The sequence below is a fragment of the Desulfonema magnum genome (assembly GCF_017377395.1).
Lineage (GTDB): Bacteria > Desulfobacterota > Desulfobacteria > Desulfobacterales > 4be13 > Desulfonema_C > Desulfonema_C magnum.
Map to the genome: position 1 here is coordinate 7,655,687 of NZ_CP061800.1, position 230,686 is coordinate 7,886,372.

The following is a 230,686-nucleotide window of genomic DNA, read 5'->3' on the forward strand; positions in this document are numbered from 1 at the left end:
GTGAGCCAGCTTCCCAAGATAGGGCATAACTGCCAGTTTATCTTTACAACTCACTCTGATGCTGTGAATGATGTGATTGGGGAACCTGAAACTTATCGTTTAACCGGAGGATCGTTGTGCCTGTAAATATTTTATTTTGCGAAGGAGGAAAAAACAGTCCTGACATAAGGGTTCTTCGAGCTTTGCTTCCTGCAACTTGCAGAATAAAGGGCGCAGGCAGCAAATATGCTTTTGACCGAAGGATTCTTTTTCTCAAACAGGAAAGTCCGATACCTTCAGCAGCGATTGCCGGTATCAGAGACCGGGATTTTGATGATGATGAGACACCTCCGAGGAGCTTTCCCCGTGTGTGGGAGATGACCGACAATACAAAGAAAGTGAATATCGGCTGGTCATGGGAAAGAAAAGAAATTGAAAATTATCTGACTGATCCTGAAGTTGTCCGACATGCGCTAGGACTCAAATCACCGCCGCCTGATAAATATCGGAAAGCCTTGCAAACTTCGGCACAGATGATCACAGACTATACAGCAGCCAGAGTATCGCTTTCTCTTTACCGGGTTCAGCCGATGTCACTTAAAAATAATTGGGGTGAAAAGCGATGGAAAATGCCGTTTCCCGATCAGTTCGGAGAAAATGATTGTCGGTCGGAGATCGGAAATATCATAGATGAATATAAACAAGTCCGGATTGTGAAAAAAGCTGACGTATTGAAAACATTTGATACCTTGCTTCCGGCTTGTCGTCCCGGAGGGGTCAGATTTAAGCATTATATGACATTTTTCGCCGGTAAAGATTTGCTTTGCGGAATGCACAGAGCGTTAGATCACTTTAATCTTGGTTCTCCTTCTGATTTCCGCGAAAGAGTCATTGTAGGGATAGAGAGATCAGCAGAAGACGTATGGACTTGGTTGCCCGAATGGCAGCGGCTTCGAGAACTTATTTTAAAATAAACGCTCATAAAAAAGCCGGGTTTTTTGCCCCCGGTTATGAAAATGTTTTCAGATAAAAAACCCGGCTTTTCAAAATGTATTTTCACGGTAAAGAAAAGCTGTGTATGGGATAAAAAAAATGAGCGGCAAAGAAACCCGGCTTTTTTTGGCGGGGGAAACCGTATTATTCAGAGGAAAAAGCCGGGTTTCTTTTGTCCTGGACACTTAAAGGAAATGAATATGAAGCCAAAAGAAACAGACTGGAACCAGCTCTTTTCCATTATCGAGAAACACAAACATGAAAAATGGGGACTTATTCCGCTGTTGCAGGACATTCAGGAAAGTTTCGGTTATATTCCCCCGGATTCCATTGAGCCTGTGGCACAGGCGCTCAATATGTTTCCCAGCCAGGTTCAGGGCGTTATCACTTTTTACGCGGGATTTACGCTAAAGCCCAGGGGCAAATATGTAATCCGCTGCTGCCGGGGAACCGCATGTCATGTAAAGGGAAGCCGAAGCATTTTAAGGCTCATGAAAAAGGAACTGGGACTTGAAGAAGGGGAGACCAGCGAAGATTATCAGTTCACGCTGGAAACGGTGGCCTGTCTGGGTGCGTGCTTCCTTGCCCCCACCATGATGGTGAACCGAGATTATTTTGGCAAACTTTCTCCGACAAAAGTAAACAGCGTGCTGTCCCAGTACAAGAAAAGTGAGAAGTGTTAGGTGTCAGGTGTTAAGTGTTAAGTGTTAAATTTTTCAATTCCTGATTCTCAATAGCGGCCATTACCTGCCGGTCACAACGAAGAATAAAAGTTTCACAGTTTTTCCTAACACCTAACACCTGACACCTAACACTTTCATATAAGGAGAAATCCATGGAGAAACTTTCATCTGTCGGACAACTGGAATGGCTCCGTAATAAAATCCTGGCTCAGAGGACTGAAGGAAAAACCGAAGTGCATATCTGCATGACCGGATGCCGGGCCTATGGCTCGTCCGAGGTCATGGCGGCCATTGAAGAGGAAGTCGGGAAACAGGGCGTGTCAAAGCAAGTCGAGGTCAGGGCCACGGGATGCCACGGATTCTGCGCCAAAGCTCCGGTTATCGCAATCGAGCCTATGGGCGTTCAATACCAGGAAGTCAACCCGGAGGATGCTGCCGAGATTGTATCCCAAACCCTCAGACAAAACCGTCTGATAGACCGCCTCGCTTACAAAGACCCTTCAACGCATCGTCCTGTGTTTTATCGCAGAGAGATTCCGTTTTATATGAAACAGGAAAGACGGGTCCTGGCAAACTGCGGGCGCATTGATCCCACCAAAATTGAACATTATATCGCGGCCGGCGGATATCAGGCCCTTGTCAAAGCATTGTCGAAAATGACTCCGGAGCAGATTACTGAGGAGGTCATCGCTGCAAAACTGCGAGGACGGGGCGGGGCGGGGTTTTCCACAGGTCTTAAATGGAAGTTCGCCCGAGAAGCCGAGGGCCGTCCCAAGTATATCATATGCAATGCAGATGAAGGCGACCCCGGTGCGTTTATGGACAGGGCCGTTCTGGAAGGCGATCCCCATGCGGTGCTGGAAGGGATGCTCATCGGTGCCCGGGCCATGGGAGCTGAATATGGTTATATTTACGTGCGGGAGGAATACCCCATTGCTGTTGACCACCTCACCCTTGCCATCGAAGAAATGAAAGAACTGGGGCTGTTGGGAGAAAACATTCTCGGCACCGGATTTAATTTTCACCTCAGTCTGAAAATGGGAGCCGGAGCCTTTGTGTGCGGCGAGGAAACCGCCCTCATGGCCTCCATTGAAGGAAAACGCGGGATGCCGAGCGCCAGACCCCCGTTTCCTGCCCAGGCCGGACTCGACGGAAAACCCACCAATATCAACAACGTGGAAACCTGGGCCAATGTCCCCCTGATTATTAAAAACGGGGCACCGTGGTACGCGGAAATAGGCACTGAAAACAGCGGCGGAACAAAAATATTCTCCCTGGCCGGAAAGGTGAACAATACCGGACTGGTTGAGGTGCCGCTGGGTGTCAGCGTGAAAGAGGTGATTTTCGATATCGGCGGCGGCATTCCCAAAGGGAGAAAATTCAAAGCCGTGCAAATGGGCGGACCCTCCGGCGGATGTATCCCGGAACAGTTTTTAAATACACCCATTGATTACGACACCATTCAGCGTCTGGGGGCCATTATGGGTTCCGGCGGAATGGTGGTCATGGATGAGAACAACTGCATGGTGGAGATTGCCCGGTTCTTCCTCAGCTTCACCCAGTCGGAATCCTGCGGAAAATGTGCGCCCTGCCGCCTCGGAACCACCCAGCTGTTGGAAATCCTGACACGAATCACCGAAGGAAAGGGACAGGAAAAGGATATCGAGACCATTAAGGATTTGGGAGAGACAATTACCCTGACTTCCCTTTGCGGACTGGGACAGACCTGTGCCAAACCGGCGCTTTCCACCCTGAGATATTTCTTAAAGGAATATGAAGACCATATTAAGGAACATCGCTGCGCGGGAGCGGTATGTGATTCCATGGTCATCTCCGCGTGTCAGCACGCGTGTCCCGCGGGCATTGATGTTCCCAATTATGTCGCGGCCATTGCCAATGGCAAATATGAAAAAGCCGTTGATATCATCAGGGAAAGAAATCCGTTTCCGGCCGTGTGCGGTAAAATCTGCATTCATCCCTGTGAGTTCAAATGCCGGCGGGGGGAGCTGGACGAACCTGTTGCCATTCGCTCCCTCAAGCGGTTTGCCGCGGACTGGTATTTTGAAAATATCGGGCCGGAAAGAGCGCGGTTTCCTGTGACCAAAGCTGAAAAAATCGCGGTCGCGGGGGCCGGCCCCGCGGGTCTGACCTGTGCGTATTTTCTCGCGAAAATGGGATATAAGACAGTTGTTTTTGAAGCCCAGCCCGTGGCCGGCGGAATGCTCGGAATTGCGGTCCCTGAATTTCGTCTTCCCAAAGAAGTGGTGGAACAGGAGGTCAGCTACATTGAAAATTGCGGGGTCGAGATTCGTTATAATTCTCCCATTGATGCCAGGCATACGGTCAATGACTTGCTGGCAGAGGGCTATGACGCGGTGTTCATTGCCGCGGGCGCGCAGTCCAGCAAACACGGGGGCATAGAAGGTGAGGAACAAGGGCTGGAAGGGCTTTATTACGGACTGGAGTATCTGACAGATATCCGAATGGGAAAGGATCTCAGACTCAGAGGAAAAACAGTGGTCATCGGGGGCGGAAATGTGGCCATGGATGTTGCCAGAGCCGCCATGAGAGTCGGAGCGGACGGTGTTCAGATTTTCTGCCTGGAAGACAAAACCGAGATGCCGGCCTGGGAAAAAGATATTAACGAAGCAAAGGAAGAAGGGATCGTCATTAATCCTTCATGGGGACCCAAACGGATTGTTCACAAAAATGGCAAGGTGATGGGGATTGAGTTTGATGAATGCGTGTGCGTGTTTGACGATGACGGATGTTTCAATCCCACATGCAATGAATCCGTGAGCCAGTTTGTGGAAGCGGATAATATCATCATTGCCATCGGACAGGCCCCGGATACTTCGTTTCTGTCCGAGGACAGTCAGTTGGAAAGGGCATTGTGGGGAACCCTGGTTGTGGATGATAACACGCTTTCCACAAATATTCCGGGTGTTTTTGCAGGCGGAGATTTTACCACGGGGCCCACCTTTGTCATCCGGGCCATTGCATCGGGAAGGCGTGCGGCCCTTGCCATTGACAAATATTTGCGGGGAGACGAGGCCCGCATAGAAATCAAAGATGAGAAAACGTCATTTGAGGAGGACACGGGGCTGGCCCTGGATGAGGAAACACTGACCCGGGAACAGCCAAGATTCGCCATTGAATTCGAGGAGCCAGAGGCAAGGATAAAAGACTTCCGCGAGGTCGAGAAAGGATTTACTGAAAAGCAGGCCCGTCAGGAGGCCATGAGATGTCTCAGATGTGATCTGGAAAAAGAGAGGAGAACAATATGATCAGATCCGTTACGCAACAGAAGCCGGAACAAGAGATTGATCGCCTTCTAAAAGGATTGGACAGGGTGTTTATCATTGGCTGCGGCACATGTGTCACCCTGACACATACCGGCGGCGAACCTGAAGTCAGTGCCATGAAAGAGACGCTGACCCAAAAGGGAAAGCTGATTACCGGAACGTTGGTTGTTCCTGTGGCCTGCGACAATCTGACCGGTGAGATGCTGAAAGAATTTGGTAAGCAGATTGACCAGGCAGATGCCCTGCTGATTATGACTTGTGCGTTTGGCGTTCAGAACATAGCGTCCCAGTTGAAAAAGATGGTTATTCCGGGGCTGAATACCTTGTTCATCGGGAAAGAGACCGCTTTCGGAGAATTTAATGAGATATGCACGCAGTGCGGAACCTGTATTATCGGGGAAACCGGAGGGATTTGTCCGGTCACTTCCTGTCACAAAGGTCTGGTAAACGGCCCCTGCGGCGGAACCGATAATGGAAAATGCGAGATAGATAAAAACAAGGATTGCGCGTGGACCCTGATTTATAACCGCCTGAAAGAACTGGGACGGCTGGACTGCATGAGAAAATATCAACCCCCCAGGAACCACCTGGGAGAACCCACGCCGGGGAAATTGAGAATTGAGAATTGAGAATTGTTAATCTTCAATTCCGGAAAGGACTGTCATAATGGTTTCCTCTTTTAAAGAAGCTTTGAAATCAGGTAAGTTTGTTGTCACTGGCGAGGTGGCCCCTCCCAAGGGAACGAATCTTGAAAAATTTGTCCATCATATTGATTTGCTGAAAGATAAAGTTGATGCTATGAATGTGACGGATCATCAGAGTTCTGTCATGCGGTTTCCTTCGCTGGGAGGCGCACTTCTGGTTAAGGAGAGGGGCGGAGAACCTGTTTTGCAGATGACCTGCCGGGACCGCAATCGTCTGGCCCTTCAGGCGGATCTGCTTTTTGCCTCCAGCCGAGGAATCAACAATGTCCTCTGTCTTACGGGAGATTCTGTCATGCTGGGGGATCATAAAGAGGCCAAGAGTGTTTTTGATATGGACTCCAGCCAGTTGGTGGCGACGGTGAGAAAAATGGAAAAAGGTAAGGACCTGGGCGGAAGTGATCTTGACGGCGGTGTTTCTTTTTGTGCGGGAGCCATTGTCACGCCTGAAGCCAATCCCCTTGAGCCTCAGCTCATCAAGTTTGAGAAGAAAATTGAGGCAGGTGCTGAGTTTATCCAGACCCAGGCGGTGTATGATTTGGACAAATTTAAGGACTTTATGAAGTATGCCAGGCAATTTCCCGTGAAAATCCTGGCCGGTGTGATCCTGCTGACTTCCGCGCCCATGGCTCGGTTTATGAACAAGAACATCGCCGGGGTAAACGTGCCAAAGGAACTGGTGGATGAGATGGCTTCTGCCCCCAAGGGCGGTGCGCTGGCAAAGGGGATTGAAATCGCTGGCCGTATGATACGCCGGATTCATGAGGAAAAAATGTGTGACGGTGTTCATATTATGGCCATCGGCAAGGAGGAACTGATACCGGATATCATGGCTGCTGCGGGGTTGGATTAATGCCCCCAGAAGGGCCGGCTGTCGCCGATTTTTCTGGGGCATGAGAATTCTGTCAACAGTTTCATGCCTGACTCCGCCAAAGAGATGCGGAGGCAGGCCAATTTGTCATTCATCTATAATTTAAATCTGTTTTTTAACCTTCCTCCGGATTCCCGCGAGGCCGATCAGACCGGAGCCGAGCAGCCACACCGCACCGGGGATGGGAAAAGCGCTGACATTGACATTTCCCTGATTATAACGGATTCAGGGGAGGCTCCGATTTCGGGAGGCTGCGCGCGACCTTCCGTTTTCGCAGAAAGCCGGACGGACATTCCCGGAAAACGTCGGTTTCCGAGAAAACAAATATCCTGAATTTCCGGTTCCCGGAACCCCGTGACGGACAGATTTTCCATTCTGACATATAGTAATTTCAGGATGTTATGCCCTCCCCTAAATCCGTTATAATCAGACATTTCCGTTTTCCAGATTCTCGGAAAGCGGATTTACCGAGAAGTCGCCGAGAATCACATCTGAGAGCGACAGGGAACCGATGCCCGCATTCTCTCCGATGAAGAAAAGCGTCGCCAGGGCGAAGTCGCCGACTGGGAGACCGGATCCGCCATCTCAAAAGCGTCAAGTCCTATGGTGCCGTTCCCATTGTCGCCCGTGCCGGAGTCACACCAGTCCCCCACCGCCCCATCATCCTCAATACTGTTGACTTAGGCGTAAGCGGGTTTTCCGGTGTTTTCTCCGGAGTGCGAAAAATGGTTTTTCGCAGGCGCAAAAATAAAATTTTTGCACTCCGGATCCGTTCGGAACTGCCTGAGTCAGCAGCATTGCCCATCATCCTCGGGGGGGATGACATTACCTTTGTCTGTGACGGCAAGCTGGGTATCTGTTTCTCAAAGCTTTTTATTGAGGCATTTGAAAAACAGTCCGTGAGTTTCGGCAGAGAACTGACAGCGTGTGCGGGCATTGCCATGATCCGGATTTTAATTTCCGTAACCGCATCATATCCATAGCCTTTTTTGATTTCTATTGGAATTATCCGAATTCCTTGTTCTGATTTACAATCCAAATATAAAAAAACATTATTGCGACTGTACTGCCAGTATCGGAAAAACATTTCAGATATCACTCGATGTTCAAGTTTTTTTCTGTCATTCCTGCTTTCGCAGGAATGACAGGCTTTTTGTCCGAACCGGGTCAGAAAACCTGAACATCGGGTAGTCACCAATCACCAATCACCGCGTTGTCCGGAGCTTTCTCTAAATTTTTTATCATCAGAATTTATATATGGCAATATTCCATTAATTATGTTATGATAATTATAATCTTAACTCTGAATTTAAAAATAATCTAATCAAATTAATAAGGTAGATCAGCTTCAGCTTAATCTGCCAAAGGGAATGCAGAATGTTATCAGACCGGCAGTTATTAAAACCTCAACCCTTAAGAGAAAGGACGGAATAAGTGTGAACAAATATGTAAATCTGAGTACGCTGGTATCCGCTGTTTATGTGGCAGCGGTATTCTTTTTGGAAGATCAGATCGCATCACTTTTAAAAGATCAGATGCCTTTGTTGTGGGCCAGCGGGTCATTAACTATTATTAATATCAGCATGCTGATTTATTTATTTTTCCGCGGCAGAACACTTAATTTCAGTGCGATGCTGCTGGGTTTTATACAGTTGGCGATCTTCTGCAAATTGCATGTTCAGATACATGATATTTTAGGAACAGCACATTATGCCTGTCCTTCATCGCCTGTTCTCTCTGACTGGATAAAATTTATCGGAACACATGTGCTGAAGGCGGCTGATTTGCCCGATGCCATCGAAGCTTATGGAATCAAGTTGCAGCATATCTCTCACCAGAGCATTCCGACCGGCATTGCGCTTTTGGGGATGTATATCATGGTGAGTATTTTTATACTGTCCCTGATTTTCAAGATGATCAGCCGTCTTGACGACATTCAACCTGTATCAGATGTAATGAAATGGGTTGGCCGGGGCGGATGGGCGGCCGCGCTCGTGATGGTTGCTGTGGCCGGCTGGGAGAACAATTGGAGTCTGATGAACGGGTGTCTGTGGGTTCTTGACAGCATTTTGCGCACGGCTGATTTCGGAGATGCCCTTCAAATTTTTGGCTGGCAGCTTCATAGCCTGGAACCGGGCATGAATTCACCGGCATCTGCTGTTTTTTTTCGTTTCATGACCGCCAGTTATGCCATCATGCTGATATTTCCTTTGTATTCGCGTCTGTTAAAAGGTGGTGACAAGTCTGTTGAAGACTTGGCTGCAATTTGTGTGTCTCCGGAATATTTAACAAGAGACCGTATACTTGCCATAAAAGAGTTGGAAAAATTTGGCACATTTGCGGAGTCAGCGATCCCTGATCTTGTAAAAGTCCTGGTAAGCAGCAACAAAATTGTCCGCAGCGCGGCTGCTGAGGCGCTGAAGGAAATTGATCCCCTGTGGGCGCGAAGTCCGAGCGCGTGCGAAGCCATTCCTAAGCTTTTGAAACTGCTCGTAAATGATGACAGGGGAACCCGCGTCGGGGCGGCTGAGGTCCTGGGAGAATTCGGACCCGCGGCGGAACGGGCGGTCCCTGATCTTATAAAAGTACTGACAGACAGTGAAGTCCTTCATGCGGCAGCTAAGACACTGGGGAAAATCGGACCCACGGCAATCCCCGATCTTGTAAAAATACTGGCAAATGAAGATGAGGAGGTCCGGGGGGCCGCGGTTCAGGCTTTGGAAAAAATTGATCCCCAATGGCAGCAAAGCGAGGGCGCATGCAGAGAAATCACCTCTTTTGTGAAAGATTTGGAAAAAGTGAACGGAACCGCCCGAACTTCGGCTGTCAGAGCACTGGGGGAAATCGGCCCCTCTGCCGCGTCTCATCTTGCAAAACTGCTGGCAGACAGTGATGTCCAAAGTCTGGCGATTAAAGCCCTGGGGGAAATCGGACCTGCCGCGGAACAGGCAGCAGTCCCTCATCTTATAAATATATTAGCAAATCGTAATAAAGATATCCGTAACTTGGCAGGTCAGGCCCTTGGAAAAATTGCGCCCACATGGCGACAGACTGAAAGCGCGATGAACGCTATTCCGTTTTTTATGAAATCCCTGCAAGAGGGCGGTGCAGAATCTGAAGACTGTCATATGCCTGCCGAAGCTTTGGTGGAAATTGGCCCGGCATCAATCCGGCCTCTTGTGGAATCCCTGGTAAACGATAATAAGCATGTTCTCAACACCGCTGCCCTGGCTCTGAGGAGGATTGATCCCCGGTGGCCCCGGACCCGGGCGGCCGAGGAGGCAGTCCCCTGTCTTGCGGAAGCCTTGCAGAACAGTCAGTGGTTTGTCCGTCGGGCCGCTGCCGAAGTGTTGGGAAAAATCGGGCCGAACGCGAAAAAAGCAGTTCCTCATCTTGTAAAAGCACTGGCAGACAGCAATAAAAAGGTGCGAATCGCTGTCAAAAATGCCTTGGATAATGTGCTCCTGAAACAATCCTCGCTTGTGAATGATGAGGAAGAAGAGGCCGCTGCTTCAGACACGCTTAAAGAAATAAAACGCCTTATAAAACAACTGACAGAGGGGGATGAGACGGGCCGCTGTGAGGCTGCGGAAGCACTGGGAGAAATCGGACCCGCGGCAGAAGAAGCGATTCCTCATCTCGTGAAAGCATTGGCAGACAGTAGTCAGATTCTCCGCAATCAGGCTGCCCAGGCGCTGGGAAGAATCAATTCCAAATGGCAACGGCATGAAAGCACATTGAACATCATTCCTTGTTTTGTGAAGGCCCTGGCAGGAGCGGATGTCGGATTTGCCTGTACTATGCCCGGGGATGCCCTGATGGAAATCGGTCAGGAAACAATTCGTTACCTCGTGGAAGCACTGGCAGATGCCAATAAGGATATCGCCAATTCAGTGGCCCGGTTTTTGGAAAAATTTGATCCCCAATGGCCCCGGAGCGAAGGAGCTATTGAGGCAGTTCCCCGTCTCTCGGAATCGCTGAAAGACAACCAGTGGTTTGTCCGTCATGCAGCCGCCAAAGTTTTAGGAAAAATCGGACCCGGGGCAATAAAAGCGGTTCCCTATCTGGTCAGAGCAATGGCTGATACCAATAAAACCGTTCGGAACACAGCCAAAGCCGCCCTGGATAAGGTCGTCATCAAATAAGGGAACTGGCATTCATCATGCAGTCCCTCCAAGCCCCGCGGAGGCGGCATATTTGCCGCTGTAAATATGCCGCCCTCGCGGGGCCTGTGCCGTCTCTGTCCCTCCCCTGAATTCGTTATCATCAGCATCTTTTTCCTCATTACTCAGATTCTCCGCTTTCCTGCTCAATACCACCGCACTGTTTTACAACCCTGACGCGTCTTTTTGCCATTCAGCATATCGGCTCTCACTTTGTTCAGGCCAACTTACATGACTTGACGATCAGAAAAAAATAAGTTACAAGATATATTTCTAATCTTTATTATTTTCTGAGTATAACGGATTTTGGGGATGCCCCGGGAAAACCAAAACGCACGTTGAGCCTGTCGAAACGGGCATTTACAAAATCCGTTATCATCAGAAAAAGTTTTTCGGTATCCGAAGACCTGCGAAGTTTTGAAAACCTCTCAGGTCTGATGCCGGATTTATATTGGAAAATTTATGGACAGATACTTATAATTTCGGTGTTTTTGTGGAAAAATGATAAAATTTAATCCAAGACTTTGCCGGAATGAACGGGAAGTCGAAAGCAAATTTATTGTTCATTACCTGTTACCGGAACTGGGATATCGTCCTGAAACCTGGTATCAGGAAGTGGCGTGTGGCAGTATCCGTCTGGATTTCATGGCATTTGCAGCGTACTGTGCTCCTTTTGTATCGGATGGGGCTGCGCGGTTCACCCTGGTGATCGAGGCAAAGCATCCCAGGGAAAAGCTTGATCGCCATGTCCGAAAGCTGAAATACTACCTGAGCAGTCTGCGGGTGCGCTATGGTCTGCTGACCAATGCAAAGGAGGTCAGAATTTACGAAAGGTGCCGTCAAGATATGATGCTTATTTTTTCCTGTCCGGGTGAAGATGTTGTGAACCATATGGACAAACTCCGCTCTCTGGTCGGACGGGACGGCATCAGGGGCAAATCACTTTCTGGAAAAAAGGATTCTGATGACAGGGGGCATCAGATCAGGCTGGCAGAAACACAGGAAAAGATAATCCTCCGGCCTGTTTCTGAAGAAAAATGCACTGGCAACAGTGAAGCCTCTGATTCCCCGAATGAACAGGAACATACCCCGCGAAGACCTGCCCGGGCTGTTCCCCGAATCTCCTCAAATCCGACGGTTAAAGAAAAATATTTTGAAAACAAAGGAAAGGATACCATGAAAATTATCACTGTTTATCACAACAAAGGCGGCGTGGGGAAAACCACGGCTGTTGTGAATCTGGCTGCTGCGTTGAGCAGAAAGGGCAAACAGGTGCTGGTGATTGATCTGGACAGTCAGGCCAATACCACTTATGCCACAGGGCTGATCAAGTTTGCGGATGAGGAAGATGACAATATAAAAGATCGCAATATCCTGCATGTGTTACGCTCAGAAGATCTTGATCCTATTGAGGAGGTTGCAAGAAAATCTCAGTTTTCCAGCCATGAAATTGACGTTGTTCCCTCTCATATTGATCTGATGCAGGCAGAGCTTGATCTGACGCAGGAGGGGGATGTTCCGTTTATCTTGGTTGATAAACTGAAAGCCGTGGAAAAGATGTATGATATCGCCATCCTTGACACGCCTCCCTCATTAAACCTGTACGCCAGATCAGCGGTCATTGCCGCGGATTATCTTATCATCCCCTCTGATCTCAAACCGTTTGCAAATCAGGGGCTGGCAAATGTGAAGGACTTTATTAAAAAGAATAATTCCACGCGAAAGCATATTGGCAAAGGGCCGATTCGTTTATTGGGGGTTTTGCCTTCCAAAATCTCCACTCATCCCCAGTTTGTCAAGCATAGTCTGCCAAAACGTATTGAGAAAATTCCGAAAATTTACGGCATCCAAGTCATGGAGAGTCGTATTTTTGAAAGAGAGGACCTGGCAAAATGCACGGAAGACTTTGAAACCATAGCCGGTCAGGAAATACCGAATCCGAGTTCTGTTTTTGATTACAAACCTCATTCCCAATCTGCGGAGGAGTTTGAAACGCTTGCGGAGGAAGTCATGAGAAAGATAGGAGTTGCCGAATGAGATTATCACCCACAACCATCGCTGTGAAGCGAATTACGTCAAAAATCCCCCGTTCAAATTTTTCTGAAGACGAACTGACGCTGGTTGCCAAACGTATCTTGGAGGTTGAAGGCATCATTAATCCTCCGGTGGTGATTGAAACAGATGTGAGGTCTTATGAAGTTGTGGACGGAGATTTTGAATATTACGCGGCTGTCAGAGCCAGGGAGATAGACCTTCGCAGGGGAGAGATGCTCGGGGTATTTATCATCAGCCCTGAAAATGAGGCTTGTCTCCGGGACCAGGTGAGGCTGCTCAGGAAGCAGCCATCATCAGAATATGCCCCTTTGGAATCAGACAAAAGTGAGGGCGGGATTCGTTTCACAAATATTGAATCCCGTCTGACCAATATTGAATCCCGCCTGGAATCCCGATTTGAAGTGAAAATGAACGAGCTGGCATCAGAAAACCAGGGACTGAAAAAAGAGATTCAGCAAATTAAGGCTGAAAAAAGCAGGCAGGTTGAAACACCGTTGGATATATTTAACCTTATGGATAAGCGAGATATGATCAGAATTGCTGATCTGTCCGAAAAGATCGCTGATGCTGTGATTCAGGAAAGAAGCAAGGAAAAATTTGAAAGCCTGAACCATGTGATAAAACGATTTAAAGGGAGAAAGGTTATCGGTGTGGACAAGATGTTGAAGATTGTGGACAAATGGTATCACCTCAAAGAACATTTTCGTAAAATTTCAGTCTGAACAGTTCTCCGAACCCTGATGAAAGGATGAGAAGATTGATAGTGTTGAACAAGTAATGATGAACAAAATTCAGTCTGACAATTTTTGAAATGATGAATCAGATTCATCATTACTTATTCAGGACTACCCTATTTTGGAAATAATCGAGAAAGACTGAGATGTTACAGATATTCAAAGCAGAAACAACGTTTCATTATGAACAGACACGAAACCTTTTTACGGCGTATGCTGAATCTCTCGGGCTCGATCTTGAGTTTCAGGGATTTACCCGTGAATTAGCCACGCTTCCTGGTGCTTATGCTCCGCCTGCCGGCTGCATTCTTCTTGCTGAAAAAAGAAAAAAATTTGTGGGATGCGTCGCACTCCGCAAACTTGATGAAAAGGTTTGTGAAATGAAGCGCCTCTATGTGATTCCTGAATACCGAGGAAAGAAAATTGGAAACGCGCTGATAAAGCATGTGATCAGAGAGGCAAAGCTGTCTGGCTACGAACAAATGCGGCTTGACACTCTCGCCTCAATGAAAGAAGCAAATGCCTTATACATTGCTTTTGGGTTTCGTCCCATCAGAGCGTACCGTTATAATCCGCTCAGTCAGCCGATATACTATGAATTGCAGTTGTTGTAACAGAGAAAATGATACTCAGGAAAAGGCAGAACTGATGACCTCGTCCGTATCAGCCGAAAAATTCGGATAAATGCCAGAGAAAGACCTCCGAGGTTTTCAAAACCTCGGAGGTCTCACGTCACCCCTAACGCGGCGACCAGAGGACCATTTTGGGCTTTTTTCCCATCTCTTTGGCCAGGTCTTCAAGACGGCCGTATTTCATGGTGTTTGCCATACAATGCTTTACGCAGGCCGGTTCAAGTCCTTTTTTTGTACGCGGCCTGCACAAAATGCAAAGTTCTGTAGGAAACGGCATAAACGTGAGATATGCTTTATCATTAGGCAGATTTTGCACGATTTCCAACACCTGTATTCCTCCCATTCCCGCGGGCCAGCCGTTTTCCTGGCAACATGCCACCTGACACGCAAAACAGCCAGTGCAGTATTCATAATCTATCAGCAGACCATATTCAGGTTTTTTTGCCATTATGATTCCTCCTTCGCGCCAACTTTATATATTTTACACAGCGAATGCTTGAGCGGTGCGCCCTGTCCGTCCTTTCCCTGATGGCCCATGGGGAGAAGCTGATTAATATTGGATTCCCAGACACCGTACAGACTCGGTTCTTTGCCTGATTTTTCCGGAAACCACCAGCCATGGGCGGCCATGACCATCCAACGGGGGACAATGGGCGAGACTTTTGCTTTGAGCCTGCACTTGCCCATCCAGTTTTCCACCCATACCCATTCGCCGTTTCCGATGCCATGTTCTGACGCTGTCTCAGGATGAATTTCCACCACGGGATCCGGATCCAGCTGTCTGAGCCAGGGGATCATGCGATGCTCAGAATGGAAATAAGCCGGAGAACGCCTGCCTGTGGACAGGATCAGGGGATATTTTTCCGCAAGATCGGGACGGCTGACCGGCGTGAGCGGCGGTTCTTCGTGATGCGGCAACGGGTCCAGTCCCCAGTCCTCCCGATAGGTGGAGTAAAGCTCAAATTTTCCCGTGGGCGTTTTAAACCCGGGTTTTCCGTCCGGTCTGAGCTGCCCTTTCTCGTGGCGAAAATAAGGCACGGTGGGATGTTCCTCCGGCGGAATAGACCAGACTTTTTCCTGAAGTTCTTTGTAGGTCATGCCGGAAGGTTTGATGATGTCATCAAACAGATCATGGATGGTCTCATATTTAAAGTCCGGATCAAAGCGTTTGGCCAATTCAAAATTTATCTCCACATCAGGTCTGCACTCCTCCACTTTCAGGGCCTTGTTGATGCTCTGAAGCGGAACCCACCAGCTTCGCACCCCGTCTTTTTCCAGAAATGTGGCCGCTGGCAACACCACGTCTGCATATTGAGTGGTGGGGGTCATAAACAAATCCACGGCAGCGATAAAGTCCAGTTTTTTGAGCGCCTCCCGCCATCGCTTGGGGTCAAGCCCGATGCCGTTCAGAATGCCCGCGGTCTGTATCCACATGCCTTTGATGGGGTAAGGCTTGCCCGTGAAGATCTGTTCCAAGGTGAGATCGGTCTGTGCGCGCCAGTGAAAAGTCCGATACGGTCCGTACTCTTTCACTCCCACACGGCACGCGTCCTGCTCTTTGTTCCTGAGTCTGATCACGCCGTCGGCTCCGGGAAGCGCATAAGCCACTGCATCATAAGCAAAGCGCGTGATCACGTTTCCCCCTGGCACGTCCAGATTTCCGGTAAGTGCCCACAGGGAAGAGATGGCATGACATAAAGGCGTGACCGCCGGGGTCATGTCAATGGAGACACCCCATTGAATAGACGCGGGTTTGCTTTTGGCATAGAAACGGGCTGCTTTTTGAATATCTTTGGCAGGAACCCATGTGATCTCCTCGACTTTATCCAGCGGATAGTTGTTCACTTCTTCGCGAAACGCGTCCCAGACCGTATGGCAGGAAACCGTGTTTCCGTCAGCCAGCGTCACTTCCCGGCGACCTGACAGGGCAGGATTCACGTCAGGGAGATTGTACGAAACCTGACTACCGTCCCAGATCGCCAGACGCCTTCCGGTATCATCCCAGACCACAAATTTGTTTTCCGACCCCTCTTCTCTGAGATGGCTCTCACGGAGCAATTTTCCAGTATCTTCCCGCATCAGATGGGGAGCATTGGTCCATTTCTCCAAAAACTCATGATCGTACAGGTCTTCGTTGATGAGGACATTCAGCATTCCCATTGCCAAGGCCGCGTCGGTTCCGGGTCTCAGTTGGAGCCAGTGCTTTGCCCGTGAGGAGAACCAGGTGAGCCGGGGGTCCACAGAAATAATCTTGGTTCCCCGTTTCATCAGATCAATGATCCAATGCCCGAAAAGATTGTCCGGGCAGGTGGCTGCAATATTGTAACCCCAGACAATCATGCACTCGGGAACTTTGAACTTTGGATTCTCATACCGATCCGGGAACCACTGGCCCGCGTCAAATACGCAATAATTGCCCTGGAAGGTGTTACATGCGCTGATGCGAGGCCCGTAACACGCGCTGCCGCTCAGAGAGAACATCACATTGGGACTGCCAAAGGCATATGCCAGCATACAGATCCAGGGGCCGATGTCCCTGCCGGTACCCATGGAAAAAATCACGCTTTCAGGTCCGTATTCTTTGCGGATGGTCTTCATCTTTTTTTCAATAAGATCAAATGCCTCATCCCATGAGATTTCCTTCCATTTGCCTTCCCCGCGTTTGCCCACCCGCTTCAGAGGACGGGTCAGGCGGTTCGGATGTCTGATATATTGCGTCATGGCCAGTGCCCTGGCGCAGAGACGCCCCTGGTTCCAGGGGTGATCCGGATCGCCTTCCAGTTTGATCAGTTCACCATCTTTGATATACGCCAGCACACCGCAGCCCCCATGACATCCGGGACCCGCGGACCAGGTGGTGGTGCGTACAATTTGAACATTTTCATTGCTCATTTCCCAAACCTCCTTAACATCTCCGGAGTGCCAAACTTACAGTTTGGCAATATTTCCCCGGTTCTCCGAAAAATACGCCTTACCAAACTGTAAGTTTGGCACGCCTTTATTTTTACATGATGAATCTTTAACAACCTATAAGGAATTTCCTAAAAAATAATCTGCCCGAAAAGTAGGGTGGGTGCAGCGAAGCGAAACCCACCGTCTGCGCTCTGAGTTTGCCCGGTAAGTTTCATAATTTCCCTCTGAAATTCATATTAACGCCTGTTCATAACAGGCTGAACATATTCCTTTTTGGGATAGGTAAGGATAAAAAACAAAATGACACCCAGCATCATCAGGAGCGATCCGAAGGAGAATGCCTGGCGGAGTTCAAAAATATCCATCATCACACCCGCAATAAGGGAACCTGACATCATTCCCATGCTGTGGGCCATGGTCATAATGGCCATGACAGACCCCATGGCCTCGGTTTGGTTTCCTTTTTGGACAGCCATTGCCATATGCGGGGCCATGGAGATACCTCCCCCGAGTCCGACTCCTATATTGGCTAAAAAAAGATATCCAAACCCGTCTGCCCATACAAATGAGAACATGGAACAGCCGGTGATCAGCCCGCCGGTGATCAGCATGGCTTTCTTATTCACCCTGTCTGCCAGAAATCCCATGGGTGTCTGCACCACTCCGCTGACAAACACGGCGAGCATGACAAGAAGGCCGATGCGTGAACTGGAAAGAGAAAAATCCTTATCTGCAAAAACCGGCAGGAAACTCCAGATAATCCCGATACATGCGGTATAAGCAAATCTGAAAAAAAACAGTCCGGCAATGACCCTGTCCCTGAGCAGAGGCTTCCATCCTACATGGAGGTCATTGTTGCATACAGTCTGCTCCGATTTTCTGGGCGGAAGCAGAAAAAGGCTCAGAAAAAAACTCGCGAATGAAAGTATTCCCATACATAAGAAGGAAAACTGAAGACTGAAATGATCTTTAAGCACTCCGCCGGCCAGGGGGCCGAGACTGAGCCCCAGGAAAACAGACATGTTGAAAACCCCTGTTGTAAAGCCTTCCCTGTCTTTGGGCGTTATGTCTCCGACATACGCGTGAACCGTAGGCATGATCATGGCAGAGGCGATGCCCTGAACAAAGCGTATGGTAAGAAGATGCTCAATCGTGTCTGCAAACATGAAGGCAATTGAAACCAGCCCGTAAGCGAGGAGTCCTGTCACAATATACGGTTTCCGTCCTTTCTCATCCGAGCGTTTGCCAAAATAAGGCAATAAACACGTTCTTGAAATGGAAAATATTCCGAATACCATGGCAACATAAAAACCGCTGGCACCCAGATCATGGGCATAGACCGGCAGCAGCGGGATCACGATTCCGACCCCTATCAGCATCGTAAACAGGGAAAAGAACAACGTTGCAAAAATTTTTTTATCTGCTTTTTTCATGAACCATCTCCCTTATTTTAAAAGTGTTTCTGTGTTATTTTGGCAGGGCAAAATGACGCAGGAAAAACAGAATGTATCATCAGATTAGGCGGCCAGAAGAAATGAAAAATACTGACATGCTTTTCATCAAAATAAAATCCGGGCACAACTCATTAAGTTTGGCACTTTTTTAAGTACCTGATCAAAAATTTTTTATACATCTTTTTTTCTGTGAGCGGCAGAGAAACCCGGGTTTTTCCTTTTTCGGAGAAGCATCATTCCGGAAAAAAAGCCGGGTTTCTTCCCCGGGCAGATATTAAAAACTTATGGTCAGGTACTTATTTTGATCTGCTGAATTTTTGAAATCCTATAAAGAAAAGCGAATCTCAATCTCTTTTGCTATTTTTTTTAAGAGTTCTGAATACTGAGGAATAAAACGATCTTCAAGCAATCCTTTCAGACCTACGGCCCATATCGCGACCTGTAAATTTTCTCTGTTTACATTTAAAGGAACGGCCAACGCCCGTATTCCTTCGCGATATTCCTCATAATCAAAAGCAATGCCCCTCTCACGAACCTTTCTGATCTCTCTTTTGTATTTTTCATTGTCTGTAAATGAAAAGGGAGTAAATTTTTTCAATGGCTCCTGAGCTAAGATGTCATCAAGTTCAGCTTCGGACAACTGTGATAAGAGGGCTTTCCCGCCTGCTCCGGCAATCACGGGAAGGCTGGCACCCACTTCCGTGTAAACTTTTAATACCATGTAAGTATCTGCCTTATCCACGAGAACAGTCCTAAGCCCGGCACGGATTCCCAGGGATGTCGAAAGCCTGGTTTTCTGACTGATTTCTTCAAGATAAGGGTGAACTGTGCGGATCAGTTCAGAAGCCCGGCCAGCCGCCCTGCCCATGACATAAAGTCGGGTTCCGAAATGGAATTTATTGTCTGTTCCGTGTTCAAGTACTCCTAAATCAGCGAGCGTATGGACCATATTAAAGACCGTGCTTTTATTATATTTCAGCTTTTTGGATATCTCGCTGATTCCCAGCGGTTTTTTTTGTTTTATAAAAAGTTCCAAGATTTGAAAGCACTTGTCCAGGGCCGGGACTCTTTTAAATTCTTTTGGCATATTTTTCCTTCCGTAAAAAAAATGTTTTTTATATAAAACAACTGATCTCTATATAGAACAAAAAGAAATGTACTGTCAATAAAAAAATCAAAAAATAAAGCATATCCCCCAAATGGGGGATGTTTTTTATTTTAAAATCTGATTGGTTGAATAAAGATATCTTTTAACAGGTATTGAAAAATTCTGATTATAACGGATTTAGGGGAGGGCCGACTAAGCCCTGTAAGGGCGACATATTTGTAGCATTGATTATCGAGTATAACAAACAGCCTGATAAGGAAAAAGGAGGTTAATGTATGGCTCAACTAAAGAATGTTATGGAAGTTTTTAAGTTACTTGACAAATCAAATTGTAAAAAATGTAATGAACCCACCTGTATGGCCTTTGCTGCCGCAGTGTTCAAAGGGCAGAAGCAGCTCAGTGAATGCCCGCATCTTGATAAGGAGACCATTGAGAAGTATGACGGAGAGATATCCACTCAGATGACGATTGAACAGGAACAGTACGAAGCAATCGAACAGATGAAAAAGAAAATTGCCGAGACAGACCTTCCTTCAGCAGCACAGAGGCTGGGTGAAATTTTTTCTGATGACAAGCTGACAATCAAGTGTCTTGGCAAAGATTTCAGTGTTGACACAAAGGGAAACATTATCACAGATATTCATGTGCATTCATGGATAGCCATCCCTGTGCTTGATTATATCATCAATGGTGCCGGCGTCCCTGTTTCAGAAAAATGGGTTCCGTTCAGAGAACTGGAAGGCGGGAAATCACGGTATCGGCTTTTTGGTCAGCGGTGTGAAGCTCCCTTGAAAAAAGTTGCTGATACCTATACGGATCTTTTTGAGGATATGATTCACCTTTTCAACGGAAGGCAGGTGGAAAATCATTATGAATCGGATATTTCACTTGTTTTGTATCCCCTCCCCAAAGTGCCGATTCTGATTTGTTATTGGAAACCCGAGGACGGATTTGAATCAGATCTCAATATCTTTTTTGATTCAACAGCGGAAGAGAATCTCAGCATTGATTCCATCCATGCCCTTGGCACGGGCCTTGTGATAATGTTTGAAAAGCTTGCGCTAAGGCACGGTCTGTAATAGTGATTGGTGATTTGTGATTTGTGATTTGTCTTTTGCCATGGCTTTCATCGTTCGTTGTGAGCGACAGGTCATGCCCATTTATATTCAGAAAATGTAGGGTGGGTGGAGCGAAGCGGAACCCACCTTATTCGGGTGTGTCCCACCTTTCACACATCCGAAAAAATCAGCCGCAAAGACACAAAGACACAAAGGAACCGCGGAGAGACTTCGTGAGACTTTGTGTCTTCGTGCCTTCGTGGCAAAAAAACGGCTGCTCCCGCTTTTCACACATCCGAAAAAATCAGCCGCAAAGACACAAAGGAACCGCGGAGAGACTTCGTGAAACTTCGTGTCTTCGTGTCTTCGTGTCTTCGTGCCTTCGTGGCAAAAAAACGGATGTGTCAAAAATTTCGATCTGCTGTTTACAGATAGCAAGTTGGATTATATAATAAATTGTAAACATTGGTTTTACAACCTGTTAGAAACAGAATCCGGGATGACAAAATGGTCGGGATAACCATTAAAAAACAATTTTTGTACACTTTGGCTAAAATCGGTTTGCAAAACTTGGTCACTCAATATATAGATAACCCGTAAAAGGGTAAAAGGAGAATCATTCATAATCAGCAGACGGAAAAAATTTTTAGCAATCTCGTCAACAATCTCGTTCCCACGCTTCGCGTGGGAATGCAGCGCGGACGCTTCGCGTCCCGAATCCGCCTGACACGGGAGCAAGTCCCCATGCCGCAGGACGCGAAGCGTCCGAAAGGCATTCCCACGCGAAGCGTGGGAACGAGATATGTGTGTGAACTTTCCATCTACTGATAATGGAAAAAATTATTTGAACTCAGAAACGGTATTGAACAGACGTGTTATGCTGATGCAATTGCTTTGTCAGGAGAGATGAAAAAAATGGACAGAAACTATAAAATCAATAGAATCAATATGTTTTGTATTATTTTTATCCTCTGTCAAATAAATTAAATGCAGAAAAACGTTCAACGCGTTCTTTGGAAATCAGTAAAGATGACCTGCAACTGATACTGAAGGCTCATAAAAAATAATTGGCATCGAAAATCGCCATACGGAGGTTTAAAATGAAAATCAAATTAATAATATTTCTTTTTTGTACACTATTTTTTAATATACAGACAGTATTTTGTGAAAATCCGTCTTTGACAACCACAACCACATTGCCCCCGGAAAATCCGTCTTTGACAACCACAACCACATTGCCCCCGGAAAATCCGTCTCTGACAACCACAACCACGTTGCCCTCGGAAAATGAATCTTTGACAACTACAACCACGCTACCTTCGCAAAATGAATCTTTGACAACCACATTTCCCCCGAAAAATCCTTTTCCGACAGCAGCATTGCCGACAGAAGACTTGTCTTTGTCACTGGACAGGATCATGGATAAAGTTGAAAAACGGTATGAAGGTCAGGGCTTTATAGCACGTTTTGATCAAAAAGCGACTTTAAAGGCCATGGAACTGACAGATACGGCTTTTGGGAAAGTATTTATCAAACGCCCTGGCATGATGCGATGGGAATATGAAGTTCCTGAAAAACAAATTATCATTACAGACAGCAAAACATTGTGGATGTACCGCCCCGAAGATAATCAGGTGATGACCGGTAACGCCCCCACATATTTCGGAGATGGCAAAGGGGCCAGTTTTCTTTCAGATATAAAAGTCATCCGAAAAAATTTTATTGTTACGCTCGAAAAAAACAGTAATCCTGACTATCATATCCTGAAACTCGTGCCCAAAGAAAAAAAATACGACATAGACGCTATTTATTTGTCTATTTCAAAAACAACATCTGATGTGGCCCGAATTGTTACTTACAATTCATATGGGGATGAAACCCTGATTGAACTGAGCAAATTCCAATTCAATCAGAATTTGGATGATGCCATGTTCAGTTTCACAATACCGGAAGGTACGGATATATTGCAGCTTGAAGAATAGCGAATTGGGTATTGGGAATCAGAGGGGGCAGGAGAGATGAAGCGTAAAGAACCTTCCTTGCGGACTTGCAGGTAAAAATTCGTTAAACTCGATCATCAAATTTTTTTTGTCATTCCTGCGAAAGCAGGAATCGCAACTTCCGGAATCGTGGCATGGGCCAAAAACAGATTCCTGATTTCGCAGACTTCGGCAGGCTCAGTCGGTCGTCGGACGGAATGACAGACTGTCCTGCCGGATCGGACAAAAAAATCTGACCATCAGGTTAAAGATAAAAATGTTTTAATTTTTCTAATAGTTAAAACTTAACTGCTGACACTTGAAATGAAACTGTAAGAAAAAAGTTGTTTTTGTCCCTGAAAAATGTAAATGACTATCAGCAGATTATAACAAAAAGAACCTCTGTTAAAATGCTGTTTCTGAAAACAAACGCTCATGAAAAATCCTGTTTTTTCACTCCGGTTATGAAATTTTCAGTGAAAACAGATAAAAGCTCCGGGGCTTCAGAAAGTATTTTCATGGTAACGGAGTATTCGGCATTCCGGAAGGTTACCTGTTTATATCTGATAACGTATTCCTGCTATGCCAGGAATAATCAGTAGATCGAAAAGTTTCCGGATTGTGTGCGGGACAGCAAAGAAACCCTGCTTTTTTTTCAGGACGGGACGCTCTCCCGCCGGAAAAAGCCGGGTTTCTCCCCATATGCATCAGGCTAAGAATGCGGGACGGCTGCCGGACGGGGTTTGCAACCCCGTCCGAAACGTTTGCGGGCGGCGATCCGGAAAATATTCCGGACGGGGTTGCAAACCCCGTCCGGCAAAATCAGAGTTAATAAAAACAGTAGGTTGTAATCTTAGCCTGATGCATATGGGGTTTCTCCCCCGTCCGCCCTGTGACAGCCTGAAAACTTTTCGATCTACTGATAATATGCAAATGAGTTTTTATGATTGGTATCAGACCAAAGGGACAGACCCGCCTGAGCGCGGGACACCGAACTTTTTTGACATGCCAGGTTCGGTATAAAGAAAGGGATTCACAATTTTATTATGGCAAATAATGCACGTCAGACCGCACTTTTCATCCTGAATACCCTCGATAAAAAGCGCACTCCCCTCCTCGACAACATACTGGAAGACGTTCTTGATCAGGATTCTCCGCTCTCACGCAGAGATCGGTCTTTGCTCTATGCCTTGGTATATGGTGTTCTGAGATGGCGAGGCAGCCTTGACTGGATCATCGGGTATTTTTCCAAAACCCGCTTAAACAAAATAGATCACCGAGTATTAAATGTGCTTAGGATCGGACTTTTCCAGATGATATATTTGGACAGAATTCCTGTTTCCGCTGCTGTGAACACATCTGTTGAAATGACAAAATCCTTTGCAGCCCCCTGGGTGGTGCGGTTTGTAAACGCACTCTTGCGGAATGCTGCCAGGAGATATAAAACTGTTCCCTTTCCGAATATTGACAAAAACCCTGTGGCAGCACTGGCAGCGGCAAAATCATTTCCCAAATGGCTCATAGAAAGATGGCTGGCCCGCCTGGGGATCGAAGAAACCGGGAAACTTTGTGATGCGATCAACACCATCCCGCCGATTACCATACGCACCAACACACTCAGATCCAACCGCGAGCAACTGATAAATGCCCTTGAATCCGATGTTGAAAAAATGAAACCAACACCTTATGCACCGGACGGATTATCTTTTTTCAACCCCAAGATACTGATTTCAGAGATGGATACCTTTAAAAACGGATGGTTTCAGGTTCAGGATGAGGCAGCGCAACTGGTCACATGCCTGCTAAATCCCCGGGCCGGAGACACTGTTTTGGATGCGTGCGCGGGTCTGGGCGGAAAAACCGGACATATTGCACAGATGATGCAAAATCAGGGGCATATTGTGTCTCTGGACTGTGAAAAGAAAAAACTGCTGCGGCTCAGAAATGAAACAGAACGCCTCGGGATTTCCATTGTTGAAACCTGTGTGCATGACCTGTATGAGCCTTTTGAAAAGAAAAAACCGTCTTTTTTCAAAATTCCCGGTTTTTGCGGTTTTGACCGTATCCTTCTGGATGCTCCGTGTTCGGGTCTCGGGGTATTGCGAAGAAATCCGGATACCAAATGGTCTGTTTCGAAAAAAAATCTGAAACGTTATAAACAAAAACAGATAAAATTTCTGAATAACGTGGCCCCGCTTGTCAAACCAGGGGGGATTCTGGTCTATGCCGTATGCAGTACAGAACCGGAAGAAAATGAAGCCGTGGCAGAAGCTTTCCTGAATCAGCATCCGGAGTTTGAAACTGGAAAACGGAAAACGGAAAACGGAAAACGGAAAACTTTTCCACATCTTGATAATATGGACGGTTTTTTTTCAATTCGTTTCAAACGAGTGCCCGATCAGACTGATTTTGACAGATAAAATTTGAGTTGAAAACAACACAGATTATGTTTAGTCAGGCTTGATTAATATTTAATAAGGATAAGGATAAGTCTCTGTTATTATGCCGGGCCGTCCAAGCCCCGTGGGGGCGGCATATTTGCAGCATTCATCATGCTTAGGTAATTCCAAACGGATCCGGAGTGCAAAAATTATATTTTTGCGCCTGCGAAAAAGCATTTTTCGCACTCCGGATGCTACAAATATGCCGCCCTTACAGGGCTTGGTCGGCCCTCCCCTAAATCCGTTATAATCAGCAAATAACAAAAAACAACAAATCACAAAAAAAGGAAATGATTATGAAGCTTATTGCGCCGTCAATACTGTCGGCAGATTTTTCAAAATTGGGAGAAGAGATAAAAGCAGTTGAAGACGCGGGGGCGGACTGGATACATATTGATGTCATGGACGGGCATTTTGTTCCGAATATCACCATGGGACCCATTGTTGTTGAGGCTGTGAAGCGGGTAACATCTCTTCCCCTTGATGTCCACCTGATGATTGAGAACCCGGATCGCTATGTTTCAGATTTTGCAAAAGCAGGCGCGACACTGATTTCCGTTCAGGTGGAAGCGTGTGTGCATCTGAACAGGACAATCCAGATGATAAGAGAAGCTGGGGCGCGTCCGGGGGTTGTTCTGAACCCTTCAACGCCGCTTTCTTCCATTGAATGGGTTTTGGAACATACTGACTTTGTGCTGATTATGAGCGTCAATCCGGGATTCGGGGGGCAGGCGTTTATTGAAAACAGTATTGACAAAATCAAATCGCTTCGTAAAATGATTCAGGACAGAGGGCTTTCCACACTGATTCAGATTGATGGCGGTGTCAACGAAAAAACCATAGAAAAGATTTCCCTCGCAGGCACGGATGCCTTTGTGGCAGGGTCGGCGATTTTCGGAAGTCCGAATTATAAGCAGACAATAGACAGCTTCAGGAAAAAAATCGGAAAATAATTTATGAGGGATAACAATGGAAAAAGATCGTCCCAAAGTGCTGGTCATTCACGGCCCCAATCTGAATATGCTGGGAAAAAGAGAGCCGGAGATATATGGACACACGACCCTTGATGAAATCAATGCGAGCCTGAAAAATCTGGGCAGAACACTGAATATTGACGTGGAAACCTTTCAATCCAATCATGAGGGCGTTATTGTTGAAAAAATTCAGAAAGCTATGGGAACATGCAACGGTATTGTGATCAATCCCGCGGCTTACACGCACACCAGTGTCGCCATTCGTGATGCGCTCCTTTTACTGGATGTTCCCATCATTGAAATCCACCTTTCCAATATTTATAAAAGAGAACCCTTCCGCCACAAGTCCATGATTGCTGATATCGCAACCGCGCAGATTTCAGGATTCGGGGTTCAGGGCTACACCATGGCGCTGGAAGGGGCAGAGAAAATAATTTCAGGGAAGAGAGCTTCGGGATGAAAGCTGAAGACTTCCCAAACGCCAAAATGTCGGAAATCTGCTCTCATTCATTCCAAAATTTGGCACATCGGAAACTGGTGTTATAAAATGGTCAGCGGATCGAAAAGTTTTCGGGCTGTCACGGGGCGGACATGGCGGACGGGGGAGAAACCCCATATGCACCAGGCTAAGACTGCCGGACGGGGTTTGCAACCCCGTCCGGCAAAATCAGAGTTAATAAAAACAGTAGGTTGTAATCTTAGCCTGATGCATATGGGGAGAAACCCGGCTTTTTCCGGCCGGGGAGCGCGCCTCGTCCCGGAAAAAAAGCCGGGTTTCTTTGCTGTCCCGCGCACAGTCCGGAAATTTTTCTATCTGCTGATTATAAGGGAATTCCGAATAAACGCTCATAAAGAACCCGGGTTTTTCACCCTCGGTTATAAAAATATTTTCAGATAAAAAACCCCGGGTTTTCAAAATGGATTTTCACGGTAACATCCCTGTAACAAAAGCAATTCTTATAATTTCCTGCATAATAAAACGCCTCACCAATTTCAAAAGATATAAAAAATGGACAACAAGCCAATCTGTAAGCATATTGTCATCACAACAGCAGTCATTCTGCTGGTTATTTTTTCAAATGGCTGTTCCTTGGCTGAGGAAAAAAATGATAAAAAAACCATTGTTGTCGGAGGAGATATTTCCTATCCGCCTTTTGAGTTTCTTGATGACCAGGGAAATCCCTCGGGATATGACATTGATCTGTTCCGAGCTGTGGCTGAGGAGATGGGGCTGGATATCAAAATCAGGCTTTCCCCGTGGCATGATGCCCTGAAATCTCTCGAATCCGGAGAAACCGATGTTCTTGCTGGTTTGCCATATTCTGAGGAAAGGGATAAGCAGTTTGATTTATCAGTTCCGCACACGATTCTTTCCTTTACGCTTTTTGTCCGAAAAGGCTCCCTCATCAGTTCAATTCAGGATGCCAGAGAAAAAGAGATTATCATTGAAAACGGAAGCATTATTGAAAAATATCTGCTGTCTCAGGAAATTTCAAAAAACATTATTTCTGCGGACACATTATTGGATGGATTTAAACTTCTGGCGTCGGGAAAGCATGATTGTCTGTTGGCTGAAGAGACTATCGGATATTACATCATTGATAAATACAACTTATCTGATATTGTGCCTGTGGGTGGGCCGATCCTGCCGAGGAAATACTGTTTTGCTGTCAGAAAAGGCAACAAAGAATTACTGGACACTATTAATGAGGGGCTTATCACTGTCAAGAAAACAGGATATTATAAAAAAATACACACAAAATATTTTGGTTCCGATGATGGTCAGACTGAATCCGCCTTAAAAACGGTGCTGCTATTTTCCCTTGGTTTGCTGTTAATCATATGTGTGGCCTTTCTTTGGTCATGGTCACTCAGAAAAAAAGTAAAACAAACGACACAGGAACTACAGATTCAGTTGTCCGAGCGGAGGCAGGCTGAGGCCATGCTGTATCAAAGCAGAGAAAATTTCAAAGCTCTGGCTGAACATTCACCCGACATTATTCAGCGTGTTGATAAAAGACTTCGTTATGTTTATATTAATCCGGCAATTGAACAGATAACAGGAATTCCCTGTCAGGCATTCATCGGAAAAACAAACCAGGAGGCAGGGCTTGCGAAAGCGACTTGCGATTACTGGCAAAAAAAACTTCTCAGAGTTTTTGAGACAGGAGAGAAAAGCACATTTGAATCCAGTTATGCCACACCAAACGAAACAAAATATTATCAGACGCGTGTGGTACCGGAATTTTCAAAAGACGGCCAGGTGGAATTCGTTCTGGCTGTCTCCCGTGATATCACCCATGACAGGCAGACAAGAGACCTGTTGCGCATTCAGTGTGAACTTGGAATAGCCCTGAGTTCCGCAACCGACCTGACAGAAACACTGAATCATATACTGAACGCTGCCCTGCGTATAGATGAAATTGATTGCGGTGGCTTATATCTCACTGATGACATTACCGGCGAATTAAACATCCTGGCGCATAAAGGTCTGTCTCCCGCTTTTGTCAAAGGCGTTTCTCATTATGACGCGGACTCGCCCCATGCCCGCCTGGTCATGGCACAGAAATCTGTTTACAGGAGCTATCCCCGGGTTCTTATCTCCTCAGATGAGAATTTGCAACCTGAAGGTCTGCGCAGTCTGGCAATCATCCCGATTCAGCATGAGGGGAAAGTGACTGCTGTGTTTAATTTCGGGTCTCATACCTGCAATGAAATTCCCGACAGGGTTCGCAACAGCATAGCGGCCATTGCCTCTCAGACCGGGGCGGTTATTGCCCGGGTAAGGATGGAAAAATCATTACACGAAAGCGAAGAAAAATTCAGAAGGCTGTTCCGAAACATACCTGTGCCGACTTATGTATGGCAAGAAAAAGAGGGCAATCTCATTCTCACGGATTACAATGAAGCCACTGAAATCCTCACTAAGGGAAAAATTGCCAGCTTTATAGGAATAAACGCCCGGGATTTTTATTCACAGAATTCTCCGGAAACTTCACAAGATATAGAAATCTGCTTCCGGGAAAAAAAAACCATCCGAAAACAATTCTATTACAAATTACGCACCACAGGAGAAAAGAGATTCTTTGACTCTGTTTTTGTTTTTATTCCTTTGGATATCGTTATGATTCACACGGTTGACCTGACCGAGCGGAAACAATTGGAGGAATCACTCACAAAAGCCAAATCAGAAGCCGAATCCGCGAATCAGACCAAAAGTCGTTTTATTGCCAATATGAGCCATGAACTGCGTACCCCTCTCAACAGCATTTTGGGATATGCTCAGATTCTCAGCCGTGATAAGACCCTCAATGAACAGCAAATGAAAGGTGTTGAAATTATTCAGACCAGCGGAGAGCATTTACTGAAAGTGATTAATGATATTTTGGAGATGTCTAAAATTGAAGCAGGGAGGCTACAAATGAACCCGGGAGATTTTCATTTGTCAAAACTTCTTAATAATGTTATGAATATTATAAAAATAAGAGCGCAGGAAAAGGAGATTCTTTTTGACTATGAACCTTCTCCGGATCTGCCGGAAACTGTTTACGGAGATGAAAAACGCCTGAGCCAGATTCTTCTGAATATTCTGGACAATGCAGTCAAATTTACCGAAAAGGGGAGAATTGTATTTATCGTCAGTCGGCAGTCGTCAGGGAAAGCAGATCAGCATCGCCAAGCAATCGCCAAAATCCGTTTTACAATAAAAGATACAGGAACCGGTATCCCGCGTGAAAAAATAAAGGAACTTTTTTTGCCATTTCATCAGGTGCATGACAGCGGATTTCAAAGCCTGGGAACCGGCCTGGGGCTTGCGATCAGCCAGGAGTTTGTCCGTATGATGGGCGGTGAATTAAACGTGGAAAGCGCTCCGGGTCTTGGCAGCGTGTTCTGGTTCGAAGTCAGTTTCCCGGAAATTGAACAAACAATTGCAAATGTCCCACTTAAAAAGCCTGGAAAAATCGTTGGCTTTAGAGGTAAACCATATAAAATTCTTATTGCGGATGATATGGAGCTGAATCGTGCTATTTTAAAAAAAATGCTTCAGCCTCTGGGATTTGAAATTGCAGAGGCTGATGACGGAAATGATGCTGTGGAACAAGCATTGGAATTTCAACCCCATCTGATTCTGATGGATCTGATAATGCCGGAAACAGACGGTTTTGAAGCGACAAGACAAATCAGACAGATACCGGCCCTGAAAAATGTGCCGATTATCGCGACGTCGGCCCATATAAATTTTCATGCAAAAATGCTGAGTGTGGAGGCTGGCTGTGACGGTGTTATTCAAAAGCCTGTCAGCGCTGAAGAAGTTCTGGAAAAAATACAAGTCTTCCTCAGTGTGGATTGGATATACAAAGATCAGCAGGACGAACAGATCGTCACAAAAAAATCTGAACCGTTCTCTGTCATTCCGCCGCCCAAAGAAGAAATTGACAGATTTTTGGAAATGGCAATGAGAGGAGATGTTGATGCGATTCAGGAGCAGGCAGAGAAACTGGGTTCCCTGTCTCCCGATTTTGTGCCATTCGGAAAAAAACTTTGCCAGCTTGCCAAAAATTTTCAAGTAAAAAAGATTAAAAAATTTCTTTCGCAATATATTGAAGCCTGAAACTCGAAACTCGAAACTCGAAACTTGAAACTTGAAACTTGAAACTTGAAACTGCCTTCAACTGCTCCTGCTGAAGCCGGTGGACGCTGTTCGAGCTATGAGGCCAGAACGAAAATCAACACCAATAATCTCCTCATCGCCATTTTTCCCAGCTTCTTTTAGCTAACACTCAATGATCAGGTTTTTATCTGTCATTCCTGCGAAAGCAGGAATCCCGTGCCTCCGGATTCGTAAAATCTGCGGAAAACGGATTTCTGCTTTCGCAGGCTTCGGCGTGAGCACAGACTTCGGCAGGCTCAGTCAGACCGGCAGGCTCAGTCAGACCGGCAGGCTCAGTCAGACCGGCAGGCTCAGTCGGACCGGCAGGCTCAGTCGGACCGGCAGGCTCAGTCAGACCGGCAGGCTCAGTCGGACCGGCAGGCTCAGTCGGACCGGCAGACGGAATGACAGACCCTTTGTCCGAACCGGGTCAGAAAATCTGATCATCGGGTAGCTTGCAGAAGACTGAGTCTCGCAGAGACAGCATATTTGCAGTTTCAAGTTCCGAGTTTCAAGTTTCGAGTTTCAAGTTTCAAGTTTCAAGTTTCGAGTTTCAAGTTCCGAGTTTCAAGTTTCAAGTTTCGAGTTTCAAGTTTCAAGTTTCAAGTTTCAAGTTTCGAGTTTCAAGTTTCAAGTTTCGAGTTTCAAGTTTCAAGTTTCAAATTTCAAACAAGGGAGGACAGATGGATTTTGAGAAATCAGAACAACCCATTGTTTTGATTGTTGATGACGAGTCTCCGAATTTAAGCGTTCTTTCTGATTATCTGAAACAGTCAGGTGTTAAGCCCCTGATTGCGGAAGATGGTGAGGAAGGCCTCAGCCAAGCAGAATATGCCCAGCCGGATATTATTCTGCTGGATATAATGATGGCCGGAATTGACGGCTTTGAAACCTGCCGCCGTCTGAAAAAAAATCCAGCCACAAAAGATATTCCGGTAATCTTTATGACCGCACTTTCTGATACATCTGCCAAAATCAGAGGATTCAGACTGGGGGCAGTTGATTATATCACCAAACCTTTTCAGCATGAAGAAGTGCTGGTCCGTATCAGAACACACTTAACCCTCTGTCAGCAAGAAAAGAAACTTTTGGAATTAAACGCCGACCTGACGAAAACAAACGCTGCGAAAGATAAATTCTTCTCGATTATCGCCCATGATTTAAAGGGCGCATTAAGTGTTCTGATTGCCGGTTGTGAACTTCTGTCAGGCTCGGTTCGTGATTTTGACAGAAATAAAATAGAAAATTTTTCCAAAGAAATTATTGCTTCCGCAAAGAATACCCTCAGGCTGTTGGAAAATTTGTTTGACTGGGCAAGGTCTCAGAGTGGTTCTATGGCTTTTGAGCCGGAGTTCATTGAACTTAAAAGACTTGCGGAAAGGAATATTCAGATTTTTCAGGGAAATGCCAACTGTAAAAAAATCGAATTGTCTCTTTCTATGAAACCGGATACTTATGTTTACGCGGATCGGAATATGACAAATGCCATTATTCGTAATCTTATTTCCAACGCCATCAAGTTTACACGCAGGGGCGGCGAGGTCAGCATCTCCGCACATTCTCCGCCGGTCTCTGTTTGGGACGAGGAAACTGAGATGGCTGACTTTGTCGAAGTTGCTGTTTCAGACACGGGGATTGGCATCAGTGAGGAGAATATTCCGAAATTGTTAAAAATTGACAATAAATATATGGAGATGGGAACTGAAGATGAGAAAGGAACAGGGCTGGGACTGATTTTATGCAAAGAATTTGTTGAGAAAAACAACGGAAAAATTTGGATTGAAAGCGAGTTGGGAAAAGGGACAACCTTTTGGTTTGTGCTGCCAGCCAGCCCCTCGGATATTTAAGCTCCCGCAGCACAGCCCGGCGATGTATTGCCGGGGGAAAGATGGCCTGGTTGTCAAGTCCCGCACCAGGGATGACTGAAAACAGACCGGTAATTTATTACCGAAAATGCGGATTTGAAAACAGCCCGTAATAACAGAGTTTCACCTGACATCTGACAAGAAAGGATATGTTCTCATGGCGTTAAAAACATTTAAAGCAATGCTGGTAAAAGACACCGGAGATAATCGTTACACGCGGCAGATCGTTGATAAGTCTGTTGAGGAACTTCCCCCGGGTGATGTCCTTGTCAATGTTCGGTATTCTTCGCTGAACTACAAAGACGCGCTGTCCGCGATTGGCAACAAGGGGGTTACCAAAAAATACCCGCATACTCCCGGTATTGACGCAGCAGGGATTGTTGCGGAAAGTTCTGTTCCGGAATTCAGCCCCGGAGATGAGGTGATCGTCACCAGTTATGACCTGGGAATGAACACCTCCGGAGGATTCGGGCAGTATATTCGTGTCCCTGCCGGATGGGTGGTACCGCTGCCCGGAGGGCTGACGCTCCGTGAGAGCATGATCTACGGAACAGCCGGTTTTACCGCGGCCCTGTCTGTTTTCCGTCTCAAAGAAAGCGGTATCACACCGGACCGGGGCGATGTGCTGGTCTCCGGAGCCACAGGCGGGGTGGGCAGTATCGCTGTTTCAATCCTCTCCCAAATCGGTTATTCAGTGACAGCCGTCAACGGTATTTCTGACAAGACCGCTTATCTCAGGAAGATCGGAGCCAAATCAGTCATCAGCATTGAAGCGGCTACGGATCAGACCGGACGGCCTCTGTTAAAAGAACGATGGGCCGGAAGTATTGATGCGGTGGGAGGAGATATCCTTGTCACCACGATCAAATCAACAGCTCACAACGGAACCGTGACCTGCTGCGGTAACATCGCCTCTCCCGAGATGCCTCTGAACGTTTATCCGTTCATCCTGCGCGGGGTCAGACTGATCGGCATTGGTTCCCAAAACTGCCCCATGCCTGTTCGCAGGAAAATCTGGGAGAAAATCGCGGGAGAGTGGAAAATTGTCCGTCCTGATCCGCTCACTTCTGAAATCTCTCTGGACGAGCTGGATCATCAGATAGAGATGATGCTGCAACGCAAACGTAAGGGCCGAACTCTTGTGCGTATGACAGAATAAGCCCCACCTGAACCGCTCAATGCTGCAAACATGCCGCCCTTACAGGGCTTAGTCGGCCCACTCCCAAATCCGTCACAATCAGATTTTTTTGGGTGTGTCCCGCCTTTTACACAAGGACAGGTTTTATGTGTGAAAGGCGGGACGCATCCGTTTTTTGCCACGAAGGCACAAAGGCACAAAGGCACAAAGTCTCACGAAGTCTTCTTGCGGTTCCTTTGTGTCTCTGTGGCTGATTTTTTCGGATGTGTGAAAGGCGGGACGCATCCGTTTTTTGCCACGAAGGCACAAAGTCTCACGAAGTCTCTTTGTGGTTCCTTTGTGTCTTTGTGTCTTTGTGGCTGATTTTTTCGGATGTGTAAAAGGTGGGACACACCCATTTTTTTCTTATCCTCACAAAGGGATTCCCCTGCATTTGTTTATATTCAGTAGATCGAACGCGGGACAGACACGGCGAACGGGGGAGAAACCCGGGTTTTTCCGGCGGGGGGAGTCTTCTGTCCGGGAAAAAAGCCGGGTTTCTTTGCCATGCCGCACACAGTCCGGAAACTTTTCGATCTGCTGATACTCGATAATCAAGTTTTTTGATCTGATCCAGCCGAAAAATCTGTCATTCCTGCTCCCAATTTTACAGGTAGTGCGAAGCCGGAAGCAGTGGATTCCTGCTTTCGCAGGAATGACAACAAAAACTTGATTATCGAGTTATAATTTTTTTCTGTGGTAAAAATTCAGCGATTATGCTATCTTTCTTATGATTTTGAAAAAAAGGAGGTGTCATCAATATGCAGCATTGGAAAGCTTTGAACATCAGGGCCGAGGGGAACGGCATATCTGAGCCACTGAGCTATCAGGTGAATCTGCTGGGAACCATCCTGGGGTATGTTATCCGGGAACACGCGGGGAATCATGTGTTTTCCCTTGTGGAAGACCTTCGGCTTCAATGCAAAAAAGCCAGGGAGACTGAATCAGAATCCCTTTACACAAAAGTTCAGGAACAGATTCAGAACCTCAGCCTGGATGAGATTTTCTGGCTGATCCGGTCCTACACCACTTTCTTTCACCTGATAAATGAGGCAGAACGCCAGGAAATCACACGGATCAATCAGGAACGGGAACTGTCGGAGACGCCGGAAACGCCCAGAACAGAATCCATTATGGAAGCCTTTTCCCGCCTCAGAAACAAGGGGTTTTCTTCTGAGCGCATATTCATCCTGCTAAATCAGCTGGATATTCAGCCCACGCTCACGGCACATCCCACGGAAGCCCGGCGGGGAAGCATTCTTTACAAGCAGAAACGAATTGCCCGGATGCTGTCCAAATTACGATTTCGAGATCAGCTTTCCCCCCGTGAACTGGAACAGATTTTCATTGAAATTTACCATCAGATCGGGCTGCTCATCCTCACCGATGATATTCGCGCGGACCGGCTCCGGGTAGAAGATGAAATTGAAAATGTCCTGTATTTCTGCACCATATCCATATGGGAGACCGTTCCCCGCATTTATCACGACATGCAAAACGCGCTGGAGATTTATTTTGAAGATCGCCCCCGGGTTCCCGTGTTCTTCCGTTATCGTTCCTGGATTGGCGGGGACCGGGACGGCAATCCTTTTGTGACACCTGACGTGACACACCACGCGTTGCAAGCGTATCGGCTGGCGGCCCTGAACCGATATCAGGAAGAATTGGGAAAATTGTGGCAGGAACTCAGCCTCTCCTCACGGCGGGTGGTGATTCCTCCTGAATTATGGGCATCCCTTAAAAAAGATGCTGAACTCATATCGCTCAGTCCGGAAATTTATCCCCGTTACCGGCACGAACCTTACCGGCTGAAACTCAGCTATATGCTTGAAAAAATCAGCCAACTGATATCAGAATCGTCCCGGGACGCTGTCTCATACACCAGTGATGAGTTTTTATCAGATCTGCGCCTGCTGGCCCGAAGTCTCGAAGCCAACGGTCTGGAGAATCTTGCCGCATATGGGCAGTTGTCGGATATGATCATCCGGGCGCGTGTCTTTGGCTTTCATCTTGTCTCGCTTGACATACGCCAGCACAGCAAGGTTCATGACCAGGCTGTTGATGAATTGCTCCGACTGGCAGGAGTGACAGATTTTTACAGCGAACTGCCGGAATCTCAAAAAATAGATATCCTGGAAAAAGAACTGCTCAACCCCAGGCCCCTCATTGCCTGTTATATTGGCGTGTCCGATCTCACAACCTCGGTATTGAAAACTTTTGAAGTTGTCCGGGAAGCCATTGAAAAAGACCCTCGTTCCATCGGGGCCTGCATTGTGAGCATGACCCATGCAGTCAGCGATATGCTGGAAGTTCTGCTACTTGCAAAAGAAGCCGGGTTGTGGCGGATTCAAAAAGAAAACGCGGAAAGCCCGATGGATGTTGTGCCGCTCTTTGAGACTATTGAAGACCTGGAAAATGCCGAACACCTCATGGACGTTCTGTTTACGAATCCGGTATATCGCCTGCATTTGAAAGCGCGGGAGAATTTTCAAGAGATCATGCTCGGTTATTCTGACAGCAACAAAGACGGGGGCTATTGGATGGCAAACTGGGCATTACAGAAAGGTCAGGCATGTTTGGCAAAAATTTGTCGCAAGCATCATATCACGTTTCGGATGTTTCACGGCCGCGGGGGAACTGTGGGACGGGGCGGCGGCAGAGCGAACCAGGCCATTTTTGCTATGCCTCGGGTGAGCCAGAACGGGCGAATTCGGTTTACAGAACAGGGGGAAGTCATCTCTTTTCGTTACGCGCAGACATCCATAGCCCACCGCCATTTGGAACAGATTGTGAATGCTGTGTTGCAAACAATAAGCAGCAATACGCGGAGAGAGGCGGCTGACACAGATGAAACAGAACAGATAATGGATGAAATTTCAAAACGATCCATGCGGGCATATCGGTCGCTTATTGATAATGAAGGCTTTTGGGAATGGTATAAGCAGATTACTCCTATCGAGCATATCAGCCGCCTGCCCATTGCTTCCCGTCCGATCTCGCGAAAGTCGGCTCAGGATGTCGAGTTTGAAGATTTGCGGGCCATTCCCTGGGGGTTTGCATGGACACAGACCCGTTATAATCTTCCGGGATGGTACGGCATTGGCGAGGCTTTGGAAACAATGACCTGTGAGAATCCCGAAAATCTGGTCCGGTTGCAGGAGATGTACAGTACATCCATATTTTTTCGCACGGTCTTAGACAATGCACAACGGGAAATGGCCCGGGCAAGACTCCATATTGCCAAACATTACAACATCCTGTCTGATAAAAATTATCATGACCGGATTGCATCGGATTTTAAGAAAGCACGTCGGGTAATCTTGAAAATCACTGGCCTGGATGAATTAATGGCAGATCATCCGGTGATTCAGAAATCTGTCCGGCTGCGTAATCCTTATACAGATGTACTCAATCTTTTACAAATTGAACTCCTCAGCCGCTGGCGAGAAACATCTGAAAACGGACGCGGCCCAATCCGACATGCCACTTTTCTCACGATTAACGGCATTGCCGCAGCTATGCAAAGTACGGGGTAGGGGCAAGGGGCAAGAGGCAAGGGGTTGTTATCAAATCCTGAGCAGACCTGAATCAAAAACCGGTCCGTTTTTGCAGACATGCAGGTATTTATCAGGATCTGTTTTGCTTTCAACAGCGCATCCCAGACAGGCTCCCATGCCACATGCCATGATGGTTTCAATGGAAATCTGACATGGTGTCGCGTATTTTTCCGCAATTTGTGCAACAGCGTTTAACATCGCGGGGGGACCGCAGGCATAGATGATATCCGGACGGTTTTTCTTTATTTCAGATTCAAGCGGGACCGTGATAAGTCCTTTTTTCCCCGCACTTCCGTCATCTGTGGTGATGTCTGCCGTTATTCCCATGGAGAGAAAATCATCTTTGCACAAAATATCATGTTTTGATCTGCCGCCGATAAAGACTTGGCATTCTGAAAGATCAATCCCTGTTTTCTGAATGGAGGAAGCCAGAAAAAACATCGGAGCAACCCCGATTCCTCCGGCCACAATAAAAATGCGGCGCACATTATCGGGAATGACAAAACCGTTCCCTAATGGTCCGAGAAGGTCTATTATATTACCTTTTTTATAACTGGAAAGTTTTTGGGTGCATGTTCCGACGACTTTATAAAGAAGTTCAATTCCTTTGATGCAGTCATCTTTTGTGATGAGCCGGTGGATGGAAAACGGGCGACGAAGCAACCGCGCAATATCATCCCCGAATCGCAGCGTGATAAACTGGCCCGGGTGTGCATCTGAATACCCTTTGTTGCATGTTAAACCAATTTTGTAATAGGAACCGCTTATATTTTCGTTCCAAAGAACCTGATTTTTTTCTTGAAACATTTTTATATGGAAGAGTGTTAGGTGTTAGGTGTTAGGTGTTAGGTGTTAGGTGTTAAGTGTTAAGTGTTAAATGTTAAATGGCTCCTCGTTCCCATGCTTCGCGTGGGAACGAGATCGCCACAGGTTTTTAAAAGATACTATCATAAATAAAAATTATCAAGAAATAATTTGTTCTGCCGGTAATCAGACTTTGAAGATAAGTACCTGAGCAAAAGTTTTTTTATATACTTTTTTTCCACGAGCGGCGGAGAAACCCGGCTTTTTCCTTTGCCAGAGACGCGTCATTCCGGAAAAAAAAGCCGGGTTTCTTCCCCGGGCAGATATTAAAAACTTATAGTCAGGTACTTACACCATATCCGGCGAAACTAGCTGCTTTTATTCTTATTTTTTCTGTTCTGCATATGGAAATACAGCCATTAAGAAAAAAATATTTCTTTTATGCTTGACTTTGTGCAACAAAAGGCTTATGTTATTTTTTATTAAGGCTCGGTCATATTTCCGGGCAGTTTCGTTCTGAAGGATTGTTCCATATGTCAGTGTGGCAACCTGAGGTTTGGGAACTTAAATCATTTTGAAAGGAGGTTGGCACAATGGCAAACGGAATTGTCAAATGGTTCAGTGATAAAAAAGGCTTCGGCTTCATCGAGCAGGAAGACGGAAACGATGTATTTGTTCATCATTCAGCAATTAACGCATCCGGTTTCAGGACTCTGAGCGAAGGTGACAGAGTGACTTTTGACGTGGAACAAGGCCCTAAAGGACCTGCTGCGGCAAATGTGACAAGAGTTTAGCACTGTCATTTGAATAAATAGAATAAAAAGGCATTTCCCAAAATAAGGGGAATGCCTTTTTTATTGTGGTATAAAGGCTCATGAAAAAGCCGGATTTTTTGCCCCCGGTCATACAAATATTTAATGTACCCTTCGACAAGCTCAGGGTGCGGACCGGCCTCGTTGCCAGACGGGGTTTGCGACGCTGTCCGGTAAATTACAACATAACAAGTCGAAACCTGTTATGAGCCTTTTTCTTTCTTTTTCCGATGAATAACTTTTTTTTTCGACCACCTTTCCAGAAAGCTGATCATACCGGAATCATAAGCTCTGTCTATCACTTCTTCCCGAACTTTCAGCCCGTCTGATCTCCCCATGGCGGTCTTTAAACATTCTGTTTTATGTTCACACGCAAGACAGTCCTCAGGGGTATGTCTGAGGTCATCTTCTCCTTTTGGAAAAACTATATCGAGTACACCGAAACAAGATGGATATTTCATAATTAATTGTCAGCTTTCAGTTGTCAGTAAAAAATAATCCGCTATCTGTCAGCACGCTCACCTGACAGTGCAAAGACATTGCTAAAATTGATAATTGACAAAGAGTTACTGTTCGCTTTCACGATTCATTTTGGCAATATAGCCCTGATCCGCAAAGCTGAAATACGTGTTATTTCCTATTACCAGGTGTTCATGAACGGTTATTCCCATCACCTTGCAGGCAAAGACAAGCTGACGGGTTATGGCAATATCTTCTGCCGAGGGCTTGGGATCGCCTGAGGGATGATTGTGGGCAAAAATAAGCGCGGCAGAATGGTGACTCAGGGCCGCTGCAACCACTTCTCTCGGATAAACAGAACTCGCGGTTAATGTCCCTTCAAAGAGTGTCTCGGTGGTAATGACTTTGTTTTTCGCGTCCAGAAAAATCACTTTGAAGCATTCACGGTTCCTGTCCCTCATGTTGTGATAGAGATAATCGAACAGTTCCTTTGAGTTGTTAATGGGATCTCTTTGTATCAGTTTTTTTTCAAGATATCGGTCCGCAACAGCCTTTATCAGTTTGATCCCCAGCAGATTCGAAGGGCCGATCCCTTTAATCTCCTGAAGTTCTTCAGAGGACGCTTCAAACACGGCCTGGAAAGTTTTAAATTTTTCCAAGGCGTCTTTTGCAGCCTGTTTGCAATCTTTTCTCGGGGTTCCGAGGGTCAGAAGCAGTTCAATCACTTCATAGTCAAGGAAACCGCCAAGCCCCGAGTCAAGAAACTTTTCCCGCAGCCGCTTTCTGTGACCTTTTCCTTTATGGGATGTGTTTTTTTCCATGGAATTGCTATCTGAATAATTTTTTTAACCATTTGACAAAGTCGCTGGCTTTACCGTCGTCAACAATATACTCCTGAGTTTTAACAAATCTGTAAGTAATGGCATTTCCAAGCTGAGTGCCTGGTCTTTCCTGCCATGCAAGCCATGTATGAATAATGGCCTTGGATTTCTGAGTTTCAGTGAATCTGTTTTTACCAGTCGAAATAAGCGCATCAACTTTTTTCTTTGCAATGGGTAATAAGTCGTCATTATCCGGAACCAGAAAGCGAACAAAATCTTCTATTGTCCCTTTAACCTGATTATTTGGCATGAGCCAGATTCCGATTTTAGGCAATTCTTCTTCTTCATCACTCAGAATTATGCCTTTGGGATTCGGATTTGTCGGAATATTTTCATATCCGGATTTGTCAAGATTGTTCTTCAATGTCTGCCATCTTTCGGCTAAAACATCATCTGAGTCAACGATAATTCCGACAACCTCATAGGTTCCGGTTTTAATTGTTGTCGGAAGAAGATTAAGGAGTTTATTCATCCCTTCACAGTTCTTAATTTCAAAATCTTCAAAAGCTATTTTTCGCTTTTTCAGAAGTTTTTCAATGACCTTTTTATCGTCTATACCTTCTACCAATAAAAGTTTTTGCATGGCTTATCTGATTTCAAGGTTTTGTTCCAAACTCAGTTTCACCTCTTCAATATCAAGTTCCACTGCTCTGATCATCTGCTTTTTAGGCAATAATTTCAGTTTTATGACTGTTGTTTCGTCCTGATGCCCCTCGGACAGAGCAATTTTCTGTAATGCCCAGATGGTATCCCGGCTGTGAGTTGTAGCAATTATCTGAATGTTCAGCTTTTCAGCTATTTGATAAATGATTTTCCATAATTTTTTTTGCACAGACCAATGAAGTCCGTTTTCAAATTCATCAATAAGTAATGTTCCGTTTTCACAACAAACAAGCGCAATCACAGTTCTGAGTACACGGACAGCCCCGTCTCCCATACTGCCCAGGGCGACAGGCCGGCTCTTATTTCGTAATTTTACAATGGCTTTTTTTATCGCAGATGTCTCATCAATGAAAGCAAGTCGTTGGATATCTTTGTCAATAATCTGCAATGCTTCAATTACATAATTTTCCTTATCTGTTAATACAATTTCACTCCATCCCAACGACAGTCTCAGGCTGCTATCAGGCAAATTCGCGCTGACTATATTATGTTTTGTCTGAGCTGACGAATATGATATATGGTTTTTAAAGTCGGATAATGGAATTTCCTCAGTTTTATTATTGTCTTCTATTATCAGGACAGGCTGATTTTTATCTATCTTATCTAAATAAAAAAAAATACCTGTCTGCTCATCCCTTCCGATATAAACAGCCTCACTTTTCTGATTAAGAATTTTTCTGTCATAAAAGAGCGATGTCAGACCGTTTAAGACATCCTGAAGTGAGTCATTTGTTATCCATTCGCCCCTGTGGTGAGGCCAAGTATAAATCTGCCTACCTATTTCATCCTTTTTGAGATAAGTTATAAGGGCTTCTAAAAGAGAACTTTTGCCCACATTATTCTTCCCAATAATCAGATTAACCCTTTTCAGGGAAGTGATTTTTAGTTCTTTGAAAAGTCTGTAGTTTTTTATGTAAAATGATTCTAACATAACTTACCCATTGATTGAAATAAGAGTTTTAATGATACTTGTATGTATCCAAATGCGGGCCAATATAGCCGATAAGGAAGCCTTTATTATTATCATTCGGGGGGCAGAAGTGGATTCTCAAATTCTGCCCTTTTTGTTTGCTATGCCACTCAAACAATCTCTTTTTTCCATCAGGACAGACAAATTCTCTTTGATAGCCATAGTGTTTCAGTGTAATTTTAGTTTCTCTTGTCGCTTCAAGCCCCATTTGCTGATAATCAGGCAGCAAGCTTTCATTTTTGGTTAGTTTTCCGCTGTATTCATTCATTTTGGATAAATGTTCCTGAATGATCTTTACATTTGTTGGCGAAAAATCAAGCCTGTCCAACTGCTCCCTGACGCATTCGCAAAATGAAAGTTCCTGATATAAAATAGCTTTTTGCGTCCACAGGTCCTTCCAGGATGAAATATTCTGAAATATTCTTTTTGTCAGTTCATCAATAACATGAGGCAATTGTTTGGAATTGAACACATTGATAATTTCGGATTCTTCAGCATCTCCCTCTCCCTGGCACTCAAGATAAATTCGTTCCGAATCATACAAGGCAGAATTTTGCAGACTTGTCAGTATGCCGTCAAAAAAGAACGCACCTGCCAGAGAACTGGAACTCACATCCTCACTATGAAGGCGGCATTCGTGATAATCAAGATATTCATCCAAAAGCGTTTCAATATACGGGCCCTTCCGAACAACAAACCTGAACCAGCGCATCTGATCTTTGCTGGCTTTATTAAGCCATTGAAAGACATTATATTGTGAAGCAATCTCTTTTTCCCACAGTCTTTCCGAAGTGCATAAAGGGTCTTCATTTTGAACGGATTTGAGGAGTTTGATCACTGAAATCAGTTCATTCATTAAGTCATGAGCGTGATTACGATCAGAAGCCTGCCCTTGAAAAGATAACTCATTGACAAACACATACATCAGAACAGCTCCTCCAAATCCCGCTCGAATTGATCAAAAAATCCTTCAGGCCAACGATCTATACCTCCGTCTTTGAAAATTCGGGGCTTTTCCACGATATTACTTCCCAATGTTTTACCCCGGGAAAAAAATTGCATTTTCATATCATCAGAATTGGCGATTATACCTTTCTTTACCGCTATACGAAGGCCGTTAAGAATATGATCGCTATGGGTTTCCAGAATAACCTGAACTCTGTTTTCCGCAACTTTGGCGAGGAACTGAGCAAGCCGTGACTGGCCCGCAGGATGCAGATGAGCCTCCGGATTTTCAATAATCAGCATGGTTCCCGGTTCTGCCATGAGAGCGGCGACAATGATGGGAAGTGTATAAGATATTCCAAATCCCAAATTTGTAGGACGCATATAATCCGTCTGCTCGCCATAGACCTTAATCCCCAGTTTTACCCAGTCCGTCTGAGTGACAGATTCGGTGTTAAACATGACATAAGGTGTGACCTGCCGCATCCAAAGCTGGGTCTGGTGTGCAAGGGAAGAATTGATGATCCCTTCATCTGTTTTTAATGCGAGGTCTGAATTTGGGATGGGATCATCTCCGAACTTAGCCAGACAATGCGCTGTATGTTCCCCCTGAAAGCCGACGTGCATCTCCTTATGTGATAATTCTGTCATCGGATAGGTCAGACGGGGGCCCAGACGTTCAGCCATAAGATAAAAAAATCTCGGGGCAAAAATTCCTGATGAGGGTAAATCCGCCATGTTCGAAGAAATGCCTTCCATAAAATATTTATCAGGATTCTCCTTCTCATACCCAAAAGTCCAACGAAACGAATGGTTCGGATTTTTAAAGTTTGAAGTGAAAGCAACAGAGTCTTCCTGGCTTCCGTAATAAAGGGCATCTTTGGCAGTGCCGATTTTGATCAGATCACCATTTAAGGGAAGTTTGTTCTCCTTCAGATCGCCTGTGAGATAAGCCTGTCTCAGCAACAGCAACGCCTGAATAACCGTTGATTTTCCGGTAGCGTTAATTCCTGCGAAAAGAGTTATCTTACCGAAGGTTATATTTACATCCTCAAAACATTTAAATCGTTCAATTCTCAAATTGGAGATCATGACAATGCCTCATTTATTATCTGCATCGTGGTGGCAAACCGTTTTTGCACTTTCTTTACACCGCCAGTACCCTGAGTAACTGATGCCATGTAATCTTTATCATTATTCATCGCATTTATAAAGCCGTCAATGATTCTGTTTTTATTGCTAAAAAGTTGGTTGTCATCAAATCGTTCCAAACACTGAGACCATACCTCAAACAAAGCCTTGTTAATTGGATTTCTTCGCCCATTCCTTGCAAACATTTTACGAAAGGCATGTTCTCCAAAAATTTCTTTTGAAATTCTCATTGATCTTAGGAAGTAATTTTTAAGGTTCAATATAGCAGAAACATCCATTTCATTAATCTTAGTCATAGCATCGCTTAAAAACTGATTAAGGTCCGGCTTGTTATATTGCTGCATAAGACCTGTATAAACAAGGTGAAATGCACAATAACGGAGTACGCATTCCCGATCATCCATCCGTTTGGTGTTGATGGAACCGGTGGTTGCTTCCAGAAATTCCTCTGACTCAGCCAATTCTTTGAGCAGAATTGTTGCTTGCCCTTGATGCAGACAGTGACGAATTTCCTGTGGTGACAATACCATTCCGCCTGTGTTGATACGATAGAAAATGGAAAATTTCACCTCAGCAGGGGTATCTGGTTTTATCACATATAAATGCAAATAAGCCTCTTCAATAACCCGTTGAAAATTACGCGGCAGTTCATCAAAATTTTTTCCATTTAACTGATTGCCTAAAAACTCAAGATTATTTAAACGAAGCTTTTTTTTATTGATAAAACGATCCAAGGTTGTCAAACGTTGAAGCCCGTCAACAACGAGCCACTCATCATCATCTCTGGCATCCAGATAAAACGCAGGTAGAGGAATCCTTATAAGTACAGATTCTATCAGTCTGCTCTGACGTATATCATCCCATACAATATTACGCTGAAAATCGGGCTGAAGGTTGATTTCTTTGAAATCTATCTTTCGCATTACCTGTAATACAGTCATGGGTCTGGCATCAACCTGAATTTTGCTCGGATCATAAGGCTTTTCTATAGGTTCATCCTCACTTAAAATCTCCTCTTCATCAATGCCCTGATCAAATCTGTCATTTGTCATGCTGTATTCTCCCAACAAACTTTTTTAATTTACATAAAATCAATCTTATCAATTTCTTGCATAATTCTGTCTGTTTCTGTCAATGCTTTGATTATTTTCTGATAATGCAGAATATCATCAAAATTCAGTTCACGTCTTTTTCTGTCTCTGAGCCATTTCCGGGCAGGCTGATAACCGCCGATGTAAAACTCCCATGCGATTTTCGGCACGTTGTCAAAATATTGTTCGTCGTTTATCCGCACTCGCCCTGCCTTATTCTTCTTATCAGTGATTTCATAATCTTTTTTCACAATCTTGCGAGTAATAATATTGTCGCCGTCCTGCGGATAGGCGGTGATAAATTGTTCCACCTTGGGATATTCTTTTTTGTGATAATGTAATCCGGCGCGCCGCAGGCGATGCGGGACGGCTCATTTGTCACAAGCACATCCCTGCCAAGTGATTCCAGAAAACTCTGCAAATCCCCCCTGAAAGTGTGTTCTGTTGAAATGCCTGTTCCGAACCTTTTGTTTATTCTCTCAACATAGTTGGTTATCATTATAGTTGATTAGGGATTTCCCCAAAAATAAAATATCCGAAGATGTAGGGTGGGTGGAGCGAAGCGGAACCCACCTTGTGCGGTGGGTTCCGCTTCGCTCCACCCACCCTACATTTTTTGTATCGGGTATGTTATATATTTCGAGTTCCCTTATCATTATTTTTCGTTTCTTTGCACCTGATTTTTTTGTCATTCCGTTCGACTGAGACTTCGGCGTGAACTCAGTCGAACGCTCACGCCGAAGCCTGCGAAAGCAGGAATCCACTGGTTCCGGGCATAATAAAAAAGTCTCACCAGATCGAAAACTTTCCGGGCTGTGCGGGGAACGGCGCAGAAACCCGGCGGCGGAATTAAAAACAGGTATGTTCATTCTTGGAAATCGCCTTATTTTCCACAGACAGTGCTAATCCATTGGAAATCATAAGGAGTGCGAAAATTACATTTTCGCATAAATTCGTAGTGATACTCATGGCGAAAATACAATTTTCGCACTCCGGATCAATAAATATTTATTCTTCGTCCATCTCATGTCTCAGATCCCGGGTCATGAGCTTGTAAACTGCCTCTCTCGGAGAAACATCATCATAAAGAATATGGTAAGTTTCATGGGAAATCGGCATTTCAACACCGAGTTTGCGAGAGAGATTGTAAACAGATTTGGCCGTTTTTACCCCTTCCGCAACCATCCGCATTTCAGACAGAATCTCTTTCAACGTCTGTCCCTGGCCTATTTTTTTGCCTACCGTATAATTCCGGCTGAGTTCCCCGGTGCATGTCAGAACCAGGTCCCCGATACCCGCAAGCCCCGTAAACGTACGCGGATTTGCCCCCAGCCTCAGACCCAGCCTGCGAATCTCTGCAAGCCCTCTTGTAATCAAGGCTGCCCGCGTATTTGATCCCAGGCCGAGGCCATCTATAATTCCGGATGCAATGGCAATGACATTCTTGACAGACCCGCCCAGCTCCGCACCGGTCACATCATCATTTGTGTAAACCCTGAAAAACGGCGTTGCAAAAATATGCTGTACAAACTGAGCTGTTTTATGGTTCTTTGATGCCACAGTGACAACAGTGGGAAACTCCGCCGCAACCTCCCGGGCAAAACTCGGGCCGGAAAGAACTGCGAAGTGGCTCTCAGGAACTTCGGGAAGCGTCTCCGCAATCACGCCGGACATGGTCAGATGGGTTCCGTTCTCAATCCCTTTGGAAGCGCATACAATAATTGTTTGCTCGGATATATGCCCGGCAATTTTAAGGGCGGTTTCCCGCATCACATGGGAAGGAACAACAATCAGGACGAGATTCTTATTTGAAACAACTTCGATAAGATCATTTGATGGAAATAAATTGTCTGAAAGAAAAAAGCCCGGAAGAAAAAATTTGTTCTCCCTGTATTCCTCGATCTGCGCTTTTACTTCCTTCTCATAAACCCAGAAGTCTGTTTTAAAACCTTTTGAGGCAAGAAGATTGGCAAGCGCAGTTCCCCAGCTTCCTCCTCCTACCACACCTATTTTTATATCTTTGTCATTTGTCATTTGTTTTGTCATTTGTGATTGGTGGTTTGTTATTTGTGAATTGTGGTCGGGGAATTGTGACCGGAGAATTGTGATCGGGGATTTGTGATTGGGAATTGGGAATTGGCGATTGGCCGTTGATCAAATCACACATCACACATCACACATCACAAATCCCCCTATTCTTCTTCTTCTTCTTCTTTTTCAGCCAGCCTTGCAGCGCCGATAACCCGCTCATCCGGTTCTCTGTCCATGAGCTTTACCCCCTGGGTGTTGCGGCTGATCACCTTAACACTGCTGATGTGCATTCGTATAAGCTTTCCGCTGTCAGCGATGAGCATCAGATCATCATCTTCTTCCACCAGGAGTATGGCAATAACATGCCCGTTCCGCTCACTGGTCTTGATGGTGATGACACCTTTGCCGCCGCGTTTCTGAACAGGATATTCATCAATAGAGGTTCGTTTTCCATATCCGTTTTCGGTTACGGTAAATAAGGTCTGGCCGTAACTCAGAACCTCCATTCCCACAATATGGTCACCCGGGGCGAGTCTCATTCCGTTTACGCCCTTGGTGGCGCGGCCCATGGGACGGGCATCAGACTCATGAAACCGTATGGATTTTCCCATATAAGAACCTAAGAAGACATTCAACGTACCATCAGTGATTCTTGCTGCAATCAGTTCATCTCCGGGAAGCAGTTTCAGGGCGATGATTCCCCCTGACATGGGACGGCTGTATGCCATGAGGTCTGTCTTTTTGACCAGTCCGTTTTTGGTTGCCATGATAATATGATGACCTGCCTCAAACGCGGGCACGGCCAGCACTGTGGTGAGCATTTCATCTTCTCTGAAGTTGAGAAGATTCACAATGGCCTTGCCCCGGCTCGCCCGGCCTGCCTGGGGAATGTCATAGACTTTGCACCAATAGACCCTTCCCTGATTTGTGAAAAACAGAAAAGTATGATGTGTGGAAGCCACAAAGAGATGTTCGACAAAATCCTCCTCTTTGGTTCCCATCGCGGTTTTTCCCTTGCCGCCCCGTCGCTGGCTCTGATAAAGCGTAATGGGATTTCGTTTGATATAACTGCCTTTGGATATTGTGACCACCATATCTTCCTCAACAATCATATCTTCAAGCGTGAGTTCTTTTGTTTCTTCGATGATCTCTGTGCAACGGGTATCTCCGAATTCCTCTTTTATCTCGGAAAGCTCCTCTTTTATGATATTCAGCACCAGTTGCTCACTGGCAAGAATTTCTCTATATGTGGCGATGTCCTTCAGAACATTCTCATATTCTTCTATTATTTTTTCCTGCTCAAGACCGGTCAGCCTGTGCAGGCGCATATCCAAAATCGCCTGGGCCTGGACAGGGGTGAGGCTGAACACTTCTAACAGACGCTCTTTGGCTTGTTTTGATGTTTTTGATTCCCGAATCAGGGAAACAACTTCATCCAGATTATCAAGCGCGATTTTCAGACCTTCAAGGAGATGGGCGCGTTCTTCTGCTTTTTTCAGATCATACTGAGTCCGTCGGGTAATGATTTCCTTGCGGTGAAGAATGAAATGCTCCAGAATCTCTTTCAGACTGAACAATTGGGGCCGGTTATTCACAATCGCCAGAAAAATGATGCCGAAGCTGTTTTCCATCTGCGTATGCTTATATAGCTGATTAAGTATCACCTGTGCGATCTGATCTTTCTTCAGCCCCATGGCAATACGCATACCTTCTCTGTCAGATTCATCTCTTACATATTTTAATCCCTCTATATGCTTATCTTTCATCAGCCCGGCAATTTTTTCGATAAGCCTGGCTTTGTTGACCTGATACGGAAGCTCCGTGACAACAATGGTCTCTCTTCCGGTTCTTTTGTCTTTTTCAACAATGGCCCTTGCCCGCAGTCGGATGATTCCTCTGCCGGTTCTGTAAGCCTCTTTAATGCCTTTGGTTCCGTAGATCATGGCAGCGGTGGGAAAATCAGGCCCGGGAACAAATGTCATCAGCTCCGGCCATGTGATGTCAGGATTATCTATGACCGCTTTGATGGCATCAATAATCTCTGAAAGGTTATGGGGCGGGATATTGGTTGCCATCCCCACGGCAATACCGGAAGAGCCGTTCACGAGAAGATTAGGAATTTTTGACGGAAGTACTGACGGCTCTGTTAAGGATTCATCATAGTTAGGGATAAAATCAACAGTGTCTTTGTCCAGATCCGCGAGGGTCTCATGCGCGATTTTTGACATGCGGATCTCTGTATATCTCATGGCCGCGGGCGGGTCCCCGTCCACAGAACCGAAATTGCCCTGACCGTCCACAAGGGGATATCGTAAAGAAAAACTCTGAGCCATCCGCACAATGGTGTCATATACTGCGGTATCTCCGTGAGGATGGTATTTTCCAATGGTGTCTCCCACGATACGGGCAGATTTTTTATAAGCTTTGTTCCAATCATTTTTCATTTCACGCATTGAAAACAATATGCGGCGATGGACGGGTTTCAGTCCGTCACGCACATCTGGCAGTGCTCTCCCGATGATCACGCTCATGGCGTAATCGAGATATGATTTTTTCATTTCACTCTCGATGCTGATCTCGGGCGTTCTTTCTGTAAGTATCATCTTCTTACCTGAATTTATGGGTTATAATTAATAACAGGGGTTTTGATCATTATTTGGCCCGGAATAATGTTCCGGCTTTTGAAAACATGGAAAATTTCAGGCTCAGATTACGATATGGGTTGAAATAATGGTCAATGCCCGGCTGATTTTGCAACATATCAAGGTGTAAGCTCAGTAATCTCATAAAAGCCATAATATTTTGTTTTTATATTATAATATTCTGATTTTAAAAAAATAAAAAATTTTTAAAAATTTGTTTTTTTACGAAACTGTCAGGTTTGTCCCAAATACTATTTTTCGCTTTTGTCTGTCAACAGCTTATCAACTGCCATGACATGCTTTTGATAAAAAGCCTGATGTTTATCTAAGTTGTAACATCTTAAAATTACAATATTTATAATTAAATCCAGAGCCGATTTCCACTGGCCGGAAGTCTGGTTTGACTGAAACTTTTTAAAATACTATTTTTAATTTTTATTTGTCAATACTGAAAAAAATTCTCGATGACCAGGTTTTTTGCGGCTGCCTGAATTTACTGGCAATTTTCAGACAGCGTGCTGATTTTCCCGGACTTTTCGCTACAAGGATTTTATATAAGAAATGGATGATAATCCTTTTACCATAAAAACATTTTCTGAAAAACTGGGTTTTTTTATCTGTTTTCACTGAAAATATTTTCATAACTGGGGGAAAAAACCGGGTTTTTCATGAGCGTTTTTTATATAAAATACTTGGGAGAGTATTCCAAAAAAGCAGGGCAATGACCACGAATGACGGGTGTGTCCCACCTTTTACACACCCGAAAAAATTAGCCACAAAGCCACAGAGAGACTTCGTGCCTTCGTGGCAAAAAAACGGCCGCTTCCGCTTTTCACATATCCGAAAAAATCAGCCGCAAAGACACAGAGGAATCACAAAGAGACTTCGTGAAACTTCGTGTCTTCGTGCCTTCGTGGCAAAAAAACGGCCGCTTCCGCTTTTCACATATCCGAAAAAATCAGCCGCAAAGACACAGAGGAATCACAAAGAGACTTCGTGAAACTTCGTGTCTTCGTGCCTTCGTGGCAAAAAAACGGCCGCTTCCGCTTTTCACACATCCGAAAAAATCAGCCGCAAAGACACAGAGGAATCACAAAGAGACCTCGTGAAACTTCGTGTCTTCGTGCCTTCGTGGCAAAAAAACGGATGTGTCCCGCCTTTCACACATAAAACCTGTCCTTGTGTAAAAGGCGGGACATACCCCGAATGACACATATTTTACAAATTTTTTAAGTAAGTGCGGGGCAGATCGGTGACATGCTGCTTCTGACTGCATATAATATGTATGAAATGCTCCTGTGGAATTGGCAGATTCCGCGGGCCTGGTTCGGATTTGCCAATTCGAATCCTGCTGAATTTCAATGATAGAAAAAGTGAACAATTTATGAGTACACAAAAAAATAAAAAAAAACACACTGACAAGTCGGTGCCTTCTGACCCCACGACAATCATTCTTGAAAGCATCTCTGACGGTGTGTTCACCGTTGACAGTGACTGGCGAATCACGTCTTTTAACCGGGCAGCAGAAGAAATTACAAGTATTCTCAGGGAAGAGGCGATTGGCAGGCACTGTTCCGAGGTCTTCCGTGCCAGCATGTGTGAGACAGATTGCGCTTTGCGCCGCACCATGGACACGGGAACGCCCATCATAAACAGGTCAGCATTTATTGTTGACGCTGAGGGCCGGCGTATTCCCATCAGTGTTTCCACCGCGCTTCTTCGCGACGAAAACGGCAATATTGTGGGCGGCGTGGAAACTTTTCGGGACCTCAGTCTGGTTGAAGAATTGCGAAAGGAGCTTGAGGGACGCTTTCAGATGGGGGATCTGATCAGCCGGAGTGTTTCCATGCGTGAAATATTTGATATTCTTCCGCAGGTAGCCGCCAGTGACAGCACCGTGCTTATCCAGGGTGAGACCGGAACAGGCAAGGAACTGGTGGCGCGGGCCATTCACAATCTGAGTCCCAGACAAAATAAGCCTTTTGTCGCGGTCAATTGCGGTGCCCTGCCAGACACGCTGCTGGAATCGGAGTTGTTCGGCTACAAGGCCGGTGCTTTCACCGGAGCAAACAAGGACAAGCCCGGACGATTCGAGCTGGCCCGGGGCGGTACGTTGTTTCTTGATGAAATCGGAGAAATAACTCCTGCTTTGCAGGTTCGGCTCCTGCGGGTCTTGCAGGAAAAAATATTTGAACCGCTCGGCGGAACAGCATCTGTCACCGCGGATGTCAGGATTATCACGGCGACAAACAAAGATATTGCCGCGCATGTTAAAAATAACAATTTTCGGCAGGACCTGTTTTATCGAATCAATGTTGTCAGAATTGATTTGCCGCCGCTCAGAAAACGCAAAGAGGACATCCCCATGCTCGCGGAACATTTTGTGACACGCTTCAACCGGTTGCAGGACAAATCCCTTTCCGGCGTGAGTTCGGAGGTTTTGGCACGTCTCATGGCTCACGACTTTCCGGGCAATATCCGGGAGTTGGAAAATATCATTGAATACGCGTTTGTTCTTTGCAGGGAGGGAGAGATCGAATGCTGTCATCTTCCCGGGGACTTTATAGCGTCGAATCCGCGAACCCCGGGGCCGGATGATATAAAAAACACCGTCAGAGCCATGGAAGCCCAGACCATTCTTGACGCGCTGAAGCGCAACAACAATAACCGCATCGCAACAGCCCGGGATCTGGGCATACACAAAAGCACGCTTTTCCGAAAAATAAAGTCCCTGGGCCTCTCTCTGCCAAAAAAGGACGGACGCAGCCGGAAATAAGACAAGGTTGCATTTTTGCGCCTCTGTATCTGTCACAGCGTCGCAATAATGCGTTCTCTGATGGATATCCGACCGGACGGTCATATCATCTCAACCCATTGATTTATAAAAATTTAGCTTAAAAAAATGTCTGATATTTCCTTTTTGGCACGGTCTGTGCATATTTAAGTATTCGGAGGTGACATCTGATGAAAATAGCCCTTGCGATTTGGGGGGGGAGAATTTCGCCGGTGTTTGATGTGTCCCGGCAGATTCTCATCTTAACTATCGAAAACGGATCTGTGGTCGGAAAAACTGAAGAGATAATTACAAATGATGACCCGGTTCGCAGGGCTTCCGGACTGGCGGAACTGAAGGTACAAACGCTGATTTGTGGTGCCGTTTCCCGACCGCTGGCCAATATGCTCACTGCATATGGTATCAGAACGATCCCCTTTACCGCTGGTGAAGTTGAGGAAGTCATTGCCGCTTATCTCGCCGGCGACTTGCCGAATCCCGCGCTGTTAATGCCCGGATGTCGCGGGCGGGGCAGACGATTCCGGCACACGGTATTGCAAGAACCACAAACCATAAAACCATTCGGGGATACATCACGGCCCCGAGAGAAAAAGGAGGGTGAAAATATGCCAAAAGGTGACGGAAAAGGGCCCCGGGGCAAAGGCCAGGGTCGAGGTATGGGAGGTTGTGGAAACCAGGGCGTTGGCGGACAGGGATCAGGAGCCGGGCAGGGCCGGAGACGCGGTTGTGGTCAGGGTTCCGGTCAGGGTTCTGGTCAGGGTTCTGGTCAGGGTTCTGGCAGAAACAAATAAAAAAAACTCAGACATCCTTCATTTTCCGGTTGACAATTCGAAAGAATGCTGAAATGAAATTTTAGCACTCCTTTGGAAAATGTGAACAGCTTTTCAGATAAAATGAAGGATGTCAAAACTCATTTTCCAAACAAAGGAGGACATAATTATGCCACGTGGAGATGGAACCGGACCCGTTGGAACAGGTCCTATGACAGGAAGATCAGTCGGGTATTGCGCAGGATATTCTGTGCCGGGGTATGGAAATCCGATTTTGGGACGAGGCTTTGGCAGGGGCTTTGCTCGCGGCAGAGGACTCGGCGCTGGCAGAGGATTTGGTGCTGGCAGAGGACTCGGCGCTGGCAGAGGATTTGGCGGGCCTCAGATGGCCTGGCCCGGGGGAGTCGCAGGCCAGATGCCTTACGGTCAGGGAAATTTCGCAGCTCAGACTCAGGAAGAAGAAAAAGGGTTGTTGCAAGGACAGGCCGATCTTTTGCAGAATCAGTTGAATGACATCAGAAAACGGCTTGATGAGTTAAGCAGTCAGGAAACCCCGAAGACCTGAGAATCGTCTTTTATAAACAGACATAAGCTTCGGTCACAACGAACCATGAAAGCTGGCCCCTGGCCTCTGGCCTCTGGCCCCCGGCCCCCGGCCTCTTTCATATAACCCTGCAACGTTATTTATGAATAAACACGAATAAATTTAATTGCTTGCCATCTTTAAAACAATAACAGAAATTCTTTAATTTGAAAGTGTTATTTCCTGAGTGATATTGCAGTATGCAGGCTGGGTCATTTTTTAATTGAGAATTGATAATTGAGAATTGATAATGCTTTGATTTTCAGTTCTTAATTTTAGTTTTCAATTTTATTGTTTTTTATCGAATAAAAAAGACTCAGCCTGCAAGCTTGAAAAAAAGAACACCGGGCATAGTTCTTCATCACACGAATATTGAAAATAAAATTGATTGATCGTTATAAACGGAGGAATGGATAATATGAAATTTGCAGTGCCTTTGGCAAACGGAAAACTGACAGCTCATTTTGGTCATTGCCAGGAGTTCGCTCTTATTGATGTTGAAGAAAATGATATAAAAAACAAAGAAATAGTTATACCGCCACCTCATGAACCCGGAGTCCTCCCAAAGTGGCTCCACGACCAGGGCGCAGACGTTATTATTGCCGGCGGTATGGGACAGAGGGCTGTCCAGCTTTTTGATCAGGCAGGAATAAAGGTTATCATCGGCGCGCCTGTTGAGGAACCTGAGACCCTTATTAAACATTTTTTAAATAATACGCTGACTACCGGTGACAATCTGTGCGATCATTAGAAGGGTAAGTAAGGTGTTAAGTGTTAGGTGTTAGGTGTTAGGAAAGACCCGAAGCTTTCATGTTTTGTTGTGAGCAAAGCCATGATCGTTATGCAGGTTTTATCAGGTTTATAAAATAAGGAGTACGATCTTGCCATTATTCGATTATTTATGTCTGGACTGCGGCGGTTCCAGTGAAATTCTCATCACAGGCTCCGCGGACCAGCCAAAATGCAATGCCTGTGGCAGTCACAATTTAAAAAAACTTCTTTCCGCGCACGCTTCTATGTCCGGACCGGTTAAAAACAGGATGCCCGGTCCGGGAGATACGGGCTGTTGCGGATCAGCTCCGGGGCATGCAAATTGCGCCGGGCCTGGCAGTTGTTGCGGAAAAAATATAGTGAATTGAAATTACCCTTATTAATTAAAAAATAAACAAAGCTTGGCATCCTAAAGGATTCCCGCGAAAGCGGGAATCCGACCCATCCGCACGAACTCATCTCCGATATTGATTCCCCTATTAATTTCCCAAAAAATAATTTACCCTACATTTTCATGAACCGGGTATGTTATTTATTTCGAGTTTTCTTACGAATTTCTTTTTGCCATTTCTTCTGCTCTGAGGTCTTTTCTTAAAATTTTGCCAATATTGCTTCGGGGCAGTTCGTCTCTGAATTCGATTTCCAGGGGCCACTTGTATTTAGCCAGATTCTTTTTGCAAAATTCCATTAATTCCTTTTCCGATATAATTTTACCCTGTTTTGTTACAACAAAGACCTTGACAGCCTCTCCCCGGCGAGGATGCGGAATTCCCACAGCACAGGCCTCCTTTACATCCGGGAATTCATAAAAAACCTCTTCGACCTCCCGGGGATAGACATTGTATCCGCCGGAGATGATCAGGTCCTTTTTTCGCTCCACAATATAAAAATAGCCGTCTTCATCCATTTTGGCAATATCACCGGTATGAAGCCAGCCGTCCGCCGTAAGCGTTTTAGCTGTTTCTTCAGGCATGTTCCGATAGCTTTTCATGACCTGGGGGCCCCTGATAAGCAGCTCCCCGGATTCACCGACCGGAACATTTGTTTTTCCATCGTCCAAATCCACAATACGGCATTCTGTATCTGATATGGGCACGCCGATGCTTCCGATTTTTCGCTTTTCCTGATTGAACGGATTGATATGGGTGACTGGTGAGGCTTCGGTTAATCCGTACCCCTCGACAATGACAGCCCCTGTTTTTTCCTCAAATTTTTTTATCACCTCAACAGGAAGGGATGCGCTTCCGGAAAAACAGCCCTTGACAGATTTGAGGTTGCTGCGACGGATCGCAGGATGACTGAGCATTCCGATATACATGGTGGGCACAAGCGGGGCAAATGTCGGGCTGAATTTCCTGATGGATTCAAGCAAAGCCCCGGGCAGGGGCTTCAGAACGAGGATATTACCCCATCCCATGTATATGGACAGGTTCATTGCTGTGGAAAGTCCGAAAACATGGAAAAAAGGAAGCGCACCCAGCATGATTTCCCTGCCTTTTTCAAAATCCGGAAACCATGCCCCGAGCTGCTGAACCTGCCGGCTTAAATTGCCATGGGTCAGTATGGAGCCTTTTGAAATCCCGGTGGTTCCGCCGGTGTACTGATACATGGCAACATCATCAAAAGAAACTTCGGTCTGAGGCGGATTTGGGGGATATTTTGCCAGAATTTTTTTCCATTTATAAACATCTGCCGCGGGGTTCACATTTGCGGCCCACTTTTTCTTTTTGCCCACAAACGGAAAAAACAGGTTTTTGGGAAAGGGCAGATAATCCCCGATGGAGGTATAAATGATTTGTTTTATTTTTGTTTTCGGTCTGAGGGCTACCATCCGGTTGCCAAGCAGATCAAGGGTGATGAGTACTTTCGCGCCTGAATCATTCAACTGATATTTCAGTTCCCGGTCTGAATACAGGGGATTGTTCATTACGGTTATTCCACCGATTTTCATGATGGCATAATAGGCCGCGACACAGGGAATAAGGTTGGGAAGAAGAATGGCAACCCTGTCCCTTTTTTTGATTCCGAAATCATTCAGGCACGCGGCAAAGGAGTTCACCATATCATTCAGTTTATGATAACTGATTTTATACCCCTGAAAAAGCAGCGCCATATTGTCAGGAAACGCTGAGGCTGATCTTTCCAAAAAACCGGGGAGACAGATTTCTTCATATTCCAATTTTTCCGGGATATCTTTCTCATAATAAGGGAGCCATGGCTTATCCTGGTATCTGCTCTCTTTCATCAGAGGGGTCTCCTTTTTTATTGTTTAAAAAAATTTTATATGATATAAAATAGAATTTTGCATTAAAATAAAATGGGATATTTGTCAATAAACGTTGTCATATCTGAAGTCTGTGCGGTTGTGCTTTCATATTAACTTGCGGAAATAACGGGCTGATTGACAAGTTCCGTAGGGACGGCATATTTGTAGCAATGGCACGCTTCGAGTCCCATATCGGAACGCCATGTTTGCAACGCCGGATATGCCCCGTCCCTATTGGGATTCGGATGTTCTTATGCTGCAAATATGTCGTGCCTGTGGGACGTTTTAAACACACTCTGTGTTTGTTTTTTCTTGACAGCTTAACCTGAATTATTCATAAAAATTGTTTATACATAACTATAAGAATGGCTTGTAAAAAGGAAATCAGAAAAAATTTTTTTTATAAACCATCTCTGTAGTTTTATTATTTTAATATTTATACTAACTATGAAAGGAGAAAGAAAGTAAAAAATGGTGAAAGAAGCTTTAATTGCTCCGGCTAATATGTCTCTTATAGGGATTCCTGGCTGGATTTTTTCGGTTCTGATTCCGATCATCGGGGTGGCCGTGTTTACCTATATTATGGCAAAACGAATTGCCCCCTTGGTTCTGGCCGCGCCGGATTATCGGTTTGACCGGATCTTTACTCGGATCAAAAACCTGCTGAAACTATGGTTGGCCCAATGGAAGCAGCCACGATACAGGCTTGCCGGTGTGCTTCACATTATGATCTTTGCCGGTTTTATCGTTCTGTCCGTTCGTTCCACATCCCTGGTGATTATCGGTATTTCCGAAGATTTTGTATTGCCGGGACTGGGCGGAACCCTGGGGCATGTGTATAATTTCTTCAAAGATTACGCAGCCACAATGGTTCTGGTCGCGTGTGTCATCGCTGCATATCGGAGAGGGATTATGAAACCCGCGAGATATGCGGTACCGGAACAGTATGGCCATGATCATACGGCCGAGGCTGTGTTTGTGCTGGGCCTTATCTCTTTGCTGATGCTGTCTGAAAGCTGTTTTGAAGCCAGCGCGGTTGCTGCCAATCTTCAGAGCGGTCTGCATGCAGAATATCTTGCGCCGCTGAGTCTTGCCTGGATTATAAGCAAGCTGCTGCTCAATGTGTCTGTGGAAACATTGCAGCCGATCCATGTGGTGGCTTATTACATCCATGACCTGACGTTTTTCTTCTTCCTGTGCTTTTTGCCCTTGGGGAAACATTTTCATGTGATCACTTCCTTTTTTAATGTCTTTTTCATGAAACTGGACAAAGGTACAATCAAGCCGGTGAAATGGGGTGTTGAAGATGAGCAGTTGGATGATCTGGAGTCTTTCGGTGTGAAGAAGTTCGAGGATTTCACATGGAAGCATATGCTTGATTTTTATTCCTGTGCGGACTGCGGAAGGTGTTCGGATCAGTGTCCTGCAAATGCTGTGGGACGGCCTCTGTCTCCCCGGTTCATCACGATTAAGGCACGGGATTACTGCTTTAGTCATTTTCCGATAAAGGGTGATTTTGTCAAGCGTGAAGAACTGATCGGCGATATTTACACTGAAGATGAAATCTGGTCCTGTACCACCTGTGGCGCGTGTGAGGAAGAATGTCCTTTGGCGATTGAGTATATTAACAAGATCGTTGACCTGAGACGGGGCATGGTGGATGAGGGCAACGTGCCTCAGTCCCTGCAAAAGCCCTTGAGCGCATTGGAGAAACGTGGGAATCCCTGGGGCAAGATGGAGAAGAAACGTGCGGACTGGGCAACGGATAAGGAGTTTGCCGCAGACTGCAAGGTGAAGATTCTTGACGGGAAAAAAGATACGGCCAAAACCCTGTTCTTTGCGGACAGTATCACGTCTTATGATGACCGAATTCAGGAGATCGGGAGATCCACGGCCCGGGTGCTTACGGCCGCGGGTGTGGATTTCGGTATCCTGGGTAAGGCGGAAAAAGACAGCGGTCATGAGGTGAGGCGGTTTGGCGAGGAGATGCTTTTCCAGGACCTGAAAGATCAGAATACAGATGCCATTCTTGCATCAGGTGCGGAACGTATTGTTACAGCCGATCCGCACGCGTTTAATGCGCTGATCAAGGATTATAAAGGGCTTCCGCCTGTGGAGCATATCAGTCAGGTGATTGCCAGTGCCATAAATGACGGAAAGATTCGCCTGAAGGCTTCTGAGGAGGGGAATGGTGCGGTTTATACCTATCATGATCCGTGTTACCTGGGACGCCATAACGGCATTTATGATATTCCGAGGGATGTGCTGGACGCCATTCCGGGCATGAACCGGGTGGAGATGATCAAATCCCGGGATCGCTCCTTCTGCTGCGGCGGCGGGGGGCTGATGCTTTTTTACGAACCCATTGAGGAGAAACGCATGGGGCAGCTGAGGGTCGAGATGGCAAAGGATGCCGGAGCGACCGTCATTGTCACAGCCTGTCCCTTCTGCATGGTCAATATCGAGGATGCGATAAAGACCAGCGGCTTGGAAGGGCAAATGGAGGTGATTGATCTGGTGGAACTGATTGATCGGCATCTGGTTACAGAATAAAATAATTAATTGATTAAAAGCCGGGCTTTTTTAAAAAGCCCGGCTTTTTTTATTACTGTTAATGCCATGCGCAACTTTTTTAACTGAAGAGAAGAACACGGACACATATAAAGCCACAAAGGCACACAAAGAGCCTTCGTGAACCTTCTGCCTTCGTGTTTTTGTGGCTATAGTCCCGTAGGGACGGATGAAAATAGCCCGGCAATTCATTGCCGGGGAAAGTCATCAATCTGTTTATAGTCCCGTAGGGACGGATGAAAATAGCCCGGCAATTCATTGCCGGGGAAAGTCATCAATCTGTTTATAGTCCCGTAGGGACGACTGAAAATAGCCCGGCAATTCATTGCCGGGCAACGGACTCGAAAGGATTGACATAAGATGGTAACAGATGTAATAAAAAGAGAATATGATCTGTAATAAGTTGCTTTTTTTTATGCGAATTTGGTGTCACCTGTAAGTTGCGATTTTTCCACACAGCATTCAGGCGGAATTATAAAAAATAATATATTTGTTTCAGGCATATGAGATACAGACTGGGCAGGAGAATCCGACTTTGGAAAATATGAGGAAATACTGAAATATTTTTTCCCGTCCCTGTCGTCTGAGTGAATATTATGCACAAAAAGATGAGGATTAAACGATGACAACAGTCAGGGTTGAAACAGAAATATCCTTCGATAAATTATTGAAAGCCGTCGAACAATTGAGTCAGAACGACCTCGAACAACTGATGAATCAGGTTCTCGCTTTGCAGGCGAGACATAAGGCTCCTTCTCTTCCCAAAGATGAGAGCGATCTGATGCTGAAAATCAGTCAGGGACTACCCTCTGAGACGCGGAAACGTCTTGGCAAGCTGGTTGCCAGGCGTCAGGAGGAGAAACTTACCCCTGAGGAGCATCAGGAACTGCTCCGTCTGACCGATCTGCTTGAAAAATCAGATGCGGAGCGTATGAAACATATATCGGAACTGGCCCGTATCCGGGGAGTCTCCATAGAGGTTCTGATGGAAGAGCTGGGAATCAGTCAGTGTGCCCATGCCTGAAAGACGTGTTACAGCCGAGCAAAGAAGAATCGTGACGGAACGGGCGAACAATTGCTGTGAATACTGCCTTTCTCAATCCAGATTTGCGACAGAGTCGTTTTCAGTGGAACATATCATCCCTCGGTTCCTCAGCGGGCAGACCGAACTGAAAAATCTGGCGCTGGCGTGCCAGGGTTGTAACGGACACAAACACATCAGAATCCGGGAATATGATTCTGTAACTGGAAAGGATGCTCCGCTGTATCATCCGAGAATGCAGAAATGGAATGATGATTTCAGATGGAATGATGATTTTACCCTGATCATAGGCATGACTCCCACAGGACGAGCCACGGTGGAAGCCCTGAAACTTAACAGAGAAGGGCTGGTTAATTTACGGGGGGTTTTGTACGCGGCCGGAAAACATCCTCCGTGAAAAGAAAAGTGCGGAACCCATGAAGAACACCTGTAAAACATTGCTTCGTTATTATTTGGAAAAATATGATGACATGAACTCATTGGAAAAACTGATAAATAATGCGATTGTGACGGATTACGGCTATCATATGCTGGTGATGCCGACCCGGGAAGTACCGGCATAAATGGTCTGACCCGGATATGAAGAATGGCGAGGCCGAAAATATCATAATTAATTCAGGAGCGACGTTCCGTATCTGGATATGCCCTGATGTCCAGTTCAATCAGTTATGATTGATTTGGCGATAAAGTAAGTACCTGATCAATAATTTTGTAATATTTCCGAAACGGTGACAGCCTGAAAATTCGGAATGAGACTTCGGAAAAATGTCATAAAACTTTTGTACAGGTACTTAAAATTGGTTACCGGAGACGAAGTTTTCGATGTATGAAGACAAATATGAGTTTTATAAATGGGCATAAAAAATTTCAGAAACAAAGGCACTGAAGACATCAACTATGGCAGATCTTCCAAAGCAGCTTTAAAAATCCTTCCCAAAAATCTTCACAGGAAGGCTCAGGTCAAACTTGCCCGTCTGTCCGCTCTGAGTTCCTTTCTTGATTTAAAAGAAATCCGTGGGAATCGTTTTGAATCACTGAAGGGAGACAGGGAGGGCCAATACAGTATCCGAATCAATGATCAGTACAGAATTTGCTTCGGATGGGAAAAAGACGAGGCAACCGATGTTGAAATTGCTGATTACCATTAGCTGATTTTAATAAAAGGAGGGAACAACAATGAACGGAGGTCATATCACACCGGTTCACCCAGGCGAGGTTCTGAAGGACGAATTGGAAGAAACAGGAATTTCCCAGCCGGCACTTGCCAAACATATCGGCGTATTACCTGAGATCATTAGCGAAATATGCCGGGGCAGACAGGGGATAAACCCTGAAATGGCTGTCAGGCTTTCAAGAGCACTGGGCGGAACCCCTCAGTTCTGGCTCAATCTTCAGAACAATTGGGAATTAAGCCAGCTAAGTTACGATAATTTTGACAACATTAAGCGAATCGCAGCGTAAGCGTGATTGCTGACTTCTTTTGTTCCGTAGAGACAGGATGAAAACAGAGGTTATTTAGGAGAATTCGGGTTTCCCGGAAATTAATGACTTCGGTCTCAATTGTCTCTACGGGACAAAAAACAATTTTGGGAACCGATTCCCCGGCAATGAATTGCCGGGCTATTTTCAACCGTCCCTACGGGACAAAAAACAATTTTGGGAACCGGTTCCCCGGCAATGAATTGCCGGGCTATTTTCTTTCGTCCCTACGGGACTAAAAACAATTTTGGGAATCAGTTCCCCGGCAATGAATTGCCGGGAAAACCATCATTGATTTGTTTATCCGTCCCATAGGGACAGAATGAACCGGAGAAAGGCATCATTAATTTATTCAAAAAATTACGAATATATGAGAAAGGAAACACATCATGGCAAATTCATACATCAGCCTGTATGTTCATTATGTGTTCAGCACCAAAAACCGCGATCCGCTGATCCGTCCTGAAATTCGGGACCGCCTGTGGGCATACATGGGCGGAATTGCGAGGGAAAATCATATGAAGGCCATTTCCGTGGGCGGAACAAATGACCATGCGCACCTCCTCATATCCCTGCCTGCGACCATTACCATATCCAAAGCCATTCAGATCATCAAAGGCGGCTCCTCCCGATGGGTGCATGAAACCTTTGAACATATGAAACATTTTTCATGGCAGGAGGGGTACGGGGCGTTTAGCGTGAATGTTTCCATTGTGAAAGATACCGTCCGTTATATCGAACGACAGGCGGAACATCACCGGCACAAATCTTTTCAGGAGGAATATCTCGAATTTCTGAAAAAACATGGTATGGAATATGACGAACGGTATGTGTGGGGATGAAAAAAGAGAGAATTCGGGGGCATTCAGAGGTCATTTAGGGGAATTCGGGTTTCCCGGAAATTAATGAATTCGGTCTCAATTGTCCCTGCGGGACAAAAAACAATTTTAGGGACCAGTTCCCCGGCAATCAATTGCCAACCTATTTTCAATCGTCCCCATGGGACTAAAACCTTTTTAGAAACCAATTTCCCGGCAATTCATTGTTAGGGTGGATTCAGTGTCATATTTTGTCCTGTAGGGACAGAATGAAAATAGCCCGGCAATTCATTGCCGGGGAAAGCGCCATCATTAATTTGTTTATCGTCCCATAGGGACAGAATGAAAACAGCTATGTCGGGGGGAAGCCTCGATTCCCCGGCAATGAATTGCCGGGCTATTTTCAACCGTCCCCTACGGGACTGAAACCGGACTCGGCCCCTTATAACCATCTGAATCAGTGAAGCAAATATCGGAGCTATCCAGATTCGGAACACCGCTGTCAGTTTCAAAAACGGCCACCCGAGCGGGATGAATTTGAAATCCGTATTGTTTTTATAATAATTTTTTATGGTTAATTAAAAAATGAGGGAGGAGGAATGATGAAAAAGGGTAAGCAATTGTTTAAAAACGGGGTGTTGGATGTTATCATTGTTGTCTGTATGCTGACCGTTCTTGGTTTGGCATTGCCGGGCATTGCCCATGCAGAAACCGTTATCAGCGGAGGAAGTTTAAGCGGCGATACCACATGGACGAAAAGCGGAAGTCCTTACAGGCTGACAGGTGATGTTACCGTTCCCAAAGATTTAACTCTGACCATTCAGCCGGGAGTGGTCGTTAATATGGATGCTTATGTTGACTTGAATATTAACGGCGGGTTTATTGCTGAAGGAACGACAGACGCGCCGATAACCTTCCAATGGTCAACGGAAGGGGAGCATTGGGGAGGTATCGAATTCGGTTCGTCAAGCCTGCCGGGAAACACCCTGTCTCACTGCCGGCTAATCGGAGGCGGATACGGAGTGATTTCCATTGAGAATTCGATCTCCGAAATCCGAAACAATCTGATCGAACAGAGTTCCTGCGGAATTTACATCGGCTCCGGCTCGCCCCTGATAGAGAACAATCTGATCATAGACAACAGCGGACCCGGAATTCGTATTCGTTATTCATCCTCCACTCCCTCCATCCGTTTCAATACGATAGACTCAAATTATGACGGAATATATTCTGATTCTGCCCCAGTCGGCGGAGTGATCGAAAACAACATCATCTCCAACAACCGTTACGGAATACGGAATGCCGGAGAGAATGTCCGGATAAGCCATAACAATGTCTGGAACAATGTAACCGATTATTCTTCTTCCGGAGCAGTATCGGATACAGACCTGTCCGCCGACCCGTTGTTTGTGAATTACTATCTGGGAGAGGATCATCATGTGACAGATGGATCGCCGTGCAAAAATACGGATGTCACGGGAGGCGAAATCGGGGCATACGGAAACGGCGGCAGTCCGCCGCCGTCAGAGAGAATATACAGCCCGGTTCCGACAACTTCAGGCAATCTGACACATAATGAACGATGGTCCGGCACGGTGAATCTCACCGGTGATCTGACAGTGCCGCATCCATTTACACTGACAATTGAGCCGGGAACAATTGTCAACCTTTCAGATGGTGCTGATATTATTGTTCAGAGCCGTTTTTTCGCACAAGGTACGGATACCAGCCCAATCGTGTTCCAATGGACAACGGAAGGGGAACATTGGGGTCATATCGAGTTTAATGCGTCAAGTCTGCCGGAAAACGTCCTGTCTCACTGCCGGTTAATAGGAGGCGGACACGGGGCTGTCTCCGTTAAAAATTCGATCTCTGAAATCCGTAACAATCTGATCGAACAGTGTTATGGCGGGATTTTCATTGATTCCGGCTCGCCTCTGATAGAAAACAATCTGATCATTGACAACAGCGTGTACGGGATTCGTATCCGTTATTCATCTTGCACTCCCTCCATTCGTTTCAATACGATAGACTCAAATTATGACGGAATATGTTCTGATTCTGCCCCAGTGGACGGAGTGATCGAAAATAATATTATCACCAACAACTTTTACGGAATACGAGGTGTGGGAGAGAGTGTTCTGATAACCCATAACAATGTCTGGCACAACACAACTGATTATTCTTCTTCTGGAGCAATACCGAATACAGACCTGTCCGCCGACCCGTTGTTTGTGAATTACTATCTGGGAGAGGATCATCATGTGACAGATGGATCGCCGTGCAAAAATACGGATGTCACGGGAGGCGAAATCGGGGCATACGGAAACGGCGGCAGTCCGCCGCCGTCAGAGAGAATATACAGCCCGGTTCCGACAACTTCAGGCAATCTGACACATAATGAACGATGGTCCGGCACGGTGAATCTCACCGGTGATCTGACAGTGCCGCATCCATTTACACTGACAATTGAGCCGGGAACAATTGTCAACCTTTCAGATGGTGCTGATATTATTGTTCAGAGCCGTTTTTTCGCACAAGGTACGGATACCAGCCCAATCGTGTTCCAATGGACAACGGAAGGGGAACATTGGGGTCATATCGAGTTTAATGCGTCAAGTCTGCCGGAAAACGTCCTGTCTCACTGCCGGTTAATAGGAGGCGGACACGGGGCTGTCTCCGTTAAAAATTCGATCTCTGAAATCCGTAACAATCTGATCGAACAGTGTTATGGCGGGATTTTCATTGATTCCGGCTCGCCTCTGATAGAAAACAATCTGATCATTGACAACAGCGTGTACGGGATTCGTATCCGTTATTCATCTTGCACTCCCTCCATTCGTTTCAATACGATAGACTCAAATTATGACGGAATATGTTCTGATTCTGCCCCAGTGGACGGAGTGATCGAAAATAATATTATCACCAACAACTTTTACGGAATACGAGGTGTGGGAGAGAGTGTTCTGATAACCCATAACAATGTCTGGCACAACACAACTGATTATTCTTCTTCTGGAGCAATACCGAATACAGACCTGTCCGCCGACCCGTTGTTTGTGAATTATTATCTGGGAGAGGATCATCATGTGACAGATGGATCGCCGTGCAAAAATACGGATGTCACGGGAGGCGAAATCGGGGCATACGGAAACGGCGGCAGTCCGCCGCCGTCAGAGAGAATATACAGCCCGGTTCCGACAACTTCAGGCAATCTGACACATAATGAACGATGGTCCGGCACGGTGAATCTCACCGGTGATCTGACAGTGCCGCATCCATTTACACTGACAATTGAGCCGGGAACAATTGTCAACCTTTCAGATGGTGCTGATATTATTGTTCAGAGCCGTTTTTTCGCACAAGGTACGGATACCAGCCCAATCGTGTTCCAATGGACAACGGAAGGGGAACATTGGGGTCATATCGAGTTTAATGCGTCAAGTCTGCCGGAAAACGTCCTGTCTCACTGCCGGTTAATAGGAGGCGGACACGGGGCTGTCTCCGTTAAAAATTCGATCTCTGAAATCCGTAACAATCTGATCGAACAGTGTTATGGCGGAATTTTCATTGATTCCGGCTCGCCTCTGATAGAAAATAATCTGATCATTGACAACAGCGTGTACGGGATTCGTATCCGTTATTCATCTTCCAGTCCCTCCATCCGTTTCAATACGATAGATTATTCGAATTCTTACGGAATATCTTTCGATTCTGCCGCAGCCAGCGGAGTGATTGAAAACAATATCATCACTAACAATCGTTGTGGAATACGGGATGCCGGGGAAAATGTTCAGACCGGTTACAACAATGTCTGGAATAATGGCTATATAAACAACGATGATGAATTTATTGAACGAAATTATTATAATACTACAGCTAGTGCTACGGATACATCAACTGCCCCACAATATATTGACGATTTACGTCATTTAAGTTCGTCATCTCCTTGTAAAACCGCCAGCAGCGAAGGCGGCGAAATCGGCGCATACGGTCAATCCGCGTCATTACCTGACAATCCTTCTGACACGCCAACCATCGCCCAATGGCCAATGGAAGCCCCTCCCGGAACCCGTTTCACCCAATGGGGAACCGGCTTCACCTCCAACAGCACCGTTACCCTCCATTTCCAAAAACCCGGTGGCACAGAATACCCCGTCCAGACCGCAGACACCGATGCCTCCGGAAAATTCGTTGTCACATACAACGCCCCGCTGGACAAACCTGTCGGAACCTATATCTGGTGGGCAATTGATGACACCACAGGAGAAAAAAGCAACCAAATCAGTTACATCATCACAGAACACGCTGTGCCAACCATTGCCCAGTGGCCCATGTCAGGCCCTCCCGGCACCGAATTTGAACAGTGGGGAACCGGATTCACGCCCAACAGCACAGCCACCCTCCGTTTTCAAAAGCCCGACGGCACAGAATACGCCCCGATGACCGTCTCTGTTGACGGCAGCGGAAAATTTAAAACAAGGTATGCAGCCCCGTGGGATAAGCCCATGGGAACCTATACATGGTGGGCAGTTGACGGTGTTACAGGCAATCAGTGTGTTGCCCTGAAATACGAGATCACCGCAGGAACCTCCGGCGAACTGGGCGGTTTCACCGTTACCCAGAACAGCGGAGAAATAAGCGATCAGCAGATCAACACACCTTTTGAAGTGGAAATCACCGCAAGGGACAAAGCAGGCAACATATTGACAGGATTTAACGGAACTGCGCTCTTAGCCAGTAATTCAGGAACCGTTTATCCCACCCCGAATGTCAATATTGTCAACGGAAAAGCGAATCTTTCAATTTATCTGTCAAATCAGGGAAAAACCCGCCTGAGTTGCAGCGGATACGGGAAATACGGATACAGCAGTTTTTTCTCTGTCGAAGGAGAAAAAATCTGTAAAAGCACTTTAAAAGGCAGGATCGTTGACACCCGGGGAGATGCCGTATGGAATGCCGTGGTTTCCCTTTACGAATATGAGGGACAGGAGATCAGCAAAGTATATTGGACAGATGAAAACGGGGAGTTCCGTATGAACAACCTGAATTGCGGAACCTATGAACTGAGAGTTGAAAAAAATGAGGAGAAAGTTGAAAAAAGCGTTTTTGTCACCAACCTTCCGCGCAACGAAGCGTATATAGAATTGCCGTTAAACGGCGGAAATTCAGGCACACCGGTTATCCTGATACCGGGAATAATGGGATCGAACTGCGGAAGCGGGCTCATATATCCCAAACTTCCTGCTCAGTGCCCCGCACCATATCTGCGCATTCATCGCCCCCGGTTTCTCGGATGGAAGGATTTGAAATATTATTTTTCGAGTTCAGGTTTTTATGTGTTTGAATGTCCCTGGGACTGGCGACTTGAGTGCGATGAAGCGTATCAGCATTACCTGATTCCGAAGATACGGGAAGCCCTGGAAAAATCCACCACCGGCAAGGTGCATGTCATCGCGCACAGCATGGGCGGTCTGGTTGCCCGCGCCTACATACAAAGCTCGGATTACAATGATGACATAGACAAATTTGTTATGGTCGGCACACCGAACACAGGATCAGCCAATCCTTACTACATATGGGAAGGCGGGAATCCCAAAGGCATTGATGATATCACCGACTGGCGTCCGTTCTTGAACATTTATTCCAATACAATCCAGAAATTATGGGAAGAGACGTATTATGAGAAGGAACCTTGGTCAAATCGTAATCACAGAAAAATCCGGGCATTTGTCAGGCGTGTCTCGCCATCCCTGAGACAGCTTATGAATACAACCGATTTTCTGACAGACGGCGATACAACCTGGGGCGTTAGCACAGAAGGCAATGAAAACACCTGGCTCAAGGAACTGAACGATGATCCGAACATCCGGGATCTGATGAGCAGTGACGGCTCTGACGGAACCGTACATGTCAAGCTGTTTGTCGGAAAGAAAGCTGACAACACAGTAGAAATGGTTCGCACTTACAAACGGTCTTTTCCATGGTTTAAGAACGCGCTTTATGAAGACGGAAGACCCGGAATTCTCCTGAAAAAAAGTCTGACATGGGGTGAAGGGGATGGGACGGTTCCTTACGAAAGTGCCTCGTTCCCTTATGATGAAGGATGGGCAGATATGAGTATCACCTTTTCATCCGAATCTCACGCCAATCTCATTTCAGATGACAAATTCGTTGAGGAAATATTCACGTTTCTTCTCGGAGATTCGGGAAAACGCCGTGTCAGAGAACTCCGTGAGCTGAGAGAAGATGAAGATGCTGCTGATTCACTGCTCTCTGTTTCCATAACCGGAGATATGAGGCTCTGCGTAACAGATCCCGAAGGCAGAAAAACAGGCATAGCCCCTGAGACAATTGATTTCATAGAGGAAATTCCGAATGCCGAGTCTGTTTTTACCTCAGACGGAGGGAGTGTCAGCATTAAAAACCCGGATGACGGACTTTATACCGTCACATTTTTTGGCGAGTCAGAAAAGGATTTCCATCTGAATGCGGGGTTTACCGACGGAGAAAAGACAAGTTTCATAAAACTAAAAGGATATTGTCCTGACACACCGGGTTCTTTCAAAATATTCTTCAATCATTCGGCAAGCCCCCGAATCACCCTGCTTCCTTCGGTTCAGGTTCCCAAAGGCTTGCAGGCCGATCTGGTTTCATCGGGCAGTTCATCACTGACCCGGCTGAGTTGGAACGCAAGTGCTGAAGAGGATATTACCGGATACAACGTCTATTCGGCAGGGGAAAATGAACCTTATTTTGTTAAAATCGCTGCATTAAACGGCAGCGAGACAACTTTTGATACAAATGACGCATGGAGCGATAAATCATCAACGGAAGTGAAAACCTATGCGGTAACAGCAGTCAGATCGGACGGCAGTGAAAGCTTTTTCTCGGAAAGAGTTCAGAACAACGACCGTGACCACGACGGACTGAGCGATGAGGAAGAATCCTCCTACGGCACTGAAATCAGCAATTCTGACACGGACGGAGACGGACTGAATGACGGCGGTGAGTATTATTACGGCACTGATCCGTTAAAGACGGACACAGACAATGATGATTACGATGATTACCGTGAAATACGGTCAGGCTCGGATCCGCTGGATGAAAATTCAGTTCCGGTCAAAGGGGACATAAACGGAGACGGCGATGTGACATTGGCGGATATTGTTGTGACCTTACAGGCATTGGCCGCTTTGGAAGCATCAGCGGAAGTCTGTGCCGAAAATGATGTCAGCGGCGACGAGAAAGTCGGGCTGGAGGAAGCAATCTGGCTTATGAAGCAGATGACGAAATAGAAGAGCGGCAGGCATCACAGCCGGGAATCCGACATCCATCTGAATATTAAGTTCCTCATCCGGCCTGCCTATCTTATATTCCAATTCGTGCGGAACTAGGGGCACTCCCTGTTCCGCACATTATGCCACGACGGACAAAACTGAGACGGAGTTTCAGACCGAAAACAAAGGAGGCACACAATAATGAAAACAAACATCATGGAAATATCAGACGATCTTATGGAGGCATTGCGGGTTCCGCCTGCGGAAAAGCTCACCAGAATTCGTCAGGAACTGGCAATACGATTATATCAGAAAGAGCTGCTGAATTTCGGCAAGGCACGGAAGCTGGCACAGATGACCAAATGGGAATTTCACAGACTGCTGGGGCAGGAAGGGATTCTCCGTCATTATGGCATGACGGAATTGGAGGAAGACCTGAAAACTCTGGAGGTCTCAGAATGAAGATCGTCTCAAACTCATCTGTGCTGATATCACTGAGTGCCATCGGCCAGCTTGGACTGATTTCCCAACGGTTTCCAAAAAGGTATCCTTATTCCGCAGGCGGTTTGGAACGAAGTTGTGGAAACAGGAAAAGGACAGCCCGGATCAGAAGAGGTGAACACTGCCCCGTGGATCACAGTGTCTAATATCACCGAAAGACATTTATTTCGTCTGCTGGGTACGGAATTGGATTACGGGGAGTCTGAGGCCATCACCTTATGTACAGAGGAAAAGGCGGCCATGATCTTGCTGGATGAAAAGGCTGCCCGGCGAAAGGCTCAGTGTATGGGGCTGACCGTCCTGGGTACGGTCGGCATTCTCATATGGGCCAGGCGGAACGGGCATATAGACAGCCTGCGGGAACAGCTAAAAAATTTAACGACAAGAGGAGGTTTTCGTCTGAGCCGTGCCGTCTGTGATCATGCGTTGCAAAGCGTCGGAGAAATGCCAACATAGAAAAAAACTGTGACTGAATAATAAACAAAGTATTCAATGATGGACAAAAGTGATACGGAGGTTTTATGAAAAAAATATCTGTTCATCCCGTTCCCACGCTTCACGTCCCGTAATTATCCGAACCCTGATTCAGATTGTCCGAACCCTGATTCACCTGATTAAAGGATTGGCAGGATTTCCGCTCCGCCGGATTTACGGGAATTTTTTGGCTTATAAACAGGACCAAAATCAGGACAATCCCCGAATCCTTTAATCAAGGTTCGGACAGACAATAAAACAGGGAGGCATCATAATGGAAACACAGGTTTTAACACATTGAAAAACAGACACTTCTTCTCCCTCCGGAACCCGGGGAAGATAAGCTCTGATTGCTTTCTCGAAAATTTCTGTTTTCAGTTTACAGAAAATTAAGTGAATATTTTGTGGTCACAATCTGTAACCACAATTTCCCTTATGTCCGCCAGAAGCAGGCCGAGCTGAGGAACGAAATCCGACATTAACTTTCATTTCAACGTCGGGTTTCATTTTTTAGCTGATCTGTCTAACTAACCTTAATGATGGGAAAAACTAACAATAAGGTTTTACTATGAAAGAAGTTACTGTTAAAGAAATTCAGTCTCAAATTATCACCCTTCCCGGAAGACCGCCTGCGATGCTGGACAGAGCATTGGCTGAAATCTATGAAACCGATACCAGATCAGTGAATCAGGCAGCTAAAAGAAATCCCGACAGATTTCCTGACGATTTCAGATTTCAACTGACTGAGGAGGAAACAGGAATTTTGATATCACAATCTGTGATATCAAGACAGAGTATCGCAAAATCAAAACCTTATGCCTATACCCGTGAGGGCTGCAACATGATGTCCGCCTGCCTGGAGACGCCTGTTGCGGTAAATCGCTCGGTGTTTATCATGCGGGCGTTTTCGGCAATGGAAGCCGGACAGCGTTCTCAGGCAGATATAAAATCCTCGGCTCAGACAATCGGGGATTTCTTCGACCGGAGCGCAAAACGCTTCATAACGGCTCTGGAAGTCGCAAAGCTGGCGGGAATCAGGGACGAACATGAGGCAAGGCTAACGGCAAACCGCATCGCAAAGGAGACCACCGGCTTTGATCTGCTGAAATTTGTTCGTCCCGGATATGTGCCTGTTTCGGAAACCGTGCGACAGGAAGAGGATGCTCTGATCACGTTTCTGAACATCTGGTGGGAGAAATACGGCGAGGAGGCGGTTGACTCCCATTACCTCCGCCTGATGATCATTGAGAATGATATTCCCTTTGATCTTGGCGGGGGAAAGCAGAGAAGCCAGAAAATCAGACTCAGCAGAACTCTGGGAAAGATGAAGGGACAGGAAATCAGCAGCTATTACATCACCGAGGCGGGAATGTACAGAAACGCCAAGCTTTGGAAGCTGAAGCCCGCTGTAAAATGAACCGCTCCTGAAAAACAGATTCCCGTGGCTGCATGTTCCGCACCTTATGCAATGATGGAAAAAACTAAGAAGGAGCTTTTATTATGAAAAAACTTACTGTCAAAGAAATTAAGTCCCAGATTATCACCCTTCCCGGAAGACCGCCTGCGATGTTGGACAGGGATTTGGCCGAGATTTATGGCACAGAAACCAAAAAGCTGAATCAGGCTGTTAAGAGAAACCCTGACCGTTTTCCCGAAGATTTCTGTTTTCAGCTTACAGAAAATGAAGTGAATATTTTGCGGTCACAATCTGTGACCGCAATTTCCCCTATGTCCAGAACACTGCCTTATGCCTATACCCGTGAAGGCTGCAACATGATGTCCGCCTGCCTGGAGACGCCTGTTGCGGTGAAACGCTCGGTTTTTATCATGCGGGCATTCTCTGCAATGGAAGCCGGGCAGCATTATCAACCAGACATGAAATCTTCGGAACAGACAATCGGGGATTTGTTCGACCGGAGCGCAAGACGGTTCATAACGGCTATTGAGGTGGCAAAGCTGGCGGGAATCACGGACGAACATGAGGCGAGGCTGACGGCAAACCGCATCACAAAGGAGACCACCGGCTTTGATCTGCTGAAATTTGTCCGTCCCGGATATGTCTCTGTTTCGGAAACTGTTCGGCAGAAAGAGGAGGCTCTGCTCACATTCCTGAACACTTGGTGGGAGAAATACGGCGAGGAGGCGGTTGACTCCCATTACCTCCGCCTGATGATCATTGACAATGATATTCCGTTTGATCTCGGCGGAGGAAATCAGAGAAGTCAGAAGAGCAGACTCAGCAGAACCCTGGGAAAAATAAAAGGGAGGAAAATCGGAGGATATCACATCACCGAGGCGGGGACATACAGGAATGCGAAGCTTTGGAAGCTGAAGCCCGCTGTAAAATAAACTGCTCCTGAAAAACAGATTCCCGTGGCCGCCTGTTCCGCACTTTATGCAATAATAAAAACAACAAAACGGAGGTTTATTATGAAAGAACTTACTGTCAAAGAAATTCAGTCCCAAATTATCAGCCTTCCCGGAAGACCGCCTGCGATGCTGGACAGAGATTTGGCCGATATCTACGGAACGGAAACCAAACGAATCAATGAGGCGGCAAAGAGAAACCCCGACCGGTTTCCTAACGACTTTCGGTTTCAACTGACCAGGGCGGAAATGGAAATTTTAAGGTCGCAAAATGCGACCTTTCAATGGTTACAGGGAGTTAAATATCTTCCATGGGCCTATACCCGTGAAGGCTGCAACATGATGTCCGCCTGCCTGGAAACACCTGTTGCGGTAAATCGCTCGGTGTTTATCATGCGGGCGTTTTCGGCAATGGAAGCCGGGCAGCGTTCTCAGGCACACATGAAATCTTCGGAGCAGACAGTCGGGGATTTGTTTGACCGGAGCGCAAGACGGTTCATAACGGCTTTGGAAGTCGCAAAGCTGGCGGGAATCACGGACGAACATGAGGCAAGGCGCACGGCAAACCGCATCACAAAGGAGACCACCGGCTTTGATCTGCTGAAATTTGTCCGTCCCGGATACGTCCCTGTTTCCGAAACCGTGCGACAGGAAGAGGAGGCTCTGATCACGTTTTTGAACATCTGGTGGGAAAAATACGGTGAGGAGGCCGTTGACTCCCATTATCTCCGCCTGATGATCATTGACAATGATATCTCGTTTGACCTCGGCGGAGGGAATCAGAGAAGTCAGAAAATCAGACTCAGCAGAACCCTGGGAAAGATGAAGGGCAGGCAGATCAGCGGTTATCATATCACCGAGGCGGGAATTTACAGAAACAGCAAGCTTTGGAAGCTGAGACCCGCCGCAAAACAGCAGGCCGGGCTGACTTAAAATTGTTTATATGCCAATCCGCATGGGGCCGGGGGACATTCCCGAAAAACGGAACCCGTCACCTGCCTGCCCCGTGCTTTTTTTTATAACAACATACCACGGAGAGGAGGCATTGTCAATGAACAAACAACTGACTCTGAGCAATGAGATTGTGACCATTAACGGCCGTCCCGTAAGGAAGATTTGGTGGTGTTCTAAAACTGGACTTGTTCCGATATTTGCCAAATTGATTCAGAGGGTTAAAAAATTTAGCTCCACTTTTAGAACATTACCGAAGATTTACAGCGGATTCGGGGACAGCCCTGCATTCTTGCAAAGCAGGTGGCTGAACTGCATGGGCAGGAATTAAAAGAAATCAATCGGATTGTGAACAATAACGCTGACTGGTTTGACGATGAAATTGATGTTGTTGATCTTAAAAAGGATATTATATCAGATATTTGTTCAGGGGTGGTTTCAAATCACCCCTCAGATTTTCTTATCAAATCAGGATATTATACTAATACCCAGGCAGTTGGAGGGGCAAGGCATATTTATTTGTTTTCCCAGCAGGGCTATGCCCTTCTGTGCAAGCTCCTGAAATCCGATCTTGCCAGACAGATTTATAAACAGAACAGGAGGTATTCTCAATGAACAAAGAACTGACTCTGAGCAGCGAAGTTGTGACGATTAACGGTCATCCCGTAAGGAAGATTTACGGCGGATTCAGGGATGATCAGCCCTGCATTCTCGCAAAGCAGGTTGCGGAACTGCATGAATATGATCTGGGAGAAATCAACAGGATTGTAAACAGAAATACGGACTGGTTTGATGAGGGGATTGATATAATTGACCTTAAAAATGAAATTATATCAGGTAGTTCTTCAGGGATGGTTTCAAACCATCCCTCAGATTTTCTTATTAAATCAGGTTTTTATGCTAACAGCCAGGCAGTTGGCGGGGCAAAATATATTTATCTGTTTTCCCAGCAGGGCTATGCCCTTCTGTGCAAGCTTCTGAAATCCGATCTTGCCAGGCAAATTTATAAGCAGATGGTGAGAGAATATTTTATTATGAAAGAGAAACTTGAAAATAGGTCCGCCCGCACTCAGACAATCGGGGACATGCTGAAAATTGCTTCAGACCTTTGGAAACTGAGATGGACATTATGTACCATGAAAAGCCCTTTTTTTTCAACCGTTTTTAATTAACCTGCTAATTAATTTATTATATTATTGTTTTAACAATAGTTCGGGCAGTTTTTATAACATACTGTTTTTACAAGATTTACAAGTTTTCTGTCTGAAAGTTTAAATTTTATAATTTCAGTAGGTTATAGTTTTACATCTCTTTGATTTGCAAAAACTGTCCGAAGTATTGTTTAAAAGCGCCGCATCTAAATCATTTGTGGAATCTGTGAGCCGGATAATGGCTTCCGTCGGGAAATGACGAGTCATATTTTCGAAAAAAAAATCCACTACCGGCTTTAGGCTGATAACGGATCTTTTTTATGTTGGATATTGCTTTTATTTCCTGTTTTTTCAAAACTCCGGGCTGTATTCGGGCACAACTATCTTCAAGTGTTTTTTTATCCCAGATGCATCCCCGGATCCGGCCAGTTCAGCTAATTTGGCCAAATGGGTGTTAATTTCATCCAGTGACTTATGGTTTTCCGTACTCAGTACCATGATATCACTGTGCTGAGTCTGTTTGATACCTTCGCCTTCCGTGATCAGCTCCTCATAAAGTTTTTCACCCGGTCTGAGTCCGGTGTATTCGATTTCTATATCCTTATCAGGCTCGAAACCGGACAGGGTGAGCATATCACGCGCCATGTCGGCAATTCTGACAGGAACCCCCATCTTCAGAATGAACATTTCTCCGCCTTCGCCAATTGCACCAGCCTGAAGAATGAGACTGCATGCTTCCGGTATGGTCATAAAATAGCGGGTGACTTCAGGGTGCGTCACAGTGAGCGGGCCGCCTCTTTCAATCTGTTTTTTGAAAAGAGGAACCACGCTGCCGATACTTCCCACTACATTTCCGAATCTTACCACCATATAGCGGGTGCCATTCATAGAAGCATACGCCAGGGTCAGGAGTTCAGCGACTCTCTTTGAAGCTCCCATTACATTTGTGGGGCGAACGGCTTTATCTGTGGAAACCAGAACAAACCGGTCAATATGATGTTTGTGGCAAAGGTCAAGAACATTTCTGGTACCGATCATGTTGTTAAAGACAGCTTCCCAGGGATGATACTCCATCATGGGCACATGTTTATAGGCCGCAGCATGAAACACAACATCAGGATTGTGCTTGCTGAAGACCTTTTCCATCAGTCCTTTGTTTTGGATGGAGGCAAGAACAGCCGCTATTTTCAGTACAGGGAATTTGGCTGCCAGACTCAGTTCGATTTCATACAAACCAGATTCATTTTGATCCACGATAATCAGTTGCTCAGGGCTAAAGCGCGAAATTTGTCTGCAAAGTTCCGAACCGATGGAACCTGCTCCGCCAGTTACCATTACTTTTTTACCCGTGAGGTAGCCGCCTATCTGTTTCATATTAAGACGGACCGGCTGCCTTCGCAACAGGTCTTCATAACGGACTTGGCGTATGGTATTCAGAGTGACTTTTCCCTCAAGCAACTCCCACATATTCGGCACGGTTTTAAAAGAAATGTCAGTCGCTTTGCAGGCATTGACAATCCGCCTCATTTCACCATTGGAAACCGATGAAATAGCAATGATAATTTCATCAACATCGTATTCTTTTATAATTTTTCCCATATCCTCCAACACACCGAGAACTGGAATGCCATGTATTTTCTGATTCAATTTAAGAGAATCATCATCAATAAATCCTACCACGTCATAATGCAGTTTCGGATTTTCTCCGATCTCTCTTATGAGTTTCTCGCCCATGCTGCCAGCCCCTATAATCAGAAGCTTTTTAAGGATTGTACTTCTTTTTCCTAAACATAGAAAATGTTTATTATGGCAGGTTCGAGTATAGTATAATCGGATAGCCAGCCGGTATCCGCCGATCACTAATAATGTCAGTGCGAAATCAATGACAAATACACCTCTGGCGAACCCGCTAAAACGGTACAATATAAGTACAAATACGACTATGGTGAAAGATGCGGCGATACATGCTTTTGCCAGATTGATCAGATCATGAATGCCTGCATAACGCCACAGACCTTTATAAAGATCAAAAACAAAAAACGAAATAAGTTTTATAAGTGTGACCCATATTGCTGTATGCGCCCAGGTTGTAAAATGAGTTGGCGGGATGGTCCCGTCAAAACGAAGATAATGGGAGAAATAATAGGAAAGGGTCACCAGAATCATATCTCCGATAAACATAATCCAGAAATTCTGATTTCTTGCAAAGTAGAACATTCTTACCTCCTCTTAACTGTCGAAATATTAGCTGCTCCAAACGAACTGCTAATAGCCTTATCTCACAAACAGAAGAAGTAAATCAATGGGGTGAAAGGAGTATTTAAGAGGGAAAATATCCCCTCTTTGAATTCCTGATTTGCTCATATATTTTATTATACAAATTAAAAAGTTATAATATTTAATAGTTGTAATGAAGTAAATCATTATCAGAGCAAAAATGAAAGTAAAAAAAGCTTCTCAGGAATACAAAAAAACCCGGGTTGGAAAAACCCGGGTTTTGTCTTGTGCATTTTTATTCTGCGGAAAGCTTGATCAGGGAAACGATATGGATCTAATGAAAAAAAAGAAAAAGCGACTTTATATATTTTAAAAAGGCTATCTGTTTCGGATTCTGCTCAGGCAGACATCCCCTTATTTTATAGATCAGAAGTTCACCGGTGCTGCCCCATAATTTGACCATTTCATTGTATATTATTTTCTTTCCTCTTGAAGATTGTAAATCATTTCTTCCTGATCCTGATACCCCGAAAGCCCTGATTTTGACATTATTGCCTAAAAGGAGGAGCCTGAGCAGAAAATAGGAGCGAGGAAGATGGTAAGAGGACGTGACAAGGAGAACCGATCTGAAGCCATGTTCTGTAATAATCTTTTTGGTATATACAGCATTTTCTAATGTTGTCCTGGCCTTATCCTCAACAATGCATCTGACCGTTGAAGACCGTCTGTGCTTTCTGTCATAAAGTTTCAATTTTTTCTGATCTGCCGGAGAAATGACCAGACAGGTCCCATATCCTGAATTGGCAAGCGAGTACCCTGCTTCTGTTCTTTCTGTTCCGCCGGCAAACACAACGATAAGCTCTGATGTTTCAGGGGAAATTTGGCCGGACAGGATTTTGTGAAAATAGATGATTTCCCCTCCGATAATGAACCCTGTCAGTAAAAACAGTAAGATCATGGTTCTGAAAATTATTTTCCTGCGGGGCGGAGAAAAACGTGTTTTCTCCAAAATAAGTCTGAAAAAGGACATTCATCGCTCTCCGGTTCTCATTCTTCCTATATCAGCAGATTAAAAATTCCCCGGATTCGCTCCTGACGAACTGATAAATTCCCCGGAGATGCTTCGAGTTTACGAATCCGAAGCGGGCTTTTCCATGAAATTTCCATCTGCGGATGCTATTTTTTTTTTCGGAGTTTACACAAATAGTCTTCAATCTCTTTGTCCGAAAATCCTTTCAGGCGTTTTTTGAGGCAGAACTCTTTACAGGCGTTCTTCGGGGGCAAGTCCTTTCAGACGCTCTTTGGAAGACAGTGCGGAAAGAACGATATCCCCCTACATTCTGACCAGTTCGACGACTTGTTCGGGGGTCAGTTCCTGTTTCATCGGCGCACCTCCTTTGAAAAACCAGTGATTCCACAACCCTTGCAGAAGCCAGAGCAGTCTCATGGAAAAAGAGCCGATATTCTGGCCTTTCAGTGTTCTGAAAGCGGCTTTTTTTTCCTTCATCCGGCTTGCAAAGCATTTGATATAAGCGTTATATGGTTCCTCTGAAAGCTCGTTCAGGCTCGGCAGGAAAAAATTCCGAGAGCGGGTTTCTGACAGTCCCGCTCATTCGGACCGAAATATCATTTCTTTTTTTTAAGTTTTCGCAGGTAAGCTTCAATTTCCTCAGCAGACAGTCCTTTGAGACGCTCTTCGGGTCTGAGTCCTTTGAGACGCTCTTCGGGTCTGAGTCCTTTGAGACGCTCTTCGGGTCTGAGTCCTTTGAGACGCTCTTCGGGTCTGAGTCCTTTGAGAATATCTTTTGTCCCGACAGCCTTCACGAGTTCTTCGGGAGACAGAGTTGAAAGATAGACATCTCCCCACATTTTCCCCATTTCGATGACCTGTTCGGGGGTCAGTTCTTGTTTCATCGGCGCACCTCCTTTGAAAAACCAGTGATTCCACAACCCTTGCAGAAGCCAGAGCAGTCTCATGGAAAAAGAGCCGATATTCTGGCCTTTCAGTGTTCTGAAAGCGGCTTTTTTTTCCTTCATCCGGCTTGCAAAGCATTTGATATAAGCGTTATATGGTTCCTCTGAAAGCTCGTTCAGGGTCAGCAGGGGAACCGATTCCAATAACGGATGACGGCTCCGGTACACGCCGGCCTTGTCCGTTGGAGAATAACCAAATTTGTCCAGCGTCTGTTTTCTGGTCGTCTTTGCGCTTATCAGAAATGTCCGCACCTGCCGGTCCGTCAGTTCTTTGGAGTCCTTGTAAAAATAGTCATATCCCACAGCCTGGCGAAATGCTGACAGTCCCACCGATTCGGAGTACTTGAATTCCAGGAGAATATGATCGGCATCGCTTTCTCTTATGCCGTCAGGCAGGCGTTCCAGTTGTTCCGAGGTCCATGTGGGATGCTTTCTCCTCAGTAACAGGATATCCGCTTTCGGCGGATCAGCCATCACCTGAAGCTCCGTATGCACTTCGATCCCGACCGGAGTAAGAAGTTCCTCAAGTAGCATGCCTAACAGACGGTGCCAGCGGGTTTTGGGTATTTTTTCCATTTCTGCCTTTTGTCACTGATGGATATTTTGAAAATTCTGAATTTCCAATCCGGCCTCAGCCGGAAAATTCATAACACTATTATATTAACATATATTACATCTCAATCATATTTGTCAAGGAGAGAGTCCTGCCCCGGTAGTTAATATTCAACCCCGATATGACTTTATATTTTTACTGATGTACCTAATCATAAGTTTTCGATATCTTCCCGGGAAAGAAACCCGGCTTTTTTTACCGGAACGATCCGCCACCTGTGACGGAAAAAGCCGGGTTTCTCCGCTGTTCACAGAAAAAAAAGATGTATAAAAAACTTTTGATCGGGTACTTAGTTGTGTTTATATGACAGACCGCCTGAACGCGGAACTACAAATTTTTCTGATCTGCTGATTGCTGCTATTCGTAAGTTTTTCCCCCCTTTTGCAAAGGAGGAGTGGGAAATTTTAAGCATAGCTTCCCATTTTCACATCAGAAATCCCCCAGATATCTTTATAAAAAGAATTTATGAGTCGTTACCAGGGTCGTTTTATGAGAACGAAAACTTGAGCGTCATGTTAATTCATAAAAAAAAGCCGGGTTTCTCAAAACCCGGCTTTTCCTTTCATCAAAAAACTGAATATCGGTAAATGGAAAAATTTTGCAACTGATGGATTCCGATTCTTCCCGGAATGACAGTTCTGTGACTCTGTAATATCCTGTCATTCCAGGTAATATTTAATTCCAACCCGGAATTCACTGTCAGACAAAAGTTTTTGATCTGCTGTATATGAATTTTATAACTATCTTAATTAATATGGTAAATAGGCTATCATCTCATTTAAATTTAAAATTATATCCGGCATGTTAATATGATTGAAACCACCCGTTCCATATCTTCTTCTGTCATTGCAGTGCCGGAGGGCAGGCAAAGTCCTCTTTCAAATAAATCTTGTGAGACTTCTCCTCCGATTATCCGAGCCGGATAAGTTTCTTTTATGGTGTTTGGCTTTGAGGAAACGGAGCGTTGATTCTCAATTTGGAAAACAGGTTGTAAGTGCATGGGCTTCCAGACAGGTCTGGATTCGATATTTTCGGCTTCCAGAGCCAGCCTGACGGTTTCCCGGTCCGCGCCAAAGATTTCAGGAGTTATCAAAATCACGGTGAGCCAGCGGGTTGATTTTCCATAAGGCGCTTCCGGCATAAATTCAATACCGGGAATATCAGTCAGGGCTTTTTTATAATAGTCAGATATTTCGCGCTTTGCTCTCACTCTTTCATCCAGAATTCTGAGCTGTCCCCTGCCGATGGCTGCAACGATATTGCTCATGCGGTAGTTGTACCCTATCTGAGAGTGTTCATAATGGGGAGCCGGGTCCCGGGCCTGTTGGGATAAGAATTTTGCCTGCTGAATGAGTACTCTGTCATCTGATGCCAGCATACCGCCGCCCGAAGTGGAAATGATCTTATTTCCGTTGAAGGAAAAAATCGCCGCTTTGGAGCCGAATCCTGCGCTTTGTCCTTTGTAAACAGCACCCAGAGCCTCTGCTGCGTCAACAATAACAGGAATATCATAAGGCGCGCATATTTCCATGATTCGGTCATAATCTGCACATTGTCCGTAAATATCTGTGGGAATAACCGCTTTAGGCAGTCTGTCCCGCTTTTTACATTGCTCCAGTTCTTCAGCCAATAAATCCGGGTTCATATTCCAGGAGGTCTGATCTGAATCAATGAATACCGGTGTTGCTCCGAGAAATGTGACTGGCGACACACTGCCGATAAACGTGAGGGTTGATGCAAACACTTCATCTCCCGGTTTCACGCCTAATATTCTGAGAACCAGATGCATAGCGGCGGTTCCGCTGGACAGGGCCACGGCATAGGGGATTCCTGTTTTTTCAGAAAATTCCTTTTCAAAAGCATCCACCTGGGGGCCGAGCGGAGCGATGTAGTTGCTGTCAAAGGCCTCCTGCACAAAATGTATTTCTTCTCCGCCCATGTGCGGCGGAGAGAGAAAAATGCGTTTATTCATCTCATTGTTTATTGTCATTTTTTTATCTCAGATAATTCTTCAGGAAAGCAGTTTTTTGAACTGTTCAATCGTCAGTCCCGCATCTTTGATGATGCTGCCCATTGTAAACGCATTGATCGGATTATGTCTTGGAATGATGATTATTTTCTGACCGTCTGTCATAACTGCATGATTTTTACCTCTCCTTTTCAATACGCGGAAACCGGCTTTTTCAAATGCTTTAATAGCTTTCAGATGATTTATTCCTGGTAATTTAGGCATGAGCCACCCCTTCACCCAGCGGAATTTCAATCTCTTTGATGATGTTTCCTTTTAAATCAGATGCTCCGTCCTGCAGATCGGCAAAGGTTTCCAACCATAATATTATAGCTTCTCTTATGTTTTCCAGTGCTTCCTGTTCTGTTTTACCTTGTGAATGGCATCCCGGCAACGAGGGGCAGGATATGGCAAATCCTTCATCGCTTTGGATCAGTTGAACTTTGAATTTCATAATATTCTTTTTCCTTTTATTTCCTCGTCAATTTCCCGATTTCTTTTGCCGGAACCCCGGCAACAATAACATTATCAGGAATATCACAATTTATAAAACTGAAGGCTCCGATGATTGCATTTTCTCCGATAGTTATATTTGGCATGATAACACTGTGGCTTCCGATTTTACAATTCTTTTTTAACCTGACCTGACCTTGTTTATTGTCAATGGTGGAAACAGAATAAAGTGAGCAATGAGAGCCGATTTGAACAAAGTCTTCAATGGTGACGCCGTATTTGGCGTTAATGTAGGAGAACGCGCCTATATCTGTTTTGTAGCCGAGTTCAAAATTGTCTTTGTGCTGGATAACCCAATTGTATTTTGTCGGTTTTCCTTCTTCAATTTCAGGAAAGACCCAGTTTTCAAATCGGTTATTCTGAGTTATCTTTTTTTCAAAGGCTTTGCGGGTACCCCCCCCCACGTTTCCAAGGGCGGAACGGATTTTGTAACACATGCGCCGGCACCGATAACTGCATCATCCCCTATGGTAAGAGGGGCTTCCTCTGTTCCGTTGATGATAACTGCCCCTGTTCCCACATAAACACGCTTTCCGAAATGAACCCATCCGGAAATATGAACTCCCGGGGCAAGTGTTGTATAATCGCCCATAATAACGTCATGACCGATGGTACAGTCCAGATTGATCTGCACATGATGTCCGAGGGTGATATTTGTTGTCAGAGTATTACCTGCACAGATAACCGAACCTTCACTGATTTCAAGCCATTGGGAACTTTCGGTGTCAGGATGAATAATTGTTTCAAAAACAAATCCTTGATCAGCCGCTTTATTCATCAGTTTTTCCCGTATTTTCGGATTGCCGATCCCGCCGACGACAGTGGCTTGGGGATATCGTTTTTTTGCATCTTTAAGGCTCAGAACAGGGATATTGTTCAGATGTGTTCCGTGTTTTTTCTCATCATCATCAATAAAACATATGATATTATAATTCATCCCTCTTTTAGCACATGACTCAATCAGCCATGCCAGTTCTCTGCCAAAACCGCTTGCACCGTATATAGCGATTAATTTTTCTTTTTTTTGTATGTTCTCAGTCATATCTGAGCCTTTCCTATTTATTTGTTCCTTCAACTGTTTGTTCCTCTGAATTCTTCCATCGTTGCATGACCTGACTGACTGATTCCTTCCCGTCTGACAACTTTCAGAATTGTCATTATTATGATCTTGATATCCAGCCAGAGGGACTGATGATCCACATACCAGACATCCAGCCTGAATTTTTCTTCCCAGGTAATGGCATTTCGTCCGTTGATCTGCGCCCAGCCTGTAAGCCCCGGTTTGACTTCATGGCGTCTTGTCTGTTCCGGTGTGTAGCGTTCCAGGTATTGCATGAGCAAAGGTCGAGGACCGACGATACTCATTTCGCCTTTCAGGATATTGAAGAGTTCGGGGAATTCATCCAAAGACGTTGAACGCAGAAATTTTCCGAGTCCGGTCAGGCGTTCGCTGTCTGGGAGAGAGTGGCCGTTTTTATCATAACTATTTAGCATCGTGCGGAATTTGTAAATTGTAAACGGCTTTCCGTGAAGTCCGGGTCTGATTTGCCGAAAAAATATCGGATTTCCCATCGTTATCCGGATGATTCCGGCAATCAGAATCATAAGAGGCGAAAGCAAAAAACATGCTGAGATTGTCAGTATAATATCAAAGATTCGTTTCATAAGAGAATTCTTTTTTAAGAGAAAGATGATTTATTAATTTTGGATCAACTTATAAAATATTTTTTCAAATTTTTGAACTCCGGCATCCATTGACAACTTTTCTTTATAATACTGCAATCCTTTTAATCCCATTCGTTTTCGTTCGTTTTCAGTCATACGATACAATTTTAATATACCGTTAGCTATTGATTTAGGATTTTCCGGAGTTACCACTACCCCGGCTTCTGATTTTCTGACAATATTTGCTGAATCACCAATAGCACCTAAAAGAATCGGTTTTCCAGCCGCCATATAGGCTTGAACTTTCGATGGAATGGTGATTTTGAAAAGAGCCGTGTCCCTGAGATGAACCAATAGCACATCCGCCATTTGCAAAATAGCCTTGATCCTTTCCGGGGGCTGCCTTTCCAGAAAGGTGACATTCTCAAGACTGCGATCTATTGCGCTTTTTTTAATTCGCTCACACTCAATGCCACCGCCCACAAACACAAATTTAATTTTCGGTTCGATTTTCAACAGTCGTTCTGCGGCATCCAAAATAGCATCTAATCCCTGCATCACTCCCATGGTGCCGGCAAACATTACAATAAAGGCATTATCTTTCATCAGATTATTGGTTTCAGGTGGAACACTTGTTGATTCATTTATGTTTGCCTCATCACACCAGTTGTAAATAACACTGATATTATTCTTTGGAATGCCGCGCTTAACAAGTTCATTTTTAAAGCCGGGAGATAGCGTGGTGAGATGTGTTGCCCGGCGATACACGCTTTTACACCAAGCATTAAGCACCCGCAGTAAAGCAGATTTTTGCATCATACCTGAGTCAGTTACCGAATCGGGCCACATATCCTGAATGTCAAACACAACCGGGCAACGATGCCATTTTTTCAATATCCAAGCTGCCCATTCTAAAGTGATCAGGTTGTAGGCATAAATGACATCCGGTTTTTTGACCAATAACGGACCGATTGCCGCCGCGCTGAGAGCGAAGCTCATGTAATTGAGAATTCGATGAAAACCTGAATGATTGTGGCTGGGATAAAGTGCAACCCGATTCACCGGAATCGAATCAATTACCTCCCGTTGAAATAATCGAATACGATATCCCGGATAAATTTTTCCGCCGGGATAGTTAGGAAATCCTGTGAGTATCTCCACATCATGACCGCGAGCTTTAAGTGCTTTGGCAAAAGGAACCCCTTTGAAAAACGGCTCCGGTTGGCACCACTGGGACAAAAGTAAAATTCTCATGATTTGTACCATACAAAACGATTAACGTAATCTGTGTAGCTTAAAATAATACGAACCACTTTTTGGCTGACATTTGGCATAGAATAATCACTGACAATGTTCAATAAACGGTCGCTGCCTACAGGTTGGTTTTCTAATATTGGGATTGCATTTTTTATAACTTTCCATTCGAAACCGGTCATCATCACCGCCCCTTCCTCCATCCCTTCTGGCCGTTCATGGGCATTGCGGATATTTAAAGCCGGAAAATTCAGAATAGAGCTTTCCTCATTGATCGTGCCACTGTCCGACAGCACGGTCTTGGCATGCATCTGAAGCTTTACATAATCATTAAAGCCCAAAGGCTTCATCAGCTCGACCAGACTATTCAAACGAATATTTTCTGCGTCAATCCGTTTGCGGGTGCGGGGGTGGGTGGAGACAATTATCCGATAGCCATATGATTCAGCTAAATGGTTTAACACCTTAATAAGTTTGGTGAATTGTACCGGTGAATCGATATTTTCCTCACGATGCGCACTGACAACAAAATATTCATTGAATTTCAGCTTTAACCGATTGAGTACATCCGAAGCCTTGATTTTAGGCATGTAATGATGCAGCACCTCATACATGGGACTGCCAGTTTTAATAATACGATCCGGAAGAATACCTTCGCGCAGCAGATACTCTCTGGCAATGTTGCTATAGGGCATATTGATATCGCTGATATGATCGATGATTTTGCGGTTGATCTCTTCAGGCACACGCTGATCAAAGCAGCGGTTCCCGGCTTCCATGTGAAATACGGGAATTTTTCGTCGTTTGGCAGGATAAGCTGATAGGCAGCTATTGGTGTCGCCCAGCACCAGGAGCGCATCCGGCCTTTCCTTTGCCAACACGTTATCAACTTTGGCAATGACTTGCCCCACAGTTTCACAGGCGGTTTTACCGGCTGCTTCAAGAAAGTAATCGGGTTTGCGAAGCTCCAGATCATCAAAGAAGACCTGATTCAGCTCGTAATCATAGTTCTGGCCGGTATGGACGATTATCTGATCCATATAGCGATCCAGTGCCGCCATTACCCTTGATAAACGGATAATTTCAGGACGCGTACCCACAACGGTCATCACCTTCATCTTTTTCATATAAAGCCTTTCCTTTTGCTATCACAAATTTCACGGCTAAACCTTTTCAAAACAAGTGTCCGGCTTTTCCGGATCGAACATCTCACTTGCCCAGAAGAGTGTCACCAGAAAGCCTTTCCCAACATTTTCGATAGAATGGGTGTATCCCGGGGGGATGTCCACCACCTGATACTTTTCGCCACTCACCGGATATTCCAGAATTTCATCCCTCTCGATATGCCGAAAGCGAATTACCGCTTCTCCCTCCAGCACCAGAAACTTTTCCGTTTTGGTATGATGATAGTGATTTCCCCGGATAATTCCAGGCCGGGTTCGGCTGACAAATATCTGACCCATGGCAGGCGATTTTATAAATTCTGCAAGACTGCCGCGCGGATCGGTTTTTATATCCAGACTGTACTCGAATTTCTTTTCATCCAGATACGTCAGATAGGTACCGTAAAGGGATCGCTCAAAGTCGCTGCTGAAATTCGGCAGTACCAGATTTGTTCGCATCTTTCGAAACGATCTGATTTTTGACGCCAATTCACCCAATGTGATGCGCGTAGATGGCAATGGCTCTGCAAATATGAATCCGGGTGTTCCTGGCTTCATCTCATTGACCAAAGCTTTCACCACATCATCAATGTAGGTCAGATCAATTTCGTAGTCCGAATCAGAGATTTTAACAGAAAAATCATTTGCAATGTTGTGGCAAAATGTTGCAGTTACAGAATTATAATTAGGCCTGCACCACTTCCCAAAAAGATTTTTAAAACGATACACTACACACTCTGCGCCAGTATTCTTTGCAAATTCCTGAAGCACTTCTTCAGCACGACGCTTGCTGACGCCATAAGGATTATCCAGCTCCGCCTGAATCGAGGAGGATAGCACAATCTTTGGCAACCTCCCAATGGCCCTCAGCTTGACACAAATTTCATCAATGGATCCGGTATTGCCAGTTTCAAACTCATCCGGATTTTTCGGTCTGTTCACGCCGGCAAGATGAATAACGTAATCAACTTTTTCTAAGGCACCATCCAAGTCTTCCGGTTTGTTATCCACATCATATTCATATAGCTCAGTATCCTCATGCCGCCGCAGCATAACACAGAGATTCTTCCCCACAAATCCTTTTGCACCTGTCACCAATACCTTTTTCATCTGTATCTCTTTCTCAATTAGTTGTATTTCATTCGCGTTCATTCATGGCTCAGATTTCTACCCTCTCCCCCCGCAAAGCCGACTGCACACATTCTAGTTTCAATAAGAGTTCACACATTCCATCCACATCTTTCTGATGTGTATTATGGGAATTATAATCTTGTTCCAAAGCAAGTTCCTCACGCCCCTCACTGAAATACTGCGAATAATTCAGAGCGCGGTTATCTGCCGGGACCCTGAAATATCCTTCCAAATCTTCCGCAACGGCCATCTCTTCCCGCGTTAACAAGGTTTCATAAAGCTTTTCACCATGTCGGGTACCGATTATTGTAACGGGATTATCCGCTTTTAATAATTTTTTCAATGCCAGTGCCAGTGTTTCAAGGGTGCAGGCAGCGGCCTTCTGCACAAAGGTGTCACCCGGGTTTCCATGCTGAAAAGCATATACTACCAAGTCAACCGCATCCTCAATGGTCATCATGAACCGACTCATGGCTGAGTCGGTAATGGTCAACGGCTGTCCATCTTGAATCTGTTTGATGAATAGGGGAATGACCGACCCCCTGCTGGCCATCACATTGCCATAACGTGTAATTGAAATGGTTGTGGTGTTGTTAGCTATACGGGATTTTGCCACAGCTATTTTTTCCATCATTGCTTTGGATATCCCCATGGCATTGATCGGATAGACTGCCTTGTCAGTACTTAGTACGATAACCCGTTCCACGCCGGCTGCAATGGCTGTGTTAAGTATATTTTCCGTACCGACAGCATTCGTGTTCAACGCCTCAAGAGGAAAGAACTCACACGACGGCACCTGTTTCAGTGCTGCAGCATGAAACACAAAATCCACCCCGTGCATTGCATCCCGCAGACTGTTTTCATCACGTACATTGCCAATGTAAAACTTCAGTTTTGAATCAGCATAATTTTTGCGCATGTCATCCTGTTTTTTTTCATCACGGGAGAAAACGCGGATTTCTTTAATTTTCGTATCAAGGAACCTTCTAAGCACAGCATTGCCGAAAGTGCCTGTTCCTCCGGTGATCAGAAGCGTTTTATTTTTAAACATAGCGGAAACTCCGATAAGAAATGTTGATATAGAGGCATTTCAAAATACATCTCTTTTACAGAAACATATTATAAATTCTGCTATTTAATTACTGAAAGCCTCATTAAAGCCTTGAAAAGTATCTGAGTTATGGCTGGTTGGAAGTTTTAGGTATTCAGCAGTTGTCAGTTTGTTTGGAATAAGCGCATCTTTTTCAGGCCTCCCGGGATAGTTGATCAGCACTGCTTTGTAAGGCCCTTTGAATACAAAAAGACTTCCGGCCGCAGCTCCTGATACATCACATTCACTGATTAACTTGCCAATATCATGAACAGATCCAGCACCGCCCAGTGCTGTTACCGGCACATCAACTGCATCTCTGATCTGTCGGATCAGCTTAAGATCATAACCTTTCATGGTTCCATCATTGTCAATTGAATTAATAACAATCTCACCTGCTCCGAGTTTTTCCATTTCTTGGGCAAATTCAAGGGGATGTTTACCGGTTCTGTTCCGCCCGTTACGGGTTCGCACTTCATATTTGCCGCTTGGAAAACGTCGTTTGACATCCATAATCACAACCAGACTCTGATTACCGACGGTTGCAGAGGCTTCTGTTATAAGATGCGGATTTTCAAGTGCGGCAGAAGATATTGCGACTTTCTCCACCCCCAGAGAAATAATCCTTTGTATCTGATCACTTGTCTTTACTCCTCCGCCATAACAAAGAGGCATCCGGCATTCCGCGGCCAAATGTCTGATCATATTCATGTCAGGCGCTCTTTTTTCAACAGTTGCATCAATATCCAACACAATCAGTTCATCCACTTCTTTTTCGTTGAATATCCGTACTGCATTGATGGGATCTCCCACGTACTTTGGCTTTGAAAACTTAACTGTTTTGACAAGGCCTTTTTCTTTAACCAACAAACATGGAATAATTCGAGGACGAAGCATCAATCCACCTCCGCAAAATTTTTCAGCAGTTGAATACCCCATTGGTGGCTCTTTTCCGGGTGAAATTGAACACCGTAAATGTTTTCCAAATGGACCGCGCAACTGAAATCTACACCGTAATTTGCAATAGCGATGATATTTTTTATTTGTTCACATTCAAAAAAATATGAATGTAGAAAATAAAAACATGCATCTTTTTCCAGCCGTTTAAATAACCTCGTATTTAATAACGGGCGGACATCATTCCAGCCCATATGTGGCAAGGGTAAACTGGCTGACTGAAGTTCTGAGTCGAAGGCGCGTACATTACCCGGAATCCACCCAAGCCCCGGCATCTTGCCCTCATCGCTGGAGGCGGCCAGTATCTGCATACCAACGCAAATTCCCAGCACCGGCATCTTACGGACAAGCACCAGCTCATCCAGAGTCTGACGCATACCTGATGCCTCCAACAGCCCCATGGCGTGATCAAATGCTCCTACACCGGGTAATATCAACTGACTTGCTTTGGATAAATCATCTGTATTTTTAGCTACCTGAACTGGCACATCCAGCTTTTTATAGATATTAACAAATGCAAGTATGTTGCCCAATCCATAGTCAATGATTGTAATCATCTGAATAACCTTCTCTCTAAGCCTAATCCGCGCATAACACTAGCGCCTAAGTTGATCCAAAAGTACTTGTTTTTATAATCACGGAATGTTTTATTTTCTCCTTCAAAAATTTCTTGCAGTTCATCCACAGTCAGACCTAACTTATTGGCCACATATTCAAACTCCCGCTCATGAAAATGGCTGTCCATCTCAGGTTTGGAAATCCTTTCCAATGCAGCTTCCCTGGTCATTTGCCCTGTCATAATCAAACTGGAGAAGTGAGCTCGGCGCTTTTCATATCCAAATTTACGAGGCATCCAGTAATCTTCGTAAAAACGGGTAAAACGGGATTCATGATGTTTGTGCTGGAATTTTTCCCAGCCGAAGAGTTCTTCCAGTTTTGCTTCAGCATCCTTTTTGATATAGGGAACGAGGTTCAACGGTTTGATAATTTCCATGCCCCGAACGTACCTATAATAAAGCTTGTACACCATGATATCGACAATGGGGAATGTCTTGAGCGGGATACGGCCAAACTTTGAATGGATATCATGGATCAGAGTCTTGTCGATGCCCGGGTATGCCCCCCACTCGTCTGGTTCACGACAGCATTCAGTGGAATGATTCCCTCCGGTCAGCACATATTTAATCTTGTATTTTCGGGCGAACTTATACAGTGCGGAGAAAAATGCAGTATCCTGAGGAATATCCTGATCAGCAATTTGCGAGCGCAGAACAGCTACCTGGAGGTCCTTCATTTCTTCCCAGTTAATGACTTCAGTATAAAGTTCCAACCCCAATCCATTGACCAGTTTCTCAATATTGCCGACAGCCTTATCCGTGTTCCAGCCTGCATCTACATGAAGAAGCAAAGGACGCAGGCCCATTTTTTCCTTGGCAATGTATGCTGTATAGGAACTGTCCGTGCCACCGCTCAGGCCAATGATGCAGTCAAAGTCCTTTCCCCTGCAACTCTTTTTGATCTTATCCGCAATTTTCATCAATTCTGTCTCGCCCACCTTGTCGGTGTGCCAATGAGGAATGATGTTCGAGTGAAAGTTTTGGCAATAGTCGCACCATCCACGTTCATCAAAAGTGATGTTGGGATCTGTGGTATCCATTATGCAGTTCGAGCATATTTGATAATTTTTCTGGTTCATATTCGCTTCCTCACAGATTAATTGGAAACACACTGCTTTTATTATTTTTTACGCAAGATTTTCAGAAACGGAGAAACTTGTGCTTTGTCAGGTGGGATTTTTTCTATTTATTGAAAACGTAAGGATAAGATTTTTCTGTAAAAATATGCATGTTTCTGAGCAGCTAAAGATACATCAAGATTTTTCTGGGCAATAATCCGTGCTTTCTCTCCCATCTTTTGTCTCAAGTCAGGATTTTCCAGAAGAAATTCCACTTTTTCACATAATGCCCCGACATCTCTGATTGGTGCAATGAAGCCCGATACTCCATCCTCAATGTATTCGCTAACTGAGCCTACATCTGTGGAAACAATGGCTTTACCCATTGACATGGCTTCCCACACAGTTGCGGGACCGGATTCGGAGACGGATGTAAAAACAAAAATATCCGCACTTTGAAGGAAGGCCGGAACATTATCTATCATGCCGACAAATTTAAAATTTTTGTCCGTCAAATTAGAAGATGCAACCAGATCTTTGATATATTCATAATACGTTTTCTGGCTGCTGAACTCCGCCCCGGCGACAAAAAACACAAGATCACTATGATATCGTGCCAAGTTTGATGCCATTTTAATGAAGAACTCAAGACCTTTTATCGGGTTAATACCAGAGACAGTGACTATTTTTCTTCCATGGGCTTGGCTTACTCTTTTATCCGGAGTGGCATGGCTGGGATCAAAAACAGTTGTCTCTACAGGCACCTGAATTTCAAAATGCGGTTTTTTCTCAAGACTCGTACCTCGGATATAGTATTCATACACTTTTTTACCCGTAACGATGAAACCTGATGCACAATATTTAGAGATAAAAAGACATATTTTTTTTACAATCATATCCATTTTTGTGTCATTCAGATGCCATATAACAGGAATTCCGGCCAATCTGCCGGCTAACGCCACTTTGAACTGATAGGAACCATTGACATGTATCAAATCAAAATTATGACGGCGGAAAAAGATGAAAAGTCGAAAGATTTCAATAAAAAAACAAAAAACATATCTCGCCAGAATCTTTTTTTCTTTACTCAATCGAGTAATATTAAGCGCTGAACTTGAAATCCCTGCCCGTGAGAGTTCCTGAGAAAATTTATCTGAATCACATTTCGGGTAAACCACATGAGTATCAATATTATGCTGTTTGAGAGCTTTAGCCACAAGAACTATGCGTCGCTCAGGCCCTCCGAAACGTCCTTCTTCATCAACATTACAGACATTTATTTTCATTATAACAGTTAGTTATCTTTCTTTCCGAGTTGTTTTTTTACATCAGCATTCAATCCAAGAATTATCTGTCTCATAACCAAGCGATATCAAAGAAGAGCCGGCATAATACGCGAACATTTCTTTGCTTTCGGATGAGAAATAATTCTTCCAGTCTCCAACAATACCCTTTCGCATAAAATTGTTTTTATCTTCCTGCCCCGGTCTCCTTCCTGATTGTTTTTGAAAAGAAAACTCTTGAGTTATTTCTCGTGCTTTATCTGCATCGAGGATATTACCTGTAAGTTCTAACACTATACGCTGTAATTCTCCCTCACAATCTTCACGTAAATCTTCATACCTCACATGGACAGCGTTCTTATTTTCCCGCCATTTATCTACAAAATCTGTCCATGAAAACTTAGGATTTTTCTTAGTTTCAAAAATATATTCAATGAAGGAGGGTAAATTTTTCTTAATATTATTAATATCATCGAAATTTAAATCTGCAGATACACGATCAACTTGTATCTGATTTCCTCTATTATTAGGGAAAAGAGAATAATAATAGTGAGATATAGTGACATCTCTGCCATCTCTCCAGATAATGACTACATTTTTCAGGTTTCCAGGTCGTAAATAATGTTCTTGCAGAATACATGGACGCAGCATAGGAAGTCGGTTGCGGGGAAACGGTACATCCAGAGCCGCCCCTAACATCTGACTAAGCCAGCTTCCACCTGATTTTGGATACTCATTTACGATATAAAAAGGCCTCACGCCTGAAAATCCATAAGCTAAACATCTACGAGTGAGTGCGTTGAATTTATGCCAAAACAAATTGTTTTTTTGCTGAATCATTACTCCTCCGAATATGAAAATAATATGTAATAGTAATATGTAAAGTAAACTGATATCTTCACGGTTTTTCTAACTCGCCTCATCATAATAAAAGTCTGAATTCCCGCCAGCATTTTTGAGTACTTCATCATACTTCTTTGTACATATTGTACGAGAAAAATTTTGTTTCGCAAAGATCATCGCTTTTTTTCCTATCTCTTTTCTCAACTTTTTGCCCCTGTATAACTTCAACACAATTTGCGATAATTCTTTGGCATTAGTGGGTTCCACACAAAACCCGCATTCAGCCTGCTTTATTATGGCTGCGGCATCCCCTTGCTCTTTGACTACGGCTATCAATGGCTTGCCACAGGCCATTATTTCCGAGAGTTTGCCGGGAACAGTCTGTATTGGGACGCCCGAACTCAGCGTGATTAAAGACACATTGGCCGCATTAATAAACTGGGCATAACGCTCATTCAACATCATAGGAAGCAAGACAATGTTATTGAGTTTCATGCCATTTATCATACTCTTCAAAATTGGCTTTGAAGGGCCTTCCCCAGCTAATATGAATTTGATGTCATCGTACATGGTAAGTAAATTTGCCGCATTAATAATGATCTCAAGACCTTGTGGAGTTCCCATAGAGCCTATATAGGATACAATAAATCTATTGCGAATTCCTTTTTCATTAAGGAATGGATTCATTTGATAGGATGGAGAAATAAGTTTAGTGTCAAACCAGTTTGGAATGGTAAAAATTTTTTGCTTAACGCCTTGTTTAAGAAGATAATCTCTGTTTCCGGGTGAATATACAATAAAGGAATGAGCATTTCTGTAACAGATTTTCTCCATTTTTGACAGAATTCTTATAAGGAACCGATTTTTTACGGCTCCCGTATCAAACAGAACCTTTGGATGAATATCCTGCAAATTAAAAACAAACCTCGTCTTTTTTAAATACGAAATAATATGAGCGGAAATACCCATATACAAAGGAGGAGAATAAATCAGAATTACATCTGGACACTTCGTAAACAAACCTCTGAATGTAAATAAAAGACAGGAAAAAAAAAACCTCAACGGTTTACCGCCTGGAATTTTAGATAAAAATGAAAGGGGTGACACCCTAAGTATATTCAGGCCATTATTTTTTTTCGGAGAGCCGGATTTATAGTACTCATGCTCTTTGTCAACTTTACTATCTTCACCCGGCTGTGTAGTGATAACAGTCACATTATGGCCCATATCTCTGAGACTTTCTGATAGTTCTGAATAAAGACGGGCTGCAGAATTTATTGTGGGCGGATAACTTGCGACCATAATCATTATATCCATAGATGATTTCCTTTCTGAAGAGATGAATTTTTAAAAAGCATCCACTGCTACTCCGCCTTCTATCGGGTAACATATAGTCACTATAACATGCCAACCTGATACTGAAATTTTATCCTTTTTTATAGAATTAATTGAATGCAAAATTTTTTTGCTTCCCCTCTACAAATTGTACCTTTAAATATCGGCGGGCCAAAAAATATCCAAAAATATAATATATTGCCGTAGCATTCGATAAGGATGATCCATAACTAAAGAAAAAATATCCATTGTAAGGAACGCTAAATGCAAAACTATATAGTAATATTTGGCTAAGATCCCATTTTCCTTTCCTTTTTAATATCATCCTGATGCAGATCAAAAAATAGGCAATGTATATTATAAACGAATTCCACAATCCAAAATCAATAGAGATTTCCTTTAGAAGTGTATTAAAAGTGCCTGGTTGTAACCTACTGCGATAGTGATGAAAAAGGACTTCTGAAAGTACCTCATTATGATTATAAGGCTTAATTATATTAAATTGTTCCAATATGCCACAAAAGAGAGAACCATTATATTTACCATAATAAATTTCAGATGCTAACCAATTCTTTTTATAGTAATCATTAAAATTCCCATAGGTTTGGCCAAAGTAAGTAACGAAATGAAAAAAGATGCCAGAATGGCTGTCATTAACGGAATGATCGTCTAAGTTCCTTCCGACAGTAATTAAGACAAAAATAACAAAAAAAATTAATGATGCAAATATAGTAAGGCGTTTTGAGATTCGCCATTTTCTAAATACTGCACGGTATTCTTGTATCCTATACCGTATTACTGGCCTAAAAAATAAATAGTTGAAAAATAGGCACATAACCCAGTATGTAACACCTGATCTGCCGACATGAGCTAATCCATAAACCACTCCAAATGTAGAACAAAACAGAAACATAATACAGATGCTAAGTCTTGAGCCGTTTGCCAAGTTGAAAAAAAACATGGTAAAAGAAAGAGGCCAAGCTGATCCAAGTAACGAAATAAATAGGGCCATATAACCGCCTGTTCCCCACTCACCTCGATTTACCATTAACCGGTTTTCGAGAATATTACCAGAAAAAGATTGGAAAACAACAGGTAACAAGTATAAGATACAAATAATCTGTGAAATAAAAAAAACATAGAAAGCTATCCTAATTTTGGGAGAGGATAGATCTGTTTTTTTAAAGACAATTTTATTCTCGTCAAAATATAGATGAGGTATTATGAAAAGCGACAATGCTAATAAATAATAAATCGATGCATCTGCATACAAATTGAAATGGACACGATTATATAGGATAATGAAGCATACAGAACCCAAAGAATATAAACTAAGCAGAAGATTGGCAACTGAAAAAAGTCGCCTTTTCCTTAGAATATTAAATAGTAATAGCAGTCCAAAATATAATGCAGGAAAAAATTCCAATTGCCAAATCCTTTTTTATGTATCTCACGAATGGAAAGGGAACACAAAACTCATTCGGTCTTTTCAACACCTATTAATGCAGAGCAGATATATTTTACATATGCATCTATATTTTTTTTATCGGCTGCGATCTCAAGCGTATGGTCTTCCTGAAACATTGGCACACCACTGGCTTTAAAGGTACCTGCCAGCCGCTGATTCCATCCTTCCTTATTGAAATTGCAACACGGTGATTGTATCTCCTGAAACAGTTGGCTCAGTCTTAAGTCAGTTGAAAAGTCCCGTGCATTGAGCAAATTACGAGATGGAGGCCGCCCTAAGGCAATCGCCGGCTTGCCCAATACAACCGCCTCAATGGATGCCGTTCCGGCCAGTGTTACAGTGGCTTTTGTCCTCAATATCAATTCAGTTGAACTGACCTCAGGCGCTACAAGCAAAACATTGGGTATCATCCTTAATTTTTGGTAGAAGTCAATCGGTCTGATTCCTCTCATTTTAGGATTTTCCTTAACCAAAAATTTCCAACCGACTGGAAGGGCCTGGCTCACCAACCTGCATGCCTCAATCTGATTATGAAGCCAAGGGCTATACATAAGAATAGTAGCTTCAGGTTCCATATGGAGAGGAAAATAACACGCTGGTTCATTCAACGAATTTAATTCCTCATTGGTGGAAATATCGTATTGAGGCTCTTTATGCATAAACCATTTCCGTGGCAGCCGATTTTTCAAAATTTGCAAATCAAATATCTTTTGAGACGGAAAATAGCTGCCTTCCTTGCGGTCCCTTTCATCATAGTATTTTAATTCGTAATAGCGATTTCTGAGTCTCTTCCATAACGCTGGCACCGGCCTTTTTCTCATATATTCAATTCGGGATTCCGCGGGAGTGTGCAGCATTTTGCGACACTCATGCAGAAGTATTTCAGGGTCTCCTTCGTAAGGCACCTGCCATAGCTGCCAAGGTGTTTTGAGGGCAATTACCCGACCGGGCGGGAGACCGCAGGGAACAAAGGAAAAGTGATATCCTCCCCTCAGGTTGGCTAAACTTCCCCCTAACCAATATACAAAATGGTCGTACATAGCGCTAATCGATAGCGTGCAGGGTTTGACCAACTTATCGAGTAGCACAAGATGCTGTCGCCCGAAAAGTACGGCTTCCCTGCCGTCTGACGGCAAAAAACGTTCACTTTGGAGCATTAAATTCAAATTAGCGCCCGTACATTGATAAAGTTCTCGGTCAATATCCGCAACTTGCTCATCTGACAATTCATTACCGGTCACGAGTTTCAGTTCACGAGGCATATACACACATTCATAGCCTGCGGCATGAACTGCCGGTACCACCTGTGAGAAAAAGGTGATAAACTTCACCGTTCGCCCTGGAAATATTTCCTTCAACTCTGAAGCCAGAGCTAAGTGGAGGCGAATTTCCCACGGGCGAGTGTAAAAAAGAAGATGTTTTATATCTGATTTCATTTTTCCTCTGTAATGTAAATCCCAAAGCTTATTTATATTTTTTGATACACCAATAACTTAATCCGGTATTCATCACTACAAACATAATCTGTCCGAACAAAAAAATTTTGGAAAAAGTTATCAACGAGGAGTTTGTTTTAACTGCCAGAAGATAAGCAAAAAATAACACAGATGTTACTATTACAGTGTATCCTAACGCCATAAACTGTTTGTTGAAAACATTAATCATTACACCAACCACATTCATAATGGTTATACTGGCTGAGAAATAAAATATTTTCAAAATAGGCAATGTATCAAAATACTTGCAAAAAAATCGTTCTAACAGAAAGTTCAAGCTCACTATAAAAGGATACCAGCCAAGCAGGGAAATGACGCAAATTCCTCCCATTATCTTGAGAAGCACAGAGAAGTTCTTTTCGGGATCAGTTCCTTTGCCGTAGTTGTAAAGGATCTGTGGCGACACGCATTGCGCTACAACGCCGCTTACCGCAGTACCTGCTATAAATATTACAGAAGCAAACTGGTATTTACCCAATTCGAACATCCCGAGGTACTTAGCTATAAAGAGACGATCCATGCTTAAAGCAAAAGTAAAGCAGAATGTTGATAATACAAGAGGGACTCCGATATGTAACAAGTATTTGATTTCCTGAAATTTTATTCGAGTCAGATGGATATTTCCAATCCAAAATATCATTGCAATAACAATGGATATAATATAACCGAGAAATACAGATGCTATCACACCTTTAAAACCACAGTAAAAACCTGCAATAATTCCTATCAAAAGCGTAGCAACTGCCTGAAGCACATAGATAAACGAAAAAGGCAAAAGTAATTGCCGTCCTCGTAATTCAAGCGTCACAAATCCGTACAGCACTGATATGGCAGATCCGCCATAGGCAGCCAAATAAATTATCTTAACTCCAATATCTGCTTTAATCCACCACAGAGTTGCGGCAAAAAGCGGAAAAAGCAACATAATCACCATAAGAACTAAGGTAAGCACCATATTACGCAAACGAATAGCTCGCTCATTTTCACCTCTGCCCAGAGCAACCGGCAATTCCCTATTAAGACCATTTAACAGACCGAATTGAAACAGAATTGTCCCATATGAAACAAATGTGTTAAAAAGTGCTAAGTATCCAAAATCGTTCACATCAAGTATTTTTGCAAAGGTCAAACTTCTGCATAAATTTATAGCTGACCCCAAAAACATTAACAGGAAATATGCCGAAGTGAAATTGACGGATTGAAGTTTTACACCGCTATAAAATTTTTCCTTAATCGCACCCACCATCAAATTCATATTGGTAAGCCTCATTTTGTGTGAAACACTTCACGATATTCATTATTTGCTTTTTTAAAATCCTCTGGCATCCCAATATCAACCCAGTACTCAATGATTGGAAAACTGATAACAGTTTTACCCTGCCCCAACAGATTTCTGACAAGATCTGTCATGTCATAATGCCTATCCGTGGGAATATGTGCATACATTGACGGCTGAATCAGATAAATTCCCGCGTTAATAAAAAACTGATGCTGTGGCTTTTCGCGCAAACCGCATATGCTATGTCCATTACATTCAATAACTCCATAAGGGACTTGAAATTCGTATTTTCGGATTCCGACCGTCATGTCGGCTTTATGTTCAATGTGAAAATCAAACATGGCTCGGAAATTTACACCTGTAAGAATATCACCGTTTATAACTAATAGCGGATCAGTCGGAGGATCAACAAGCCCTATTGATCCGGCAGTGCCCATCGGCTGATCTTCATTCACATATTCTATGTTTACACCAAATTTTTCGCCATTTCCAAAATAACCAGTGATCTTTTTCCGCAAATAATTCGTGGAGATTCGAATATTCTCAATTCCCGCGTTGCGTATTTGATCAACGATATGCTCCAAGATCGGCTTTTTTCCCACTTGAAGCATTGGCTTTGGCATGTCATCAGTAAGAGGTCTGAGTCTCTTTCCAAGCCCACCTGCCATGATAAATGCCTGCAAAGGCAACTTTACATCACCGACCAAACCTCTGCGCAACAACAGATTAACAACCCGTCCCCTGGAATCAAGAAGAGGAAGGTGATTTACATAAAATTTCTTACTGTTATCCATTATGCGCAAGGCATCGGTTGGGGAAATGCTTTCCTGAGCGGCCGTAAAATCTTTGTTGGCAATATCTATACACTGATCGGAAAATGGTATTGATCGCAATATTGATCTGCGAATATCGCCGTCGGTGATTACACCCAAAAGACGCCTATGCTGATCGCAAACAAGCAATATCCCGAGTCCCGAACGATCCAAAGTTTTGACGGCTTCAGCAATCGTATTTTCAGGAGCGACAGTACACTTTCGCAACAGTTCTTTTTTGTTTTCTTTCATTTGCAATTTCTCACCCGATAAGTTTGCCTGTATTTATTTCAAATTTCCTATTTACCTTTTTCTGCATACTTCGGCTTAACAAAAACTCAGCAAATTCAAAATCAAGGGGCGTGTCTATATCGATTGATCTTTCAGAAGACATGATAAAGGCATAAGTATTATCCGAATAGTAGGAATAAAAGTTTTTCAGGAATGATAATTTTAAAATAAATATCGAGCCGTTAGGTATATATGCCTTCTCCAGTTCCTGCCTGTTTTTATTGTCAATATTAATAATATTGAAATAATCTTTCAATGCACCGGCAGGATCAATTTTTTTTGCCCACACAGGTGGATGTGAAGCTTCGTGGACAGAGATCACCGAATCGGCTTTTTTCCCATGAAATAATAGAATCGCATTGTCGATATCAGAGGCTGTCCTAAAAGGAGAGGTCGGTTGCAGAACAATGAATTCGTCATAGTGGTTTGAATTCTTGGTATTAAGTTGATCCAACGTATATATGTAATTATCAATTGCCAGCGAATCATCCTGCGCCAAATGTGCAGGGCGCATGAACGGAATTTCAATGTCATATTTACTGGCTATTTTTGCTATCTCCGGATCATCTGTGGACAATATAATTCGATCAACAAATTTTGCGGCCACTGCGGCTTCAATCGTATAGACAATCAGCGGCTTGCCGCATAGTTGCTTGATATTTTTTCCGGGAATTCCCTTTGATCCGCCACGAGCTGGGATAATCGCTAACATAGGTTCCTCATTTAATACATATCATTCCAATGAATCAATTCGTTATTCTTAAAATCGTGTTTCAATTTGCGTCCGATCACATATTGCGCTTCATCCGGTCGTATGTCTGTCCCGGGCCGTTTAAAATCGAGATCATCTGCAGTCAAAATATGTCCTTGTTTTAAATCCTTTTTAACAACAATACTGCGCCTGAATTTTAATTTCTTTTCTTCTTCTGATTTGCCTACAATACGCCGATATCGACCTAATGACTTCACAATATTTCGTGATTCTTCTACGATTATCCGCATTTCGTCTGGATTAGCAGAAACCTCATGATCCCATCCTGGCAGTTCTTTGTTTAACGTGAAATGCTTTTCAATCATGCAAGTGCCCAGGGCTACAGAAGCCAGAGGTATCGAAATACCGATAGTATGATCGGAAAAACCTGTAGGATAGCCGAAGGTCTGCCGAAGCATGGGGATATTGTTCAGATGAATATCCTCGTACGCGGGTGGATATATGGAAATGCAGTGAAGCAATATAATCTGACAATTCCCTTCCCTCTCAATTGTCTTTATAGCGTTCTCGATCTCAGCTAAAGTCGCCATTCCGGTCGAAATTATAATCGGCTTATTCTTTTTGGCTATGTGTTTTAGAAACAGCAAATTATTGATATCCATGGATGCTATTTTATAGAATGGCACCTTCAATTCTTCAAGAAAATCAACTTCCTCAATTGAAAATGGTGTAGAAAAAAATGTTATTTCAGCTTTATCGCAATATTCTTTTAACTCGATATGCTGATCATGGCGTAGATAATATTTTTCCACCATCTCTCTTAACGAACCGAAATGTTTCTTGGGCGAATCATTATATTGCTGGTTTCTATCATACTCTTCCTGAGCAATCAGGGAATCAGGGTTCCATGACTGAAATTTTACCGCATCACAACCGCAGGATTTCGCAGAATCAATCATTTTTTTGGCCAGATCCATATCACCATTGTGATTAGCCCCGACCTCTGCGATTAAATAAGGCAGGCCAAAATCTTTAACTTCTTTATCACCCAGCTTCATAACCGTAACTCCTCTAATGTTTTGATAGGTTCCCACCATAAAGACAGGTCATTGGCGTTCAGGCGTATTGCCTTACAATAGTCTTCTTTAAGTAAAACATCTGATTGTAGTCGGGAATATAACCTTTCAAATTTGACTGACAAATTGATATATCCATCATAGAATTTTGCAAGAAAGTTATAATGATCTCGCTTAACCTTAACGCCACGCAGAATTTGTTCGTCTGAAAAAGAACAGGGTGAAGCTATATTATCACCATGTTGTCTGTAATAGGTTTGGGTTTTATTCGTAAATATTGCCTTCGCGCCACAGTGAAGACATAGAGTAAAAAAGGCCCAGTCGAAAGCAATAACATCATCCGGTATTTCCGACATTAATGCAGATATTTTATCTGCTTTTATCGAAGTGTTACTGAGCCCCAGACAATTGCCATTGACAATATCTTCTATAGAAATCACCATTTCATCTTTAACTAACTCTCTAAGCATAGGAACAGGCTGGGGGAATTTTTGTCCTGTCAATAAAATTTCATTGCATACAACATCATGTTCAACCAACATTTTTTTTGATATTTCAATGCGATTATCTGCAAAATAATCATCAGCATCCGCAAAGATAATTGATTCGGCACCTTCAGAGATAGCCCATTGAATACCTGCTTTTCTCAATGCTGCCGGATGACCTTCTTGTTCCAATACCTTAATAGAAAAATCAAATCCTTCTAAAAATCGCCGAATATCAGAAACACCATCATTTAATAAAAAAATGGCAAAGTTTTTATCTGTTTGTTTGCACAGTGAATGGAAAAAATCAGAAATATATGGTTCAACGCCAGGATAAGAAACGGTAAACACTACAGTATTAATCTTCATTTATTTTAATGTTTGGTTATCAGTTTTGCGGGTATTCCCACTACGGTAGTGAAGGCATCTATGTGTTTCGTTACCACTGACCCTGCGCCCACAGTTGAGAACTCCCCGATTTCAAGTTTTTTCTCAATAGATTTTCCTTGTAAAATGGCTGCGTTCGTACCGATATATGCCCCCTCTTTTAAAATGACATTTCCCGATATGTTAGCTCCCGGTGCCAAATTGATGAAATTTTCTATTATACAATCATGACCAACTGTAGAATTGAGATTATAAATTCCAAAGTCACCCATTACTATATTATTGGTAATACGAACACCTGCAGTTATGATATTTCCCTTTCTCTTTTTAAGTATTTCAAGTTGCTTGTAACCCAAACTTGCGGTCGGGTGAATTATATTCGGGAAAGATAGGTGCTTATATCTCTCATATATCTTTTTTCTTGTTTTATTATCGCCTAATCCAATAACAAAAGAATACCCCTCTTTTACCAACTGTGGGATTTTCTCTTCCGGTACAGCGGGGAACCCAAAATACATGCTATCATCAGGGGCCAGATCGACATAAATCAGTTCATCAATACAATCGCATAAGATTATATCAACGGATTCTCTTGAAAAACCAGATACCCCAAAGACACCTATTTTTATAGGGTTTTCAATACTTGGTAAGAAGACAGATTCTGCATTACACGCCCCACGATAATGCAGCGTTTGCCAATTTCTAACTTCTCCATTGATCACTGCATTAGTGGCGATATGTTCTTCGATAACAGATCCATGTTCAATAAGTTTTTTAGTGTTAATTATATCTTTTTTCATAATCTCACGCTACTGGGAAGATTCACAACCCGTTCCTGAAGCCATTTAGAATTTTTCAGAGAATCGGTCTGACAATTCTGAAACATTTGCAAATCGGACATCAATCGCCAAATCGGACGCGTCATTACTCTGTATTCATTTGTCATCTTTAACAGTTCATCTCGTCGGTTTTTATTTGAAAGAATCAGGGCATTGAGCCAGTAATTACTTTGACATTTTTTCGGTTCCAAGACAAACTCGCCCCACTTGCGGTCAGAAAAAAAAGAAGCATATTCTTTCGCCAAATTGCGCTTGTCCTCCAGAAACCCAGTCAATTGTTCAAGTTGAGCGCAGGCCAAGGCTGCATTCAGATTGGGCATTCGAAAATTATAGCCGATCTCATCATGAACATATTTCCATGGGTGGGATATCTTGGCTGTGGTCGTTATATGTTTGATTCTGGCGGCCAGGGCCTCATCGTCTGTCACAATGGCCCCGCCGCCGCCGCAAGTAATGGTTTTATTACCATTGAAACTAAAAATGCCCATTTTCCCGAATGTGCCGCAATGTTTTCCATTGTAAAAAGAACCCAATGCTTCAGCCGCATCCTCAACAATCGGTATTCCCCACGCATTGGCATGTTCCATCAGAGCATCCATTCGGCAGGGGTGTCCAAATGTATGCATAGGAACAATCGCGGCTATTCGTCTCTTGCTCAATCGGTTGTATATACCCCCATTACGTTTTTCTGCAAACCGATCCAGAAACTCTTTCAAGGCGTCAGGACCGAGTCCCATGGTTTCCCGATCCACATCAATAAAAACCGGATGAGCGCCGTTATAAACAATGGCATTGGCCGTAGCAACGAATGTCAGTGGCTGTGTAATGACTTCATTATCAGCTTTGACGCCAGCGAATCTAAGCGCTACCTGCAAGGCCGCCGTGCCGTTTACCGTAACGACCGCCCGCTTTGCTCCCACATAGGCAGCTAAATCCTGTTCAAAACGGTTTACATATTCACCCACACTGGAAACAAAAGTGGATTCAATGGCAGACAAAACGTATTTTTGATCCAACATACTAAAACGAGGTTCATGTAACGGAATGAAACCTTCGGTTTTGTACAGGCTGCGGATCATTTGAATGAGATCTTCAAACATTGTAGATATCCGTTTTATAATGAATGAGGTTTTCAGATCGGGTGAACCAGTTGATGGTTTCTTTCAGGCCATCTCTCAATGAATATTTCGGTTCAAAGCTGGTCAAATTATAAATTTTTGTATTATCGCAGCAAAGGCGAAACACCTCGGAGTTTTTCGGGCGGATACGATTTTCATCGGTGATGAATTCTACATTCGATTTCATCAATTCTTTTATAAGATTCAATGTGTCTCCGACAGAAATTTCCGTCCCGGAACCAATATTGACCACTTCACCAATGGTTTTGTCGGATTCTGCCAATGCAATGAAGCCCCGACAGGTGTCCAAAACATAATTAAAATCCCGTGTGGGCGATACATCGCCCAATTGAATCTGTTTTTTTCCTGCTGCAATCTGTGTGATGATGGTGGGAATCACAGCACGGGCACTTTGTCGAGGCCCGTATGTGTTAAACGGCCTTGCAATAGTCACCGGCAGGCCAAAGGCCAAATGAAAGCTTAAAGCCATTTGATCCGCACCGATTTTACTTGCAGAGTATGGCGATTGCGGTTGAAGGGGATGAGTTTCATTAATAGGTACATACTGAGCTGTTCCGTAAACTTCTGATGTGGAAGTGTGAATCAGCCGCTTACATCTATTTTCTTTGGCGGCCTGGCAAATATTGAGCGTTCCCTTGACATTGGTATCCACATAAGAATCCGGAGCCACATAAGAATAGGGGATTGCAATCAAGGCCGCGAGATGAAAAATGACATTGATATCCTTGGTAATCTCCTTGCAGAAATGCGGATCGCGTACATCCCCGCAAATTACATCCAGATTTTCATTGCTTTCGATAGCCTCCAGCCATCCCCAGTCATTAAAGGAATTATACAGACTTAATGCACGAACAGTGCAACCCATATTGAGCAGAGTTTCAGTCAGATGTGATCCGATAAATCCATCAGCTCCAGTGATTAATATTCTTTCTCTTTTCAAATTCATAGATTCGCCCTCTGAGTCACACAAACTAAAACGCTTAAATATATAGGTAAAACTTCGAGACCTGAAATATCTCTTTCGTGAAGATAAATCAATAAGAAGGAAAGAGTATTCAGCAATAGGAATATTGCTACCTGCGAGGACTGAAATCAGGCTTACATAGCTCCGCCCTTTGAATTACACAGGCCAAACCGTTTTAAACCTCGCCCAAACTTCGAGAGCTAAAATACCTCTTTCGCAAAAACAAGTCAATGAGGCGAAAAGAGTATTCAGCAGGAGAAATATTCTACTTTAGTCGTAATCTGAAATACTCGGCTTTGCCAATCCGAACCAAGCGATCTATCGAGAATTATTCCCACCTAACCCCTCTGAATATCGCATTCTTATCAATAGCATCCTTGTGCTGAATCACCGTCTCCATCATCTGTGCAAGCACGTCATCAGTGAGGTAATTCGGTTCCAAGCCCAGTTCCAGAAGCCCGGTGTGAGAGGGATTATAATAATGATTTTCAGCCTCTTTCCGGGGATTCTCCAATGCTTTGACCTCCACTGGCAGGCCCAGCCCTTTTCCAACCTGCTGAACTTTATCGGCCAGTTCATTCACGGAAAAGGTCTCGACAAACTGATTGAAGATGCGGAGTTCCCCTTCCTTTGCAGGATTTTCCAGCGAGAGGCGCACACAGTTCAGCGTGTCTTTGATATTCAGATAACCCCTGGTCTGTCCGCCCTTTCCGTACACAGTCAGCGGATACCCGGCAACGGCCTGGACCACAAACCGGTTCAGCACCGTGCCAAAGATCTCGTCATAGTTAAAAAACGGGAACAGGCGTTCATCTTTCTCGTTTTCCTCGGTAATGAGACCATACACCGGCCCCTGCATCAGGTCTGTCACCCGGATACCCCACATCCGCACATAGAACCAGAGCAGATCCGTATCCATCACCTTGGTTGTGTGATAAAGACTGCCCGCCTGACGGGGATAGAGAAAACGATGCTCTCTTCCTTTGTGCTTAATATCAATCCAGCCTTCTTCGATATCAATATCCGGTGTGCCGTATTCGCCCATGGTGCCGATCTTTACGATATGCGCTCCAGGACAGAATTCTTTCACAGCAAAAACAACATTCGCTGTCACGTCCAGATTGTTCTGAAGCGTGAGCATGGCTGCACGGCGGTTAAGCATGGAATAAGGCGCAGACGGCTGTTCAGCATAATGGATAATGGCTTCCGGGGTAAAATCTTTAAAAACCTGCTCCACAAAATCCCACTCTCTCAGGTCCCCGATAAACATCGGGACATCATAGCCTGAGACAGCTTTCCACAGATCAGCTCTTTTATGCAGATTCGGCACATCAAAGAGCGGTTCCACATCCTCTTCCCGGCACAGGTGTCTGCGAAGATAATTATCAACCACTGCCACTTTATGTCCTTTGGCTGTGAGATGCATGGCCGTAGGCCAGCCGAGATAACCGTCGCCGCCAAGGATTAAAATACGCATGAATATTCTCCTATGTAAATTCTCATAAGTTTCTGATTTTGAGTTGTTGAAGTTGTTCGTGTGTTGCGTTCCGCTTTGTCTCACTCAGAATATGCAAAAATTTTATTTTTGCACTCCTTGTTCTATTTATCAGGCCAATACCGTTCAGCAGGAAGCATTTTTTCATCTTCTTCAAGCAGCTTGTTTGTCCGGAGGAAATCTGTCAGTTCTTCCTGAGTAATTGCTTTCTCGTTTGCGGAATGATAGGATTTGGTGACGTTTTTGGAAGTAATTTCAGGATAGTTATATTTTGCAGTCCGATAGACCGGTGTAAATGCGGGAAGCACGACAAAATATTGGGGAAGTTCCCAGGTTCGTCTTGTCTCTTCCTCGTTCATGAGTTCTTCATACATTTTTTCGCCGGGCTTGGAACCGATGGTCCGGATTTCAATATCTTCGGGTTGGTGGCCATACTGAGGAGCCAGTTCCCGGATCATGACTTCCGCCAAATCTTTAATCGCTATCACCGGCATTTTGGTCACAAAGACCTCTCCGCCCTGGGCAATATAAGCCGAATCAATTACCAGGCCCACCGCCTCTTCAATACTCATTATAAAGCGGGTCATTCCCGGATCAGTGATGGTAACCGGACCGCCATGGCGAATCTGTTCACGAAAAATGGGAATCACTGATCCGCGTGATCCGAGAACATTGCCGAACCGGGTCGAAGCAAAAACAAAATTTCCATTGTGCTGCTTGCTGTCAGCGGCAGTCATCAGCCTTTCGCCCATAAGTTTTGATGTGCCCATGACATTTGTGGGATTAACGGCCTTGTCCGAACTGGTAAAAATCACCCGTTCCACATGGTTCTCACTGGCTGCCAGGATGATGTTCTGGACGCCCAGCACATTGGTCTGAACGGCCTCGTAAGGGGACCTTTCGCAGAGAATCACATGCTTGTAGGCGGCTGTATGAAAGACAATATCAATGTCCTGCATAAGACGTGTCAGTTTCGCCCCGTCCCGTATATCCGCCATAAAGAATTTTGCATTACCGTATTCTGAGAACTGCTGTTCCAGGAAAAACAACTCGCTTTCATTATTATCCACGCCCACCAGTTCAATGGCGTGATCCTCCAAAAGCTGGCGGACCAGTTCCCTGCCGACCGTACCGCATGCGCCGGTAACAAGAATTCGTTTTTTAGAAAAGAAGCTTTTTGTATTCATTTTTTATCCTATTGCTGTTTATTGGCGACTGACAAATTCATTGGCAGGTAATATCATTCTCGAAAAAGCAAAAATTCGTGTGGCCGAATTTCCGCTTTCTCGATAATGATAAAAACGCATACCGTTAATATAAGACATCTCAAGTCAAAGATACGGGCATGTCTCTTGAATTGTATTGTAAAATCATTTCTTAAATCTCCCAGGCTTTCGGAAATTAAAGTTATCTGCCATTGACAGAAGTTTTACAGACTGAAATTATTTGTTTTGGAAGATGGAGTAAAAAGTGTATTCAATGGAATTTATTTTTCATACTGACGGAAAGTAATTTTGTAAAATTGCATAGCTCCGCCCTTTGAATTACATGCCTGAAACCTACTTAAAATCTTGTTCCAAGTTCGAGAGTTAAATTACTTCACATTTGAAGATGCGTCAATGGGGCGGGAGGTGTATTAAGGGGGAGTGATTTTCCACCTTTATCTCAGGAATTCGCCCTGACATAGCTCCGCCGCCTGAGTTACATGGGGTTGCTTCAAAGTCCGCCCCAAGTTCGAGAGTTAAATTACTTCACATTTGAAGATGCGTCAATGGGGCGGGAGGTGTATTCGGGGGGAGTGATTTTCCACCTTTATCTCAGGAATTCGCCCTGACATAGCTCCGCCGCCTGAGTTACATGGGGTTGCTTCAAAGCTCTCCCCAACTTCGACTCTGAAATTACTTCATCTTTGAGAATGCGTCAATGGGGCGGAGGGTGTATTCCGAGGTAGTCATTTCCTGCTCTGACAGTAGAAAAATGATACAGAGACGGCGTCAGTATATCCCTTTGGCTATACAATGATTTGGATTCATTTGGAAAATGTCCTATTTCACGCCATAAGTCACTTCTTCTGAAAAAGAATCAACGGAGTGAGGAGAGTGTTCAGGGGGCCTTCTGTTTCGATATAAGCGGTGACTGGGTTGAAGGAAGAAATCAACACAAAATCTGGAAACAGATGACGCAAAGTGTCCGGAAGGCGTTCCCACGCAAAGCGTCACTGCCATTAAGTTAAGGAGCATCCGAAGTGACAAAAACAGTTTCCGGCGAGGGTGCGAAAAATAATTTTCGCACTCCGGAAGCTTAACTTAATGGCAGTGACGCAAAGCGTGGGAACGAGGAAAACATTTGATGTAAGCGTTATGAAGTTCTTCTGAGAGTTTGTTGAGGGTCAGTCAGCAGAGGGAAGGGAGAGATTTTGAAATTTTGAAAATATCGGGGGCATTTGCCGTCAGCATATCATTTTTTCTTTTTACGTTTTCGCAGGTAAGCCTCAATTTCTTTGACAGACATTCCCTTCAGAAGTTCTTCTATTCCGACAGCTCTTACAAGTTCTTTGGGTCCGAGCCCTCTGAGACGTTCTTCGGGTCCGAGCCCTTTGAGACGTTCTTCGGGAGGCAGAGTTGAAAGATAAATATCTCCCCATATTTTCCCCATTTCAATGACCTCTTCGGGGGTCAGTTCCTGTTTCATTGGCGCACCTCCTTTGAAAAACCAGTGTTTCCACAACCCTTGCAGAAACCAGAGCAGTTTCATGGAAAACAGGCCGATATTCTGGCCTTTCAGCGTTCTGAAAGCAGCTCTTTTCATCTCTGTCCGGCTTGCAAAACATTTGATGTAAGCGTTATGCGGTTCTTCTGAAAGTTCATTCAGAATCAGCAGAGGAACCGATTCCAACAGCGGATGCAGGCTCCGATACACGCCAGCCCGGTCTGTCGGAGAATAACCGAATTTGTCCAGCGTTGATTTTCTGGTCGTCTTTGCGCTGATCAGAAAGGTCTGTACCTCGCGTCCTGTCAGTTCTTTGGAATCCTTGTAAAAGTAATCATATCCCACAGCCTGGCGAAATGCTGACAGCCCCACTGATTCGGAATACTTGAATTCCAGAAGAATATGATCTGCACCGCTGTCTCTTATGCCGTCGGGCAGGCGTTTCAGTTGTTCCGGAGTCCAAGCCGGATGCGTTCTCCTCAGTAGCAGAATATCTGCTTTTGGCGGATCAGCCATCACCTCTATCTCTGTATGCACTTCAATCCCGACCGGAATCAGAAGTTCCTCAAGCAATTTTCCTAACAGACGGTGCCAGCAGGTTTTCGACGTTTTGGTAGTCCTGCACAACTAGTGATGAATGAAATTCAGTGTCCTGATATCCGGAGGATTGAACGGGATTCAATCACTACCTTTGCAGGACGACCAAGTTTTTTATACATATTTTTTTCTGTGAACAGCTGAGAAACCCGGCTTTTTCCTTCACGGGCGGCGGCTCATTCCGGGAAAAAAGCCGGGTTTCTTTCCCTTGGGAATATCGGAAACTTATGATCAGGTAAGTACCTCAGCAAAAATTTTATACCCAAATTATAATGTGAAATGTTGAATTAACAAATATCAGCTTCAATAAAAATGGCACAAAATATTTGATGAGGTACTTACTTATGGGGAGCTTTGCAGACCTCCGAAGTTTTCAAAACCTCGGAGGGTTTGGGATGATCCGTGAGAATATGGAATGACCCGTGAGAATCAGTTTGGCCGGATATCCGATATCTCCATTTTTTCTCTTAATGTTTCTATCCTTGTATTTATTCCCCGGGAAGCCAGTTCCATATCTTTCAGCAATTGGGATGCCGCGTGTTTATCAATCTGTTTTTTATTGATCAGATTGACAATTTCAGAAATATCCGTGGTATGCGCGTGTAATCGGTCAAGAAGAATATCATAAAGGATGGTTGAAAATGCCTCAACCAGTCTGAAAACATATTGAAATTTTATATTCTCCCTGTAGTCCTTAAAATGAAAAGCAGTTGCTTTTTCCGTTTCCTGTTTCAGACGCGACACGCCCTTTTTTAAGGCAAGGGAGCTTTCAGCTTCGTTTTCAACCGGCTTTTTAAACAGTTTTTTAATTAACCTGACAGCCGTGTAAAAACCAAAGTGCATAATGGCCTCAGTCTTTATCTTTGCGCTGTATCGCATGGACGCGGCCATGGGCGGAAATTTCAATTCCGTAGTTTGTTTTATCAGCTCTGTATCCGGAAGCTCAATCTTGTGCTGATCCCCCTGAATCGGCGCGAGCTGGAAACGTTCCATGATCTTGTTATATTCGTCAAGCGCCTCCTGTACCATGACCTCATAAGGCTCTGCCACGGATTCAAGACTCTCCCTGATCTTTTTTTCCTCTTCCTTTATAAACCGGATGATATCAGGGTTTATGGTTTCAGCCATGAACGAATCAACAGCCTGTTTGAATTCCTGGAACATCAGATACATGGAATTGGAAAAATCCGCGCTGGCTAATGAACCAACGCTGTTTCCCCCGTTGTCATAATATGATACATTATAATTTCTGATAAATCCGACGACCCCCGTGAAAATACCGGACCGGGTATCAAAAAACCGATCAATATCTGCTTTAACGGTGTGCCTGACCTTTTTAACCGTGCCGTTCAGTGTGGTTTCCGTCATGGCCTTTATCTGATTCATCTTTTTCTGATGACGCTTTATTTTTTTAATCATCTCATTGGCATTATGAGCGTCTCCGGAAAGAATATCTGTATTAATATGAATCCAATGTTCCACGCCGGATGAGATCACGCCGAGACGTTCAAGATGGTTTTTACAAAGCAGGGCATAACGCTCCGTTGTCAGCTTATGATTAAAATAAGATTCAAAACGCTTTGTTTCCTGAGCTGACAAATCTGAAAACGCTTTTTCTTTTTCCCATTGCGCGAGCCTCAGGCTGTCTTTTGGTGACAAATCATAAAACCCCGCGGGATTAAAATCAGATTCCGGGGAATCGGATTTTTCAGACCTGCTTTTTTTTGCGCTGAACAAGTTGAAAAGCCCTGACAACGTATAAATCTCAGGGTCCGGTTTTATCAATGAAACCTCTGCTCTTATCTTTTCAACAAGCGCATTAAGATCATCTTCGGATTCATGCTCGTTAAAATCAAAATTGATGACAAACAGGATATTATCTATGATTCCCATCTTTTTAATAATAGATAAGAATTTGATATCTGCCTGACGTACCCCTGTCCTGCTGCTGATCACATAGACAATCAGATGCGTCAGAAGGAGATAATCCTGAATCATGGCAAGATGGAGGGGGTTGGGGGAATCACTTCCCTGACAGTCTGCAATTTCAATGTTGCTGTCAACCTCTCCGGTATGAATTTCCAGTTGCACATCCCTCAGATAAACAGCAAGGGTGTCATCCCCCACAAAATCCTTGTGCATGGCAAAGGAATCCCCCTCATACTCCCGGATCACAGTATCAGAAGAAAGGACATCTTTCACCTTTTCATATCCTTCCAGATAGGATGTCAGAAGCACACTGTTCATATTGCGGGTGTCATTGCTGATCAGCAGGTCTGCCTTTAAATTCCCAAGCGCCTGCTCAAGCGTTTCCCGGTCCTCTTTTTTTCTGATGTCAAATCCGTGATCTCCTGCCTGCCGGTTTAAAGAGGGAAGTAAAACCATGGCCTGCTCTATGTCCGCGTTTATGTCATCATAAGATTTAAAACAGAGTGATGCTTTAAGGGACTGTCCCCTGCGTATTCTGGTGACAATGGAGGTGACAACGCCGGCCCCCCGTTTCAGATAATCCCCGTTAAAAAGTGAATTTACAAATGTGCTTTTTCCGGATTTTATGGGTCCCACGACAGCAACCCGGATGACCTCTTCTGAAAGCTGCTGATGGATATTGTCGCATGTTTTTTCCCAACCGTTAAAAGAGTGATGATTCATTCCCGGTATGGTTTTCACATTTGAGAACAAAGCGGACATCTCCCGGGTGATGTCTAAAAGTTCGTTTTTTAAAAAATGATATGTGTCCATTATAAATAATTAATAACGCCTTAATGTCTCCCCCAAAAAAATGCTCAATGATTTGTTTTAAATATTTCTTATTACAATATATCAGCCTTGTCAAAATGATTTATGGTTAATTCCCTGATTTGTTGTTCTTCATTTTTTGGAGCGTTAATGGACAGGATGGGGTTGTTAATTTTGAGTTTTTGTGGTATAGGATAGAAAAAATAGTTTATGTTCATTTGGAAATGCCCGGAACGCAGAACACCCGGGCTGAACTCAGATCAAGAACAGAATCTAAAATTATGAAGGGAAACATAGGTCTATGTCAGAAAAACATCCTGAATGCCCGCTATATAATCCTCTGAATTGCAAGGAATATTATAATCCCAAACTCTGTGCGTTTGTAAGAAAGGACAAAATTTGTCTTAAAAAAAAGAAACCCAAATCAAAATCAAAAAAGGTAAAGCCGGCCGAAGCGGAAAAAGAATAGCTGTAATATGTGATGACGGGTCCTGCCAAACCGGGGCAAGGAGATGATGAAATGCAAATCAGGCGTTGCCTGCCGTATCCGAAAGAAGATCCGGGTCTATTCCCATTTTTCGTACTGCCTCTTTCCATCGTACATCAACGGATATATCAAAAATAATATCCTCAGAAACAGGGCTTGTCAGCCATGAATTTTGCCTGATCTCCGATTCAAGCTGGTAGGGACCCCAGCCCGCGCATCCGAGAGCAATAATTAAAGATTCCGGTCCCCCGCCCATGGCAATGGCTTCGAGAATATCCCTGGTATTGCTCAGGGCAAGGGTGGACGTAATCATGACACATCCTTCCCACCCGAACGGAGGGCCGTGGAGAATAAATATTTCTCCCATATGGACAGGTCCGCCAAGATAAATCGGTATGGACGCTGTTTCGGGTTTATACTTTATTTTAAGTTCATCAAAAATATCCTTTGCAGAAAGGAAAGAATGAACCTGATTTATAATAATCCCCACAGCCCCTTCCGGAGTATGTTCGCAGACACAGGTGACTGTAAGGGCAAAATTCGGATCTGCCAGCCCGGGCATTGCCATAAGAAATTGCCCTTTAAGAGAAGCCAAATAGTTATTTTCCATATGTTCCTCCATGCAGTCTTTCATATACAGAACACAACATATCCATTCAACAGGTCAAAAAAAGACGCTTTCGCGGGATTATCAAATCCTGCGGGAGCGGATTGAACTAGCCAAATCTGAACGAGCTTCATAATCAGCATATGGAAAAAAACTTTGGCAAGCTCGCGGGGATCGTTCCCCAGTGACGTTTAACGTGGGAACGCGGACGTTTCACGTTCTGATTCAGCCTGTGTCCGGGACGCGAAGCATTGGAACGAAAATAGGTATAAATTTTTTCCATCCGCTGATAATGGGTATATTTCTGAATAGCTGATATTCCTACAAATGTTCTGTTTGGGTTACGCTCTCGTATCCATCCGGGGTATTTCCCAAACCATTCCTGCCAGCAGACACAAGATTCATGACAGCAAATTACTTTCAACTCCGGACTTTGTCAAGAACCAAAGCGCATGACCACTGAAAGCATGATTGAAAAGTCCCGACAGGGACGGTATATTCGTAGCCGGTGATATGCCTTGTGTCTCAGAGTCCCGCTGGGACAGTATATTTAAGTACCTAACCATAAGTTTCCGATAGCTGCCCCGGGAAGAAACCCGGCTTTTTTCCCGGAATGATCCGCCGCCCCTGAAGGAAAAAGCCGGGTTTCTCCGCCGTTCGCGGAAAAAAATATATAAAAACTTTTGATCGGGTACTTACTTACGGATATTCTGCCTGCCGGATATGCTGTCCCCACGGGACTCAGAACAGACGGGGCGATATATTTATACTACAAATACGCCGTCCCCTGCCAGGACTTTTCAGACATGCTCTGAATCAAAAAAATATTGGTTTGTATGATATGCGGTCACAACAAAATATAAAAGTTTAAGAGTTTTTCCTAACACCTAACACCTGACACCTAACACCTAACACTTAACACCTGACACCTAACACCTAACACATTTTTCTAAAGCCCGATAAAACTCCGCAGCTTAATCAGGGGCTTTCTCAGAATCTGAATTCCCAAGCGGGTGGATTCGCCCAAAATTTTTGCAGCGCCTTTCTGACCCGGCTGAATTTGGGGAATTTTATCGCTCCAGACTGCTTCTGCAAGTACCGACGGGACCTGATTTTCCGAAAGCTTAATTTCAAAGCCGATTCTTGTGATGACCGCGGGAAGGGTCTGAAACGGATCACTGTCCAAACGAATCTTCACCCTGGCCCCCTCTTTAAGAAATCCCACATCGCTCGCCGGGACCATAATACGAATCTTGGTCTGGGAAGGGTCCGCCACGCTGAGAACAACCTGCCCTGTCTGAAGTGCGGCTCCGACAAGGGCATCCGGATCATCCAGTACAATGACCCCCGGGTTTCCGGCATGAACCTCGGCACGGTCCCGCTGTTTTCCAAAGAAAACCACATCTGCCTGGGCACGCTCCACCTCTAATTGCTGAACCGGCAATTCTGCTCTGGCTTCCCGGTCCCGGTGGGCTGCACCTTCCAGACGGATAAGCTTTGCCCGGGCCACGGCAACACTCCGGCGGGCTTCATCCAGACGCTTGTCCAGTACCCGGGCATCATATCGAAACAATACAGTATTTTTTTTCACCCACTGACCCGGGAGAACAAGAAGGTCTTTTAAAATCCCGTCCATTGGCGCGAAAATATGATGCGGACGGTCCGGAACTACCTGCATCGGGGCCGTGACACTCGATGTCACTGGCAATGCAAGAAAAAACAGCAAAATTAAAATCATTGCTGTTTGCATTATGCGTGTTTTGGAGTGAATCCTGGTACGCTGACGGACCAGGCCGTGTCCCAGGAAAAGAGCGGCGTGCTGGAGCAGTTCCACATCCCCTTTTTCCCAGCCAAGACCGTTCCAGCGTTCCAGCCAAAGCGCATAAGGAACAGGTGCTTTTGCATCTCTGTCCAGCCAGAGCGGGAGCCACAATATACTGGTCCCTCCCATGGCCGCCTGTACTTTTCTGAGAGGAGCGGAATGCGGGAAAGCATCTTTCCCCTCAGACACATGGGGAAGGATGACAGGGTCCTGTCGTTTCCGATATTCCCGGCGCAACATTTCCACAGCATCAGCAAATGAAGTGTCCTGGGCAGCCATGCCGCCGCCAGTTACCGCAAGAATCGGATGCTTTCCGCTCAGACGGACAAGAACGGCCCGGTCCACACGGACAATTTCTGAAATACGGTTTACGACAAGCGCAGCCGCTTCCTGGGATAAAGGGGTGGAAAGCACTGCTGAACACAAGCGGATAAACCGCGCCAGAACCATTTCACGCGTTAACTCACCCTTACCCGGCTGCTGACCGGGAACCTGCTGTCCCTGTCCGCGATTATAAATCTGCCCGGTTTCAGGTTTCAAATTTCGAGTTTCAAGTTTCAAATTTCAAATTTCAAATTTCGGGTTTCAAGTTTCAAGTTTCAATTTTCGAGTTTCGAGTTTCGAGTTTCAATTTTCAATTCACTGTCACTAATACGGACCTCGCCCTTCATACCCGACAATAAATTTTTTTCTGATTTCTCTACATTCCAGATCACCTGGGCTGTATTACTGAGTTCATCTACTTCCGGGACCACGGCCTCCACGGTTCCGGAAACTGAAATTTCCAAGTCATGCACTTCAAATGTGTGGGTGGCACCTTTTTCCAGCTTGACTGCCAGGCGGGAAGGAATATTTGCCACAGCCCGGAGTTTCCCGGGAGCAACCACTTCCACTACTGGCTGTCCCGCGGTCACCCATTCATGAGGTTGTACATGACGACGAATGACAGTACACTGAAAAGGAGCCAGAATCTGTGATTTGGAAATCTGCCGCTTAAAAATCTGGATGTCCGTATAAGTGACATCCTTTTGTGTCTTGGCTTCGGCCAGTTCTTCATCCGTTGCCAGACCTCGTTGCAGAAGTCGCTCCAGGTTTTTTACTTTAACATTGAGATGTCTGAGGGAAAGCTCGCTCCGTTTCTTTTGCAGATCCAGATCTCCCACATTCACACGGGCAATAACAGCGCCTTTTCTTACGGCGCTTCCTGCATCAACTTTCAGGCTGGTCAGAACACCGGAACGTTCTGCGGAAAGCACTGCTTTTTGTGTGGCCTCAAAAATGACCGGATAAGTTTCCTGTGCGCTTGCACATGGCGCTGACAACCAAAGTGTACAGACAAAAACAAAAATGTATGTTCTGAACAAGTGCTTCTTTTTTTCAAATGGCTTCATTATCGTCTTCCTTAAAATTAAAAAAACTACAGGGAAAGGGGATAAGAAGGGGAATTTTCCTTTCCTTTCCTTTCCTTATCCGACATCCCTGTAATTGTTGACAGATTTTCAAAACATACACATCTCAGTTATAATTTGCAAGTTTTAATACCCGATGTTCAGGTTTTTTTCTGTTGACTGAACTTATTGGTAATTTTTAAGCTGGATTTCTACATATAAAGATATAAATTCAGTAGGTTATATTTTTAAATTTTGAAAAAAGAATATTTACCCCTAAATTTTAACGCTTTGAATCTGGAAGAATATCTGAAAATGGCTGGTAGGCCGGATGTGAAATAGGCCGGGCAAATTGAAGCAAAAGACTATTGAACGCGGTATTCAAAGGCAGAGTTACCCTAAGGACATGAGATGCATTTGACATCGAATCCATAATAAATTTAAGGTAATAATGAGGATCAGAACGCAGTGTTCCCACGCGAAGCGCGGGAACAAGATGGAAGGAATTTTTTGGTCGTTTTCACCAAATCCCTGATACTATTTCTCAAATTTGGGAGAGCCGCCGGATTCGATTTTCATCTCCTTTTTTGCACCAGGAACTTGTTCTTCCTTCACAGAGGAAACTTCTTCCTCTTTTTCAGGGGAAGGTTCCTCTACAACAGGCTCACTGCTTGATATTTTAAGAAGGCTCTGAGGTTCCTGCTCAAGGGCATCCTGTCGCCAGCTCATTTCGATCACCAGTTTTTCCTTACCTTTTTTCTCTCCGGCCTCAATCTCAAAATCAATCTGTTGGGAGGGTTTCAACACCACAAATTCTTTACCGCTTTCAATACAAACCGTGCCTTCCTTGAAGCTTTTCACAACATCATCAAGAATTGTTTTTACCGCATCTGCATCCATGGTTTTCTTTATTTTTACTTCGCTTTTTTTCATTATTCCTCCTTAGTTGGGTTGAATCAGTTTTATGCTCTTCCCGCTATTTTCCTGATGCAAATCATGTTTCGCTGTTTTGATTTTGCTATCAGTTTTTTTTACATCCAAAGTTTTCAAGGGCTTTTCCTTTTTTTTCTTCATCTCGGCAATTCTTTTTTCAGCTTTTTTCAAAAACTTTTCCAGTGTGTTGTCTATGGCATTGTCCGTGTCTAATTTTTTGCCAAAGACCTTGGCATCCTTCTTTGCTTTTTCTAATCGTTCAGCCAGATCAAGACGAACATTGAAGATAACCCTTTTGGTCTCGATTTCTTTTTTAAACACACTCATTTTTTATCCATTTAAAAATAAAAATTATAATCCTTGATTGTCAGATTATTATTAGATTGGCATTAAAAATTTATTAAGAACTTAACCCTCTTGTTTTTTTATAAACGGCCATGAGCTGCCGGTCACAAAGAATGATGAAAATTTTGCTGGTTTTCCTAACACTTAACACCTGACACCTAACACTTTCATATAAAAAATAAAATCTGTAAAAAATACATGGAAAAGGGATAAAAAAGGGATATTTTTTTTAACCTCCTTCCATGTACTTTTATTATTTTCTAAAAATTAATAAAAAAAATATTTTTTTGTACATTTTTTGTACAAAAATATTCTTTTATTAATTATTTTTTAGAAAGTCAAGAGAAAAAAATATAGCGGGATATCTAATGAATTTTAGATATTTTGATATTAACAAATTTTTAACATTAATCTAATAGGGGGCTAACAATTAGCGATCATTTTATATTTTTTGCGTGAAAATGAAATGGGCTAAGTGTAACCGTGTCAAAAAATCATCAGATATTTTTGTATTTTGAAAATATGGAATTTCAGTTTTACGACGACTCAAACTGATTTTTTGATTCCCTTGGCTTTATATTGGAATTCCATTTCACATCAAATATAATATTGTTTTTAATTTAAGGATGGTAAACCATGGAATCAGCTAAATCGGAAAACAAGATGGAATGTATTTCACTTGTACCTGAAAATATTCCGGAGGAAATCACAGAATCGGATTATCAAAATTTTTTAAAAGTGATTTCCATTGATCTTAACGAAAAACAAAAAGCCCAGATTGTCAATCCGCCTCAGACCTTTCCTCAGCAGGAAACTGTGCTTGCAGTCCATTGGCATCCTGAGTTTGTACCGATGCATCTGATTTCACAGCGTATCAAAGCCACCTTTCCGAACCGGAAGCAAGAGCTTGTTATTCCGACACAACACAATGAAATTATAATTTATAATGGATATGCTGGTGTGGAGGTGGATTGTTATTCCAAGGGCTTTAATCAGAAAGTTCAGTTGTTGCTTCATTTTGAAAGCGCCAAACTGGAAGAGGCAGGGGTTTTAAAAGAGATGCTCGCGCATACCTTCAAATACCGGTCTTCCCAGTTATTTGATTTTATACATACCATTACCAAACCGATCGAGGAACGTCTGAATTTGGCAGCCGGGGAAACAGGCGTAAGTGACTCTGTGATCCGTTTTGTTCAAACTTATGTAAAAAAAATAGAGCGTCTGTTAGAAGAAAATGCGTCTGTTGTTCCTGTTCACTCGGTCAAAAACAAACTCCTTCGCAATTTTTTCGACTGTCTGAGAGCTGAATATAATGATGCGCTTATTGACCGCTCCCAAATTTTTCTGACTGCTGTTAAGAAAGTTGTTAAACAGAATTTTTCTCTGAAATACTTTTACAGAACCTCTGAAATCATCGAAGAAGCCCGTCATCTGGGGGCTGGTATTGTTATCCCCCATCCCGAACAATTCTGGCCTGTGCTTCTGGCTGAATATGATGTTGACGGCTATGAGGTCTGGAACCCTCAGTCTCAGAGATACACCAAATTTCTGATCTCAGTACTCAGAAGAAATAACAACCGGCTGAATGCTTCTCAAAGACCACTTCTTGTTTTTATGGGGGATGATACGCATATGGGGGAAAAAACAAGAGACCCGAAAGAACAAAACAAAGAGAAAGCCAGTCGTGAAATCGGAATTCAACCGGCCTGGCAAGACATGAACATCCGAAAAACGCTCATTAAGGGAAATTTTAACAGAAGAAAAGTAATTGAAGAATACAAAAACCGACTTGGTCAGTGAAAAGCTGTCAGTTTTCAGCGATCAGCGATTCGCTGAAAACGAGCAACTGAAAACAAACAACTGTATGACTGGAAGGGCTATGAGCAAAAACGAACAATTTGAGTACGAATCTTTTCAAGATAATGATAGCATCAGCAAATATCTGCAAGCGCTGATCCAAGGCTTTGAGAAAGGTAAACTTACGTTTTCTTCCGATCTTGATAATATTGTCCTAGAGCCGAACGGCTTACTTCAGTTTGGTATAAAAGCCAGGAAAAAAGGAAGTAAAAACAAACTTTCCATAAAAATTTCATGGAAAGATTCAAAAAAGAAAGACACTAACGAAACGATCTTTATCAACTCTTAATGCCTAAATTATGCTTAACAATATCATCGAAAATGCCAAATTTCTCGTTATTGAGACAGAAAGCCAGGTTCAATTAACACACAGCCTGCTTTCTGATTTCAATGAAGACTTGCTGGAAAAAATTGCTTCAAAAGATGACTATATTGATAATCTCAAGACAACCGTTGAAAATGAATGTTTCTCAGGGCTTCACGGTTTCTCCGGTTTAGATAATGAAGGCATTAACGCCATCCGTTCTATCCATATTATAAGTGTCAATCTGGAGAGAATTGCGGATTACTGTGTCAATATTGCAAAACAACTTCATTATTTGTCCGAGGTTTCTTTTATACATAAATATGATTATAAAAAAATGTTCTCTGAAATGCAAATCGCCTTGTCCAAAATTACACAGGTATTTGATGGAAGAGACCTGTCCGGTGCTTTGGATATATGCAGGGCTGAATATAATCTTGACATGCTGTATAAAGAAAATTTTGACTGTATGATGGCTGATCTGCGTGAGGGATATGATACTGAAAATATCATCACAGTTATCTTTATTTTTCGTTACCTGGAACGGATCGGAGATTCTCTGCTGAATATCGGAGAAGCCCTGATCTTTGCCATTATCGGCGACAGAATCAAAATTCGGCAGTTTGAGGCACTACAGAAAACCCTGACCGAATCCGGATTTGAGGGAACACTTTCAGATATTGATTTTACGTCTATCTGGGGGTCAAGGTCCGGCTGCCGAATCAGCAAGGTCAGCAACAGGAACCCGTCCGGTTTCAAAGCTCAGGGGATATTTAAGGAAGGTGTTGTAAAAAAGATCAAGCTGGAGCAGGAAAATATCAGACGCTGGGAGAAGATATTTCCGGGTCTCGCACCGAGAATTTTCGGATACTATGAAAAACATGACACCGCATCACTTCTGATCGAATTTCTCCCCGGATGCACCCTGGATCAGATTATTCTGACCGAAAGCAATGAAATCATACGAAATGTCATATTTATCTTTGAACAGACATTGAGTGAAATATGGGAAACCACTAAAAAACAAGGACAATTTCAGACGGATTATATGCGGCAGTTAAAATCAAGACTTGATGCAACACGCCGTGTGCATCCTTTTTTTTACAGACGTGAGAAATATATTGAATTACTGAGAGTTTCTTCTTCAAAAGATATGATCGCAACATGTGAGGAGATAGAGAAAGACATCCCCTCACCTTTTGTCATATTTATTCACGGGGATTTTAATTTCAATAACATTGTCTATAATCATGAAGAGCAGAAAATAAATTATATTGATCTGTACCGGTCAAGGGATGCTGACTATGTTCAGGATGCGTCGGTTTTTTTAATTTCCAATTTCAGACTTCCTGTTTTTAAAACGCATCTGAGAGTTCGCCTTAATGAGGTGATTCAGCATTTTTTTGAAGTTTTTTCTCATTTTGCCCGAAAAAATAACGACAAAACATTTGAAATTCGAATGGCGCTGGCACTGGCAAGATCCTTTTACACATCCACCCGATTTGAAATGAACTATGGATTTGCCAGAGAAATGTTTTTGAGATCTCATTTTTTGATGGAAAGAATCATAGAACATAAAGGAAAATCGTGGGAAACGTTTAAACTGCCTACGGAAGTACTTTTTTATTGAAACTCGAAACTCGAAACTTGAAACTTGAAACTTGAAACTTGAAACTTGAAACTTGAAACTTGAAACTTGAAACTTGAAACTTGAAACTTGAAACTTGAAACTCGAAACTCGAAACTTGAAACTTGAAACTCGAAACTTGAAACTTGAAACTTGAAACTTGAAACTTGGGATTTGAAACTTGAAACTTGAAACTTGAAACTTGAAACTTGGGATTTGAAACTTGAAACTTGAACAGTAAGAGATGATAGGTTCCGATTTCAAGTTTCAAGTTTCAAGTTTCAAGTTTCGAGTGTATTTCTCATTTATAGGAGATGATATGCCCAAAATAGGCGTTGTAGGAACTTTGGACGGATGGTCCTCGGAAAAACTGGCCGATACTGTGTCTGACATAACGGGCCATCGGCTTCTCATAGATTTGAAAAAAATTTGTCTGGATTTCTCCACCGGAGAGGCGTGGTACGGAGATACAGATCTGTCAACGTTGGATGCTCTGATTATCAAAAAAGTCGGAGCGCGTTATTCTCCTGATCTTTTGGATCGGTTAGAGATACTCAGATTTCTGAATGAAAAGGGATTAAAGATGTTTTCGGCCCCGCTGAATATCATGCGGGTTCTGGATCGGCTCAGTTGCACAGTGACACTCCAGGCAAACGATATTCCCATGCCCCCGACAACGATTACAGAGGATATCAGCGAAGCAGTAAAAACAGTGGAAAAATATGGCGAAGCAGTTTTCAAGCCTCTCTATACTTCCAAAGCCAAGGGAATGATTGTCATTAAATCAGGACATGTCACCTTGCAGGAAGTTGAGAATTTTAAGAAAACAAATTCAATGATGTATATTCAGAAACGGATTGATCACCGAGGCAAGGACCTGGGCATTGCCTTCCTCGGGGGGAAATATCTGACAACGTATGCACGATGTGGTGACAAGCTCTCCTGGAACACCACCACCCGCTCCGGAGGCAAATACGAAGCTTATACGCCTTCGGACGAGACCATTGCACTGGCCCGGAAGGCACAGAACCTTTTCGGCCTTGATTTTACCTGTGTGGATGTGGCAGAGACAAAAGACGGTCCGCTGGTATTTGAGGTGTCTGCTTTTGGCGGCTTCCGAGGCATTCAGACCGCCAGCGGCCTGGATGCCGCGAAACTTTATGTTGAGTATGTGTTAGAGAGAATCAAAAAGTAAGGCAATTAGTGAGCAACTTCTAATTCTCCATTATCAATCATCAATTATCAATTATCAAAAGGTTCTGAACAAATGAAACGGGAAAATATTACAAATCAGTTTCGTGAAGAATATCCGGCCATACATAAAATTTTTTTAAATTTCAGCGGTTGCAAAATAGAAGTGACAGCTAATGAAAAAGCCATTATTGAAGAATTGGCAAAATATTTCGGACCTTTTGCAGAGGACGTGAACCAACCTGATATTTTTATTACTGTACACGAAGCCCCGACACCGGAATTTCCACTCTCTTTTACAATTAAGACACCTGATCCTGGAAAAACCAAAATTAAAGAAGAATTTGCTGAACTTCCTGACGGCCGCATTGTGCGAAAAAGGCTGACAGATATGATTTTTGTCTTTGGGCAGGGAGATAACCTGGCCATGGGTCCGTGTCTTGAAAACATGAATCAGGTGGTGAACTTCATCAATAACCGCCATATTGAATGGAAATTGTGTCAGGGGTGTCTGCTCGGTCACGCGGCAGGGGTGATATGGAACGGAAAAGGAGTCTCATTGGCAGGATTTTCAGGTGCCGGGAAATCCACATTGGCGCTGCATCTGATGAATCAGGGAGCAACTTTTGTAAGTAATGATCGTCTCATGATCGAAAAAAACGGACAAAAGCTTTTCATGTATGGTGTGGCCAAGCTTCCAAGGATAAATCCGGGAACCATTTTGAACAATCCCAATCTGGAAAACCTTATGACGCCTGAGGAGCGGGAACGATTTTCCGCCCTTTCCGGAGAGGAATTGTGGAATCTGGAATATAAATACGACGCGCCCATTGACAAATGCTTCGGAGAGGGACGATTTGTTCTCGGTTCCCCAATGCATAGCCTGGTCATTTTGAACTGGAAAAAGGGGCAAGGAGAAACAAGCGTTCAGAAGGTGAATCCGATGGTAAGAAAAGATCTGCTCCCCGCATTTATGAAATCAACGGGCCTGTTCCTCCTGCCCCATAACGGATGCGCCATGCCTGAACCTCACATTGAAAACTATATTGAATTCCTTTCCCTGTGTAATGTATTTGAAATCACAGGCGGAATAAATTTTGAAAAGGCAGCAGAAGGGATAAGCAGGCAGTTGTCAGCCATCACCTGTTAGTTATCAGTCAACAGAAATGTAGGGTGGGTTGCGCTTCGCTCCACCCACCCTACATTTTTTATCACAAAGAGAAATCATGGTTATCCGAATTACCCGAACACAGGAACTTCCTGATCCGGTCCGGTTGGCGAGATACAGGCGCAGCCCTGATCTGGGGCCGAAAATTTTGTTTTTCAGCGGCGGCAGCGCGTTAAGAAAAGCCTGCCGGGAGCTTATCGAATATACGCATAATTCTGTCCATATCATCACACCGTTTGACTCAGGAGGAAGTTCGGCCAGACTCAGAGAGGCATTTAAGATGCCTGCCATCGGGGATGTGCGTAACCGGCTTTTGGCACTGGCAGATCGAAATTTGCATGGAAATCCGGAAATATTCAAGCTGTTTGCCCATCGTTTTTCTCAAAAAGGAGAACAAAGTGTATTTGCCCGGGAACTGGATTTGATGACAGAGGGGCACCATCCGCTGGTGGCTGACATTCCTGATCCCATGCGGAAAATCATACGCCATCATCTTTTTTTGTTTAAAAAATATATGCCTGACGACTTTGATCTTTGCAAGGCCAGTATCGGAAATCTGATTCTGACGGGCGGATATCTGGACACACAGCGTCTTCTTGATCCGGTCATTTATATTTTCTCCAAGCTGGTGGAGGTGCGGGGAATCGTCAGGCCGGTGATAAACAAATATCTTCATCTCATTACTGAACTGGAAAACGGAGACATGATTATTGGTCAGCATAATCTTACTGGCAAAGAGGTTTCCCCCATCTCCGCAAAGGTAAAAAAAGTCTGGCTCAGTGCCCGACGAAAAGAACCAAAACCGGCTGAGGCGGCCATTCGTGATAAAATGAGAGATCTCATCGGAGATGCCGAACTGATCTGCTATCCCATTGGCAGTTTTTATTCCAGTGTTATCGCCAACCTTCTGCCAAAGGGGGTGGGAGAAGCTGTCAGTAAAAATCCGTGTCCGAAAGTATTTATTCCCAATACAGGAGATGATCCTGAACAATACGGACTTGAATTAACAGAACAGATTGAACAACTGGTGTCATATCTCAGAAAAGATGATCCTGAAAATATCACCATAACTGATGTCCTTAATTTTGTGATGCTTGATAAAAAAAATGGCAGATATTCAGGAAAATTAGATGAGAAAAAAATTCGGCAGATGGGAGTGGAAATCATTGACTGTCCTCTGATAAGCCTGAAAAGCGCTCCTTATATTGACGAAAAACACCTTATTCCTATTATGTTATCTCTGGCATAAATTATTGGGGGGTTAGGTGTCAGGTGTTATCGGAACTTAGCGGCTTTTTTTCTTAACAATTAAGACCTGCCTCTGCCATTTTCCTGATGATAACGGATTTAGGGGAATCTGGCAAAGCCCCGTGAGGGTGTCATATTTGTAGCAAATCATGTTACAAACATGCCGCCCTTACAGGGCTTGATCGGCCCTTTCCTAACTCCGTTATAATCAGCCATTTTCTTAGCCAGCACTTTGTCACCTTCTGCTTAACACCTAACACTTAACACTAACACCTAACACCTAACACCTAACACCTGATACTTAAACATCTGATGAATTCCATACGCATTGAAACCATAAAAAGATTGCTGAGACGGGATGCCCTTACCCATCTTCGTAAAATTGTGAACAAAACACATGCCGCGGATATTTCTGTAATTTTCCCCTTCTTATCTCTGTCCAACCAGCACAAACTTTTTGATATGATAGCAGATACGCAGCAAAAGGGAATCCTTTTCAGCGAACTGGGCGAGGATACGTTTCTGAATTTTATCGAAGCGTTAGAACTTGATGAGATTGCAGAAATTCTGGAAACCATGCCCGCAGATGATGTGGCGGATCTGATCGGCAGGCTGCCTCATGAAAAATCCTCGGCCATTCTTGAGAAGATGAAAAAAGAAGAGTCCGAGGAGGTTGAAGGGCTTCTCCATTATAGCGATGACACGGCCGGCGGCATCATGGTTCCTGATTTTATCGCTTTAAAAGAAGATACCACGGCCAAAGACGCAATCGGATCTTTACAAAAAGAATATCTGAATGTGGAGATGCCCTTTTATCTTTATGTGACCAATGAACATGGCAAACTGTTGGGAGTCTGTTCACTGAGGCAACTGGTAGTGGTTCCGCCGGATACGCCCCTGAAAGCCTTTATGTCAGCAGATGTATTTGCTGTTCAGACTTATACGGATCAGGAGGAAGTCGCGAAAATAGTGGCCCGCTATGATATTCTGGCGGTGCCGGTTGTGGATGACACAAACAAACTGGTGGGAATCGTGACGGTGGATGACGTGATTGACATTTTCAGAAAAGAGGCCACAGAGGATTTTCTGAAAATGGCAGGGGTCGGGGCAGAATTTGTTGAAACCAAATCGGTCTTAAAGAGCATGAAAATTCGCCTGCCGTGGCTGTTTGCCAGTTGTCTCGGGGGCATTTTTGCTTTTTTTATTATTGGTCGGTTTGAGGAGAGTCTGAGCAAATTTACATATCTGGCGGCATTTATCCCCGTGATCATGGGAATGGGAGGAAATATTGGTACGCAGTCTTCCACCATTGTGGTACGGGGACTTGCCACGGGCCTGCTGAATATAAAGGAAATCTGGTCCGTTGTCCTGAAAGAACTTGCTGTGGGATTTATGCTGGGGCTGGTTTACGGATCACTCATTGCCCTGGTTGCACAGGTTCAGTACACACTGCCCGCGGTGGGCATATCTGTGGGCCTTTCTGTGATATGTTCCATGTCTGTAGCCGCACTGGTCGGTTCCCTGGTTCCCATGATATTCGCAAGAATAAATATTGATCCTGCGGTTGCCACAGGGCCTTTTGTGACCACATCTGTTGACATCATCAGCGTATTTTTCTATTTTCAGATTGCCACAATCCTCTTGGGAATATAAATTTTCACGGGGTGTTAAGATTTAAAACAATTTTTCAAATTGTTTTTCGGACAATTTTTTCAAATTGTCCGACATGATTTCTTTTTATCATCGCCAATTATGCTACAAATATGCCGTCTCTAGGGGACGTTTCAAACATGCACTTTACATTCATGGTGGGACAGAATCCTGTCCCACATTTTTAAGCCTAAAAAAGCCCTCTTTCCATAAAACGTTTCCAGATTTCACCGAAGGCTTGCTCCAAAATTGATTGGCGCTCACTTCGCATCCATGTCCAGGAAGGCATCCCGTGAGGAAGCCGGGCCGGAGCATCCTGCACATCAAAAGTGAATGCAAAATACGCATCCCGGGGCCGTGGTCCCAGGGTGTCCTTCACAGACATAATAGGACCGCCCGCAATATCAAGCAGGCTGACATTGGGCAGATAATGAGCCGGAAAAACGCTCTTTTCCCGGAACGTTGCTTCCAATGCAGGGACTTTGGACTCTGGAAAGCGGACAGTCGCATGAATGCTATCGGCCTCCGAGCCGTGTCCGGGTATGTCCATTTTTCCTGCCAGATGTTCATGGACAAAGGCTTTTAATTCATATGCTTCCGGAATCGCAATAGTAAAAAGATAGGTTCCTCCCGCGACAAACGCCCCCTCATAAATATCTTCATTAATATCTGTAATCCGGCCGGCGATTGGCGCACGGATTTCCAACTGGGCAATGGCTTCTTCAAGCTTGTCCGAGGCAGCCATCAGGCGTTTTTCTTCTGCCATGAGCCAGTTTCGATATGCCCCTTCCTCGCCGCCGCTTCCAAGTGCGTCAATGCGGGTCCGAACAACATCAAGGTCAAAGCGAACATTCTGAGCGTCGTATTCCAGGGAATCGCTGCTGATACGGGTAAGCAAATCACCTTCCGTAACTGTGACACCTACGGGGGGCAGCGGCGTTGTCAACTGACCGGGACTGGCAGCTTCAATCTTCGTGGTTCCTTTAAGCAGCAACAGGCATGGCAGACGCTTGAACCGGGGCAGCGGCACGGTCACCAGGGCGCACAACAGCATGAAGCTGATGACGGTCAGGGCCAGACGGCGTTTTGATCCTATGAGTTTGCGGTTTTTGATAATGCCGTCTGTCTCCATGAGCAGGGGACGAATAATGAACATCCAGAATTCCATGGCAAGCACCACCAGCCCCATAATCGGGAAAAACAGGTAATACACAGCCACGGCAATGGAAAACGCTATAAAGATGCGGTACAGGACAGCAAGAAAACCATAAACGATCATGGTCCGGGCATGAGGATGAATCTCCGGGGCAGCGCCTTTCCAGTCAAAAAGCAGCCGCCGCACCGCATACCGCAACATGGCAAATGCCCGGGGACGAAGATTGTCAATTCCCCATACATCCATAAGCACATAATAGCCGTCAAAGCGCATGAACGGGTTCAGATTGATGAAAACCGATGAAACAATTGACGTGCCTGAAAGGAAGAACATCAGGCTCCGGGGAATACCATCCGGTAAAAGAGACCACAGCAAAAGGGCAATGCCTGCCACGGCCAGTTCAAAAAGAATCCCCGCAAGACTCACCCTTATGCGGAGGCGGCGGTCCGGGATTTTCCAAATATCCGTAGTATCCGTGTAAAGCAGGGGCCAGAACACGATGAATAATATGCCCATGCTCCGGACATGGAGGTCTTTTCCCAATGTCTTGGTGGCATAAGCATGGGCAAACTCATGGCCTGTTTTGAGCAGGGCCAGGCACAGAAAAAAGGCAATGCTTCCCTGGGGCGTGAAAAGATAGCTCACTGTGCTGAAATAAAGTTCAATTTCCTGAAGAGTCTGAACCAGCCCTGTCAGACCGGCGATAATATAAAACCAGCAGAGAAAAGGCGACCAGAGCCATGACACATAAGGCAGTGTCCGGTTCAGAAACGCATCCGGTCTCAGAAGCGGGATCCGGAAAGAAACAGAACCCCGGAGTATTTTGGAGACAATGTTTAATGCCCCGGTCTTTTCAGATGACGGTGAGTTTGCCTGCGTTTCCCGCTGAATAACCTCCTCTTTTGGCAGGATTGCCAGCCCTTCTTTTTGCAGCATGGTAATAAAACCTGCAATTTCTTCGGGAGAAGGACGCAAGGGGGTTGTGGTGTAAAGACTGGCCGCAGCAGCATCAGGGTTGGGTTCTGTCACCAGGCGGTAAAGCAATTCGCCTTCAGCATAACCAAGTCGGAAATTGTTCCCCCGCACAGGGTCTTCAAGAACCCATGAACGCTGTCCGTCAGGATCTATGGGCCCGGGATGAAGAATGACGTCAGGGCGAAGACCGAGCCATGGGGATTCCAGAATAGCTTGTATGGTGTTTTTTTTTTCAGGTGAAGCCATGAATGTTAAAGAGGTGTTAGGTGTTAGGTGTTAAGTGTTAAGTGTTAGGTGTTAAGTGTTAGGTGTTAAGTGTTAGGTGTTAAGTGTTAGGTTTTAGGTGTTAGGTGTTAGGTGTTAGGGGGTACTCTGAAACTGGTGTGTTTTATTGTGATTCATCTACATGGATTAGTGATAAGCAAAGGATTTTTTCTCGTTCCCAGGCTCTGCCTGGGAACGCATACCGGAGGCTCTGCCTCCCATTCACACCGGCGGCACAATCGAAACCAGACATTCCCCGCCCGCATAATAGCGATAACTGGAATATCGCCAATGCGCGGGACTGTCCACATATCCACGTCTCACCGGATTATGATGGACATATTCCATTTTTTGTACCAGCGTCTTTTCATTCAGGATGGCCTTAGGATGAAACCCCTCCTGCCATACCTGATACTTCTGGTTATCCTTGTGGCGTTTCTTAAAAAAACTGAGCTGTCCGAGAAAAAATTTCGGCCCGTTCGCTTTTAAATAATCAACAATGCTTCTGGCCGTAAAAGATTTCATTTTTCTGATCTCATCTGAAAATTCGGGAGATGAGCCAATCAGATGAAGATGATTCTCCATCAGGATATACGCATGAATCTTCATCCAGCTGATTATCATGTAAGAATTGCAGGGAGTCGAGAACGATCTTCGCAAGCTCCGGGACAGCGAATATCGGAAGCCAGTTCACTATGGCAGTGCTGGCAAAGTATGTTCTGATGCCCGGGGCTGTTTTGTATCGGCTTCGGCCCATGAGGGATTTCCTTCACACGGGAGGCAGAGCCTCCGGTATGCGTTCCCAGGCAGAGCCTGGGAACGAGTGAAGTTTGTTCTGATGCCCGGGGCTGCTTTGTGTCGGCTTCGGCCCATGAGGGATTTCCTTCACACGGGAGGCAGAGCCTCCGGTATGCGTTCCCAGGCAGAGCCTGGGAACGAGTGAATTATTTGCTGGCTTTTCTTAAAGACAAAATCAGATTGGTCAGCCCTTCATGGTTGTCAACGGAATTTCCCCCGGGTTGCGATGCCTGCTTTTCTGTGTTGGGCGACAGTTCTTTTGCCGGAGCAACTTGTTCAAACTGTGCAAGATGATCATTTTTGAGCAATGCGTCTTTTTCATCAGAGACCTTTTCCCAGTTTGCTGCTCTGTAATTACTTATTTCAGGCTCCGGCGCACGGCTTTCAAGGTTTCCTGAGAGATTTTCTTCACGGATGACCGGTGGTGTGCTTTCATTGCCCAGGGTTCCGTAATTGTCGGTTTCAGGGGCCGGTGTCCAGTCTCCGCTTTCGGGAATGTCAGCATATCCGTCCTCTTCACAGGGGACCACATTCCCCAGCATGGGCCACGCATCACTGCCCCAGGTGGCCGGAACGTCAAGATTCTCTCTGCCGCCGAAAAAGCTGTATTTCAACTCACCGGGGGCTGCGTTGAATTCTCCGTCCGAGCCTTGGACAAAATTCGCTTCGTCACTGAGAATCTGGGCATAAGGTGCGTCTTCTGTTCCGCCAAAGAAGGCATATCCCATATCGCCTGCTATTCCGTTGAGTCCTTCATCATTCGCCTCCCGGAGGAAATGTTTTTCAGGCACAGAAGAGTAAAGGTCCTGTTCCTCACCCAGAAGCGGAGCATCCCATCCGAATTCCTCTTCCAGCCATTGCCAGGTGATATTACAGAGCCGGGATTCGGGATCCAGAGCAGGTGCAAAACGGCATCCGAGGCGCAGGGATTCTTCAAGGGTGCAGCACCGATAAAGTTCATCATCTCCGCAGGGATGATCCAGAGACTTTGAGGCGGAAGGAATAAGATACAGACCTGTGGGCTGTACCTCACCGCGCTCATAGGGAAAACCAAGTCCCCAGTATCCTCTGTCTCCCATGTCGGGCCTCAGGATGGGTTCCAGCGGTCCCTCAGGCTCCGGTCCGGGGGGAGGCTCAGGTACATGGGGATGAGGAATGCCAACGATGATGCGAACCGTGTCTGTATCGGTCAGCGGCCCTCCCTCACCAGTATGTCCCAGGTCATTTGTCACTATTTTCAGTTCAGCTTCACCGGTCCAGCCCGGGAGCGGCGTGTATGTCAGTCCCCTCAGTTGAGCGTTAATATCAGGAATGGTGCCAGTGAGCGTGATCTCTCCTGTTCCGTCGTCTGTACGTTCACCGCCTGGCAGCGAAAGGGTCCCCTGGTCAACGCTAAGGGTCACCTGAACATCATCATCCACCCGGTTGTCATTTTCATCATAATGAAATGCGTCAATATCACTGACGAAAATCCGGTTGTCCCGCGCTTCGCTGAAGTTCAACGGCGTATCTATGGACGTGGATTGCAGACCCGGCACATGGTTCACCGGCGGGTCATTCACAGCAATAACCTTAACCCAGCATGTTGCCGTATCGCTGCTGTCTCCTTCAGCGTCCACGGCTACGAAATCAATGACACGTTCCGCCTGATTAGGGTTCTCAGATGTGTTTTCAAAGGTGATTTTTTGCAGAACATTTGTATAGTTGTCATCCGTATCTCTGCCAGTCAGTGTCAGAGTCCCGTTAGCTCCGTCATAACTCGCGGTAATATTTGTACCTGTGGTATCAACTGCCAGCACATCACCGTCTTTTAAATTGGTAATTGTCACTGTAAGCGAGTCAATGTGAGTCCCATCCGGATTCTCTATTATCGCATCAGCATCCGCAAGTTTTACAGGATCATCACCTTCCCTGAAAGTTGCATCAAAGTCATACCCGTCTCTTCCGGGTTTACCTCCCGGACCATCCCCCCCGTCATCGTCATCATCAAGATCCACTATGGGTCTGACAGGGATAACATTAATCGTCATCGTGGCCGCGGCGTCGGCTATTCCGTCGTTCACATTTACAATCAGTGTGTAATCGTCTGTTGTGTCGTGATCTTCCGGATATGCCCCCCCTGCCACGGTAATCTGGCCGGTGACAGGATCTATGTCAAACAATCCCTCACCGGTTCCGCCGGTTATCGTATAAGTCAGATCATCGGGACCGTCCTCGTCAGTAGCCTCTACCGGTCCCGGTTCCAGTTCCGTGCCGGCCGGACTGCCCTCGTCAACCGTGAAAGGCTGAGGCTCAATAACCGGCGGCTCATTCGGAAGGATGACCAGGATATCAAAGGTCAGCGAGTCGGACAGGCGAGGCTGTCCGGGTTCTTTGTCCCCGTCATCATACACCGTGATCTTGACATCCTTCCACAGTCCCACATGGCCTCCGTCATCAATCATGGCGCTGTCCGTGGGAGTGCCGGACAGCGTCCCGGTCACTTCGTCAAATGTTGCCCAGTCAGGCTTGTTCTGGATGCTGTAAGTCAGTTCTTCCCAACCTGTGGGCATCTGCCAGTAATCATCTATGTCAACGGCCGAGGGAACAAACTCATAGTCGGTTCCGAGACGCACTTTGTCCCGGGGCACGCTGGCGATCACAGGTGCGTCATTAACATCCTCGACATAAATATTGAACGGCAGGGTGGCGCTCAGACCGCCGCTGTCCGTCACCGTGATCTCCACATTGGCGTAATACCCGACATCCTCATTTTTCGGCGTGCCGGTCAGTCTGCCGGTTGCCGGGTCAAATGTAGCGTCCGCTGTCCAGGATGGCTGATTCGAGATGCTGAAAACAAGTTCATCCCCATCCGGATCATAAGCTGTGGGCTGAAAAACGTAATCCCCGCCCTGTTTTACGACTGTGGGGGGATCCCCCTCAATCACAGGGGCGTTGTTCAGGGGTTCGACCGTGAGATCAAATGTGAGCGACTTTTCTTCCCAGCTACTGTCCCTGACCGTGATGACGATATCCTCATATGTGTAAGGCAGGTCTTTAACATCAATCCCCTCCTGATCAAGGGCTTCCCGGCTGGGTACGCCGGACAATGTTCCGGTCGTCTCGTCAAATGTCGTCCAGGGCGGCTTATTTTCAATGCTGTAGATAAGCTCATCATCATCCCAAAGGAGGTCCGGATCATCGGACGTGGGAGTGAACGTGTAAGATTTTCCTTCCTGCACGCTCTGTGCGGAGGTTCCGCTGATGGTTGGCGGATCATTGACATTGTCAACAACAAGATTGAATGTCAGTGCGTCACTCAGTCCGTCACTGTCTGTCACGGCAATCGTTATATTATTATAGAATCCCACATCCTCGTTTGTCGGTGTTCCGGATAATGTTCCGTCCTTCTCAAACGTCATCCACGGCGGCTGGCTTGAAATACTGAACGTAAGATCCGTATCGCCGTCCGGGTCAGTTGCCGTAGGCGTAAACGTGTAAAATTCCCCCTGATCCACAGAGAGGTCCGGTGTACCCATAATCACCGGTGCCTCACTCTCTTTCACAACAGTCAATGTAAAAGGATCAAGGTCGCTTTTCTCGCCGCTGCTGTCTGTCACTGTGATCACAATATCCGAATAATCCCCCACATCATCCTTTCCCGGCGTGCCGGACAGCTTTCCGGTTGCCGGATCAAAAGTTGCCCACGCAGGTTTGTTGGTAATGCTGAAACTGACTGTATCACCATAAGGCAGATCCGGATCGCTTGATGTGGGCCTGAAACTGTAAAGCTTATCTGCCAGAACCTTCCCCGAAGACAGCCCGCTGATGGTCGGCGGGTCATTGACATTGACAACAGTGAGATTAAACGGATCCAATGAATCGCTGAATCCCTCGCTGTCTGTCACAGTAATGACGATGTCTGTAGTGATTCCCACATCATCATTTCCGGGAGTTCCTTTTAATTCACCAGTTTCAGGGTTAAACGTCGTCCATGTCGGCTGATTCGATATGCTGAAAGTAAGCGGGTCATCATCCGGGTCACTGGCTATGGGCGTAAAACTGTAATCGCCGTCCTGATTTACGCTGGTCAGCGGATTTCCCACAATGGTCGGCTCGAGGTTTAATCTCTCCACTGTGATATCAAACGGATCCAGCGATGCGCTTAATCCCTTGGAGTCTGTCGCTGTGATTGTGATTTCTGTGGTGGTTCCAATATCATCCCGAACCGGGGTCCCGTACAATTCACCAGTTTGTGCATTAAAATTCGCCCATTCAGGTTTGTTTTCAATACTGAAAGTCGGCGGAGCATCCCCGTGAATCAGATCCGGGTCATCTGTATTGGGGGTGAAACTGTAGGGTTTGCCCTGTTGTACGCTGTCCGAGGGCGTGCCGCCGATGGTCGGGGCATCATTCACATTTACCACCGTAAGATTGAACGGATCCAGGGAGTCACTTAATCCGTTATTATCTGTCACAGTAATCACGATTCCTTCATTGACTCCGACGTCATCATTTTCCGGTGTGCCGCTCAGTCTGCCGGTCTGGGGATCAAAATCGGCCCAAGGCGGCTGATAAGAAATACTGTAAGTGAGCGTGTCACCGTCGGGGTCGCTGGCTGTCGGCTTAAAATCATAGAACCCGTTCTGATTCACGCTCGTATCCGGTGTTCCGCTAATGACTGGCTCCCGATTCAGTTTTTCAACAGTAATGTTAAATGCGGGCAGCGACGCATTCAGACCTGCCTTATCTGTCACCGTAATCACGATACCTGTGGTGGTTCCGACATCTTCTCTCCCGGGTGTGCCGGACAACGTTCCGGTCTCCGGGTCAAAATTCGCCCAGTCAGGCTTGTTGGCAATACTGTAAGTATGGGTGTCCGCACCGGTGTGAAGCAAATCCGGATCGTCAAGTATGGGGGTGAAAGTGTAAGATTTTCCCTCCTGCACAGTTTCTGTGGGTCTGCCGCTGATGGTGGGCGGATCATTCAGGTTGTCAACCACAAGATCAAACGGGTCCAGTGATGTGCTCAGTCCTGTGCTGTCTGTCACCATAATCTTGATGTTACGATATATGCCCACATTTTCATTATCAGGGGTCCCTGTCAGTTCTCCCGTGGCAGGGTCAAATTCTGTCCATGAGGGCTGGTTTGAAATGCTGAAGTCAAAGGAATCGCCGTCCGGGTCACTGGCTGTCGGCTTAAAACTGTAAAAGGTTCCCTGAATGGTTTCGCCTGAGGGCTGACCGCTGATTGTGGGCGCACTGTCGAGTGAATCCGAATACGAAGCAAGTGCCTCAGCATCCAACGGCGGCGATAATGTTTTATCAGCGTTTTCAGAAGCAGCTTCCAGGTCCCAGTCTCCGCCTGCCCCTGTTGCGTCATCCGAGCCAAAAACATCAGCCCCGGTGATATCTGCCAGACGGTTCAGAAGTTCCTGCCCCGCGTCATTTGCCACGTTGCAGCCAAAAAGATAAATCCGGCCCTGATCCGACAAAACAGCGTCAAGGGCTTCCCAGGCTTCCGCTGTTTCATCCAGATTTTCCTGGGTAATCACGTCATTTCCCAGACGAAAAATTCCCTCTCCGCCATGAGACAGAATGGACAGAGATTCCACAGGCCGGCCCAGTTCCTCTGAGATCGCCTTTACTCTCTCCATCACATTTTCTGCCGAGTCATTTTCAGCATCATAAACAATGACATGCGCATCCGGTGTTGCCGCATCTGTCAATGCCTGATGATCGGGGAGGTTGTCAGCAATAAGAACAATCTCAATGGATTCTGTCTCAGGCTCCGCGGCAGCATCATCCGTGAGAAGGGCTGCAACATCAGCGATATGATCCGTATCACCAGTATGCTCCGGCACAAAAGAAGATTCCTTCCCAGCGATTACAGCCTCATGGGCGGCAAACGCATGCTCCACAGCGTCGCCCACAGCAGCACCGTCAAGGACAATTCTGTTTTCCAGTTTGATTAAATTCAACATAACGATTTCCTCCCTCCTAATAATTTAATGTTTAGTGTTTAGTGTTTAGTGTCTGCCAAAAGCTAAACACTAAACATCAGGCGCACAAAATTTGCTACAAATATGCCGTCCCTACGGGACTTTTGCCGAAACGGCCCCCGCCCGTGACGGAAAAAGCCGGATTTCTCCGCCGTTCGCAGAAAGAAAGATATATAAAAAACTTTTGCTCAGGTACTTATGATCATCATTCACAATCTGATTCAGCTCCGGCTGATTTCCTGATAAAACAGCGGTGTCTGTGTCTTTATCGCATAAGAACCGAAAAGGCATTCTCCGACCACATTTGCCCTTCAAAACCTTTTTTCATTTCAGACCGTTGCCGTATGCATCACTGACAATTCAACTTCATAAGGCAGGCTTATCAGCACAAACCATTCGGCAGGATAAAGATAATCTTCCCCGCTCTCATCTGTGACACGCAGGTCTCCGTCCTGTTCCGCATCCGCGTCCGGGAGGATGCGGTAAATTTTGTGTAACTCCAAAGAGGCCGGATACTCGTCATTGTTTATACATACGACAAATCTGTTCTTTGTCTGTTCCATGAGTTCAGTCCAAGTATCTCTTACGTTTGATTTCTTTTTTGCCTATGCCGTGGGCTTCGTACCAGTGCAGTTCGGCTTTGCGTATCTTCCCGTTTCTCAGTCTGACCAATGCGACACCCTTCAGCTTGCGCCATTTTCCCTGTCCGTACTGTTTTTCAAGCCGACTGAGATCATGTATGGCTTTTCCGGATGCCATCAGCTCAATCTGCTCTGTTTTTCCGATTATTTCAAAACTCATTTAAATCCTTCGGTACGGACAATCTTCATTTTTTCAAGTATCAAATAATTCGGTTTTACCAGAAGATATTTCATACTCTGCTTGGTCTTCGGCTTTTTTCCAATCAAAATTCATAAAATACTGAAGAAACTTCAGGGCATAATCAATCAGGTCCGCAACAGCTTCTTCGACACTCTGTTTTTATGCGGGACGGGGTTTGCAACCCCGTCTCAAATGTTTCATTCAATTAAGAGCCCACTTCCGCCGTCCGCTTCAATCAATTGTTCAGGGATTCTTTAACACTTTATCATGCGGACCGATACGGCGCAACATATAAAAGTCATCATGTATTTCAAATGTAAACCTGTAAAACATATCAATACTTGCTTCCCATCTGTTTTTATGACCTTCCATCTTTTTGACTCTGAGAGAAGGATGTCTGATATTTTCCATGAACAATTCAAATTTTTTTACGAATTTTTCCTGAACAGATTTGGGAAGATGCTTAAAATCTTTTTTGAATCCTTCAGTACGGACAATCTTCATTTTTTCAAATCAGCGATAAAGTCTTCAGCCATGTCAAATGATTCAGTTTTACCAAAAGATATTTCATGGTCTGCTTCATGTTCGGCTTTTTTCCAATCAAAATTCGTAAAATACTGAGGAAACTTCAGAGCATAATCAATCAGGTCCACAACAGCTTCTTCAATACTCTGTTTCTGCCTGAGTTGTTTATGTTTATCAATTTCTTCCAGCATGTCATCTGATAAACTGATTTTCAGCACACACGTTCCCATGGTCTTTCACCATTGCTTTATTATCTTAGCGTGTTATCAGGGTAGCCAGTTTACCTGCCACTGATTTGGCAGGACGGGGTTTGCAACCCCGTCAACATCCGGAGTGCCAAACTTGCAGTTTGGCAAAACTTCGCAATGTCAGGAATATTGCCAAACTGCAAGTTTGGCACTCCGGAGTTGGTGGCGCGTCAAAACTGCATCCGCGGGATTGACGGATTAAACTTTTCTTTAACTGAGTTAATCATTTAAGGAAAATAACGATAAAAATCCCGCCGATTTAAAGCCCGCACCATCTCAATCATGTCTCCGTGAACTTCCAGTCCTGATAGTCCCCTATTCTTATACGATATCGTTTTGAATATCCCCTCATTGCTTTGATGTCAGATAGTTCTCTCAGTGTCCTGAGGCTTGGCAGAGTCGTAAAAGCCAACTCAACTATTTCATCGTAAACAGGCTGTTTTTTTCAACTTTTTAACATCTCTTAAAAATGCCTTACGATAATAAATTTTCAATATGATTATTCCTCTAAGTATTTCAGGGATTCATCACGGTTCAGCAGAGGGGTCCTTTGCCCTTCATCCATAGCTTTGCCCAGGCAGTAATCTTCCACTGATTCTGATAATTCATCTGTCGAAGCGTCTTTTTTGGGAAGAATTTTATTCCAAAGCTCAATGGGAATCAGAACAGCCCTTGGTTGTCCATCTTTTTTCATCAGATATTCAACTTCAAACATAATAAAATTTATAATTATAATTAATTAAAAATTTAAAGTTGGGAACATTGCCAAACTGTAAGTTTGGCACTCCGGAGTTACTGGCAAATCAAAACTGAATCCGCCGGATTTGGCAAATAATCCGGCGGAAAGTTTCTGATCTGCTGATATTATCTTACCAATGCGGACTCTGAGGCGGAATAATCCAGTATTCCATGCCTTTTCTCCTGAGCTCATTCGCCATATTTCTGGCATCTGCCTGTGTCAGTCCTTTGAAACGGACCCTGTTAACCAGGCCGAATCGTGGCAGTTGCTTGGTCTCAATATCAGTGTCTCTGGGGTCCATAAGGCGCAAATCCGCATTCTTAATCTGGGCGATTCTTTTGGCTGCCCCGGCCGGTTTGGTAAATGCCCCGATTTGCAGTTTCCACAAAAACTTGTCCGAAGCATCCCCTGCCCATCCCGGAGACGGCGCTGATCTTGACCCTCTGGAAAGTCCGGCATCCGGCGGGGGGGCAATATTTTTCCCCCAAGTATCCAAATCCCCTCCGTTACCCAGGCCGGCCCCCATGTCAGTGGCCAGACCAGCCCCGACACCGGCTCCGGGTCCCGTGGCATAAGAATCATCTTCACCGCTATATTGGACAAATCGGCTCCGATCTGCCCCGCATATGGGGCATCTTTCAGGCGGTCTCGGGCCAGTATGGATATAACCGCATTCCGTACATTTCCATCGTTTCAAAGGTTCGGCCGGCAAAACCCCGCCGGTTCCCCCCAGAATACTCGCGTCACAGTCCAGAGGATCAACACCGATACTGACACATAAGCGTTTGTGTGCCACCAACATATCCACAACCGCCTCATCCCGGCGGAGTTTGGACGCCATTTGTTCAAGATGCCGCTGGGTGACATCCAGCTGGGTCAGGCCCCTCCCGCCATAACGGACTTTTTCTTTGGCCATATCCAAAAGATTGTCAGCCAGAATATAGGCTTCTTCAAGCAATCTGAAACGGTCAATCTTGATAGCATAATCCAACAGCGCAATATGTACCTGGGTGATCACACCCACGGTCAGCATGAGACGCTGGGCCTTGGCCATCTCCACCGCTTTTTCAGTACCTTTCATATTAATGTACGCGGCAGGAAGATTGAGCAGGTCCCAGCCTACGCCGGCTCCCACGGAATTCCATGTCTTGGAAAGAAGAAGCCGGTTTGCATCATAATGTGTGCCTGCGAAAAAATTCACACCCGGAAAAAGTTTCAGAAAGGCATTCTTAGCCTCCTGCTTCTGAATCCGAACCTGCATGTCGCTCGCAAACAAATCCGGACGGTTCACCAGGGCAAATTCCTCCAGTCTGTCAATATCAAGTTCTTTGACATGGGGAAGTGCGGCTATGATCGGTTTGATAGGCGGACGATAAAGGGTGAATTCCACATTCTGGTTAATCCCCATCAGCTCGGCCAGTTTCAGGCGCGCTTTGGACAGATCCGCCTGAAGCTTCCGTATGGTGATTTCCAGCTCCTTGAGCCGCATATCCGCTTCGGTGGCGTCCATGGCATCCATGGCCCTCATTTTTACAGCATCCGCTATGTTTTCCCTTACGCCCTTGAGTTTTCTTATAACAGTATGCACATAATCCAGGGCATCCTCAACAGCAGCCGCCTGCCAGTATGCCTCGGTAATATCCAGCGCGAGAAACTGTGCCTGACGATGGCGGCGTTCTTTCAGAAGCCGTTCCTGCATCTGGGACTGACCCGAACGAACATATGCCATGGCCGTGTCCAGCACATTCCATGTGAGGGACAGATTGGCTTTTCCGCTGTCCTTGAGTTCGGACACGGTGTAATCTTCTACATCCCGATCCTCTTTCCAGTTGTAAACATCGCTTTTTCTGAGCTTATCTTTATATTCATACCTGCCATCAATGACTAACCCGGGCAGCATTTTAAGTTTATGCGCCAGAGTTTCCTTGCTTGCAATCTCCCGGTTAAAATCTGCCACTCTGAGGGCAAGATTGTTCTGCAATCCGTACCGGATCGCATCCTCCAGCGTCAACGGTTGTGTAAGATCAACGCTCATGGGAGGCTTAATCAGTTCCACATCCCTTCTGGCATTTTGTTCCCGGCTCCGTATAATTTCATTTTCAGTGGGCATTGTGGCACAACTGCCCATTATCAGAATAACACACAGGAGCAAAAAGAATTTTCCCAGTTTCCCCCACCGATGGGAAATGGTTTCAAACCGTTTCCCGCGTGATGCTTTTCCATCTTTTTTCTTAACCATAAAAACACTCCGTTCTCCAGGCTGACATTTTTGTTTTCAGAAAAATACGAATCACCTACTTCACCATCTGACCCAACGTTAATTATTTACTATGTTATTATTACAGATATTATTGGAAAAAATCCTTTTTTGTCGCACGAAGAGATTTTCCCCTGCGTGATTTCTATTTCCGATAATGCCTGATATATAATACGACCATGACAAAAATTTTCGGCATGGAAACCTGAAAGGTTTTCAAAATTTCGCATATCCTTAAATTTGGCAATAAAAGACACCTGCCCCGGTAGTTAATTATTCAAAAACCCTTTCCTTGTCAAGTTATTTCACGCTCATTTCTGAATAATGACCATGATATGGCTGTGACAATGAAGGATAAAAGTTTTGTAATTTTTTTTTATTTAATATTTGAGACCTGTTTCTTTGACCACAATATATTTTGCTGATTATAATAGTTTTAGGGGAGGGCGGACCAGGGTCTGTAAGTGCGGCATCGTGTAGCAGCTAATACAAAGATGCCGCCCCCGGGGCTTGGCCGCAATGCCGCCGACTCAGGCACTTCGGAACGGCTCCGGAGTGCAAAAATTTTATTTTTGCGCCTGCGAAAAAACATTTTTCGCACTCCGGATAATATACTGCACACTGTCACCTGGCCGCAATGCCGCCGACTCAGGCACTTCGGAACGGCTCCGGAGTGCAAAAATTTTATTTTTGCGCCTGCGAAAAAACATTTTTCGCACTCCGGATAATATACTGCACACTGTCACCTGGCCGCAATGCCGCCGACCCGGGCTCTTCCTAATGGCTCCGGAGTGCAAAAATTTTATTTTTGCGCCTGCGAAAAAACATTTTTCGCACTCCGGATAATATACTGCGCACTGTCACCTGGCCGCAATGCCGCCGACCCGGGATATTCCTAATGGCTCCGGAGTGCAAAAATTTTATTTTTGCGCCTGCGAAAAAACATTTTTCGCACTCCGGATAATATACTGCACACTGTCACCTGGCCGCAATGCCGCCGACCCGGGATCTTCCTAATGGCTCCGGAGTGCAAAAATTTTATTTTTGCGCCTGCGAAAAAACATTTTTCGCACTCCGGATAATATACTGCGCACTGTCACCTGGCCGCAATGCCGCCGACCCGGGATATTCCTAATGGCTCCGGAGTGCAAAAATTTTATTTTTGCGCCTGCGAAAAAACATTTTTCGCACTCCGGATAATATACTGCACACTGTCACCTGGCCGCAATGCCGCCGACCCGGGCTCTTCCTAATGGCTCCGGAGTGCAAAAATTTTATTTTTGCGCCTGCGAAAAAACATTTTTCGCACTCCGGATAATATACTGCACACTGTCACCTGGCCGCAATGCCGCCGACCCGGGCTCTTCCTAATGGCTCCGGAGTGCAAAAATTTTATTTTTGCGCCTGCGAAAAAACATTTTTCGCACTCCGGATAATATACTGCACACTGTCACCTGGCCGCAATGCCGCCGACCCGGGATCTTCCTAATGGCTCCGGAGTGCAAAAATTTTATTTTTGCGCCTGCGAAAAAACATTTTTCGCACTCCGGATAATATACTGCACACTGTCACCTGGCCGCAATGCCGCCGACCCGGGCTCTTCCTAATGGCTCCGGAGTGCAAAAATTTTATTTTTGCGCCTGCGAAAAAACATTTTTCGCACTCCGGATAATATACTGCACACTGTCACCTGGCCGCAATGCCGCCGACCCGGGCTCTTCCTAATGGCTCCGGAGTGCAAAAATTTTATTTTTGCGCCTGCGAAAAAACATTTTTCGCACTCCGGATAATATACTGCGCACTGTCACCTGGCCGCAATGCCGCCGACCCGGGCTCTTCCTAATGGCTCCGGAGTGCAAAAATTTTATTTTTGCGCCTGCGAAAAAACATTTTTCGCACTCCGGATAATATACTGCGCACTGTCACCTGGCCGCAATGCCGCCGACCCGGGCTCTTCCTAATGGCTCCGGAGTGCAAAAATTTTATTTTTGCGCCTGCGAAAAAACATTTTTCGCACTCCGGATAATATACTGCACACTGTCACCTGGCCGCAATGCCGCCGACCCGGGCTCTTCCTAATGGCTCCGGAGTGCAAAAATTTTATTTTTGCGCCTGCGAAAAAGCATTTTTCGCACTCCGGATAATATACTGCACACTGTCACCTGGCCGCAATGCCGCCGACCCGGGCTCTTCCTAATGGCTCCGGAGTGCAAAAATTTTATTTTTGCGCCTGCGAAAAAACATTTTTCGCACTCCGGATAAGACACCAATGCCCCCGACTCAGGCACTCCCGAACGGCTCCGGAGTGCAAAAATTTTATTTTTGCGCCTGCGAAAAAACATTTTTCGCACTCCGGATAAGACACCAATGCCCCCGACTCAGGCACTCCCGAACGGCTCCGGAGTGCAAAAATTTTATTTTTGCGCCTGCGAAAAAACATTTTTCGCACTCCGGATAAGACACCAATGCCCCCGACTCAGGCACTCCCGAACGGCTCCGGAGTGCAAAAATTTTATTTTTGCGCCTGCGAAAAAACATTTTTCGCACTCCGGATAATATACTGCACACTGTCACCTGGCCGCAATGCCGCCGACCCGGGCTCTTCCTAATGGCTCCGGAGTGCAAAAATTTTATTTTTGCGCCTGCGAAAAAACATTTTTCGCACTCCGGATAATATACTGCGCACTGTCACCTGGCCGCAATGCCGCCGACCCGGGCTCTTCCTAATGGCTCCGGAGTGCAAAAATTTTATTTTTGCGCCTGCGAAAAAACATTTTTCGCACTCCGGATAATATACTGCAAACCTGTGACTCCGTTATAATCAGTCGAGTTTTAGTGAATGTGGCTTTTATAATATTATATGCAAAAAAAGTTTGATCACCGAGTATCAACAGATCGAAAAGTTTTCGGGCTGTCACAGGACGGACGGGGGAAGAAACCCGGCTTTTTCCGGCCGGAGAGAGCGCCCCGTCCGGGAAAAAAAGCCGGGTTTCTTTGCCACACCGCGCACGGTCCGGAAATTTTTCGATCTACTGAGTATAATCACCAGATGGAAAAAGCTTTGAACGAGTGTGTATCTGAATGTTCCATTTCTGAATTGTTGTTTTGTATTTTCTGTTGACATTGTGTGTATTTTTTTTTAGTTTGTAACTGAGATATAAATAAAGGCTCGGAAATTAATCCAAGCTAAAAGCAAAAGCAGGCTGAAGCCCTTAATCCGGAACTCATGATCAGCCACAAATTTAACCTGGACAGCGTATAAAAGCGGATGGTACTAACAAGGAGATATGGAAAATGAAAAAAACTGAGGTAACAAAGGTAAAAAGACTGAAGGTCAGCACCGACATCAAAGGGGGAATCACTGTTCCTGAATACGAGGGACCAAGAAGAACGGGGAGAGTGTGCGATATTGTCAACGGAGAAGCTGTCAATTGTCGTAAGCCTTAGTGAAAATATAAATATCACCGTAGGTTAAGTCTGAAGAGCCGGACGCCTGGCTGCCCTTTTCTTTTATTGGTATTCGACAGCGTATCAGATGATTTATTTTCATCGGCTTTGATCTGGTCAGCGTATTCTCTGGCAGTTTCAGAGGAATTAAGAGCGTGACCGGAGACCTCGGAAGTAAGCGCGGGTTCTGGCAAGGTAAGATAAGCGTCATTCGGAACATATAACGATTTAATATTCGGCGAAAGTTTTCTGATATACTGATAAGTAAGCAAATCAGGGTTCTGAGCTAAGGCAACAGCAATTAATTTGAATGCCTCTGCTTCAGCTTTCGCCTGGAGGAGCCGGGCCTTGGCTTCTGCGTCGGCCGTAATGAGAATCGCGTCTGCCTCTGCTTTGGCACGAATTCTGATCTTGTTTGCCTGACCCGCCGCGAGGTTTTCGATTTGTCTTGCCTCATATATCTTTTCTGTCTCCTTTTGCCCTGCCACCTGCTTTTGTTCGACAGAAGCCGCATATTGAGAGGTGAACGCAATATTCCGCACCAAAAAATCTTCCATGATCAGCGAATTGAAGCTCAGAATAATTTTTAACTGTTTGTAAAGTTCTGTTTCCACATCTCCCCGCCTGTCGCTATTTACTTCATCAACTGTGTATTTGGACACGGTAATGCGTATGACCCCTCTTACAGCCGGACGAATAAAATCCCGAATATAGCGATCCTGCCAGTTAATATGGAGCTGTACCACTTTTTCAGGATTAATTCGAAAAATAATTGAAGAATCCAAGATCACTTCCTGACCGTCAGCGGTTCGGGCCGATATTGAATCATCTCCTGGTTTCTCACCCTCCAAAGGCTTGCCTGACATGGTATAAGTTTGCCAGTAAAGCGGGTAAATAATAAGTTCCTCAGCCAGGGGAATAATCCAGCGCAGTCCCGACTGAACCGGACGGGGCCGAATCCCATTTGAGGACACCGCTGAAATCACCACCCCGATACTTTGCGGCTCAATAAAGACCAGGCTGGCGCTGAAAATGCTCAGACTTATCAGCAGACACAGTGGCATTACAATCTTTCTCCATGAAAGCAATGCGTTAAATGCAATTTTGAATCCATGTTTCCGGGCATTACGCGTAAAAAGAATAATTTCAATTGCTGCGAATAAGGACCAGGCCAGGATGGTAATCAGATGAAGGAGACTGTCAAGATTCATATCAGTATATTTTCCCTCTGTTGGTATGATTCCGGGTTTTTTATTTTATTTTTTTACTGTATGGAAAGTTATAAAAACGGGTCTCATCTACATGGATTAGTGATAAGCAGGGATTATGTGCAACCGGAGCGCAATAATCCCTGCTTATCACTAATCCGTGTAGATAGCGACCGGAGCATCCGGAGCATCCGGTTTTTGTTTTCTTCAATTTTCAATTTTCTTTTTTTGTTGTTGCGTCGCGGAGGACCCCGTAGGCTTGACAGATATCTGCGGACTGATTGGTATCTCAAAAGGATTTGAAAAAGGCAAGGTCTTTCCGGAATTCATATCCCGGGGTAATGGTAATATAACAGCAGTTTTGTCAGGCAGCAACATCACTTTGACATCCTGAGGCAGTTCATTGATATGCTGATACGTCAGCAAATCAGGATTCTTGGCTAAAACAGCGGCAAGCAACTTCAGCGCATCTGCTTCGGCTTTTGCCCGGATGACATGGGCCTCGGCTTTTGCCTTGGCTTTGAGAAGAATTGCATCTGCCTCGGCTTTTGCCTGAATGGTGATTTTTTTTGCATGACCCTTTGCCAAATTTTCTATCTGCTTTGCCTCATATTTTTTCTGCTGTTCCCCTTCGAGGGCCACCTGCTTTTGTTCGACTGAGCTTGAATATTCGGATGAAAAAGCAAGATTCCGCAGGAGAAAATTTTTCACTATCAGCCCTCTTTTGCTGAGTGCCCGGCGCAATTTTCCGGAAAGCGTCAGACCCATGTATATTCGGGATTTGCTGTTTACCTCATCTACTGTATATTGAGATACATAGGTTCTGATCACACCTCTGACTGTGGGACGTACCAGTTCCCGTATATAGCGATGCTGCCAGTCAATATGGAACTGAACCACTTTTTCAGAGTCAATCTGAAATATGATGGAACAGTCAAGAATCACCTCCTGTCCGTCAGATGTTCTTGCTCTTATTGAATCATCCCCGAAATGCTGACCTTCGGCTGGCTTGCCGGACATGGTATAAGTCTGACAAAAAACAGGATAAATAGCAGTTCTTTCGGCCAAAGGAAGAATCCAGCGCAGGCCGGGCCGGATCGGCTGGTTCCGAATTCCCTTTGCTGACAGGGCCGAGACCACCACACCAATTTCATGGGGCTGAACAAAGACAAGGCTGGCGCTGAGAAAATTCAACATGATTATCAACACTAGGGCTATCAACAACTGTTGAAATGAAAACAGTTTTCTGATTGCCGCCTTTATCCCGTATTTCCGGGTGTTACGCACTAAAAAGATGATGGTAAGGACTGCAAACAGCAACCAGGCCATCATGGTCATGAATTCAAGTATCTTATCAATAATCATACAAATAACATTCCCTGAGTAAAATTGAGAATTGAGAATTGAGAATTGAAAAGTTTGCGATTTTCAATTCCTGATTTTAATTTTCAGTTTTACGGATGGGCAATCACCAGCAGTGTCTTTGTCCGCCGGAGGACGCAGCCCATGGCCTTGTGAAGATTTTCAGGATCAAGGGCTGCAAAGCTCTCATCAAGGACTATAAAATCCGTTTTTTGGAGGAGGGCGCGCGCAATGTAAAGACGACTCCGCTCACCGTGAGACAGCTGCCACCCGCTTTCTCCGACCGTTTGCTGAAGTCCCGCAGGCATACGGTCAAGCAGATCACCCAGCCCCAGTTCCCGACATATGATCTGAGCCTCTTCAAGTGCCTCGCGTGTCGGGGGCCATCGCCGTCCCATCAGCAGATTAAAGGAAAAGGTTTCCGTGAGTACATGATTTTCATGAAACTGGGGCGCAGCCACCACCCGCTTCCGCCACTCCTGAATCCCTATGGTCTGCCAGTCAACGCCCCGTAACAGGTGAAGACCGGATTCAGGAACCCGCAGACCTGCCAAAAGTGCCGCCAGAGTTGACTTGCCTCCGCCCGAAGGCCCTTCTAATAACAGACAGTCCCCTTTGCAAATTTTCAGACTGCATTTTCGCAGGACAGGCCGGCCATAATCATGGTAACGGAAAGCAATATCCCGGGACAATAAAATTGGGGCGTTGTCATCATCAGTATTTTTATCAAGTTCAGACGGGAGAATGAATGACAGAGATTTGCTGTTCCCGGGGCGGGCTGCTGCCCGGAAAAGAGGCCCGGCCTGGTCCCAGGCTGTCCTCACCCCTACGAGACTCAGCAACCCTCCGACAAAACTGGTCAGCGACTGAGAAGCAAAGATGATTCCGCCCAGGGTCACTGCCAGTTTTGCCTGTGAGTCAGGTGAACTGACGAAGCTATAGGCAATTCCGGCAAGTCCCACAATCAGCCATCCCCGTGAGGCACACGCACTTAATATCATCCCGACCCGGTCCAGCCGTTCTGAAAGTTTCAGATAATGGTTCAATGCCCGGTCTTCTTCGTCATGCCAGCGCCTGTCATCTTCCTGAGCCAGACGAGTCCGGTGTCCCACCATTTTCTCAACCAAATCGTTTGTCATTTCCCGGGACGCCTCGGTCCAGTTCTGATTATGCTGATAGTATCGCCAGCATATCAGGAAGATAACTGTCATCCAGGCCAGAAGTGACAGCGAATGCGGCCATTCCCCGACACCCATTGAAAGGATGATCGCGGCCATAAAAAGCTGAATCACGGAAAGCACAGTGGTAAATCCGCCCTCCAGTGCCATTGATTCCAAAGCTTCGGACTCCATCACCCGCCCCAGAAACTGGCCTGCCCCCTGATGACGAACTTCCTCAGGTTCAAGTCGGAGCGTGCCGTATAACAGACGCTGTTTGAACAGAGTGCCTGCTCCGAGGGATATGATGCTCTGAATCCAAGTTTCCAGAAGATGAAACGGAATAGCAGTGAACAAAATCAGGGCCCAGGCCAGAAGCCATGCCTGATCAAAATAGCCTTGCAACACACCTTTTCCGATGATCCACCATCCCAGAAACATGAGCATCTGCCGGATGCTATGCACTCCGATAAGTATGAACAAATGATGAGGAACGCGTGCCCGACAGATATGAGTCCGAAAACCAGCCCCCGGAGACAGGCGTAACAGCCGGCAGCCGCGGACTCGGGACTCGCTGAGTTGTTCTTTTAAAACAGAGGTTTTTACGCGGGACCGGCGGGGTTCGGGAATACCAGCTTCTATGAGCAACTGATCAATCCACTGCGTCAGAGGCCCTTCCAATTCAGCCGTCAGGGCTTCCCGAATAACTTGGGGGCTAACGGTTCGAACTGATAACTCCGGTGTGATGATGGATATCCCCCGCCATCTGTTTCTCAGAAGGGCTAAAAAACAGGGCGTTTCTCTTCCCGACAGGCGGATCAGGGCAGGTCCGGCATGACGAAGCATCTGCTCAACCTCTGTATAAGGCGATTCCACAGGTTCAGCTTCAATGTCAAAGCGACCCGCGACAAACTCAATCCAGTGTCCCAGTCCCTCTTCATCTGTCTGCTCCAGGTTTTCAGGCGGTGTCGGGGCTTCCATGGGAGCTGACAATAGGCCTGTCTTCCGAATCAGAACTTCAATGGCCTCCCCCACTCTCGAAACAGGCCAGGCAAATGTGTAAAGATCAGAATTGCCTTGTTGAATCATAAAATTATAATTTACATGGTTCCAGAATTAAAATCTCAGCAGAACGAAAACCCATTGAGAATGCCCCTCCCGGGTCGTTTCGAATTGGAAAATCCGAAACATTTACCACGGGGCTGAACGTGTCAGGGAATATTTCTGGTCTGCTGAGATGTTGTATCAGTCCAACTTACAGGTGTCTTTATACTTTTTCAATTTAAGGATAAGATCATTTATTTTTGCAGCAAGCCCCTTAAGCTCATCGCCTTTTCTCAGCTGTATGGATTCGACATCTTCGCCCTGAGCCAGTCTGTCAAGCTTTTGCTCAATATTATAGAGCGGACCTGCGATTTTATGGGTGATGACAATGCAAAAAGCTGTGATCACAAAAGTCAGCGGAAAACCGTAACAGATCAGTCTGAAAAGGATCTGATAATGAATGCGGCTGATTAACGCATATGGAACAAAGTTGTTAATAACAGGCCATATCGTGATATACACGACACATCCGGTCATGAGAGAGGATAGGATGGCAAGAAAAAGGTACTTAATGGTTATCCCAAGCTGCATGTTTTTGTTAATCAGATAATTACGAAATTTTCTTTTCATCAGAATCGCCTCTCTTGTTTAATGACTAAGTTCCGAATAATTTTAAAAAAATTTCGACCTGTTAATTGGCGGACGCTTCTTACGCAGATTTTTTAATTTGCGTGGTGTGCGAAATCTGAATTTGTCTGCGATTCAGACTTGCTATGACCGGACTTCAGATGGCCGTGCGGGCCATAATGGTCCCAATCTCTGTCTTTCCCGATTTCTATGTTCAGGTCATTTTCACATGCGGCCCTCCATTTTTCATATATCTCTGGCAGCCCTTCTGCCAGTATTGTTTTCACATCTTCCTTTCTCAAGCCGGGAATATTTTTTTCTCTTGAAAAATAAACGAGTTTGCGGGATTTCCGAGGTACTTCGTGCATATGCGACATGCCACAAAAAATCGGCGGCTCTTTGGGAAAAACAATATTAGAATTTGGTGAGCCAAAAGGGGGCAGCTCTCTCCAGCCCTGAACCGCAAAATGGGAAAACGGAACTTCCAGCCGATTAAAAAGCTTTTTGATAACTGTTTCAGCACCATGATCTCTTAACGTTTCATACACAAGGATCGTGGTTGGAATTCCTTGTCGGGCCGCCTGTTGTCTGATCATTTCCGTGGTTTTATAAGCCAGGATAAATTTTTCCAATGTTCTGAGGGTTGGCCACCAGGAATACCAGGAAGCCCAAGTTCTCAGGGGAGCGCGACCGATAATTAAAACCTGAAGCTTTTCCGGCGGAAGCCCTGCTTCCAAAAGTACGTTTAACGGGTTGAAACACGCTTCTTCCTCCCAGTAAGGCCCCAGAGTTTCTTTCAGATATATTATCCCCCCTGGCTTTTGCGGTAATGACCAGCATTTGTCGTCTCCCTGCAATTGCCACCTGAGAACATTTTTAAGCTCCTGAAAATGCGACTCGACCCCCACGGATCCGAAAACTCTCAACATAATGGTTGTCCCACTTCTGCAGGGTGATACAGAAAGAATCACTTGCGGAACCTTTTCCGGGGTCCCGATGTTCACTCTGTTTATGATTGCTTGCCGTGAGACGGATTGTTTTCGATATGTTTTTAAAGTATCCTCGTTCATAGTGCCTCTTCTTTTCAGTGAAACATATTTATCTAGTCAGCAGATTGAAAAGCTATGAAAAAAGTTCAGCTTGGATTTGTTAATCCGAACTTAGCAAAAAGGGAAGCTTCTTTTCTCCACGCTTCTGATCGACTACATTACAGGCTGTATCTGTAATTTTTTTTATTTATATAGCCTGCTATGAACCGCATCAATACAACATCTGATGCAATAATGTCAATATTTTTAATAAGGTTGCCATTTTTAATCCGCTGTTTCCGGTTTCAAATCAGCAAACGGGATTTCAACAGATTGTTTTTGTTAAATCAGACAAAATTCATATCCGTTGCAAAGCTGAATCGGAATATGCTTATAAAAAATGTCATTGACTATATCTTTAACATTCGTTAGATAACATAGTATTTTTTTAGGAGTAAGCTGAAACTATTTTATATTACGGAGAATTGCTGGCTTTAAACCAAATCAGATAACAGATTTGGTCTTTCCAAAAAGACGGGAGTTTTTGGTTGCCAGAGGGCGTTGGCAGCCTTTTTTCAAAATCAGATTTCCTGAAATTTTTAACACTGGAACATCAAGGCAAAAGTTCGTTCCCTCCTGTCTGCCTATATTATTTTGATTTTAAATGAAAATATCGCTGAACAAAGGGGAAACGAATTTCCGACTTGCTGTAATAGGAAAGGCAATCCGAAATCTGAAACAAATTCAGACGGTATTAATTTGTTTTTCGGATATTGGTATCCCAGATTTCGGATAGGACCGGACAGGCTCCCTTTTGAGCCAAATTCGTTTGAAAACTGTAATTTACTTTAAGAAAGGAATTGAAAGGAGGCAATGGGCTATGAAATCCGCTGACGGATTAAGGCAGAACATTTTTGTCATGAAATTTTTTAGAAATTTTCTTCTGACCACTGTAATTTTGTCCCTGATGATATGGACGGGTTGTGAATATTTTAAAGGAAAAAGTGAAGGCATACATATTGCAGTGGTGGTTCCCCAGAATACTGTGGCCGGAAAATCCCACATCCAGGGCGTTAAACAGTATGTTGATGAGGTCAATAAAAAAGGAGGTATTAACGGAAAAAAAATCATAGTAGATGTTTTTGATGACCAAAATAGCAGAAAAGCCGCTAAGGAGAAGGCGACTGAAGTTGCGAAAAAGGAGCGTATAGTCGCTGTCATCGGACATAGTTCCAGTTCCAATTCCCTCAGTGCAGGAGGAGTTTATAAAAAATATGAAATTCCCGCAGTCGCGCCGAGTTCCACCAGTGATAAGGTTACCCTGGATAATGACTGGTATTTCAGAACTGTGTTTAACAACAGTTTTCAGGGCCGGTTTCTGGCCTATTATGTAAAAAAAATTCTTGGGCGGAATTCAGTGTGCATTATCCGGGAGGATCCCGAACATAGTTCCGGCATTGCAGAGGTATTTGCAGATGTTGCGAAAGAACTGGGACTCGAAGTAAGATACACAAAAGAGTTCAAGGTGAAAGCCCCTGATCTGGACAAAAATTTGGAACAGATTGTCAACGAGCTGAACAATGAGAAAAATGATAGCGCAATTTTTCTCGGAACACATGCTCCCGAGGGGATCAAACTTTTGAAACTGATAAAGGACGCAGGTATAAAAAATCCTGTGATCGGACCCACTGCCTTTGGTTCACAGGCATTTCAAAGGGGCTTTGAAGCATTCCCAAAGGAAAAAGAAAAACCTGGTTATTATACGAATGGTCTTTACATTGCAGTCCCTCTGATTTTTGACACTGCTAATGAACTGGCCCAGGATTTTAAAAACGCCTATCAGAAGAAATATAAAGAAAAGCCGGACTGGATGGCTGCTTATTCTTATGATACGGCCATGGTGATTGTCAACGCCATCGAAAAAAACGGGATTACAGGAGAACCAGGCACCATTCAGTCTGATCGGAAAAAAATCAGGGATTATCTTGCAAATCTGACTGAAATTGATGATGCTCTGGAAGGGACAACCGGTCTCAATTATTTCGACAAAAATGGTGACTGTCCAAAGCCGCTTACCATAGGGGTTTATAGGAATAAGAACATTATTTCCGCGCTGGCTCAGTTGCAGCCGGTACGTCATATGAGTTTAATTCCCGATCTTGAAGAATCGCTTCGTCAGGAAAATATATTGGTCTTTGATGACCAATATATGTATAAAACAAAGGTTGTTTATTCCGGCGTGGAAATCAACAGCGTCAGTGAGCTTGATGTTGAAAGCCTGTCCTGTCTGATTGATTTTCACATATGGTTTCGATATCAGGGGGATTTTGACGCCCAGAATGTAAAATTTCTCAATGCTATTGATCCTATTCAATTGAAAACGCCCGTTAGAAAAGCGGTCCCGGCTGTGGTAGCAAAAACTGTGGTCCCGGCTATACGTAAAGAAAGAGCCGCTGGCTCAGATATGGCAGCAGAAATATCAGATGCAGATGCGGCAGCAGAAACATCAGATGCAGATGCGACAGCAGAAACATCAGATGCAGATGCGGCGGCAGAAACACCGGATGCAGATGCGGCGGCAGAAACACCGGATGCAGATGTGGTGACAGAAACAAAGACAGATACAGATGATAAGCATCAGGCCAAAAAGTGTACAACGGCAATGCTTGTTAAGGAAGAAAAAATGGGCGGACTGACCTCCCGTCTGTACCATGTCAAAGCACATTTCAGAACCGGCTTTACCGGGGGCCGACAGCAGGCCATTGAAGAATATCATGGAATGGGCTTCAGATTCCGTCATGATGAGTTAAGCAGAAACAACCTGATTTATGTGACAGATATACTTGGCATGGGCCTGTCAGGCGGAACATCTTTTAAAGACAAGATGAAAAAAGACAGTGTTCTCAGTCCTGAGTATGGCTGGGTCATAGATAACGCCCGATTTTTTCAAAACACCGCTGAAAAAAGTTCAATGGGAGATCTGAGATATCTCGACATCCAAAATAAATTCGTGGAATGTTCCCAATTCAATTTTGATGTGATGCTGAAAAAAGACACGTTCAGCCTTCGAAGAAAAATTTCTGACAAAACTGCCAGCTATCTGGCAGTGATCAGTTTTATCTTGCTCATATTTCTTGTGATCGCATCTTTTAATAAATCTTTTAACCAGCGTTCCAAATCCGTTTGGTTTCTTCAAGTTGTTTCCGCGTTTTTTCTGCTTCTGTCCGCTGAGGTTGTTTTATTGAAAATACTGGCAGATACAGAGGCACGCTATCTGAAACTTGTCATTCTGATATTTGATGTGCTGTGGTGGCTGATACCTGCTTTCTTTCTGCATATGGCGTTACGGCCTTTTGTCTGGAAACCTATGGAAAAGCAAACAGGTCGTCCTGTGCCCAATGTTCTGCGCCGTTTTCCTGCCTATATTATCTATTTTATTACAGGCTATGGAATCATCGCTTTTGTATTCAACCAGAACATCACCAATTTAATGGCAACATCAGGAGCGGTTGCCATGGCTGTGGGTCTTCTTGTTAAGGACAATATTTCCAATTTCTTCGCCAGTATCTCGATCATCCAGGGATATGAAATCAGAATGGGCCAATGGGTGAAAATTGACGGTTTTGATGAAGGAAAAGTGGAAGAGATCACCAAGCTGGTCACCCGGATCAGAACAAGAGATAACGGATTGCTGAGTATTCCCAACAGTGTTGTACTGGGATCCACAATCCAGAATTACGGCGATCCGGATGATATTTACCGAATAGATTTCACCTTGGAAACGGTTCCGGAAGCTTCGCCTGATGAGGTAACAAAAGTGATTGAAACCGCTCTCCGTTCAACAGAGGGAATTTTGAAAAATCCCGAACCGTTTATTATCTTTAAAGGGCAGGGAGATTCTTCTGCTATCTATACTGTTGTTTTTGCTGTAAAAGACTATACCAACAGAGCTGGTTATCTGACAGCAGCTTGGAAAAGCGTATGGCGTCATTTTGAAGATGCCAATATTGAACTTGCCACGCCGCATCGTTTCCACCATCTGATTGAGGAACCGCCGTCGGAGTTGGTTCAGAAAGATATGGCTTAATTTACTGAACTTTTTTTAACCTCAACACTGCGCTCCCGTCGGGTTGACAAATCCGGCGGGAATGTCAAGATGATTCAGGAGGCATGGCATACTTCAGGGAAAATGATTTGGAGAAATATTTGTCATGGTAGCTCCGGCAATCAGAAAAAAAGACGAATTCCAGGCTTTCTATACGAATTGTGATTGCATTACGTCATACATGGTCGGCCTTTTGCAATGCGACAACAGCACAACCGTTCTCGAACCCTGTGTCGGAGAGGGTGCGTTTATTGATGAAATTGTTCGTAACGGCTTGTTCCCCAATATTAAAGCATATGAACTGAGTGATGTCAGTATCGCGAAACTATATGAAAAATACAGAGAGATTCCGACGATACAAATAGAAAAAAAGGATTTCTTACTCCTGCTTCCCTTGTTTGAAAAGAGATTTGACCGGGTAATTGCAAATCCTCCATATGGCGCATACCAGTCACCTGAGAAAAGAAAACTGCTCAGGAAAGATTTTCCAAATATATATGCAAAGGAAACTTATGGTCTTTTTTTGGCCCGGGCAATGGAGATGTTAAATCATGGTGGCCGACTTGTCTTTATTATACCGGATACTTATTTAACCCTTCATATGCACGAGGGACTTCGGAAACTGCTTTTAAAAAATTACACAATCGAATCAATTACACTTTTCTCATCCAATTTTTTTCCTGGTGTTAATTTTGGTTATGCAGGGTTATCAATTATTTCAATAGTGAATAAGTCACCCGATAAAAATCACAAGTTCCCTGTATATAAAGGATTTAAGGAAGTATCTGAGCTGCCCCTGCTGCTTACCGATAAGAAGAAACAATATGAAATTTGCCAGCTTGCATACAGGCATATAAACAAAAACCCGTCTTTTGCGTTTTTTACCTCGTCAAAAAGCTGGGTTGCATCTGCAATTCATTCAGGAATTTCAAGAGTTGGTGATATATGTTCTGTGGTAACGGGGTTCTATTCCGGGAATGACGGCAAATATCTGAGACGTTCTGAATCGGTTACAAGGGGAGCCAAAAAATACGCCCTGATAAATGCTGATGAAATTTGCAATGAAGACCTGTCAAAAAATCTGCCTTTAAACGGGTTGGCAGAATCTCCGCATTGGGTTCCTATTGTCAAAGGCGGAAACAGGCGGTTTTATAAGCCTTCGGAATGGTTTATGGATTGGAGCAAAACTGCTGTTTATGATTACAGGGTTACGAACAAACAAAAAGCAAGATTTCAGAATTCTCAATTTTATTTTAACCAAGGCATCGCTGTTCCAATGGTTTCGTCATCGTCAATAACAGCTTCATTAATTGATGGCCGTCTGTTTGACCAGTCAATTGTCGGAATATTCCCCCATGAAAAAAATGTCTGGTTAATATATTACCTGCTTGGTTTTTTTAACAGCAAAGTGTGTAATGAATTGATAAGAACCATAAATGCAAGCACAAACAATTCTGCAAATTACATAAAAAAAATCCCCTTGATTATTCCGAGCGTTGATATACAGGGGCAGGTTGTTACCGAAGTAAAACGGCTTGTGTCAATGGGAAAAAGAGCTGTTATTAATGAGAAGGAGCTACAAAAGCTGAATGTTTTTTTTGATGAAATATATGACGTAAAGAGCGCATAACAGGGCGATGCCCCGCGGTTTGTTCTAAAAGCGATTTGGCTTTCTATAGGGAGGAAAATATGAAAAAGTGCTTGTTGTCTTTGATAGTTGCAGTTCTTGGCATGATTACCATCGTAACAGGAACTTTATATGCTTCTGAAATTATAGATAACGTAAAAATTCGAAGCCTGGTCATACATAAATGAAGATGACAGCGGAGCCAAAGGAAAAATGGCGGCACTTTTAATGGCATTTGCATTGGGAAAAACGGTTCAGTTGGTGACAGAGGGGGTTGATGATACCAATGCCGGTCATGTGTGCAGAATTATCGAAGTGACTGTTTTAGGCGAATAAATTTATCGCACAGAAAAGATTGCAATCATGCTTACAGCAGAAGAAATAAAAAGAGAGATAAACTCACTTCCGGAAAAAGAGTATGTCAGGCTGAGAAAATGGTTTTCAGAAAAAGACTGGGACAAATGGGATAAAAAGATTGAACAGGACTCAGAACACGGAAAGCCGGACTTTCTTATTACTCGATGATCAAATTTTTTTGACCCGATTCGAATAAAAAGTTTGTCATTCCTGCGAAAGCAGGAATCCGTTTTTGACCGATGCGCCAATTCCGGAAGCAGTGGATTCCTGCTTTCGCAGGAATGACAGAAAAAAATTTGAACATCGAGTTATTAAGGAAGCCCTTGAAGAGAAAAGAAGAGGAAAATTAAGGGAATTATAAATGCACAGAACAACAGACTAATTTTGGAAATATTTTTAAAAACTTTCGATTCATATAAAGGAAGTGGCGGAAAAAAAATAAGGATTGCTCTGAATTACCGTGCATTGTCTTTTGAGGACGCTGAAGATTTTATATGGGTATGGATCGAAACTCATAAAGAATATAACGCCATATGCAACTTTTTTTAACCGGGAGAGAACACGGACATACAGCGAATGCCACAAAGACACGAAGACATAAAAAAAAGCTTCGTGAAACTTCGCGCCTTTGTGCCTTCGTGGCATTATAAGTTGCACATCGCGTGAATATATGAAAATGATAAAATAAGGACTGTTCACAGACCGTCAGCGATTCAGAATGCGAAAATTCAATTTTCGCACTCCGGATAGCTGAACACTCAGATATTCAAGCATTCAAACACTCACAATATGCGCGATGGAATTTTTCAAAATCCTGGCAAAAGTGTCTTTGCAGAAGACATTATATATTCTGCTCATGACAGTAATCAGCGGAATCTCTGCCGGTGCTATCGTACCGCTGGTAGTTAACGTGACTGAAGATATGGTATCAGGAAAGCATGATCTGTGCCACGCGTTTCTTCTTCCGCTGACCGTGTTTTTATTCATCTTCACCAAACGACTGTCCCAGCAACACACCGTCATCCTGACTGAGAAACTCCTGGAAAGGACACTTCTCAGACTTGCCAATACCATTCGCCATTACGAGTTGGCAGAAATTGAAACACAGAATCGGTCCGATATTTTTCTCACAGCAGCAGATGCCCAGACAGTTACCGACGCGGCTGCCAAAAATGCTGATGCATTTCAGCACCTTGTTACAATAGTCGTGTGCTGGTTCTATGTGTTCTGGCTTACTTATCAGGGAGGAGCGATTCTTATACTGGCATTTTTGCTCATTATCGTTGTATATGAATTATTTCAAAACCTGACAGATACCCTGGCCAGTGAAGAAGCAGATACAGAAACAAAGCTGTTTGATTCATTTAACCATATCTTAGACGGATTTAAAGAGATCAAGCTCAGTCAGCGGAAAAATGATGATCTGTATGACAACTATCTCACACCGCTCGTATTGAAGGCTAAGGATATCAGAGCCAGAACCATGTTTTATTTCTCAGAATATGTTTTGTTCATATACATATGTCTGTTCGCTGTAATGAGCTTTGACATTTTTATATTATCATCATTTTATTCCCGGGATGTCATCATCAAACTTCTCATCATCACCATTTATATCAGTCGGTCAGCCATGGTTATTCTCAGCGATACGCCCTATATTATAAACGGACGGGCTGCCATGAAACGACTGGAAAGGATTGCCGAGGCGGATCATAAAACCGCCCGGAAAGATGAAGGGTTCTGCCCCGCATCAGGAAATGCAATTCAGGCGTTCACAAAACTGACGCTGGAAGACATCCGGTTCGACTATGGGGGATCTGATGATACTCCCGGGTTTTCCGTGGGTCCTGTTAATCTCACCATAAGGGCAGGGGACATAGTGTTTATTACCGGCGGAAACGGCAGTGGAAAATCCACCCTTATGAAAATTTTAACAGGTCTTTATTCTCCAACGTCCGGTGTATTCAAAATTGACGAAAAGCCGGTAAGCATGGCTGACTGGCGTCACTTGTTTTCAGCAATTTTTACCGACTTTCATCTTTTTGACGCACTTTACGGCCTGGACGCGGTTGATGAGGAAAAGATTCATGAACTGCTCGAACAGATGGATTTGGCCCATAAGACCCGATGCGTGGGAGGCCGGTTTACCAACAGAGAGTTGTCCCTGGGACAAAGAAAACGGCTTGCACTTATTGTCGCACTGTCAGAAGACAAGCCTGTGTATATTTTTGATGAATGGGCCGCGGACCAGGATCCGCACTTCCGGCAATACTTCTATGAATCCCTGCTTCCCTCATTCAAAGCACAGGGAAAAACCGTCATTGCGGTGACTCATGATGACAGGTATTTTCACGCGGCAGATCAGATGATTAAAATGGATTATGGGAAAGTGAGAGACGTGAGAAGTGAGAAGTGAGAAATGGCATTCTTTATTAAAAAATGGTTGAATAAATCTGATTTTTCGCATCTGTGGAAAAACGGGTCCCCGACTTCCTTCACATCGCTTGTCTGTTTCGGCGTATTGGCAGGGGCATGTGAGATCATTATTCCTGTCATCCTTTTTTATTCAACATTCAGCCCGTGTGACGGCGACTCAGAAGACAGGCTCTTTATATTATTCATTCTCACGCTCATTTTGTATATTATCGCGACCCGGGAACTGAATAAAAAACTGTTTGACTGTGTGGAAGACCGTATCGCTCATATCCGTCTGAGGCTGATAGAGCATATCAGAAATACGGATCTCTATTCTTTTGAGAAAATAGGACAGGAAAAAATTTACACAGTGCTGACATCTGATGTCAGGTCTGTGTCTGAACTTTCCAATCTGATTGCAATTTCAGGCAGAGCAATTATCAGGGTTATCACCGCGCTGATTTATCTGGCGTTTCTTTCTCCCACCGTGTTTTTTTTGGCAGTTTTGGCCGGATGTGTTGCCGGAGGATTTTATGTTCACAGCCAGATTCTCGTCAGACAGGTCATGGAACAGGTTCGGGAGCAGGAAAAAAAACTGTTTGAGGCATTCAGAGATATGTTTGACGGTTTTAAGGAACTCAAACTTAATAGCAAAAAGGATAACGATTTTTTTCATAACTGCCTCAGACACCGCAGTTCCCGGTTTCAGGAATTAAAACTCCTGGCCCATCAGCATACCATCAACAGTTATACGGTCTCTTACGGTTCATGGAAAGCTCTGCTCGTTGCCATTGTGATGATATTTCCTCTGTGGGGACTGTTTTCCGGGGATATGCTGCTTATTTTTGTGGGACTTGTGCTTCTTTTGCCCATGGCCGCGCTGATAGAAAATGTTCCCCGGTTCGTGCTGGCAGGTTTCTCTGTTCAGCGATTGTATCAGATGCAGAAAATTTTAGCAAACCTGGATGCGGAGCAGCAGGACCCGGTCAGCGAAATAGAGGAGCCTCTAGTGTTTGAAAAGCTCAGATATGAGAATATTGCTTTCATGTATGAGGAGAACGGCAGAACAGCTTTTTCAGTGGGGCCTCTGACGATCTCGGTACATGCCGGGGATATCGTGTTTATCACCGGCGGAAACGGCAGCGGCAAATCCACCCTGTTAAAGCTGATGGCAGGTCTGTATCACAGCAGTTCCGGGACGATTTGTCTGAATAACCAAAAGATAAAAATCACATCGTATCGCCACCTGTTTTCTGCTGTTTTCGCAGATTTCCATCTGTCCGACCGATTATACGGGATGACGCATATAGATAAAGAAAAAGCGGAGGAACTGCTCATGCTCGTGCAACTGGACGAAAAAGTCAAGTTCACAGGGATGGCGTTCAGCACACTCGACTTATCCTCAGGCCAAAGAAAAAGACTGGCACTGGTCATTGCTGTTCTGGAAGACAGACCCGTGTATCTCTTTGATGAATGGGCGGCTGATCAGGATCCTGATTTTCGGCAATACTTTTATGAAACTTTGCTGCCGGAATTTAAATCCCGGGGCAAAACCGTTATCGCTGTCACCCATGATGATCATTATTTTCATGTTGCCGATCAGGTATTAAAAATTGATTACGGACAGATGACGGATGAGAATCACTAGATCGAAAAGTTTCCGGACTGTGTGCGGCATGGCAGAGAAACCCGGCTTTTTTTCCCGGACAGAAGGCTTCCCCCGCCGAAAAAAGCCGGGTTTCTTCCCATATGCATCAGGCTAAGACTGCCGGACGGGGTTTGCAACCCCGTCCGAAACGTTTGTTTTCGGGGGTCGGAAAATATTTCGGACGGGGTTGCAAACCCCGTCCGGCAGATCGAAACCCGGCTTTTTTTCCCGGACAGAAGGCTCCCCCCGCCGGAAAAAGCCGGGTTTCTTCCCCGTTCGCCGTGTCTGTCCCCCGACAGCCCGAAAACTTTTCGATCTGCTGAGAATATTTAAAATACAGACCAAAAAAAGGATGAACGAGCGATGCGTTTTACGGAAAAAATAGGAAAAAGTCTGTCTTATACAAATTACGCGTTTATAAAAAAAATCACATCAGACACATGCAAAACCCTGAATAAAAATATGTGTCAAATTTTAAACAAGCTAAAAGCGGATGTGGATAAATTGGCAAGGAAAACAAAAGATAATGAGAAATCCCGGGAAGCGTTGGATTGCAGAATGCGGAGACTGGAAGAAAAACTGGAACAGCTCAACTCACGTCTGGATCAGATGAAAGATCAGCAAAACGCCGAAGAAGGGCTTCCCGAGAATTCCGAGTCAGTTTCACCTCCGTCATCCTTGGATATTGAAGCCCTGATCGCTCATGCAAAGAAAAAGGAACAGGACCAGCTCACAGAAGACAAAGAGAGAATTGATATTTCTTTAAAGGCTGCCCAGTATTGGAAGGTCCAGGGAAAAAAACTCAGAGCCGGTATTGAAACCGTAAACACTTCTGCAAAAGATATTGTTGACGGCAGTCAGAAATTATTGGAAACGCTGTCAGATGAGTTAAAAAATGAACTCCGGAACAATCAGGAAGGGCTGAACATCATCGCAAGAATGCTCAACCGTCTGGTGGAAACAGACACCCGCCTGAATGCGCTGGCTGAGGATATCATGTTTGAGGAAAATCTGAAGGAACTTGATGAGGAGGAATGGAAAACCACCCTGGAAGGAGAGACAATCAAATCTTCAGCATTGAAAAAGATAAATAAAAAGCTGAATGTTGTGGGTATGGAAAACTACAGGATTGTTTCCAATTTAAATGAAATCGCGGAGAATCGGAAAAAGGGGGTCCTGGATTTTCTCACACGACAGGTTCTGCCCATACTTGATGGCATTAATGACGGCAAAAACCATTTGATAAAACGCATCGCTGAATTGAAAGAAAAATATACGGAGAACATCGGGGAAATAGAAAACTGGTTTAAAACCTACGCGGATTTGCAGGATGTATTAACAGAATTGCTTGAAAGACTGGGCGTCCGCCGAATGGACATAGCGCCCGGCGCAACTATTGATTTTGAACGTCACGAGCCTTTTGGCGTGGAATCTGATCCTGAAATGGAGAATGAGCAAATCAGAGAAATTTCCAGAGATGGCTATGTATTCACAACTCAGGATGAAAATCTTCAGGTGCTTCGTGCTGCCCAGGTTATTGTTGTTAAAAATTGAGAATTCGTTCCCTGACAGTGCAGGAGGCGGAGCCTCCGAATACGCATTCCCAGGCAGAGCCTGGGAACGAGTAAGGTTGAGGAGAGATTTCAAATGGGTGTTGACAGTGATACAAATCCGGTTTTGGGTTTCCCTGGCAGTGCAGGAGGCGGAGCCTCCGAACACGCATTCCCAGGCAGAGCCTGGGAACGAGTAAACGAGTAAGGTTCCCTGGCAGTGCAGGAGGCGGAGCCTCCGAATACGCATTCCCAGGCAGAGCCTGGGAACGAGTAAGGTTGAGGAGAGATTTCAAATGGGTGTTGACAGTGATACAAATCCGGTTTTGGGTTTCCCTGGCAGTGCAGGAGGCGGAGCCTCCGAACACGCATTCCCAGGCAGAGCCTGGGAACGAGTAAGGGTGAGGAGAGATTTCAAATGGGTGTTGACAGTGATACAAATCCGGTTTTGGGTTTTGATTTGGGTACGACGTTCAGCGCGGTGGCAAGATGGACAGACGGGAGAGGCCCCCGGATCATCCAGAATAAAACAGGACTGGATACCACTCAGTCCGTTGTTTATCGGAATCCTGCAAATGATGAGATGATCGTGGGACGGATTGCATATCACCGGGGACTGATGAGTCCTGAAAATATGATTGTGGGCGTCAAAAGGCTTATGGATGAGACGGCTCACAATGTGCATCTCGGGGGCAAGGCATTTACGCCTGTTGAATTGTCCGCCATGATTCTGAAAAAAATTTATAATGATGCCAAATCCCAATACCCCAAAGGCGTATTCAGCAGCCGGGGCAGCGTGGTCACGGTTCCGTTTTATTTCAAAGCGCACCAGATTGACAACACCCGCCAGGCTGCTGAAATGGCGGACATTAACTGCATCGGAATCATTCAGGAGCCGATTGCCGCATCTTTGCTTTATGCGTTTCAATTGTGTGAGGAACATTCTGAACAGGAATTCAGTCAGAATATCCTGGTGTTTGATCTTGGCGGTGGTACATTTGATCTGACATTGTTTCATTTGGAGCATACGAAAACAGAACTGATTTTTGAAGTTCTCGGGGCCGGCGGAGATGACCGTCTCGGGGGAATGGATTTTGACAAATGTCTGGGAGATGTGATCCTGGAAAAAGGCGAGGTCTCCCTGCAAGGGCTGGATCCTGTATTGTTCAACAAAGCTCAGAAAAATCTGTTTGAACATGCTGTGAATGCAAAGATCGCGCTCGGTGCTTCGAGTGAATATTTTGTCGCGATTCCTTTTATCCTTCCTGATAAGCATATTGAGATTTCAATGACACGCGGTGAATTTGAAAAATCAATAATACATTATTTACATAAGATTGAGGGCATTATTGACAGCCTCTGGGCAAAGGCCGGGGTGAAGCCTTCTGAGGTGGACCGGGTGATCCGGGTCGGCGGCTCAAGTGGTATCCCGTGTGTGAAAGCTTTGTTGGATGATGTTGTGGGGGGAGAAAAAGTATGGGGAAATATTAACCCTTCCACGAGCGTTGCAGAAGGCGCGTCCATGTATGCCGCGTATCTGGATGATAAGGAGTTTTTTGACAAGGAAATTATTATTCGCACGCGGACCTGTCATGCCCTGGGTCTCAAAACCGCGGGAGATTATTTCACGGAAATTATCCCGGCAAACCGTAAAACCCCGTGTTCGGTGAAACGACTTTTTACCACAAATGAGGACAATGCCACTTCATTGGATATCGAGATTTTTCAAGGCTCGGGCAGAATCGTCAAAGCGGAAACGCACTCTCATATCGGAACAATACAGATTACGAATTTACCGCCCAGGCCTGCGGGAGAATTGGATATCGAGGTCAATTTCAAGGTGAACGAAGAACAAATATTGTCTGTTACTGTGACCGCGGAGGGACATCGCAAATCTACAACGCTTAATTATACATAGCTGCTTGTTCACCGAACATGGCTGTAAGCCTTTCGGATGGGGCTGCAAAGCCTGTTTGACAAAAAAATATTTTTACCAAATCGGAGGGAAGATTGAACCGTAATCAGGAGAGATAATATTTTGAAATTTTTACTGAGCCCGAGGCTTGACATTGTGTTCAAAAAGCTTTTTACTCAGGATACGGAAATTCTGACGGACCTTGTCAATTCCGTGCTGGATCTGCCTGAGGATCGGCAGATTCTGTCTGTTGAAGTGAAAAATCCCGCGATTCTGCCGGAAGAACTGACGAAAAAATTTATTATCCTGGATATCCGTGCGAGCGACGCACAGGGAAATCATTACGATATCGAGATGCAGGTGCGGAAATACGATTCTTATTCTAAACGGATTCTCTATTATCTGAGCAGGATGTACTCGGAACAGCTTCAATCGGGGCAGGATTATGAAAAGCTGCGTCCGGTCATCGGCATTCATTTTCTGGACTACACGGAATTTCCCGATTATGAGAAAACATTTCATTTCCGCTTCGAACTGAGAGACCGGAATCATCCTGATCTCCGCCTGACAGATGACATGTGCCTGCACATTTTCGAGCTTCCCAAGCTGAGGCGGATCGCTGAGAAATACGGGAATAAGAATCTGCTGGAATGGCTTCATTTTTTCAACCATGCGCATGAGGAGGGGGACAGAAAAATGAGAGAGCATTACACCAATCCGAAAATCCGCAAGGCGTTCGGTGTGCTGGAAAGTCTGAGCGCCGACGAACTGACCCGCCAGCAGGCGGAAATGAGGGAGAAAGCCCTGAAGGACGAGGTCTCCATGCTGGCGGCCGCGGAAAGGAAAGGAAGAAAGGTAGGAAGAGAGGAAGGAAGGTTAATCGGTGCGATACTCATGGCCCAGAGAATGCTCAGACAGACAGTGTGGTCTGAGAAAGCGCTTGAAAGCAAAAGCCTTGCCGAACTGGAAAATATTTTTGCAGAAATGGAAACTAAGCTGAATTTTCCTTCTGCAACCTGATGCATATGGGGCTTGGCCGGCCCGGCATGATGAATGCCACAAATATGCCGTTCCCACGGGGCTTGGCCAGGCCCGGCATAATGAATGCTGCAAATATGCCGCCTCCGCGGGGCCAATACTGTTGACTTAAACGTAAGCGGGTTTTCCGGTATTTTATCCGGAGTGCGAAAAATGCTTTTTCGCAATTGCAAAAATAAAATTTTTGCACTCCGGATCCGTCCGGAATTTCCTAAGTCAGCAGCATTGCCCCGCGGGGCTTGGTCAGTCCGGCATGATTTGCTGCAAATATGCCGCACCCACGGGGCTTGGCCAGCCTCCCCTGAATGCGTTATCATCAGAATCTGTTAATTTTATTTTTTTTAAATTTTTCATTTACATTTTTATGTCTTTGTCATATTTGATTTTGAAAATTAACAAACGCGGGAATAATCGTGAAATTTCACAATCAGATGATTTTAGCCACAGATGTGGATTACAGAGAAAGCAACGCGGTTGCTGCCGGTATCCTTTTTGAAAGATGGGAGAGTGAATCGCCTGTCAAAGAAATAACCGTCCGTGTCAGCAATGTCGAAGCATATGTGCCGGGACAGTTTTATAAGAGAGAACTGCCTTGTATAAAAGCGCTGCTGGATACAATTCATGACAGCATCACTTGTATTCTCATTGATGGTTATGTGTATCTGGGAAAAGACAGAAAACCCGGACTGGGCAAACATCTCTGGGATATGCTGGAGGGTCAGATTCCGGTCATAGGCGTGGCCAAGTCAGCGTTTGCAGATACTCCTGAACCTGCTGAATTAATAAGAGGAAACAGCATCAGACCCTTGTTTGTCACATCAGAAGGCATTGATGCTGAAATCGCCAGGCAATGTGTCAGGAAAATGCACGGCGAAAACAGAATACCGACGTTGCTCAGGAGGGTTGATGCGTTGTGTCGAAAGGGGCATGGGGCGAGGGGCATGGGGCGAGGGGCATGGGATTGGGAAAACATGCTGAAATTTTTTATTTTGTTGCGGCCGCAGTGCTGTCAGACTTATGTTTATGAATATTCCAAATTTCAATAAATGTCACGTCCTTGTTGTGGGCGATCTGATGCTTGATGAATATGTCTGGGGGGATGTTGACCGCATTTCCCCGGAAGCGCCTGTTCAGATTGTTTCGGTCCAAAGGGAGGATTACACCCTGGGCGGAGCGGGAAATGTGGTCAATAATCTTGTTGCCCTGGGCGCAAATGTGTCGGTTGCCGGGGTTATTGGTGACCGCAGTGACGGAAAACGTCTGATTGAGAAATTCAACGACCTCGGAGCCGATACGGGCGGGGTGATCCGGGAAACCGGCAGGCTGACCACTCGGAAAACAAGAATTATTGCGGCTCATCAGCATGTACTCCGAATTGACAGGGAAACAAAAAAGGATATTTCAGGACAAACGCTTGAATTTATCACTGAATTTATAGAGAAAAAAATACCTGTTGCTGATGTGGTGCTGATTTCTGACTATGGCAAAGGGCTGATTACAAAAGCATTGTTAAAAAGCATAACTGCTGCTGCTAAAAAACACAAAAAAATAACAATTGCTGACCCCAAAGGGTTTGATTTTTCAAAATATGCGGGAATCTCTTTGCTGACACCCAATAAAAAAGAGGCAGCCCTTGCCTCAGGCATTGAAATTACAGATGAATCTGATCTGTTGAAGTCAGGGCATAAAATTTTTGAAATTGCTGATATTGACAACCTGCTGATCACATGCGGTAAGGACGGTATGGTTCTTTTTGACCGGAACAGATCCCCGCATCAGATCAGCGCACAGGCGCGGCAGGTTTATGATGTCTCCGGTGCGGGTGACACGGTGGTGGCGATGATGGGGCTTGCCGCTGCATCAGGATTATCCTTTGAAGAAGGGGCCGCTCTCGCCAATACAGCAGCAGGTATTGTCGTGGGAAAGGTGGGAACTGCGACAGTTTCAAGGGAGGAACTCATCTTAGCTTCGCACACCCATTCTGATCATTCGCTGCTTAAACATAAATCTCTGTCTGATCTTCCGACGTTAATACAGGAATTGAAAAATAAGGGAAAACAGATTGTTCTGACCAATGGCTGTTTTGATCTTTTACACGCGGGCCATATCGTGCTTTTTTCCGCTTCAAAACAATTGGGAGATGTGCTGATTGTTGCCATAGATGATGACGCGTCCGTAAGCGCAATCAAAGGCCCCGGAAGGCCGGTCATCAGCGCAAAAGAGCGTGTCCGTATTTTAAGTGCGCTTGACAGTGTGGATTATGTGATTATATTTTCTTCAGAACAATTGAAGACGCTCATTGAAATTATAAAACCGGATATCCTCACAAAAGGCAGCAATTACACATCTGAAAAAGTTGTCGGTCATGAGCTTGTTGAACAATTCGGCGGGCGAGTTGTCCTGTTTCCCGTCAGTGAAAAAATTTCATCAACCCATATCATCAACACTATCAAAAGCAACGACGCTGTAAATGCGATCTGATGACAATATGTTATTTATACAGGAAAATTCTGACGGCGTGATGTTCAAGATATTTGTTCAGCCGAAATCTTCAAAAAATGCCATTGTGGGACTTCACGGGGATGCTCTGAAAATCAAGCTGACCGCGCCGCCGGTGGACGGGGCAGCCAATAAGATGTGTATAAAATATCTGTCAAAATGTCTTGGGATTCCAAAATCCCTGATAGAGATCAGATCAGGACATACCGGTCGGACAAAACAAATCCTGTTGCGGTATAAAAACAACAACATATCTAAAGACGAACAGGAGCATTTAAAACAATTAATAGGCTCTTTAATAATTTCTTAAAAAAGAGCTTGACATATCTTTAAAAGTAAGTTAGAAACTTATTTTTAGATGCTGATGCGGGGTGGAGCAGTCTGGTAGCTCGTCGGGCTTAACTTCACAAGATTAACAGAAGTTGAATGTTAATCGTGAAATGGGCTGTACATGAGGAAACTTGTGTGCGATTACCTATCAAATTCGGGGAACCCTTTAATATGGCAATCCCGAGCCAAGCTTTGACAAATTGTCAGAGAAGGTGTAGAGACTAAACGGTAGGCACCTAATTCCTATATGGAGATGGTGAAGAGATAGTCCAGACCACAAACTTTATTTAGGCAGTGAAAACTGTGGTGGTAAGCATAACCCGAAGGTCGTTGGTTCGAATCCAGCCCCCGCTACCATAAAAATTAAAGGGATTACGTTTTATAAAAAGCGTAATCCCTTTTTTTATTGTATGGGAAATTCTAAAATTCGTCTTCTCTACAGGGATTTCATATAAGAAACGGGATTCATAAGAAACGCTCATAAAAAAGCCGGGTTTCTCACCCCCGGTCATGAAAATATGTGGTGGGAACAGACAAAAAACCCGGCTTTTCCGAATGTATTTTCATGGTAACGGATTTAATCCATTTCTTATAATCCTCTTCTTATATAAAATCCTTGTAGCGAAAAATATGAAATCCGGCAACAATTACAAGGAAGAGAGATAAGAAAAGGAAGAAAACTTCCCGTTCTTATCTCTTTTCCCTGTACTTTTTTCCTTCAAAAAAATGATAAATTCCGTAAAATACAAGCGATCCCTGATCATAGGAATGCTGCTTTCAGAAAATTCATATTCTCGTCAGATAAAGAGCCAAAATGGTAAGTTACTGGCCGAACTTACTGTTTGTCACGACCCTGAGCAGGCGGATTTGGCGCATTGGAAAGCTGATGAAATAAACAGGCTTTTTGACAGCCATGTGATGGTCAGAGAATATGATGATGATAAAATCGGATTTTCTGTTATCAGGGGCAGGCGCATCCGGGTAATACACAAATGGTTTCATCGGTGCGGTAAAAAAGCCATTACCAACAAGATCAGCTTTATGGATCATCCCGTGGGCATGGCAATGCTTCTTTGTGATATGTCTTTTGTGAAGAAATCAGAAAAATCAGAGCCTTGTATTTCAATAGCTTTGCCCTGTTTTTCAAAGGATGATGTGGGAAGACTTCTGGCACATATCAGGAAGTTCTGCGGGGCAGATGGATATCTCAGTGATGAAAGGTGGGAATGTCGGGAACTAATTTTCGATGCTGAAAACAGCGAAAACCTCTGGGATTATATAAGTCTCTGGATACCGAAAGTTCCGTCTGTGCTGGACAAATTTTCATTTATTGGGGAAAAATACGGGCTTAATCAGGGGGATCCGTGAGTGGAGGGATTTATAACCTGGCGGACTAATTTCACTCCCGGAGGGACTGAGATATCTTAGCAAAAGGAATGCCAAAGTATAGCCAAAGTGCAACTTTGGCACTCCTTTTTCGGATTATCGTCGGGAACCTGTCCATACACGATCTTCAACCCAGTAACCTGGCTCATTTTCAATTTTGATCCATTTCCCGCGAACCCATTTGCCTCTGCGGTTATAATGTCCCGGATTCCAAACCTTTTTATAAGTCGGCGGAACCCATACCTTTCTGATTTCCCAATGCCCCCGACGATGGGGATGCCTCGGACGCTTCGGGCAATCATAAACAGGGGACGGCGCATAATGATCACGATAAACCTTATCTTTTCTGACAGGTATTGTCGCATTAGACCGGTCGCGTTGGGAATTATTAATGATGGCGCTTCCAAGTATGGCAGCTCCGATACCAATGGCGACCCCCTCCCACCGATGCCGCTGTTTGGAACCGGCCCAGGCCGGGGGAGTCAGAAGACAGACACATACAGCGATTGCGATCATTGCAATAAACATTTTTTTCATTTTGTACCTCCTTTATAACGGGTGTTAGGTGTTAAGTGTTAGGTGTTAGGTGTTAGGTGTTAGGTGTTAGGTTCGGAAGTTTCAGCTTTATTTTTCCTAACACCTAACACTTAACACCTAACACCTTTTAAATCCTTAGACACCGTTTTTCAAAAAAAGTTCAAAAAGAATTTGAAATATTAAAAAGCAGGTATCCCCCCTTGTATTTTGGCCCTCCCACGGTAATCGCCCCGGGGTTCAGAAGCTGGATCACGGTCTGAAATATTTGCCGATTTTTTTTAAAAAGCTCAAGCCGGAGTTCGGTCCGATTTCCCCTTATCCCTATAGGAGTGATCTTTAATACCCTGTTTTCCGGGAGAGAAGCTCTGCCGGTTTTTTTCATGCCCACAGTCATGTTGTTCTGACTGAGAAGCCGGTATGAAGAATATTTAAAAACCGACTGAAGTTCTTTAATCAGATCAGATAAACGGGGATCGGCAAATTTGGCATTCTGAGAAGCCAGCACTGTTTTGACCACAATATTGATTTTTGGTCCGGCAGCCCCGAGCGGATCTGCCAGCCCCATCATCAGAACAGATGACAAGAATAACACGATGATATATTTTCTGAGTCTCATTTTTCGCTCCTGAAATTAAAATGTCTCATTAAACCAGATAATTGTCTGGTGAGATTCAGGTGTCTCTAAAATCATAACAGATGCAATGTCCCCCGTAAAGGAGCTTACAATGGCGCTGGGGCCGGCTACGGAAGCAGGCGGTTTGGTAAAAGAAAAAAACAAGATAAGAATCGCCGTTGCCATGGCCGGAATAAAAAATTTTTTGAGAGAATTGAGAATTGAGAATTGAGAATTGAGAATTGGAATCAGACTTTCAAGTTTCGAGTTTCGAGTTTCAAGTTTCGAGATTATACGATATTCGAAATCATCGGGTATGGCCTGGGAAACGGATTTGTCAAGACTGTCCGTAAACAGGGCGGAGAGGGATTCATTCTCCTGCAATGCTTTCTGACAGGAAGGGCAGTCTCTGAGATGTTCAGTCATTTGGGCGCGTTCATCCGGCCTGAGTTCCTTATCAAAGAACTTATTTAACAGGATCGGATCACATTTTCTGCGGCTTTTTTTCATGGCTTGTTCTCCTCATCCATGTATTCTTTCAGGAGTTCTTTTAATTTTTTTCGCGCGTAAAAGAGCCGGGAACTCACTGTTCCTCTTTTGATTTTCAGGGTCCTGGCAATTTCATCGTAGGAAAGGCCCTCGGCCTCTTTGAGGACAAAAACAGCCCTTGCGTCTTCCGGCAGTTTCCGGAGTGTTTCCCATATGATTTTTTCAAATTCCTTTTTTTGATAAAGACTCTCCGGATGATAATCATCTGTCCCCAGTTCCGGGTAATCCCCGCCCTCATCACTTTCAAGAGGCTGGTGATGCCACCTGAACCTCCGCTTCCATCTTCTCTGCCAGTTAAGGCACTGGTTGACAGTGATGCGGCGGAGCCAGGTTGAAAGCTTTGCATCTTGTCTGAATGTATGGATATTTTGCCAGACCTTCAGAAAAACCTCCTGAACGATATCCAGACTTTCCTCTTTTTCCAAAGTGATACTGTATGCAATACCAAAAAGTTTGGTCTGATATTGCTGAATAAGAACACGAAACGCCTCCTCATCCTTCTGTTTCAGGAGAGATATCAGCCGGGCTTCGTCCCATAACTTTGTATTTACTTTATTAGACACCGATTATCGAGAAAAACTCATTTTTAAGTTTGATTTTTTACAAAATCCGACATTCAAATATTGAAATACATAAGTAACCCAAAATGGTCAACACAAAATATGGGGAAGGAACATCATGAAAGGCGCGACAGATCTTTTTTTAAAAAATTGCAAAATATGAAAAATAGTATTATGGTATTTGTTTGTCTGAACAGGGCGTAAGCGTTTATTAATTGTTTTAAAAGCAACAGGTTAATCCTGTTAATCTTTTAATCCTTAAATCAGGGTTCAGACAACATGAAAAGAATTTCATACTGGCTTACCATGAAAACATAACTGAAAAACCGGATTTTTCAGGCGGGTCTCTTTTCATCTCCGGGGGAAAAACCCGGTTTCTTTTCATGAACGTTTAATTAAGTACCTGATCACTCGATGTACAAGTTTTTTTCTGTCATTCCTGCGAAAGCAGGAATCCACTGCTCCCGGAAGCGCCGTATATGCCCAAAATGGATTCCTGCTTTCGCAGGAATGACAGGCTGTTTACTCGAACCGGGTCAAAAAACTTGAACATCGAGTGATCAAAAGTTTTTTATACAATTTTTTTTCCGAGCGGCAGAGAAACCCGGCTTTTTCCTTTGTCGGAGAAGCATCATTCCGGAAAAAATCCGGGTTTCTTTCCCGGGCAGATATTAAAAACTTATGGTTAGGTACTTATCTGATTATAAAAGAAGAGACACAGCAATCCTGTTCTGCGATTTAAAAAAAACGAAAAGGAGGGTATGATGAGACATGTCAATAAGATATTGCTGATATTTCTGGTTATGATTCACGCCTTGGCAATGAACGCTCTGGCGACAGATCAGGAATTTGCCAAAAAAAGAATTCAGAAATTAAGTTCGGAGATCACCAGACATGATTATTTGTATTATGTCTTGGGAAAGCCTGAAATATCTGACAAAGCATATGACCAACTTTTTGACGAGCTTGTCAGGCTTGAAAAAGAATTTCCCGATCTTGTTTTGCAGGACAGCCCCTCAAAGAGAGTCGGATCCGAACTGGATAATGCCTTTCCTCAGGTTCCGCATAATCCGCCTATGCTGAGTCTGGAGAAATGCTATTCAGCAGAAGAGGTTATTTCATGGGCAAAGAAAACTCAGGCAAAAGCCGGAGAAAAACTCTCTTTTGTTTTGGAAGAGAAAATTGACGGCACTGCCATTGAACTGATTTATAAAGAAGGCGTTTTAATCTGCGCATCAACCCGGGGGAATGGTAAAACAGGTTATGATATCACAAACAACGCGCGTACCATCAGACCCCTTCCGCTCAGATTGAACCCCCCCCTTTCTTTTACTGTCCGAGGTGAGGTGTTTATTAAGAAAGCAGATTTTGCCAGACTTGTCAGGGAAAGCGGGGCCTCTTATGACAGTGCCAGAAATCTGGCAGCCGGTGCGCTGAGAAAAAAGAACAGTTCGGAGACAGCGAAAATCCCCTTGGATATTTTTCTGTTTGAAGCAGTATGCGGGGATACAGATGACAAAACCGCTCATTCAGATTTGCTCGTCTTATTAACCGAACTGGGCTTCAGAACCAATCCCAACCATCAGACAGTCAGCAATATCTCTGATATTAAAAAATATATCGAAGATGCCATATTGAGAAGGGACACACTGGCGTATGAAATTGACGGCCTTGTGGTGAAGGTCAATGAAATGCGGACCAGAAAAAGCCTTGGCAGTACCGAACGTTTTCCCAGATGGGCGGTCGCGTACAAGTTCAAATCCCCTGAAGATGAGACTGTTGTTGAAAGTATAGATTTGCAGGTCGGTCGTCTGGGACGAATAACACCCGTGGCAAAACTTCGTACTGTCAGGATCCGCGGAACGGACATCACCCGTGCCACGCTTCACAATCAGGATTATATCAGCCAGTTGGAGCTGGCAGTGGGAGATACAGTGAAAATATCCAGAAGAGGTCATGTCATCCCCGCGGTGGACCAGGTTGTTGAAAAAAACACACTGGGAAATGCCATTTTTCAAATGCCGACAAAATGCCCTGTATGCAAAACCCTTTTAAAAATAAAGGGCAAACATCATTTTTGTCCCAACACGGACTGCCCGGAACAGGTTAAGGCCAGGCTGATCTGGTTCTCAAAAAAAATGAAGATTAAATATCTCGGTCCCAAAACCACGGGTCTCCTTATTTCTCAGAAACAAATTCAATACCCGGAAGATATTTACACGCTCAGTGCGGAAGACCTGAAAAATTTGAAAGGCTTGGGAGAGAAGAAGAGCGGTTCGATTGCTGCCAGCATCGAGAAGAGTAAAAACAACCCGTTTCAGGTGGTGCTTTTTGCCCTCGGAATCAGAGGACTTGGAACAAAGAATATCCGGCTGCTGACAACAGCGGGACTTGATTCGGTTGACAAAATTTTAAAGGCCGGAACACGCGGTCTTTCTCAGATAAAAGGAATAGGGAATCACACGGCTTCTCAGATCATCAGCGGATTCACGCCCCGAATCATGAAAACGGTCAAGGCGTTGAAAAACGCGGGGTTAGCACTTTAGAACCTCAGCGATTCAGACCGTTACAGCCGACAAGCTGATAACGGACCTGATTATATCAGAGACTCATGATCGGAATAATCTCCCGGTCACAAAAATATACTGACACTTAACACCTGACACATATTTTAAAACAATGAATCCTCCAATCATTCCGGCTGATAAAAAACTTAGAAAGCAAACTATTGTTGCCTTGCTTATCTGTATTCCTATCGGGTTATTTCTGATACAAAGTTTGTCTGCTTATATTGAGGAGTTTGAATCCCTGATAGCCACTGATATTGAACTGGCGACGGTGAAGATCAAAAAGCTTCTGACCATCATTACAGTTATCAATGCGATTTTTTCTTCAGCATTGGCCTTGCACCTTAGTTCTCTTGCAATAAAAATTCTGAAATCAGGTTGTTATCCGCCCCCGGGGATGCGGGTGATCAAAGACACGCCGCTTCAGATAGGGAAAAAAGCAAAAAATATAGGAACAGCACTTATTTTCACTGCCCTCTTGATTTTGTCAACAAATATTATTTTATGGTATGTGCATGTAATGCTTGATCAGTTGATAAGTATCTGACTATAAGTTTTCGATATCTGAACGGGAAAGAACCCCGTCAAAATATTCAGCAGCCGGAAATCAGTATGTTCCGGGAAGAGGCGTCCTGTTTCCGGAGAGGCGGTATTCAGCTAATTTTTTATATATACACAAATAGTTATGATGTATTATTCATTCTGAATTCGACCTTCCGTTATCAGAAAACCAAAAAGATGCAATGGGTGACACGATGTTTTATGCAGGTGTAAAATTCGGAGAGAATGCGGATTTCACAAGCGTTGTTATTGTGGAAAAAACACTGAAAAATTTAAAAAAGTATTATATTTTAAGAGAGATAAAGCAGTTCTCCTCAGACACGGATTATCGTGAAATTGAAAATGAAATCATTAAAATATACAATGACAGAAAATTTATTGTAAGTAAGCGTGTTTTCAGTCAGGACAAAAGACCGGCAAAGACCATCAAAGCGCATCCCGCCATTGTTGTCAGTTTCACTGGAACGGATACCCGTCAGGCAGACAGCCTGAGAAAAAGAAAAATACCGGCCGAGGCTATCGCCATATGCGACGGGGATAGCTGGCGAAAAGAAGATTACGGGCCCATATGCCTAGGGAATAATTACTATGTGCCCCAAGGTGATCTGATACGGAACTTATCCGCGGTATTTGGACAACACCGCCTGGTCATTGAGACTGAAATCCCGTTTGCAGAAAATCTGATCAAAGAACTTAACGGATCCGAATTAAAAGAAGAAAGTCTTATTTCAGCCTTGTCAATGCCCATATGGTTTTGTGAAAATATTCGGGTTATAAAACGGTATTAAGCAGAAGGAGTGCAAAAATTTTATTTTTGCGGAGCAGAAGGAGTGCAAAAATTTTATTTTTGCGGAGCAGAAGGAGTGCAAAAATTTTATTTTTGCGGAGCAGAAGGAGTGCAAAAATTTTATTTTTGCGGAGCAGAAGGAGTGCAAAAATTTTATTTTTGCGGAGCAGAAGGAGTGCAAAAATTTTATTTTTGCGGAGCAGAAGGAGTGCAAAAATTTTATTTTTGCGGAGCAGAAGGAGTGCAAAAATTTTATTTTTGCGGAGCAGAAGGAGTGCAAAAATTTTATTTTTGCGGAGCAGAAGGAGTGCAAAAATTTTATTTTTGCGGAGCGAGCGAAGCGATGCGAGAGTGGCCATCATTTTATCTTTTTTGCGGGACGGGGTTTAAGAATGCGGGACGGGGTTGCAAACCCATATGCATCAGGCTAAGATTACAACCTACTGTTTTTATTAAGTCTGATTTTGCCGGACGGGGTTTGCAACCCCGTCCGGAATATTTTCCGGATCGCCGCCCGCAAACGTTTCGGACGGGGTTGCAAACCCCGTCCGGCAGCCGTCCCGCATTCTTAGCCTGATGCATATGGGTTGCAAACCCCGTCCCGCAAAGGAAAAAAGCCGGATTTCTTTCCCGTGCAACTATCGAAAATTTATGGTTAGGCACTTATGACTTTATGATTTAAACGAGTTAAGCAAGTCCTATTGCAATCAGAACTGAGATAACGATCCAAAAACCAGCCTTGATTTTTCCGGCATACGCGGGCATGTCAGAATTGCTAAAATGATATGTTTTCAAAAGATGCGTTTTTCCTGGCGCGGCATACAGTTCTGCTGAATCCTCGGGCCGAACCAGAAACAACAAAAATTTGCATAACGCGGATATGTTTTCTTCTTTCATCCTGTGACCTCCGACTGGTTTAAATTATTCATAAATTTTTTCTGCTCAAACATTTTGACACAGCCTAATGGTTCTGATAAATAATAACAGATACAGTTTGTTTAAAATTTAAGCATAACAGATGGGGGCAAATGGGAACGGTCAGTTTTCTAAAGGAAAAACCGAATTTTCAATATCTCAGGCTGGCAAATGAAATTGAATCCAAAATTATGGAAGGTGAATACGCGGCCGGAGACAAACTTCCTTCTCTGAGAAAACTGCATAAACAACTGAGGCTCAGTATCTCCACTGTATATCAGGCATATATCGAACTGGAACGGCGGGGAATTGTGGAAGCCCGCACGAAATCCGGATTTTATGTCAGACCTTTTTTGTATAATGTGTTGCCCTCTCCGAAATTAGAAAAACAAAAAAACGCGACACCGAAAAGAGTCAGTGTGAACGCTGTGGCAAATGCAATTGTCGAAGCCATGAGCGATTCGGACATCCTGCAGCTCGGCGGCGCTGTTCCCTCCTCCGAACTCCTGCCGTTCAAACAGCTTTCCAGAACATTAAAATCCGTGTCATCACAAGAGATGAAGTCGCTTATGCTGACCTATGAGCATCCCTCCGGAAATCCCGAACTCAGACGACAGATCGCAAAAAGAACCCTGGGGCTTTCCGAAAAAATAACCGCGGATGAAATCATCACGACAAATGGCTGCATAGAAGCCATCAGTTTATGTTTAAGGGCAGTGGGAAAAGCCGGAGATACAATTGCAGTGGAATCTCCCACATATCATGGCTTTTTGCAGCTCATCGAAGACCTGGGCATGTATGCTTTGGGGCTCCCCACGGACTTAACCAGCGGCGTTGACTTAAACTGTCTTGAAAAGGCTCTGGATCGCAACACGGTCAGAGCATGTCTGTTTAACCCGAATTTTCAGAATCCGCTCGGGTTTGCCATGCCGGATGAGAAAAAACAAAAACTGGTGGCATTGCTGAATCACAAAGACATACCTGTTATTGAGGATGACCTTTGCGGGGACCTGCATTTCGGAGAAAAACGCCCTGCCACGCTGAAATCTTTTGACAAGAAAGGGCTGGTTTTATATTGCGCTTCTTTCTCAAAAACCCTCGCCCCGGGTCTGAGAGTCGGCTGGACAATGCCGGGAAGATACACGGACGCTGTAAGACGGCTCAAGCTGAATACATGTTTGGCCTCTGCAAAATTAAATCAGGCAGTCATTGCCAATTTTCTGAAAAGCGGCTCTCATGACAGACATCTGAGAAGACTGAGGAACGCGTTGAAAAATCAGATGAGCAATACGGCCCTGGCCATTGCACGCTATTTTCCCAAAGGGACCAAAATCACATCCCCCAAAGGCGGGCTTCTTTTGTGGGTGCAGTTAGATGAGGCGGTTGACAGCCTGGCATTGTATCAGGAAGCAAGAAAACAGCGCATTTCGATCCTCCCGGGGGTTATTTGTTCAAGTTTGGGTAAATATAAAAATTGTATCCGTCTCAGTTGCGGGCATCCGTGGAGCGAAAAATTGGAAAAAGGCATTATGACGCTGGGGCAGATCATCTCCGAATCAGAGAAACCGCCAAAAACATAGGCGTATGCAAACTAACCCGTCTGAAAATCTCATTTTTTGAAGGAGGCAAAATATTTCTCAGAAACTGTAACCCTGTCTCAGACTTCCGCAAAGGAGGGAAAAAAGCTGATAAAATGAAAAAAATTAAAGAATTACCGGAATTCAGCCGTCCTCGTGAAAAACTGAAGGAAAAGGGCGAACATGCGTTATCAGACATTGAACTGATAGCTGTTATTTTAGGAAGCGGCAACAAGGGCCAGGATGTCCTGTCTCTTGCTTCAAAAGTCGCGAGATTGCTTGTGAAACATAAGGGAAGCATATCTTTCGACATGCTCATGAATGTCGGAGGCATTGGTCTTGCAAAAGCATCGCAGATTTTAGCGAGCTTTGAACTGGCAAGGCGATACATCGTCAAAGAATCCATCAGAATTTCAGAACCCCGTGAGGTCGTGCCGCTGCTTACCGACATCGCAGACAAGCAGCAGGAATATTTCGTCTGCATTTCGCTAAACGGGGCAAATGAAGTCATTGAAAAAAGGATTGTCACCGTGGGACTGCTGAATAAAACCCAGGTGCATCCGCGGGAAGTCTTCGCAGATGTCATTACAGACCGGGCCGCTTCTGTTATTTTATCCCACAATCACCCCTCGGGCGAACTCAGACCCAGCAACAGCGATCTGAAAATTCATCATCAGCTGACAGAGGCCGGAAAAATACTCGGGATTACAGTGCTGGATCATATTATCATCTCCAAAAAAGGATACTATAGTTTCCAGGAACAAGGCATAATTTAGACCCGGGGTTTTCAGAAAAACCTCTGAAAGCGTGTTTGAAAAGTAAAGAATATGAGTAATCATAAGTGGCTGTTTTTTTTGCCACGAAGGCACGAAGGTTCACGAAGTCTCTTTGTGTCACTTTGTGGCTTCGTGCCTTTGTGGCTCATCTTTTTGCAGCGAAGACACCGGGAGCCTGTCCGAAAAGTAATCAGACAAGGCGATTTTATTACAACCCGTGGAGGATCCCCGGTTCACTGCCATTAAGTTAAGCTTCCGGAGTGCGAAAATTATTTTTCGCATCCCTGCCGGAAACTCTTTTTGCCACCCCGGATGAGTCTTAACTTAACTAAAGTATACCACTCTTTTTATTCTTGTTATTTATTATCAGTAAGTTACAAAACACTTTTTGATCACATGTTATGCAACTTATTGAATATAAAATATTTATTTCCGGTCTCCGTATTTCTGTATTTTTTCTTGCTTTTTCGCTCTCATATTCTGTATATAATAATTGAGGTATATACTGAAATTTCAACAGAAAAAAAAAGGAGATGATAAAATGGGCAGAAGAGCAAAAAAAACAAAATGTTCGGGACTGATCAGACGGCTGACCGGCAGAACTCTGAGATTTCTCGTTATCGGAGCCGGTTTTCCTTATCACAAATCTCCGCATCTGTATCAGCGGATATGGGTTTTCATTCTTCTCCCTTTTTTGGAGGAGGACACACTTAACGAACTCAGCGGAAAATACGGCGGAGGTCTTCGCACACTTTACCGACTTCTGATGCGGCACCCGGAAGCATTTGAAAGACTGCTCCGCATGCTGGCCATGCCCCTGTTTTTCGAACTCCTCCGGAATTTCGGCATTTCCGACGCCACGACACGGAGCCGCAGACGGATCCGGATCATTTTTGACGACACAAAAGCCGAGAAATCCGGTAAGTATATGGAATTCATTCATAAATTTTTTGACAACGCCAAAGACCGTTACATCATGGGCTGCAATTTCGTCCTCATGCTGGCAGTTTCCGGCGACACGGTGATCCCGCTCTCCTTTGTTCTGTGGCTGCCTGCGGAGCATCCTGACCATCGCCCGAAAAACGATATCGTGCGGGACGAGATTATGCGCCTGAAGAAAGCATGCGACATCCGGGGCTGCGACCTCGGAGAGGTCGAACTCCTTTTCGACAGCGCGTATCATGTGCAGAAAGTTATGAATGCCGCCGATGCCGCCGGATTCCGAATTGTCAGCAAAGCTGACAACAGACATAAATTCGAATTTGAGGAGGAACTGCTGACGCCGTCGGAAATTATAGAAAAGGTGGCGGAACGTCAGTGGAAATATCTGGAAAAAGATCATTTTTATCAGCGGATTAAGGCACATCACCATGTTTATGGCGAAGTGGTTCTCATACTCCGCCGACGCCGCCTGAGTAACGGAAAAACCATCTGTGACGTGCTTATCTGCAACAAATCTTTCTACAATGCGGTGAGAATTCACAAATGCTATAAGAGACGATGGAAAATCGAAATGCATTTCAAATATTACAAGCAATATCTGCTGCTTGGCAAATCCGGATTCCGGAAAATCGGTTCGATCCGATCTCATCTGTCGTGCGTTGCAACAGCGGGTCTGATCGCGGGTCTTTTCCGTCATCAGTTTCCCCGGAAAATAAGTTTCCTCACGGCGGTAAAGCTGCCCAGGAGGGAACTATGGGACGTATAACCATTTCATTTCAATAACTTGCATCTAATTTTCCAAAAATAAGTTCCATAACATACTGATATTAAATATGTAGAATTAAAAAACGATTATACTTTAGTTACGTCACTCCCGATGCTTATTTCTCCACAGGTCCGGCCTTTCTGACACTTAAAGAAGCCGTTAACGAAAAAGGCGAACTGTCTGTTCATCTTGTCACCCGTGCGAAGAATAATTATGTGGGATACCTTGTCCCCGAAGACAGTTCGGAAAAGAGGTTCCGGGAAAAAGACAAAGGAAGGGCCGACAAAGCCCCGTAAGAGCGGCAAATATGCCGCCCTTAAGGGGCTTGCTCGGCCCTTCCCTAAAGCTGTTCTAATCAGGTTTTTTGATCCGATCCGGCCGGACAGCCTGTCATTCCTGCGAAAGCAGGAATCCACTGCTCCCCGAAGCATGCCATCTGCCAAAAATAGATTCCTGGTTTCGCAGGAATGACAAAAAAAAATTTTATTATCGAGTGTTAGGTGTATCTGTTGGTTCGGTCTTAATTTTTTTGGGCATTCCAAGCAATATCCAGCCTTTAGGCTCTTCAGCAACAATCCATTCTTTAGCAACAGGGTGACTGGCAAAGTACAGACTGTTGTTTACACGAAGAAGATAAAAATATTTGTACGGATCATATGGTCCGTACTCCCAGACTGATTTGTTGAATTCAAGAACACCATTTTCAAAATTGGCTATCCGTTTCAGAACCCATGATGTGATATCTCCCCTTGCATAGTAAACAATATCAAAGCGTCCGTCAGCACGCTTCCTGATCGTGAGGTGTACGACGCCATCATGCCAGTATGAGGAATCCCATTGACCGGTAATGTCAGCCTGCCTGACAAGCCATTGACTGAGCCTGGGCGAAAGATCAGATGAATCAATTTCTGCTCCGAGAAGTTCTTTTTCAATTACTTCAGTGCTTAACTCGTTTACCCAGCTTGGGCTAATGTCAGACTGCTTTTGCAAAACCTGGCTCTCATGGTAGCTGCAACCACAAAAAATAACGATCAAAAAAAGAATATATCTCATTTTCATAAACCTGTTAATAAGCCCTCGAATAAGCCTTTCCTATCCGGTTCAGTATTGGTTGTTAAGGAGATAACTCTTTAATTTTATTTATATATCATTTCAATCCTTGTTTTGATGGAAGTGGTTCTCAAAGAATTTTGAACTCTAATTTTTCAGCCCCTGCCGGGTGTTTCAATCCTTGTTTTGATGGAAGTGGTTCTCAAAGAAGTTTGATCTGATTATTTGTGACGAGGCTCACCGTAGTTTCAATCCTTGTTTTGATGGAAGTGGTTCTCAAAGTCACCAATGTCAGATGCTTTCCCTGCCTCTGTATGTTTCAATCCTTGTTTTGATGGAAGTGGTTCTCAAAGATTTTGCGGCCTCGGCATGATATTCGGAGAGATCATGTTTCAATCCTTGTTTTGATGGAAGTGGTTCTCAAAGAATTTTGAACTCTAATTTTTCAGCCCCTGCCGGGTGTTTCAATCCTTGTTTTGATGGAAGTGGTTCTCAAAGAAGTTTGATCTGATTATTTGTGACGAGGCTCACCGTAGTTTCAATCCTTGTTTTGATGGAAGTGGTTCTCAAAGTGACCGGCTTCGGCTCGGAAAAATATTGCTATCTGGGTTTCAATCCTTGTTTTGATGGAAGTGGTTCTCAAAGCTGGCAAAACCCACACTTCCCTCTTGATAGCGTGTTTCAATCCTTGTTTTGATGGAAGTGGTTCTCAAAGACTATCAGAATGCTGACGCCCCGGGAAGAGGCATATGTTTCAATCCTTGTTTTGATGGAAGTGGTTCTCAAAGCGCCAATCCTCATATTGCAGCTTGCCCGGAAAAGGGTTTCAATCCTTGTTTTGATGGAAGTGGTTCTCAAAGGAGGAGTGGATAGTGATGCAGATCGCCGAGGCTCTCGTTTCAATCCTTGTTTTGATGGAAGTGGTTCTCAAAGCGAGCTTTCAGCAGTCACTTCCGGTTCCTCAGCCTCGTTTCAATCCTTGTTTTGATGGAAGTGGTTCTCAAAGTAAGGCGGAGCGTGATGCTGATATTTTTGTCCTCAAGTTTCAATCCTTGTTTTGATGGAAGTGGTTCTCAAAGCTTCGGAGCGTGCGGCGATAGAGGAATCCTATCACGGTTTCAATCCTTGTTTTGATGGAAGTGGTTCTCAAAGTGACAATTATCCTCAATCCCATCCTTGATAACGCTGGTTTCAATCCTTGTTTTGATGGAAGTGGTTCTCAAAGCCGGAAGATGTGTATTATGAGATTGTGACGGCCCAGTTTCAATCCTTGTTTTGATGGAAGTGGTTCTCAAAGCCGGAAGATGTGTATTATGAGATTGTGACGGCCCAGTTTCAATCCTTGTTTTGATGGAAGTGGTTCTCAAAGGAACTGTTTCCGAGTGTCCGCAGAACATTGGGAAGTTTCAATCCTTGTTTTGATGGAAGTGGTTCTCAAAGGGATACGAACATCCCGGAATGCCCCGGTTTTTTATGTTTCAATCCTTGTTTTGATGGAAGTGGTTCTCAAAGCCGGACGAAACGACTTTCCTCATGAATGTCATGGGGTTTCAATCCTTGTTTTGATGGAAGTGGTTCTCAAAGCGATGTGAACCTCTACCGTCGGATTTCCCTCATCATGTTTCAATCCTTGTTTTGATGGAAGTGGTTCTCAAAGCTATGACATTTTCAATGATTATTCTAAATTTGTGTTGTTTCAATCCTTGTTTTGATGGAAGTGGTTCTCAAAGTGCCTATGGAAGTAGGCATAACAATAGGAATTTATAAGTTTCAATCCTTGTTTTGATGGAAGTGGTTCTCAAAGTTGGGATCGGACACGGATCGTCATCCGCAATCCTCGTTTCAATCCTTGTTTTGATGGAAGTGGTTCTCAAAGAAAAAGGGTGCGAACCCTTTAAATGGGAAAGGAGTTTGTTTCAATCCTTGTTTTGATGGAAGTGGTTCTCAAAGTTGAATACGCCCCGATTGATCCGGATTTCGCTCCTGTGTTTCAATCCTTGTTTTGATGGAAGTGGTTCTCAAAGTACGACTTTCTTCATCTGCCGGTGGGTAGTACGTGGTTTCAATCCTTGTTTTGATGGAAGTGGTTCTCAAAGAGCGGACGTTTATGACTCTTCAAAACATGATTTTTGTTTCAATCCTTGTTTTGATGGAAGTGGTTCTCAAAGACTCAGGATGATGCAAGAGACGGGTGGGAAGCGATGTTTCAATCCTTGTTTTGATGGAAGTGGTTCTCAAAGCGGGGAACGGTGGCAAGCCCGGAATAACGCAGATGTGTTTCAATCCTTGTTTTGATGGAAGTGGTTCTCAAAGGATATAAGGCCGCTGAATTTGGCGCAGCCTGAAAAGTTTCAATCCTTGTTTTGATGGAAGTGGTTCTCAAAGGGGGCTTTGAATGATTTTATAATATTTCCAGCCATGTGTTTCAATCCTTGTTTTGATGGAAGTGGTTCTCAAAGAGTTATAAAAATGATGCTGTAATCAGTGCTGTAATGTTTCAATCCTTGTTTTGATGGAAGTGGTTCTCAAAGCGCGTAAAACGGATAGTTACACCCAGATCGGACATGGTTTCAATCCTTGTTTTGATGGAAGTGGTTCTCAAAGTGGCTATAGCTAATTTCAGTTTGGCGGTTGGCGAGTTTCAATCCTTGTTTTGATGGAAGTGGTTCTCAAAGGTACGGGTTGCTGTTCGATGTCCGAGCCGTTCTAAAGTTTCAATCCTTGTTTTGATGGAAGTGGTTCTCAAAGTCCATTTTCAAGATTTTTGATTTAATATCAAAAACTTAATATATTTTTTCAAAGAGCGATATTTATTTGTATCAGACCTTTTCGGGACCTTTGAGTGCATAATGCTGACCTGTCAGAGTAGCGTGAACCTTCTGTTTTTTTAGAATAAAATTATTTTAACATATTTTTTTCGAATAATTCTGTCATAAAGAATGTCAAAATTATTTTTTCTTTTACCCCTAAAAAAAAGTAAAGTCAAGCAGTTTTTTTCAGGCAGGGCGGTGCGGGGGATCGCAGGATCTCATCCGAAAAACTGCGACGCTCCGCATCTTATTAACGCCCTGAAATAATAATAGATAATAAAATCCGTCACAACCGGAAACACTCAGACGCGGCAATCAACCCCCGCGTCTCAGTCATCCATCAGAAGAACTCAGCGAGGATCTCGTCATTCACCAGCTTCCGGTCAAACCCCTGTCCCATCACCTTTATCCGCCTGAAATCATCCTGACAAAAAGGAAAAAGATAAACACTATCTGTTTTCTCATTGATCAGACTGAGGCATTTCTCGCCCAGCTCATCAAAACGATTTGATTCCAAGCGGCCCAGGAAAACACTCTTCTGGACCCTTATCAGCCCGTATTGCTTACACGCCTTAGCAACCTTATTCCGGACCTTATTCTCTGAAATATCATAAATAATCCAAACAAGCACAGACATAACCATCCTCCTAAAACTCCTGAATATCGAGCCAATCTGCCCTGTCAACCTTGTCCTCGGCCAGCAGAACATTTGCCAAGCGGTGGGCCTCATGCAGTATGACATATCGGCGTCTCACATTTTTTTTGCGATATCGTATACGCTCATCCAGAAGCATATTCATTGACTCAGCAACAATTGGTTTACCTTTCTGATTCAGTGAAACTGCCTCAACCATCACAGAAGCACAAGTATCTGAAGCTGATATAGATTTCTTTGACCGGCTTTGAGACAGGGGAGCCTCGGCAAAATCGAAATAATCATCCCTGACCTTTCTGCCCGTAAACATATAAACAGCGGCCATTTCTGCATAAATACGAAACAACTCAATCATATCAAAAACCAGAGATTTCTTATTATAGTTATCCGTATGCATAAACCCCAGATACGGATCAAGACCCGCAAGAATGCAGGCCTTTTCCACCCGGGAATAAAGAATCCCGTAAAAATAGTTCAGAACCGCATTAAAAGGATCTTTGGCAGGACGTTTCGAGCGTTTCTCGAACCGGTATTTATCCGGCATCAGCTTAGACAGACATTGAAAATAAGCCCTGCCTGCCGCGCCCTCCAGTCCCCGGATCCGTTCCCTGGCATCCTCAAGACGCTGCCCCCGGACCTCCAGACCCGCCATGGCGTTCTCAATCGTGTTGAGCGGCTTCCTGAAAAGCGTTTCTTTTCCGGGGCGGGCATACATCAGTTTTTTCAGAAAGCGGATCTGATGATCCATTTTCTGACGGATCATATCTATGACCAGCTCCAAACCGAGGGACTGATCCGCAGTCTCCAACTGTTTTCTGCGAATCAGGGCCGTACTTCCCATCTTGGAGAACCACACCCTCCCCACCGGATCATCATAACCATCCAAAAACACAACATCAATATTATGCTCCATGGCCAGAACAATGGCCTGACTCGAAATCATAGCCTTGTTTGAAATCACAAGTGACTCAACCTTCATCGGGGACCTGTCCGCGGCCCTGTCTCCTGCCTTTAAGCGGAAACACCCGTCTTTCTGCGTAATAAGAGTACCAGGAGTATTGATAAAAAGCTGCATTATATCTTCCTTTCTTGGAGTGTTAAACTTACAAATTGGCATAGATAAATACCTAACCATAAGTTTTTGTATATTTATTTGTAAAGAAAAGCACAAAAATTTCTGCACATGTACTTAATTCTTAAAAGGTTGAGCATCAATGGAGTGCGGAAATGGAGCCGCTAGGCGGAATTTTCGCATACTTCCGAAATGCGAAAATTCCGCCTAGCGGCTCCATTTTCGCACTCCCTTTTTACGGGCTATACATGCCTGCAAACCAAGGACTCTGCCAAACTGAAAGTTCGGCACTCCATGATAGAGTTTTTTTAAAATTTACTGATTCTGACGGAATTTGGGGAGGCCCGGAAATATGACAGCGGACAAAGCGTCGGAATCAGTCATGCTGACCGGCCTCCCCAAAATCCGTCAGAATCAGTAAATTTATATTGATAACAACCTGTATTCTTTGAAAAAAAATATTTTTTTCAAATCACCTTTTCGCAAATATTGGCGTAACAGCAATCCGCACACCGTTGTTTATAAGGCGTGGGATCTGGGTAGCGACACTTCTGAATCACCATGAGAATCTCCCCTATGATTTTATCAAGGTCCTGAAAATCTTTCTCACGCATGGGAATCTCCACCAGTTTGTTTTTGCTTCGGGAATAAACAACAAACCCGCGGTTTACCGGAACATCAAAATTCTCCTGAATCAGCCTTGCATAAAAAAGCAACTGAAACCGGTGGTTTTTAAACGTGCGCTGCTTATACTCCGCGTATTTATAATCCAGCGGGGCCGCGCAGCCGTCATCCAAAAAAAGAATCTCATCAATAATCCCCCGAAACGCGCCCGACCCCCCGGAAAGATATACATCTGATTGCTTCTCCACCACATTCAGTTTCTTCCTGAGATACCCCGGGTTCATATTTCTGACCTTTTCATGAACATCCCTGCCCTGTTGCACCTTAAAGCGTTTCTCCTGATGCTCAGGAATATATAACACCTTCTCAAAATAAGTAAACCGGGGACAGAAAAGATACTCAAGAAGATAACTCGCTGTGAGTGAAAATTCAGGCTCCTCGTCCTGTACCAAGTCATCATCAAATTCAAATTCCATAAACACCTCCGACGTTTTAAAAAGACCTCCGAAGATCCAAAAAGACCTCGGAGGCCTGATCCTTAGGAAGTCTGACCGTTATACTCGATAACTAAGTTTTTTGTCTTTCCGTTCGGCTGAACTCACGCCGAAACCTGTGAAAGCAGTTTTGCAAAAATTCCGCGTCCGCTTCATTTTTGCACTCCTTTTGTCCTGAAAACTTTTCGATCTGCTGAGTCTGGCCGTTAAAAATAATCCGCGCTCGTATCCTCGGACACATCTTCCTCATCTGACAGCCCCAGTTCTCTGCTGTACCTGCACCTTGCCAGCCAATAGGGAATCTCTTTCAGACGGGAGCCTGAGGGAGAAACAGCCGCATTTTTTTCCACCAGCTCCTGATTCAGCAATTTATGGAACATCCCCACATGCAGATTAACAAAAAGCCTTTCAGCCATGATAAAATCACAGGCCTGACAGCAGTTCTCATATGCTTTTCTGAACATGGCAGGCAGCACCGGAACCCCGGTAAACTGCTTATAAAATTCCTCCTCCTGCTCCTTAAACGGCATAAACGGTCTCAGACGCTCCAGACTTGACAAAAACCCCTTTTTTATCTCCTCATATTTCTCCTTGTCACTCTGCTCCGGATAGACCTGATCCAGCATCGCCCGGAGATGGCGTTCCTCAATCACCGAAACCTCCTCCAGCACATCCAACGTCCTTTCAACAACATCCCGCGGATAAATATAATGGTCATTTTCTCCGCCCTCTCGGCACACATACACCGGACAAATCCCCTTCCTGCATCTCCGGTTGATCCGGCCGAATCGCTGAATCAGGGCATCCAAAGGGGCAGGTTCGGTGAACATCACATCAAAGTCAATATCAAGACTCACCTCAATGGCCTGGGTTCCGGCAAGAAGACGAATCCCGCCCTCACTCAGACGCTGCTCTTTCTCCATGCGGTCTTGGCCGGTAAAACGGCTGTGAAGCAAAACAGACTCGTTCTCTTCCAACCCCCTGGCAAACGCCTGGAAAACATCCTGGGCATTTGCCACTGTATTACAGATGAGCATCACGCGCTTCCCCGAATCCAGAGCGTCCTGTATCTTGTCAGCCTGATCAAAAATACCGCCATCAAGCAGTTCAACACGATGTCTGCTGAACCGGGCCATGAGCGCATCATCTGCCCGGACAAAACCGGACATTCCCACAGCATCCTGCAATTCCTCCAGCATAAACCCCGGGAGAGTCGCGGTCATAATCATCACCCTGACCCGGAGCCGCGTAATCAGCCATTTCAGCGACACCACAATCTGGGCAAAGGTCTGCATATCATACGCATGAATCTCATCAAACACCAGCATGGCCCCGGCCAGCTGTGCAAACCCCATCTCAGCTCCCCTGACGCCATAGCAATATTTCAGCAACTGAAATGGCGTGACCACTTTAAGGGGATGAACCATTTTTTTATGAAGGTCCTTTATCTTCCTGAGATGCGCGGAAAATTTCCGAGGATCCCCGTCCTTGTCTTCAAAATACTGAGCAAGATATTGCCCCAGTTTGCCATGAACAAGCCCCACATATCTTGAATTTCCGGGATCAGCCTCCCAGCCTTCGAAGTCTCTCACCAGTCGGCCGTGCATGGCATTAATGGACGCGGTATAAGGCAGAATATAAAATATCCGCCCCTGATGACCGCTCTTTAACTGTCTTTTTATCCAGAGCAGAGCGGCCTCGGTCTTTCCGGATCCCGTGGGTGCTGTCATCAGCAAATTGCCCTCAGCCTTTCCGCATTCTGCCTGATGTGCGAACCATTGCCCGTCAAATTTTCTGAGAAAATCAAAATGACACGGACACAGCACCGGAATCTCTCTGATCTCCGCGGACCCCATATGATCACACAATTTCATTGCTCCGGACAGCAGCATCTCCTGCCAGTATCCGTTCCCAGGCCCGGACCCGGTGTTGTCTTTTAAAAAAGGAACAGCATACACCTGAACCGGATGCGCCCGGGACGGTGCCACAGGATTAAAGACCGCGTCAAAGGGCCGGCCCAGATATTCCTGGTAAAAATCCCCGAGACCCTGTTTCAGTTTTTTCAGATAATGAAAATCCAGTTTTTTTCTGAAATTCGCATCAAAATCAACAGGATTGACCTCACCTCCCTTCAAATTTTTCTCATAGGCTTCAATCACCTCCTTTGAATACAGATGCGGCAGAAGGGCCTCAAAATCTTTATGATGTCCGAGAATCACCCGGGCAACAGATCGCCTGTCTGCCGCGTCTGTGGGAAGCATGTCAACAAACGGCACACTGTAGAATTCATGACGGCTGTTCAGCCATAATACAGATCGCCGCCCCCTCAGAATTTTCTGAAACTCCGCGTGGGCCTTTCCCCAGTCATGGAGATAAACCGAGAAAAACAGCATCTCAAAAAAATTCTTTTTTTCAGACACCTCCGGGAGCAGCGGCAGGGCCGCCCGCAGCCCCCGGAAAATCTCAAGGCAGTGTCGGATATGATTCAACAGACTCGAGCCGTCTGATTTCGCAAGTACGCTGTTATCGTCTGTTATCATGCCAAAACACCTCATGGTCTGATTCTTCGTCCAGGAAACCGCTTTCCGGGATCACCCGGGATTGCCGGAACTTGTATTCCAAAAGAAAATAAGGAAACGTGCCGATATTTCTCCGAGGTATCTCATTGGTAAAACCAATGGGCAGCGCATGAATGGGCGCGGAAAGCGGGGTTTTTCCCATAGGCACGATGGTTCCCCGTAACCGTGCCAGTTCCTGAACCGGTTTCAGATCAATTTCATCAATGCGATTCACGCACGCGAGATCACCTGATCTCCCCAGAACCATTTGGAAATGGGGATGGGCAAATGCCTCGGCAATCCGTGACTCTGTCACATAAATCCAAAGTTCATTATCAAAAAGTATCTGCCGGCGGATGATATTCGACTTTGTACTCAGCCGGGCGGATTTGTTGTTGAACTGGTAAATCGTCTCAATGTCAATGGCCTGGGAGGCAAATCGGAAGACATAGCCTGTGGCGATATCCTCCGGCGACACATACTCCCCCGCGGCCGCGGAAAACAATCCGAACACCGTGGAAAGCGGCGGAACCACAAGAGACGGCTGATATCCGCTGATGAGATTGGGATACCGAAAACTCGCAGTCCAACTGGTTATATGGATTCTGAATGCTTTCATCCGTCCTCCTTTGTCATGGAATGCTGGTTTCAATTTCCTTTACAAATTCCCTGACAGCGTCACATATGGAACCATAGAAAACATGATCCGCGTCCGCGAAGGTTTTCAGATCCTCCTCCAGTTCATCCATAAATCCCATGCGCCGTCCGATACAAACCTTTCCGGGAATGCGGCCCGCGTAATCAGCGATCACCTGTTTCAGGGCCGGCACGGAAAACACCGGCTTTCCCAGATCATCTTTGGCCAGATGCGAAAACGGGTGGTTGCCGCTGTTGAGCATGGTCAGCACCATCAGTTTGGGCGTGACATCTCCCATGTTGGTCGTCTGCATGGCACCTCCGGAGAGAATTTCCAAAGCCAGCAGTGTGTCCAGCACACGCCGCACCCTGACGGGCTTCTCAAGACGATGCAATTTGAGGGGGTCCCCTTTTTTATCTTTGGCAAAAGGATCATCAATCAGGTCCGCGCCGTTTTCAATGGCCAGTTTTGCCAGGGCATCGTTAAAGTTTTTGAAACCGGTTCTATCCTCCGAAGAAAAGGTCCCCACCTGATCCAGGGCAATGGAGAACATGCCCTTCATGGTGGCGCAGTACTCATCTTTGCCATAAGGGACCGCGTCTCCTTCCTGGCGGGACATGGAGGACCAGTTCTGGACAATATTTGTGGGAGACACGGAGATGAGTGCGGAGTTTTTCAGCGGCGACACGCGGGTCAGGGTGATATTTTTCTTGCCTTCTTTTGCCGCCCGCATGTAGCCAAACATATCATCGTCATCGTAAACCACAGGATTGGCCTCGGTAAAGGCAATCTTTTTTTCCCTTGTGACCGGTGACATGTTCCACCCAAAGTCTTTTTTCAGGGTTTCCCGCCACCAATAGCGCCATGCCTGACCGGAAACATATGCGTAAGTTCTCCCGCCCTTGTTGACCTTCTTGGTTGCCACTGCATTTTCCAGTGTTGTCGAGGTATCTTTGCCCGCGTTGTTCAGGGCCGCCACATCCACATCAATCAGCATAAATCCTTGAACCGTTAATGACATTGTAACTCCTTTCATTTTAGTTTGTAGTTCCGCCTTTAGGCGGTCTGAGACAGTCTGAATGCGGAACTGTAAAATTTTAATTTCCCTTGTTACAATTCTCTGCTTACGCACAATCCCTTACAGATTATTATGAGTGCAGCCAAAATAAATGCTACAAATATTCCGCCCCCACGGGGCTTTGGCGGTTGTGCATGATGAGTCCTACAAATATTCCGCCCCCACGGGGCTTTGGCGGTTGTGCATGATGAGTCCTACAAATATGCCGCCCCCACGGGGCTTTGGCAGCTGCATGATGAGTCCTACAAATATGCCGCCCCTACGGGGCTTTGGCAGCTGCATGATGAGTGCTGCTCATGGATATGCCCGATTATCCGTTAAACATATCCACCGCGTCCTTTTCCGGCTCCGCGATATCCTCGGTCGAAACTTCGGCTGAGTCAATGCGAAGCTCGTGCAGTTTCTCATACAGGCATATCAGAAGCAAGTCCCTGACTTCACTCCAGTACTGGCCGTCAGGAAACAAGTATTCCACATATTCTCTGAGCCTTATGAACGGTTCGGGTTCGCCGTTCTGGTGATGCGCTTTGACGCATTTGAGAATGGCTGCTCTCAGCTCATATGCTTTTGCCGCGCCTTCAATGGGCGTGATGAATTTTTTGAAATTCTCTTCCTTTTGAGAAAGTCCTATAATTTTATCCGCGATACTGCGTATCAGATCAATCTGCTCCTGCCGCATATTTCTGACCTCCTTCATGTATGTGATTGCGATCATTATGGGAAATGTTGCCTTTTTATGTCTCCGGCACAGATATCCTGAGATTGTTTTTCCCGACAAAAGGCGTTCATAGATGGTGTTGCGATTTGTGCCGCTGTACTCCTCATGATTGAGTTGGATCATCTCTTTCTTCTTTTTTTCAACCCATTCCCCTTTTTCCTCATCAAAATGGACCGACTTGCGAAACCGGTAATATGTTTTCACAAAACCCGTCCAACTGGTTTTGAGATCAGGCTGACACACCCGTTTTAAAAAAGAGAAGATATAATTGGGCAGATCATGAAACTCCATGTTTGCTTTTGCACCAAAATTGCTGAAATAAACCAGGCGGATGGCTTTGGCTGTTTTTTCAAGCAGGTCAAATTTTTCAATGAGTCTGCCGGCAAGGTTGAAGAGCGCGTTCTGAGGGTTCAGCAGATTTGCCTTGAGCATTCCTTTTGACGATCCTCTGGAGATTTTGTCCAGATTCTCCTGAATATAATCTGCCTGCCACAACGCTTTTGAATATGCATCATCCGGCTGGAGAATCATCAGCTTGTCACCGCATTCCACAATCCCGAGGGGCAGAAAAAAGAGTTTGATCAGGCACTCTCCGCACAACAGCAGGCCCGCTTCATGGAAATGGTGAAAATTGATAAAATCGCCAGATCCCACCAGGGGGTAATTTCCTCTTCCCCCCGGAAACAAAGGGCCTTTGTGAGCGCATATTCTGCAATATCCCTCTGCGACTGCGTTTTCATTTCTGAGTATCCCCAGATAATATGCCAATGAATCCTTGCGCTGACGCTCGGGTTTGCCAGTGGCGTGGATGGTGGTGATTTTTGAATGGAGAAAAACCGAATGGATTTTCCCGCCCCATCTGTCCACATACACATCCGTGGCAAAGCGAATTTTTTCCTCGACCGTGTCAAAGGGCAGCGTGTCCATGACCAGCGCGCCCATATCCACAAAAGGATCGCCGGTGAACTCCGTTTTTATGGGAACCGGGATTTTATCTGCTTTGCCTGTGACAAAATTTAGTGTTGCTTGTTCCATTGTGACTCCTTTGTTCAATTGATAATTGATAATTGATAATTCAGGTTTTATGTGTAAAAGGTGGGGCACATCCGTTTTTTTGCCACGAAGCCGCGAAGGCACAAAGTTTCACGAAGTGTCTTTGTGGTTCCTTTGTGTCTTTGTGTCTTTGTGGCTAATTTTTTCGGATGTGTAAAAGGTGGGACCCACCCCATTTTCCCCATGCCCAGAAACTCAGGCAAAAGGAAATTCCCTGCAAATTGGATACTGAACCTCCTGAGCGGTATTGGTGTTCTTATCTGGCGATACCTGAATTCCTTTATATGAAAGTGTTAGGTGTTAGGTGTTAGGAAAAACTGCAAAACTTTCATCATTCGTTGTGACCGGCAGCTCATGCCCGTTTATACGAACTTGTATCCGGGCGGAAATATCCAGATTTCAGGACTATTGTGCCGGTTCTGCGAAAGACCTCCGAGGTTTAAAAAACCTCGGAGGTCTTATGGCTGCTTTTTGATCTGCTGATTGCTATCCGACCCTCCTGATCAGACCGAACCCCCGGGAAGTTGATTTCCCCAGACCGATGAAGTTGGGCAGCATCATATTGGAGACAAACTCAAGATCAAATCCTGTCATCCGATATCGCTTGAATGAAACCAGACGCTGTCTGGGCAGTCTTGGGATTTCAACTTTGATTTCTCCGTCAACATTCCATTGCACCCCCTTGGCAAATGAAAGCATGTTGCCGATCAGGATGCGTCGGAGTCTTTCAATTTTTTCCGCATCGCTGTTCAGTGCGCTGAATGTTGCATAATTCTCCTCATTCAGTGCGAACCAGTTCCATATTTTGTAACGAACCGGTTCCGGAGAAAGTCCGCACTGAAAATAGTCAAACGAAATATGCCGGATTTCCGTTTCAATGCGTTTTCCGTAGATGGTGAGGTCCCAGTTCACCTGTTCAAAGAATTTGATGACCTCCTCGGTTCCCTGGTTGATGCAGATAATGGCCGGATGTCTGCCAATGGTCTTATACTGAATCAGGGGATAGCCGTAGAGAAACTGCTGGTCCCCGAGATGATTATGAAACAGGACATTTTCCTCTCCCACTTTTTTGACCACTGCTCCCCGGAAACCGGGAATCTGGCGACGTTCCATTTCAAAATCAAAAATAGCCACAAAATGCTTTATCTCCATTGACGCACTTTTCTCAGGTTTTTGCATGGGTTTCATTGCTGATTATCCTTGTTTTAGTGTGAATGTTTCAAATCCACGCCCCCCCCGTGCGGGGAGCGAGAAAATTTTACTGATGCTGACGGATTTTGTTGATCCTGTCATATTATGTTTTCAAAAGTACAGGGAAAGCAGATAAGAAAAGGAAAAATGCGTCTTCCCCTTCTTATCTGCCGTCCCTGTACTTTTCGGGGCCGGACCTCAGGGCAGCACAGATTCTTGTTGTTCGGAGCCTGACTGTCAACAAAATCCGTCAGCATTAGAAAATTTTATACTGGTTTTTGAACGTGTTGTAAAGTTTCAATCCCCCGTGCGGGAGACGATAAAAAGACGAGGAAGATGATGGCGAGAAAGATGAAAGTGAGGTTGTTTCAATCTAAATTGAGCGATTCTTTGGCCTGAATATGATTCCCGGCCTGTAATATCAGAACCTCGGGGCTTTCCGAGTTTTCACCTGTTGGATGAAAACGGCTGATTATAACGGATTTAGCGGAGGGCCGACTAAGCCCTGTAAGGGCGGCATATTTGCAGTAAATCATGCTGTGAATATGCTGCACGGTGCTTTACCGGCCCGGCACGATGAATGCTGCTACAAATATGCGGCTTGCTTAATGCTCAGTTTCAATCCACGCCCCCCGTGCGGGGAGCGACATCCCTCACTTCGGAGAATACGTTGACGGGTGGGGTTTCAATCCACGCCCCCCGTGCGGGGAGCGACAGAGACAGATTCGTTAAGATGTTGGCTGAACTGCGTTTCAATCCACGCCCCCCGTGCGGGGAGCGACGTCATCGAACGCCTTGCACTCTCAAGAGAGGCTCACGTTTCAATCCACGCCCCCCGTGCGGGGAGCGACTTTTCAGTCAGAAAAAAGCAGATCGAATATTATGCAAGTTTCAATCCACGCCCCCCGTGCGGGGAGCGACACGGAGCAACTGGAATTTACGGGCGAGGAGCAAGTTTCAATCCACGCCCCCCGTGCGGGGAGCGACTAGTTGACACCATCACCGGTGATCTGGCTTTCCTGTTTCAATCCACGCCCCCCGTGCGGGGAGCGACCCTGACCACAATTCTTAACTGTAAAGGAGGATAAGTTTCAATCCACGCCCCCCGTGCGGGGAGCGACAGCGCATCTGATTGAGTACAAGCTCAGTTGGGTGTTTCAATCCACGCCCCCCGTGCGGGGAGCGACCACGCAGAATTCCGGAGCTCCAAGCATTCGGGTAGTTTCAATCCACGCCCCCCGTGCGGGGAGCGACTTATTTACTGGCAACTTGGCTATACAATTACAAGGTTTCAATCCACGCCCCCCGTGCGGGGAGCGACCCCGGTTATCGCACCGGGCAAGCGGTTAAGAATTAGTTTCAATCCACGCCCCCCGTGCGGGGAGCGACAGCCCTTGCCAGTCGGTCATTCACAGGCCCCGTGTTTCAATCCACGCCCCCCGTGCGGGGAGCGACAGAATAAGAGTAAGCTTCCCCGTAGTCTTCTGAGTTTCAATCCACGCCCCCCGTGCGGGGAGCGACTCCATTTTCACACGGTTCGGAAGCCGGATACCAGTTTCAATCCACGCCCCCCGTGCGGGGAGCGACTTCGAAGTCTCAGAAAACCTGAGACTCTGGAAACGTTTCAATCCACGCCCCCCGTGCGGGGAGCGACGGCGCAAAACGTCAGGATTGAAAGCAGGAGACGGGTTTCAATCCACGCCCCCCGTGCGGGGAGCGACATCCCTATTCTGGCAAAGTAGGGCATCGCTACTATGTTTCAATCCACGCCCCCCGTGCGGGGAGCGACAGTATGCCTCAAATCGTTTGTGAGTGTCGCGGTGTTTCAATCCACGCCCCCCGTGCGGGGAGCGACCTCCTTCAGGAGCGCAAAATGTTCCCTGAGTTCCCGTTTCAATCCACGCCCCCCGTGCGGGGAGCGACTCATATTTCCATCGTGTTTTTCATGCAGTTCCCAGTTTCAATCCACGCCCCCCGTGCGGGGAGCGACCAGCTTTGGCTCTGTGCGCTTTCAGTCTTTTCGGTTTCAATCCACGCCCCCCGTGCGGGGAGCGACGTCTGCTGTTTCCAAGCCTGGGACGGTATTCTTGTTTCAATCCACGCCCCCCGTGCGGGGAGCGACGTAACGTCAATAACTAAACGTAACGCAAGGAGGATTGTTTCAATCCACGCCCCCCGTGCGGGGAGCGACTTTCACACGCGAGACAATGACAGGATTCTAATATGGTTTCAATCCACGCCCCCCGTGCGGGGAGCGACATCGTTTCTCCGTGTCCGTATAAGCCTTCTGTTTCAATCCACGCCCCCCGTGCGGGGAGCGACTCTCAGAAACGGCAGGCTCGACAGCCGTTGTGAGGGGTTTCAATCCACGCCCCCCGTGCGGGGAGCGACCAGGATTTACAGGGCAATATTGGATCATGGCACAGTTTCAATCCACGCCCCCCGTGCGGGGAGCGACATCGTTTCTCCGTGTCCGTATAAGCCTTCTGTTTCAATCCACGCCCCCCGTACGGGGAGCGACGAAAGAACAGTATCCGGACGCATACGGAATCGGAGTTTCAATCCACGCCCCCCGTGCGGGGAGCGACCTGTCACGCCATGTGATGAGTTGGACTGTGGGATGTTTCAATCCACGCCCCCCGTGCGGGGAGCGACTGAGGATTTTCTGCGAGCCTGGTATCGGGGATTTGTTTCAATCCACGTCCCCCGTGCGGGGAGCGACTAAATTCCTTAACACATATTTTGACAAAAAACAGTTTCAATCCACGCCCCCCGTGCGGGGAGCGACTATGTTCCACGACGCTGATTTGACCTGAGTGACTGGTTTCAATCCACGCCCCCCGTGCGGGGAGCGACTATGCCCATGTGCTATTGACTGCGGATGTGCCACTGGTTTCAATCCACGCCCCCCGTGCGGGGAGCGACTTGGAAAAAAGAAGGGGAAAAGCATTTTTGCGTGGTTTCAATCCACGCCCCCCGTGCGGGGAGCGACTCCTTCTCAGCCGCTGTTGACTCATAAAGCGTTTCAATCCACGCCCCCCGTGCGGGGAGCGACACACCTTTCTCCGTGGATATTTCCGGTTGATGCGGGTTTCAATCCACGCCCCCCGTGCGGGGAGCGACCACTTTTGGAGAATAAGGCAGTGAAACGGACGGGGGTTTCAATCCACGCCCCCCGTGCGGGGAGCGACTCCGATGAGCCAACAAAATCAGCCGTCAGAGGCTGTTTCAATCCACGCCCCCCGTGCGGGGAGCGACGTCCTCTGTTTGACGCAACCTCCGCAACCTTTTCTGTTTCAATCCACGCCCCCCGTGCGGGGAGCGACGGCACAAAAACTTATCCCGCATTCTCTAAAGATGTTTCAATCCACGCCCCCCGTGCGGGGAGCGACCGGAGGGTGGAATTGTTTTCTTCCGGAGCCAAAGTTTCAATCCACGCCCCCCGTGCGGGGAGCGACTTCCTGATGATTTGACACCTCTTAATTTTACGCAGTTTCAATCCACGCCCCCCGTGCGGGGAGCGACTCAATACAGATGTCACGGTCAGACACACATCCGAGTTTCAATCCACGCCCCCCGTGCGGGGAGCGACCATCCGAGACATACACTGATGATCTCGTCATATTTGTTTCAATCCACGCCCCCCGTGCGGGGAGCGACCCTATTCAGGCGACTTGATTAATTATGATAATTCTGTTTCAATCCACGCCCCCCGTGCGGGGAGCGACTATCGGGTAAGACATTAAGACTGGCAGAGACAAACGTTTCAATCCACGCCCCCCGTGCGGGGAGCGACTTTTAACAACCCTGACTATTACAACGAGCATCTGTTTCAATCCACGCCCCCCGTGCGGGGAGCGACCGTTAAGGCTATGGGAAAAATCCCGCTTGACTGAGTTTCAATCCACGCCCCCCGTGCGGGGAGCGACCAGAGATTTTTTTGATATTCTTTTACCGTATATGTTTCAATCCACGCCCCCCGTGCGGGGAGCGACAAGCACCGCCTGCAACGCCCCGGGCGGCACGTTTCAATCCACGCCCCCCGTGCGGGGAGCGACAACGAATTTTGTTGCAGCGGCTTTTGATTTGCTCGTTTCAATCCACGCCCCCCGTGCGGGGAGCGACCTGGGACCCTCAAATTGATTTTTTCGAGTCGTGTTTCAATCCACGCCCCCCGTGCGGGGAGCGACGATATCTGCTTCAGGGGCGCGCCGATCACCGCGCCGTTTCAATCCACGCCCCCCGTGCGGGGAGCGACATCAAATCTTCAAGCAGTTCCTGACATTCGTCTTGTTTCAATCCACGCCCCCCGTGCGGGGAGCGACTGATATCTCCCGTGCTTTTCCGCCTGAATTGCCTGTTTCAATCCACGCCCCCCGTGCGGGGAGCGACCCCTCCCAGTTCGGAGATATAGATGTTTCAATCCACGCCCCCCGTGCGGGGAGCGACACACCACGGTATGCCGTCTTCTTGGTAATGTTTCAATCCACGCCCCCCGTGCGGGGAGCGACTTTATATTCGGTAGCTGCCAAACCTCCTTCAAGTTTCAATCCACGCCCCCCGTGCGGGGAGCGACGCGGAAACTGCCATTTCGACACTGTTGACACGGTTTCAATCCACGCCCCCCGTGCGGGGAGCGACTTGAACAGATGCTGACTTGCTATCCCCAATCTGTGTTTCAATCCACGCCCCCCGTGCGGGGAGCGACCGCTGATCACGCCGAGCTTCGGAACGTCGCAAAAGTTTCAATCCACGCCCCCCGTGCGGGGAGCGACGTCACAACATCACCAAGTAGGCCATGACAGCGTTTCAATCCACGCCCCCCGTGCGGGGAGCGACAAAAAATTTAGGAAGTGAGGCAACACGAGGGTTTCAATCCACGCCCCCGTGCGGGGAGCGACTACCTACCCCCCTTCTTTTTTTACAATGCGTTGTTTCAATCCACGCCCCCCGTGCGGGGAGCGACCATGTTCGCTTTCAGGTCGGCCGAACAGGATGAGTTTCAATCCACGCCCCCCGTGCGGGGAGCGACCACGCTGATTTATTTATGCTTGTAATACAAGCTGTTTCAATCCACGCCCCCCGTGCGGGGAGCGACTTGCGTTTGCGCTTAACGGGCCCGGGCTTTGTTGGTTTCAATCCACGCCCCCCGTGCGGGGAGCGACAGCTTTAGGGCGGCCGAAAGTACGGTAAATGGCTGGTTTCAATCCACGCCCCCCGTGCGGGGAGCGACCAATGCGGAACTTGCATTTTTGGCTGTTCAGATGTTTCAATCCACGCCCCCCGTGCGGGGAGCGACCAGATAGCCTTTTGACATTATAGAACGTGCGCTGTTTCAATCCACGCCCCCCGTGCGGGGAGCGACTCGCCCGGTCTGACAGTTTGTGTTCGCTGCAAGGTTTCAATCCACGCCCCCCGTGCGGGGAGCGACGAACCGGCTCGGAAACAGCTTGAAAAGCTACAATCAGTTTCAATCCACGCCCCCCGTGCGGGGAGCGACGACACTGCCAGCGTCGTTCTGGCTGCCGAAAGGAGAGTTTCAATCCACGCCCCCCGTGCGGGGAGCGACTACCTGTGACGCTGACAAACCCCTTGTTCTTCAGTTTCAATCCACGCCCCCCGTGCGGGGAGCGACTTCTTGTCCCACAATAAATAATACCAGACTGACCAGTTTCAATCCACGCCCCCCGTGCGGGGAGCGACATTCCGGCCGCCTATCAGAAACCAAGCATAATCAGTTTCAATCCACGCCCCCCGTGCGGGGAGCGACTTTGGCAGACAAGGTGTACCAGACATACAAAGAGTTTCAATCCACGCCCCCCGTGCGGGGAGCGACAAAGACCCTGGTGATCTGCCATTCCCCCAATTCGGTTTCAATCCACGCCCCCCGTGCGGGGAGCGACTCCGGGAAGAACAAGGGCCATCTCAGGGTTGTTCAGGTTTCAATCCACGCCCCCCGTGCGGGGAGCGACCAAGCCGTATTCGTAAGCTTCAGCGTAAGTCGGAAAGGTTTCAATCCACGCCCCCCGTGCGGGGAGCGACAAGATACTAATCCTGTGATGCAGGACATATTCGAGTTTCAATCCACGCCCCCCGTGCGGGGAGCGACCCGCTTTTTCCGGACAAGCGATGATATGCGGATTAGTTTCAATCCACGCCCCCCGTGCGGGGAGCGACATGCCGACTGCTGAGACGACCTGACACCAAGAGTTTCAATCCACGCCCCCCGTGCGGGGAGCGACATAGAGCAGCAGGAGCCTAATTTCGGATATGTGAGTTTCAATCCACGCCCCCCGTGCGGGGAGCGACGCGATCACATCAAACCGGCTTAAAGAACACAAGGAGTTTCAATCCACGCCCCCCGTGCGGGGAGCGACCCATGTTCCCCGGCTCTTTGCCCCGGGGAACGCCAGTTTCAATCCACGCCCCCCGTGCGGGGAGCGACACCCCTTCCCTTTGCATTGTCCTTGCTATTTGCGGTTTCAATCCACGCCCCCCGTGCGGGGAGCGACAGCTTTTTCCGTCAACATATACATCTGCAACAACCCGGTTTCAATCCACGCCCCCCGTGCGGGGAGCGACAAAGAAAAAGCTTTGGGGCGTCGTAAGTTCGGGGAGGTTTCAATCCACGCCCCCCGTGCGGGGAGCGACGCCAGGGGTTTTTTGTGCGGACGAGGTATGAGGAGAGTTTCAATCCACGCCCCCCGTGCGGGGAGCGACCGGGAACGACACCGGACGGACAGGGCGAGGAGACGTTTCAATCCACGCCCCCCGTGCGGGGAGCGACACCGACGCAAACCGCCGAGCGACAGGCAACGAGGAGTTTCAATCCACGCCCCCCGTGCGGGGAGCGACCCGACGCAAACCGCCGAGCGACAGGCAACGAGGAGTTTCAATCCACGCCCCCCGTGCGGGGAGCGACAACACAAAAACGACCAAAAGACAACCCGAAAGAGTTTCAATCCACGCCCCCCGTGCGGGGAGCGACCTTTTAGCAGTTTTAGATTGTCCGATGATAGTTTCAATCCACGCCCCCCGTGCGGGGAGCGACTTGGGTTTGTTTTTACTTGCCGGATGCTCGCCCGGTTTCAATCCACGCCCCCCGTGCGGGGAGCGACTTTGATTTGCCGCAACCCTTCCCTCCCCAAATCAGTTTCAATCCACGCCCCCCGTGCGGGGAGCGACAATAGCGGGGCTTGATCTCAATGACAAAGAAGAGTTTCAATCCACGCCCCCCGTGCGGGGAGCGACTGGTGGAAAGAAGTCACCGCTGTTGATACTTCTTTGTTTCAATCCACGCCCCCCGTGCGGGGAGCGACATTCAGTCGTTTCACCGAATCAGACCTGTTTATGGGTTTCAATCCACGCCCCCCGTGCGGGGAGCGACGAGATACCTGGCCCATGTCAAACCCGGACTGGCGGGTTTCAATCCACGCCCCCCGTGCGGGGAGCGACTATCAGAGCGGTGTGAAGCTGATGCTTATAATTCTTGTTTCAATCCACGCCCCCCGTGCGGGGAGCGACAAAGGGGGCGATCATTTGCTGTTGAATATTATTTGTTTCAATCCACGCCCCCCGTGCGGGGAGCGACTCGAACACCACGGTATGCCCGTCTTCTCTGGTAATGTTTCAATCCACGCCCCCCGTGCGGGGAGCGACAAAGATTCCACCGCCATGTTGTTGAAAATGCTTGTTTCAATCCACGCCCCCCGTGCGGGGAGCGACCCAGGGTAACATCTCGCCCCGCGTCCGATCATCTGTTTCAATCCACGCCCCCCGTGCGGGGAGCGACAAAGCTCGCCGCGGCAAAAGCGGACTCATTGCTAAGGTTTCAATCCACGCCCCCCGTGCGGGGAGCGACGCAAGCCCCTGTATCCCTGACATCAGACCGGTTTCAATCCACGCCCCCCGTGCGGGGAGCGACTCGCTTTCCCGGTGGCGAAGGGAAAGTTTTTTTTTAGTTTCAATCCACGCCCCCCGTGCGGGGAGCGACTGGCCTTCCGCCTTCCGGTTCGTAGCCAAACCCGTTTCAATCCACGCCCCCCGTGCGGGGAGCGACAATGAAAACCGTTTAAACTAAATCACTTTGTCATTGTTTCAATCCACGCCCCCCGTGCGGGGAGCGACAGTTGCGGCACTATCCCAGCCTGAGCCGTCTGTCACGTTTCAATCCACGCCCCCCGTGCGGGGAGCGACGTCTGAGTTCGAGACAGGGATGTCCGCTCTCGTTTCAATCCACGCCCCCCGTGCGGGGAGCGACAAAAATCGTGAGAAGCAGGTGCATAAACTCATGATTGTTTCAATCCACGCCCCCCGTGCGGGGAGCGACTTTTTTTGACCCGATTTTTTTTCCGGATGACGCCGTTTCAATCCACGCCCCCCGTGCGGGGAGCGACCCATTCTGAATTTTCGTCTATCCATTCCATAATAAGTTTCAATCCACGCCCCCCGTGCGGGGAGCGACAATCCCGAATCGCAAAACCCTGAAGCAGTGCGCCGGTTTCAATCCACGCCCCCCGTGCGGGGAGCGACAGGAAATCCTGGATGTTGACACGCTCACGACGGTTTCAATCCACGCCCCCCGTGCGGGGAGCGACACACTGTTCTATCGCTCCCGCATTACTCCGACAAAGTTTCAATCCACGCCCCCCGTGCGGGGAGCGACTTCGTAGCCAAACCAAACCAAACCAACCCAAACCGTTTCAATCCACGCCCCCCGTGCGGGGAGCGACGATTTGCCAGCTTACGGTTGAGGTACTTGTTCTTGTTTCAATCCACGCCCCCCGTGCGGGGAGCGACCTCCCGCACTGATCAACAGTTTTCCTAGCAATAGTTTCAATCCACGCCCCCCGTGCGGGGAGCGACGGGTTTCGTACAGGCAGTTATTGATCTCGTCAAAGTTTCAATCCACGCCCCCCGTGCGGGGAGCGACCAGAACTGGTTTACGGGCAAAAGTCGGGAAACCGGTTTCAATCCACGCCCCCCGTGCGGGGAGCGACCATAGTCACCTGAAAACTGATACCCGGTTTTGAGTTTCAATCCACGCCCCCCGTGCGGGGAGCGACTTAAATGTCACACCAGGCGGAAGACCAGATGCAGTTTCAATCCACGCCCCCCGTGCGGGGAGCGACCCCTCCGGATCTTCAAAAATTCCATCAGGCAGAGTTTCAATCCACGCCCCCCGTGCGGGGAGCGACTATTTAGGCAAAAAATCATTTGACATATTTTTTGTTTCAATCCACGCCCCCCGTGCGGGGAGCGACTGAACTCAAAGAGGAGCGTCCAAACCCTGCAAGGTTTCAATCCACGCCCCCCGTGCGGGGAGCGACACGATCTTGACAACAAATATGCTGATGCTGAGTTTCAATCCACGCCCCCCGTGCGGGGAGCGACCTGGCGAAAAGCGTCTACAATGTCCGTTCTGCAAGGGTTTCAATCCACGCCCCCCGTGCGGGGAGCGACTTCCGGCGGCGGCATAATGCCAGTTCAATCCGGAGTTTCAATCCACGCCCCCCGTGCGGGGAGCGACTTTCCAATGGCGGATTGAGGGTGATCAACATCTGGTTTCAATCCACGCCCCCCGTGCGGGGAGCGACCCGGGTTGATATTGTCCCGGCTCAAGATCGGCTGTTTCAATCCACGCCCCCCGTGCGGGGAGCGACAAAGCGTTGGAAAACAGCGGAGTCATTGCGGAACGGTTTCAATCCACGCCCCCCGTGCGGGGAGCGACAGGGTATTCTCTCACAGGCAGCATAAATGAGGTTTCAATCCACGCCCCCCGTGCGGGGAGCGACTTCCAGGGATCTTTTGTGCGGATAAGATATGAGGTTTCAATCCACGCCCCCCGTGCGGGGAGCGACGTCTTCTCAATCCTGTCATTCTTGATTGATGCGGTTTCAATCCACGCCCCCCGTGCGGGGAGCGACATTGATAAGCCCGTAGCCATCCCCTCACAAAAGAGTTTCAATCCACGCCCCCCGTGCGGGGAGCGACTTTTTGTTGAACCTGGAAAATGGCATATTCGATTTGTTTCAATCCACGCCCCCCGTGCGGGGAGCGACGACCGGTATGCGCTATTGAAGCAGGGAATAACCGTTTCAATCCACGCCCCCCGTGCGGGGAGCGACATGCAGACAGCAAAAATGTTGGCAAAAATGCAGGTTTCAATCCACGCCCCCCGTGCGGGGAGCGACCAAATCAACTCCGCTGAATGGTCAAGGACACCCGTTTCAATCCACGCCCCCCGTGCGGGGAGCGACTTGGGTTTGTTTTTACTTGCCGGATGCTCGTCCGGTTTCAATCCACGCCCCCCGTGCGGGGAGCGACATGACAAAGACTTGCTTACCCTCGGTTAAAAGCGTTTCAATCCACGCCCCCCGTGCGGGGAGCGACCCGGGTTGACATGGGGTCTATAATTTGTCATAAGTTTCAATCCACGCCCCCCGTGCGGGGAGCGACAGCATATCAATAGCCCGCTGTTCATCCATGTAGGTTTCAATCCACGCCCCCCGTGCGGGGAGCGACCGCTTCAGGCTAACCCACTGAAGCCATAGTATTTATTTCTTCCTTTCTGCGATCCTAAAGTGTTCAGCTTGTAACACATCGAATCAGAAAAATCAAGAATTATAATTTCATTTATTTCTAACTAGTTATGTCTGGTGCGAACCTTTATTTGATTTTTATGGCACAAATCAGCGTCCCGTAAGGCTAAACACGGAAAACGCTGATTTGTGAGCTTCAGGTTCGCAGATAATTTTCAGACAATCAGAAGTCCTTCCTGATCAATCGCCTTTTTTGCGCCAATATGTTCCACTCTGCGCCTCCAATTTGATCCCAAAAAATAAAACCGAAGACTGTCTTTTTCCGGATCAATCTCATCAATCAGTCTCTGACGCAGAAAAGTCCACCGTGCCGGATCAAGAATACATTCAAAAACCGAATACTGCACCCGCTGTCCGTAATCTTTACAAGCTTTTGCCACCCGTCGCAGGCGTTTTTGTCCGGTTTCATCCATAGCCACATCATAACTTACCAAAACAAACATTTTTACACCCTCCTATTTCCAGATAAACGGCGGATAAGCATCGAGATCGCCCCTCAAATAGCGGGCAAGCAGCAATGCCTGATAATGGAACAGCAATCCGATTGGCATCTTTTCCTCCAGGAACGGATGCATAATCTCATTCTGCTTTCGGTTATGCCAGGCAGCCAGAACCGATTTTCGGGTATCATCGTCCATCATCACCGCGCCGGATTTCAGTTTTTTAAAACCTTTGTTTTTCACCTGAGCAAGATTTATCAGGGAGAGTACTACACGATCAGTCAGAAAAGGGCGAAATTCCTCCATCATATCCAAAGCCAGCCCGGGACGACCGGGCCGGTCTCTGTGCAGAAAACCCACAGCCGGATCCAAACCTACAGATTCAAGGGCTGACCGAACATCATGCGTCAAAACCGTATATAAAAAAGACAGCAGGCAGTTTACATTATCCAGAGGGGGGCGGCGGCTTCGCTTGTAAAAATAAAAATTTTTTTTCTGAGAAAGAATCAGGTGATCAAAAACACTGAAGTAGATATGTGCAGCCTCGCCCTCATATCCTCGTATGGTATCCAGAGGCAATGATTCTGATTTTATCTGCTTCATATAAGCTGTGATGCGGTCCCCTGCACCTCGGACTTTGTCCGCATCCAGTTTCTCAGAATGGTCTCTCAAAGCTCTCCTGAGAACAGTTCGGGAGTTCATAAGCTTCCCAATAGCGATGGATTCAGCGATTTTTGCGGATTTTTCCATGTTATCTGCCTGGCGGTATTGTTCACGTCGCAGCAGGACATTTCCCGACACAGGCCCCTGAACTCTCGCAAGAAACCGCCCGTATTCTGAAAGAAAAGAGATTGTCACGTCATTTTCCGCACAAAATCCCATCAAAAAAGGACTGCATGTAATATTCCCGAAACAGACAATCCCGCCGATGGTATGAACGGGGATTTGTTGCAATATTTTTCCCTCGAACTTCACAGCAACCGTCTCGCCTTCTTTGGCGACATAAGCCCCCTGGGTGCCTACAAAAAGGGTATTCAGATGTTTTTTCATATTTCTCCCATCATCTCGTCAAGATAGTTGTTCACGTTTTTATTTTTCCCGCTGATTTTGGGCAGACAAAAGGTGAGCAGCGAACAACTTCTGCATTTCTGTGTATAAACAGCAGGAGGCGTAAGTCCTGAGCGGATAAGATCATGCAGTCGCTTTGCCGCATCCCTTGTTTCTGTCCTCAGTTCATTGTCAAATATGATATTCTGGCGGCGGCGCTGCTTACCGTAAAAAAGATCGCCGTCAGGGATTTCAATATCCAGCATTTCCTCAAGACACATTGCCTGTGCGCAAAGCTGCACTTTGTCGCAGTTATCTGCTTTGGGCTTACCGCGTTTGTATTCCACAGGCTTCACCTGAGAAATACGCTGGGATTTTTTTGTTGCATAGTGAAACTCCACCACGTCGGCTTTTCCGATCACGCCCAGTTCTAATGAACGTATGGGCAGTGCATATTCGATTTTCACTCTGCCTCTGGATTCGCTTTCTCCAGAATCCACCCGCTCGTGGAGGATTTTGCCCTCGGCAGTAAAGAGATTTTCCGCCCATACCTGCTCGATATGAATCAGCGCGCATTGACGCTCGCAGAAAATAATATGCTGCAACGCGGAAAGAGATAGGAGGTTGTCTTCGGTGTGCATTTTGTTTTTCCTGGGTTTGGGGTGAGAGGCAAGGGGCAAGGGGCGAAGGGCGAGTGTTTCTGTCTTTAGCCCCTTGTCCGTTTGTCTGTTTTAATCTGAGTCCCCGGACGGAGGCGACTTAAAATTTTTCATCAGGTGTTACACCATCCGGGGAAGTGCGCCAGTTTACAGATTCAATCCAAGGTCTTGCGAGGAGCGACTTGTGCCGTTGCTCAAACCCTGCATTAAAGTCTTCAATCCACGGTTCCCACATGGGGAGCGACCGAAAGTTATTGTGGCACTTTACAACTCAGCTTACTTTCAATCCACGCCCCGCAGGGAAGGACAGTCCACCCGGAGAGATGACGTTTTAAAATTTCAAAAAGCGTTTTTTGACGTTTCGGTTCACGCCATATAGAGGCAAGCTTAAAAACACTCCAAAAAGACACCTTTGGGAACAGAGCCCTGATCCACTTCTATCTCCTCATAGTCTTCGATGGAGCGGGGTGGTACAGATTGTTCCTCCAATTCTCTCCTGAGCTTGGGTTTAATCAGCTTGAAAAGCTTGTGTGCCGGATAATTGCCCCGTTTATTTTCATGGCTGAACACATAAAGTCCCTGGGTCGTCATTTGCCCCCGGGCCGCTGCTCGGTCGAACTCAAACATATTCAGCAAGGCATTCCATAGAAATTCCAAATCTTTTTCAGAAACATCGGCATTGTCCGCAAGATAAGGATTGTAAAAACCATGTGCGCGATAAAGTCCGTAAGGCACTACGGGCTTTCTCGCCATCGTGTTTTCCTTACTTTTTTTGTCTTCCTCCTTTGTCACGGCTTTGCGAGTGATGGAGATATCAAGACGATGGATCGGATGAACGGATTTGGCAAAAGTAAACTGCACAGGTCCCCGCACCTGACCAGCGTTAATCCCCGTGGAAAGAACAGCTCCGAACATCCTGATGTCATAATATTTTTCAATAAGTCTCTTCTGAGTATTCCGCCGATCTTCCTCCTTCAAGGTCTTTTTCTTGCCTAACGGTTTGACCACGTCTTGAAGCTTCTTGTTTAAATTTTTATCCTCCACATTTTGAAACAACTTTTTTACTCCATTGGCCGTAAGAGGTGAGCCGACATAAGACAAAATATTTCCATCCAGTTCAAAACCTTCTGCCTGATTCTCCTGAAACCATTCAATGAGTTCATCTTCTTTCAGTGTGGTTTGAGGATATTCAACACCGATGTCCCTTGCGGCATCATCTATCAGACGATTCAACGCAGTTTCGCTCTGAATAAAAATCGGTAAATCTTCTGTCATCTGGAGATAATCCCTGACCTTGCGTTTGATTGCCACATCTGTTACCAAACCATGCATGGTTTCGGGATCAATTCTCGGCAAATTTCCTGCATCCGGGTCTCCGTTGGGATTCCCGTTTTCAACATCAAACAAAAATACAAAGTCGTGTCGTTTCTTCGGATCTGTGTGCTTACCCATTTCCTTCCTCCTTTTTTTCTTTTTCTCTCTTTAGTTTTTTTTCGAGTTTCTCCGCTTCAAAATCCGCCTTTTGGTGATAAAACCCCAGAGAAAATTCAGCCTGTCCCTCTAAACTCAGAACTTTGGGGAAGCCCCCAATCTCGTCAATTCTTTTCTGCACCTCTGTAAAACGTTCCGAAAGCTTTTTATGTCCCAGCTGATTCTTTCGTATTTTCGGAAAGTGGTCGGTTGTTGCTCTGGTGAGCAATGTACCAAAAACCGATGTAGGCGAGGAAGATGCTGCCCCGTAAAAGCGATCAACCAGCGTTGTATTGATACGCCATCTTAAAGCTCTTAATTGCGCCTCTTCCAAAATAGCGAGAAGTCTGCCGCATTGATAGGCAAGAATATCTCGCTCAGGATTCAGTTTTTCCATTTCCATATATGTCTCCTTGTTATAAGTTAACAACATCTTTAAGACTGCTGCCACGATGTTCATGGTATTGGGCTTACCAAAAATTTTGGGATTACGAAAACAAAGCACAGCGAGTTCAAGCAGACCTCTTGGCGGAAAATCACCAAGATAAGCTGTTCGCAGGAGTCCCCGGCTCAAATTCGGATTGGGATGCGCCGCTGTTTTATATAGCGGCTTGTCAAGATTTGATGCTTCCACGGCTTTCAATATGTCGGGGATTGAAAAACACCTGAGCTTATCACCGGAAGGAGTGATAATTCGCTGCGAATCAAGAAATTTCTTGAGATGGTCTTTCAGGTGATCCAGGGGAACATGAAACCACTCCCGAACCGTTATCCTGCCCTTGTTGGGTGAAAGAACGATCAGATAAAACTCATTCTCCGATATTCGCAACGCACTTTTTTCTGCTTTCCACGGTACCTTGAGCAGATTTTCAAGATGCTTTAAATCAGGAGGGGGCGATTCATCCTTTGCTGAAAAGACACCATCTTCCATTATCATCGCTAAATTTTGCAATTGTACACTCGGGTCAAGTTCAGTTTTTTCCCCTTCCTGTTCTGCTTCTATAGGCCCACTTTCTTTAAACCAGAAAATCGCAAACTGATTTCTGAAAGAATCCGTGTTCAGCTTGCCGTCTTTTTTGTCCTGAATGAGAGTTTTGTGATGCAATGAATTACTGCTAAGGTAACTCAATGTGCTTGCAATGGTATTTCCGCAAGCATAGCACTGCCCAAGATGTGCATTGTTTTTAACATTTCCTCCTTCCATAAAAGAGACAAAGGCATTTTTATTGCAAGAATGCAAGGGACTTGATGAACTGAAGAACTTTGTGTAAGGAACATTTTTAGCCAAAGACTTTTTTTGACCACATATTGAACAGAATCCCTTGACAGATTTTCCATTTTTAGTCTTCTGCTCTTTATCCCTACCTAGCTCCTTGCTCCAAAATCTTTTGACTTCAAGATGTTCAAAAAGATGCTTTCCAATCAAAGGACCATCTTCCATTACAAAGGAAACCCAATCCTTATGGTAAATCTCCTTGTAGCGGGAATCGTTCTTCAGCAGCCCTTTAGATAGTATTTCCTGAATGAGCGAAATCGCATTTTTCAATGCAGGTTTCTTTATCTCATTGTCCTGAGATATTTTATTTAATAAAGACTGAAAAGAATCATGCTTCTTCCCTGCATCCTCATCAATCCCTCCACCTTTTTTATTTTGTACTCCCAAAGCATAAGCAGCCTCGTCAGCAAAGGGATGAGCACTAGTATTTGTTCCTGTTCGTCCGCGCCTTGGACGGGGTTTCTGTATCTCAGATTCCTCAATATGACATTTCAATGACGGTTCGCTCCATATATGGACAACCCACTTAATCGCCTTTGTGTACTCGTAAAATCCGAATGGCAAGAGTTTTCCTTCATTTTCAAGACGCTGACCAAGTTCCATCAGTTCATTAAACATGATTTCCCTCCAATTCATACAGTTCATTGTATTTTTCGCGGGGAACTTCAAGGACATTATTCTTCAAAATGGCATCAAAATATAACGCGTGGGCATAACCTTTGACAGTATAAGTCTTCTCCTTTTTGGAATCACGACGGTGAAACCTGATTTCAGCACGTTCAGCGCTTTCACAATAGGCAATGTCAAAGAGCATTCTTCCGATTGCCAGCGTAACAGGTTCTTCCGCTTCCTCGCTTCCGTCCGCCGGTTCAAACCATGCTGCAAATTCTCTCGTGCCGAGATACGGTGTATGATGATACTGCCCTTTTTCGAGCTTTCTTTGAAATTGATCTTTATACGCCTCCAAGGAGTGTCTTCCTGCTTTCTGAATGATTTCAGTCCTGATTACATATTCCACATCTTTCAGGATCAGACTGCCGCGCTGTTGCCGTTGTTTTCCTTTTTCAATTACGATAGGCTCCTTGGTCTGACGGTCTTTGATTTCGTTCCGCATGATGCTGATTTGCTTAATCGGTTTCAGAACCTTGATTTGCCTTATCTCAAAGCGGATTTCGGGCTTCCAGAATATTGATTCCAGCACTCCCCTGGCAGCTCCTGGCGTAATCATCGGATAGCTGCACCGTTCCACTTTCAGAGCGGGATTTGTGAAGCATGCGAAATCGCCGCCAATTTTAACATCAAACACTGCTTTGCTCATTCTTCCTCCTAACACATCAAATCGCTCGGATCATTTATGTCATGAATCAGACCCTTGCGCTCATCATATTTTCCATAGGAAAGATACAGCCCCTCAGATACCTTTTCGATCCAGCCGCCAAGCTGTTTCAGATCATATTCAAAAATATTTACGACCAATGGCTGTAATCGCTGCCATGTTTTCCGGCTCGGACGGGCTTTCCACTTTTTCAAGCGCCTTGATGCAGAATCACAGTTAATCAGCACCGGGTAGGTATCTTCATCAATCAGACGAAACTTTTTCGCCACTTCCGGATAGTCCAAATGCTCCCGCAATTCCTGAATTTTCTTTTTATCCGTATCAACATCTGTAAAAAGCTTTTCAAAATACAATTTGTAGAACTCAGGCTGATGCAACTCAGAACAGCCATGATCTGCAAAAAGAAGTTTCGCCTTTTCAACCCCTGTTTTGTAAGGGCCTTTTGGAGCGCGCCCCTCCTCCGGTTCAAAGATGACGACCCGACCCAATTGCCCGTCACGGAGATGCCATTCTCTGTTGCATCGCCCTGCTGCCTGCACAATACGATCCAGCGGCCCCATTGCCCGGTAAACAAACGGAAAATCTATGTCAACACCGGCCTCGACAACCTGTGTGCTGATAAGGGTGACTGGCAATCCTTTTTTGAGTCTTTTCCTCACTTTTCTCAGGATAAGTTTTCTGTGTGCGCCGCAAAGAAGCGTTGAAAGATGAAACACATTTTCCTTATCCTCAAGCTGGTCAATAAGTGACAAAGCATTTTTACGGGTATTGAGAATCACCATCACCTGAGACAAATTTCGGATTTCTTCCGCAAGCACTTCCCATGAAACCGCTTCTTTCCGGCGTTCATAACTGACCCGCTTACTCAGCTTTTCAAAATGTTCGGAAATCTTCTCTTTTGGGACAATTTCCCGAACCTGAACATTCTGAAAAGGTTTCAGATAATGACTGTCTTCAAAAACTGGCTGCGTGGCAGTACAGAGAACAACCGTTGCGCTGTATTGTTCCGCCAGAATTTTGAGAACGTCAAGTATCGGAGTGAGCAATTCCGGTGGAAGCGTCTGAACTTCATCAATAACTATGATGCTTTTTGTCAGATTATGCAGTTTGCGTACCCGGGTCGGTTTGTTGGCAAAGAGGCTTTCAAAAAGTTGTACTGTCGTTGTTATAATTACAGGTGCCGCCCAGTTTTCCATGGCAAGGCGCAACGCATTTTGTTCAGGTGTGCAGTCTTCAGAATCTTCCCTGAGTGATACCTGGCTATGATGTTCAAGAACTGCTCCGGCCCCAAAAATTTTGCGATACTCCTGAGCAGTCTGATCAATGATGCTTGTATAGGGGATCGCAAAAATCACGCGTCGCATATCGTTTTTTATTGCGTGTTCCAGAGCAAAGGCCAGCCCGCTTCGTGTTTTCCCCCCGCCCGTGGGAACGGTAAGGCGATATATTCCAGGAGGCTTGGAAGCCGCTTTTACGCAGAAATCATATACCTCTTTTCGTATCTGATTTAAAATTTTCGTACCTTCTTCTTTATCTTCCGCTTTTTTCAGAAGCTTTTGCTGATCTTCATCAAACCGCTGAAGCAAATCTTTTATCGGGGGGAATTGATTCCTTGCTGAAGCAAGTTCAGGTTTGAAGTGTTTTTCAGTATCCAGATAATCCGCATCCACAAGCGATGAAAACAGCATTCGAATATAAAATTCACGGTGAAGCAGAGAAAGGTCAGATGACAGTGTTATTTTAGGAGGAGGCGGCAGTGACTGGGCTTTTACAAAGATTTCCTTAAAAAGATCAAAGGATTGTGATATTTTTTCCTGAATTTTCTGAGAAAGACTGCCGGAACTATGCAGACCGGTATGATGTCCGGCAATGGGCAACGCAATTTCTTCCCACCCCTTTCCTCCACATCCTTTGAGAATAAGCTGATAAGCAAGTGCCGCTCCCCAAATGGCATGGGGGATTTTAGGCGGATGTCTTCCTTTGCCGGAAGCCATCAGATAATCCTGAAATTTGCAATTAAACTTACCAAGATCGTGCCATAAGCCGATCCATAAAGCCACGTCGCCTGCATCAAACTCTTTTGCAAACGCTTTTGCTTTTTCCGCAACGCTTTTCAGGTGATCTTCAAGCTCATGTTCGGCGTTTGTCTTTTCATTCGGAGTATGTGCGTAATATTTTTTTTTCATAAGGATCTGTCTCTCCTTGTTTTTACGAGATACGAAAAATTTGATTGCTCCTTTTTTATGACATGGCTCCGCCTGGTAAGATACAGATCAAAGGAATTTCCTGTATCCCAAAGTACAGGGAAAGAGGATAAGAAAAGGAAAATACGCCTTTCCTTCCCTTTCTTATCCCCTTTTCCCTGTACTTTTGCCGGTAGCAGCCGCCGCTACAAACATGCCGCCCCCACGGGGCTTTACGGGGCCTTGCCGGGCTGCATGACGAATGCAGCCGCCGCTACAAACATGCCGCCCCCACGGGGCTTTACCAGCCTCCCTTAAATCCGTTTATAATCAGATTTTTTCCTCAAGCGTTACCCCGGCTGGGAGGCCGTCCTGATTTACAAAAATATCATAGTCCGATATGGCACGGGCAGGTTTGGAATCATCCTTTGGCTCTGCTTTGACAAGATCAAACAGCTTGTGTGCAGGCGCATTGCCAAGCATGGAGTCATGTTTAAAAACAATAAGCCTCCGCGCACACATTTTTCCCCGTGCCGCGGAATGATCATGTTCAAACATATTTTCCAGCGATTCCCAAAGCAAATTCAGATCATCCTCGGAAAACCCGGTCTGGGCGGCCAGATGTGCGGAGATGTATCCCTCAGCCCGGTAGAGCGCATAAGGGACAATATGCTTACGGCCCATTGTCCGGTTGTCGCCGCTTTGATGTTCCGCCTCTTTTTCCGTTGCCACAGCCATGCGGGTGATGCTCACCTCCAACGGCACAATAGAATCAATACTGCGGGCAAAATTGATCTGGACCGGTCCGCGTACCTGGCCGCAATTCAGCTTCCCTCCTGTTGACATGACCGCCCCAAAAGTACGCACGTCAAAAAAATTGGCGCACATCCAGGCACGGGCTTTTTCCACATCCGCTCCCAAATTCTTACGCTTTTTTCCGTCTCCCTTATCTTCTGTTCCGACAGCCTGATGCGCGCGTTCGTGAGTCAGATTGAGGATCGCTTTCTCCCGAATGTAAATTTCATAAGGAGACTGGATTCCTTTTGAAATTTCAACAAAATTACGAATTTTCCTCTTGAGACAAACATCTGAGACCAGTCCGTGACTCGTTTCCGGGTCTATGCGGGGCATATTGCCCGCATCGGGATCGCCGTTAGGGTTGCCATTTTCGATGTCAAAAAAATAAACAAATTCATAGCGATTCTGGATAGGGGTGTTCATAATTTAATCCTCCTTGTTTTTCTCTGACTTGAGATAAAGTACGGGTTTCTGATGGTAATATCCAAGAGCAAAAAAACCTTGTTCGTCCAGATTCAAGTGCGGGGGAAACTCTTTAATCCCCTGCATGATATTCTCGATTTTTTTGTCTGTTCCCCAATCCCGCCCCTTATTATTCGACTTTATTTTTTTAAGATGATTCTGAGTCAGTCTGAGCAACTGAGGAAAAACAGACCGGGGAGTGGCTGAAGCTGAACCGTAATAACGATCCTTTATCGTTGCATTGATTTTGGCAGGTTTGTGTGCATCCACCTGGGCTTTTTCAAGGACAGCAAAGAGTCTTCCCAGGCGATACGCAACATTGGTTGTTTCTTCATTCAATGACATATCTACCTCCATATCTGACGGTTTATTTATTCGAAATTTTCGTACCAGAAACGCCTTGATCATTGCCGCACGAAGATAACTGACGGTCTGATCTGCCCGGATTCGTGTGATGATGGCCGTAAGCAGCCCCCGGGGATATGCTTCGCCCGTCAGAATCGAGCGCATCATGGCACCGGCAAGCAGCGGAGAAATATTCTCGGACTTGCGAAGCGTTGCCGTTTCCCTTAAAAGCTGCCACATTCCCGGATAATCCGGATCATTGTCATAATTTTTGATGATGGACAAATCTCGGAAATGCTGACCGATTTTTGAACGGATATCTCCGACCGTGCTGACATGCCAGAAACGCACGGAAAGGCGGGAGGCATTGGGAGAAAGACCCAAAATATAAAATTCTATATCAGGGTCAATGCCATGAGGTTTTTTACCATCACGAGCCGCTTCCAGAAACTCACGAACATCTTTCATGTCTCCGCTGTCATCTTTTGGCTCCAAAATAACTCCCATAAATCCTTCAACGGGCGATGCCCTTTCAGTCCAGAAAATTGTACTTGCATCGCCAATCTGCACTTTCTGCCGGCTCTCGGGGCGGAGCAGATAATTCAGTGCCGCGGTGTAGGCAAAAACAGCCTCTTCGCTGACCGGCGCATTAAAACTCTGGGTTTTGCCATAGGACAAAAAAGCATCCAAATTAAATGACACAATGGCTGCTCCTTTTTGCTGTGCGCCTCTTACGCCTTTGATCGCGGGATGCAGACGGGCAACAGATGTTTTTTTGCCGTTTACCAGACAGTTTGCAATAACACCTGAACCTTTTTCCTCAAGACACCTGAGCCAAGTCTCCCTGACTTCCGGCCTTTCGTGTACATACTGCAAATCTCCGTCAAGCTGAAACACAATATTCATCCCGCTCATTTCATCCCAATGCTTCAGATTAGGGGCATGTTCGGGATCCCAAGAATCGAGGAAATTTAAAACTGCTTTCATCCCCTGGTCATCCATACCGTCACAAAGGTCATGATGAAATTTTTTAAATGCCTCAAAAGCCTCTGACGAGCGTTTGGGTTTTCCCTTGTTATCATTCCCCAGAACATACATGGTGTTATCCCACATAAAATGCGGGGCAATTTTGCTTCCTGATCTTTCTTCCATTTCCTGGGGAACGATGAGCGTCCTGGGAATCGGTTTCTTTTTTGACTCATCTCTCAGGTCAAGCGGCTGAAGCAGTTCACCTTTACGATTCAGCAGCAGGGCAAAATAAAATTTCTGACTCCCGAATCCGAAAAGCGGAATGTCAGTTTCCGAATCGTCTTTTAACCTGTTGTAATAATTGTTAAGCGAATGAAGAATCATCCCCGCACCTCCTCTCCGTTGAACAGAGGCACCTCAATAATTCCGTCACGCATAATTGCCCGAAAAAATTTCGCTTCCATATTATTGGCAAAATCAATGTCATGAAGCATCCATCCCAGGTCTTTCTCATCTTCGAGTTCTGACCGGGGAATGTCACCTTCAATCAATTCGAAATGCGCCGGAAACTCACGACATCCGAGATAAGGCTGATGGAAACATTGACCTTTACGCGCGCGCCGCTCAAACATGTCTTTGTGCTTGGCAGATGAATTGTCTTCATTACCCTGCTTAATTTCAAAATGGGCTTCAATGACATAAGCAACATCACGCAGTACCATAGCGGCTCGCTGCTGACGAGCATCTTCGATAAAAATTTCAACCGGAGAATAAGCGTCCTTTATTGCTTTTCTAATTGCAGTTAAAGGCAGCTTTGCAGAAAGCTCGTTGCGGCGGATATTATCAAACCGAATTGGTCTGAGTACATGAATGCGATCTATCACCCAGGTGATGGACGGTTTCCAATATACTGATTCCAGAATACCTCTGGCGGCTGAGGGAGTGATGACATCATAGCTCACGCGTTCCACCTTCATTTCCGGCCTTGAAAAACATGCGTACCTTCCCCACACCTTTAATTTTATGCCATAGGACATTTCACAGTGACCTCCTTTCCATATTTTCTGATTGTAACGGATTTTGGGGAGGCCCGGGGTTTTTTCCGCGGTATCGGGCAATATGACAGCGGACAGGAGGATGAGACGGATGTCCCGGCCCGGAATATCCGGTAAATCCTTAAATCCGATGTCATATTCGCGGGCCTCCCCCGAATCCGTTATAATCAGCATATTTTTTTGATCCACGCCCCGTAAGGGGCGGCTGTTTCTTCTCTTATTTGCTAATAAATAACAACACTGTTTCAATCCTCGCTCTGTTCGGAGCGACCTATTAAGGTATTTTAATATATAACTACACTGAACTTGTCAATAGCAAATTCAAAAAAACAGCCCTGAAATCTGTTTCAGGGCTTTGTGTCTATGCAAACAAACTCTCAAATTCGTGGAAAGTCGGATTTTCAGGGCAAAGTCCGAGATCATCCCGATACAAATCCCTGTTGGTCAGGACGTGATACTGATCATGCAGACATTCAACACCTGCTGTCAGACTATTCAGAACCTCCGGGAATATCTGTATGGTAAATCGCTGAAGCTTACGGGCAAACGGGGCAGGATACTTGGAATGGCGCAGGCTCCGAATGAGTTTTTCTGCGTCTTCATTCCAGGGAATAATAAGGGATTTCATATTATCCTTTATGATCTTAAACTTTTTGGCTGCTGTTCTGAAAGGAAAATCCCCTTTGAATTTGCCTTCATCAAGGTCATTCAGAATCTGATATTCATCCAGCTTTTCTCCTTTTGCCCAATATAACGTCCTAAAATATTCATCAACTGCTGCAAGCGATAACGGATCATCATGATGGTGCATGACCATTTCAGCAGTCTGAGCGTTCTGACGGAAATGTCCCGGAGGCAGACCCGCTTCAGGCGAAAAAATATAAACCTGTCCCGGTTCAGACAAATCGCCTTCCCTGTTACAACGTCCGGCTGCCTGGGCAATGGAATCAAGGCCCGCGGCAGAACGAAATACAACAGGAAAATCAATATCCACTCCGGCTTCTATTAACTGCGTACTTATGACCCGGCACTGCCGATTTTTATAAAGCGCCTCTCTTATCTGCTTAAACTTTTCTGTCCGGTGGGCCGGACACATCAGCGCACTCAGATGAAAGGAGCCTTCCTGCTCTTTGATTTTTTCAAAAACCAGACGCGCATGTTTGCGGGTATTTACAACACACAGAACTTTATCCTCTTTGCGCAGCATATCGGCCAAATTATCATCAGACAGTTCACCTAATTTCTCCGTGCGGACTCGTTTGAAAGCTTTATAAAGCACTCGGGGTTCGGGGATAATTTCATCAACATCTTTCAGACCATCTCTGAAATCTTCTCTTTCAGATAAAGCAGGTTGTGTGGCGGTACACAGGACGATGCTTGTCCCGTAAACAGATGAGAGTTCCTTCAAAACTTCAATACAGGGTTTCAGCAGACGCACGGGCAGCATCTGCGCCTCATCCAGAATAACAACGCTGTTGGCAATATTATGGATTTTTCTGCATCTGGATGATTTCCTTCCGAATAAGGATTCAAAAAACTGAACATTTGTTGTAATGATCAGCGGTGCGTCCCAATTCTCGGATGCCAGGCGGGACCGCCGGTCTTCCTGTTTGGGTTCAAAATTGCTGTGATGTTCCAACACAGCATCTTTTCCCAAAATTTTCCGAAAAACCGCTGCATTTTGTTCAATGATGCTGGTATAGGGGATGACATAAATAATTCTTGACAGTTTGTATTTCAGGGCATGTTTCAGTGCAAAAGCAAGTGATGACAGGGTTTTTCCGCCGCCTGTGGGAACAGTCAGGGAAAATAATCCCCGCGGGTTTTCCGCAGCTTTGAGACAGTGTTGCAAAATATCGGCCCGGTGTTTGTTGATCTGCCCGGGGCGTGCTTTTGCTGACAGCTCCCTGATATGAGATGTCAGCTTCTCATTTAACGATGTCAAAGGAGGATAACCTTTACGCCATGATGCTTTTTCCTTATCCATAAATTTCTCTGTGTCCAGAAAATCCGCATCAACAAGACAAGAATAAATCATCCGTATAAAAAAGGAACACTGAAACCCCATACGTTTGGGGTCAGGATTAAAGGGCAACACATCGGGCTCTCTGATATTCAGGATGCTCTGAGGGCAGGCTGAATAATCATGAACGTCTTTGTTCAGTCTTTCAATAAGGCATGAGCGATCATTTGATTTTCCGTTCGGAAGTCCGGCATGATGTCCGGCAATGGCATAAGCCAGAATTTTCCCTTTCCCTTTATCTTTCAAAAATGTTGTAGCAAGTTTTGCTCCGGCAGTGGAATGGTCAGGCCGCCCGGCAACTTTTTCAATATGGGCGTTACTGTCCATATCAACACCGAGTCTTTTCTGAAATGCCGCGGAATATTTCCCGACATCATGCAAAAGCCCTGCCAAATAAGCCCATTCATCAGCTCCAAAATCTTTGGCAAATGATTGGGCCATTTCTGCGACATTTCTAAGATGTTCATCAAGTGGCTGCCATTCTGAAAATGGCTTTCCCTCCAGACTGTGTGCATAATATTTCTGTGTCATGCGATACCTTTCAGCGTATTAGCCTTCTTATAGAGACGATTATCTTTTAAGTGCGGCGGGTTGGGTTTTGACTTCCAGAATGACCCTCATTAGCCGATGGATTTGTTTTGTATATTTTTGCTGGTTCATGCAGGAAAAAATAAAGGAGGGAAGATTGCTTTGCAAGGATTTTATGGAACTCAGTCCACTGACGGGTGGACTGAGTTTTATTTTAAGGTGATCTCCGAGGAGAACTCATTCCGATCTGGAGGCACTTCTGGTTTGTTGACAGCACTCGGAGCAAATGCTAATATCAGCAGATCGAAAAGTTTTCGGGCTGTCGCGGAGCGAACACAACGGACGGGGGAGAAACCCCATATGCATCAGGCTAAGACTGCCGGACGGGGTTTGCAACCCCGTCCGAAACGTTTGTTTTCGGGGGTCGGAAAATATTTCGGACGGGGTTGCAAACCCCGTCCGGCAGATCACGGGTTAATAAAAACAATGAGTTACGATCTTAGCCTGATGCATATGGGGAGAAACCCGGCTTTTTCCGACCGGGGAGGCACTTCGTCCGAGAAAAAAGCCGGGTTTCTTTGCTGTCCCGCGCTCGGTCCGGAAACTTTTCGATCTGGTGATTATGTTAAAGGCTATAGAATGCGTAGTGTCTCACTACAATGAATATAAGGATTGGGTGGTATTTAGCTGAAGATGGGGTTGAGCCGTTCCCCGGGTTATTTTATCTGACAATTTCACAATACAGAGAAAAAGGAGGATTTGTAATGCTTCAGCCACAAAAAAAAAATATTTCTGCTGAGGAATATCTGGAGATGGAAAAAACCGCCGAATATAAAAATGAATATTTTCAAGGTGAAATCTTTGCCATGACCGGTGCTTCTTTTAATCACAACCTGATTGTGTCAAATATTATCATTGCTCTCGGCAGCAGGCTGCGAAATTCATCATGTTTTATTTTTTCCGGCGATATGAAAATACAAGTTGACGAGGCCATGCATTACACCTATCCGGATGTGAGCATTGTCTGCGGAGATATTGAATTCGTGGGCGGGCGGGATGATGTCATCACTAATCCCGTGGTTATCTTTGAAGTTCTTTCCAATTCCACAAAGGATTATGACAGGGGATCAAAATTCACTGCTTATCGGAATATACGGTCTTTAAAGGATTATATTTTGATTGATCAGTATGATTATCATGCTGAGTATTTTTATAAAAACGAACAGAAGAGATGGATTCTGGAGGAATTCAGATCGCCCGGAGATACGTTAAAAATATCTTCTGTGGCTGCCGAACTGTCCCTGGATACGATTTATGACCGGGTCAGATGGCAAACCTGAAATTAGCCCGGGAATTCATCGGGCGCATTGAGGAGAGAGTTGATCAACTTTTTGACTTGGCCAGACTGGGCAGCCGGTCATTCCTGCGACAGGCGGGTTTCCGTTTCCCACAGATTTTACGAATGCGGCAGATGCGGATTCCTGCTTTCGCAGGAATGACAGAAGAATTTGATCATTAAGTGAAAGCTTCAGTGTTTTTCCTAACGCCAGAGACCCCCCTTGCCCCTTGCCTCTTGCCTCATAGCCTCTTGCCTCATAGCCTCTTGCCCCTTGCCTCATCGCCTCTTGCCCCTTGCCCCTTGCCTCATTAACGCCATGTAATTCTCGCCTTATTTCGGAGGGGCAGGCGGTGATATCTGAATTTGGGATACCCCACCATCATGGCTCCGTAACTGATGTGACCTTTGGGAAGTCCGAGGGCTTCCTGCATAGGGGGCCAGAACGTGGCAGCCGTGTTGAAATATCCGGCCCAGCAGGCTCCCAGATCCAGAGAACCCGCAGCCAGTTCCAGATAACTCAGGGCAATGGTACTGGCCGCGGGTGCGGTACGCTCATCTTTTGGGGCATGGGCCACAATGACATGCGGCGCGTCCCGACAAATCACATCATCGCCCGCGTCCCATCTCCTGACCAGCCGTTCCATATGCAGCCCCTTTACCATATCAGGTTGTTCTCTGACCATATAGCGCATCCAGTCCGCCACCAGACTGGCCAGTTTCCGAACCTCGGCGCTGTCGCAAATGACTAGCCATCTGACTGGCTGAAGATTATGACCCGAAGGCGCAAAACGAGCCATATCTATCAGTTTGGAAATTATTTTCCGATCCACGGCTTTGTTTTTGTAAACCCGGACAGATCTGCGGGACCGGAGAAGATACTCAACTTGCTCCGGAGTGAACTGCAAATCCTTTTGCACAGGAGGACACTGTTCCGGCGACATGGTTTTCAGCGATAATGCACCATGAGGACAAACCGCCACACAATGACCGCAATTGATGCACAGTTCATTTGCGTCATCAGCGGGAACAGGTGTCGCATTTTGGTCCTTCAGCGCTATAATTCCCATGGGACACTCTGCAACGCAAATACCGTCGCGTTTGCATTTTTTCTGATCTGTAACAAATAAACGCATAAGTTTTTCCTTGTTGTATCGGACAGAGTTCCCTTCGACAGGCTCAGGGAACTGTTACAGGCTCAGGGAACTGTTACAGGCTCAGGGAACTGCTACAGACTCAGGGAACGCTCGGAGGATGGAGCTAAACTTTTTAAGCCTCTGAATCAATTTGGCAAATATCGGAACAAGTCCAGTTTTAGAACACCACCAGAGAATCATTGTTCTTGTTTCATATCTGCCACGAAAATTGCAACTGTCTGATCTTCCGATACTTCTGTTTTTAAGACGCACCTCACCTGTATGATGTCAGAACCGGAGAACCCGATTTTGGTTCATTTATTCCATGAAATGCAGGCGCACAATTATTTGTCGGCATCCTTCCATATCTGCCGAGAATCTCACTTACAGATTGGAAACGTGATTTTAGGAAAACGATTTATTTTTTGCGAGATGTCTTCTTAACTGAATTAATAATTCAGGAAGCGCAATTTGTAAGGGCGATCCTTTTATCCTGTTCCCCTTTTCTGCGGCGAATGACGAAATTTGCATTCGGTTTGGCTTGTCGTTTATCTTGCTTAGTCCGAGATTGTTCATTCAGTTCGAACATCTCCCTAAGCCTGGCTTCTAATTCCTTTACTTTTCCTTTTTCCATTACATACCTCATTCTTTTTTCTTTTTTAAAAAATGGGAATCTTTCCCACAGCTTTTATATAAAAGTGTTAGGTGTTAGGTGTTAAGTGTTAGGTGTTAAGACGAATATCTGTTCTTATACCTAATAGTTGACAACCTAAGATTTTAACATCTTAACACCTGACACTTTGACTTTATCCATCCAATGCACAGACAAAAACTTTTCCTGTTTCATACGCTTCTTCAAGATATTCCGGATGTTTCAAGACATCTCCTTCAAAATCAAGTCCTCGGTATAAAAGAGATTTCCAAAGTTCCATATCCAGAACATCAAAAAAATATTTCATACTCAGCAGTGCCCCGTCAAAAAGTTTTTTCCCTTTTGTCGCGCCTACGGAAATAAACAGCCCTTTGTGTTTGTGTTCCTTTATGCCAAAGGGTGTTTTGTCAATCCAGTATTTTTTAACCCACAGAGATTGACACCGTTCCATAAGAATTTTCGTGTGGGCACTGACTGCATAAAAGAAAATGGGCGATGCAACCATCATCCCGTCGCACGCCAACATCTTATCACGGATTTTGTCAAAATCATCCCTGATTGCACATTCTCCTGTTTTTTTACATCCGTAAATTTCAAGACACGGAGACATTTTCAAATCTCGGAGAACGATTTCTTCCACCCGGGCACCTGCGTCCTGAGCACCTTTTACAGCGTTTTTTAATAAAGCGGTAGTGTTGCCCTTACGTCTCGGGCTCCCGTAAATAGCTAAAATTTCAGACATCTCTGTTATTTCCTATTATTTTTCAGGGTATGGTAATTGTGGCGGGCAGGGGGACCGCAAAACTCCCCTTGCATAGCTAAATAGCAGAACCTTTATTATTATGTACAAAAATAGGTCAGGCAGGATCATAAAAAATGGGCAAATTCGGTCTTTATGACCTCATACAGTTCTTCGCCGATGGCAAGGCCGATATCAATAAACTGAGGACCGTATTTCTTACCGGTGCGGGTTCGGAATGTGCTTTTGATATTCACAAGCTTATCCATTCCTCCCGGATAAATATCCATGAATTTCGGCAGGGGGGTTTTGAAGAATGATACCATATCCCATACAGTATCCGTAAAATTGTCAGGCCCCCATCGAAATTTATCCGCGTCATAGAGGCAGTCGGAAATCAGAAGCCCCTCAGGGGTACTGATTTCCAAAGTTTTTTTAAAGGCTTCATGGTTCCGTATCGCCTGACTGATATCTTCCACCTCGTCTGCTGAGAAGGGATAGTTTTTCAGTATTTTCCTGGCGTATCTGGCACCTTTTATGGCGTGATCTTTTTCTTTACGCTTTATATCATGAAGAAGACCTGCACATTGGGCAATACACAGTCTCCGCTGTATAAATTCTTCTGACCATGCGGCAAGCCTGCCCTCAATAAGCGTCAGCGCGCCGGCGTCCAATGTGACTTTGACAGCGTGTTTCAGGCCGTGACCGAAATCATTCTCCAAATGTTCAGCGGCAAATGAGCGTAGTTGTACAATGACAGGATCCGTTTCAAAGGATTTCCTGGACAAACGGATTGCCCAGGAAAAATCCTTATAAAAATCAGGGGGCGGAAAGCGAAAAACGATCTGACAGGCTCGTTTACGGATAGAGATATAAGTTTGTTCGTCCGTCTGTTTTTGTTTTTTTTTCAAGCTTAGTCTTATCTGATTGATGTGGCTTTCAGAAATATAACAGGCATTATCCTTCATGCAAAGAGAAAGGACTTCCGCACACTCTCCATTTGTTACCTTCTTTTATAACATTAATGGTTTCATCAACCTTTTTGGCAGGTCTGCGTGTGAAAAATGACTGCAACGGCGGTTTTCTTTCAGCAACGAGCCTGATCTGAGCTTTTTCATGGTCTTTGCTGATGGTATAGGTTTCCACATGGTAAAGTTTTTCTTTTGTGTAAAACAGGCCATATCCCAGAAGTTTTGCCTTCTTTTCAGCAAGGTAAACATATCTGTCTGTCATGTCAACATCATCAACAATTTTTGACGCATCACAGAGCCGATCATTCATTGTTTCACCGTCAACCCAGAAATAAGCTTCTGCAAATTCAACAACTGCCTTGTTCGGACTGTCTTGCTCATCACCAAAAGCAAGCAGCACCTGCAGGAAGATTCCAAGCAATATCACCAATGTTATTGCTATGCCCTTGCGACTTTCTCCCATTTGTTCTTTCTCCTTTCATTTATAACCTAATTTAAATTATAGTAACTTTTTTAAAAGCAGAAATCAGCGTCCGATACAGATGGTTCCTGCTTCCTTTTTTTCATGCAAACAGGCTTTGTTTTCACAGAAACAAGTTTAACAGAACGCCTATTAAAGAAAAGATAGGAATTCATACACCACGGTCAGAAATCAGATCAAATAACATAGAATATATTTTTATACAAGGATTTTTAACGAAAAAATCAGGACAATCACTTCAAACATTTATATTATCTTTCATACAGGCAGGCTCTGTTGTCACAGAAACAAATTTTATAGAAATGATCGTTGAAAATGGGGAAGCCCTATGTTCAGCTTAAAATTAAATTATAATAACATAGAACATATTTTTGCACAAGGATTTTTAACGAAAAAAATCAGCTATTCATACCAACTTGCAGAATCATATAGTTTTGTGCGGCGGCATAACCAGTTTTCCCCACATAAATCGTATTAATACCTGCTCTGTTCAGCAGTTCCCCCGCGGTGCGGGGAAGCCGTTGGTCAGGCAACAGTTTCATCACTTACCGGAAGCTCCGAAATACGGCCATCAAGATAAGTCGCCGTATATCGCAGTACCTGACGAATGTCCTTGTTTTCCGACTCAGGGTATTCCCGGAGCAGTTCTTTACGCTCGGAATATGTGGCAACACGCCCGACAACCCGCCATATGGCCGCGGATACAGGGCTGTCCGTTCATCTGAGCCGGACGGACTGTTATACACTCCCATTAAACTTTGAAAAATCAGGTAATGACACCGATTTTTATTTACATCCGACAGGATTTCCAAATTTGGAAACGGGTTTTTTCTGACAGAATTTTACCTTTGCAAAACATGCCAAGATAAATATAAATACCATAGAATATATTTTTGTACAAGGATTTTTAACGAAAAATCAGAATAATCAGATAAAAAATCATATAATTTGTAAATCCAATGTATTATTAAGTATAATATATCTGTGTCACGCTTTAATTCAATTGGGATTTGGCTATCTGATGTAATATCCCTGAACGAAAAATTGAAACTCCTTGCAATCTCATTGTTTATATGATATTTTTATAAAAATATATTTTAATTTCAAAGAACTAAAGCAAAAGGAGGTATGAAAGGAATGGATTTCGAACTCACCAAAGAACAAATAGAAATTCAGAAAGCTGTCAGAGATTTTGTCAAAGGTGAATTTAAAAAGGATGTGATTCTGGAACTGGAAGAAAAACACGAATATCCTGAAAAAATATGGAAGAAAGCCGCTGAACTGGGGTTTATCGGTATTCATTTTCCAGAAGAATACTCGGGCGAAGGGCTTGGAGTTATGGAAAACATTCTTGTTGCCGAAGAATTGTGCAGGGGGGATTCTTCCGTAGGCGCCTGTCTTATTCTGGCAGATTTCGCCTCTGAAATTATTTTGCATTTTGGGAACGAGGACCAGAAAAAAGCCTGTCTGCCCAAGGTTGCTGAAGGAAAAGTGCTTTCCTGCGGGGCATTTACAGAACCGGATCACGGTTCGGATATCACCACCATGGATACCGTGGCGGTGAAAGACGGGGATGAATGGGTTATCAACGGCAGTAAAATATTTATCACCAACGCGGGACCCCTGGCCGGGTTTTACAGTGTTCTGTGTCAGACCGATTCTGATGCCAAGCCGTCTTACAGGGGAATCAGTCTGATCCTGGTGGAAGCGGACCGTCCCGGGGTTTCCGTGTCTGATGTCGGCACCAAGATGGGCATACGTTTTATGCACACAGGGGAAGTGAGTTTTAAGGATGTCCGGGTTCCTGTGTCCAATACCATCGGCAAAGAAGGCAAAGGATTTTATCAGGTCCTTGAATTTTTTGATGAAAGCCGTATCCTCATCGCTGCCCAGGGACTGGGAACCGCCCAGGGCGCGTTTGACCGGGCATTGGCTTATGTAAAAACAAGGGAACAGTTTGGCAAAAAAATTGCCACATTCCAGGCAACCCAGCATAAGCTCGCTGAAATGGCCACAAAGATCGAAATGGCCCGGCTTCTGGTTTACAAAGCTGCATGGAATTTTGACAAGGGACGCATTGACCCCAAACTGACATCAATGGCAAAAATGGTCGCAGGACGCACTGCCGTTGAAGTCTGTGATGAGGCCATTCAGCTGCTTGGCGGATATGGATATATGCTGGAATACGAAGTGGAGCGTTTCTATCGGGATGCAAAAATCTGCGAACTCTACGAAGGCACCAAAGAAATCCAGAAAAACACCATTGCCAGCGCTGTTCTCGGGAAATTAAAATAAGCAGTTAACTGCCCGATCAAAAGTTTTCGTTATCAGAGACCTCCGAGGTTTTGGAAACCTCGGAGGTCTTCTGTCTGAAAATTTATAGTCAGGTACCTATCCGCTATCAGTTGTCAGTTGTCAGTTGATAGCTGATAGCTCGACAACTGAAAACTGATGATAAGTACCTAATCATAAGTTTTCGATATCTGCCCGGGGAAGAAACCCGGCTTTTTTTTCCGGAATAATCAGCCGCTCCTGAGAAAAAGCCGGGTTTCTCCGCTGTTCGCAAAAAAAAGATGTATAAAATTTGATCGGGTACTTAAAAACCGACAACTCATAACATGTTCAGCATACGAAAAATCGGCGTCATCGGACGTACCTACCGCCACCTCAACCGCTACAGCCAGATTCTGGCTGTGTTTCTCAAGTATGGCTTTGAAGACCTTATAGATCAGCTGAAGATAGATCAGTATATTGAAGCGGCCCTTGAGATGATTTCAAAAAAAAAACGGGCTGTCCGGGTTGAAAAGATGACAAGGGCGGAAAGAGTCAGAATGGCGATTGAGGAGCTGGGACCTACCTATATAAAACTGGGTCAGATTCTTTCCACACGCTCGGATCTGATTCCCACAGACTTCATCCAGGAACTTTATCAGCTTCAGGACCGGGTGCGGCCTTCCCCTTTTTATGAAATCAAAAAAATTCTTGAAACAGAATTTTATTCCCGTGTTGAAGATGTATTTGATTTTTTTGATGAAACCCCCATTGCTTCCGCATCTATCGGACAGGTATATAAGGCATGCTTAAAAGACGGTGAGACCGTGGCCGTGAAAGTTCAGCGCCCGGGCATACGCAAAATTATAGAAGTTGATCTTGAAATCATGCTCCATTTGGCAACGCTTATGGAAAAAAATATTGATGAGATTGCCATTCATTCTCCGGTTAAAATCATAGAGGAATTTGCCCGTCTGCTTGAAAAAGAAATTGACTACACTGTTGAAGCCACAAATATGGAGCGGTTTGCACGGCAATTTTTGGAAGATTCCACTGTTTATATTCCAAAACCCTTCCGGGACGCGACAACAGAGCGTGTTCTGACCATGGAATTTGTGGAAGGGATTAAAATATCCGACATCACCCGGTTGCAGGCGGCCGGGCTGGACAGAAAGCAGATTAACCTCCGCGGGGCGAATTTTTTTCTGAAGCAGGTGTTTGATCATGGTTTTTTTCATGCGGATCCGCATCCGGGTAATATTTATGTGCTTCCTGACAATGTCATATGCTTGTTTGATTTCGGGATGGTGGGTTCGGTTGATCAGCATACCCGGGAAAATTTTGTTGATCTGCTCGACAGCGTGGTGCATCAGAATGAGATGAAGGCAACCCAGATGCTTCTTAAACTCACCACCTGGGATGATGAACCGGATCTCCGTTTGCTTGAAAGACAAGTTTCTGAGTTCATGGGGAATCACCTTTTCAAACCCTTGAAAGACATTAAAATTGGCAAACTCATGCAAGATATGCTTGAACTGGCGTCTTGCCATGGTCTCAGACTGCCGCCGGATATTTTCCTGATGATGAAGGCATTTGGCACAATAGAGGGCATTTCACTGCTTCTTGATCCGGATTTCAATATGGCTGTGCAGGTGGCACCGTTCATTAAGCGGGTGAAAATTGCAAGATTTTCTCCCCAGCGGATCACAGATGATATGACCGAGCTTTTGTGGGAATTACTACAATTTGTGCAGCAATTCCCAAAAGACACGCTTGAAATTACCCGTCTGATCCGGCAAAAAAAATTATCTGTCAAACTTGAACACCAGGGGCTTGAAAACGTGCTTGCCACCCATGAGCATATCAGCAGCAAGATTTCATTTTCAATCATCATTGCCGCGCTGATCATCGGG

At 45.3% G+C, this 230,686-nt stretch carries 181 protein-coding genes, 1 pseudogene and 3 CRISPR repeat arrays (2 of these 185 cut by a window edge); of the genes and pseudogenes, 76 read left to right on the top strand and 106 right to left on the bottom strand.

The window, feature by feature from the left end:
- From dnm_RS29290 to dnm_RS29315, 6 genes are all read left to right on the top strand, one after another.
- Positions 1–126: the 3' portion of an AAA family ATPase gene (locus dnm_RS29290; RefSeq protein ID WP_207680399.1), read on the top strand. The gene continues 969 nt to the left of window position 1, outside the view; the window shows 126 of its 1,095 coding nt (coding positions 970–1,095); its start codon lies beyond the left edge, outside the window; the stop codon is at positions 124–126.
- Entirely contained in the window at positions 117–953 is an 837-nt protein-coding gene (locus dnm_RS29295) for a hypothetical protein (protein ID WP_207680400.1), read from the top strand. The genes dnm_RS29290 and dnm_RS29295 overlap by 10 nt, the downstream gene beginning before the upstream one ends.
- A 219-nt stretch (positions 954–1,172) precedes the next feature.
- A complete protein-coding gene (nuoE, locus tag dnm_RS29300) occupies positions 1,173–1,655 on the top strand; it encodes an NADH-quinone oxidoreductase subunit NuoE (protein ID WP_207680401.1) in 483 nt (160 codons plus the stop codon).
- 152 nt (positions 1,656–1,807) lie between these two features.
- On the top strand, positions 1,808–4,942 hold the full coding sequence (locus dnm_RS29305) for an FAD-dependent oxidoreductase (protein ID WP_207680402.1): 3,135 nt from the start codon (positions 1,808–1,810) through the stop codon (positions 4,940–4,942).
- A complete protein-coding gene (locus tag dnm_RS29310) occupies positions 4,939–5,589 on the top strand; it encodes a methylenetetrahydrofolate reductase C-terminal domain-containing protein (RefSeq protein WP_207680403.1) in 651 nt (216 codons plus the stop codon). The genes dnm_RS29305 and dnm_RS29310 overlap by 4 nt, the downstream gene beginning before the upstream one ends.
- 37 nt (positions 5,590–5,626) lie before the next feature.
- Complete coding sequence (locus dnm_RS29315; RefSeq protein ID WP_207680404.1) at positions 5,627–6,514, top strand: methylenetetrahydrofolate reductase; 888 nt, start codon at positions 5,627–5,629, stop codon at positions 6,512–6,514.
- 120 nt (positions 6,515–6,634) lie between these two features.
- Here the strand turns inward: dnm_RS29315 and dnm_RS31755 are convergent, their stop codons facing one another.
- A complete protein-coding gene (locus tag dnm_RS31755; protein WP_207683794.1) occupies positions 6,635–6,757 on the bottom strand; it encodes a VPLPA-CTERM sorting domain-containing protein in 123 nt (40 codons plus the stop codon).
- 260 nt (positions 6,758–7,017) lie between these two features.
- A complete protein-coding gene (locus tag dnm_RS29325; protein ID WP_207680405.1) occupies positions 7,018–7,185 on the bottom strand; it encodes a hypothetical protein in 168 nt (55 codons plus the stop codon).
- A 72-nt stretch (positions 7,186–7,257) separates the two neighbouring features.
- Between dnm_RS29325 and dnm_RS29330 the strand changes: the two genes are divergently transcribed.
- From dnm_RS29330 to dnm_RS29350, 5 genes are all read left to right on the top strand, one after another.
- Positions 7,258–7,515, top strand: coding sequence for a hypothetical protein (locus dnm_RS29330; protein WP_207680406.1), 258 nt, complete (start codon positions 7,258–7,260; stop codon positions 7,513–7,515).
- A 453-nt stretch (positions 7,516–7,968) separates the two neighbouring features.
- Positions 7,969–10,677, top strand: a complete 2,709-nt coding sequence (locus dnm_RS29335; protein WP_207680407.1) for a HEAT repeat domain-containing protein — start codon at positions 7,969–7,971, stop codon at positions 10,675–10,677.
- Between the two features lie 519 nt (positions 10,678–11,196).
- Positions 11,197–12,732: an AAA family ATPase gene (locus dnm_RS29340; RefSeq protein ID WP_207680408.1), complete on the top strand. Its 1,536-nt coding sequence runs from the start codon at positions 11,197–11,199 to the stop codon at positions 12,730–12,732.
- Positions 12,729–13,472 carry a hypothetical protein gene (locus dnm_RS29345; protein WP_207680409.1) on the top strand — a complete coding sequence of 248 codons (744 nt, stop codon included), beginning with the start codon at positions 12,729–12,731 and terminating at the stop codon, positions 13,470–13,472. The genes dnm_RS29340 and dnm_RS29345 overlap by 4 nt, the downstream gene beginning before the upstream one ends.
- Before the next feature lie 158 nt (positions 13,473–13,630).
- A complete protein-coding gene (locus dnm_RS29350) occupies positions 13,631–14,098 on the top strand; it encodes a GNAT family N-acetyltransferase (protein ID WP_207680410.1) in 468 nt (155 codons plus the stop codon).
- 124 nt (positions 14,099–14,222) lie between these two features.
- Here the strand turns inward: dnm_RS29350 and dnm_RS29355 are convergent, their stop codons facing one another.
- The 4 genes from dnm_RS29355 to dnm_RS29370 all read right to left on the bottom strand — a co-directional run bounded on the left by dnm_RS29355 (position 14,223) and on the right by dnm_RS29370 (position 19,570).
- Positions 14,223–14,564: a 4Fe-4S dicluster domain-containing protein gene (locus tag dnm_RS29355; protein ID WP_207680411.1), complete on the bottom strand. Its 342-nt coding sequence runs from the start codon at positions 14,562–14,564 to the stop codon at positions 14,223–14,225.
- Positions 14,564–17,008, bottom strand: coding sequence for a molybdopterin-dependent oxidoreductase (locus tag dnm_RS29360; RefSeq protein ID WP_207680412.1), 2,445 nt, complete (start codon positions 17,006–17,008; stop codon positions 14,564–14,566). Before dnm_RS29360 ends, dnm_RS29355 begins: the two co-directional genes overlap by 1 nt.
- Positions 17,009–17,265: 257 nt before the next feature.
- Complete coding sequence (locus dnm_RS29365; protein ID WP_207680413.1) at positions 17,266–18,462, bottom strand: MFS transporter; 1,197 nt, start codon at positions 18,460–18,462, stop codon at positions 17,266–17,268.
- 346 nt (positions 18,463–18,808) lie between these two features.
- Positions 18,809–19,570: an IclR family transcriptional regulator gene (locus dnm_RS29370; RefSeq protein WP_207680414.1), complete on the bottom strand. Its 762-nt coding sequence runs from the start codon at positions 19,568–19,570 to the stop codon at positions 18,809–18,811.
- A 296-nt stretch (positions 19,571–19,866) separates the two neighbouring features.
- Between dnm_RS29370 and dnm_RS29375 the strand changes: the two genes are divergently transcribed.
- A complete protein-coding gene (locus dnm_RS29375; RefSeq protein ID WP_207680415.1) occupies positions 19,867–20,670 on the top strand; it encodes a DUF3786 domain-containing protein in 804 nt (267 codons plus the stop codon).
- Positions 20,671–21,275: 605 nt separating this feature from the next.
- Here dnm_RS29375 and dnm_RS29380 read toward each other — a convergent pair.
- On the bottom strand, positions 21,276–21,470 hold the full coding sequence (locus dnm_RS29380) for a hypothetical protein (RefSeq protein WP_207680416.1): 195 nt from the start codon (positions 21,468–21,470) through the stop codon (positions 21,276–21,278).
- Between the two features lie 233 nt (positions 21,471–21,703).
- On the bottom strand, positions 21,704–22,069 hold the full coding sequence (locus dnm_RS29385) for a hypothetical protein (RefSeq protein ID WP_207680417.1): 366 nt from the start codon (positions 22,067–22,069) through the stop codon (positions 21,704–21,706).
- Between dnm_RS29385 and lolA the strand changes: the two genes are divergently transcribed.
- From lolA to ppc, 9 genes are all read left to right on the top strand, one after another.
- The gene (lolA, locus tag dnm_RS29390; protein WP_207680418.1) at positions 22,068–22,631 is read left to right on the top strand and encodes an outer membrane lipoprotein periplasmic chaperone LolA; all 564 of its coding nucleotides are present in this window, start codon (positions 22,068–22,070) and stop codon (positions 22,629–22,631) included. The genes dnm_RS29385 and lolA overlap by 2 nt on opposite strands.
- Before the next feature lie 1,043 nt (positions 22,632–23,674).
- Positions 23,675–25,048, top strand: coding sequence for a 16S rRNA (cytosine(967)-C(5))-methyltransferase RsmB (rsmB, locus tag dnm_RS29395; protein WP_207680419.1), 1,374 nt, complete (start codon positions 23,675–23,677; stop codon positions 25,046–25,048).
- Positions 25,049–25,365: 317 nt separating this feature from the next.
- Positions 25,366–26,022, top strand: a complete 657-nt coding sequence (gene rpe, locus dnm_RS29400) for a ribulose-phosphate 3-epimerase (protein ID WP_207680420.1) — start codon at positions 25,366–25,368, stop codon at positions 26,020–26,022.
- Between the two features lie 16 nt (positions 26,023–26,038).
- Positions 26,039–26,503 carry a type II 3-dehydroquinate dehydratase gene (gene aroQ / locus dnm_RS29405; RefSeq protein WP_207680421.1) on the top strand — a complete coding sequence of 155 codons (465 nt, stop codon included), beginning with the start codon at positions 26,039–26,041 and terminating at the stop codon, positions 26,501–26,503.
- Between the two features lie 549 nt (positions 26,504–27,052).
- A complete protein-coding gene (locus dnm_RS29410; RefSeq protein ID WP_207680422.1) occupies positions 27,053–30,655 on the top strand; it encodes a transporter substrate-binding domain-containing protein in 3,603 nt (1,200 codons plus the stop codon).
- A 274-nt stretch (positions 30,656–30,929) separates the two neighbouring features.
- Entirely contained in the window at positions 30,930–31,148 is a 219-nt protein-coding gene (locus dnm_RS29415; protein ID WP_207680423.1) for a hypothetical protein, read from the top strand.
- Between the two features lies 1 nt (position 31,149).
- Positions 31,150–32,541: a hybrid sensor histidine kinase/response regulator gene (locus dnm_RS29420; RefSeq protein ID WP_207680424.1), complete on the top strand. Its 1,392-nt coding sequence runs from the start codon at positions 31,150–31,152 to the stop codon at positions 32,539–32,541.
- A 175-nt stretch (positions 32,542–32,716) separates the two neighbouring features.
- Positions 32,717–33,718: a YhdH/YhfP family quinone oxidoreductase gene (locus dnm_RS29425; protein ID WP_207680425.1), complete on the top strand. Its 1,002-nt coding sequence runs from the start codon at positions 32,717–32,719 to the stop codon at positions 33,716–33,718.
- 779 nt (positions 33,719–34,497) lie between these two features.
- Entirely contained in the window at positions 34,498–37,272 is a 2,775-nt protein-coding gene (ppc, locus tag dnm_RS29430; RefSeq protein WP_207680426.1) for a phosphoenolpyruvate carboxylase, read from the top strand.
- Positions 37,273–37,302: 30 nt separating this feature from the next.
- Here the strand turns inward: ppc and dnm_RS29435 are convergent, their stop codons facing one another.
- Positions 37,303–38,100, bottom strand: coding sequence for a dihydroorotate dehydrogenase electron transfer subunit (locus dnm_RS29435; protein ID WP_207680427.1), 798 nt, complete (start codon positions 38,098–38,100; stop codon positions 37,303–37,305).
- A 590-nt stretch (positions 38,101–38,690) separates the two neighbouring features.
- Here dnm_RS29435 and dnm_RS29440 point away from each other — a divergent pair.
- Positions 38,691–38,891, top strand: a complete 201-nt coding sequence (locus tag dnm_RS29440) for a cold-shock protein (RefSeq protein ID WP_207680428.1) — start codon at positions 38,691–38,693, stop codon at positions 38,889–38,891.
- Between the two features lie 221 nt (positions 38,892–39,112).
- On the opposite strand, the gene dnm_RS29445 is transcribed toward dnm_RS29440, so the two are convergent.
- The 10 genes from dnm_RS29445 to gyrA form a co-directional block, all read right to left on the bottom strand.
- On the bottom strand, positions 39,113–39,370 hold the full coding sequence (locus tag dnm_RS29445) for a hypothetical protein (RefSeq protein ID WP_207680429.1): 258 nt from the start codon (positions 39,368–39,370) through the stop codon (positions 39,113–39,115).
- A 105-nt stretch (positions 39,371–39,475) separates the two neighbouring features.
- Positions 39,476–40,189, bottom strand: coding sequence for a RadC family protein (gene radC / locus dnm_RS29450; protein WP_207680430.1), 714 nt, complete (start codon positions 40,187–40,189; stop codon positions 39,476–39,478).
- A 7-nt stretch (positions 40,190–40,196) separates the two neighbouring features.
- Positions 40,197–40,832 (bottom strand): DUF3226 domain-containing protein, encoded by a 636-nt coding sequence (locus dnm_RS29455; protein ID WP_207680431.1) that lies wholly within the window; start codon positions 40,830–40,832, stop codon positions 40,197–40,199.
- Between the two features lie 3 nt (positions 40,833–40,835).
- Complete coding sequence (locus tag dnm_RS29460) at positions 40,836–41,843, bottom strand: AAA family ATPase (protein WP_207680432.1); 1,008 nt, start codon at positions 41,841–41,843, stop codon at positions 40,836–40,838.
- 28 nt (positions 41,844–41,871) lie between these two features.
- Entirely contained in the window at positions 41,872–42,807 is a 936-nt protein-coding gene (locus tag dnm_RS29465; protein WP_207680433.1) for a hypothetical protein, read from the bottom strand.
- Positions 42,807–43,919 carry a DUF3696 domain-containing protein gene (locus dnm_RS29470; RefSeq protein WP_207680434.1) on the bottom strand — a complete coding sequence of 371 codons (1,113 nt, stop codon included), beginning with the start codon at positions 43,917–43,919 and terminating at the stop codon, positions 42,807–42,809. The genes dnm_RS29465 and dnm_RS29470 overlap by 1 nt, the downstream gene beginning before the upstream one ends.
- A complete protein-coding gene (locus dnm_RS29475; protein ID WP_207680435.1) occupies positions 43,916–45,031 on the bottom strand; it encodes a GmrSD restriction endonuclease domain-containing protein in 1,116 nt (371 codons plus the stop codon). Before dnm_RS29475 ends, dnm_RS29470 begins: the two co-directional genes overlap by 4 nt.
- 29 nt (positions 45,032–45,060) lie before the next feature.
- Positions 45,061–45,426, bottom strand: a complete 366-nt coding sequence (locus tag dnm_RS29480) for a type ISP restriction/modification enzyme (RefSeq protein WP_276571917.1) — start codon at positions 45,424–45,426, stop codon at positions 45,061–45,063.
- 652 nt (positions 45,427–46,078) lie between these two features.
- Complete coding sequence (locus tag dnm_RS29485; RefSeq protein WP_246556141.1) at positions 46,079–47,104, bottom strand: NAD(P)H-dependent glycerol-3-phosphate dehydrogenase; 1,026 nt, start codon at positions 47,102–47,104, stop codon at positions 46,079–46,081.
- A 158-nt stretch (positions 47,105–47,262) separates the two neighbouring features.
- Positions 47,263–49,704: a DNA gyrase subunit A gene (gene gyrA / locus dnm_RS29490; RefSeq protein WP_207680438.1), complete on the bottom strand. Its 2,442-nt coding sequence runs from the start codon at positions 49,702–49,704 to the stop codon at positions 47,263–47,265.
- A 1,423-nt stretch (positions 49,705–51,127) separates the two neighbouring features.
- On the opposite strand from gyrA, the gene dnm_RS29495 reads away from it, so the two are divergent.
- From dnm_RS29495 to dnm_RS29515, 6 genes and pseudogenes are all read left to right on the top strand, one after another.
- Complete coding sequence (locus tag dnm_RS29495) at positions 51,128–52,519, top strand: sigma-54 interaction domain-containing protein (RefSeq protein WP_207680439.1); 1,392 nt, start codon at positions 51,128–51,130, stop codon at positions 52,517–52,519.
- A 188-nt stretch (positions 52,520–52,707) separates the two neighbouring features.
- A pseudogene (locus dnm_RS31760) lies at positions 52,708–52,989 on the top strand (NifB/NifX family molybdenum-iron cluster-binding protein); the annotation flags it as partial.
- A 145-nt stretch (positions 52,990–53,134) separates the two neighbouring features.
- Entirely contained in the window at positions 53,135–53,380 is a 246-nt protein-coding gene (locus tag dnm_RS31085) for a hypothetical protein (RefSeq protein ID WP_246556143.1), read from the top strand.
- 96 nt (positions 53,381–53,476) lie between these two features.
- A complete protein-coding gene (locus dnm_RS29505) occupies positions 53,477–53,872 on the top strand; it encodes a DUF5320 domain-containing protein (RefSeq protein ID WP_207680441.1) in 396 nt (131 codons plus the stop codon).
- A gap of 427 nt (positions 53,873–54,299) precedes the next feature.
- Positions 54,300–54,641, top strand: coding sequence for a NifB/NifX family molybdenum-iron cluster-binding protein (locus tag dnm_RS29510; RefSeq protein WP_246556144.1), 342 nt, complete (start codon positions 54,300–54,302; stop codon positions 54,639–54,641).
- Between the two features lie 130 nt (positions 54,642–54,771).
- The gene (locus dnm_RS29515) at positions 54,772–55,029 is read left to right on the top strand and encodes an FmdB family zinc ribbon protein (protein ID WP_207680442.1); all 258 of its coding nucleotides are present in this window, start codon (positions 54,772–54,774) and stop codon (positions 55,027–55,029) included.
- Between the two features lie 179 nt (positions 55,030–55,208).
- Here the strand turns inward: dnm_RS29515 and dnm_RS29520 are convergent, their stop codons facing one another.
- Positions 55,209–56,906 carry a long-chain-fatty-acid--CoA ligase gene (locus tag dnm_RS29520; RefSeq protein ID WP_246556145.1) on the bottom strand — a complete coding sequence of 566 codons (1,698 nt, stop codon included), beginning with the start codon at positions 56,904–56,906 and terminating at the stop codon, positions 55,209–55,211.
- Positions 56,907–57,398: 492 nt separating this feature from the next.
- Between dnm_RS29520 and dnm_RS29525 the strand changes: the two genes are divergently transcribed.
- The 15 genes from dnm_RS29525 (at position 57,399) to dnm_RS29595 (ending at position 75,582) form a co-directional block, all read left to right on the top strand.
- Positions 57,399–59,480 carry a (Fe-S)-binding protein gene (locus dnm_RS29525; protein ID WP_207680443.1) on the top strand — a complete coding sequence of 694 codons (2,082 nt, stop codon included), beginning with the start codon at positions 57,399–57,401 and terminating at the stop codon, positions 59,478–59,480.
- Between the two features lie 640 nt (positions 59,481–60,120).
- The gene (locus tag dnm_RS29530) at positions 60,121–60,522 is read left to right on the top strand and encodes a hypothetical protein (protein ID WP_207680444.1); all 402 of its coding nucleotides are present in this window, start codon (positions 60,121–60,123) and stop codon (positions 60,520–60,522) included.
- Positions 60,515–60,937, top strand: a complete 423-nt coding sequence (locus tag dnm_RS29535; RefSeq protein WP_207680445.1) for an HNH endonuclease — start codon at positions 60,515–60,517, stop codon at positions 60,935–60,937. Before dnm_RS29530 ends, dnm_RS29535 begins: the two co-directional genes overlap by 8 nt.
- 19 nt (positions 60,938–60,956) lie before the next feature.
- Complete coding sequence (locus tag dnm_RS29540; RefSeq protein WP_207680446.1) at positions 60,957–61,103, top strand: hypothetical protein; 147 nt, start codon at positions 60,957–60,959, stop codon at positions 61,101–61,103.
- Between the two features lie 288 nt (positions 61,104–61,391).
- Positions 61,392–61,688: a type II toxin-antitoxin system RelE/ParE family toxin gene (locus dnm_RS29545; protein ID WP_207680447.1), complete on the top strand. Its 297-nt coding sequence runs from the start codon at positions 61,392–61,394 to the stop codon at positions 61,686–61,688.
- Positions 61,689–61,716: 28 nt separating this feature from the next.
- Positions 61,717–62,001 (top strand): HigA family addiction module antitoxin, encoded by a 285-nt coding sequence (locus dnm_RS29550; protein ID WP_207680448.1) that lies wholly within the window; start codon positions 61,717–61,719, stop codon positions 61,999–62,001.
- A 407-nt stretch (positions 62,002–62,408) separates the two neighbouring features.
- On the top strand, positions 62,409–62,861 hold the full coding sequence (tnpA, locus tag dnm_RS29555) for an IS200/IS605 family transposase (RefSeq protein ID WP_207680449.1): 453 nt from the start codon (positions 62,409–62,411) through the stop codon (positions 62,859–62,861).
- A gap of 575 nt (positions 62,862–63,436) precedes the next feature.
- Positions 63,437–70,135 carry a right-handed parallel beta-helix repeat-containing protein gene (locus tag dnm_RS29560; RefSeq protein ID WP_207680450.1) on the top strand — a complete coding sequence of 2,233 codons (6,699 nt, stop codon included), beginning with the start codon at positions 63,437–63,439 and terminating at the stop codon, positions 70,133–70,135.
- A 183-nt stretch (positions 70,136–70,318) separates the two neighbouring features.
- Positions 70,319–70,579 carry a UPF0175 family protein gene (locus dnm_RS29565; RefSeq protein WP_207680451.1) on the top strand — a complete coding sequence of 87 codons (261 nt, stop codon included), beginning with the start codon at positions 70,319–70,321 and terminating at the stop codon, positions 70,577–70,579.
- A 90-nt stretch (positions 70,580–70,669) separates the two neighbouring features.
- Positions 70,670–71,074 (top strand): PIN domain-containing protein, encoded by a 405-nt coding sequence (locus dnm_RS29570; RefSeq protein WP_492208010.1) that lies wholly within the window; start codon positions 70,670–70,672, stop codon positions 71,072–71,074.
- A gap of 586 nt (positions 71,075–71,660) precedes the next feature.
- On the top strand, positions 71,661–72,509 hold the full coding sequence (locus dnm_RS29575; RefSeq protein WP_207680453.1) for an ORF6N domain-containing protein: 849 nt from the start codon (positions 71,661–71,663) through the stop codon (positions 72,507–72,509).
- 83 nt (positions 72,510–72,592) lie between these two features.
- The gene (locus tag dnm_RS29580) at positions 72,593–73,441 is read left to right on the top strand and encodes an ORF6N domain-containing protein (RefSeq protein WP_207680454.1); all 849 of its coding nucleotides are present in this window, start codon (positions 72,593–72,595) and stop codon (positions 73,439–73,441) included.
- Positions 73,442–73,522: 81 nt separating this feature from the next.
- On the top strand, positions 73,523–74,392 hold the full coding sequence (locus dnm_RS29585) for an ORF6N domain-containing protein (protein WP_207680455.1): 870 nt from the start codon (positions 73,523–73,525) through the stop codon (positions 74,390–74,392).
- 288 nt (positions 74,393–74,680) lie between these two features.
- A complete protein-coding gene (locus dnm_RS29590) occupies positions 74,681–75,025 on the top strand; it encodes an ORF6N domain-containing protein (protein WP_276571918.1) in 345 nt (114 codons plus the stop codon).
- Positions 75,022–75,582 carry an ORF6N domain-containing protein gene (locus dnm_RS29595; protein WP_207680457.1) on the top strand — a complete coding sequence of 187 codons (561 nt, stop codon included), beginning with the start codon at positions 75,022–75,024 and terminating at the stop codon, positions 75,580–75,582. The genes dnm_RS29590 and dnm_RS29595 overlap by 4 nt, the downstream gene beginning before the upstream one ends.
- 330 nt (positions 75,583–75,912) lie before the next feature.
- On the opposite strand, the gene dnm_RS29600 is transcribed toward dnm_RS29595, so the two are convergent.
- The 34 genes from dnm_RS29600 to dnm_RS29765 form a co-directional block, all read right to left on the bottom strand.
- Entirely contained in the window at positions 75,913–77,778 is a 1,866-nt protein-coding gene (locus dnm_RS29600; protein WP_207680458.1) for a polysaccharide biosynthesis protein, read from the bottom strand.
- 334 nt (positions 77,779–78,112) lie between these two features.
- Positions 78,113–78,808: a YdcF family protein gene (locus dnm_RS29605; protein ID WP_207680459.1), complete on the bottom strand. Its 696-nt coding sequence runs from the start codon at positions 78,806–78,808 to the stop codon at positions 78,113–78,115.
- 303 nt (positions 78,809–79,111) lie between these two features.
- Complete coding sequence (locus dnm_RS29610) at positions 79,112–79,285, bottom strand: hypothetical protein (RefSeq protein ID WP_207680460.1); 174 nt, start codon at positions 79,283–79,285, stop codon at positions 79,112–79,114.
- A 119-nt stretch (positions 79,286–79,404) separates the two neighbouring features.
- Positions 79,405–80,328, bottom strand: a complete 924-nt coding sequence (locus tag dnm_RS29615; protein WP_207680461.1) for a hypothetical protein — start codon at positions 80,326–80,328, stop codon at positions 79,405–79,407.
- Between the two features lie 827 nt (positions 80,329–81,155).
- On the bottom strand, positions 81,156–82,355 hold the full coding sequence (locus tag dnm_RS29620; RefSeq protein ID WP_276571835.1) for a DegT/DnrJ/EryC1/StrS family aminotransferase: 1,200 nt from the start codon (positions 82,353–82,355) through the stop codon (positions 81,156–81,158).
- 21 nt (positions 82,356–82,376) lie between these two features.
- Positions 82,377–82,598: a type II toxin-antitoxin system HicA family toxin gene (locus tag dnm_RS29625; RefSeq protein ID WP_207680462.1), complete on the bottom strand. Its 222-nt coding sequence runs from the start codon at positions 82,596–82,598 to the stop codon at positions 82,377–82,379.
- Positions 82,591–82,827: a type II toxin-antitoxin system HicB family antitoxin gene (locus tag dnm_RS29630; protein ID WP_207680463.1), complete on the bottom strand. Its 237-nt coding sequence runs from the start codon at positions 82,825–82,827 to the stop codon at positions 82,591–82,593. The genes dnm_RS29625 and dnm_RS29630 overlap by 8 nt, the downstream gene beginning before the upstream one ends.
- A 16-nt stretch (positions 82,828–82,843) precedes the next feature.
- Entirely contained in the window at positions 82,844–83,323 is a 480-nt protein-coding gene (locus tag dnm_RS29635) for an acyltransferase (protein ID WP_246556146.1), read from the bottom strand.
- Complete coding sequence (locus dnm_RS29640) at positions 83,251–83,928, bottom strand: acetyltransferase (RefSeq protein WP_207680464.1); 678 nt, start codon at positions 83,926–83,928, stop codon at positions 83,251–83,253. Before dnm_RS29640 ends, dnm_RS29635 begins: the two co-directional genes overlap by 73 nt.
- A 29-nt stretch (positions 83,929–83,957) precedes the next feature.
- Positions 83,958–84,551: a sugar transferase gene (locus dnm_RS29645; RefSeq protein WP_207680465.1), complete on the bottom strand. Its 594-nt coding sequence runs from the start codon at positions 84,549–84,551 to the stop codon at positions 83,958–83,960.
- Positions 84,552–84,584: 33 nt separating this feature from the next.
- Positions 84,585–85,805, bottom strand: a complete 1,221-nt coding sequence (locus dnm_RS29650; RefSeq protein ID WP_207680466.1) for a glycosyltransferase family 4 protein — start codon at positions 85,803–85,805, stop codon at positions 84,585–84,587.
- Positions 85,802–86,932, bottom strand: a complete 1,131-nt coding sequence (gene wecB, locus dnm_RS29655; RefSeq protein ID WP_207680467.1) for a non-hydrolyzing UDP-N-acetylglucosamine 2-epimerase — start codon at positions 86,930–86,932, stop codon at positions 85,802–85,804. Before wecB ends, dnm_RS29650 begins: the two co-directional genes overlap by 4 nt.
- Positions 86,933–86,968: 36 nt before the next feature.
- Positions 86,969–88,120, bottom strand: coding sequence for a polysaccharide biosynthesis C-terminal domain-containing protein (locus dnm_RS29660; RefSeq protein ID WP_207680468.1), 1,152 nt, complete (start codon positions 88,118–88,120; stop codon positions 86,969–86,971).
- Between the two features lie 7 nt (positions 88,121–88,127).
- Positions 88,128–89,150 (bottom strand): polysaccharide biosynthesis protein, encoded by a 1,023-nt coding sequence (locus dnm_RS29665; protein WP_207680469.1) that lies wholly within the window; start codon positions 89,148–89,150, stop codon positions 88,128–88,130.
- Between the two features lie 84 nt (positions 89,151–89,234).
- Positions 89,235–90,086 carry an AglZ/HisF2 family acetamidino modification protein gene (locus tag dnm_RS29670; protein WP_207680470.1) on the bottom strand — a complete coding sequence of 284 codons (852 nt, stop codon included), beginning with the start codon at positions 90,084–90,086 and terminating at the stop codon, positions 89,235–89,237.
- Positions 90,086–90,703 carry an imidazole glycerol phosphate synthase subunit HisH gene (hisH, locus tag dnm_RS29675; protein WP_207680471.1) on the bottom strand — a complete coding sequence of 206 codons (618 nt, stop codon included), beginning with the start codon at positions 90,701–90,703 and terminating at the stop codon, positions 90,086–90,088. Before hisH ends, dnm_RS29670 begins: the two co-directional genes overlap by 1 nt.
- Positions 90,700–91,842 carry an N-acetyl sugar amidotransferase gene (locus dnm_RS29680; protein ID WP_207680472.1) on the bottom strand — a complete coding sequence of 381 codons (1,143 nt, stop codon included), beginning with the start codon at positions 91,840–91,842 and terminating at the stop codon, positions 90,700–90,702. The genes hisH and dnm_RS29680 overlap by 4 nt, the downstream gene beginning before the upstream one ends.
- 107 nt (positions 91,843–91,949) lie before the next feature.
- On the bottom strand, positions 91,950–93,107 hold the full coding sequence (locus dnm_RS29685) for a glycosyltransferase family 4 protein (protein ID WP_207680473.1): 1,158 nt from the start codon (positions 93,105–93,107) through the stop codon (positions 91,950–91,952).
- 42 nt (positions 93,108–93,149) lie between these two features.
- Positions 93,150–93,944, bottom strand: coding sequence for a sulfotransferase domain-containing protein (locus dnm_RS29690; RefSeq protein WP_207680474.1), 795 nt, complete (start codon positions 93,942–93,944; stop codon positions 93,150–93,152).
- Between the two features lie 69 nt (positions 93,945–94,013).
- Positions 94,014–95,264 (bottom strand): glycosyltransferase family 4 protein, encoded by a 1,251-nt coding sequence (locus tag dnm_RS29695; RefSeq protein ID WP_207680475.1) that lies wholly within the window; start codon positions 95,262–95,264, stop codon positions 94,014–94,016.
- 127 nt (positions 95,265–95,391) lie between these two features.
- On the bottom strand, positions 95,392–96,330 hold the full coding sequence (locus dnm_RS29700; protein ID WP_207680476.1) for an O-antigen polymerase: 939 nt from the start codon (positions 96,328–96,330) through the stop codon (positions 95,392–95,394).
- 428 nt (positions 96,331–96,758) lie between these two features.
- Positions 96,759–98,186, bottom strand: a complete 1,428-nt coding sequence (locus tag dnm_RS29705; protein ID WP_207680477.1) for a hypothetical protein — start codon at positions 98,184–98,186, stop codon at positions 96,759–96,761.
- 28 nt (positions 98,187–98,214) lie between these two features.
- Entirely contained in the window at positions 98,215–99,501 is a 1,287-nt protein-coding gene (locus dnm_RS29710) for a lipopolysaccharide biosynthesis protein (protein ID WP_207680478.1), read from the bottom strand.
- A gap of 11 nt (positions 99,502–99,512) precedes the next feature.
- Positions 99,513–100,589, bottom strand: coding sequence for a nucleotidyltransferase family protein (locus dnm_RS29715; RefSeq protein ID WP_207680479.1), 1,077 nt, complete (start codon positions 100,587–100,589; stop codon positions 99,513–99,515).
- A 10-nt stretch (positions 100,590–100,599) separates the two neighbouring features.
- On the bottom strand, positions 100,600–101,340 hold the full coding sequence (locus dnm_RS29720; RefSeq protein WP_207680480.1) for an acylneuraminate cytidylyltransferase family protein: 741 nt from the start codon (positions 101,338–101,340) through the stop codon (positions 100,600–100,602).
- Positions 101,341–101,351: 11 nt separating this feature from the next.
- A complete protein-coding gene (locus tag dnm_RS29725; protein ID WP_207680481.1) occupies positions 101,352–102,398 on the bottom strand; it encodes an N-acetylneuraminate synthase family protein in 1,047 nt (348 codons plus the stop codon).
- Positions 102,395–103,270: a glycosyltransferase family A protein gene (locus tag dnm_RS29730; RefSeq protein ID WP_207680482.1), complete on the bottom strand. Its 876-nt coding sequence runs from the start codon at positions 103,268–103,270 to the stop codon at positions 102,395–102,397. The genes dnm_RS29725 and dnm_RS29730 overlap by 4 nt, the downstream gene beginning before the upstream one ends.
- Positions 103,271–103,275: 5 nt before the next feature.
- Positions 103,276–104,088 (bottom strand): PglD-related sugar-binding protein, encoded by an 813-nt coding sequence (locus dnm_RS29735; protein ID WP_207680483.1) that lies wholly within the window; start codon positions 104,086–104,088, stop codon positions 103,276–103,278.
- Complete coding sequence (locus dnm_RS29740; protein ID WP_207680484.1) at positions 104,085–105,227, bottom strand: LegC family aminotransferase; 1,143 nt, start codon at positions 105,225–105,227, stop codon at positions 104,085–104,087. Before dnm_RS29740 ends, dnm_RS29735 begins: the two co-directional genes overlap by 4 nt.
- Positions 105,220–106,212, bottom strand: coding sequence for an NAD-dependent 4,6-dehydratase LegB (locus tag dnm_RS29745; RefSeq protein ID WP_207680485.1), 993 nt, complete (start codon positions 106,210–106,212; stop codon positions 105,220–105,222). The genes dnm_RS29740 and dnm_RS29745 overlap by 8 nt, the downstream gene beginning before the upstream one ends.
- Before the next feature lie 346 nt (positions 106,213–106,558).
- A complete protein-coding gene (locus dnm_RS29750; protein ID WP_207680486.1) occupies positions 106,559–107,707 on the bottom strand; it encodes an NAD-dependent epimerase/dehydratase family protein in 1,149 nt (382 codons plus the stop codon).
- A 122-nt stretch (positions 107,708–107,829) separates the two neighbouring features.
- Positions 107,830–108,912: an SDR family NAD(P)-dependent oxidoreductase gene (locus tag dnm_RS29755; RefSeq protein ID WP_207680487.1), complete on the bottom strand. Its 1,083-nt coding sequence runs from the start codon at positions 108,910–108,912 to the stop codon at positions 107,830–107,832.
- Between the two features lie 1,270 nt (positions 108,913–110,182).
- Positions 110,183–111,007, bottom strand: a complete 825-nt coding sequence (locus tag dnm_RS29760; protein WP_207680488.1) for a hypothetical protein — start codon at positions 111,005–111,007, stop codon at positions 110,183–110,185.
- A gap of 453 nt (positions 111,008–111,460) precedes the next feature.
- Positions 111,461–113,713 (bottom strand): dynamin family protein, encoded by a 2,253-nt coding sequence (locus tag dnm_RS29765; protein ID WP_207680489.1) that lies wholly within the window; start codon positions 113,711–113,713, stop codon positions 111,461–111,463.
- A 358-nt stretch (positions 113,714–114,071) separates the two neighbouring features.
- On the opposite strand from dnm_RS29765, the gene dnm_RS29770 reads away from it, so the two are divergent.
- On the top strand, positions 114,072–114,239 hold the full coding sequence (locus tag dnm_RS29770) for a hypothetical protein (protein WP_207680490.1): 168 nt from the start codon (positions 114,072–114,074) through the stop codon (positions 114,237–114,239).
- A 58-nt stretch (positions 114,240–114,297) separates the two neighbouring features.
- On the opposite strand, the gene dnm_RS29775 is transcribed toward dnm_RS29770, so the two are convergent.
- The 5 genes from dnm_RS29775 to dnm_RS29795 form a co-directional block, all read right to left on the bottom strand.
- Entirely contained in the window at positions 114,298–114,867 is a 570-nt protein-coding gene (locus dnm_RS29775) for a YqgE/AlgH family protein (protein ID WP_207680491.1), read from the bottom strand.
- 946 nt (positions 114,868–115,813) lie between these two features.
- Positions 115,814–117,247, bottom strand: coding sequence for an efflux RND transporter periplasmic adaptor subunit (locus tag dnm_RS29780; protein WP_207680492.1), 1,434 nt, complete (start codon positions 117,245–117,247; stop codon positions 115,814–115,816).
- A 38-nt stretch (positions 117,248–117,285) separates the two neighbouring features.
- The gene (locus dnm_RS29785) at positions 117,286–118,077 is read right to left on the bottom strand and encodes an efflux RND transporter periplasmic adaptor subunit (protein ID WP_207680493.1); all 792 of its coding nucleotides are present in this window, start codon (positions 118,075–118,077) and stop codon (positions 117,286–117,288) included.
- A gap of 534 nt (positions 118,078–118,611) precedes the next feature.
- A complete protein-coding gene (locus dnm_RS29790) occupies positions 118,612–119,007 on the bottom strand; it encodes an amphi-Trp domain-containing protein (RefSeq protein ID WP_207680494.1) in 396 nt (131 codons plus the stop codon).
- A gap of 9 nt (positions 119,008–119,016) precedes the next feature.
- Positions 119,017–119,334, bottom strand: a complete 318-nt coding sequence (locus dnm_RS29795; protein WP_207680495.1) for a hypothetical protein — start codon at positions 119,332–119,334, stop codon at positions 119,017–119,019.
- Between the two features lie 654 nt (positions 119,335–119,988).
- Here dnm_RS29795 and dnm_RS29800 point away from each other — a divergent pair.
- The 3 genes from dnm_RS29800 to dnm_RS29810 are packed head-to-tail and all read left to right on the top strand — an operon-like array spanning position 119,989 to position 123,143.
- Positions 119,989–121,152: a hypothetical protein gene (locus tag dnm_RS29800; RefSeq protein WP_246556147.1), complete on the top strand. Its 1,164-nt coding sequence runs from the start codon at positions 119,989–119,991 to the stop codon at positions 121,150–121,152.
- On the top strand, positions 121,121–121,498 hold the full coding sequence (locus dnm_RS29805; protein ID WP_207680496.1) for an amphi-Trp domain-containing protein: 378 nt from the start codon (positions 121,121–121,123) through the stop codon (positions 121,496–121,498). Before dnm_RS29800 ends, dnm_RS29805 begins: the two co-directional genes overlap by 32 nt.
- A 10-nt stretch (positions 121,499–121,508) precedes the next feature.
- The gene (locus tag dnm_RS29810) at positions 121,509–123,143 is read left to right on the top strand and encodes a PhoU domain-containing protein (protein WP_207680497.1); all 1,635 of its coding nucleotides are present in this window, start codon (positions 121,509–121,511) and stop codon (positions 123,141–123,143) included.
- On the opposite strand, the gene dnm_RS29815 is transcribed toward dnm_RS29810, so the two are convergent.
- Positions 123,121–123,411 (bottom strand): hypothetical protein, encoded by a 291-nt coding sequence (locus tag dnm_RS29815; RefSeq protein ID WP_207680498.1) that lies wholly within the window; start codon positions 123,409–123,411, stop codon positions 123,121–123,123. The two genes, dnm_RS29810 and dnm_RS29815, sit on opposite strands and share 23 nt — an antisense overlap.
- A 48-nt stretch (positions 123,412–123,459) precedes the next feature.
- On the opposite strand from dnm_RS29815, the gene dnm_RS29820 reads away from it, so the two are divergent.
- The 4 genes from dnm_RS29820 to mgtE all read left to right on the top strand — a co-directional run bounded on the left by dnm_RS29820 (position 123,460) and on the right by mgtE (position 128,400).
- The gene (locus tag dnm_RS29820; protein WP_207680499.1) at positions 123,460–124,335 is read left to right on the top strand and encodes a GAK system ATP-grasp enzyme; all 876 of its coding nucleotides are present in this window, start codon (positions 123,460–123,462) and stop codon (positions 124,333–124,335) included.
- A gap of 72 nt (positions 124,336–124,407) precedes the next feature.
- Entirely contained in the window at positions 124,408–125,481 is a 1,074-nt protein-coding gene (locus dnm_RS29825) for an HprK-related kinase B (RefSeq protein ID WP_207680500.1), read from the top strand.
- A gap of 76 nt (positions 125,482–125,557) precedes the next feature.
- Positions 125,558–126,748 (top strand): GAK system CofD-like protein, encoded by a 1,191-nt coding sequence (locus dnm_RS29830; RefSeq protein WP_207680501.1) that lies wholly within the window; start codon positions 125,558–125,560, stop codon positions 126,746–126,748.
- Between the two features lie 311 nt (positions 126,749–127,059).
- Positions 127,060–128,400, top strand: coding sequence for a magnesium transporter (mgtE, locus tag dnm_RS29835; protein WP_207680502.1), 1,341 nt, complete (start codon positions 127,060–127,062; stop codon positions 128,398–128,400).
- A gap of 187 nt (positions 128,401–128,587) precedes the next feature.
- On the opposite strand, the gene dnm_RS29840 is transcribed toward mgtE, so the two are convergent.
- The 3 genes from dnm_RS29840 to dnm_RS29850 all read right to left on the bottom strand — a co-directional run bounded on the left by dnm_RS29840 (position 128,588) and on the right by dnm_RS29850 (position 131,549).
- Positions 128,588–130,774, bottom strand: a complete 2,187-nt coding sequence (locus dnm_RS29840) for an HlyD family efflux transporter periplasmic adaptor subunit (RefSeq protein WP_207680503.1) — start codon at positions 130,772–130,774, stop codon at positions 128,588–128,590.
- Between the two features lie 240 nt (positions 130,775–131,014).
- A complete protein-coding gene (locus dnm_RS29845; protein ID WP_435051583.1) occupies positions 131,015–131,416 on the bottom strand; it encodes an REP-associated tyrosine transposase in 402 nt (133 codons plus the stop codon).
- On the bottom strand, positions 131,328–131,549 hold the full coding sequence (locus dnm_RS29850; RefSeq protein WP_207680505.1) for a hypothetical protein: 222 nt from the start codon (positions 131,547–131,549) through the stop codon (positions 131,328–131,330). The genes dnm_RS29845 and dnm_RS29850 overlap by 89 nt, the downstream gene beginning before the upstream one ends.
- Between dnm_RS29850 and dnm_RS31830 the strand changes: the two genes are divergently transcribed.
- Positions 131,488–131,619: a hypothetical protein gene (locus dnm_RS31830; RefSeq protein ID WP_435051584.1), complete on the top strand. Its 132-nt coding sequence runs from the start codon at positions 131,488–131,490 to the stop codon at positions 131,617–131,619. The genes dnm_RS29850 and dnm_RS31830 overlap by 62 nt on opposite strands.
- A 117-nt stretch (positions 131,620–131,736) precedes the next feature.
- On the opposite strand, the gene dnm_RS29855 is transcribed toward dnm_RS31830, so the two are convergent.
- The 7 genes from dnm_RS29855 to dnm_RS29885 all read right to left on the bottom strand — a co-directional run bounded on the left by dnm_RS29855 (position 131,737) and on the right by dnm_RS29885 (position 142,144).
- Positions 131,737–137,553 carry a putative Ig domain-containing protein gene (locus dnm_RS29855; RefSeq protein ID WP_207680506.1) on the bottom strand — a complete coding sequence of 1,939 codons (5,817 nt, stop codon included), beginning with the start codon at positions 137,551–137,553 and terminating at the stop codon, positions 131,737–131,739.
- Between the two features lie 347 nt (positions 137,554–137,900).
- Complete coding sequence (locus dnm_RS29860; RefSeq protein ID WP_207680507.1) at positions 137,901–138,134, bottom strand: hypothetical protein; 234 nt, start codon at positions 138,132–138,134, stop codon at positions 137,901–137,903.
- A 4-nt stretch (positions 138,135–138,138) separates the two neighbouring features.
- Positions 138,139–138,372, bottom strand: a complete 234-nt coding sequence (locus dnm_RS29865) for a hypothetical protein (protein WP_207680508.1) — start codon at positions 138,370–138,372, stop codon at positions 138,139–138,141.
- 264 nt (positions 138,373–138,636) lie between these two features.
- On the bottom strand, positions 138,637–138,897 hold the full coding sequence (locus dnm_RS29870) for a type II toxin-antitoxin system RelE/ParE family toxin (RefSeq protein WP_207680509.1): 261 nt from the start codon (positions 138,895–138,897) through the stop codon (positions 138,637–138,639).
- Complete coding sequence (locus tag dnm_RS29875; RefSeq protein WP_207680510.1) at positions 138,894–139,148, bottom strand: hypothetical protein; 255 nt, start codon at positions 139,146–139,148, stop codon at positions 138,894–138,896. Before dnm_RS29875 ends, dnm_RS29870 begins: the two co-directional genes overlap by 4 nt.
- Before the next feature lie 517 nt (positions 139,149–139,665).
- Entirely contained in the window at positions 139,666–139,881 is a 216-nt protein-coding gene (locus dnm_RS29880) for a RelB antitoxin-like protein (protein ID WP_207680511.1), read from the bottom strand.
- Between the two features lie 154 nt (positions 139,882–140,035).
- Positions 140,036–142,144 carry a rubredoxin-like domain-containing protein gene (locus dnm_RS29885; RefSeq protein ID WP_207680512.1) on the bottom strand — a complete coding sequence of 703 codons (2,109 nt, stop codon included), beginning with the start codon at positions 142,142–142,144 and terminating at the stop codon, positions 140,036–140,038.
- Between the two features lie 3,312 nt (positions 142,145–145,456).
- On the opposite strand from dnm_RS29885, the gene dnm_RS29890 reads away from it, so the two are divergent.
- On the top strand, positions 145,457–145,609 hold the full coding sequence (locus tag dnm_RS29890) for a hypothetical protein (protein WP_207680513.1): 153 nt from the start codon (positions 145,457–145,459) through the stop codon (positions 145,607–145,609).
- Positions 145,610–145,623: 14 nt separating this feature from the next.
- Here the strand turns inward: dnm_RS29890 and dnm_RS29895 are convergent, their stop codons facing one another.
- The 5 genes from dnm_RS29895 to dnm_RS29915 form a co-directional block, all read right to left on the bottom strand.
- Positions 145,624–146,820: an SPFH domain-containing protein gene (locus dnm_RS29895; RefSeq protein WP_207680514.1), complete on the bottom strand. Its 1,197-nt coding sequence runs from the start codon at positions 146,818–146,820 to the stop codon at positions 145,624–145,626.
- A 204-nt stretch (positions 146,821–147,024) separates the two neighbouring features.
- Positions 147,025–148,182, bottom strand: a complete 1,158-nt coding sequence (locus dnm_RS29900; protein ID WP_207680515.1) for a prohibitin family protein — start codon at positions 148,180–148,182, stop codon at positions 147,025–147,027.
- A gap of 89 nt (positions 148,183–148,271) precedes the next feature.
- A complete protein-coding gene (locus tag dnm_RS29905; RefSeq protein WP_207680516.1) occupies positions 148,272–150,425 on the bottom strand; it encodes an ATP-binding cassette domain-containing protein in 2,154 nt (717 codons plus the stop codon).
- 156 nt (positions 150,426–150,581) lie between these two features.
- Positions 150,582–151,010, bottom strand: coding sequence for a HAMP domain-containing protein (locus dnm_RS29910; protein ID WP_207680517.1), 429 nt, complete (start codon positions 151,008–151,010; stop codon positions 150,582–150,584).
- Positions 151,011–151,102: 92 nt separating this feature from the next.
- Positions 151,103–151,936 carry a hypothetical protein gene (locus dnm_RS29915; RefSeq protein WP_207680518.1) on the bottom strand — a complete coding sequence of 278 codons (834 nt, stop codon included), beginning with the start codon at positions 151,934–151,936 and terminating at the stop codon, positions 151,103–151,105.
- A 979-nt stretch (positions 151,937–152,915) separates the two neighbouring features.
- On the opposite strand from dnm_RS29915, the gene dnm_RS29920 reads away from it, so the two are divergent.
- From dnm_RS29920 to dnm_RS29975, 13 genes are all read left to right on the top strand, one after another.
- Positions 152,916–156,122 (top strand): ABC transporter substrate-binding protein, encoded by a 3,207-nt coding sequence (locus dnm_RS29920; RefSeq protein WP_207680519.1) that lies wholly within the window; start codon positions 152,916–152,918, stop codon positions 156,120–156,122.
- 124 nt (positions 156,123–156,246) lie between these two features.
- Positions 156,247–157,770 carry an Eco57I restriction-modification methylase domain-containing protein gene (locus tag dnm_RS29925; protein ID WP_207680520.1) on the top strand — a complete coding sequence of 508 codons (1,524 nt, stop codon included), beginning with the start codon at positions 156,247–156,249 and terminating at the stop codon, positions 157,768–157,770.
- Positions 157,771–157,980: 210 nt separating this feature from the next.
- Positions 157,981–158,103: a hypothetical protein gene (locus dnm_RS31435; RefSeq protein ID WP_276571836.1), complete on the top strand. Its 123-nt coding sequence runs from the start codon at positions 157,981–157,983 to the stop codon at positions 158,101–158,103.
- Between the two features lie 27 nt (positions 158,104–158,130).
- Positions 158,131–158,292: a hypothetical protein gene (locus tag dnm_RS29930; RefSeq protein ID WP_207680521.1), complete on the top strand. Its 162-nt coding sequence runs from the start codon at positions 158,131–158,133 to the stop codon at positions 158,290–158,292.
- 661 nt (positions 158,293–158,953) lie between these two features.
- Entirely contained in the window at positions 158,954–160,540 is a 1,587-nt protein-coding gene (locus tag dnm_RS29935) for an ATP-binding cassette domain-containing protein (protein WP_207680522.1), read from the top strand.
- 3 nt (positions 160,541–160,543) lie between these two features.
- On the top strand, positions 160,544–162,187 hold the full coding sequence (locus dnm_RS29940) for a cyclic peptide export ABC transporter (RefSeq protein WP_207680523.1): 1,644 nt from the start codon (positions 160,544–160,546) through the stop codon (positions 162,185–162,187).
- A gap of 363 nt (positions 162,188–162,550) precedes the next feature.
- Positions 162,551–163,741: a nucleotide exchange factor GrpE gene (gene grpE, locus dnm_RS29945; RefSeq protein WP_207680524.1), complete on the top strand. Its 1,191-nt coding sequence runs from the start codon at positions 162,551–162,553 to the stop codon at positions 163,739–163,741.
- Positions 163,742–164,155: 414 nt separating this feature from the next.
- Positions 164,156–165,655 (top strand): Hsp70 family protein, encoded by a 1,500-nt coding sequence (locus dnm_RS29950; protein WP_207680525.1) that lies wholly within the window; start codon positions 164,156–164,158, stop codon positions 165,653–165,655.
- Between the two features lie 120 nt (positions 165,656–165,775).
- A complete protein-coding gene (locus tag dnm_RS29955; protein WP_207680526.1) occupies positions 165,776–166,672 on the top strand; it encodes an Rpn family recombination-promoting nuclease/putative transposase in 897 nt (298 codons plus the stop codon).
- 431 nt (positions 166,673–167,103) lie between these two features.
- Positions 167,104–167,736: an endonuclease V gene (locus tag dnm_RS29960; RefSeq protein WP_207680527.1), complete on the top strand. Its 633-nt coding sequence runs from the start codon at positions 167,104–167,106 to the stop codon at positions 167,734–167,736.
- The gene (gene rfaE1 / locus dnm_RS29965) at positions 167,714–169,171 is read left to right on the top strand and encodes a D-glycero-beta-D-manno-heptose-7-phosphate kinase (RefSeq protein ID WP_246556148.1); all 1,458 of its coding nucleotides are present in this window, start codon (positions 167,714–167,716) and stop codon (positions 169,169–169,171) included. The genes dnm_RS29960 and rfaE1 overlap by 23 nt, the downstream gene beginning before the upstream one ends.
- A gap of 7 nt (positions 169,172–169,178) precedes the next feature.
- Entirely contained in the window at positions 169,179–169,499 is a 321-nt protein-coding gene (locus tag dnm_RS29970; protein ID WP_207680529.1) for a DUF167 domain-containing protein, read from the top strand.
- A 746-nt stretch (positions 169,500–170,245) separates the two neighbouring features.
- Positions 170,246–170,887 carry a hypothetical protein gene (locus dnm_RS29975; protein ID WP_207680530.1) on the top strand — a complete coding sequence of 214 codons (642 nt, stop codon included), beginning with the start codon at positions 170,246–170,248 and terminating at the stop codon, positions 170,885–170,887.
- 114 nt (positions 170,888–171,001) lie between these two features.
- Here the strand turns inward: dnm_RS29975 and dnm_RS29980 are convergent, their stop codons facing one another.
- The 4 genes from dnm_RS29980 to dnm_RS29995 all read right to left on the bottom strand — a co-directional run bounded on the left by dnm_RS29980 (position 171,002) and on the right by dnm_RS29995 (position 173,167).
- Positions 171,002–171,442: a hypothetical protein gene (locus dnm_RS29980; protein WP_207680531.1), complete on the bottom strand. Its 441-nt coding sequence runs from the start codon at positions 171,440–171,442 to the stop codon at positions 171,002–171,004.
- Between the two features lie 160 nt (positions 171,443–171,602).
- Positions 171,603–172,058: a hypothetical protein gene (locus dnm_RS29985; RefSeq protein ID WP_207680532.1), complete on the bottom strand. Its 456-nt coding sequence runs from the start codon at positions 172,056–172,058 to the stop codon at positions 171,603–171,605.
- A gap of 15 nt (positions 172,059–172,073) precedes the next feature.
- Positions 172,074–172,565 (bottom strand): anti-sigma factor family protein, encoded by a 492-nt coding sequence (locus dnm_RS29990; RefSeq protein WP_207680533.1) that lies wholly within the window; start codon positions 172,563–172,565, stop codon positions 172,074–172,076.
- A complete protein-coding gene (locus dnm_RS29995) occupies positions 172,562–173,167 on the bottom strand; it encodes an RNA polymerase sigma factor (protein ID WP_207680534.1) in 606 nt (201 codons plus the stop codon). Before dnm_RS29995 ends, dnm_RS29990 begins: the two co-directional genes overlap by 4 nt.
- Before the next feature lie 758 nt (positions 173,168–173,925).
- Between dnm_RS29995 and ligA the strand changes: the two genes are divergently transcribed.
- The 3 genes from ligA to dnm_RS30010 all read left to right on the top strand — a co-directional run bounded on the left by ligA (position 173,926) and on the right by dnm_RS30010 (position 177,080).
- A complete protein-coding gene (gene ligA, locus dnm_RS30000; protein WP_207680535.1) occupies positions 173,926–175,710 on the top strand; it encodes an NAD-dependent DNA ligase LigA in 1,785 nt (594 codons plus the stop codon).
- 133 nt (positions 175,711–175,843) lie between these two features.
- Positions 175,844–176,278: a hypothetical protein gene (locus tag dnm_RS30005; RefSeq protein ID WP_207680536.1), complete on the top strand. Its 435-nt coding sequence runs from the start codon at positions 175,844–175,846 to the stop codon at positions 176,276–176,278.
- 208 nt (positions 176,279–176,486) lie between these two features.
- Entirely contained in the window at positions 176,487–177,080 is a 594-nt protein-coding gene (locus dnm_RS30010; protein ID WP_207680537.1) for a hypothetical protein, read from the top strand.
- Between the two features lie 686 nt (positions 177,081–177,766).
- On the opposite strand, the gene dnm_RS30015 is transcribed toward dnm_RS30010, so the two are convergent.
- Positions 177,767–177,976, bottom strand: coding sequence for a hypothetical protein (locus dnm_RS30015; RefSeq protein ID WP_207680538.1), 210 nt, complete (start codon positions 177,974–177,976; stop codon positions 177,767–177,769).
- Between the two features lie 131 nt (positions 177,977–178,107).
- Between dnm_RS30015 and dnm_RS30020 the strand changes: the two genes are divergently transcribed.
- The 3 genes from dnm_RS30020 to dnm_RS30030 all read left to right on the top strand — a co-directional run bounded on the left by dnm_RS30020 (position 178,108) and on the right by dnm_RS30030 (position 182,055).
- Entirely contained in the window at positions 178,108–179,574 is a 1,467-nt protein-coding gene (locus dnm_RS30020) for an aminotransferase-like domain-containing protein (protein WP_207680539.1), read from the top strand.
- A gap of 113 nt (positions 179,575–179,687) precedes the next feature.
- Positions 179,688–180,347 (top strand): RadC family protein, encoded by a 660-nt coding sequence (radC, locus tag dnm_RS30025; protein WP_207680540.1) that lies wholly within the window; start codon positions 179,688–179,690, stop codon positions 180,345–180,347.
- Between the two features lie 541 nt (positions 180,348–180,888).
- Positions 180,889–182,055, top strand: coding sequence for a transposase (locus dnm_RS30030; protein WP_207680541.1), 1,167 nt, complete (start codon positions 180,889–180,891; stop codon positions 182,053–182,055).
- A 486-nt stretch (positions 182,056–182,541) separates the two neighbouring features.
- On the opposite strand, the gene dnm_RS30035 is transcribed toward dnm_RS30030, so the two are convergent.
- The 7 genes from dnm_RS30035 to cas7i form a co-directional block, all read right to left on the bottom strand.
- Complete coding sequence (locus dnm_RS30035) at positions 182,542–183,045, bottom strand: hypothetical protein (RefSeq protein ID WP_207680542.1); 504 nt, start codon at positions 183,043–183,045, stop codon at positions 182,542–182,544.
- A 159-nt stretch (positions 183,046–183,204) separates the two neighbouring features.
- Positions 183,205–185,853: direct repeats of the CRISPR family, unit length 37 nt; unit sequence GTTTCAATCCTTGTTTTGATGGAAGTGGTTCTCAAAG.
- A gap of 402 nt (positions 185,854–186,255) precedes the next feature.
- Positions 186,256–186,552 (bottom strand): CRISPR-associated endonuclease Cas2, encoded by a 297-nt coding sequence (gene cas2 / locus dnm_RS30040; protein WP_207680543.1) that lies wholly within the window; start codon positions 186,550–186,552, stop codon positions 186,256–186,258.
- 10 nt (positions 186,553–186,562) lie between these two features.
- Positions 186,563–187,645, bottom strand: a complete 1,083-nt coding sequence (cas1, locus tag dnm_RS30045) for a CRISPR-associated endonuclease Cas1 (RefSeq protein ID WP_207680544.1) — start codon at positions 187,643–187,645, stop codon at positions 186,563–186,565.
- Positions 187,646–188,109: 464 nt separating this feature from the next.
- Entirely contained in the window at positions 188,110–188,742 is a 633-nt protein-coding gene (cas4, locus tag dnm_RS30050; protein WP_207680545.1) for a CRISPR-associated protein Cas4, read from the bottom strand.
- A gap of 224 nt (positions 188,743–188,966) precedes the next feature.
- The gene (gene cas3, locus dnm_RS30055; RefSeq protein ID WP_207680546.1) at positions 188,967–191,300 is read right to left on the bottom strand and encodes a CRISPR-associated helicase Cas3'; all 2,334 of its coding nucleotides are present in this window, start codon (positions 191,298–191,300) and stop codon (positions 188,967–188,969) included.
- Complete coding sequence (gene cas5b / locus dnm_RS30060; RefSeq protein WP_207680547.1) at positions 191,284–191,937, bottom strand: type I-B CRISPR-associated protein Cas5b; 654 nt, start codon at positions 191,935–191,937, stop codon at positions 191,284–191,286. The genes cas3 (dnm_RS30055) and cas5b overlap by 17 nt, the downstream gene beginning before the upstream one ends.
- Positions 191,938–191,950: 13 nt before the next feature.
- A complete protein-coding gene (gene cas7i, locus dnm_RS30065) occupies positions 191,951–192,976 on the bottom strand; it encodes a type I-B CRISPR-associated protein Cas7/Cst2/DevR (RefSeq protein WP_207680548.1) in 1,026 nt (341 codons plus the stop codon).
- Positions 192,977–193,213: 237 nt separating this feature from the next.
- On the opposite strand from cas7i, the gene dnm_RS30070 reads away from it, so the two are divergent.
- The gene (locus tag dnm_RS30070; protein ID WP_207680549.1) at positions 193,214–193,354 is read left to right on the top strand and encodes a hypothetical protein; all 141 of its coding nucleotides are present in this window, start codon (positions 193,214–193,216) and stop codon (positions 193,352–193,354) included.
- Here dnm_RS30070 and cas8a1 read toward each other — a convergent pair.
- From cas8a1 to cas3 (dnm_RS30135), 13 genes are all read right to left on the bottom strand, one after another.
- Positions 193,344–194,786, bottom strand: coding sequence for a type I-B CRISPR-associated protein Cas8b1/Cst1 (gene cas8a1, locus dnm_RS30075; protein WP_207680550.1), 1,443 nt, complete (start codon positions 194,784–194,786; stop codon positions 193,344–193,346). The genes dnm_RS30070 and cas8a1 overlap by 11 nt on opposite strands.
- A 504-nt stretch (positions 194,787–195,290) precedes the next feature.
- Positions 195,291–195,992, bottom strand: a complete 702-nt coding sequence (locus tag dnm_RS30080; protein WP_207680551.1) for a CRISPR-associated endonuclease Cas6 — start codon at positions 195,990–195,992, stop codon at positions 195,291–195,293.
- A 618-nt stretch (positions 195,993–196,610) separates the two neighbouring features.
- Positions 196,611–200,835: a CRISPR direct-repeat array (repeat unit 33 nt; unit sequence GTTTCAATCCACGCCCCCCGTGCGGGGAGCGAC).
- Between the two features lie 93 nt (positions 200,836–200,928).
- Positions 200,929–206,519: a CRISPR direct-repeat array (repeat unit 33 nt; unit sequence GTTTCAATCCACGCCCCCCGTGCGGGGAGCGAC).
- Between the two features lie 232 nt (positions 206,520–206,751).
- Positions 206,752–207,039, bottom strand: a complete 288-nt coding sequence (gene cas2 / locus dnm_RS30085) for a CRISPR-associated endonuclease Cas2 (protein WP_207680552.1) — start codon at positions 207,037–207,039, stop codon at positions 206,752–206,754.
- 12 nt (positions 207,040–207,051) lie between these two features.
- On the bottom strand, positions 207,052–208,086 hold the full coding sequence (cas1c, locus tag dnm_RS30090) for a type I-C CRISPR-associated endonuclease Cas1c (RefSeq protein ID WP_207680553.1): 1,035 nt from the start codon (positions 208,084–208,086) through the stop codon (positions 207,052–207,054).
- Entirely contained in the window at positions 208,083–208,724 is a 642-nt protein-coding gene (gene cas4 / locus dnm_RS30095; RefSeq protein ID WP_207680554.1) for a CRISPR-associated protein Cas4, read from the bottom strand. The genes cas1c and cas4 (dnm_RS30095) overlap by 4 nt, the downstream gene beginning before the upstream one ends.
- A 405-nt stretch (positions 208,725–209,129) precedes the next feature.
- On the bottom strand, positions 209,130–210,194 hold the full coding sequence (gene cas7c, locus dnm_RS30100; RefSeq protein ID WP_207680555.1) for a type I-C CRISPR-associated protein Cas7/Csd2: 1,065 nt from the start codon (positions 210,192–210,194) through the stop codon (positions 209,130–209,132).
- Entirely contained in the window at positions 210,187–212,106 is a 1,920-nt protein-coding gene (gene cas8c / locus dnm_RS30105) for a type I-C CRISPR-associated protein Cas8c/Csd1 (RefSeq protein WP_207680556.1), read from the bottom strand. The genes cas7c (dnm_RS30100) and cas8c (dnm_RS30105) overlap by 8 nt, the downstream gene beginning before the upstream one ends.
- Positions 212,099–212,806, bottom strand: coding sequence for a type I-C CRISPR-associated protein Cas5c (cas5c, locus tag dnm_RS30110; RefSeq protein ID WP_207680557.1), 708 nt, complete (start codon positions 212,804–212,806; stop codon positions 212,099–212,101). The genes cas8c (dnm_RS30105) and cas5c (dnm_RS30110) overlap by 8 nt, the downstream gene beginning before the upstream one ends.
- Before the next feature lie 8 nt (positions 212,807–212,814).
- Entirely contained in the window at positions 212,815–215,010 is a 2,196-nt protein-coding gene (gene cas3 / locus dnm_RS30115; protein ID WP_207680558.1) for a CRISPR-associated helicase Cas3', read from the bottom strand.
- A gap of 327 nt (positions 215,011–215,337) precedes the next feature.
- Complete coding sequence (cas7c, locus tag dnm_RS30120; protein WP_207680559.1) at positions 215,338–216,228, bottom strand: type I-C CRISPR-associated protein Cas7/Csd2; 891 nt, start codon at positions 216,226–216,228, stop codon at positions 215,338–215,340.
- 3 nt (positions 216,229–216,231) lie between these two features.
- Entirely contained in the window at positions 216,232–217,965 is a 1,734-nt protein-coding gene (gene cas8c / locus dnm_RS30125; RefSeq protein WP_207680560.1) for a type I-C CRISPR-associated protein Cas8c/Csd1, read from the bottom strand.
- The gene (cas5c, locus tag dnm_RS30130) at positions 217,962–218,810 is read right to left on the bottom strand and encodes a type I-C CRISPR-associated protein Cas5c (RefSeq protein ID WP_246556149.1); all 849 of its coding nucleotides are present in this window, start codon (positions 218,808–218,810) and stop codon (positions 217,962–217,964) included. The genes cas8c (dnm_RS30125) and cas5c (dnm_RS30130) overlap by 4 nt, the downstream gene beginning before the upstream one ends.
- A gap of 187 nt (positions 218,811–218,997) precedes the next feature.
- On the bottom strand, positions 218,998–221,190 hold the full coding sequence (gene cas3, locus dnm_RS30135; RefSeq protein WP_207680561.1) for a CRISPR-associated helicase Cas3': 2,193 nt from the start codon (positions 221,188–221,190) through the stop codon (positions 218,998–219,000).
- A 761-nt stretch (positions 221,191–221,951) separates the two neighbouring features.
- Here cas3 (dnm_RS30135) and dnm_RS30140 point away from each other — a divergent pair.
- Positions 221,952–222,527 carry a Uma2 family endonuclease gene (locus tag dnm_RS30140; RefSeq protein ID WP_207680562.1) on the top strand — a complete coding sequence of 192 codons (576 nt, stop codon included), beginning with the start codon at positions 221,952–221,954 and terminating at the stop codon, positions 222,525–222,527.
- Positions 222,528–222,834: 307 nt separating this feature from the next.
- On the opposite strand, the gene dnm_RS30145 is transcribed toward dnm_RS30140, so the two are convergent.
- The 6 genes from dnm_RS30145 to dnm_RS30170 all read right to left on the bottom strand — a co-directional run bounded on the left by dnm_RS30145 (position 222,835) and on the right by dnm_RS30170 (position 227,047).
- Complete coding sequence (locus tag dnm_RS30145; protein ID WP_207680563.1) at positions 222,835–223,659, bottom strand: nitroreductase family protein; 825 nt, start codon at positions 223,657–223,659, stop codon at positions 222,835–222,837.
- Between the two features lie 457 nt (positions 223,660–224,116).
- A complete protein-coding gene (locus dnm_RS30150; protein WP_207680564.1) occupies positions 224,117–224,293 on the bottom strand; it encodes a hypothetical protein in 177 nt (58 codons plus the stop codon).
- Positions 224,294–224,465: 172 nt separating this feature from the next.
- Positions 224,466–225,053, bottom strand: coding sequence for a flavodoxin family protein (locus dnm_RS30155; protein ID WP_207680565.1), 588 nt, complete (start codon positions 225,051–225,053; stop codon positions 224,466–224,468).
- Positions 225,054–225,178: 125 nt separating this feature from the next.
- The gene (locus dnm_RS30160; protein ID WP_207680566.1) at positions 225,179–225,961 is read right to left on the bottom strand and encodes an HD domain-containing protein; all 783 of its coding nucleotides are present in this window, start codon (positions 225,959–225,961) and stop codon (positions 225,179–225,181) included.
- Between the two features lie 46 nt (positions 225,962–226,007).
- Positions 226,008–226,484: a hypothetical protein gene (locus tag dnm_RS30165; protein WP_207680567.1), complete on the bottom strand. Its 477-nt coding sequence runs from the start codon at positions 226,482–226,484 to the stop codon at positions 226,008–226,010.
- Between the two features lie 416 nt (positions 226,485–226,900).
- Positions 226,901–227,047, bottom strand: coding sequence for a hypothetical protein (locus dnm_RS30170; RefSeq protein ID WP_207680568.1), 147 nt, complete (start codon positions 227,045–227,047; stop codon positions 226,901–226,903).
- A gap of 592 nt (positions 227,048–227,639) precedes the next feature.
- Here dnm_RS30170 and dnm_RS30175 point away from each other — a divergent pair.
- Complete coding sequence (locus tag dnm_RS30175) at positions 227,640–228,797, top strand: acyl-CoA dehydrogenase family protein (protein ID WP_207680569.1); 1,158 nt, start codon at positions 227,640–227,642, stop codon at positions 228,795–228,797.
- A gap of 323 nt (positions 228,798–229,120) precedes the next feature.
- Positions 229,121–230,686, top strand: the 5' portion of a protein-coding gene (locus dnm_RS30180; protein ID WP_207680570.1) for an ABC1 kinase family protein. 135 nt of this gene lie beyond the right edge of the window; only the first 1,566 of its 1,701 coding nucleotides appear in the window; it begins with the start codon at positions 229,121–229,123; its stop codon lies off the right edge, out of view.

Coding starts and splice junctions, on each gene's coding strand:
- dnm_RS29535 (WP_207680445.1), top strand. CDS start 60,515: ATGCCTGAAAGACGTGTTACAGCCGAGCAAAGAAGAATCGTGACGGAA.
- rsmB (WP_207680419.1), top strand. CDS start 23,675: ATGGCAAATAATGCACGTCAGACCGCACTTTTCATCCTGAATACCCTC.
- ligA (WP_207680535.1), top strand. CDS start 173,926: ATGATGAGACATGTCAATAAGATATTGCTGATATTTCTGGTTATGATT.
- dnm_RS30140 (WP_207680562.1), top strand. CDS start 221,952: ATGCTTCAGCCACAAAAAAAAAATATTTCTGCTGAGGAATATCTGGAG.
- dnm_RS29690 (WP_207680474.1), bottom strand. CDS start 93,944: ATGATTCAGCAAAAAAACAATTTGTTTTGGCATAAATTCAACGCACTC.
- hisH (WP_207680471.1), bottom strand. CDS start 90,703: ATGATTACAATCATTGACTATGGATTGGGCAACATACTTGCATTTGTT.
- dnm_RS30150 (WP_207680564.1), bottom strand. CDS start 224,293: ATGGAAAAAGGAAAAGTAAAGGAATTAGAAGCCAGGCTTAGGGAGATG.
- dnm_RS29865 (WP_207680508.1), bottom strand. CDS start 138,372: ATGAGTTTTGAAATAATCGGAAAAACAGAGCAGATTGAGCTGATGGCA.
- dnm_RS29670 (WP_207680470.1), bottom strand. CDS start 90,086: ATGCTTCGTCCTCGAATTATTCCATGTTTGTTGGTTAAAGAAAAAGGC.
- dnm_RS31435 (WP_276571836.1), top strand. CDS start 157,981: ATGGCGGCACTTTTAATGGCATTTGCATTGGGAAAAACGGTTCAGTTG.
- dnm_RS29445 (WP_207680429.1), bottom strand. CDS start 39,370: ATGAAATATCCATCTTGTTTCGGTGTACTCGATATAGTTTTTCCAAAA.
- dnm_RS30155 (WP_207680565.1), bottom strand. CDS start 225,053: ATGTCTGAAATTTTAGCTATTTACGGGAGCCCGAGACGTAAGGGCAAC.
- dnm_RS29790 (WP_207680494.1), bottom strand. CDS start 119,007: ATGAAAAAAAGCGAAGTAAAAATAAAGAAAACCATGGATGCAGATGCG.
- dnm_RS29635 (WP_246556146.1), bottom strand. CDS start 83,323: ATGTGTTACAAAATCCGTTCCGCCCTTGGAAACGTGGGGGGGGGTACC.
- dnm_RS30165 (WP_207680567.1), bottom strand. CDS start 226,484: ATGGGAGAAAGTCGCAAGGGCATAGCAATAACATTGGTGATATTGCTT.
- dnm_RS29435 (WP_207680427.1), bottom strand. CDS start 38,100: ATGTTTCAAGAAAAAAATCAGGTTCTTTGGAACGAAAATATAAGCGGT.
- dnm_RS29885 (WP_207680512.1), bottom strand. CDS start 142,144: ATGGTTAAGAAAAAAGATGGAAAAGCATCACGCGGGAAACGGTTTGAA.
- dnm_RS29330 (WP_207680406.1), top strand. CDS start 7,258: ATGGTTTTTCGCAGGCGCAAAAATAAAATTTTTGCACTCCGGATCCGT.
- dnm_RS29855 (WP_207680506.1), bottom strand. CDS start 137,553: ATGTTGAATTTAATCAAACTGGAAAACAGAATTGTCCTTGACGGTGCT.
- dnm_RS29860 (WP_207680507.1), bottom strand. CDS start 138,134: ATGGAACAGACAAAGAACAGATTTGTCGTATGTATAAACAATGACGAG.
- radC (WP_207680540.1), top strand. CDS start 179,688: ATGAAAAAAATTAAAGAATTACCGGAATTCAGCCGTCCTCGTGAAAAA.
- cas3 (WP_207680561.1), bottom strand. CDS start 221,190: ATGACACAGAAATATTATGCACACAGTCTGGAGGGAAAGCCATTTTCA.
- dnm_RS29600 (WP_207680458.1), bottom strand. CDS start 77,778: ATGTTCTACTTTGCAAGAAATCAGAATTTCTGGATTATGTTTATCGGA.
- dnm_RS29640 (WP_207680464.1), bottom strand. CDS start 83,928: ATGACTGAGAACATACAAAAAAAAGAAAAATTAATCGCTATATACGGT.
- dnm_RS29560 (WP_207680450.1), top strand. CDS start 63,437: ATGATGAAAAAGGGTAAGCAATTGTTTAAAAACGGGGTGTTGGATGTT.
- dnm_RS29755 (WP_207680487.1), bottom strand. CDS start 108,912: ATGAATACAAAAAGCTTCTTTTCTAAAAAACGAATTCTTGTTACCGGC.
- dnm_RS29505 (WP_207680441.1), top strand. CDS start 53,477: ATGCCACGTGGAGATGGAACCGGACCCGTTGGAACAGGTCCTATGACA.
- cas4 (WP_207680545.1), bottom strand. CDS start 188,742: ATGGAATTTGAATTTGATGATGACTTGGTACAGGACGAGGAGCCTGAA.
- dnm_RS29610 (WP_207680460.1), bottom strand. CDS start 79,285: ATGAAGGAAAAAAAAGCCGCTTTCAGAACACTGAAAGGCCAGAATATC.
- dnm_RS30010 (WP_207680537.1), top strand. CDS start 176,487: ATGTTTTATGCAGGTGTAAAATTCGGAGAGAATGCGGATTTCACAAGC.
- dnm_RS29880 (WP_207680511.1), bottom strand. CDS start 139,881: ATGTTTGAAGTTGAATATCTGATGAAAAAAGATGGACAACCAAGGGCT.
- dnm_RS29810 (WP_207680497.1), top strand. CDS start 121,509: ATGCTTAACAATATCATCGAAAATGCCAAATTTCTCGTTATTGAGACA.
- dnm_RS29800 (WP_246556147.1), top strand. CDS start 119,989: ATGGAATCAGCTAAATCGGAAAACAAGATGGAATGTATTTCACTTGTA.
- dnm_RS29545 (WP_207680447.1), top strand. CDS start 61,392: ATGGGCATAAAAAATTTCAGAAACAAAGGCACTGAAGACATCAACTAT.
- cas8c (WP_207680556.1), bottom strand. CDS start 212,106: ATGTTTAATGAACTGATGGAACTTGGTCAGCGTCTTGAAAATGAAGGA.
- dnm_RS29550 (WP_207680448.1), top strand. CDS start 61,717: ATGAACGGAGGTCATATCACACCGGTTCACCCAGGCGAGGTTCTGAAG.
- dnm_RS29350 (WP_207680410.1), top strand. CDS start 13,631: ATGTTACAGATATTCAAAGCAGAAACAACGTTTCATTATGAACAGACA.
- dnm_RS29565 (WP_207680451.1), top strand. CDS start 70,319: ATGAAAACAAACATCATGGAAATATCAGACGATCTTATGGAGGCATTG.
- dnm_RS29840 (WP_207680503.1), bottom strand. CDS start 130,774: ATGGCTTCACCTGAAAAAAAAAACACCATACAAGCTATTCTGGAATCC.
- dnm_RS29895 (WP_207680514.1), bottom strand. CDS start 146,820: ATGAATCTTGACAGTCTCCTTCATCTGATTACCATCCTGGCCTGGTCC.
- dnm_RS29540 (WP_207680446.1), top strand. CDS start 60,957: ATGAAGAACACCTGTAAAACATTGCTTCGTTATTATTTGGAAAAATAT.
- rpe (WP_207680420.1), top strand. CDS start 25,366: ATGAAGCTTATTGCGCCGTCAATACTGTCGGCAGATTTTTCAAAATTG.
- dnm_RS29665 (WP_207680469.1), bottom strand. CDS start 89,150: ATGTTTAAAAATAAAACGCTTCTGATCACCGGAGGAACAGGCACTTTC.
- dnm_RS29680 (WP_207680472.1), bottom strand. CDS start 91,842: ATGAACCAGAAAAATTATCAAATATGCTCGAACTGCATAATGGATACC.
- dnm_RS29775 (WP_207680491.1), bottom strand. CDS start 114,867: ATGGAAAATAACTATTTGGCTTCTCTTAAAGGGCAATTTCTTATGGCA.
- dnm_RS29645 (WP_207680465.1), bottom strand. CDS start 84,551: ATGAAACGAATCTTTGATATTATACTGACAATCTCAGCATGTTTTTTG.
- dnm_RS29360 (WP_207680412.1), bottom strand. CDS start 17,008: ATGAGCAATGAAAATGTTCAAATTGTACGCACCACCACCTGGTCCGCG.
- cas3 (WP_207680558.1), bottom strand. CDS start 215,010: ATGAAAAAAAAATATTACGCACATACTCCGAATGAAAAGACAAACGCC.
- dnm_RS29740 (WP_207680484.1), bottom strand. CDS start 105,227: ATGTTTGAAGATCTCATTCAAATGATCCGCAGCCTGTACAAAACCGAA.
- dnm_RS30005 (WP_207680536.1), top strand. CDS start 175,844: ATGAATCCTCCAATCATTCCGGCTGATAAAAAACTTAGAAAGCAAACT.
- cas7i (WP_207680548.1), bottom strand. CDS start 192,976: ATGTCATTAACGGTTCAAGGATTTATGCTGATTGATGTGGATGTGGCG.
- dnm_RS30145 (WP_207680563.1), bottom strand. CDS start 223,659: ATGCGTTTATTTGTTACAGATCAGAAAAAATGCAAACGCGACGGTATT.
- mgtE (WP_207680502.1), top strand. CDS start 127,060: ATGAATTCCATACGCATTGAAACCATAAAAAGATTGCTGAGACGGGAT.
- dnm_RS29845 (WP_435051583.1), bottom strand. CDS start 131,416: ATGATAATCAGCTGGATGAAGATTCATGCGTATATCCTGATGGAGAAT.
- dnm_RS31830 (WP_435051584.1), top strand. CDS start 131,488: ATGGCAGTGCTGGCAAAGTATGTTCTGATGCCCGGGGCTGTTTTGTAT.
- cas7c (WP_207680559.1), bottom strand. CDS start 216,228: ATGAACACCCCTATCCAGAATCGCTATGAATTTGTTTATTTTTTTGAC.
- dnm_RS29365 (WP_207680413.1), bottom strand. CDS start 18,462: ATGAAAAAAGCAGATAAAAAAATTTTTGCAACGTTGTTCTTTTCCCTG.
- dnm_RS29720 (WP_207680480.1), bottom strand. CDS start 101,340: ATGTTAGCGATTATCCCAGCTCGTGGCGGATCAAAGGGAATTCCCGGA.
- dnm_RS29410 (WP_207680422.1), top strand. CDS start 27,053: ATGGACAACAAGCCAATCTGTAAGCATATTGTCATCACAACAGCAGTC.
- cas4 (WP_207680554.1), bottom strand. CDS start 208,724: ATGCACACCGAAGACAACCTCCTATCTCTTTCCGCGTTGCAGCATATT.
- dnm_RS29595 (WP_207680457.1), top strand. CDS start 75,022: ATGAACAAAGAACTGACTCTGAGCAGCGAAGTTGTGACGATTAACGGT.
- radC (WP_207680430.1), bottom strand. CDS start 40,189: ATGGAAAAAAACACATCCCATAAAGGAAAAGGTCACAGAAAGCGGCTG.
- dnm_RS29385 (WP_207680417.1), bottom strand. CDS start 22,069: ATGATCCTGTCCAGTGACAAAGACAAGTCTTCTGTCGGCAATGCTGCT.
- dnm_RS29785 (WP_207680493.1), bottom strand. CDS start 118,077: ATGAAGCCATTTGAAAAAAAGAAGCACTTGTTCAGAACATACATTTTT.
- dnm_RS29495 (WP_207680439.1), top strand. CDS start 51,128: ATGAGTACACAAAAAAATAAAAAAAAACACACTGACAAGTCGGTGCCT.
- cas8c (WP_207680560.1), bottom strand. CDS start 217,965: ATGATTCTTCATTCGCTTAACAATTATTACAACAGGTTAAAAGACGAT.
- dnm_RS29750 (WP_207680486.1), bottom strand. CDS start 107,707: ATGCGTATTTTAATCCTTGGCGGCGACGGTTATCTCGGCTGGCCTACG.
- dnm_RS29370 (WP_207680414.1), bottom strand. CDS start 19,570: ATGCCAAAAGAATTTAAAAGAGTCCCGGCCCTGGACAAGTGCTTTCAA.
- cas2 (WP_207680543.1), bottom strand. CDS start 186,552: ATGTCTGTGCTTGTTTGGATTATTTATGATATTTCAGAGAATAAGGTC.
- dnm_RS29905 (WP_207680516.1), bottom strand. CDS start 150,425: ATGATTCAACAAGGCAATTCTGATCTTTACACATTTGCCTGGCCTGTT.
- dnm_RS29355 (WP_207680411.1), bottom strand. CDS start 14,564: ATGGCAAAAAAACCTGAATATGGTCTGCTGATAGATTATGAATACTGC.
- dnm_RS29925 (WP_207680520.1), top strand. CDS start 156,247: ATGGTAGCTCCGGCAATCAGAAAAAAAGACGAATTCCAGGCTTTCTAT.
- ppc (WP_207680426.1), top strand. CDS start 34,498: ATGCAGCATTGGAAAGCTTTGAACATCAGGGCCGAGGGGAACGGCATA.
- dnm_RS29870 (WP_207680509.1), bottom strand. CDS start 138,897: ATGAAGATTGTCCGTACTGAAGGATTCAAAAAAGATTTTAAGCATCTT.
- dnm_RS29900 (WP_207680515.1), bottom strand. CDS start 148,182: ATGATTATTGATAAGATACTTGAATTCATGACCATGATGGCCTGGTTG.
- dnm_RS29770 (WP_207680490.1), top strand. CDS start 114,072: ATGTCAGAAAAACATCCTGAATGCCCGCTATATAATCCTCTGAATTGC.
- dnm_RS29705 (WP_207680477.1), bottom strand. CDS start 98,186: ATGAAATCAGATATAAAACATCTTCTTTTTTACACTCGCCCGTGGGAA.
- dnm_RS29620 (WP_276571835.1), bottom strand. CDS start 82,355: ATGACAATAAACAATGAGATGAATAAACGCATTTTTCTCTCTCCGCCG.
- dnm_RS29730 (WP_207680482.1), bottom strand. CDS start 103,270: ATGAAGATTAATACTGTAGTGTTTACCGTTTCTTATCCTGGCGTTGAA.
- dnm_RS29660 (WP_207680468.1), bottom strand. CDS start 88,120: ATGAACGCGAATGAAATACAACTAATTGAGAAAGAGATACAGATGAAA.
- dnm_RS30030 (WP_207680541.1), top strand. CDS start 180,889: ATGGGCAGAAGAGCAAAAAAAACAAAATGTTCGGGACTGATCAGACGG.
- dnm_RS29630 (WP_207680463.1), bottom strand. CDS start 82,827: ATGAAATTCAAAGTTCAACTGATCCAAAGCGATGAAGGATTTGCCATA.
- tnpA (WP_207680449.1), top strand. CDS start 62,409: ATGGCAAATTCATACATCAGCCTGTATGTTCATTATGTGTTCAGCACC.
- cas1 (WP_207680544.1), bottom strand. CDS start 187,645: ATGCAGCTTTTTATCAATACTCCTGGTACTCTTATTACGCAGAAAGAC.
- dnm_RS29455 (WP_207680431.1), bottom strand. CDS start 40,832: ATGCAAAAACTTTTATTGGTAGAAGGTATAGACGATAAAAAGGTCATT.
- dnm_RS30015 (WP_207680538.1), bottom strand. CDS start 177,976: ATGAAAGAAGAAAACATATCCGCGTTATGCAAATTTTTGTTGTTTCTG.
- dnm_RS29910 (WP_207680517.1), bottom strand. CDS start 151,010: ATGAAAAGAAAATTTCGTAATTATCTGATTAACAAAAACATGCAGCTT.
- dnm_RS29605 (WP_207680459.1), bottom strand. CDS start 78,808: ATGTCCTTTTTCAGACTTATTTTGGAGAAAACACGTTTTTCTCCGCCC.
- dnm_RS30175 (WP_207680569.1), top strand. CDS start 227,640: ATGGATTTCGAACTCACCAAAGAACAAATAGAAATTCAGAAAGCTGTC.
- dnm_RS29625 (WP_207680462.1), bottom strand. CDS start 82,598: ATGCCTAAATTACCAGGAATAAATCATCTGAAAGCTATTAAAGCATTT.
- dnm_RS29525 (WP_207680443.1), top strand. CDS start 57,399: ATGGTGAAAGAAGCTTTAATTGCTCCGGCTAATATGTCTCTTATAGGG.
- cas2 (WP_207680552.1), bottom strand. CDS start 207,039: ATGTTTGTTTTGGTAAGTTATGATGTGGCTATGGATGAAACCGGACAA.
- dnm_RS29615 (WP_207680461.1), bottom strand. CDS start 80,328: ATGGAAAAAATACCCAAAACCCGCTGGCACCGTCTGTTAGGCATGCTA.
- dnm_RS29915 (WP_207680518.1), bottom strand. CDS start 151,936: ATGTTGAGAGTTTTCGGATCCGTGGGGGTCGAGTCGCATTTTCAGGAG.
- dnm_RS29375 (WP_207680415.1), top strand. CDS start 19,867: ATGGCTCAACTAAAGAATGTTATGGAAGTTTTTAAGTTACTTGACAAA.
- dnm_RS29315 (WP_207680404.1), top strand. CDS start 5,627: ATGGTTTCCTCTTTTAAAGAAGCTTTGAAATCAGGTAAGTTTGTTGTC.
- dnm_RS29725 (WP_207680481.1), bottom strand. CDS start 102,398: ATGAAGCTGGGTGATAAAGAAGTTAAAGATTTTGGCCTGCCTTATTTA.
- dnm_RS29830 (WP_207680501.1), top strand. CDS start 125,558: ATGGTTATCCGAATTACCCGAACACAGGAACTTCCTGATCCGGTCCGG.
- dnm_RS30080 (WP_207680551.1), bottom strand. CDS start 195,992: ATGAAACCCATGCAAAAACCTGAGAAAAGTGCGTCAATGGAGATAAAG.
- lolA (WP_207680418.1), top strand. CDS start 22,068: ATGGATAAAGTTGAAAAACGGTATGAAGGTCAGGGCTTTATAGCACGT.
- dnm_RS29575 (WP_207680453.1), top strand. CDS start 71,661: ATGAAAGAAGTTACTGTTAAAGAAATTCAGTCTCAAATTATCACCCTT.
- dnm_RS29930 (WP_207680521.1), top strand. CDS start 158,131: ATGCTTACAGCAGAAGAAATAAAAAGAGAGATAAACTCACTTCCGGAA.
- dnm_RS29695 (WP_207680475.1), bottom strand. CDS start 95,264: ATGGATATAATGATTATGGTCGCAAGTTATCCGCCCACAATAAATTCT.
- dnm_RS29650 (WP_207680466.1), bottom strand. CDS start 85,805: ATGAGAATTTTACTTTTGTCCCAGTGGTGCCAACCGGAGCCGTTTTTC.
- dnm_RS29890 (WP_207680513.1), top strand. CDS start 145,457: ATGAAAAAAACTGAGGTAACAAAGGTAAAAAGACTGAAGGTCAGCACC.
- dnm_RS29485 (WP_246556141.1), bottom strand. CDS start 47,104: ATGACAAATGACAAAGATATAAAAATAGGTGTGGTAGGAGGAGGAAGC.
- dnm_RS29850 (WP_207680505.1), bottom strand. CDS start 131,549: ATGGGCCGAAGCCGATACAAAACAGCCCCGGGCATCAGAACATACTTT.
- dnm_RS30020 (WP_207680539.1), top strand. CDS start 178,108: ATGGGAACGGTCAGTTTTCTAAAGGAAAAACCGAATTTTCAATATCTC.
- dnm_RS29685 (WP_207680473.1), bottom strand. CDS start 93,107: ATGAAAATAAATGTCTGTAATGTTGATGAAGAAGGACGTTTCGGAGGG.
- cas3 (WP_207680546.1), bottom strand. CDS start 191,300: ATGATAACAGACGATAACAGCGTACTTGCGAAATCAGACGGCTCGAGT.
- dnm_RS29710 (WP_207680478.1), bottom strand. CDS start 99,501: ATGAATTTGATGGTGGGTGCGATTAAGGAAAAATTTTATAGCGGTGTA.
- cas1c (WP_207680553.1), bottom strand. CDS start 208,086: ATGAAAAAACATCTGAATACCCTTTTTGTAGGCACCCAGGGGGCTTAT.
- wecB (WP_207680467.1), bottom strand. CDS start 86,932: ATGAAAAAGATGAAGGTGATGACCGTTGTGGGTACGCGTCCTGAAATT.
- dnm_RS29520 (WP_246556145.1), bottom strand. CDS start 56,906: ATGAAAGAGAGCAGATACCAGGATAAGCCATGGCTCCCTTATTATGAG.
- grpE (WP_207680524.1), top strand. CDS start 162,551: ATGCGTTTTACGGAAAAAATAGGAAAAAGTCTGTCTTATACAAATTAC.
- cas5c (WP_207680557.1), bottom strand. CDS start 212,806: ATGAGCAAAGCAGTGTTTGATGTTAAAATTGGCGGCGATTTCGCATGC.
- dnm_RS29700 (WP_207680476.1), bottom strand. CDS start 96,330: ATGGTAAATCGAGGTGAGTGGGGAACAGGCGGTTATATGGCCCTATTT.
- dnm_RS29745 (WP_207680485.1), bottom strand. CDS start 106,212: ATGAATTTGAAAAGAGAAAGAATATTAATCACTGGAGCTGATGGATTT.
- dnm_RS29465 (WP_207680433.1), bottom strand. CDS start 42,807: ATGTATGTGTTTGTCAATGAGTTATCTTTTCAAGGGCAGGCTTCTGAT.
- dnm_RS29940 (WP_207680523.1), top strand. CDS start 160,544: ATGGCATTCTTTATTAAAAAATGGTTGAATAAATCTGATTTTTCGCAT.
- dnm_RS29425 (WP_207680425.1), top strand. CDS start 32,717: ATGGCGTTAAAAACATTTAAAGCAATGCTGGTAAAAGACACCGGAGAT.
- dnm_RS29305 (WP_207680402.1), top strand. CDS start 1,808: ATGGAGAAACTTTCATCTGTCGGACAACTGGAATGGCTCCGTAATAAA.
- dnm_RS29530 (WP_207680444.1), top strand. CDS start 60,121: ATGACAACAGTCAGGGTTGAAACAGAAATATCCTTCGATAAATTATTG.
- dnm_RS29970 (WP_207680529.1), top strand. CDS start 169,179: ATGTTATTTATACAGGAAAATTCTGACGGCGTGATGTTCAAGATATTT.
- dnm_RS29975 (WP_207680530.1), top strand. CDS start 170,246: ATGATAAATTCCGTAAAATACAAGCGATCCCTGATCATAGGAATGCTG.
- dnm_RS29990 (WP_207680533.1), bottom strand. CDS start 172,565: ATGAAAAAAAGCCGCAGAAAATGTGATCCGATCCTGTTAAATAAGTTC.
- rfaE1 (WP_246556148.1), top strand. CDS start 167,714: ATGAATATTCCAAATTTCAATAAATGTCACGTCCTTGTTGTGGGCGAT.
- dnm_RS29470 (WP_207680434.1), bottom strand. CDS start 43,919: ATGATCTCCAATTTGAGAATTGAACGATTTAAATGTTTTGAGGATGTA.
- dnm_RS29510 (WP_246556144.1), top strand. CDS start 54,300: ATGGATAATATGAAATTTGCAGTGCCTTTGGCAAACGGAAAACTGACA.
- cas7c (WP_207680555.1), bottom strand. CDS start 210,194: ATGGGTAAGCACACAGATCCGAAGAAACGACACGACTTTGTATTTTTG.
- dnm_RS29795 (WP_207680495.1), bottom strand. CDS start 119,334: ATGAGTGTGTTTAAAAAAGAAATCGAGACCAAAAGGGTTATCTTCAAT.
- dnm_RS29875 (WP_207680510.1), bottom strand. CDS start 139,148: ATGGGAACGTGTGTGCTGAAAATCAGTTTATCAGATGACATGCTGGAA.
- gyrA (WP_207680438.1), bottom strand. CDS start 49,704: ATGATACTTACAGAAAGAACGCCCGAGATCAGCATCGAGAGTGAAATG.
- dnm_RS29460 (WP_207680432.1), bottom strand. CDS start 41,843: ATGTTAGAATCATTTTACATAAAAAACTACAGACTTTTCAAAGAACTA.
- dnm_RS29980 (WP_207680531.1), bottom strand. CDS start 171,442: ATGAAAAAAATGTTTATTGCAATGATCGCAATCGCTGTATGTGTCTGT.
- dnm_RS29715 (WP_207680479.1), bottom strand. CDS start 100,589: ATGAAAGAAAACAAAAAAGAACTGTTGCGAAAGTGTACTGTCGCTCCT.
- dnm_RS29950 (WP_207680525.1), top strand. CDS start 164,156: ATGGGTGTTGACAGTGATACAAATCCGGTTTTGGGTTTTGATTTGGGT.
- dnm_RS29985 (WP_207680532.1), bottom strand. CDS start 172,058: ATGAGACTCAGAAAATATATCATCGTGTTATTCTTGTCATCTGTTCTG.
- dnm_RS29825 (WP_207680500.1), top strand. CDS start 124,408: ATGAAACGGGAAAATATTACAAATCAGTTTCGTGAAGAATATCCGGCC.
- dnm_RS29735 (WP_207680483.1), bottom strand. CDS start 104,088: ATGAAAAAAGATATAATTAACACTAAAAAACTTATTGAACATGGATCT.
- dnm_RS29585 (WP_207680455.1), top strand. CDS start 73,523: ATGAAAGAACTTACTGTCAAAGAAATTCAGTCCCAAATTATCAGCCTT.
- dnm_RS29310 (WP_207680403.1), top strand. CDS start 4,939: ATGATCAGATCCGTTACGCAACAGAAGCCGGAACAAGAGATTGATCGC.
- dnm_RS29340 (WP_207680408.1), top strand. CDS start 11,197: ATGATAAAATTTAATCCAAGACTTTGCCGGAATGAACGGGAAGTCGAA.
- dnm_RS29440 (WP_207680428.1), top strand. CDS start 38,691: ATGGCAAACGGAATTGTCAAATGGTTCAGTGATAAAAAAGGCTTCGGC.
- dnm_RS29580 (WP_207680454.1), top strand. CDS start 72,593: ATGAAAAAACTTACTGTCAAAGAAATTAAGTCCCAGATTATCACCCTT.
- aroQ (WP_207680421.1), top strand. CDS start 26,039: ATGGAAAAAGATCGTCCCAAAGTGCTGGTCATTCACGGCCCCAATCTG.
- dnm_RS29380 (WP_207680416.1), bottom strand. CDS start 21,470: ATGGAAAGTTCACACACATATCTCGTTCCCACGCTTCGCGTGGGAATG.
- cas5b (WP_207680547.1), bottom strand. CDS start 191,937: ATGAAAGCATTCAGAATCCATATAACCAGTTGGACTGCGAGTTTTCGG.
- dnm_RS29820 (WP_207680499.1), top strand. CDS start 123,460: ATGCCCAAAATAGGCGTTGTAGGAACTTTGGACGGATGGTCCTCGGAA.
- dnm_RS29345 (WP_207680409.1), top strand. CDS start 12,729: ATGAGATTATCACCCACAACCATCGCTGTGAAGCGAATTACGTCAAAA.
- cas8a1 (WP_207680550.1), bottom strand. CDS start 194,786: ATGGAACAAGCAACACTAAATTTTGTCACAGGCAAAGCAGATAAAATC.
- nuoE (WP_207680401.1), top strand. CDS start 1,173: ATGAAGCCAAAAGAAACAGACTGGAACCAGCTCTTTTCCATTATCGAG.
- cas5c (WP_246556149.1), bottom strand. CDS start 218,810: ATGCTGATTATAACGGATTCGGGGGAGGCCCGCGAATATGACATCGGA.
- dnm_RS29475 (WP_207680435.1), bottom strand. CDS start 45,031: ATGACAAATGACAGATTTGATCAGGGCATTGATGAAGAGGAGATTTTA.
- dnm_RS29920 (WP_207680519.1), top strand. CDS start 152,916: ATGAAATCCGCTGACGGATTAAGGCAGAACATTTTTGTCATGAAATTT.